Source organism: Haloferax sp. ATCC BAA-644 (genome assembly GCF_000336975.1).
Lineage (GTDB): Archaea > Halobacteriota > Halobacteria > Halobacteriales > Haloferacaceae > Haloferax > Haloferax volcanii.
The window spans coordinates 1-230,686 of sequence record NZ_AOLF01000002.1 but is presented as its reverse complement, the minus strand read 5'-3'; the positions used below and the strand labels follow the sequence as shown (position 1 = coordinate 230,686).

193 protein-coding genes and 7 pseudogenes (1 of these 200 cut by a window edge) are annotated in these 230,686 nt (G+C 64.7%); 103 read left to right on the top strand and 97 right to left on the bottom strand.

Going from position 1 to position 230,686, the window contains the following annotated elements; all coding sequences use genetic code 11:
• Together C458_RS02495 and ade are read right to left on the bottom strand one after the other, a co-directional pair.
• On the bottom strand, window positions 1–299 hold the start of the coding sequence (locus C458_RS02495) for a BMP family ABC transporter substrate-binding protein (RefSeq protein ID WP_008572919.1). It extends 868 nt beyond the left edge of the window; the window shows 299 of its 1,167 coding nt (coding positions 1–299); it begins with the start codon at window positions 297–299; the stop codon falls past the left edge of the window.
• A gap of 165 nt (window positions 300–464) precedes the next feature.
• Window positions 465–2,144: an adenine deaminase gene (gene ade, locus C458_RS02490; RefSeq protein WP_008578932.1), complete on the bottom strand. Its 1,680-nt coding sequence runs from the start codon at window positions 2,142–2,144 to the stop codon at window positions 465–467.
• Window positions 2,145–2,340: 196 nt separating this feature from the next.
• Between ade and C458_RS02485 the strand changes: the two genes are divergently transcribed.
• Genes C458_RS02485 through C458_RS02475 form a run of 3 tightly spaced genes read left to right on the top strand, consistent with a single transcriptional unit; the run spans window position 2,341 to window position 6,112 of the window.
• On the top strand, window positions 2,341–3,984 hold the full coding sequence (locus C458_RS02485) for an ABC transporter ATP-binding protein (protein ID WP_049897137.1): 1,644 nt from the start codon (window positions 2,341–2,343) through the stop codon (window positions 3,982–3,984).
• Window positions 3,984–5,126 carry a glucose ABC transporter permease TsgB13 gene (gene tsgB13 / locus C458_RS02480; RefSeq protein ID WP_008572912.1) on the top strand — a complete coding sequence of 381 codons (1,143 nt, stop codon included), beginning with the start codon at window positions 3,984–3,986 and terminating at the stop codon, window positions 5,124–5,126. Before C458_RS02485 ends, tsgB13 begins: the two co-directional genes overlap by 1 nt.
• On the top strand, window positions 5,120–6,112 hold the full coding sequence (locus C458_RS02475) for an ABC transporter permease (RefSeq protein ID WP_008572911.1): 993 nt from the start codon (window positions 5,120–5,122) through the stop codon (window positions 6,110–6,112). Before tsgB13 ends, C458_RS02475 begins: the two co-directional genes overlap by 7 nt.
• A 342-nt stretch (window positions 6,113–6,454) precedes the next feature.
• Here C458_RS02475 and C458_RS02470 read toward each other — a convergent pair whose 3' ends face one another.
• Entirely contained in the window at window positions 6,455–6,670 is a 216-nt protein-coding gene (locus tag C458_RS02470; protein WP_049897136.1) for a hypothetical protein, read from the bottom strand.
• 357 nt (window positions 6,671–7,027) lie between these two features.
• Between C458_RS02470 and C458_RS02460 the strand changes: the two genes are divergently transcribed.
• Genes C458_RS02460 through C458_RS02430 form a run of 7 tightly spaced genes read left to right on the top strand, consistent with a single transcriptional unit; the run spans window position 7,028 to window position 12,439 of the window.
• Window positions 7,028–7,420 carry an urease subunit beta gene (locus tag C458_RS02460; RefSeq protein ID WP_008572909.1) on the top strand — a complete coding sequence of 131 codons (393 nt, stop codon included), beginning with the start codon at window positions 7,028–7,030 and terminating at the stop codon, window positions 7,418–7,420.
• Entirely contained in the window at window positions 7,417–9,123 is a 1,707-nt protein-coding gene (gene ureC / locus C458_RS02455) for an urease subunit alpha (RefSeq protein WP_008572907.1), read from the top strand. The genes C458_RS02460 and ureC overlap by 4 nt, the downstream gene beginning before the upstream one ends.
• Window positions 9,120–9,494: an urease subunit gamma gene (locus C458_RS02450; RefSeq protein WP_008572905.1), complete on the top strand. Its 375-nt coding sequence runs from the start codon at window positions 9,120–9,122 to the stop codon at window positions 9,492–9,494. The genes ureC and C458_RS02450 overlap by 4 nt, the downstream gene beginning before the upstream one ends.
• Window positions 9,491–10,114: an urease accessory protein UreG gene (ureG, locus tag C458_RS02445; protein WP_008572903.1), complete on the top strand. Its 624-nt coding sequence runs from the start codon at window positions 9,491–9,493 to the stop codon at window positions 10,112–10,114. Before C458_RS02450 ends, ureG begins: the two co-directional genes overlap by 4 nt.
• Window positions 10,114–11,019, top strand: coding sequence for an urease accessory protein UreD (locus C458_RS02440; RefSeq protein WP_008572901.1), 906 nt, complete (start codon window positions 10,114–10,116; stop codon window positions 11,017–11,019). Before ureG ends, C458_RS02440 begins: the two co-directional genes overlap by 1 nt.
• On the top strand, window positions 11,019–11,747 hold the full coding sequence (locus tag C458_RS02435; RefSeq protein WP_008572900.1) for an urease accessory protein UreE: 729 nt from the start codon (window positions 11,019–11,021) through the stop codon (window positions 11,745–11,747). Before C458_RS02440 ends, C458_RS02435 begins: the two co-directional genes overlap by 1 nt.
• Window positions 11,744–12,439, top strand: coding sequence for an urease accessory protein UreF (locus tag C458_RS02430; RefSeq protein WP_008572899.1), 696 nt, complete (start codon window positions 11,744–11,746; stop codon window positions 12,437–12,439). The genes C458_RS02435 and C458_RS02430 overlap by 4 nt, the downstream gene beginning before the upstream one ends.
• Before the next feature lie 38 nt (window positions 12,440–12,477).
• Here the strand turns inward: C458_RS02430 and C458_RS17700 are convergent.
• The 6 genes and pseudogenes from C458_RS17700 to C458_RS02400 form a co-directional block, all read right to left on the bottom strand.
• Window positions 12,478–12,988 (bottom strand): annotated as a pseudogene (locus C458_RS17700) (amidohydrolase family protein); the annotation flags it as partial.
• A gap of 23 nt (window positions 12,989–13,011) precedes the next feature.
• Window positions 13,012–13,596 (bottom strand): NTP transferase domain-containing protein, encoded by a 585-nt coding sequence (locus C458_RS02420; RefSeq protein ID WP_008578735.1) that lies wholly within the window; start codon window positions 13,594–13,596, stop codon window positions 13,012–13,014.
• Window positions 13,593–14,735, bottom strand: a complete 1,143-nt coding sequence (locus C458_RS02415) for an XdhC family protein (protein ID WP_008572896.1) — start codon at window positions 14,733–14,735, stop codon at window positions 13,593–13,595. The genes C458_RS02420 and C458_RS02415 overlap by 4 nt, the downstream gene beginning before the upstream one ends.
• A gap of 116 nt (window positions 14,736–14,851) precedes the next feature.
• Window positions 14,852–15,721, bottom strand: a complete 870-nt coding sequence (locus C458_RS02410) for a xanthine dehydrogenase family protein subunit M (RefSeq protein ID WP_008572895.1) — start codon at window positions 15,719–15,721, stop codon at window positions 14,852–14,854.
• Window positions 15,718–18,081: a xanthine dehydrogenase family protein molybdopterin-binding subunit gene (locus C458_RS02405; RefSeq protein WP_008572893.1), complete on the bottom strand. Its 2,364-nt coding sequence runs from the start codon at window positions 18,079–18,081 to the stop codon at window positions 15,718–15,720. The genes C458_RS02410 and C458_RS02405 overlap by 4 nt, the downstream gene beginning before the upstream one ends.
• Window position 18,082: 1 nt before the next feature.
• Window positions 18,083–18,559 (bottom strand): (2Fe-2S)-binding protein, encoded by a 477-nt coding sequence (locus tag C458_RS02400; RefSeq protein WP_008572892.1) that lies wholly within the window; start codon window positions 18,557–18,559, stop codon window positions 18,083–18,085.
• Between the two features lie 924 nt (window positions 18,560–19,483).
• Here C458_RS02400 and C458_RS02395 point away from each other — a divergent pair.
• The 9 genes from C458_RS02395 to C458_RS02355 all read left to right on the top strand — a co-directional run bounded on the left by C458_RS02395 (window position 19,484) and on the right by C458_RS02355 (window position 27,816).
• Window positions 19,484–20,803: a Zn-dependent hydrolase gene (locus C458_RS02395; protein ID WP_008572890.1), complete on the top strand. Its 1,320-nt coding sequence runs from the start codon at window positions 19,484–19,486 to the stop codon at window positions 20,801–20,803.
• Between the two features lie 26 nt (window positions 20,804–20,829).
• Window positions 20,830–21,246, top strand: a complete 417-nt coding sequence (locus tag C458_RS02390) for a DUF3830 family protein (protein WP_008572888.1) — start codon at window positions 20,830–20,832, stop codon at window positions 21,244–21,246.
• Window positions 21,247–21,605: 359 nt separating this feature from the next.
• Window positions 21,606–23,033 carry a uracil-xanthine permease family protein gene (locus C458_RS02385; RefSeq protein WP_008572885.1) on the top strand — a complete coding sequence of 476 codons (1,428 nt, stop codon included), beginning with the start codon at window positions 21,606–21,608 and terminating at the stop codon, window positions 23,031–23,033.
• 86 nt (window positions 23,034–23,119) lie between these two features.
• Window positions 23,120–24,499 (top strand): dihydroorotase family protein, encoded by a 1,380-nt coding sequence (locus tag C458_RS02380; protein WP_008572884.1) that lies wholly within the window; start codon window positions 23,120–23,122, stop codon window positions 24,497–24,499.
• Window positions 24,500–24,580: 81 nt separating this feature from the next.
• Window positions 24,581–25,087 carry a 2-oxo-4-hydroxy-4-carboxy-5-ureidoimidazoline decarboxylase gene (gene uraD / locus C458_RS02375; RefSeq protein WP_008572883.1) on the top strand — a complete coding sequence of 169 codons (507 nt, stop codon included), beginning with the start codon at window positions 24,581–24,583 and terminating at the stop codon, window positions 25,085–25,087.
• A gap of 97 nt (window positions 25,088–25,184) precedes the next feature.
• On the top strand, window positions 25,185–26,171 hold the full coding sequence (gene pucL / locus C458_RS02370; RefSeq protein WP_008572882.1) for a factor-independent urate hydroxylase: 987 nt from the start codon (window positions 25,185–25,187) through the stop codon (window positions 26,169–26,171).
• Window position 26,172: 1 nt separating this feature from the next.
• Window positions 26,173–26,523, top strand: coding sequence for a hydroxyisourate hydrolase (uraH, locus tag C458_RS02365; protein ID WP_008572881.1), 351 nt, complete (start codon window positions 26,173–26,175; stop codon window positions 26,521–26,523).
• 593 nt (window positions 26,524–27,116) lie between these two features.
• Complete coding sequence (locus C458_RS02360) at window positions 27,117–27,302, top strand: hypothetical protein (RefSeq protein ID WP_008572880.1); 186 nt, start codon at window positions 27,117–27,119, stop codon at window positions 27,300–27,302.
• Window positions 27,303–27,414: 112 nt separating this feature from the next.
• Window positions 27,415–27,816: a hypothetical protein gene (locus C458_RS02355; protein WP_008572879.1), complete on the top strand. Its 402-nt coding sequence runs from the start codon at window positions 27,415–27,417 to the stop codon at window positions 27,814–27,816.
• Between the two features lie 49 nt (window positions 27,817–27,865).
• Here the strand turns inward: C458_RS02355 and C458_RS02350 are convergent, their stop codons facing one another.
• From C458_RS02350 to C458_RS02325, 6 genes are all read right to left on the bottom strand, one after another.
• Complete coding sequence (locus C458_RS02350; RefSeq protein ID WP_008572878.1) at window positions 27,866–28,999, bottom strand: ABC transporter ATP-binding protein; 1,134 nt, start codon at window positions 28,997–28,999, stop codon at window positions 27,866–27,868.
• Window positions 29,000–29,009: 10 nt separating this feature from the next.
• Window positions 29,010–29,876 carry a carbohydrate ABC transporter permease gene (locus C458_RS02345; protein ID WP_008572877.1) on the bottom strand — a complete coding sequence of 289 codons (867 nt, stop codon included), beginning with the start codon at window positions 29,874–29,876 and terminating at the stop codon, window positions 29,010–29,012.
• Window positions 29,877–29,880: 4 nt separating this feature from the next.
• The gene (locus C458_RS02340) at window positions 29,881–30,774 is read right to left on the bottom strand and encodes a carbohydrate ABC transporter permease (protein ID WP_008572876.1); all 894 of its coding nucleotides are present in this window, start codon (window positions 30,772–30,774) and stop codon (window positions 29,881–29,883) included.
• 22 nt (window positions 30,775–30,796) lie between these two features.
• Window positions 30,797–32,278, bottom strand: a complete 1,482-nt coding sequence (locus tag C458_RS02335; protein WP_081603297.1) for an ABC transporter substrate-binding protein — start codon at window positions 32,276–32,278, stop codon at window positions 30,797–30,799.
• A 218-nt stretch (window positions 32,279–32,496) separates the two neighbouring features.
• Window positions 32,497–33,555: a biotin synthase BioB gene (gene bioB / locus C458_RS02330; RefSeq protein WP_008572874.1), complete on the bottom strand. Its 1,059-nt coding sequence runs from the start codon at window positions 33,553–33,555 to the stop codon at window positions 32,497–32,499.
• Window positions 33,556–33,695: 140 nt separating this feature from the next.
• Window positions 33,696–33,893: a hypothetical protein gene (locus C458_RS02325; RefSeq protein ID WP_008572873.1), complete on the bottom strand. Its 198-nt coding sequence runs from the start codon at window positions 33,891–33,893 to the stop codon at window positions 33,696–33,698.
• Between the two features lie 150 nt (window positions 33,894–34,043).
• Here C458_RS02325 and C458_RS02320 point away from each other — a divergent pair, with 150 nt between their 5' ends.
• Both C458_RS02320 and C458_RS02315 read left to right on the top strand, forming a co-directional pair.
• Window positions 34,044–34,559 carry a TRAM domain-containing protein gene (locus tag C458_RS02320; RefSeq protein ID WP_008572872.1) on the top strand — a complete coding sequence of 172 codons (516 nt, stop codon included), beginning with the start codon at window positions 34,044–34,046 and terminating at the stop codon, window positions 34,557–34,559.
• Window positions 34,560–34,652: 93 nt separating this feature from the next.
• The gene (locus tag C458_RS02315; protein ID WP_008572871.1) at window positions 34,653–35,096 is read left to right on the top strand and encodes a hypothetical protein; all 444 of its coding nucleotides are present in this window, start codon (window positions 34,653–34,655) and stop codon (window positions 35,094–35,096) included.
• Window positions 35,097–35,236: 140 nt separating this feature from the next.
• Here the strand turns inward: C458_RS02315 and C458_RS02310 are convergent, their stop codons facing one another.
• The 4 genes from C458_RS02310 to C458_RS02295 all read right to left on the bottom strand — a co-directional run bounded on the left by C458_RS02310 (window position 35,237) and on the right by C458_RS02295 (window position 39,320).
• Entirely contained in the window at window positions 35,237–36,271 is a 1,035-nt protein-coding gene (locus tag C458_RS02310) for a transcription initiation factor IIB family protein (protein WP_008572870.1), read from the bottom strand.
• Window positions 36,272–36,441: 170 nt separating this feature from the next.
• Window positions 36,442–36,744 carry a stress response translation initiation inhibitor YciH gene (gene yciH, locus C458_RS02305; protein ID WP_004041255.1) on the bottom strand — a complete coding sequence of 101 codons (303 nt, stop codon included), beginning with the start codon at window positions 36,742–36,744 and terminating at the stop codon, window positions 36,442–36,444.
• 99 nt (window positions 36,745–36,843) lie between these two features.
• Window positions 36,844–37,617, bottom strand: coding sequence for a helix-turn-helix domain-containing protein (locus C458_RS02300; RefSeq protein WP_008572869.1), 774 nt, complete (start codon window positions 37,615–37,617; stop codon window positions 36,844–36,846).
• 113 nt (window positions 37,618–37,730) lie between these two features.
• Entirely contained in the window at window positions 37,731–39,320 is a 1,590-nt protein-coding gene (locus C458_RS02295; RefSeq protein WP_008572868.1) for a MarR family transcriptional regulator, read from the bottom strand.
• A 420-nt stretch (window positions 39,321–39,740) separates the two neighbouring features.
• Here C458_RS02295 and C458_RS02290 point away from each other — a divergent pair, with 420 nt between their 5' ends.
• From C458_RS02290 to C458_RS18320, 3 genes are all read left to right on the top strand, one after another.
• Entirely contained in the window at window positions 39,741–40,169 is a 429-nt protein-coding gene (locus C458_RS02290) for a hypothetical protein (RefSeq protein WP_008572867.1), read from the top strand.
• 314 nt (window positions 40,170–40,483) lie between these two features.
• Complete coding sequence (locus tag C458_RS02285; RefSeq protein ID WP_008572866.1) at window positions 40,484–41,101, top strand: class I SAM-dependent methyltransferase; 618 nt, start codon at window positions 40,484–40,486, stop codon at window positions 41,099–41,101.
• A 67-nt stretch (window positions 41,102–41,168) separates the two neighbouring features.
• Window positions 41,169–41,330, top strand: a complete 162-nt coding sequence (locus C458_RS18320) for a hypothetical protein (protein WP_008572865.1) — start codon at window positions 41,169–41,171, stop codon at window positions 41,328–41,330.
• A 99-nt stretch (window positions 41,331–41,429) separates the two neighbouring features.
• On the opposite strand, the gene C458_RS02280 is transcribed toward C458_RS18320, so the two are convergent.
• A complete protein-coding gene (locus tag C458_RS02280; RefSeq protein WP_008572864.1) occupies window positions 41,430–42,218 on the bottom strand; it encodes a winged helix-turn-helix domain-containing protein in 789 nt (262 codons plus the stop codon).
• Window positions 42,219–42,417: 199 nt separating this feature from the next.
• Between C458_RS02280 and C458_RS02275 the strand changes: the two genes are divergently transcribed.
• On the top strand, window positions 42,418–43,389 hold the full coding sequence (locus tag C458_RS02275; protein WP_008572863.1) for a DMT family transporter: 972 nt from the start codon (window positions 42,418–42,420) through the stop codon (window positions 43,387–43,389).
• A 257-nt stretch (window positions 43,390–43,646) separates the two neighbouring features.
• Here C458_RS02275 and C458_RS02270 read toward each other — a convergent pair whose 3' ends face one another.
• From C458_RS02270 to C458_RS02260, 3 genes are read right to left on the bottom strand one after another with little or no spacing between them, the layout of a single operon-like run.
• Window positions 43,647–44,045, bottom strand: coding sequence for a hypothetical protein (locus tag C458_RS02270; RefSeq protein ID WP_008572862.1), 399 nt, complete (start codon window positions 44,043–44,045; stop codon window positions 43,647–43,649).
• Entirely contained in the window at window positions 44,042–44,407 is a 366-nt protein-coding gene (locus C458_RS02265) for a phosphatidate cytidylyltransferase (protein WP_192815222.1), read from the bottom strand. The genes C458_RS02270 and C458_RS02265 overlap by 4 nt, the downstream gene beginning before the upstream one ends.
• A 58-nt stretch (window positions 44,408–44,465) precedes the next feature.
• Complete coding sequence (locus C458_RS02260) at window positions 44,466–46,172, bottom strand: histidine kinase N-terminal 7TM domain-containing protein (RefSeq protein WP_049897134.1); 1,707 nt, start codon at window positions 46,170–46,172, stop codon at window positions 44,466–44,468.
• A gap of 241 nt (window positions 46,173–46,413) precedes the next feature.
• On the opposite strand from C458_RS02260, the gene C458_RS02255 reads away from it, so the two are divergent.
• The 6 genes from C458_RS02255 to C458_RS02230 all read left to right on the top strand — a co-directional run bounded on the left by C458_RS02255 (window position 46,414) and on the right by C458_RS02230 (window position 55,154).
• Window positions 46,414–47,682 carry an RNA-guided endonuclease TnpB family protein gene (locus C458_RS02255; RefSeq protein WP_008572859.1) on the top strand — a complete coding sequence of 423 codons (1,269 nt, stop codon included), beginning with the start codon at window positions 46,414–46,416 and terminating at the stop codon, window positions 47,680–47,682.
• Between the two features lie 163 nt (window positions 47,683–47,845).
• The gene (locus C458_RS02250) at window positions 47,846–49,834 is read left to right on the top strand and encodes a helix-turn-helix domain-containing protein (RefSeq protein ID WP_008572858.1); all 1,989 of its coding nucleotides are present in this window, start codon (window positions 47,846–47,848) and stop codon (window positions 49,832–49,834) included.
• Between the two features lie 199 nt (window positions 49,835–50,033).
• Window positions 50,034–50,666, top strand: a complete 633-nt coding sequence (locus C458_RS02245) for a TasA family protein (RefSeq protein ID WP_004061909.1) — start codon at window positions 50,034–50,036, stop codon at window positions 50,664–50,666.
• A gap of 153 nt (window positions 50,667–50,819) precedes the next feature.
• Entirely contained in the window at window positions 50,820–52,523 is a 1,704-nt protein-coding gene (locus tag C458_RS02240; protein ID WP_008572857.1) for a TasA family protein, read from the top strand.
• A complete protein-coding gene (locus C458_RS02235; RefSeq protein ID WP_008572856.1) occupies window positions 52,520–53,281 on the top strand; it encodes a signal peptidase I in 762 nt (253 codons plus the stop codon). Before C458_RS02240 ends, C458_RS02235 begins: the two co-directional genes overlap by 4 nt.
• Window positions 53,282–53,288: 7 nt before the next feature.
• Window positions 53,289–55,154: a hypothetical protein gene (locus C458_RS02230; RefSeq protein WP_008572855.1), complete on the top strand. Its 1,866-nt coding sequence runs from the start codon at window positions 53,289–53,291 to the stop codon at window positions 55,152–55,154.
• Between the two features lie 34 nt (window positions 55,155–55,188).
• Here C458_RS02230 and C458_RS02225 read toward each other — a convergent pair whose 3' ends face one another.
• Together C458_RS02225 and C458_RS02220 are read right to left on the bottom strand one after the other, a co-directional pair.
• Entirely contained in the window at window positions 55,189–55,545 is a 357-nt protein-coding gene (locus C458_RS02225) for a hypothetical protein (protein WP_004061917.1), read from the bottom strand.
• Window positions 55,546–55,610: 65 nt separating this feature from the next.
• Entirely contained in the window at window positions 55,611–56,633 is a 1,023-nt protein-coding gene (locus C458_RS02220; protein ID WP_008572852.1) for an LLM class flavin-dependent oxidoreductase, read from the bottom strand.
• 345 nt (window positions 56,634–56,978) lie between these two features.
• On the opposite strand from C458_RS02220, the gene C458_RS02215 reads away from it, so the two are divergent.
• Together C458_RS02215 and gdhB are read left to right on the top strand one after the other, a co-directional pair.
• Window positions 56,979–58,157 (top strand): M24 family metallopeptidase, encoded by a 1,179-nt coding sequence (locus C458_RS02215; RefSeq protein WP_008572850.1) that lies wholly within the window; start codon window positions 56,979–56,981, stop codon window positions 58,155–58,157.
• Window positions 58,158–58,186: 29 nt separating this feature from the next.
• Window positions 58,187–59,491 (top strand): glutamate dehydrogenase GdhB, encoded by a 1,305-nt coding sequence (gene gdhB / locus C458_RS02210; protein ID WP_008572848.1) that lies wholly within the window; start codon window positions 58,187–58,189, stop codon window positions 59,489–59,491.
• An 86-nt stretch (window positions 59,492–59,577) separates the two neighbouring features.
• Here the strand turns inward: gdhB and C458_RS02205 are convergent, their stop codons facing one another.
• Window positions 59,578–62,736, bottom strand: a complete 3,159-nt coding sequence (locus tag C458_RS02205; protein ID WP_008572845.1) for an FAD-binding and (Fe-S)-binding domain-containing protein — start codon at window positions 62,734–62,736, stop codon at window positions 59,578–59,580.
• 6 nt (window positions 62,737–62,742) lie between these two features.
• Window positions 62,743–63,711 (bottom strand): D-2-hydroxyacid dehydrogenase, encoded by a 969-nt coding sequence (locus tag C458_RS02200; protein ID WP_008572843.1) that lies wholly within the window; start codon window positions 63,709–63,711, stop codon window positions 62,743–62,745.
• A 126-nt stretch (window positions 63,712–63,837) separates the two neighbouring features.
• Between C458_RS02200 and C458_RS02195 the strand changes: the two genes are divergently transcribed.
• Window positions 63,838–65,148: an amidohydrolase gene (locus C458_RS02195; protein WP_008572842.1), complete on the top strand. Its 1,311-nt coding sequence runs from the start codon at window positions 63,838–63,840 to the stop codon at window positions 65,146–65,148.
• On the top strand, window positions 65,145–66,452 hold the full coding sequence (ilvA, locus tag C458_RS02190) for a threonine ammonia-lyase (RefSeq protein ID WP_008572841.1): 1,308 nt from the start codon (window positions 65,145–65,147) through the stop codon (window positions 66,450–66,452). The genes C458_RS02195 and ilvA overlap by 4 nt, the downstream gene beginning before the upstream one ends.
• Before the next feature lie 75 nt (window positions 66,453–66,527).
• On the opposite strand, the gene C458_RS02185 is transcribed toward ilvA, so the two are convergent.
• Both C458_RS02185 and C458_RS02180 read right to left on the bottom strand, forming a co-directional pair.
• Window positions 66,528–67,892 carry an aminotransferase class III-fold pyridoxal phosphate-dependent enzyme gene (locus tag C458_RS02185; protein ID WP_008572840.1) on the bottom strand — a complete coding sequence of 455 codons (1,365 nt, stop codon included), beginning with the start codon at window positions 67,890–67,892 and terminating at the stop codon, window positions 66,528–66,530.
• 209 nt (window positions 67,893–68,101) lie between these two features.
• The gene (locus tag C458_RS02180; protein ID WP_008572839.1) at window positions 68,102–69,736 is read right to left on the bottom strand and encodes a BCCT family transporter; all 1,635 of its coding nucleotides are present in this window, start codon (window positions 69,734–69,736) and stop codon (window positions 68,102–68,104) included.
• Between the two features lie 459 nt (window positions 69,737–70,195).
• Between C458_RS02180 and C458_RS02175 the strand changes: the two genes are divergently transcribed.
• Window positions 70,196–70,849 carry a hypothetical protein gene (locus C458_RS02175; RefSeq protein ID WP_004041279.1) on the top strand — a complete coding sequence of 218 codons (654 nt, stop codon included), beginning with the start codon at window positions 70,196–70,198 and terminating at the stop codon, window positions 70,847–70,849.
• A gap of 75 nt (window positions 70,850–70,924) precedes the next feature.
• Here C458_RS02175 and C458_RS02170 read toward each other — a convergent pair whose 3' ends face one another.
• Window positions 70,925–71,311, bottom strand: a complete 387-nt coding sequence (locus tag C458_RS02170; RefSeq protein ID WP_008097267.1) for a Rid family detoxifying hydrolase — start codon at window positions 71,309–71,311, stop codon at window positions 70,925–70,927.
• 15 nt (window positions 71,312–71,326) lie between these two features.
• On the bottom strand, window positions 71,327–72,706 hold the full coding sequence (locus tag C458_RS02165; RefSeq protein WP_008572837.1) for an aspartate aminotransferase family protein: 1,380 nt from the start codon (window positions 72,704–72,706) through the stop codon (window positions 71,327–71,329).
• 158 nt (window positions 72,707–72,864) lie between these two features.
• Between C458_RS02165 and C458_RS02160 the strand changes: the two genes are divergently transcribed.
• The gene (locus C458_RS02160; protein ID WP_008572836.1) at window positions 72,865–74,532 is read left to right on the top strand and encodes an aldehyde ferredoxin oxidoreductase family protein; all 1,668 of its coding nucleotides are present in this window, start codon (window positions 72,865–72,867) and stop codon (window positions 74,530–74,532) included.
• A gap of 51 nt (window positions 74,533–74,583) precedes the next feature.
• On the opposite strand, the gene C458_RS02155 is transcribed toward C458_RS02160, so the two are convergent.
• The 3 genes from C458_RS02155 to C458_RS02140 form a co-directional block, all read right to left on the bottom strand.
• Window positions 74,584–75,381: an IclR family transcriptional regulator gene (locus C458_RS02155; RefSeq protein WP_008572835.1), complete on the bottom strand. Its 798-nt coding sequence runs from the start codon at window positions 75,379–75,381 to the stop codon at window positions 74,584–74,586.
• A 688-nt stretch (window positions 75,382–76,069) separates the two neighbouring features.
• A complete protein-coding gene (locus C458_RS02150; RefSeq protein WP_008572834.1) occupies window positions 76,070–76,873 on the bottom strand; it encodes an inositol monophosphatase in 804 nt (267 codons plus the stop codon).
• Between the two features lie 1,452 nt (window positions 76,874–78,325).
• Window positions 78,326–79,090 (bottom strand): SDR family oxidoreductase, encoded by a 765-nt coding sequence (locus C458_RS02140; protein ID WP_008572832.1) that lies wholly within the window; start codon window positions 79,088–79,090, stop codon window positions 78,326–78,328.
• 1,120 nt (window positions 79,091–80,210) lie between these two features.
• Here C458_RS02140 and C458_RS02135 point away from each other — a divergent pair.
• Window positions 80,211–80,822, top strand: coding sequence for a molybdenum cofactor guanylyltransferase (locus tag C458_RS02135; RefSeq protein ID WP_049897130.1), 612 nt, complete (start codon window positions 80,211–80,213; stop codon window positions 80,820–80,822).
• Here C458_RS02135 and yqeC read toward each other — a convergent pair.
• Entirely contained in the window at window positions 80,819–81,550 is a 732-nt protein-coding gene (yqeC, locus tag C458_RS02130) for a selenium cofactor biosynthesis protein YqeC (RefSeq protein WP_008578724.1), read from the bottom strand. The genes C458_RS02135 and yqeC overlap by 4 nt on opposite strands.
• A 51-nt stretch (window positions 81,551–81,601) precedes the next feature.
• On the bottom strand, window positions 81,602–83,362 hold the full coding sequence (locus C458_RS02125) for an aldehyde ferredoxin oxidoreductase family protein (protein ID WP_008578918.1): 1,761 nt from the start codon (window positions 83,360–83,362) through the stop codon (window positions 81,602–81,604).
• A gap of 279 nt (window positions 83,363–83,641) precedes the next feature.
• Between C458_RS02125 and C458_RS02120 the strand changes: the two genes are divergently transcribed.
• On the top strand, window positions 83,642–84,763 hold the full coding sequence (locus C458_RS02120; RefSeq protein WP_008572826.1) for a GTP-binding protein: 1,122 nt from the start codon (window positions 83,642–83,644) through the stop codon (window positions 84,761–84,763).
• Here C458_RS02120 and C458_RS18315 read toward each other — a convergent pair whose 3' ends face one another.
• The gene (locus C458_RS18315; protein ID WP_008572824.1) at window positions 84,764–84,925 is read right to left on the bottom strand and encodes a hypothetical protein; all 162 of its coding nucleotides are present in this window, start codon (window positions 84,923–84,925) and stop codon (window positions 84,764–84,766) included.
• A gap of 74 nt (window positions 84,926–84,999) precedes the next feature.
• A complete protein-coding gene (locus C458_RS02115; protein ID WP_008572822.1) occupies window positions 85,000–86,157 on the bottom strand; it encodes a glutathione-independent formaldehyde dehydrogenase in 1,158 nt (385 codons plus the stop codon).
• 395 nt (window positions 86,158–86,552) lie between these two features.
• Here C458_RS02115 and C458_RS02110 point away from each other — a divergent pair, with 395 nt between their 5' ends.
• The gene (locus C458_RS02110; protein ID WP_008572820.1) at window positions 86,553–86,933 is read left to right on the top strand and encodes a Rid family detoxifying hydrolase; all 381 of its coding nucleotides are present in this window, start codon (window positions 86,553–86,555) and stop codon (window positions 86,931–86,933) included.
• Window positions 86,934–87,050: 117 nt separating this feature from the next.
• On the opposite strand, the gene C458_RS02105 is transcribed toward C458_RS02110, so the two are convergent.
• Window positions 87,051–87,326 carry a hypothetical protein gene (locus tag C458_RS02105; RefSeq protein ID WP_004041298.1) on the bottom strand — a complete coding sequence of 92 codons (276 nt, stop codon included), beginning with the start codon at window positions 87,324–87,326 and terminating at the stop codon, window positions 87,051–87,053.
• Window positions 87,327–87,597: 271 nt separating this feature from the next.
• On the opposite strand from C458_RS02105, the gene C458_RS02100 reads away from it, so the two are divergent.
• The 5 genes from C458_RS02100 (at window position 87,598) to C458_RS02080 (ending at window position 97,578) form a co-directional block, all read left to right on the top strand.
• The gene (locus C458_RS02100; RefSeq protein WP_008572817.1) at window positions 87,598–89,037 is read left to right on the top strand and encodes an NADH-ubiquinone oxidoreductase-F iron-sulfur binding region domain-containing protein; all 1,440 of its coding nucleotides are present in this window, start codon (window positions 87,598–87,600) and stop codon (window positions 89,035–89,037) included.
• Window positions 89,034–92,369: a formate dehydrogenase subunit alpha gene (fdhF, locus tag C458_RS02095; protein WP_049897128.1), complete on the top strand. Its 3,336-nt coding sequence runs from the start codon at window positions 89,034–89,036 to the stop codon at window positions 92,367–92,369. Before C458_RS02100 ends, fdhF begins: the two co-directional genes overlap by 4 nt.
• 607 nt (window positions 92,370–92,976) lie before the next feature.
• Window positions 92,977–93,183, top strand: coding sequence for a hypothetical protein (locus C458_RS02090; RefSeq protein ID WP_008572813.1), 207 nt, complete (start codon window positions 92,977–92,979; stop codon window positions 93,181–93,183).
• 1,446 nt (window positions 93,184–94,629) lie between these two features.
• Window positions 94,630–96,165, top strand: coding sequence for an alpha-N-arabinofuranosidase (locus C458_RS02085; RefSeq protein ID WP_008572811.1), 1,536 nt, complete (start codon window positions 94,630–94,632; stop codon window positions 96,163–96,165).
• Between the two features lie 78 nt (window positions 96,166–96,243).
• On the top strand, window positions 96,244–97,578 hold the full coding sequence (locus C458_RS02080; protein WP_008572810.1) for a sialidase family protein: 1,335 nt from the start codon (window positions 96,244–96,246) through the stop codon (window positions 97,576–97,578).
• A 2-nt stretch (window positions 97,579–97,580) separates the two neighbouring features.
• On the opposite strand, the gene C458_RS02075 is transcribed toward C458_RS02080, so the two are convergent.
• The 4 genes from C458_RS02075 to C458_RS02060 all read right to left on the bottom strand — a co-directional run bounded on the left by C458_RS02075 (window position 97,581) and on the right by C458_RS02060 (window position 101,483).
• A complete protein-coding gene (locus tag C458_RS02075) occupies window positions 97,581–98,300 on the bottom strand; it encodes a hypothetical protein (RefSeq protein WP_008572808.1) in 720 nt (239 codons plus the stop codon).
• A complete protein-coding gene (locus tag C458_RS02070; RefSeq protein WP_008572806.1) occupies window positions 98,297–99,172 on the bottom strand; it encodes a carbohydrate ABC transporter permease in 876 nt (291 codons plus the stop codon). The genes C458_RS02075 and C458_RS02070 overlap by 4 nt, the downstream gene beginning before the upstream one ends.
• A complete protein-coding gene (locus C458_RS02065) occupies window positions 99,165–100,040 on the bottom strand; it encodes a carbohydrate ABC transporter permease (RefSeq protein WP_006600104.1) in 876 nt (291 codons plus the stop codon). The genes C458_RS02070 and C458_RS02065 overlap by 8 nt, the downstream gene beginning before the upstream one ends.
• Before the next feature lie 63 nt (window positions 100,041–100,103).
• The gene (locus tag C458_RS02060) at window positions 100,104–101,483 is read right to left on the bottom strand and encodes an ABC transporter substrate-binding protein (protein WP_008572804.1); all 1,380 of its coding nucleotides are present in this window, start codon (window positions 101,481–101,483) and stop codon (window positions 100,104–100,106) included.
• 210 nt (window positions 101,484–101,693) lie between these two features.
• On the opposite strand from C458_RS02060, the gene C458_RS02055 reads away from it, so the two are divergent.
• From C458_RS02055 to C458_RS02040, 4 genes are all read left to right on the top strand, one after another.
• Window positions 101,694–102,833: an ABC transporter ATP-binding protein gene (locus C458_RS02055; protein WP_008578916.1), complete on the top strand. Its 1,140-nt coding sequence runs from the start codon at window positions 101,694–101,696 to the stop codon at window positions 102,831–102,833.
• Between the two features lie 1,487 nt (window positions 102,834–104,320).
• Entirely contained in the window at window positions 104,321–105,274 is a 954-nt protein-coding gene (locus C458_RS02050) for an AEC family transporter (RefSeq protein ID WP_006600105.1), read from the top strand.
• 816 nt (window positions 105,275–106,090) lie between these two features.
• The gene (locus C458_RS02045) at window positions 106,091–106,501 is read left to right on the top strand and encodes a cupin domain-containing protein (RefSeq protein WP_008572799.1); all 411 of its coding nucleotides are present in this window, start codon (window positions 106,091–106,093) and stop codon (window positions 106,499–106,501) included.
• 119 nt (window positions 106,502–106,620) lie between these two features.
• A complete protein-coding gene (locus tag C458_RS02040) occupies window positions 106,621–107,454 on the top strand; it encodes a phosphoenolpyruvate hydrolase family protein (protein WP_004041312.1) in 834 nt (277 codons plus the stop codon).
• Window positions 107,455–107,517: 63 nt separating this feature from the next.
• Here the strand turns inward: C458_RS02040 and C458_RS02035 are convergent, their stop codons facing one another.
• The 7 genes from C458_RS02035 to C458_RS02005 form a co-directional block, all read right to left on the bottom strand.
• On the bottom strand, window positions 107,518–108,777 hold the full coding sequence (locus C458_RS02035; protein ID WP_008572797.1) for a PQQ-binding-like beta-propeller repeat protein: 1,260 nt from the start codon (window positions 108,775–108,777) through the stop codon (window positions 107,518–107,520).
• Between the two features lie 281 nt (window positions 108,778–109,058).
• Window positions 109,059–109,802: an ABC transporter ATP-binding protein gene (locus tag C458_RS02030; RefSeq protein ID WP_006600107.1), complete on the bottom strand. Its 744-nt coding sequence runs from the start codon at window positions 109,800–109,802 to the stop codon at window positions 109,059–109,061.
• Entirely contained in the window at window positions 109,799–110,557 is a 759-nt protein-coding gene (locus C458_RS02025; protein ID WP_006600108.1) for an ABC transporter ATP-binding protein, read from the bottom strand. The genes C458_RS02030 and C458_RS02025 overlap by 4 nt, the downstream gene beginning before the upstream one ends.
• Window positions 110,557–111,711: a branched-chain amino acid ABC transporter permease gene (locus tag C458_RS02020; protein WP_008572792.1), complete on the bottom strand. Its 1,155-nt coding sequence runs from the start codon at window positions 111,709–111,711 to the stop codon at window positions 110,557–110,559. The genes C458_RS02025 and C458_RS02020 overlap by 1 nt, the downstream gene beginning before the upstream one ends.
• Complete coding sequence (locus C458_RS02015) at window positions 111,708–112,649, bottom strand: branched-chain amino acid ABC transporter permease (RefSeq protein ID WP_008572790.1); 942 nt, start codon at window positions 112,647–112,649, stop codon at window positions 111,708–111,710. The genes C458_RS02020 and C458_RS02015 overlap by 4 nt, the downstream gene beginning before the upstream one ends.
• 283 nt (window positions 112,650–112,932) lie before the next feature.
• Complete coding sequence (locus C458_RS02010) at window positions 112,933–114,360, bottom strand: substrate-binding protein (RefSeq protein ID WP_008572789.1); 1,428 nt, start codon at window positions 114,358–114,360, stop codon at window positions 112,933–112,935.
• 207 nt (window positions 114,361–114,567) lie between these two features.
• Entirely contained in the window at window positions 114,568–115,779 is a 1,212-nt protein-coding gene (locus C458_RS02005; RefSeq protein ID WP_008572788.1) for a Tm-1-like ATP-binding domain-containing protein, read from the bottom strand.
• Between the two features lie 459 nt (window positions 115,780–116,238).
• On the opposite strand from C458_RS02005, the gene C458_RS02000 reads away from it, so the two are divergent.
• Complete coding sequence (locus tag C458_RS02000) at window positions 116,239–121,458, top strand: PVC-type heme-binding CxxCH protein (protein ID WP_008572786.1); 5,220 nt, start codon at window positions 116,239–116,241, stop codon at window positions 121,456–121,458.
• 117 nt (window positions 121,459–121,575) lie between these two features.
• On the opposite strand, the gene C458_RS01995 is transcribed toward C458_RS02000, so the two are convergent.
• The 3 genes from C458_RS01995 to C458_RS01985 form a co-directional block, all read right to left on the bottom strand.
• Entirely contained in the window at window positions 121,576–122,976 is a 1,401-nt protein-coding gene (locus C458_RS01995; RefSeq protein WP_008572784.1) for an alkaline phosphatase family protein, read from the bottom strand.
• A complete protein-coding gene (locus tag C458_RS01990; RefSeq protein ID WP_081603296.1) occupies window positions 122,973–124,169 on the bottom strand; it encodes an inositol-3-phosphate synthase in 1,197 nt (398 codons plus the stop codon). The genes C458_RS01995 and C458_RS01990 overlap by 4 nt, the downstream gene beginning before the upstream one ends.
• A 79-nt stretch (window positions 124,170–124,248) precedes the next feature.
• Entirely contained in the window at window positions 124,249–124,458 is a 210-nt protein-coding gene (locus tag C458_RS01985) for a hypothetical protein (protein ID WP_008572781.1), read from the bottom strand.
• Between the two features lie 181 nt (window positions 124,459–124,639).
• On the opposite strand from C458_RS01985, the gene C458_RS01980 reads away from it, so the two are divergent.
• The 6 genes from C458_RS01980 to C458_RS01955 all read left to right on the top strand — a co-directional run bounded on the left by C458_RS01980 (window position 124,640) and on the right by C458_RS01955 (window position 132,526).
• Window positions 124,640–125,419, top strand: a complete 780-nt coding sequence (locus C458_RS01980; RefSeq protein ID WP_008572779.1) for a TatD family hydrolase — start codon at window positions 124,640–124,642, stop codon at window positions 125,417–125,419.
• A gap of 3 nt (window positions 125,420–125,422) precedes the next feature.
• Window positions 125,423–126,298, top strand: coding sequence for a sugar phosphate isomerase/epimerase (locus C458_RS01975; RefSeq protein ID WP_008572777.1), 876 nt, complete (start codon window positions 125,423–125,425; stop codon window positions 126,296–126,298).
• A gap of 45 nt (window positions 126,299–126,343) precedes the next feature.
• Entirely contained in the window at window positions 126,344–127,306 is a 963-nt protein-coding gene (locus C458_RS01970) for a UbiA family prenyltransferase (protein WP_008572776.1), read from the top strand.
• A 95-nt stretch (window positions 127,307–127,401) separates the two neighbouring features.
• Window positions 127,402–128,253, top strand: a complete 852-nt coding sequence (locus C458_RS01965; protein ID WP_008572774.1) for a sugar phosphate isomerase/epimerase — start codon at window positions 127,402–127,404, stop codon at window positions 128,251–128,253.
• 451 nt (window positions 128,254–128,704) lie between these two features.
• Window positions 128,705–130,651 (top strand): PGF-CTERM sorting domain-containing protein, encoded by a 1,947-nt coding sequence (locus tag C458_RS01960; RefSeq protein ID WP_239638808.1) that lies wholly within the window; start codon window positions 128,705–128,707, stop codon window positions 130,649–130,651.
• A gap of 219 nt (window positions 130,652–130,870) precedes the next feature.
• Window positions 130,871–132,526, top strand: coding sequence for a multicopper oxidase family protein (locus tag C458_RS01955; protein ID WP_008578718.1), 1,656 nt, complete (start codon window positions 130,871–130,873; stop codon window positions 132,524–132,526).
• Between the two features lie 16 nt (window positions 132,527–132,542).
• On the opposite strand, the gene C458_RS01950 is transcribed toward C458_RS01955, so the two are convergent.
• Both C458_RS01950 and C458_RS01945 read right to left on the bottom strand, forming a co-directional pair.
• Window positions 132,543–133,148 (bottom strand): YqaA family protein, encoded by a 606-nt coding sequence (locus C458_RS01950; protein ID WP_008572765.1) that lies wholly within the window; start codon window positions 133,146–133,148, stop codon window positions 132,543–132,545.
• 207 nt (window positions 133,149–133,355) lie between these two features.
• Window positions 133,356–136,382, bottom strand: a complete 3,027-nt coding sequence (locus C458_RS01945; RefSeq protein ID WP_152418115.1) for an FAD-binding and (Fe-S)-binding domain-containing protein — start codon at window positions 136,380–136,382, stop codon at window positions 133,356–133,358.
• Window positions 136,383–136,535: 153 nt separating this feature from the next.
• On the opposite strand from C458_RS01945, the gene C458_RS01940 reads away from it, so the two are divergent.
• Both C458_RS01940 and C458_RS01935 read left to right on the top strand, forming a co-directional pair.
• Window positions 136,536–137,417 (top strand): GAF domain-containing protein, encoded by an 882-nt coding sequence (locus C458_RS01940; RefSeq protein WP_008572762.1) that lies wholly within the window; start codon window positions 136,536–136,538, stop codon window positions 137,415–137,417.
• A 182-nt stretch (window positions 137,418–137,599) separates the two neighbouring features.
• A complete protein-coding gene (locus C458_RS01935; RefSeq protein WP_008572761.1) occupies window positions 137,600–138,364 on the top strand; it encodes an IclR family transcriptional regulator in 765 nt (254 codons plus the stop codon).
• Window positions 138,365–138,444: 80 nt separating this feature from the next.
• Here the strand turns inward: C458_RS01935 and aceB are convergent, their stop codons facing one another.
• Together aceB and C458_RS01925 are read right to left on the bottom strand one after the other, a co-directional pair.
• Window positions 138,445–139,755, bottom strand: a complete 1,311-nt coding sequence (gene aceB, locus C458_RS01930) for a malate synthase AceB (protein ID WP_008572759.1) — start codon at window positions 139,753–139,755, stop codon at window positions 138,445–138,447.
• 846 nt (window positions 139,756–140,601) lie between these two features.
• Complete coding sequence (locus tag C458_RS01925) at window positions 140,602–141,024, bottom strand: nucleoside deaminase (RefSeq protein ID WP_008572756.1); 423 nt, start codon at window positions 141,022–141,024, stop codon at window positions 140,602–140,604.
• Between the two features lie 1,130 nt (window positions 141,025–142,154).
• Here C458_RS01925 and C458_RS01920 point away from each other — a divergent pair.
• Together C458_RS01920 and C458_RS01915 are read left to right on the top strand one after the other, a co-directional pair.
• The gene (locus C458_RS01920) at window positions 142,155–143,450 is read left to right on the top strand and encodes an ABC transporter substrate-binding protein (RefSeq protein WP_008572754.1); all 1,296 of its coding nucleotides are present in this window, start codon (window positions 142,155–142,157) and stop codon (window positions 143,448–143,450) included.
• Between the two features lie 6 nt (window positions 143,451–143,456).
• Window positions 143,457–144,569 (top strand): iron ABC transporter permease, encoded by a 1,113-nt coding sequence (locus C458_RS01915; protein WP_008572752.1) that lies wholly within the window; start codon window positions 143,457–143,459, stop codon window positions 144,567–144,569.
• 45 nt (window positions 144,570–144,614) lie between these two features.
• Here C458_RS01915 and C458_RS01910 read toward each other — a convergent pair whose 3' ends face one another.
• Entirely contained in the window at window positions 144,615–146,177 is a 1,563-nt protein-coding gene (locus C458_RS01910) for a PAS domain S-box protein (protein ID WP_008572750.1), read from the bottom strand.
• Window positions 146,178–146,514: 337 nt separating this feature from the next.
• Here C458_RS01910 and C458_RS01905 point away from each other — a divergent pair, with 337 nt between their 5' ends.
• From C458_RS01905 to C458_RS01895, 3 genes are all read left to right on the top strand, one after another.
• Window positions 146,515–147,702 (top strand): outer membrane lipoprotein carrier protein LolA, encoded by a 1,188-nt coding sequence (locus C458_RS01905; protein WP_008572749.1) that lies wholly within the window; start codon window positions 146,515–146,517, stop codon window positions 147,700–147,702.
• 352 nt (window positions 147,703–148,054) lie between these two features.
• Window positions 148,055–148,426: a helix-turn-helix domain-containing protein gene (locus tag C458_RS01900; RefSeq protein WP_008572748.1), complete on the top strand. Its 372-nt coding sequence runs from the start codon at window positions 148,055–148,057 to the stop codon at window positions 148,424–148,426.
• Between the two features lies 1 nt (window position 148,427).
• Complete coding sequence (locus C458_RS01895) at window positions 148,428–148,739, top strand: hypothetical protein (RefSeq protein ID WP_008572747.1); 312 nt, start codon at window positions 148,428–148,430, stop codon at window positions 148,737–148,739.
• 110 nt (window positions 148,740–148,849) lie between these two features.
• On the opposite strand, the gene C458_RS01890 is transcribed toward C458_RS01895, so the two are convergent.
• A complete protein-coding gene (locus C458_RS01890; protein ID WP_008572746.1) occupies window positions 148,850–150,277 on the bottom strand; it encodes a DUF6498-containing protein in 1,428 nt (475 codons plus the stop codon).
• A gap of 73 nt (window positions 150,278–150,350) precedes the next feature.
• The gene (locus C458_RS01885; protein WP_008572744.1) at window positions 150,351–150,698 is read right to left on the bottom strand and encodes a hypothetical protein; all 348 of its coding nucleotides are present in this window, start codon (window positions 150,696–150,698) and stop codon (window positions 150,351–150,353) included.
• A 119-nt stretch (window positions 150,699–150,817) separates the two neighbouring features.
• Between C458_RS01885 and C458_RS01880 the strand changes: the two genes are divergently transcribed.
• Window positions 150,818–152,122, top strand: a complete 1,305-nt coding sequence (locus C458_RS01880; protein ID WP_239638804.1) for a DUF6498-containing protein — start codon at window positions 150,818–150,820, stop codon at window positions 152,120–152,122.
• Here the strand turns inward: C458_RS01880 and C458_RS01875 are convergent.
• The 6 genes from C458_RS01875 to C458_RS01850 form a co-directional block, all read right to left on the bottom strand.
• Window positions 152,044–152,784 carry an ABC transporter ATP-binding protein gene (locus C458_RS01875; RefSeq protein WP_008572740.1) on the bottom strand — a complete coding sequence of 247 codons (741 nt, stop codon included), beginning with the start codon at window positions 152,782–152,784 and terminating at the stop codon, window positions 152,044–152,046. The two genes, C458_RS01880 and C458_RS01875, sit on opposite strands and share 79 nt — an antisense overlap.
• On the bottom strand, window positions 152,784–153,665 hold the full coding sequence (locus tag C458_RS01870; RefSeq protein WP_008572738.1) for an ABC transporter permease: 882 nt from the start codon (window positions 153,663–153,665) through the stop codon (window positions 152,784–152,786). The genes C458_RS01875 and C458_RS01870 overlap by 1 nt, the downstream gene beginning before the upstream one ends.
• Window positions 153,662–154,600: an ABC transporter permease gene (locus C458_RS01865; protein ID WP_008572735.1), complete on the bottom strand. Its 939-nt coding sequence runs from the start codon at window positions 154,598–154,600 to the stop codon at window positions 153,662–153,664. The genes C458_RS01870 and C458_RS01865 overlap by 4 nt, the downstream gene beginning before the upstream one ends.
• Window positions 154,601–154,602: 2 nt before the next feature.
• Window positions 154,603–155,706: an extracellular solute-binding protein gene (locus C458_RS01860; protein WP_008572733.1), complete on the bottom strand. Its 1,104-nt coding sequence runs from the start codon at window positions 155,704–155,706 to the stop codon at window positions 154,603–154,605.
• 168 nt (window positions 155,707–155,874) lie between these two features.
• A complete protein-coding gene (locus C458_RS01855; RefSeq protein WP_008572731.1) occupies window positions 155,875–156,849 on the bottom strand; it encodes a deoxyhypusine synthase in 975 nt (324 codons plus the stop codon).
• A 96-nt stretch (window positions 156,850–156,945) separates the two neighbouring features.
• On the bottom strand, window positions 156,946–157,389 hold the full coding sequence (locus C458_RS01850; RefSeq protein WP_008572728.1) for a DoxX family membrane protein: 444 nt from the start codon (window positions 157,387–157,389) through the stop codon (window positions 156,946–156,948).
• A gap of 679 nt (window positions 157,390–158,068) precedes the next feature.
• Here C458_RS01850 and C458_RS01845 point away from each other — a divergent pair.
• The 8 genes from C458_RS01845 (at window position 158,069) to C458_RS01810 (ending at window position 168,126) form a co-directional block, all read left to right on the top strand.
• Complete coding sequence (locus C458_RS01845; protein ID WP_006600132.1) at window positions 158,069–158,806, top strand: 2-phosphosulfolactate phosphatase; 738 nt, start codon at window positions 158,069–158,071, stop codon at window positions 158,804–158,806.
• Window positions 158,799–159,596 (top strand): sugar phosphate isomerase/epimerase, encoded by a 798-nt coding sequence (locus C458_RS01840; RefSeq protein WP_008572724.1) that lies wholly within the window; start codon window positions 158,799–158,801, stop codon window positions 159,594–159,596. The genes C458_RS01845 and C458_RS01840 overlap by 8 nt, the downstream gene beginning before the upstream one ends.
• A 281-nt stretch (window positions 159,597–159,877) precedes the next feature.
• Window positions 159,878–160,741, top strand: a complete 864-nt coding sequence (locus tag C458_RS01835; protein ID WP_223174106.1) for a hypothetical protein — start codon at window positions 159,878–159,880, stop codon at window positions 160,739–160,741.
• 19 nt (window positions 160,742–160,760) lie between these two features.
• A complete protein-coding gene (locus C458_RS01830) occupies window positions 160,761–162,602 on the top strand; it encodes an ABC transporter ATP-binding protein (protein WP_008572721.1) in 1,842 nt (613 codons plus the stop codon).
• Window positions 162,599–163,558: an energy-coupling factor transporter transmembrane component T gene (locus tag C458_RS01825; RefSeq protein ID WP_008572720.1), complete on the top strand. Its 960-nt coding sequence runs from the start codon at window positions 162,599–162,601 to the stop codon at window positions 163,556–163,558. The genes C458_RS01830 and C458_RS01825 overlap by 4 nt, the downstream gene beginning before the upstream one ends.
• A gap of 226 nt (window positions 163,559–163,784) precedes the next feature.
• Entirely contained in the window at window positions 163,785–165,023 is a 1,239-nt protein-coding gene (locus C458_RS01820; RefSeq protein WP_008572718.1) for a sensor histidine kinase KdpD, read from the top strand.
• Window positions 165,024–165,143: 120 nt separating this feature from the next.
• A complete protein-coding gene (rdfA, locus tag C458_RS01815) occupies window positions 165,144–165,785 on the top strand; it encodes a rod-determining factor RdfA (RefSeq protein ID WP_008572716.1) in 642 nt (213 codons plus the stop codon).
• A gap of 361 nt (window positions 165,786–166,146) precedes the next feature.
• The gene (locus tag C458_RS01810; protein ID WP_008572715.1) at window positions 166,147–168,126 is read left to right on the top strand and encodes an archaea-specific SMC-related protein; all 1,980 of its coding nucleotides are present in this window, start codon (window positions 166,147–166,149) and stop codon (window positions 168,124–168,126) included.
• Window positions 168,127–168,231: 105 nt separating this feature from the next.
• On the opposite strand, the gene C458_RS01805 is transcribed toward C458_RS01810, so the two are convergent.
• On the bottom strand, window positions 168,232–168,525 hold the full coding sequence (locus C458_RS01805) for a Zn-dependent oxidoreductase/NADPH2:quinone reductase (RefSeq protein ID WP_008572713.1): 294 nt from the start codon (window positions 168,523–168,525) through the stop codon (window positions 168,232–168,234).
• 578 nt (window positions 168,526–169,103) lie between these two features.
• Here C458_RS01805 and C458_RS01800 point away from each other — a divergent pair.
• Entirely contained in the window at window positions 169,104–170,321 is a 1,218-nt protein-coding gene (locus C458_RS01800) for an inorganic phosphate transporter (RefSeq protein WP_008572711.1), read from the top strand.
• Here the strand turns inward: C458_RS01800 and C458_RS01795 are convergent, their stop codons facing one another.
• From C458_RS01795 to C458_RS01740, 12 genes are all read right to left on the bottom strand, one after another.
• Window positions 170,322–170,645 (bottom strand): hypothetical protein, encoded by a 324-nt coding sequence (locus tag C458_RS01795; RefSeq protein ID WP_008572709.1) that lies wholly within the window; start codon window positions 170,643–170,645, stop codon window positions 170,322–170,324. It abuts the gene before it with no gap.
• Between the two features lie 274 nt (window positions 170,646–170,919).
• Window positions 170,920–172,218, bottom strand: coding sequence for a P-loop NTPase (locus C458_RS01790; protein ID WP_008572707.1), 1,299 nt, complete (start codon window positions 172,216–172,218; stop codon window positions 170,920–170,922).
• A 2-nt stretch (window positions 172,219–172,220) separates the two neighbouring features.
• Window positions 172,221–173,051: a HEAT repeat domain-containing protein gene (locus C458_RS01785; RefSeq protein WP_008572706.1), complete on the bottom strand. Its 831-nt coding sequence runs from the start codon at window positions 173,049–173,051 to the stop codon at window positions 172,221–172,223.
• A complete protein-coding gene (locus tag C458_RS01780) occupies window positions 173,048–173,947 on the bottom strand; it encodes a hypothetical protein (protein ID WP_008572704.1) in 900 nt (299 codons plus the stop codon). The genes C458_RS01785 and C458_RS01780 overlap by 4 nt, the downstream gene beginning before the upstream one ends.
• Complete coding sequence (locus C458_RS01775) at window positions 173,944–174,714, bottom strand: molecular chaperone TorD family protein (RefSeq protein ID WP_008572702.1); 771 nt, start codon at window positions 174,712–174,714, stop codon at window positions 173,944–173,946. The genes C458_RS01780 and C458_RS01775 overlap by 4 nt, the downstream gene beginning before the upstream one ends.
• 10 nt (window positions 174,715–174,724) lie before the next feature.
• The gene (locus C458_RS01770; RefSeq protein ID WP_008572700.1) at window positions 174,725–175,540 is read right to left on the bottom strand and encodes an ethylbenzene dehydrogenase-related protein; all 816 of its coding nucleotides are present in this window, start codon (window positions 175,538–175,540) and stop codon (window positions 174,725–174,727) included.
• A 58-nt stretch (window positions 175,541–175,598) separates the two neighbouring features.
• The gene (locus C458_RS01765; protein ID WP_008572698.1) at window positions 175,599–176,669 is read right to left on the bottom strand and encodes a 4Fe-4S dicluster domain-containing protein; all 1,071 of its coding nucleotides are present in this window, start codon (window positions 176,667–176,669) and stop codon (window positions 175,599–175,601) included.
• The gene (locus C458_RS01760; protein WP_008572697.1) at window positions 176,666–179,617 is read right to left on the bottom strand and encodes a molybdopterin-dependent oxidoreductase; all 2,952 of its coding nucleotides are present in this window, start codon (window positions 179,615–179,617) and stop codon (window positions 176,666–176,668) included. The genes C458_RS01765 and C458_RS01760 overlap by 4 nt, the downstream gene beginning before the upstream one ends.
• Window positions 179,614–179,826, bottom strand: coding sequence for a hypothetical protein (locus C458_RS01755; RefSeq protein WP_008572696.1), 213 nt, complete (start codon window positions 179,824–179,826; stop codon window positions 179,614–179,616). Before C458_RS01755 ends, C458_RS01760 begins: the two co-directional genes overlap by 4 nt.
• Window positions 179,819–181,267: a cytochrome bc complex cytochrome b subunit gene (locus C458_RS01750; RefSeq protein WP_008572695.1), complete on the bottom strand. Its 1,449-nt coding sequence runs from the start codon at window positions 181,265–181,267 to the stop codon at window positions 179,819–179,821. Before C458_RS01750 ends, C458_RS01755 begins: the two co-directional genes overlap by 8 nt.
• A complete protein-coding gene (locus C458_RS01745; protein ID WP_008572694.1) occupies window positions 181,267–181,920 on the bottom strand; it encodes a ubiquinol-cytochrome c reductase iron-sulfur subunit in 654 nt (217 codons plus the stop codon). The genes C458_RS01750 and C458_RS01745 overlap by 1 nt, the downstream gene beginning before the upstream one ends.
• Window positions 181,920–182,495 carry a hypothetical protein gene (locus C458_RS01740; protein ID WP_008572693.1) on the bottom strand — a complete coding sequence of 192 codons (576 nt, stop codon included), beginning with the start codon at window positions 182,493–182,495 and terminating at the stop codon, window positions 181,920–181,922. Before C458_RS01740 ends, C458_RS01745 begins: the two co-directional genes overlap by 1 nt.
• A 264-nt stretch (window positions 182,496–182,759) precedes the next feature.
• On the opposite strand from C458_RS01740, the gene narO reads away from it, so the two are divergent.
• The 5 genes and pseudogenes from narO (at window position 182,760) to C458_RS01730 (ending at window position 186,318) form a co-directional block, all read left to right on the top strand.
• Entirely contained in the window at window positions 182,760–183,395 is a 636-nt protein-coding gene (narO, locus tag C458_RS01735; RefSeq protein WP_008572692.1) for a transcriptional regulator NarO, read from the top strand.
• Window positions 183,396–183,471: 76 nt separating this feature from the next.
• Window positions 183,472–183,630 (top strand): hypothetical protein, encoded by a 159-nt coding sequence (locus C458_RS18310; protein WP_008572691.1) that lies wholly within the window; start codon window positions 183,472–183,474, stop codon window positions 183,628–183,630.
• A 354-nt stretch (window positions 183,631–183,984) separates the two neighbouring features.
• Window positions 183,985–184,059, top strand: a pseudogene (locus tag C458_RS18015) (IS6 family transposase); the annotation flags it as partial.
• Between the two features lie 67 nt (window positions 184,060–184,126).
• Complete coding sequence (locus C458_RS17690; RefSeq protein WP_152418116.1) at window positions 184,127–184,864, top strand: IS6 family transposase; 738 nt, start codon at window positions 184,127–184,129, stop codon at window positions 184,862–184,864.
• A gap of 263 nt (window positions 184,865–185,127) precedes the next feature.
• Entirely contained in the window at window positions 185,128–186,318 is a 1,191-nt protein-coding gene (locus C458_RS01730; protein ID WP_008572687.1) for an orc1/cdc6 family replication initiation protein, read from the top strand.
• Here C458_RS01730 and C458_RS18865 read toward each other — a convergent pair.
• Together C458_RS18865 and C458_RS18645 are read right to left on the bottom strand one after the other, a co-directional pair.
• Window positions 186,284–186,556: a hypothetical protein gene (locus C458_RS18865; RefSeq protein ID WP_152418114.1), complete on the bottom strand. Its 273-nt coding sequence runs from the start codon at window positions 186,554–186,556 to the stop codon at window positions 186,284–186,286. The genes C458_RS01730 and C458_RS18865 overlap by 35 nt on opposite strands.
• A gap of 18 nt (window positions 186,557–186,574) precedes the next feature.
• A pseudogene (locus C458_RS18645) lies at window positions 186,575–187,022 on the bottom strand (hypothetical protein).
• A 592-nt stretch (window positions 187,023–187,614) separates the two neighbouring features.
• Between C458_RS18645 and C458_RS01720 the strand changes: the two are divergent.
• Complete coding sequence (locus C458_RS01720) at window positions 187,615–188,883, top strand: Dyp-type peroxidase domain-containing protein (protein WP_008572685.1); 1,269 nt, start codon at window positions 187,615–187,617, stop codon at window positions 188,881–188,883.
• Window positions 188,876–189,988 carry a hypothetical protein gene (locus C458_RS01715; RefSeq protein WP_008572684.1) on the top strand — a complete coding sequence of 371 codons (1,113 nt, stop codon included), beginning with the start codon at window positions 188,876–188,878 and terminating at the stop codon, window positions 189,986–189,988. The genes C458_RS01720 and C458_RS01715 overlap by 8 nt, the downstream gene beginning before the upstream one ends.
• 99 nt (window positions 189,989–190,087) lie before the next feature.
• On the opposite strand, the gene C458_RS01710 is transcribed toward C458_RS01715, so the two are convergent.
• From C458_RS01710 to C458_RS18640, 7 genes are all read right to left on the bottom strand, one after another.
• On the bottom strand, window positions 190,088–190,399 hold the full coding sequence (locus tag C458_RS01710; protein WP_008572683.1) for a hypothetical protein: 312 nt from the start codon (window positions 190,397–190,399) through the stop codon (window positions 190,088–190,090).
• Window positions 190,389–190,991, bottom strand: a complete 603-nt coding sequence (locus tag C458_RS01705; protein ID WP_008572681.1) for a hypothetical protein — start codon at window positions 190,989–190,991, stop codon at window positions 190,389–190,391. The genes C458_RS01710 and C458_RS01705 overlap by 11 nt, the downstream gene beginning before the upstream one ends.
• Window positions 190,988–191,731, bottom strand: a complete 744-nt coding sequence (locus tag C458_RS01700) for a hypothetical protein (RefSeq protein ID WP_008572680.1) — start codon at window positions 191,729–191,731, stop codon at window positions 190,988–190,990. The genes C458_RS01705 and C458_RS01700 overlap by 4 nt, the downstream gene beginning before the upstream one ends.
• Window positions 191,732–191,744: 13 nt before the next feature.
• On the bottom strand, window positions 191,745–194,381 hold the full coding sequence (locus C458_RS01695) for an ATP-binding cassette domain-containing protein (protein WP_008572679.1): 2,637 nt from the start codon (window positions 194,379–194,381) through the stop codon (window positions 191,745–191,747).
• Window positions 194,378–195,376, bottom strand: coding sequence for an ABC transporter permease (locus tag C458_RS01690; RefSeq protein ID WP_008572678.1), 999 nt, complete (start codon window positions 195,374–195,376; stop codon window positions 194,378–194,380). Before C458_RS01690 ends, C458_RS01695 begins: the two co-directional genes overlap by 4 nt.
• 4 nt (window positions 195,377–195,380) lie before the next feature.
• Window positions 195,381–197,027: an ABC transporter substrate-binding protein gene (locus tag C458_RS01685; RefSeq protein ID WP_239640276.1), complete on the bottom strand. Its 1,647-nt coding sequence runs from the start codon at window positions 197,025–197,027 to the stop codon at window positions 195,381–195,383.
• A 481-nt stretch (window positions 197,028–197,508) separates the two neighbouring features.
• On the bottom strand, window positions 197,509–197,955 hold the full coding sequence (locus tag C458_RS18640; RefSeq protein WP_239638803.1) for a hypothetical protein: 447 nt from the start codon (window positions 197,953–197,955) through the stop codon (window positions 197,509–197,511).
• A gap of 513 nt (window positions 197,956–198,468) precedes the next feature.
• On the opposite strand from C458_RS18640, the gene C458_RS01675 reads away from it, so the two are divergent.
• From C458_RS01675 to C458_RS01665, 3 genes are all read left to right on the top strand, one after another.
• A complete protein-coding gene (locus C458_RS01675; RefSeq protein ID WP_008572675.1) occupies window positions 198,469–199,278 on the top strand; it encodes a hypothetical protein in 810 nt (269 codons plus the stop codon).
• Between the two features lie 92 nt (window positions 199,279–199,370).
• A complete protein-coding gene (locus C458_RS01670; RefSeq protein WP_049897121.1) occupies window positions 199,371–199,823 on the top strand; it encodes a helix-turn-helix domain-containing protein in 453 nt (150 codons plus the stop codon).
• A 272-nt stretch (window positions 199,824–200,095) separates the two neighbouring features.
• The gene (locus C458_RS01665; RefSeq protein WP_239638802.1) at window positions 200,096–200,743 is read left to right on the top strand and encodes a hypothetical protein; all 648 of its coding nucleotides are present in this window, start codon (window positions 200,096–200,098) and stop codon (window positions 200,741–200,743) included.
• A 19-nt stretch (window positions 200,744–200,762) separates the two neighbouring features.
• On the opposite strand, the gene C458_RS01660 is transcribed toward C458_RS01665, so the two are convergent.
• Window positions 200,763–201,665, bottom strand: a complete 903-nt coding sequence (locus C458_RS01660; RefSeq protein ID WP_008572670.1) for a helix-turn-helix domain-containing protein — start codon at window positions 201,663–201,665, stop codon at window positions 200,763–200,765.
• Window positions 201,666–201,791: 126 nt separating this feature from the next.
• Between C458_RS01660 and C458_RS01655 the strand changes: the two genes are divergently transcribed.
• From C458_RS01655 to C458_RS18905, 3 genes and pseudogenes are all read left to right on the top strand, one after another.
• Complete coding sequence (locus tag C458_RS01655; protein ID WP_008572668.1) at window positions 201,792–203,261, top strand: M23 family metallopeptidase; 1,470 nt, start codon at window positions 201,792–201,794, stop codon at window positions 203,259–203,261.
• Between the two features lie 76 nt (window positions 203,262–203,337).
• Complete coding sequence (locus C458_RS01650; protein WP_204365583.1) at window positions 203,338–204,750, top strand: DUF6498-containing protein; 1,413 nt, start codon at window positions 203,338–203,340, stop codon at window positions 204,748–204,750.
• A pseudogene (locus C458_RS18905) lies at window positions 204,738–204,842 on the top strand (IS5/IS1182 family transposase); the annotation flags it as partial. The gene C458_RS01650 and the pseudogene C458_RS18905, both read left to right, overlap by 13 nt.
• 577 nt (window positions 204,843–205,419) lie before the next feature.
• On the opposite strand, the pseudogene C458_RS18860 reads toward C458_RS18905, so the two are convergent.
• The 5 genes and pseudogenes from C458_RS18860 to C458_RS18635 form a co-directional block, all read right to left on the bottom strand.
• A pseudogene (locus tag C458_RS18860) lies at window positions 205,420–205,605 on the bottom strand (hypothetical protein); the annotation flags it as partial.
• 149 nt (window positions 205,606–205,754) lie between these two features.
• Window positions 205,755–206,045, bottom strand: a complete 291-nt coding sequence (locus tag C458_RS18305) for a hypothetical protein (protein WP_192815221.1) — start codon at window positions 206,043–206,045, stop codon at window positions 205,755–205,757.
• Window positions 206,046–206,354: 309 nt separating this feature from the next.
• Complete coding sequence (locus C458_RS01640; RefSeq protein ID WP_008572661.1) at window positions 206,355–206,540, bottom strand: hypothetical protein; 186 nt, start codon at window positions 206,538–206,540, stop codon at window positions 206,355–206,357.
• An 18-nt stretch (window positions 206,541–206,558) separates the two neighbouring features.
• Window positions 206,559–206,957 carry a type II toxin-antitoxin system death-on-curing family toxin gene (locus C458_RS01635; RefSeq protein WP_049897118.1) on the bottom strand — a complete coding sequence of 133 codons (399 nt, stop codon included), beginning with the start codon at window positions 206,955–206,957 and terminating at the stop codon, window positions 206,559–206,561.
• Window positions 206,958–207,027: 70 nt separating this feature from the next.
• Window positions 207,028–207,387 (bottom strand): annotated as a pseudogene (locus C458_RS18635) (sugar-specific transcriptional regulator TrmB); the annotation flags it as partial.
• Window positions 207,388–207,433: 46 nt separating this feature from the next.
• Here C458_RS18635 and C458_RS01630 point away from each other — a divergent pair.
• From C458_RS01630 to C458_RS01615, 4 genes and pseudogenes are all read left to right on the top strand, one after another.
• Window positions 207,434–207,687 (top strand): annotated as a pseudogene (locus C458_RS01630) (IS5/IS1182 family transposase); the annotation flags it as partial.
• Between the two features lie 249 nt (window positions 207,688–207,936).
• On the top strand, window positions 207,937–208,509 hold the full coding sequence (locus tag C458_RS01625; protein WP_008572657.1) for a helix-turn-helix domain-containing protein: 573 nt from the start codon (window positions 207,937–207,939) through the stop codon (window positions 208,507–208,509).
• A 54-nt stretch (window positions 208,510–208,563) separates the two neighbouring features.
• The gene (locus C458_RS01620) at window positions 208,564–209,562 is read left to right on the top strand and encodes an aldo/keto reductase (RefSeq protein WP_008572655.1); all 999 of its coding nucleotides are present in this window, start codon (window positions 208,564–208,566) and stop codon (window positions 209,560–209,562) included.
• 158 nt (window positions 209,563–209,720) lie between these two features.
• Complete coding sequence (locus tag C458_RS01615; protein ID WP_049897114.1) at window positions 209,721–210,698, top strand: IS1595-like element ISHals2 family transposase; 978 nt, start codon at window positions 209,721–209,723, stop codon at window positions 210,696–210,698.
• Between the two features lie 785 nt (window positions 210,699–211,483).
• On the opposite strand, the gene melA is transcribed toward C458_RS01615, so the two are convergent.
• Entirely contained in the window at window positions 211,484–212,836 is a 1,353-nt protein-coding gene (melA, locus tag C458_RS01610; RefSeq protein WP_008578696.1) for an alpha-galactosidase, read from the bottom strand.
• A gap of 341 nt (window positions 212,837–213,177) precedes the next feature.
• Here melA and C458_RS01605 point away from each other — a divergent pair, with 341 nt between their 5' ends.
• The 8 genes from C458_RS01605 (at window position 213,178) to C458_RS01570 (ending at window position 222,337) form a co-directional block, all read left to right on the top strand.
• On the top strand, window positions 213,178–213,963 hold the full coding sequence (locus C458_RS01605; protein ID WP_008572648.1) for an IclR family transcriptional regulator: 786 nt from the start codon (window positions 213,178–213,180) through the stop codon (window positions 213,961–213,963).
• A 97-nt stretch (window positions 213,964–214,060) separates the two neighbouring features.
• Window positions 214,061–215,398 (top strand): sulfatase-like hydrolase/transferase, encoded by a 1,338-nt coding sequence (locus tag C458_RS01600; protein WP_192815220.1) that lies wholly within the window; start codon window positions 214,061–214,063, stop codon window positions 215,396–215,398.
• Window positions 215,399–215,751: 353 nt separating this feature from the next.
• Entirely contained in the window at window positions 215,752–216,933 is a 1,182-nt protein-coding gene (locus C458_RS01595; protein ID WP_008572645.1) for an ABC transporter ATP-binding protein, read from the top strand.
• Between the two features lie 161 nt (window positions 216,934–217,094).
• Window positions 217,095–218,492: an extracellular solute-binding protein gene (locus C458_RS01590; protein ID WP_239638801.1), complete on the top strand. Its 1,398-nt coding sequence runs from the start codon at window positions 217,095–217,097 to the stop codon at window positions 218,490–218,492.
• Between the two features lie 6 nt (window positions 218,493–218,498).
• Window positions 218,499–219,419, top strand: coding sequence for a carbohydrate ABC transporter permease (locus C458_RS01585; RefSeq protein WP_008572640.1), 921 nt, complete (start codon window positions 218,499–218,501; stop codon window positions 219,417–219,419).
• A 90-nt stretch (window positions 219,420–219,509) separates the two neighbouring features.
• Complete coding sequence (locus C458_RS01580) at window positions 219,510–220,337, top strand: carbohydrate ABC transporter permease (protein WP_008572637.1); 828 nt, start codon at window positions 219,510–219,512, stop codon at window positions 220,335–220,337.
• A gap of 60 nt (window positions 220,338–220,397) precedes the next feature.
• Window positions 220,398–221,552, top strand: coding sequence for a galactonate dehydratase (dgoD, locus tag C458_RS01575; RefSeq protein WP_008572636.1), 1,155 nt, complete (start codon window positions 220,398–220,400; stop codon window positions 221,550–221,552).
• Window positions 221,546–222,337, top strand: coding sequence for an SDR family NAD(P)-dependent oxidoreductase (locus tag C458_RS01570; protein ID WP_008572634.1), 792 nt, complete (start codon window positions 221,546–221,548; stop codon window positions 222,335–222,337). Before dgoD ends, C458_RS01570 begins: the two co-directional genes overlap by 7 nt.
• 22 nt (window positions 222,338–222,359) lie before the next feature.
• On the opposite strand, the gene kdgK1 is transcribed toward C458_RS01570, so the two are convergent.
• Together kdgK1 and C458_RS01560 are read right to left on the bottom strand one after the other, a co-directional pair.
• Complete coding sequence (kdgK1, locus tag C458_RS01565) at window positions 222,360–223,316, bottom strand: bifunctional 2-dehydro-3-deoxygluconokinase/2-dehydro-3-deoxygalactonokinase (RefSeq protein ID WP_008572632.1); 957 nt, start codon at window positions 223,314–223,316, stop codon at window positions 222,360–222,362.
• Window positions 223,313–223,951, bottom strand: coding sequence for a bifunctional 4-hydroxy-2-oxoglutarate aldolase/2-dehydro-3-deoxy-phosphogluconate aldolase (locus C458_RS01560; RefSeq protein ID WP_008572630.1), 639 nt, complete (start codon window positions 223,949–223,951; stop codon window positions 223,313–223,315). The genes kdgK1 and C458_RS01560 overlap by 4 nt, the downstream gene beginning before the upstream one ends.
• Before the next feature lie 460 nt (window positions 223,952–224,411).
• Between C458_RS01560 and C458_RS01555 the strand changes: the two genes are divergently transcribed.
• From C458_RS01555 to C458_RS17670, 5 genes are all read left to right on the top strand, one after another.
• Window positions 224,412–225,161, top strand: coding sequence for a hydroxypyruvate isomerase family protein (locus C458_RS01555; RefSeq protein WP_008572628.1), 750 nt, complete (start codon window positions 224,412–224,414; stop codon window positions 225,159–225,161).
• A gap of 163 nt (window positions 225,162–225,324) precedes the next feature.
• The gene (locus tag C458_RS01550) at window positions 225,325–227,328 is read left to right on the top strand and encodes a beta-galactosidase (protein ID WP_081603293.1); all 2,004 of its coding nucleotides are present in this window, start codon (window positions 225,325–225,327) and stop codon (window positions 227,326–227,328) included.
• Between the two features lie 549 nt (window positions 227,329–227,877).
• On the top strand, window positions 227,878–228,921 hold the full coding sequence (locus C458_RS01545) for a zinc-dependent alcohol dehydrogenase family protein (RefSeq protein ID WP_049897110.1): 1,044 nt from the start codon (window positions 227,878–227,880) through the stop codon (window positions 228,919–228,921).
• A gap of 122 nt (window positions 228,922–229,043) precedes the next feature.
• Window positions 229,044–229,964 carry a DUF2255 family protein gene (locus tag C458_RS01540; RefSeq protein ID WP_008572618.1) on the top strand — a complete coding sequence of 307 codons (921 nt, stop codon included), beginning with the start codon at window positions 229,044–229,046 and terminating at the stop codon, window positions 229,962–229,964.
• Window positions 229,965–230,114: 150 nt separating this feature from the next.
• Window positions 230,115–230,686 (top strand): IS6 family transposase (locus tag C458_RS17670; protein WP_008572615.1); only part of this gene is annotated, 572 nt, incomplete at its 3' end.

Genomic DNA, 230,686 nt, shown 5'->3' with positions numbered 1-230,686 from the left:
TACTGCTCGTCGACGGCCTGCCGGGCTTGGTCGTGCGCCCACGACCACCCGAGGTCACCGATCTCGGAGATGTACACCCACGCGGCGTTGACCGTCTCTCCCTCGCTTGCCCCCCCGCCGTCGGTGGTCTCAACGTCGCCGGTCGTCGTTCCACTGGTCGTTCCCTCGCTGGCCGTCGTTTCGCTCACTTCCGTGTCGCCGGTGTCTCCACCGGTACAACCCGCGAGCGTGGTGACGCCGGCGGCACCGAGCGCACTCAGTACGTCTCTCCGCTGAATCGAAGATTCCTCGTCTAACATCGCGTAACCGCTTACTTGTCATTGTAATTTATACTTAAATATTTTCATAATAGTCTAGATAACTATGTCGTCTGGGGACGTTTTTGAACTGTTCGAAACCGGATGTCGTCAAACCCGTATTTGAGGTGGACGAATGACGAATCTGTCCCTTCGGTCGCCCAGAGTTCAGTCCACGACCGTCGGCACGTACTCGAACGACTCCACGTCGACGAGTCCGTTGTTGGTGAGTCGGTACGTCGGAATCACTTCGAGGGCGAGAAACGACAGCGCCATCAGGCCACCGTCGCAGTCGAGCCCGAGGTCGTCGGCGGTCGCCTCGACTGATTCGAACGTCTCCTTTACGGTCCCCAGCGACTCGTCCGACATCAACCCCCCCATCGGAAGCGCCAGCGACGACAGGGCGTCGTCCTCCGGGTCGTACGCCGCGACGCCGCCGCCGACATCCCGGAGGTGGTTCGCCACGGTCGCCATCGAGCCGTGGTCGACGCCGGCGACGATGCAGTTGTGCGCGTCGTGTGCCACCGTCGACCCCACAGCGCCCCGCTCCAGTCCGAGCCCGCGGACGAATCCGCGGCCGACGCCGCCCGCTTCCCCGTGCCGTTCGATGACGGCGAGTGGAAGCACGTCGTCGTCCGCGTTCGCGGTGAGGACCCGTTCCTCGTTGACCGACGCGACGGGAACGTCTGCTTCCGTCCGTCCCGTTTGGAGTCCGCCGACCGCGTCGATGACTCTGACTCGCACGGGGCCGTCCCCCCCGTGTCGCACCGCGAGGTCCGCCGCCGACACCGATTCGAACCTCACGGTGTCGGTCGCTATGGCCGACGCCGGCGGCGCGCCACCACCCTTCGTCGGGTCGACCGCGCCGTCGACGACGACGTGGTCCACCTCCCACGTTCGCAGGTCCGAGAGCAAGACGAGGTCAGCCGGTGCCCCCGGCTGAACCCGCCCGAAGGGGAGCCCGTAGCTCTCGGCGGTGTTGACGGTCGCCATCTGCACCGCCTCCACCGGCTCGACACCCAACCGGATAGCCTTTCGAACCGCGAAGTCGACGCCGCCCCGCTCGACGAGGTCGACGACGTCTCTGTCGTCGGTACACAGCGAGAGCCGCCGACTGTCCACCTCGTCGACGAGACCGACCACGTCCGCGAGGTTCTTGCTCGCGGAACCCTCCCTGAGGTAGACGCGGAGTCCCGCCTCGACCTTCTCTCGGGCCTCCGCGAGCGTGATGCTCTCGTGGTCGTTGTCGAGGTATCGGGCGACCGTCTGGAGGTTGCTTCCGCGTACCCGGGGCGCGTGTCCGTCGACCGTCAGCCCGCGGGCCCTCGCGGCCCGAATCTTCTCGCGGACGGACTCCTCGCCGGCGACGACGCCGGGAATGTTCATCACTTCGCCCAGCGCGACGACCTCGTCTTCCCCGAGCAGGGCGTCGACGGCCTCGGCATCGAGCGTCGCGCCCGCGTCCTGTAACGTCGTCGCCGGGACCGACGACGGAACGGTAAAGCGGACTTTCAGCGGCGTCCGTGTCGCGTCGGCCATCATCGCCTCGACGCCGGCGACGCCGCTCACGTTCGCAATCTCGTGCGGGTCGTGAATCACGCTCGTGACGCCCCTCGGAACCACCGCGTCGGCGTACTGCGGGAGCGTCACCATCGACGACTCGACGTGCATGTGCGCGTCGATGAGACCGGGCGCGACGTACTCCGCGTCGAGTTCGCGGGCCGCCGGTCGCTCTTCGAGCGCGACGATTCGCCCGTCGTCCACGGCGACGAACGACTCCGAGACGGTCCCCGTGTTGACGTTGACGAGGTTCCCGCTGACGAGGAGGTCAACCGGTTCGTCGCTCATCGTTGCGCTCCGTTCGATTCGGCTATCCGAGTGGCGGTCGGTGTCCACATCGATAGGCGCTCTTGTCGGAGGCGGGATTTATGAATTTCCCCACGTCATCCGAACGCCTCCGAACAGATGGGCACGTCAGCACAAATATTCCTGTCATGAGAACAGTTATCTTGGTGGATTCAATACACTCCTGTGAATATACCACATGACAAGGGAACCATTTCTCCGGATGGAGAACATCGTGAAAGCGTTTCCGGGCGTCGTGGCCAACGACCACATTGACCTCTCCGTCGAGCGCGGTGAAATCCACGGACTCCTCGGCGAGAACGGGGCAGGAAAGAGCACGCTCATGAAGATTCTGTACGGTCTCTACTCGCAGGACAGCGGCGAAATCTCCCTCTCTGGGACGCGGCTTCGGCTGGACTCCCCGCAGGACGCCATCGACGCGGGAATCGGGATGGTCCACCAGCACTTCATGTTGATTCCCCGTCTCACCGTCGCGGAGAACGTCGTCCTCGGCGAGCGCGAGCCGGCGACGCCGTTTCGCCCGGACGCGGGCGGATGGCTCCCGGACGCCGTCCGCTCCAATTCGCTCGTCCAGTCGCTCGCCGGGCGGTTTTCGCTCGGCCTCGACGTTCCGGAGCGGCGCATCCAAGAGCTGGCCGACCGGTACGGCTTCGACATCGACGTGAGCGCGAGAGTCTGGGAGCTGGACGTCGGCCAGCAACAGCGCGTCGAGATTCTCAAGGCGCTGTACCGCGATGTCGACCTGCTCATCCTCGACGAGCCGACGGCCGTGTTGACGCCGACCGAGGCCGACCGCCTTTTTGACTCGCTCGAACGCCTCACCGACGAGGGCGTGTCGATTATCTTCATCACGCACAAGCTCAAGGAGGTCGAAGCGATCGTCGACCGCGTGACCGTCCTCCGCGACGGCGAGAACGTCGGCACCGTCTCCACGTCAGGCGTCTCCCGGGCCGACCTCGCGGAGATGATGGTCGGCCGCGAAGTGCTGTTCCAAGTCGATAGGGAGCGCGTCGAACCCGGCGAGCCGGTCCTCCGGGCGCGGAACGTCTCCGCCACGGACGACCGCGGCATCGAGGCGCTGTCGGATGTCGACCTCACGGTTCGCCGCGGTGAGGTCGTCGGCATCGCCGGCGTCAGCGGCAACGGGCAGACGGAACTCGCGGAAGTCATCGCCGGACTCCGCAATGTCTCCGCGGGCGAACTGACTGTCGACGGGACGGACCTCACGAACGCCTCGCCCCGGACGTTTATCGACAACGGCGTCTCGTTCGTCCCCGAAGATAGAAACCGCTACGGCTCCGCGGGGGACCTTTCTGTGATGCACAACGCGGCGATGAAGGATTTCCGCGAGGACCGCTTCGGGAGCGGGGTGACGCTGGACTACGGTGAACTCCGGGCGCACGCCGAGGCGCTCGTCGAGGCGTTCGACGTTCGCGGCGTCCACGACGTGACCGACGCGACGGCCGGCGACCTCTCGGGCGGTAACTTACAGAAGCTCATCCTCGCCCGAGAAATCTCTCGAGACCCCGATCTCCTCGTCGCGAACCAGCCCACCCGCGGCGTCGACGTCGGCGCGATAGAGTCCATCCGCGAGGCGATTCTCGACCAGCGGACCGAGGGGACCGGCGTGGTGCTGCTCTCGGAGGACCTCGACGAGATTATCGACCTGAGCGACCGCATCCTCGTCGTCTACGAGGGCGAGGTCGTCTACGAGACGACGCCCGAGGACGCCGACCGCGAGCGAATCGGGCTCGAAATGACCGGCGGCGGGGACGCCACCGCGACCCCGGGCGCTCAACTCCGAGGACTCGGTGAGAGCTAATGAACGTCGAACTGCAACTCAATCCCCGTCGAACCGTCCCCGCGTGGCTAGCCTACGGGACGCCGGTACTTACGGTCCTCGCGGCCTTAGCCGTCGGCGGCGTCGCGCTCGTCGCGCTGAACGTTGACCCGGTGGACGCCTACGGCGTGATGTTCGTCGAGACGCTCACCAGCCAGTTCGGCCTCACGGAGGTCCTCGTCAGGGCGGTCCCCCTGATTCTGGCGGGCCTCGCGGTGTATCTCCCGCTGAAGGCGGGGCTGTTCAACATCGGTGCCGAGGGGCAACTCCTCCTCGGCGCGCTCGCCGGTACGTGGGTCGCCGTAAACGTCTCGCTTCCCGCCGTGGTGTTGCTCCCGCTGATGTTTCTCGCCGCCTGCGTCGCCGGCGCGTTCTGGGCGGGCATCCCCGCGTGGCTCCGCGCGAAGTGGGATGTCAACGAGATTATCACCTCGCTTCTGTTGACGTTCGTCGCACAGGAACTCCAGAGCTACCTGCTCCGCGGGCCCATGCAGGGCGGCACCGGGAACTTTCCGCAGTCGGCTCGCTTTTCGGACGCCGCGACGCTCCCGCCGCTCGCCGGACTCGTGCCCGGCGGCGGGTCGATACCGCTCTTCGCGGACGTTCACGCCGGCGTCGTCGTCGTCGCCGCCGCGGTCGTCGCCACGTACGTCGTCATGACCAAGACGCGCCTCGGCTTCGAGGTTACGTTCGTCGGCTCGAACGACGAGGCCGCCCGGCAGGCGGGGATGAGCCGGTACACGGTGTTCCTGTTCGTCTTCCTCCTCGGCGGCGCGTTCGCGGCGCTCGGCGGCATCGCTGAAATTGCCGGCTCGCAGGGGCGGTTCCGCGCCGCCTTCGCCCCCGGCTACGGGTTCACCGCGATTCCCATCGCCCTCCTGGGCCGCAACAGCGCGGTCAAGGTCATGCTCGCCGGGCTGTTTTTCGCCGTCCTGTTCGTCGGCGGGTCGAGCGTCGAGGTCGCCTTCGGCGTCCCCGCGGCGTTGGTCGAAATCATTCAGGCGCTCGTCATCCTCTTTCTCATCACCTCGGAGTTCTTCAAGCGCTACCGAGTCGGCATCGCGTTCGACCGCCCGGCGAGCGGCGTACCGGCCGACGACCAAGGCGGTGATGCCCAGTGGTGAGCTTCGTCGCAGGGCTCCTGAACGCGACGGTGCAGGCCGCGACGGTGCTGTTGTTGGCCGGGCTCGGAGAGCTCATCAGCGAGCGCGCGGGCGTCCTCAACCTCGGCGTGGAGGGGATGATGCTCGTCGGCGCGCTCGGCGGGTTCGTCGTCACCGCGATCACGGGGAACTACTGGCTCGGCTTCGGTGCCGGCATCGTCTTCGGGATGCTGCTCGCGTCCGTCCACGCGTTCCTCTGTATCTCCCTGAAGTCGAATCAGGTGATAAGCGGCGTCATGCTCACGCTGTTGGGGACCGGCCTGACGACGTTCTTCGGGTCGGGCTGGGTCCAAGAGTCCATCACCGGGTTCCCGCAGATGACGCTCCCGCTCGTCGGGCGCTACCTCGTCCACCTCCCGGTCGTCGGCGAGGCGTTCTTCCGTAGCACCGCGACCGACTACCTCGCGCTCCTCGCGGTGCCGGTCGTCTGGTTTTTCCTGTATCGGTCGAACCTCGGTCTCGAAATCATCGCCGTCGGCGAAGACCCCGAGATGGCGGACACCATGGGCGTTCCGGTGTTCAGGCTCCGCTATCTCGCGGTTATCGTCGGCGGCGGCTTCGCCGGGGCCGCCGGCGCGCACCTCTCGCTGGCGTTCTCCCAACTGTGGGTCCCCGGCATGACCGTGGGCCGCGGCTGGATTGCGGTCGCGCTCGTCATCTTCGCCCAGTGGCGTCCCAGCAGGATGCTGGTCGGCGCGTACCTCTTCGGCCTCCTCGACGCGCTCCAACTCCGTTCGCAGTCGCTCTCCCTTGCACTCGACCCGAGCACCCCGTTGGCCGGCGTCATCAACCCGGTCGTGAACACGCTCAGCAATCCGCAGATCATGTCCACGTACCCCTACCTGACGACGATTGCCGTCCTCACGTACGCGGTCATCCGGACCAAGAGCGTCCGCCTCGCGGTCCCCTCCGCGCTGTTGCAGTCGTACAACCGCGAGATGGACTGACCCGAACGCCCGCGGTGATCCGTGCCGCGTCGCGCCCGCGACACGGTGTGGGTCGCGGCCCGCGACGACGGTTCTCGTGTGCCCCTGTTTATCGCGTTTTCCCGTGCAGTCGATTAGTCTCCCCGGGCCGCGGCTGCGATCCGTGACAGTAGTATCGTCGTAATGTTCTTTACATCTCCTATCACACACCGCACAGGTATAATGAATATAATTGCCTATCGCATACCGATCCCGAACGCGCCGCGCTCGCGTCGCTCAGGCGCGTCTCGACGCTTCCGCGATCGCGCTCTCGCGGTGGGTACTGGGTGGACGGAGCGAACTCGTTCGACCCGCCCGGCGGAGCTACAAGCGTCCCATCTCGTCGAGGACGACGCCGACGCCGTGGTCCGGGAGCACCGTCGAGGAGAACACGAGCATCGACACCGGCGGCGATAGCGTGAACAGGGCACCGACGACCCCGGTCTTGAGGTACGCAACCGCGTCGTGGTCGTTGTCGTCCATCCGGAGTGCGCGGCGGAACCCGGCGACGGCTAGGACGAGGCCCAACCCGCCCAACATCGCGTCGACAGCCGCGAGTCGCCGTATTCGCTGGTCAGCGACGAGATTCCGGCGACGTGGTCGGGTTCGACCGCGTGGCTCACGCCGAGGACTCCGGCGGTCGCGAGAACGACCGTGCTCATCGGTTCGCTCCATCGCCGCTCGAGTCCACGCCGTCGCTGTTCGAGACCGTCCCGTGTCGAGTGCGTTCTACCATCAGTCACGTAGTCGAAGAACACACGCTAAACTGCTTGGTAATTGCGCAATATTGTCTTATATGACTGCTATTAATATATTTGTCTTGGAATTCAATCTCACGATGGTTGATTGTGTACCCGAACAACTTCGAACGTCGCGTCGTCGAGGTGACCCGTGGAGATGACGGGTGACTTCGTTCCGGGGGAAGTGATTCCCGGCGACGGGACCGTGACGCTGAACGAAGGCCGCGAGACGGCCGAAGTACCCGTCGGCAACGCGGGCGACCGCCCGGTTCAGGTCGGCTCGCACTTCCACTTCTTCGAGGCCAACGCGGCGCTGTCGTTCGACCGCGAACGGGCCTTCGGGATGCGATTGAACATCCCCGCCGGGACGGCCGTCCGGTTCGAACCCGGCGACGAGCAGACCGTCGAACTCGTCGCGCTCGGCGGGAAGCGACGTGCGCACGGGATGAACGGACTGGTGAACGGGAGCGTCGACGGCGATCCCGGCGCGGCGCTGGAGCGCGCCCGCGAGGCGGGCTTCGGAGACACGGGCCTCGGGGGGGACGAATGACGCGAGAGATAGACCGCGGGGCCTACGCCGATCTCTACGGCCCCACCGTGGGCGACAAGGTCCGCCTCGGCGACACCGACCTGTTCGCCGCGGTCGAAGCGGACTACCGAACCCACGGCGACGAGGCGGTCTTCGGGGGCGGAAAGACGCTCCGCGACGGCCTCGGAATGGCCCCCGGTGTCACCCAAGCGGAGGGCGCGCTGGATTGGGTCATCACGAACGCGACCGTCATCGACCCGGTGGTCGGCATCGTCACGGGCGACATCGGCATCCGAGACGGCGACATCGTCGGCGTCGGCAAGGCCGGCAACCCTGACACGATGGACGGCGTGGACATGGTCGTCGGCCCTTCGACGGACGTGTACCCCGCCGAGGGGAAGATTGCGACGGCGGGCGCGCTCGACATCCACGTCCACTGGAACTCCGCCCAACTCCACGAACACGCGCTGGCGTCGGGGATTACGACGATGCTCGGCGGCGGCTACGGCGGCGGTGCGACGACCTGCACGACGGGCCCGGAGAACATCAAGCGATTCCTCCAGGCGGCCGAGGCGTGGCCGGTCAACGTCGGCTTCTACGGCAAGGGCAACGCCTCGGACCCCGCGCCGCTCCGCGAACAGGTTCGAGCGGGCGCGTGCGCGCTCAAACTCCACGAGGACTGGGGGTCGATGCCGGACGCCATCGACACCTGTCTCAATGTGGCCGAGGCAGAGGACGTGCAGGTGTGCATGCACACGGACACGCTGAACGAGGCCGGGTTCGTCGAGAACACGTTCGGGGCCGTCGACGGTCGGACGATGCACCTCTTCCACATCGAGGGCGCTGGCGGCGGCCACGCCCCCGACATCATGCGGATGGTGGGCGAACCGAACATGCTCCCCTCCTCGACGAACCCCTCGATGCCGTACACCGACAACACGTTCGACGAGCACCTCGACATGGTGATGGTGTGTCACCACCTCAACTCCGACGTTCCCGAGGACGTGGCGTTCGCCGAGTCCCGTGTCCGCCCGGAGACCATCGCCGCCGAAGACGTGCTCCACGACGAGGGTGCCATCTCCATGATGACGACCGATTCGCAGGCGATGGGGCGCATGGCAGAACTCGTCCCGCGGACGTGGCAGACCGCATCGAAGATGAAAACTCAGCGCGGCCCGCTCCCCGAAGACGAGGGGTCTGGCGCGGACAACTTCCGCATCAAACGCTACATCGCCAAGTACACCGTCAACCCCGCAATCGCGGCCGGCATCGACGACTACGTCGGCACGCTCGAACCCGGCAAACTCGCCGACATCGTCCTGTGGGACCCCGCGTTCTTCGGCGTCAAACCCGCGATGACGTTCAAAGGCGGGTTCCCCGTCCACTCCGAGATGGGCGAGGCGAACGGGTCGCTCATGACCTGCGAACCGATTGTCCAGCGCAACCGCGCCGGCGGGGTCGGCAAGGCGAAACACGGGCTGTCGCTTTCGTTCGTCTCGCCCGCGGCCGCCGAGGCAGGCGTCGGAGACGCGTACGGCCTCGATACGCGGGTCGTTCCCGTCTCTGGGGCGCGCACCCCCGGCAAGGACGACATGGTCCACAACGATTACTGCCCCGACGACATCGAAATCGACCCCGAGACGTTCGAGGTCACCATCGGCGGCGAACACGTCACCTGCGAACCGGCCTCCGAACTCCCGCTCACCCAACGCTACATGCTATGAAACTCACGCCAAAAGAACAGGAACGGCTCACGATATTCACCGCCGCAGAGGTCGCGCGACGTCGCAAGGAACGCGGCGTCCTGTTGAACCACCCCGAAACGGTCGCGTACATCAGCGACTGGTGTATCGAGCGCGCCCGCGAGGGGCGGTCGGTCGCCGAGATACGCGCCGAGGCCTCTCGGCTACTCGGCCGTGACGACGTGATGGACGGCGTCCCCGCCATGGTCGATATGATACAGGTCGAACCGATGTTCCCCGACGGGACGAAACTTGTCACCGTCCACGACCCGATTCGGTCGGACAGCGTCGGCGGCGTCACGAGCGGCGACGAGGACAGCGACGAGCGTACGGACGGCGGGGCGAGCGCATGAGCCTGACCCACCGCGACGTGGCGACCGTCGGCGTCGGCGGCCCGGTCGGGTCCGGCAAGACGTCGCTTCTGACCGAAATCGTCCCGCGACTGTGCGACGCCGGACTCGACGTGGGCGTCATCGCCAACGACATCCTCACCCAAGCGGACGCGGACCGGCTTCGAGAGCGCTTTGCCGGCGTCGTCCCCGAGGACCTCGTCGCCGGCGTCGAGACGGGTGCGTGCCCCCACACGGGGATTCGCGAGGACCCGTCGATGAATCTCCAGCAGATAGACGCGTTTCTCGCCGACCACCCGGAGTTGGACCTCGTCCTGATAGAGAGCGGCGGCGACAACCTCGCGGCCACGTTCAATCCCGAACTCGCGGACTACTCGCTGTACGTCATCAGCGTCGCGGAGGGCGACGACATCCCCCGGAAACGGGGTCCCGGCGTCGTCGACTGCGACCTGCTCGTCGTCAACAAGACCGACCTCGCGCCGCATGTCGGCGCTGACCTCGACGTGATGGAACGGGACGCCCGCGCCGTGCGCGACGGCCCGTTCGTCTTCACCGACTGCAAGGCGGGAACCGGCATCGACGAGGTCCTCGACCGCGTCCGCGAAGGGGTGTTGTTCGCCTGATGGCCGCCGACGCCCCGCACCCGGCGTTCGAGGGCTACGCGGCCGAGACGGTCCCCCAAGCGGCCGTCGGCTCGCCGGGCAAAGACGGCGTGCTCGCGCTGACCTTCGATTCCGAGGCCGGGGGGACGAAACTCGTGTACGACTACGCGACGGTTCCGTTCCACGTCTCCGGAACGCTCGCACACGACCCGCACCCCGACGCCGAGACGGTCTTCGTCCAGTCACCAACCGGCGGCGTCGCGCAGGGCGACCGCCACGACATCGATATCGAGGCGCGACCGGGGACCGTTGCGCACGTGTCGACGCAGAGTTCGACCAAGGTCCAGTCGATGACGCGCAACTACGCCGCCGCGGACGTGTCGCTGTCGGTCGCCGGGGGCGCTCACCTCGACTACGTCCCGGAGCCGACCATCCTCCACGAGGGGTCCCGCTACCTCCAGCAGTTCCGCGTCACGCTCGACGCGGGCGCGACGGCCGTCGTCGGCGATATCGTCGTTCCCGGGCGATTGGCCCGCGGCGAGCGCTTCGCCTTCGAGCGCTACCTCTCGCAGATTCGCGTCCACGGATCGGACGGCCTCCTCTTCGCCGACGCGACCCATCTAACCCCCGGGGAGGAAGACCCGACCACCCCCGGCGTGCTGGGCGAGTTCACCGTGTACGGGACGCTGTTCGTCATCGCTCCCGATCGCGACGCCGCGGCGCTGAGCGACGAGTTACACGCGGTCGTCGCCGACGAGACGCTCGAGGCGCGGAGCGGGGCGACGGAACTCCCGAACGGAGCGGGGGTGACCGTCCGCTCCCTCGGCGAGCGCGCCGAGACCGTCAAAGCCGCCCTGCAAGCCGCGTGGGACCGGGCACGACGAGAACTCGTCGGCGCGCCCGCACCCGAGGGGAGGAAGTACTGATGCTCCTCGCCGAAACCTACCTCGGCCACCGTGACGACCCGTCGCTCGCCGACAGACTGGCCGCGTCGGCCGAGAACGAAGCCGACGCCGACGGGCCATCCGTCTACCGCGTCGTCCTCTCGGACACGGAGCGGCGGCGTTCTCGGGTTCGGACGCGGACGACCGACGGGACCGACCTCGGCATCGTCGTCGGCCGCGACCTCTCGGACGGCGACGTGCTCGAAACCGACGCTGGGACCCCCGTCATGGTCGAACTCGCGGGCACAGCTGCGCTGGTGCTGACGCTCGGCGACGACGTCGCCCGAACCGCGGCGCTGGCGCTCGGCCACGCGCTCGGCAACCGCCACCTCAACCTCGCCGTGCGGGGCGACGAAATCCTCGTCGCGGTCACGGACTCACGCGACCGACTCGAGGAGATTATCGACGACCACCTCACGGACGCGTCCCTGCGGTACGAGACGGTATCGCCGACGACGTTCGACGACGGGGGGGCTGCGCCGCACGACCACGCTCATTCGCACGGGAGCGACGAGCACACGCCTTCACATTCGCACGACGGCGACGGGCACTCCCACTCGCACGAAAGCCGCCCCCGCCCATTCGGCCGCCCGCACTCGGACACCGACACCGACACCGACGCTGACGCCAACGCCGACCGCGACGCCGACGGTGCCAAGGGTACCCCCGCGAACGGGACGACCGACAACGAGGAGCGTGAGGGCCGATGAGCGACGACGCCGCCCTCGAATCCCTTCGGCTGGCCGACTCGTTCCTCCCGGTCGGGACGTACTCGCTTTCGTACGCGCTCGAACAGTTCGTGGCCGACGACCGCGTTACCGACGCCGACGACCTCCACGACCTGCTGTCGGTGTACCTCCGCCGCCAACTCGGGCCGAGCGAACTTGTCGCGCTTCGCGCCGCGCACGAGGCCGCCCGCGCGGACGACCTCGAGCGCGTCTGTACCGCCGACCGACGGCTCACCGCGGTAACGCTGTCCGCCGAGTTCAGAGACAGTTCGGAGCAGTCGGGCGACCGGCTGCTGTCGCTCCAGTCGGACCTCTCTACCGCCGACGATTCCGACTTCCTCGACCGATACGCCGACCGTGTGGCCGACGGCGCGCCGGGGAACTACGCCGTCGTCCTCGGCGTCGTGACCGGCTTGGCGGGCATCGAACTGCGGCAGGCATGTCTCATCTGCGTCCACGGCTTCGTCACCGGCCTCCTCGGTGCCGCCCAGCGGCTACTCTCGTTCGGACACACGAGCGCCCAGCGCGTCCTCACCGACCTCAAGCCGGCGCTGACCGCGGCAGTCGACGACAGCGCCGACCGGACGCTGGACGAGATGGTGCCGTTCGCGCCGCTGATAGACGTTCTCGCCGCCGAACACGAGCGCGCTGACCGGCGGCTGTTCGCGAGCTGAGCGTCTCCGGCGTATCTCCGGCGGTCCTGTTTTTCCGGTCAGGCGTCCACGAAGTCGAACTCGACGGCGTTCGCTCGCCGCCGAATCTCCGACGCATCGACGTGCGGGAGCCGTCGTCGTAGCGCACGTCGCCGTCGACCATGGTGAACACCACGTCGTCGCCGTGGGCGGCGAAGACGAGATGAGACAGCACGTCGTGTATCGGCGTCGCGCGGTGCGGTCGGCGTCGATACCGACGATGTCGGCCTTCCACCCCTCGCGGAGTTCGCCGACGCGGTCGAAGCCGGCGGCTTTCGCGCCGTTGCGAGTCGCCATCTCGAAGACCGTCGCGGCGGGCGTGCTCGTCGGGTCGAGCGCATCGACTTTCTGGAGGAGACTGGCCTGTCGCATCTCGGTGAACGCGTCAAGCGTGTTGCTGCACGGCGGGCCGTCGTTGCCGAGCGCGACGTTGATGCCGCGGTCGAGGTAGTCCGCAATCGGTGCGATGCCCGACGCGAGTGTCATGTTCGACGACGGACAGTGCGTGACGTGCGTTCCGGTCTCCGCGAGGTCGGGCGCTCCGACGACCGCCGTCAGCGGTGTGCTTCGAGGTCGGCTACCGTGTCGATGTCCGCGTGGATACCGGGGTCGTCCACGGCGAGCCGGTGGACTCGAACGTCTTCGAACAGGGCGCGCGCACCCGCGTCTCCGGCGAGCCTCCCGAACCGGCCGAGCGCCGCCGCGTCGAACACGACGGGGTTTCCGCGCCGCCCGTCGTACATCGGGACGACGACGTGACGGTCGCCGTCGTCCATCGCCGCGACGAGGGCGTCGTAAGTCGAACTCTCGACGGCCGGCATATCGCCGAGCGCGAACACGCCGACCGACCCGCCGCGCGACAGTACCTCGTCCGCCCCGAGCCGAACCGACGTGCTCTGCCCCGCGTCGTATCGCTCGTTGCGGACGGTCGTCAGTCGCTCTCCGAGCGGTTCTAACGCCCGTTTGACTCGTTCGGCGTCGTGTCCGAGGACGACCACGGTTTCATCGACCGGCGACTCGACCAGCCGCCGGGCCGCGCGGCGGACAACCGGTTCGCCGTCGAGCGGCTGGCAGAGCTTGTTCCCCCGTTCGAACCGGGTTCCCGCCCCCGCGGCGAGCAGGATGCCCACCCGGGTCATCCGAGCTCGGGCCGCCCGTGAATCGGGCCCGCGCGGTCGGTCAGCCGTGCCCCGCCGCGGCCGTTGTGAACCGCGAGCAGTTCGCTGACGATGCTCAGCCCGACGGTCGACGGCTCGTCGCCGCCGATGTCGAGCCCGCACGGGGCCGCGATTCGCTCGCGGTCGGTCGCGTCAAGCTTCCGGACCATCGCCTCGCGGAGCTGGTCGAACCGCCGCCGCGGGCCCATCACGCCGACGTACGGAACCTCGGTTCCGAGTATCGACTCCAGCGCGAGTCGGTCGTCGACGAAGTTGTGCGACATGAGCACGACGTAGGTGTGGTCGGGCGCGTCGACGAGGGCCGCGAGTTCGGCGGGGTGTACCGCGGTCACTTCGCTGGCCGCCGGGAACCGACTCTCGTCGGCGTGCGCCCCTCTCGCGGCCGCGACGCGGACGCGGAAGCCGGCCTGCGCGCCGAGCGACGCGACGGGGTTGACGTCTCCGTGGCCGCCGAAGACGAGCAGCTCCGGCGTCGGCGCGAGGTCGTTTGCGAACACCCGCACGTCGCCGTCGCTCGTCCGCACGTCGAGCGTCGCCGCCGCGCCGGACGCCGCCCCGTCGAGCCGCGATTCGGCCTCGGCGACGACCGCCTCGGGGAGGTCGGGACGGCCCTTCGAGAGCCGTTCGCCCCGTCCCCGCGTTATCACCGTCCGGTCGCCGACGCCGGTTGCCGGGTCGTCGGTCTCGACGGCGGTGAGCACCGTCGCCGCGCGTTTCTCGCGGAGTTCGCTCAACGCGGGGTCGAAGCTCGCGTCGACCGGCTCGACGAGCACGTCGATGACGCCGTTGCAGCCGAGTCCGAGCCCCCACGCGTCGGCGTCGCCTCCCCGGAGGTCGAACGTCTCCAGTCGCGGCGTCCCGCTCGCGCTCACCCGCCGCGCGGTCTCTGTCACCGACTCGGTTATACAGCCGGCGGTGACCGCGCCGAGTCGCTCGCCGTCGGGCACGACGACCATCCGCGCCCCCGGTCGGCGGTAGCCCGACTCCTCGACGTTCACGACGGTCGCGACGACCGCGTCCGACCCCGAGCCTCGCTGCTCGCGCATCGACTGCCGAACGCTGTCTGTGGTCGCGCTCCACGGGTCGTCTGTCGTTCGCATCGTTCAGTCGCCCTCCCGTACTCCCGTCAGCACCATTGATTTATCGGTCGGTTCGGTGGCCCCGCCGCACGGGGCGGTCGGACGAACACGCCCACACGCCCCGCTCGGCCGGCGGTTCACGGCTCCGAAGCGGCCCGCTCGATTGCCTGTCGGCAGTACGTCCGGACGAGCCGTCGCCGGTACTCCTCGGTCGCCGCGTCGTTCGCCAGTAGCGACGCCGTCTCGACATCGTCGAGTGCGGCGGTCGCGGCCTCGGTCGCAACGTCGCCGTCGACGACCCTGCCGACGGCCTCGTCGACGAGCGCGCGTTCGACGTTCGGGAGCCGAATCGGATACGGCTTGGCCCCGTTCACCGCGACCCGCGCCGAGCGCACGACCCCGTCTTCCGTCTCGAACGCGGCCGCGGCACCGACGACGGCGTACCCCGAGTACTCCGAGGTTCGGACGTAGCCGCTCCGTTCGACGCTCGGCACCTCGATTCCGGTGACGAGTTCGTCCGCGTCGAGCGCGGTCGTTCCGGGACCGCGGAACCAGTCGTCCGCCGCTATCGCCCGCCGGCCGGCCGGCCCGCGAGTGACGACTCTCCCGCCGAGTGCGAGAAACGCCGCCGGCGCGTCGTATTTCGGGTCGGCAAACACGAGGTTGCCCGCAATCGTCCCGCGGTTTCTCGCCTGAAAGTCGCCGACCGAATCGGTCGCGTCGGCCAGCGCCCGCGCGCGCTCCGCGACGGTCGCGTCGGTTGCAATCTCGTCGTGGGTCACGAGCGCGCCGATAGCGACGCCGTCGCCCCGCTCCGTGATTCCGCGCAGTTCGTTGAGGCCGCTCACGTCTATCAGCCGGTCGGGGGTCTCGATGCCGTCTTTCAGCAGGGGTACGAGACTGTACCCGCCGGCGATGACGCGCGTCTCGGCGGCGTCTGCGAGTCGCTCGACCGCCTCCGACACGGTCTCGGGTTCGACGTACTCGACCGACTCGAACGCCGTCATCGGTCCCGGTCCTCCCGCAGCGCGGTCCACACCGTCTCGGGCGTAATCGGGAGTTCGGTCGCCCGGACGCCGACGGCGTCGTGTATCGCGTTCGCAATCGCGGCGGGCGGCCCGAGTATCGAGACCTCGCCGACGCTTTTCGCGCCGAACGGCCCCGTCGGCTCGTAGGTTTCGACCAACTCCGTGTCGATGTCGGGGAGTTCCGGCGCGTGCATCACCTCGTAGTCGCGGAGCCCGCGGAACTCCGGCGCGCCCCGGTCGTCCAGCGGGAGGTCCTCGGAGACCGTCTGTCCGAGTCCCATGACCGCGCCGCCGATGACTTGGCCGCGAGCGCCCGCGGGGTTAATCGCCTGTCCGCAGTCGACGGCGTTCACGAGTCGGCGCACTTCGAACTCGCCGGTCTCGGTGTCCACTTCGACCGCCGCGAGCTGCGCCGCGAACGGCTTGGGCGAGAGCGCAGTGTAGTGCTTCCCGGTCCCGGTGAGTCGCCGCTTCGGCCCGTGAACCCCCTGGAACGCCTCCGACGCGAACCGCTTGAGGGCTATCGACTCTCCGCCGGGGAACCGGACCTCGCCGTCGGCCAGTTCCACGTCGTCCGGGGCGACTCCGCGCCACTCGGCCGCGAGGTCGCGCACCTTCGCCGCGAGGTCGCGCGCGGCCTTCTCGGTCGCGTTCCCGCTGATGTAGGTCGTACTGCTCGCGTACGCCCCGTTGTCCCACGGTGTCGCGTCGGTGTCGTCGGCCTTCACGTGGACCGACTCGATGCCGAGTCCGAACACGCTCGCCGCAATCTGGCCCATCACCGTCTCAGAGCCCTGTCCGGTGTCTCCGACGCCGACCCGGACGGTGAGCGTCCCGTCATCTTCCAGCGTGATGTTACACCGGGAGAACTCGCTGCTCGGGACGCCGGATTTCGCCATTGCCAACGCGACGCCGTACCCGCGTTGGTAGCGGTCGTCGGCCGGTTCCTCGGGGCCGTCAGCCCAGCCGAGCGTCTCGCAGGCGCGTTCGAGACACTCCTTGACGCCGACGGATTCGAGGGTTCGCTTGCTCTCGCTGTACTCCGGTTCGAAGCTCTCGTCGCCCTCCTCGACCGCGTTTCGCCGCCGCAACTCGACCGGGTCCATCCCGATGGCCGCGGCGACCTCGTCGAGGTGGCTCTCGATGCCGAACGTCCCCTGTACCGCCCCGTACCCGCGCATCGCGCCGCCGGGCGTGACGTTGGTGTAGACCGCCCGCCCGGTGAAAAGCCGGTTCTCGAAGGGGTAGACCGACAGCGGTTCGTGGGCTGCGTTCATCAGCACCGCGGAGGCGTGACAGCCGTACGCGCCCGTGTTCGAGGTCACGTCGACGTGTATCGCCGTGAGCGTCCCGTCCTCCCGGACGCCGGTCTTGACGCGGACGGTCTGGGCGTGGCGCGTCTGCGCCGCGTGGAGGTCCTCCTTCCGGTCGTTTTTGAGCCGGACCTTCTCGCCGGTTTCGAGCGCGAGCGCCGCGCCGATGAACTGGTTCGGGAGCGTGTCCTGTCTGACGCCGAAGCCGCCGCCGACGCGGGGCTTGACGACTCGAACGTCGGTGCGGTTCAGGCCGAACACGCGGGCGATTTTGTCGCGGCAGATATGCGAGACCTGCGTCGTCGTCCGCAGGACGAGTCGCTTTCGGTCGTCCACCCACGCGATGGTCGTGTTCGTCTCCATCGGGAGGTGGTGGACGGCCTGCGTCTCGTATTCCTCTTCGACGACCTCGTCGGCCGCCTCGAACCCGTGTTCGACGCTTCCCTCCTCGTGGCGGGTTTCGCAGACGACGTTCCGCTCGGGGGCCGCGTTCTCCTGTGGGTTCTCGTACGGCTCCGGGTGGAGCGTCGGCGCGTCCGGCTCCATCGCCTCGTGGGCGTCGAGGACGTGGTCGTACAGTTCGTAGTCGACTTCGATGGCCTCGACGGCGGCATCTGCGGCCTCGGCGGTTCGCGCGGCGATGGCGGCCACCGGCTCGCCGACGAACCGGACCGTCTCGTTCAGGACGCGCTCGTCGAACGGCGCCGGGGCCGGGTAGGGGAAACCGGTTCGCGTGAAGCGGTCCTCGGGAACGTCCTCGTGGGTGAGCACCGCCTTCACGCCGGCTATCGCTTCCGCGGCCTCGGTGTCGATGGACCGAACGCGAGCGTGCGCGTGCGGGCTTCGAAGCACCTTCGCGGCGAGGGCGCCGTCGGTCGGCACGTCGTCGGTGTAGCGTGCCTTGCCGGTGACGAGCCCCCAGCCGTCGACTTTCTCGACGCTCTCCCCGACGGGGGCGTCGTCTCCGCGCGCCTCGCTGGTCGACTTCGCCGCCGTCTCGGGGTCGCCGGTGTCGGACCGAGGCATCTTACTCGGTGCCCTCGGACGACGCGTCCGACCCGGAGAGGCGGTCGGCCGCCGCTTGCACCGCCTCTATCTGCTGGACGTAACCCGTACAGCGACAGATGTTGCCGCTCAGCGCGTCTGCGACCTCGCTCTCGGTCGGCTCGTCGTTCCGCTGGAGGAGGTCGTACGAGGCGAGCAGTACGCCGGGGATGCAGTAGCCGCATTGGGCGGCCCCGTGTTCGAGGAACTCCGACTGGAGGGGATGGAGGTCGCCGTCGTCGTCGGCCAGACCCTCGACGGTCATCACGTCCGCCCCGTCGCAGCTCGCCGCCGGAACGAGACACGACCGGGTGACTCCCTCGCCGTCGAGGATGACGTTGCATGCCCCGCAAACGCCCTCGTCACAGCCGTTTTTGACGCCGTAGTACCCCGCTCCGCGGAGCGTCTCCATGAGCGTCTCGCCGGACGAGACGGCGAACTGTTCGTCTTCACCGTTCACGCTCGCTCGGATTACGGTAGTTGACGTACTATCTTGAATCATTCTTGAATATATCGGCTTCCATACGCAATTAAATATTCTGGTAGGGGGCATAATTGTGCCAGCATTCGCTCGATTGTCCGGTTCACGAGCGCGGTCTTCGGGAGCGGTCTCGATGTCGCCGGTGTGGTCGTTTCGTTCGTCGTCCCCCCAGCCTCACCCCGTCTCGCACCGACCCCGCCTGAGTCCCGATTTGACGATACCGTTTGAAATAGTCGAACGAGTTCCGCGGGAGGTTCGAGCGCGCTGGGGCGACCGCTCGCGGCCCGCGCGAGACACGATACTGTTTGTCAGCACGAAGGGTCGTGCGTCTGCAATAGAAAATTACAACCGTAAATTTGTAATCTATCGCGAGGAGTTCATCCAAGGACGGGAGCACACGCCGTGGTGCCGTTGTACCCCGTCGCGCGTTCGAGCATCTTGGACGTGCCGAGATAACCACCGTCGCTCGGCGGCGGCTAACGGAGCGGTATCACCCCACTTTCGTCGAGTGCGCTCGATGTCTCGCTCGGACGGGATGAGTAATCGGGTTCGGGCTGGTCGTGCGGGCCGTTGTCGGGCGCACTTGTCTCGTCGGCGTTTGAAATAGTCGAACATTCTGATCCGGGGCTCCGATTGGACCTGTGTATATATTCACTAAATTCGAAAAACATCGAGTATTCTGACCACCAAATCGCCATCTCGCGAAACGTTTATCAACAAGTGGTGTTACTCTCGGGGTAAGTACGCAATGATACCTTTCAGACCGAAGCCGACAGCCGCCGACCGCCGGCTCCGGACGACGGGGACGGGCGGCGGTTCGGTCGCGGACGTTCCTGCCTCGCCGCGACACGGTGCCACCCGGCGGCGGAATCGACGGCGCAGCGGTCGCCGTGACGGGGGACCGTGACGGCCCCGACTCGCGGCAGTGCGGGTCGCGTTTCGTTCGACATCGACGGCGACTCTCTCCGCGAAGACATCGAGCGAACGGCGGTATTCGGCTCGGTAGACACCGAACACGGGCGCGGTCGAACCGCACTCCCCGCCGACGCGGCGAACGGGCGGGCCCGCGATTACCTCGTGAGCCGCCTCAAAGCGGTCGGTCTCGACGTCCGTATCGACGCCGTCGGCAACATCGCCGGGCGGTGGACCCCGAACGGCGTCGATCCGGACGCGGCCCCGGTCGCCGCCGGGAGCCACCTCGATTCGGTTCCGAACGGCGGCATCTTCGACGGACCGCTCGGGGTCTACGCCGCGGTGGAGGCCGTCCGAAGCATCCGCGAGAGCGACCTGACGCCCGCTCGCCCGCTCGAAGTCGTCTGCTTCACCGGCGAAGAGGGGACCCGCTTCGCCGACGGCGTCCTCGGGTCGACGGTCGCCGCCGGGAAACGCGGCGTCGACGAGACGCTCGCGCTGACGGACGGTGACGAGACGCTCGAAGACGCCCTCGACCGCGTCGGCTACCGCGGTTCGGGCCGCCTCGACGCGAGCGCGTGGGACGCGTGGGTCGAACTCCACATCGAACAGAACACGCGCCTCGGAGACGCCGGCGTCCCTCTCGGTATCGTCACCGACATCACCGGGACCGCGCGGTGCCACGTCGGTATCGAGGGGCAGGCCGACCACTCGGGGACGACCGAGATGACGGCGCGCCACGACGCGCTCGCGGCCGCGAGCGAACTCGTCTTGGAGGTCGAGCGGCGCGCCGCGGACATCGCGACGACCGGCAGCGGCACCGCCGTCGGCACCGTCGGCCAACTCGACGTGGAGCCGAACGTCGTCAACGTCGTCCCCGGCGCGGCCTCGCTCCGCCTCGACCTCCGGTCGGTCGAGCGCGAGGAGATACGCCTCCAGTTGGACGCGGTCGAACGGGCGCTCGACGCGGTCGAGACCCACCGCGGCGTGACGACTTCGTTCGACTGCACGTACGACGTTCCGCCGACGCCGCTGTCGGAGCGCTGTCGGCGGGTCGCGACCGAGGCGGCCCGCGCGTACGACATCGAGACGCTGTCGCTCCACTCGGGCGCGGGCCACGACACGATGCGGGTCGCTGACGTGACCGACGCCGCGCTCGTGTTCGTCGCCTCCGAGAACGGCCACTCGCACTCACCGAGAGAGCGGGCCGGCTGGGCCGACTGCACCGCCGCGACCGAAGTGCTCGCGGGGACGCTCGCCAGACTGGCGACGGCGGGCGACACCGAGACGGGCGACACCGAACGAAACTAACCACCATCACACGAACCACTACACCCATGTTACAGCTAGAAATCGGAGACCGGACGTTCACCGCAGAACTGCACGGAGACCGCGCGCCCGCCTCCGTCGAGGCGGTTCGAGAGTTCCTCCCGCTGGAGTCGGAACTCATGCACGTCCGCTGGAGCGGCATCGCGACGTGGATAAACATCGACGAAATCGACCTCCCCGAGATTCCGCGGGAGAACCACACCGTCTACCCGTCGCGGGGCGACCTGCTTCTCTACCCCGGCTACCGGAACGAACAGGAGATTCTCGTCCCCTGCGGCCCGACGTGCTTCAAGAGCCCCGCCGGTGAAATCGCCGGGAACCACTTCGCGACCATCGACGCGACGGCGGAGGAGCTGAAGGCGATCGAGGAACTGACGCTCCGGGAGGGCGTCCAAGACGTCGTCATCCGGGAGGTATCGGAGTGACCGACATCGCGGTCCTCCACGACGTGCTTTCGGCCGCCGCGCGGAGCGACTACCTCGTACTCGCGTGCCCCTCACCGAGACGACGCGCGGCCTCGTCGACGAGCGGCCGTTCAACGCGCTTCCGACCGTCGGTATCGCTCCGTCCGTAGGCGGGGACGCCGCGGGCGGTCGCACCGGTAGCGCGTGCCCTCGATGAGCGGCGCGATTGAATACGTTCTCTCGACGATTTCCACGACTGTCTCGCTCGACGAGCGAGCGCTATCTGTACGTGTGTTCTCACTCGAAGGAAAACATCATTCATAGACATATTAGGTGAATAAGGGGTAGTTTCAAAAGTCAGTCTCGTGTCGTGTGAGCTGATGACTAGCACCCCCGCCACCGATGCGGAGACCGACTCGGTTGTACTGTACGATATCGAAGACAGACCGCCGCTGAGCGAGGCGGTCCCGCTGGGAATCCAACACGTCCTCGCGATGTTCCTCGGCAACGTCGCGCCGCCGCTCATCCTCGCGGGCGCGGTCGGTTCGGTGTCGGGCCAGACGACGTTTCTCGTGCAGATGGCGCTCATCGTCGCCGGCGCGGCGACGCTCGTGCAGGCCTTCCCGGTCGGTCCCGTCGGCGCTCGATTACCAATCGTCATGGGCACGAGTTTCGCGTTCCTCGGCCCGCTCATCGGCATCGGCCAACAGTTCGGCATCGCGGCGGTGTTCGGCGCGTCGCTCCTCGCCGCGCCCGTCGAGTTGGTGATGGGCGTCACGCTCGACCGCTTCCAGAAGTACTTCCCCCCGCTCGTCACGGGCATCGTCGTGATGCTCATCGGGCTGACGCTCATCCCGACGGGGATGAACTACGCCGCGGGCGCGTCCGCCGGCCCCTCGGCCGCCGGCTACGGCTCGTTTGCGAACCTCGGCCTCGCGGGGCTCGTCTTGGTCGTCACGGTCGTTCTCAACCAGTTCTTCGCCGGCTTCCTCCGCGTCATCAGCGTCTTCGTCGGCATCGTCGTCGGCTACGTCGCCGCCATCGCGCTCGGGATGGTCGACTTCACCGCCGTCGCGACCGCGGGGTGGATAACCGTGCCGACGCCGCTCAGGTTCGGCCTCGAATTCCCGCCCAGCGCCGTGCTCACGGTCGCGTTCCTCTACGTCATCACCGGCCTCGAAACCATCGGCGACATCTCCGGCACGGTGTCGGCGACCGGCCGGAACCCGACCCGCAAGGAGTTCCGCGGCGGCCTCGTCGCCGACGCCGTGATGAGCGCGTTCGCCGCGCTGTTCAACGCGCTTCCCAACACGTCGTTCTCCCAGAACGTCGGTCTCGTGAGCTTCACCGGCGTCGCGAGCCGATACGTCGTCGGCATCGGCGGGGTCGTCCTCGTCGTGCTCGGCTTCGTCCCGAAGGTCGGCGCGGTCGTCTCCGTGATGCCCGACGCCGTCCTCGGCGGGGGTGCGCTCATCCTCTTCGCGATGATTTTCTCCTCGGGAGCGCGAATCATCACGCAGAACGTCACGCTCGACCACCGGAACTCGACGATTCTCGCGCTGTCGATGGCGTTCGGCCTCGGCGTGGCGTTCCGCCCGGAGGTGCTCCAGAACTTCCCCGCCGAGGTGCAGACGCTGTTCGGCTCCGCGCTCGTCACCGGCGGCTTCACCGCGCTCGCGCTCAACGTCGTGCTCCCCGGCGGCGGCGTCGGTCTCGGCCCGACCGAGCACACCGACGGCCTCGACCCGGAAGACCTGACCGAACTGTCGAGTTCTGAGTCGTCGCCCTCCGCTCCGGTCGACGACTGAGTTCGCCCCGTCTGCTGCTTTCTCCCCCCAGTTCGCCCCGCGGTCTACCGGTACGTATAATTCGCTCCACCGAGGAGTGTGTCGTGATGACTGTTGACACGATACTCGGCGGCGGGACCGTCGTCACCGCGTCGCGGACGTTCGACGCCGCGGTCGCGGTCGACGAGGGTCGAATCGTCGGCGTCGGCGACGAGGACGCGCTTCCCGCGGGAACGAACCGAATCGACGCGACCGGACTGCTCGTCATGCCCGGCGTCGTCGACCCGCACGTCCACGTCGACGACCACGTCTCCATCGACACCTACCGGACCGCGACCGGCGCGGCGGCGCTCGGCGGGGTCACCACGTTCATCGACTTCGCGTGGCAGGCCTACGAGGGCGCGGACAGTCCGTGGGACGAGCCGGCGACCCTCTCGGAGGGCCTCGAACGCAAACGCGCCCAACAGGAACGGGCGCTCGTCGACTTCGGATTACACGGCGGGATTCTCCGGGAGGACGACGCGGTCTTCGAGGAGATTCCGGCGCTCATCGACGACGGCGTGACCTCGTTCAAGATGTACACCGCCTACGAGTTCGGCGTCTCGAACGGCTTTCTCAAGCGGATGTTCGACCGCCTCGCCGAACACGACGCGGTCGGCGTGGTCCACAGCGAAGACGACTCGGTCTGCCGGGCGCTCACCGCGGCACTCCGGGCCGCTGGCGAGGACGCCCCCGAGACGTACCCGCAGTCTCGCCCCGACTACGCCGAGGCGATGGCCGCGTCCGACGCGGTCACGCTCGCGACCGAGGCCGGGGCGAAATACTACGGCATCCACACGACGTGCCGGGCGGCCGCCGACGCGCTCGCCCGCCACCGCGAGGACGGGTCGCAGGTCAGAGCGGAGACCTGCACGCACTACACGACGCTCGACGACTCCGTCTACGCGGAACTGGGGAACCTGCCGAAAATCGCGCCGCCCATCCGCAAGGAAGACGACGTGGAGGCGATGTTCGAATACCTCCGCCGCGGCGTGCTGAGCGTCGTCTCGACGGACCACGTCGCCTCGAAGCGCGCCGACAAGGCCGACCGGCCGTGGTGGGAGGGACCGTTCGGCGCGAACGGCGTGCAGGTCAGCCTCCCGGTGTTCCACGACGAGGCGGTCAACGAGCGCGGGCTCTCGTACCCGTTTCTCGTCCGCGTGATGTGTTCGAACCCGGCCGAGACGTTCGGCCTCCCGAACAAGGGCACGCTCGAACCCGGAACCGACGCCGATATCGTCCTGTTCGACCCCGACGAGACGTACACGATTTCCGCCGACGCGAACGCCTCGAAGGCGGACTACTCGATTTACGAGGGTCGGGAGGTCACGGGCCGGGTGACGAAGACGCTCGTCCGCGGCGAGGTCGTCGCGGCCGACGGTGAGGTCGTCGGCGACCCCGGCCACGGCCGGTTCGTGGAGCGCGAGCGCCCCGATTGGAGCGCGTGAGTCGGGCGCCCCCGCCGGGACCCATCGAGCGCCGGGTTCACGCGTAGGTTGAAGTGTCGAGGTCACGCACGCCAAACAACGATGCACGAACTCACGCTCCAGCAGGTAAACCGCCTCGACGACGACTCGTTCGTGGACGCGCTCGGGGAGATATACGAACACTCGCCGTGGGTCGCCGAGCGGGCGCGGTCGTCGCGACCGTTTTCGTCCGTGGACGAACTTCGGTCGGCCATGAAGCGCGCCGTCGAGGACGCCTCACGCGAGAAGCAACTTCAGTTGCTCCGGGCGCACCCCGACCTCGGAGAGCGGACCGAGATGACCGACGCCTCGGAGGCGGAACAGGCGTCGGCCGGGCTGGACTCGCTCTCGCGGAGCCAGTACGAGACGTTCCAGCGGTTGAACGAGACGTACCGCGAGCGGTTCGGCTTCCCGTTCGTCATGGCGGTGAAAGACGAGACTCCCGACGCGATTGCCGCGGCGATGGAACGGCGAATCGACCACTCGGAGTCGGCGGAGTTTCGGACCGCGCTGGACGAGGTCCACACGATTGCGGAACTCCGGTTGGCGGAGCGGTTCTCGTCAGAATAGGAATCGACTGTCTGTCTGAATCAAAGCCGAAACGCGTCGCGTATGTCACGCGAACGCAAAGATTTTTGTTTAACGATGCACCTTTCATAGACGAATTATGACAGCGCAACAGTCACCGGTGGACGGTGACGCCCCGGACAGCGGCGAACAGCGAACCATGAACTACGGAAAGGAGAACGTCGCCGTCTACCGGACGTACGCGACCCCGCTGGAGGGCGTTCGCACGATTCCGGAGTCGTCGTTCGACGGGCGGGACAACGTGCTGTTCGGCCTCGACGTTCGCGTGCAGGTCGAAGGCGAGGAGTTCCTGCCGTCGTTCAGCGAGGGCGACAACGCGAAGGTCGTGGCGACGGACTCGATGAAGAACTTCATCCTCCACCACGCCGGCGAGTACGACGGTGCGACGCTCGAAGGCTTCCTGGAGTTCGTCGGGTCGGAGTTCTTGGACACCTACTCGCAGATGAACGCCGTCGAGGTATCGGCCGACGAGATTCGCTTCGACGAACTCCCCGTCCCCGACGACGACGGCGACGGGTTCGAGGCGAGCGACCTCGTCTTCCGCGTCTCCGACAACGAATCCGGCTTCGGCTCCGTCTCGCTTTCGCGCGAGGACGATGAGCCGGTCATCACCGACCAGACGAGCGGCGTCACCGGCCTCGAACTGGTCAAGGTCAAGGGGAGTTCGTTCACCGGCTACGTCCAAGACGAGTACACGACGCTCCCGGAGCGCGAGGACCGAACGCTCTACATCTCGCTCGATATCTTCTGGACCTACGACGGCCCCGAAGACGCGCTCGGCGAGGACCCCGAACAGTACGTGCCGTCCGAGCAGGTCCGCGACATCGCTCACGTCGTCTTCGACGAGGTCGACTCGAATTCGATTCAGGACCTCATCTACCAACTCGGCCTGCGCGTCCTCGAGCGCTATCCGCAGCTCGCGTCCGTTCAGTTCGAGGCGAACAACCGCACCTGGCTCAGCGTCCGCGACGACCTCGACGGCGACGCCAGCGTCCTGCGGGAGCCGCCCGCGCCGACCGGCTTCCAGCAGTTCTCGATGGACCGCGGCGACCTCGACGAGCAGTAAGATGAGCGCGGGAGTAACCACGCACGTCCTCGACACCAGCAGCGAGGGACCGGCGGCCGGCGTCGATGTCACGCTTCAAAAACTGGATTCGTCCGGCGAGGCGGAGACGGTCGGCCGCGGCACGACCAATGATGACGGGCGGGTCGATGAACCGCTTTTGTCGGGCGACGCGATGGAGACCGGAACCTACCAACTCCTGTTCGAAGTCGGCCCGTACTACCGCGACGGCCCCACGGAATCGTCGTTCTTGGAGACGGTTCCGGTCCGCTTCGTCATCGACGATGCCAGCGAGCACTACCACGTTCCTCTGTTGCTGTCGCCGGGGAGCTACACGACGTACCGGGGAAGCTGAGACGCCGATTGGGACCATGGCCCGCCGCCCCGACAGGAACGCCAGAACGAACTAACAGTAATTCGGGAATATCGAAAAAATACTATATTTAGTACCTATTTTGAGGACGGACGATGGACCCACTCGTCTCGGAGCCCGCCGTCGGATACTCGCCGGTTTCGAGACCTCGCTACCAGAGTACAACCGACGCACAATCACTGTACCCGACGAAATCGACCGCACTGGCGCTACCGACTCGAACATCACGCGAGGCCGTCGTTCGTGCTGACGACGCGAGAGTCGCTCCGAACCGGCACGTATCGAAAGATCGGCCCTCGAGGGCCTGAGAACTGCGTCTAGTCCTTTTTTCGTCTGTTGGTTCCTTCGGACGGGCCGTATCGACCGACCCGTTCACTCCTATCCTACCGTAGAGAAAGACGATTGCCTGCTCGTACACCTCTCAGTACTCTATTATATACTAGATTTATAGATAAACCGTTCTTTCGACTGTTGATTCACCGTCTACCCGAAGCCGGCCGCCGTCTCTCTCGGGTGTCGATTCCGCGGTTCGGGGCCACTACCTTTTCGTCCGAGGAGTCGCTACTGCCGACGCCATGGGCGTGATGAGCAAGCTTCGACGGCTGCTCGGACTCGTAGAGGGCCACGAAGACGAAGTCGCCAAACAGGTCGGCAAGCGGACGAAGGTGAGCGAGGAGCGAGCCAAGAAAAGCATCGAAAAGGCGACTGACGCGGTCCAAAACGGCTCTGACTCCGGTTCGGGAGGTCGGAGTAGCTACTGACCGCTGGTGGTAGTGGTGGTGCAGGGACCGCGACGGGCGGTCGACCGGGGGGAAGTCGGCCGCTCGCAGTTCTCGGCGGACCACTCATAACGGTCCGCCTCGCACACGGACTATGTCCGAATCTCACGCGCCGTCGCTCGACGGGCGCGTCTTCAAATCGGTCGCCAACGCCGAGGGCGGCGACGTCGGCGGCGACACCTACTTCTGGTTCGACCAGTCCGACGACCTGCTTCACGCGACGTACCGCGGCGGAACCGTCAGGCTGGGCCACCTCGTCGGCCTCCACCGCGGCGACACGCTCGACTTCCGATACTCCCACGTCACCGACGACGGGACGACCGCGACCGGGCACTCGACGGACCGCATCGAGCGACTGGAAGACGGCCGCCTCCGCCTCCACGAGGACTGGTCGTGGGACTCGAAGCCGGGGTCCGGCACGAGCGTCCTCGAAGAACTCACCGACGAGGAGCGGGCGGGATTCGACCTGTCGCCCGAGGCGTTCGACGGGCGGTAGCGACGCGCCCCGCGCTCGCTTCGCCGCTCGCCGCTCGCCGCTCGCCTCGTCAGTCGGCTACGACGCTCTCGGTCGCCCGCTCGGGAACCGACGAGTGGTAGACGGCGTCGCCGTCCGCGTCGAACAGGTGCAGGCGGTTCGTATCGACGGCGAGTTCGACGGTGTCTCCGGCCGCGATTCGGCTTCGCGGCTCGACTTTGACCCGAATCTCCTCGTCGCCGAGGCGACAGTGCAGAAGCAGGAGTTCGCCGAGCGGTTCGGTGACCGTCACCTCGGCGGTGAACGACTCCGACGCCCCGGCGGTGTTCGAGACGAGAGACACGTCTTCGGGTCTGACGCCGAGCGTGAGACCGTCGTCGTCCACGTCGTCCAGTCCGGAACCGGCGGGGAGCGTGAGCGAGAGTCCCGGCGCTTCGGCGACGTGTTCGCCCCTCTGCCGCCGGACCGCCACGGGAACGAAGTTCATCGCGGGCTCGCCGACGAAACCGGCGACGAACCGGTTCGTCGGGTAGTCGTACAGTTCCTGCGGCGGCGCGACCTGCTGGAGTTTCCCGTCTTCGAGCACGGCGACTCTGTCGCCGAGCGTCATCGCCTCCGTCTGGTCGTGGGTGACGTAGACGGTCGTCGTATCGAGGTCGCGGTGGAGTTTGAGCAGCTCGGCGCGCATCTGCACCCGGAGCTTCGCGTCGAGGTTCGAAAGCGGCTCGTCCATCAGGAACACGTCCGGCTCGCGGACGAGCGCCCGGCCGATGGCGACCCGCTGTCGCTCCCCGCCGGAGAGCTCCTTCGGTTTCCGGTCGCGGAGGTGCGCGATACCGAGCGTCTCGGTGGCGTCTTCGACGCGCCGTTCGATTTCGTCGGCGGAGAAGTCGCTGGCCGATTTCATGCCGAACTTCATGTTCTCGGCCGCCGTCATGTGGGGGTACAGCGCGTAGTTCTGAAACACCATCGCGATGCTCCGGTCCTTCGGCGGCACCTCGTTGACGACGCGGTCGCCGATGGCGATGGAGCCGTCCGTCACCGATTCGAGGCCGGCGAGCATCCGGAGCGTCGTGGATTTCCCGCACCCCGAGGGGCCGACGACGACGAGGAACTCCCCGTCGTCGATGTCGAGGTCGATGCCCTTCACGGCGCGCACGTCGTCGTACGTCTTCCGTAGGTTCTGAATCGTGATGTCTGACATGGTGAGTTCGCTATTTCTGTTGGATGGTGAGCGTTCGCAGGAGCGGTCGGTGCAGCACGACGAGCACCGCGAGCGGCGGGAGCAACGCGAGGACCGCGCCGGCCATGATGAGCCCCCACTGCGTCAGCCCCGCCTGCGCGGAGCCCTGGAGGTACCGAATCCCCACTTGGACGACCTGACTGCTCTTGTCGGTCACGACGACCAGCGGCCAGAGGAACTGGTTCCACGTGTAGATGAACGTGATAACGCACACCCCGGCGATCATCCCTCTCGACATCGGGACGAGCACCCTGAACAGGAAGGTGAGCGGGCCGACGCCGTCGAGGCGCGCGACCTCGACGAGCGAGGCCGGGATTCCCATGAACTGCTGGCGAAAGAGGAACACGGCCGTCGCGCTCGCGATGTACGGCCCGGTCAACGCCAACAGGGAGTTCGTCCACCCGAGGTCGGCCATCAACTGGAACAGCGGGACGATTCGAACCGGCACCGGCAACAACAGCGTCAGCAGGATGAACATGAACACCGCCCGCTCGTACGGGAAGCGGTAGTAGACGAGCGCGAGCGCCGCGAAAAGCGAGAGCGTGACTTTCCCGACGACGACGACGACGCTCATCACCAACGAGTTCAGCATGTACGTGCTGAAGTCGTAGTTCACGAGCGCGTCCGAGTAGTTCGACAGCCCCTTCGACCCGAGGCCGAGGTTCGTCACCTGATACACCTCCGATGTCGACTGCGTGCTCATGATAATCGCGAGCAACAGCGGCGACGCCATCAGGAGAATCGAGAAGACGATGCCGCCGTGCAGCAGCGCGTCGTCCGGCAGTCGGTGCGCGAGTCTTCCCGCGTCGAACGTCGTTGTGTCTGTTTCTGTGGCCATCTCGTTATCCTCCGTACCGCCCGTAGCCCGACGCGAACCGAAGCTGGACGTACATCAGCACCGAGACGACGACGAACAGAATCACGGACTGCGCGGACGCCAGCCCGAGGCTGTTGAACTGGAAGGCGTCGCGGTAGAGCTTGAATATCAGGAAGTTCGTGGCGTCGCTCGGCCCGCCGCTCGTCATCAGGTCGACGAGCGGGAACGTCGAGAAGAACGCGTATATCGTGTTCATGACGACGAGGAACGTCATCGTCGGCGCAATCATCGGCACGTACACCTTGTACAGCATCCTGACCCGACCGACGCCGTCGAGGCGGGCGTTTTCGGTCAGTATCTCTGGGATGTTGTTCAGCGCGGCGACGATGAAGATGATGTTGTAGCCGAGCTGTTTCCAGACGGCGACGACCGCGAGGATGGCGAACGCCTGCGGGCCGTCGTTGAACCAGTCCAAGGTGAGCGGCGTCAGGAGTTCGAGGTAGTGGGTGAAGATGCCGAGGTTCGGGTGGAGAATGAAGTTCAGGAGAATCGCGGCGACCGCCGGCGGGAGCGCGTACGGCCAAATCGCGGCGACGAGATAGACGGACGACCGAACGTCGACGGAGAATATCAGGTAGCCGATCAGCAGCGAGACGCCGAGCGTCCCGAAGACGACGACCGCCGCGAACGCGACCGTGATGAAGAAGCTGTACTGGTAGGTGCCCGAGGTGAGCAGGGTGACGAAGTTCCCGAGCCCGGTCCACGTCTGTCGCTGTCCGAGAAACAGCGTCTCGTAGAGGCTGAGGCGGAACGTTTCGAGCGCGGGGTAGTACAGGAACGCGACGAGTACCGCCGCTGTCGGGAGCAACAACAGCGCCGCCTGCAGCGTCGAATCGTACGGTTTTGTGGCAGTAGACATGTGACTGACGTGTCGGGGGAGCCTACTGGCTCCCGTCGTAGTTGCCGTTGTACCCGGCGAGCGCCTCGCTGACCTGCGTGTCCATCCGCGACAGTCCCTCCTCGACGCCGAGTTGGTCGTTGATGATGCTGACCGATATCTCCTCGTTAATCGACCGAGTCTTGGGGAACACGCCCATCACCGCGCCGCGAGTCGCGGGCGTGTCTTCGGTGTCTTGTAGCTGGTCGAACGCCGTGCTGAAGTTGGGGTTGTTCTCGAACCAGCCGTCGTCCGTGAGCCGGTCGATGGAGCTCTGTCGGACCGGGAAGTAGCCGCTGTTGCGGTGCCAGCGCGCCTGCTGTTCGGTCTGGGTGACGTAGCCGATGAACTCTCCCGCGGCCCGCTTTTTCTCGTCGGAGAGGGCGTCGGGCACCCACAGCGACCCCCCGCCGATGACGACGCCGGTGTTCGCGCCGTCGGGCGTCGGCAGGTAGCCGGAGCCGAGTTCGAAACCGTTCTCCTTCGCGCCGGACTGCATCGAGACGATGTTGGACGTGGAGTCCCACAGCATCGGCACCTTCCCGGTGAGGAACGCCTGCCGCGCTTCGCCCCACGCCTCGATGCCGGGGTTGAGATAGAGGCCGTCTTGGGCCATCCCCTTCCACCAGGAGTAGACGCTGCGCCCCGCCTCGGAGTTGAAGAACGTCTGGTCGGGTCGTCCGTTGCGGCCGTTCTCTTGGTTCACGAGCACTTGGTCCTGTTTGGCGAACTGCTGTTCGACCTGCATCCAGGTGTGGTTCGGCCAGCTGATTCCGCTCTCCATGTCGGTCTGGTCGACGATGGTCTGTGCGGCCTGCCGGACCTCCGCGAGGCTCCGCGGTGGGCTTTCGGGGTCGAGTCCGGCCGCCTCGAACGCGGTCTTGTTGTAGAGCATGATGGTGTTCGAGGAGTTGAACGGCATCGAGTTCAGCGTCCCATCCATGCGGTAGTAGTTCAAGACTGACGGCAGGAAGTCGTCGAAGTCGATTTCGTCTTCCGGCAGAATCTCCTCGACCGGCGTGAACGAGCCGCTGTCGAGCGCGAGTCGCGTCCCGACCTCGAATATCTGGACGATACCCGGCGGGTCGCCGGCCCGCGACGCCTGCAACGACTGGTTGAGGTTCTGCCGGTAGCCGCCGTTGTTGACCGCCTCGATGGTGATTCCGTCGTTCTGCCGTGAGAACTCGGCGGCCATGTCTCCCAGCGTCTGGCCGAGTTCGCCGCCGAAGATGTGCCAAAACGAGACGGTCACGTCCTGCGCGCCGGATGTCCCGGCCGTCGTTCCCGACTGTTCGGTGCTCCCGCTTCCGCCCTCGGTCCCGGTCGGTGAGTCGCCCCCACCGCCGGAACAGCCCGCGAGTCCCGCGACGCCGACGGCCCCCGCCGTTGCGAGGAATCCGCGCCGACTGGTTGTGCGTCCGATAGCTCGGTTCGTCGTTTCGGCTCGCTCGCCGCCAGGGCCATTTTCAGGCATGTACCGGGACATATCCGAACATATAGTTTAAATTTTACTATTATAAGCAAGATAATTAGACATATGTTGTTCTATGGTGTGCCCAATACTGCTCTGATTGATGTATAAAATACGGACGTCGTCGCGTCAAACCGAGCGCTCCACCGGCAGGACATCTCGCTCCTGTCTCGGCACAGCCTCCTCGGGTGAGCGGCGCGTCCTCCGGTGATGGTCCGATTCGGCCACACCGCTCAGTCGTCTCTGGACTCCCGGCGCTTGACCGCGTCCACGTCGAAGTCGTTGACCGCGCGGTTCGGTTCGAGCCCCGCCCGCTCGACGACCTCGATATCGGCCGCGGGCGACTGGCCGTCGGTCGTCAGGTAATCGCCGGTGAGGACGCCGTCCGCGCCGGCCTCGAACGGCAGGTGTTGCTCGTCGGGCGCGAGATTCACTTCCCGCCCGCCGGTCAAACGGACGCGCGCGTCGGGGTGGAGCAGTCGGTAGACTGCGACGGTCTTGACGAGTTCCGTCGTCGTGATGTCGGCGTGGTCGGCGTCGCCGAGCGGCGTGCCGGGGACGGGGTTGAGCACGTTCACCGGGAGCGACTCGACGCCGACTTTCTGGAGTTCGAGAGCGGCGTCGACCCGGTCCGCCGGCGTCTCGCCCATTCCGAGGATGACGCCGGCACAGAGGTCCATCCCGGCGTCTTTCGCCCGCCGGAGCGTCACGAGTCGGTCCTCGAAGTCGTGGGTTCCGACTACCTCGTCGAAGTATCGCGGTGAGGTTTCGATGTTGTGGTTGTAGTGGTTCACACCCTCCGCAGAGAGGATTCGCGCCTCCTCCTCGGTGAGCAGGCCGAGCGAGGCGTCGATTTCGACGCTCGTCTCGTCGCGAACGAGGCGAATCGCCGCCAGCACCTCCGCCCACTCGTCGGGGCGGCGCTCCTTCGAGACGCCCTTCTCGGCGACGACGATGCCGAACCGCTGTGCGCCGTCGCGTTCGGCGCGCCGCGCGGCGTCTAACACCGCCTCCGGCCCGAGAAAGCCGTGCGTCTCGATGCCGGTGTCGAAGTGCGCCGACTGCGCGCAGAAACCGCAGTCCTCGGCGCAATCGCCGGCCTTGGCGTTAACGATGGAACAGGCGTCGACGGTCCCGTCCGAGCGAACGGAACGGACGTAGTCGGCCCCCGCCGCGAGCGCCTCGACCGGCTGCGCGATGAGCGCTATCCCGTCGGTCCGGTCGAGTTCGTCGCCGTCGAGCACCCGCCGCACCGCGTCGTCGACAGTCGGGTTCCCAGTCTCGTAAACCATACACCGATACTTTGTTGACGAACTCAAAAATCCGTTGTCTCGTCGACATTCGTCTTCCCGGCGAGAAGTGCTCGGCCGTGTGTGGGACGGCCGACCCCTCGGGCGGCCGCCCGGCCACGTTCGCGCCCGCGGATGCGTACTCACCGAGCGGCGTCGCTCGGCTCCACGGCCGTCTGCTCGCCGTCGGATTCCTGTATCGACTCGTACTTGCCGCGGTAGTACAGCCACCCGAAGACGAGCAGCGTCAGGGGAAAGAACACGAGGGCGACGAGCGCCGCCGGCGGAAACAGGACGAACAGCGCGAACGTCTGCCACGAAACGAGTGTGTCGCGTGCCATGCCCGATAGTTCACATTGGTTTGACATGTGTCTTCGGGAACGATTCCGGTCGGGTCGAATCGGATTTCCGGGGGATTCTATCGTGTCTCGGCGACCGAAACGGTAGTCACTTTCACCACCTTTTATTTTGTTTGAGTCGAAGTAGCGGTAGTGACTGATATCTCAGATTCTCTTCGGCTCCTTTTCGAGACGTCGGTCGAGCGAGACGGCGACCGTTACGTGGTGTCGATTCCGACCGAACTCGTCGAAAACGGGTCGATTTCGACGGAGGAACTGTACCGCGTCGCGCTGCTTTCGAGTCCGCACGCCGCGTCGGCGACCGAGGCCGCTGTCGAATCGACGGCGGCGACGACGGCGGCGACGGCGACGACGACCGCTGACGACCGTGACATCGATTCGGACCCCGCTCGGGAATCCGCCGCCGACACCGCGTCTGGACCCCGCGGAGCGCACTCCCAGCCGCGACAACCGCCCGTCGCGGAGGGCGACGTTCGGTCCGTCATCATCGACACGCTCGGTGACCAAGGCGACGGCATCGCGAAGGTCGAACGCGGCTTCGTCATCATCGTCCCCGGCACGGAACCCGGCGACCGCGTCGAGGTCGAAGTCACCGACGTGAAACAGACCGTCGCGTTCGCGGAACCGGTGGACGGCGCGAGCGTCTGACCCGCGGGTCCGAACGCCGGCTCTGCCCTCGTGGTTGGTATATTCCAAACGAGACCACATTAGGTTCGGAACCGTAGCCGCCGATACCATTCTATGTCCGAACGAACGTTCCGTCACGCCTCCGCGCTATCCGACGATGCGCGAGCCGAGTCCCATCGAACGGACCGCCCGGCGTCCGAATCGAGCGATGACGCCGGTATGGACGCCGCCGCCGACGTGCAGTCGCAGTCGGCGCGCACGAATCGATGGTGTCCGACCATTCGGCAGGGAATCGCGCTGTGGGGGCTCATCGCGGTCGGCTGGGCGGTCATCCCCGCAGACCATCCGATGCAGATCGCCGTCGCCGTCAGCGGCGCGTACGCCTCGCTTCTCCTCCCGACGGCGCTCTACTTCGACTACCGGGAACGACGCGCCGAATCGAGCGCCGAGGGGGGAGTCCGCGAAACCGCGGGCGCACTCGCTAACCGCGTCCGCGACGCGCTGCCGGGTCGCGGCAGTTCGGCTCGCGCGTCGTCGTCGTGTTCGTGCAACCGCTGACGGCGTGAGAACGGCGCGCGTCGCCCGCGGTCGAACCCGCACAGTCTGAATGGGTCGAACGGGTCGAACAGTCCGAACGAGTCGTCTGAAAACGACGCGAATCGAAGAAAGAAGCGTCTTCTCGCGCTCGAAACGTCCGCTTAGGCGGTCGACCCGACGGCCCTTTCGCCCGATTTCTGGGTCGCCTCGAGGAGTTCGCGGTAGCGGTTTCTGATGGTCACTTCGCTGATGTCGGTCACGTCGCTCACCTCGGACTGCGTCAGTTCCTCGTCGGCGAGGAGCGCGCCGGCGTAGATGGCCGCCGCCGCGAGTCCGACGGGGCTCTTGCCGCTGTGGATGCCCTGCCGCTTCGCGTTGTCGAGGAGCGACCGGGCGCGGCGCTCCACGTCGTCGCTCACGTCGAGTTCGGAGACGAACCGCGGGAGGTACTGCGCCGGGTCGGCCGGCTTCATGTCGAGTCCCAGTTCGCGGGAGACGTAGCGGTACGTCCGGGTGAGTTCCATCTTGTCGACGCGGGAGACGCGCCGCACCTCGTCGAGGGAGCGCGGGACGCCGGCCTGCCGAGCGGCGGCGTAGATTGCGGCGGTGGCGACGCCCTCGATGGAACGACCCGGCAGCAGGTCGTCGTCGAGCGCGCGGCGGTAGATGACCGAGGCGGTCTCGCGGACGGTGTCCGGAAGCCCGAGCGCCGAGCCCATCCGCTCGACCTCGCCGAGCGCCTGCTTGAGGTTCCGCTCTTTGGAGTCGCGGGTGCGGAACCGCTCGTTCCACGTCCGGAGGCGCTGCATCTTCTGGCGCTGGCCCGTCGACAGGGAGTTGCCGTAGGCGTCTTTGTTCTGCCAGCCGATGTTAGTCGACAGCCCCTTGTCGTGCATCATCGTCGTCGTCGGCGACCCGACGCGGGATTTCTGGTCGCGCTCCGCGGCGTCGAACGCGCGCCATTCGGGGCCGCGGTCGATTTCATCCTCGCGGAGAATTTCGCCCGTCTCGGGGTCGACCCACTCGCCGTGCTGCTCGTCGTAGACGAGGTCGGTCCGCTCCGCGACCGCCGCCTCGGCCGATTCGGTCTCGGTCTCGCCCTCGTCGCGCTCGTCGCCGGACTGTCGGGCCTCGTGTCCCGCCGCCGGTGCCGACTCGTCTCGCATCGAACGCCAGTCGACGTGTTTCGTGTCCATTGAGTACCTCTGTATTCCGGACCCAGAGTAATGGGCTCTCGTTTGGAATATACCAAATACGTTCGTTCCCGGGATACGCGACCGGGAGACACCGGCCGCTCGCACGTCGGTTGCCGCGTCAGTTATCCGCCCCTTTCGGCCGCGAGAGCTATCGAATCACGACAGCACGCTCAGCGCTCGACGCCGAAGCCCTCGTCGCGGAGCGCGGCTTCGAGGCGCTCGCCGTGTTCGCCCTGCAGTTCGATGCGCCCGTCGGTCACGGTCCCGCCGACCGCGAGCCGTCGCTTCAACGTCGACGCGAGGGCGTCCAGTTCGTCGGCCGGGAGGTCGAGACCGTCGACCACCGTCACGGGCTTGCCGTACCGTCGGGTGTCGACGCGAATCGACGCGCGCTGGTCCGCCCGCGCGAGGTCGTCGCCGATTCCGAGGTCGTCCGGCAGGCCGGTGATGTCGCTGAAAGTGTCCTTTCCCACGCATCGACGTACGCGTCCGCGGCGTATCAGGGTGTGGTTGGCATGTTCCAACCGTTCTGCGGCCGCCCCTCGTCGAGCGTCCGGCCCGGGAGTCGCCGGTCAGGCGCTCGCTTCGAGCTGTTCGGGGTCGACGCGGTCCTCGACTTCGGTGCCGAGCGTGCCGGTGACGAACTGCCGGGCCAGCCACGCCTCGGCGCGGGTCAGGCGGTACTGGAGCGTCGAGTTCGGAATGTCGAGTTCCTCCGAGATTTCTTGGACGGTGTGCTGGCGCGGCGTCTCGTAGTAGCCGAACTCGACGGCGGCTTCGAGCGCGGCCTGCTGTTCCGGCGGGAGGCCGTCGGCGGAAACGCCCTCTTCGAGCCAGCACTCGGGTTCGCTGATGCGCTGGACGCTCAGCGAGAGGCCGTCGCTGAGGCTGTCTTTGACCTCCTCGTAAATCTCGCTCACCGTATCGTCGTCGGAGATGAGCAGTCGCCACTGGTTTTGGGACCCTCGGCGCTCGGCCTGCATCAGGAGACCGTCGCCGATGTGCTTCGCGGCGACGTGGGGAATCGACTGAATCCCGTCGCCCTCCTCGCGGCAGGAGTAGACGATGCGCCCGTTGGGCGTCTCCGACAGCACCTCGTACTCCCACTCGACGACCGGCGCGCCGCACATCCCGAGGACGCCGTTGCACCGGGTGGCCTGCTCGATGACCTCGTCGAACGCTTCGAGCGCCTCCGTCGGCCCGGTGAGGCGGTCGAGCCGCCACATCGACTCGCTCGTGGCGTGTATCGCCATGGTCTTGGAGTGTAAGTCCGGGTTCTCGATGAAGAGGTCCATCACCTCGTCGGCACCCCGCTCGTACTCGACGGTGAAGACGAATTCTCGCATGAGTCTTCCCTAGTTCCCCGAGGCCTATATTCTTGGTTGGTATGTTCCAACTCCGTCCGCGGTTCGGGATTCCAACTCGCGGGCCGGGTCGTCCCGGCCGCCGCGTCGCCCGCTCAGGACTCGTCGAACGGCGACCGGGCGTGTTCGGGGACGTTCTCCGGGCGGGCGATGAGGTTCTCTCGGCCGAGATTTATCTTCGCGACGGTGCCCTCGTCGGCCATCCGCGAGAGAACGCGGCTCACCTTCGATTTCGACCACTCCGTGCCCTCGACGACTTTCGACTGCCGGAGTTGGCCGCCGTTGTCGTCGAGGAGCCTGAGGACGCGTGTCTCGTCGTCGAGGAGTTCCTCGGCGCCGGGGGAACCGTCGGCGGGGGAACTGTTGGCGGCCGACTGCGCACGCGCCGCACCGTCGCTTCCGCCAGTCTGGAACCCGTCCGCCGACGCTCCGTCTCCTCGGCCGTCGACGTGGTCCGCCGCGCGGGCGCGAACGTCGGACAGCCTCGCTCGCGCGTCGCTGTCGCGGACTCGCACGCCGACGACGAGCAGGGCGACCGCGATGGCCGCGACCGCGAGGACGAGCAGCCAGCCCTCGCCGCCGAGTTCCAGCGACCCGACGACCGCCCCCGGCGCGGCGTTCGGGTCAGTCCCCGCTTCGACCTCAGCACCGTCGCCGCGGCCGTCGCCGTCGGTGTCGCCGCGGTTCGGGTCGGTCCCGATGACGGTGACTTCGCGCCCGTCGTCGAGGCCGTCGCCGTCGGTGTCCGCCTCGGTCGGATTCGTCTCGTATCGGTTGACTTCGGGGCCGTCTTCGAGGCCGTCGCCGTCGGTGTCGGCGGCGGTGGGGCTCGTCTCGTGGACGTTGACCTCGGGTCCGTCGTCGAGACCGTCGCCGTCGGTGTCCGTGCTCGTCGGGTCGGTCTCGTAGCGGTTGACCTCGGGTCCGTCGTCGAGGCCGTCGCCGTCGGTGTCGGCGGTCGTCGGGTCCGTGCCGTGGGTCGTCACCTCCGCGCCGTCGTCGAGTCCGTCACCGTCGGTGTCGGTCTCGGTCGGGTTGCTCCCCTGCTCGTTGATTTCGACGCCGTCGCTGAGGTCGTCGCCGTCGGTGTCCGTGCTCGTCGGGTCGGTCTCGTAGCGGTTGACCTCCTCGCCGTCGGGTACGCCGTCGGTGTCGGTGTCAGCGACGAGCACGTCCGTGCCGCGGTCGAGTTCGTCCCGGTTGCCGAGGTTGTCGCCGTCGGCGTCGCCGGCCGGCGCGAGCACCGTGACGCCGTGACTCGCCTGCGCGACCGGCTCGCCGCCGTCGCCGGGTCTGACGACCGCTGTTACGGTGCGCTCGCCGGTCGCGTTCGCCGGCCACGCTGCGAACTCGAAGCCGACGCGCCGTTCGCCGGTCGCGTTCGCCCCCTCGCTTCTGAGCGGTTCGCACCCCAACAGCATCGTCGAGCCGTCGTCGCGGTCGGTCTGCAAGCAGACCTCGGTGTCGTTGCCGTCTCCCGCGACGGTCACCGAAACCGTCGAGGGTTGCCACGAGGCGACGTACGGCCGGCCGTTCTCGGTCGCGACGACGCCCGGGCCGCCGTGGTCGACCGCACGCACCTCGACGCCATCCGCGGCGACGACGACCGGTGAGACGGCGACCGCGACGACGAGTAACGCCGCGACGAGCGTCCATCCGACCCCCGAGACGCGTTTGACTGGCATGTGTTTGTTCTTTATCTGTCGACTCTGCTAGTGCATAATGTTTTGTTTATCTGTTTATTGAACATTTTTACAACTATTCTGACAGTCAATTTGGCACGAATATTCTCAAATATTGTATTTTCTGCTGCCCCGGGGCGTCGGTATCGACAGTCGCCACCAGGGTTCACAGACGGGTCTATCGCTTCTCGATGTCGTTCGTCGCCGTCCGCGACCGCTCGGCCGCCGCCTCTCGACGGGTCGCTCCGGAGAGACGAGACAACCGCCGTACCGTGTCGCCCTCGTCGGCCCTCGGTTGGCCGGCGAACGTTCCGTTAATCCGACTGAAACGGTCGGAACAGTCACTCGAAACGGTTGTTCGGGGGGGAACGGTCGGGACGACTCTCCCCCATTATCATCCGCCGAGCGAGACTGCTGACTGCGATGCGCGAAACGCTCACTCGACGGCAGTTCGGTGTCGGCGTCGCGGTAACGACCGTCGCACTCGCCGGCTGTACGGACACGGGCGGTGGTGGTGGTCCCGTGAACGGTACGAACGGCACGGACGGCGAACCCGCGGTCGGCGGTACCGAGACGACAGCCGAGACCGGTGGTGTCGGGACGACGACCGAGGACGAGACGACGATAGCGACGACAGAAGACGAGACGGCGACGATAGAGACAACCGAGGAAGAAACGACGGAAGGCGAATCGACAACCGACGACGGAACGACCGACGACGAGATGACGGAAGACGGGACGATGACGGAAGACGGGACGATGACGGAAGACGGGACGATGACGGAAGACGGGACGACGACCGAGAACGAGACGACGACCGAGAACGAGACGACGACCGACGACTCGGCGTAACGACCGCGGTCGACGACCCGCTGGCGCACGCGCCGCGAGCGAGGCACGGTACGCTCGACTGGTACACCCGACTGCTCGTGCCCGCGGCGGCGCTCACCCCTCCAGCCCTCCACGACACACTCGCTCCCAGTCCCTTCGCGGGACCCGAATCCCCCCTGACGCACCCCTCCCAACCGCGCCCTCCTGTGCGCTCCCTTGCGCCCTCCAGCGCACTCGACCCGGGCGACCGCTCTGCGTTCTCGGACCCTCCTCGCGCGTCGCACCGACGGCGCACACTCCGCGGAACATTTACCCGCCCGCTCGCTACTCGGGGTATGGACGCAGACGACAACCACCGCGGATGGGCCGAGCGCTCCGGCGACTTCTCGCCGGAGTACTACGCCCAGATCGGCCCGAACGAGGTCAGCGAGACGCTCGCGACCGTGTTCGAGCACTACGCGGCGGAGGACGCGTCGATTCTCGAACTCGGATGTAGCTCCGGTCGCCACCTCGCGCACCTCCACGACCGCGGCTACGAGGACATCACCGGCATCGACATCAACGACGACTCCTTCGAGGTGATGGCCGAGTACTTCCCCGAACTCGTCGATACCGGCACGTTCCTCACCGGCGCAATCGAGGACCTGCTCCCCGACTTCCCCGACGACAAGTTCGACGTTATCTACTCCGTCGAGACGCTCCAGCACGTCCACCCCGACGACACCTGGGTGTTCGAGGAAATCGCCCGCGTCTCCTCGGACCTCGTCATCACCGCCGAAAACGAGGGCAACGGCCCGACCCGCGGGCGCGCCGGCTCCGAGGTGAGCTACGTCAACGACGACTTCCCGCTGTATCACCGCAACTGGAAAGACGAGTTCTCGGACCTCGGCCCCGCCCAACTGCTCTGCGAGCCGGGCAAGCGCGACACGGTTCGCGTCTTCCGGGTTCTCTGACGCTCCGCGCTCGTCTGCCACACTCACAACTTGTTTCAATGAAGCCGGCGAACAGGGCGTGCTGACCATGTACACGATGTCCAGCGACGACTTCAGCGTTCATCAACAGGACTGCGACGAGGCCGGGTCCGGGATTCCCATTACCAGCCTCCCGGACGAGGTCACCTCTCTGGACGACCTGCCGTGTTCCTGCTGGGACGGGGTCGACTCGTTCGACGAACTCGACTGACGGGTGGGACGAGGGCGTCTGCTGGCATCTCGCAGACCGCCGATATGTCTCGTGAGTCGGTTGACGGGGCGACGACGCGGTCGGTCGTGATACCCGCTTTCAGAGCCGGTCGAGGTCGAGCGGCTCCGCCGCCTCCCAGTAGCGTTCGAACAGGTCGTCGGCCCACGCGAGCACCTCAGGTTCCGTCACGTCGATGGACGCTTGCAGGATGCCGTTGTCGTCGCGGAGGAACAGGTGGACGGTCGTATCGGCGATGGTCGCCGCCATCGGAATCGGCTCGTCGGTGATGCGGACGGCGGCCGCGTCGGCGTTGAGAAGGTCGCGGAGCTGTTCGCGCAGCTGGGAGTCGTGGGCGAGCGCGTCGATGGCGGCCGACGAGAACACGCCCTCGAAGCGCTGGTCGCCGGCGGCGGTCCGCTCCCTGACGATGTCGAGGTTCTGCTCGTTGAAGGCGTACGAGAAGATTCGCACGTCCTCGGCCTCGCTCAGGAGGGAGACGGCGCGCTTGACCGGCGCGTTCGGCCGGACCTGACTCGGCGTGGTAATCGTCGCCTCGGTGAGGTGTTCGAGGTCGAACGTGATGGCGTCGGTCGGGAGCCACTCGACGACCGGCCGGAGCTTGGCGTCGGTGTCGAGGATGTCGACGAGGTCGTCGAAGCCCCGCGAGACGAGTTCGCCCGTCACCGTCGCTCGGTACGCGCCGTCCTCGCGGACGAGCCACGACCGGTCTTCGAAGTCGCTGAGAATCCGCCCCATCGTCGGCTGCGACGCCCCGGTTCGCTCGACCAGTTCGCGTCTGGAGTGCGGCCGCTCGGCGAGGTATCTGAGCGCGTCGACGCGGTTCTGCGAGAGCGCGAGGAACTCGATTTCGTCTAATGCCGACTCCATGCGGCGACGTTGTGCGCGCTCCATTAAACGCTTTTCGCGTCTCGAAATCATTTCACACCATGAATCATTCTCGACCGCCGCGGACCTTTCTTGCCGTGAATTGATTTCTGAATCAAACTATACGTGGGGGAGTCGTACGTGTATCCAAGATGCGTTCACTTCACTCTGCGTTCGGTCTCTCGCTCGGAGGTGTGGGACGGTGACGGCGACGCGCCGGCGGCTCGTCCTGTTCGTGTTGACGGCGTTCTTCTTCGGCGGGACGTTCGTCGCCGCGAAGGCGGGTCTCGACTACCTGCCGCCGCTTTTGTTCGTCGCGCTCCGGTTCGACATCGCGGCGGTGCTGCTCGTCGGCTACGTCGTCGCCACCCGCCCCCGCGCCGAACTGCTCCCGCGGTCGGTCCGCGACGTGGTCGGCATCCTCGCCACCGGCGTGTTCGTTATCGGCCTCGCTAACGCCCTCCTGTTCGTGGGGCAGGAACACGTCTCCAGCGGCGTCGGGTCGATTATCTTCAGCCTCAATCCGATTCTGACGCCCGTGTTCGCCATGGCGCTTCTCGCGGATGAGCGCCTCTCCACCCGGGGCGCGCTCGGGATGCTCATCGGCCTGCTCGGCGTCGGCCTCGTCGTCGGCGTCGACCCCGCGAACCTGCTCGGCGGCGAGGCACTCTGGAAGGGCGTCGTCTTCCTCGGCGCGGTCAGCGGCGCGCTCGGGACCGTCCTCATCCGCTGGGCCGACACGTCGCTTTCGAGCACCGTCCGCACGGCGTGGGCGCTCCCCGTCAGCGCGGCGCTCACCCACGGCATGAGCGTCGCTTCCGGCGAGTCGCTCGCCGCGGCTACGTGGTCTCCGACGGCGCTCGTCGCGCTCGCCTACGTCGGCGTCTTCGCCGGCGCGGTGGCCTACCTCACCTACTTCGGCTTCCTCGACGACGTGGGGCCGATTCGCGGCAACCTCGTCTTCTACGCCGTGCCCATCGTCGCGACGCTCGGAGGGACGGTGCTCCTCGGTGAGTCGATTTCGACGCTCACCGTCGTCGGCTTCGCGACTATCTTCACCGGCTTCGCCGTCCTCGCGACGGAGTCGCTCCGCGGCACGGTCGTCCGCGTCTACGACGAACTCGGGTCCCGCGTGGCCGGTCTCGCCGGGGGCGCTGCTCCGGGACGCGACTGAGTCGCAGGCCGGTCGCTCGCTGAACCGGCGGTAAGAGGGTAGAAATGTAGGGGCGGACCATCGGGCGGCAGTCCGAGGGGGCAGGGTCGGAGTACCGTTGGCACGGGATGGGCCGCCTGTCTGTGCAGATATGTCACCTGTCCGCCGACCAGACAGCGTCGAGCGGACATGCGAAACTCACCCGCTCCCGAAGTAGTCTTTTTGGCCGACGCCTCGAAAACCAGCGGACGGCGACGTGGTCGGTTCGGCTCCCCGCGCTATCTATCCGAGAGCGCGACCGCCCCGAGCGCGGCAATCAGACAGCAGTTCCCGACGCCGACGAGGAACAACACGTTCCAACCGGACGTGTCGACGACGATGACCGCCGCGAACGCCGCGATGCCGAGAGCGAACAAAACGACGCCGAGATAGCGGTCGTACCGCGGGTCGTAGTCGATTTCGGCCAGACGCAGGAGGGGTCCCGGCTCCGGCGACTCGTCGCTCCGAGCGTCGCGGACTTTCCCGCGAAGGTGCAGAAGCACCATGCCGGTCGCGCTGGTCCAGACGACCCCGCCCGCGAGGTCGACCTGTGGGCCGTCGAAGGCGACGACGAGTCCCACGACGAGCGACGCGACGGCAACCGCCCCAGAAACGGTGATCTCGCTCAGGCTCCTCATTCGAAATCCAACCGGAGATAGCTCGTTCCGTGCCGGTAGTTGTACGCCTCGACGACGACGCCGAGCGCCGAGAGGACGGCGAGAACTCCCCACAGGAGATTCGACAGCGCGCCGCTGGCGTACCCTGCGGCGAACAGGAGCGTCGTGTACACCGCGGAGGCGAGCGGGAAGCCGGGATGCTCGCGGACGGCGTCGACCGCGGTCGAGGCTATGTAGACGAGGGTGAGCAGTCCCATGGCCGCGAGCGCCGGACTGACCGGCTCGTCGGTGAGTGAGAATAGACCGGCGAGAATGACGGTGACGACCGCGAACACGGCCACTCGCCACCGACTGACGCCGGTAGGTAGGACGGTGGAGGGCATCGCGTATAATGTGGCTGTGCTGACCGTTTGAGTGTTTGGGCGCTCGGCCGCCCCGCTCTCAGGCCTTCCGCAGGCGGACGACGAAGACCGCGCCGCGGGGCTCGTTGTCCTCGACCCACACGTCGCCGCCGTAGCCGCTCACGATGGTGTCGACGAGGTAGAGACCGAGGCCGGTGCCGGGGCTTTCGAGCCCCTTTTCGCCGCGGCCGAACACCACCTCTTTTCGGTCGTCGAGGACGCCCGGTCCGTTGTCGGCGATGCGGACGAGCGCGTCGTCGTCGCGGACCTCGACCGACACGTCGATTTCGGTCCGGTCGGCGTCGTTGTGCCGCACCGCGTTCGTGAGGAGGTTGCGGAAGACGGTTCCCAGCATGTCGTCGGCGACGACGGTCACGGTCGGCGGCTCGTCGGGGAGCGAGACCGCCGCGTCGGCGGTTCCGTCGCGGACCGCGCTCGCTTCCGCCCAGAGCGGTCCGGCGAGCGTCGTCGGGCGGTTCGTCTCCTCGTCGTCGAGCATCGTCGCCATGAGGTTCCGGACGTTCACCGTGAGTTCGGTGGCGTGCTCGCCGTTCCTGATTATCGTGTCGAGGCGCTCGCGCAGCGCCTCGTCGTCGACCGACTCCTCGACCAGTTGCGCGTTGCCGAGGATGACGGCCATGTCGTTTCGGATGTCGTGTCGGACGATCTGGTTGAGGAGCGTGAGCTTCTCGTTTTGGGAGAGAATCGTCTGTTTCTGGCGGTGTAACTCGGTCACGTCGCGGAGGACGATGACCCACCCGACGGTCTGGTCGCCCCGCTCGAGCCGCTGGGAGCGGGCGCTGAGATACACCGCCTCGCCGCCCTCTCGGGTGGTCTCGATGCTGTCGTTGCTCTCGGCCGTCAGGTCGAGGTCCGGCGAGACCGCGGTGATCGGGTCGCCGACGGCCGCGCCGAAGCGCTCTAAGAGCGCCGCACCGCGGGTGTTGACGTGGACGATTCGCTTGTCGGCGTCGAGGACGAACACGCCGTCGGGCGACTCCTCCATCGCGGTCGTATAGGCGATGGGTGGCAGGTCGAGAAACCGGTAGCGAAAGAGCGCGATGCCGATGGCCGCGGAGGTGACTGCGGCCGAGGTCGGAACGAGGTTCACGCCGTCGCTGTTGAACGGCGGGATTCCGAGCGAACTGCACGCGACGAAGACGAACGGGGCGGCGAGACCGACGCTCACCAACACCGCCTGCGGGATGTACGTGCGACCCAGTCGGGCCGCTTCGTAGAGGATGAGCACGATAGCCAGCACGGAGAGCACCGCGTTGTAGAGCAACTGCAACACGACGTGACCGAGACCGACGTCGACCCGCAGGACGACGAGGCCGTTCGTCTCGACGAGGTGCGTCGCCTCGATGGCGAGGCCGTTCGGATTCGCAAACAGGACCGCCAGAAAGACGGCCGGCACGGTCATGACCGCCGCGACCAGTCCGGGCGTGATTCGGCTGACTCGGTCGGTGTGGAGGAGCGTAAAGAGGAACGCGAGCGCGCCGAGCGGCGCGACGCCGAAGTAGAGAAACCGGTAGAAAAGCAGCTTCAGCGCCGGGTCGGTCTGCAGGAGTTTGAGCGCCGCAAACCCGGTCCAGAGGGCGAGTCCGACGTTCACGGCGAAGAAGGTAACGAGCTCGGACGACTGCCCGTGGGCCTGCATGTGCCGGAGGCTGTACGCCCCGAGTAGGACCGCGGTACTCATCGCAAAGAGGGTCGGAAGGACCAAAACGGTGTACTGCCAGTCCATCTCTCACCGGGCCCGACCGCTGCTCGCGTCCATCGGTGCGTGTTCTGTGCCCGCTCTGGTATTTAGAGGTGTCTGTTTGCGAGCGATTATGGAAGTTTCAAGGCTAAAACCTCGCCCTTCAGGGCGGGGATACAGCCGACAACTCCTCCACTAACCACGTTCGATTGCAGACCGGATATTCTACGTCTCGGTCGTTACTTTTAATAAATTATTTCTCATAAGTGCTTATGAACACAGTCCGATGCTGGAAACAACCCGCACCTATCGAGCAAAAATCGTCAACCACTCTCAGGTGAGTGACGATCTCGATGACTGCGGACACTCAGCATCCAAACTGTGGAACGTCGCCCGCTACCACATCCAGCAAGAATGGGATGACACTGGCGAGATTCCGTCCGAAGCCGACCTCAAGCGCGAATTAAAAGACCACGAACGATACAGTGACCTGCATTCTCAGTCAAGTCAGCGCGTTCTCGAAGAACTCGCTGAATCGTTCACCGGCTGGTTCAAAAAGCGCAAGAACGGCGACACAGACGCGAATCTCCCCGGCTACCGAAAGCGAGGCGACAATCATCCACGCTCCACCGTGACGTGGAAACAGATGGGTATCAAGCACGATTCCAAGCACAACCAACTCCGTCTGAGCAAAGGCTTCAATCTCAAGAACCACCGCTCGGACTTCATCCTCGCAGAGTACGAGACGCGCCCGGACGTGACCGTGGAGAACATCCAGCAGGTTCGAGCCGTGTGGAACGGCGACCGATGGGAACTCCACCTCGTCTGCAAAGTCGAGATTCCTGTCGAGGACGCACCCGGCGACAACACGGCTGGAATCGACCTCGGCATCAAGAACTACCTCGCTATCGCCTACGACGACGGTGACGCTGAGTTGTATCCGGGGAACGTTCTCAAACAGGACAAGCACTACTTCACCCGTGACGAGTACGACACGGAGGGCGAGAACGGCCCGTCGCGCCGTGCGCTCCGTGCCCGGCAGAAACTCTCGCGTCGGAAAGACCACTTCCTGCACGCCCTCGCCAAGCACATCGTTGAGCAGTGTATCGACCACGAGGTTGGTCGCATCGCCATCGGTGACTTGAGCAAGATTCGTGAAGACGAGAACGGTGATGCTCGAAACTGGGGGAAGCGTGGAAACAAGAAACTCCACGGATGGGAATTCGACCGCTTCACTACGTTGCTCGGATACAAGGCCGAAGAACACGGCATCCTCGTTGACCGTGTTTCAGAGCGAGACACGAGTAAGACGTGTTCGTGTTGTGGTCGAAAGCGTGATGCGAACCGTGTGGAGCGTGGGTTGTACGTCTGTGGGTCGTGCGGTGTGACGATGAACGCAGATGTGAATGGCGCGGTGAATATTCGCAGAAAGATAACTCAGAGTCCTCCGACGGAGGATATGAGTAACGGTCGTTTGGCACGGCCAGTAGCCTACCTGTTCAATCAAACCTCGGGGCGTTTCGCACCGAGCGAACAGGTGAGTTGCGAACCCTAATATCCCAACGCTCGGGAATCCTCGCCCTTTAGGGCGGGGAGGATGTCAATCCCGTCGCTGTCGGCGCAAACCAAACGAACAGTCCATGTTTCTCAGGCCGCCGCCCGGACCCGTCACCCGAACAGCTTATCCCGGTCGGTGTGCCACGGACGGCCGAACCGCCGTGACCGAGACGACAGACGAGACGAGTGCGGACCCCGTCACGGTCCTCCTCGTCGACGATAACCGCGACTGGCTGACGCTCGTCGTGCAGCGACTCCGCGAGGAGGCCCCCGACTTCGACGTGCGGGAGGCCAACAGTCCAGCGGGCGCACTCGACGGGCTCACCGACGACGTGGAGTGCGTCGTCAGCGACTACTACATGCCCGGTCGGACGGGCATCGAGCTGCTTTCCGAGGTCCGCGAGCACCGACCCGACATTCCGTTTCTCCTCTTCACGGGTGCCGGGAACGAGGGCCTCGCCAGCAGCGCGCTGTCGGCCGGCGCGAACGATTACATCGTCAAGACGAGCGTCGGTGACAGCGCCGCGGCGCTCGCCACGCGCGTCCGAACGGCCGTCGACAAGCACCGGACCGAGCGCGCGCTTGCCGAGAGCGAGGCGCGCTACCGGACGCTCGTCGAGAACGTCCGCGACGCCATCTTCGTCGCCCGCGACGGCGGCGTCGTCCTCGTCAACGAGGCGGCGACGACGCTCACCGGCTACGACCGCGCGGCGCTCACCGACGGCGACATCGTCGAGACGGTCGTCCACCCCGACGACCGGGCCCGCGTCCGCGACGCGCTCGACCTGTCGGTTCCGCAGTCGCTCGATATTCGCATCCGCGACCGCGCCGGCGAGACGCGCCACTGCATCCTCGACGTCGACTACGTCGTCGACGACGGGCTGCCGGGGTCCATCGGCGTCCTCCGGGATATCACGGCGCAGGTCCACCACCAGCGCCGACTCGAACGCGAACGCGACACGAAGGAGGCGATTCGGGAGATTCTCGTCCGGCAGTCCTCGCGCGTGGAGGTCGCGGAGTCGTTCTGTCGGTACATCGGGAGCGACCCCGACGCCGTCGTCGCGTGGGTGGGCGAGCGGACCGCGGGCGGCGGGCTCGACCCGCTGGCGGTCGTCGGCGACGAGTCGTATCTGCGCACAGCAGGCGTTCTCGACGCCGACGCGGCGGCCCGGCGCGACTCGACCGAACCGAGCCTGACCGCCTTCCGCGAGGGCGCGACGGTCGTCCGCGGCGTCGAGGGCGTCGACGGACGCGAGTCCGACGCGCCGGCGACCGCCCCCGACGCCGGGTGGACGGCGGCCGCCGGCGCGGACGGTATCGAAACCGCGGTCGCCGTCCCGCTTCGGTACGGCGGCGTCGACTACGGCGTTCTCGGCGTCTACCACCGCGGTGCCGACGACGACCGGGAGCGACGGCGACTCGAAGAGTTGGCGGAGACGCTCGGCTACGCCCTCAGCACCGCCGAGAGCCGCGAGGCGCTCGTGGCCGACGAGGTCGTCCGCGTCAGCCTCCGCGTCCGCGACGCCGACGCGGGGATTCTGGCGGTCGTGGACGCGCTCGGTCGCGACGCGGAACTCGTCGTCCACACGGTGTTGCCACGCGGCGACAGCGAGCGCTACTTCGTGACGGTTCGCGGCGCGTCCGAGGCCGCGGTGACGGACGTGCTTTCGAGCCTCGACGGGGTGACGCCCGGCGCCGTGACCGCCGACGGCGGGGTCGTCCGGGCGCAGTTCGACACGGCCGCGCCCTCGCTGGGGACGGCCGTCGCCGACGCGGGCGGCGTCCTCCACCGCGTCGTCGTGGCCGCCGGCGAGGCGACCGTCGTCGTCGACCTCCCCCGGCGGCGACCGGCCGGCCCGTTCGTCGAGGCGCTCGCGGCCGTCTTCGACAGCGTCACCATGACCGCGCGGCACCACCGGACCGTCGAGTCCGATATCGGCGCGAGCGTGCTGGCCGGCCTCACCGACCGACAGCGCGAGTCGCTCGAAGTCGCGTACCGGACGGGCTACTTCGAGCGCCCGAAACGCCGGAGCGCCGCCGAAGTCGCCGAGGCCATCGGCGTCTCGCGGTCGACGTTCACCCAACACCTCCGGGCGGCCCAGCGGAAGGTCTTCGCAGAACTGTTCGACGGCGAGCGCGGCGGTCGGTGAACCGACCGCTCCGATACGCGTTCGTCGGTTCCTCCGCGCTCCCGTGTCGGGAGCTATCACGTCGCTCGGTTTTTGCCGGATACCGCATAATGGTGGTATCGGCTTATTGCCGCGTAATCGAGTAGAGATGTCTGAAGGTCACCCCACCCAGAATATCACGGACGGGAGTGGGTGTGCGGTGGGCCGCACGGAGAACTCAATGGCAGACAAAGTATTCAAACTCACGCGACGCCGCGCCCTCGGGGGGCTCCTCACGATCGGTGCGGGAAGCGCCGCCGCCGGCGTGGGCACGTTCGCCCTCTTTAACGACACCGAATCGAGCACCGAGAACACGCTTCAGGCGGGGACGCTGAGCCTCGCCGACGGAGCCAGTTCCGCGAGCTTCAGCGCCACGGGTCTCGCGCCCGGCGACGAGACCGACACCTTCGAAGTCGACCTCGAAAACGACGGGTCGCTCGACGGCAGTCTCGACATCGACCTCACGCTGACCGAAAACGACAGCGACGCCACGGCCGGCGACGACGGCGACGCGGACGCCTCGGTGGCGGACCTCGCGGGCGTCCTCGACGTGACGACGTTCGAAGTCGGGAGCCTCGACGTGCTCGACGACCGCTTCGGCGGCTCGGCCACCCTCGCCGACGTGGTCGCGGCGAACAGCGACGCGGCCGACGGCGACGACGACTCGAACGTCCAGGACATCGACCTCGAATCCGGCGAGACGAAGACGTTCTCCTTCGCGCTGGCGATGCAGGAAAGCGCCGGCAACGAGTTCCAGGCCGACGGGCTCGACATCCAGTTCGACTTCGAACTGAACCAGCGGGACAGCCAGTAACGACCCGGTAGAACCGCCGGTAACGATCCGGCAGCACAGCCAGCAATCACCCTCGTTCGCGGGCGACGGGGACGACGCGACTCGGTCGCAGCCACTCCGACCGAGTCTCCTCTTTCGTCCCGGTCGTTCGGACGCACTCATCGACGCCACTCAATGCCGAACCAGACGCCAACGCTGACGCTCACTCGACGCCGCTTCCTCGGCGGGCTCTTCACGATTAGCGCCGGAAGCGCCGCCGCGGGCGTCGGCACCTACTCGGCGTTTTCCGACACCGAGCGCGCCGACGCGTCGTTCGGCGTCGGCACGCTCGACCTGACGGTCGACGGCGACGACGAGCAGCTCACGTTCCTCGAAGAGGTCGATATCGCGCCCGGCGACAGCGGCACCGCGTCGGTGACGCTCCGCAACCGCGGGTCGCTCACCGGCTTCCTCGATATCGACGTGCTCGGCGTCACCGACGACGAAAACGGCCAGTCGGAGCCCCCGGCGCAGAACGACCCCCGCGTCGGCGACGGCGAACTCGCGCAGGTGCTCGAAGTCCGCGCGTGGCTCGAAGCCCCCAACGGGTCGAAGACGTTCCTCTGCGGGAGTTCGGACTACGCGACCCTCGACTCGATTTTCGTCGCGGACGAGACGTTCGACCTCGATTACGAACTCGCCTCCGGCGAGTCGGTGGAGCTCTCCATCGCGTGGCGACTCCCGTCGAGCGCCGGCAACGAAGTCGCCTCGGACATCGCGGGCGTCGACCTCCGGTTCGCGCTCGACCAGCGAGCCGACTCGGACGGCGGCGCGACCTGTGAGGCCGACGACGGAGACGACGATTCGACGTCCGGCTCCGGCGACGCCCGCGACGCGATGGGCGGCTGGGACTGGGCGACGCTCGCCCGCTACGGCGAGCCCTACGATGGGTTCGTGTTTGGCAACTCGGAGCCGGAGAACTACGAAGTCGCGGTGCTGAAGCGTTCCGGTCCCTTCGAGACCCGCCTCCACAAGCAGAACAACGACTGGCAGCGCGCGTGGGTCTCGGGCCGAACCGAATCGTTCCGCGTCGACTTCGACGGCAGCAAGGTGACGATGACCGTCGGCGACACGGAGTACCCGGACAAATACGGCCAGAAGGGGCAGGGCGTCGGCGCGGACGACGTGGTCGCCCTCGGCGTCACGGTCTCCGCCTCCGCCGCGTGGTCGTCGGTCGCGGTCTCGGACCTCGAACTCACCGCCGACGGGCGGACGAGCAGCCTCGCAGACGTTTCGGTCGACGCGACCGGCACGAACCACGTCCGCATTCGCCGCGAGATGGACGGGTCGTTCTCGCTCACCGGCAAACTCCGGTTCTCGTGGCACCACTACTCGCACGCCGACCCCGACGGCCTCGTGATGCGCGTCGATGTCAAGACCGACGGCGGCCACCATCACCACACCAGCGCCGAAGACGACATCGAAGCGGCCGAAGTCGACACGGACGAACGCGACCCGGTCGAAAAAGCCGCTGAAGGCGACGAAGACGACGAGAGCGACGAAATCACCGAAGCAGGCGGAGACGACGAGCCCCACTCGGAGGAAAAGGACGCAGCCGAAGCTGACGAGAGCGGCACGGTCAACGAAACAAGCGGAGACGACGAGAGTCGCACGAGCGAAGACGCAGGCGACGAACCCGACCAGAGCGGGACGGTCAACGATACAGCCGGAGAACCCGACCAGAGCGGCACAGCTAAAGCGGCCGAGGGAACCGACGAGAAGCGTCGCCCGGGCGAGGATGCAGATGGTGAGACCGACGAGCCTAGCACGCAGACCGAAGTTGACGACAGCGACGACGACAGTGAGCAGGCGATGACGACGGAGACGACCGACCAATGAACTGGTCTCGCCTCGCCGCGGCGGCCCGCGTCCTCGGCGGCGCCGTCCTCCTCGTCGCCGTCGCGCTCGTCGTCGTGCTCGCCGCGCCGCAGGCCTTCGGGGCCGACGCCAGTTACACCGTCCTCTCCGGGAGCATGTCACCGACGTTCGACGCCGGCGACGTGGTGGTCGTCCGCGACGTGCCGCCCGCGGACATCTCGGAGGGCGACATCCTCACCTACCGAGCGGCCGGAAGCGCCATCACCGACGAGCGGACCGACCGCGTGACCCACCGGGTCGTCGCGGTGGACCGAAGCGGCGACAGCCCGGTGTTCCGGACGAAAGGCGACGCCAACGAGGATATCGACTCGGACCCCGTCGCCGCCGACCGCGTCGTCGGCCGCGTCTGGTTCCACGTCCCGTACCTCGGCCTCGCCGCGCAGTTCGCCCAGTCGAGGCTCGGCTTGGTCCTGTTCGTCATCCTCCCCGGCGCGCTCCTCGTCGTGACCGAACTCTACTCGCTGTACGCCGACGCGGCGACCGAGACTGGAACTGGCTACGTCAGCGCCTCCGACGGCGGCGTCACGCTCTCCCCCGAGCGAACGGGCGTCCGTCTCTCGGAGCCCGTTGCGGTCGTCGACCCGTCGCCCTCGGCGTCCGCCTCCGCCTCCGCCTCCGCCTCCTCCGACTCGCCCGGCGACATGGTGTGGGTGACCGACCCAGCCGACCGCGCTTCTGACGCGGCGGCGACCGACGAGCCCTCCGAGGACGGGCGGTGAATCTCCCGTGACCGGCTCGGACGACGGGGACGCGTTCGACTCCGACTGGACGCCGGAGCGGTCGCCCGAACTCCAGCTCGCCGACGCGACGCGGTGTCGCCGCCTCGTCGACGCGTCGGCGGCCGACCGCGACGACGACGCCGAGCGCTTCGAGGAGGTCGACTTCGACCGTCTCTCGCGGGGCGACCGCGTCCTCTGTCTCCCCGGCGAGCGCCTCCCCGTCCACGGCGTCGTCCGGGCGGTCCGGCGTTGGGACCCGTCGTCGGCGTCGTTCGTCGGCGTCGACGGTGACGCCACGCTCGTCGAACGCGAGCGCGAGCGGTCCTCTTCCGACGAGGGTGACGGGCCGCGAACCGAGACGCGTCCGGTCGACGTCGGCGACGAAGTCGAACCCGGCGACCGGCCGACCGAGACGGCGCTGGTGGTCGAGTACCGCCCGCCGCGTGCGGGCCTGTTCCCGCTTCCGCTGTCGCTCGCCTCGCTCTTGCCGGCGAAACTTTTCGGCACGCTCTCGCCGCAGTTCTCGCAGGTCGTCGGCCGGGTGTTTATCGTCTTCGTCGTCATCGGCATCGTGCTGGTCGGAACCGGCTTTGCCGCTCCCGGAAGCATCGAACGCTTCCTCGACGACCGCGGTATCAACGACGTGCTCTCGGACCTCCGTGGCGACGACCCCGAGCCGTCGCCGCCGACCGTCACCGTGACCCCCCCGCCGCCGCCGACGCCGGACGCCCCACCGGAGGAAACGAACCAGTTCGAAGACCCGGACACTCCGACACCCGCGTCGACGCCGAGCGCGACCACAACGCCGAACCCGACCCCGTCGTCGCCCACGCCAACGCCCGCGCCGACGAGCAGTCCACCCCCGACCACCACGGCACGCGCTGGAACTGGCGGTGGCGTTGGAGGCGGCGGTGGCGGTGGAGGTGGTGGCTCCGGAGACAGTCAAACGACGACGACGGCCGAATCGTCGGTGTCGCCCGACCCGACGCTCACGGTCGAGGCCGCGGACCCGGCGACGGTCCGCAGCGTCGACGGGACGGTCGGGACGCTCAGCGGCCCCGTGACCGGGACGCTCTCGTGGACCGGCACGGTCGACAGCGTCGTGCTCGTGGTGAACGCGTGGGTCCCCGACGACGGCTGGCAGGAAGAGCGGCGCGTCACGCTCCGGGAGTCGAGTCCCGTGGACATCGCCACCGCACTCGGCTCCGACGTGACGTACGCCGGGGGGAACCGAACCGCCGGCTTCGCCGCCACCGACGACGGCGAGACGACCGTCACGACGGGCTACGTCTCCGTGAGCGCGGTGTTGTTCCGCGACTCGACCGAGGTCGCCCGCACCGGGGAGACGGCGTCGTTCGACGTGACCGTCGAGAACACCGCCGGGAGCGCCCCGGCGGGCGTCGACCTCGAACTCGGCTCCGGCGGGGCGGGTCTCTCGCTTCTCGACACCCGGTCGGTCGCCCCCGGCTCCGCGGGCAACTCGACGGGGACGCTCACCAACCGCGGACGCGACTCCGGCGTGTTGACGCTGGATTCGATGCCGTTCGAGTCCGCCGAAAACGGTCGCTCCGGCCCCGAGTTAGCGGTCGATTCGACCGGCGGGGCCGACGAGGGCGAACTCCACGAGGCGCTCGCCGTCAGACTCCGCGTCGAGCGGGCCAACGGGACGAGTTCCTACGTGCTCGGCAACGAGACGACGTATCTCGACTTCGTCGACGTGTGGAACGAACCCGTCTCGCTCGGCCGACTCGACGGCGGGGAGTCGCTGTCGCTCGTCGTCGAGTGGCAGATTCGGGAGGCGGCAGGCAACGAGATACAGACCGACAGCGTCGACGTGGAGTTCGTCTTCACGCTCGAACAGGCGACCGGCTGAGCCGTTCGCGCCTCGTTTTTCCGTCGCTCGTCGCTCAGCCGACGAAGAGCCGGAGGTTGAACGCCGTGGCGAACGCCCCGATGACGGCGAGCGTGACCGGCGGTAGGTAGTACAGCACCTTGTCGCCCACGCGAGCGCCGTAGACGCAGATGCCGAGACAGAGGAGGAACACCGCGAGCTTCGGGAGGACCAGCCCCCACCGTCCGAGAGCGTCCGTGCTCGCCACGAGGAGGGCGTTCGCCTCGTCGAACCGGCGCTCGTAGTAGAGAATCGTCAGCGTCGTGACGATGTCGCCGACGCCGTAGGTCGCCAGCGCGATGAGCCAGAGCAGCGAGAACTCTCTGGCCTCGAACGGCGTGTCCTCGAGCCGGAGATGACGGAGGCGTGACACACCTCTCATTTCGGGGACTGGGATATGAATCGTCCGGGAGACGGACTGTCTCGGAGACCGACGCGTCAGACGAGGCCGACGCCCTCTGCGAGCAGTTCGTGCGAGCGGAGGCCGTCTTCGTGATTGCCGACGACGTGTTGAATCATCATCTCGTCGGCCCCGACGCGCTCCGCGAGTTGGTCCAACAGCCCCGAAATCGTGTCGGGACTGCCGGAAATCGCGCGCGGCCACTCCTTCGCTCCGAGGGTCGCCGGCGTGGGCTCGGGGACGCCGCCGAGTTCGTCTATCGCCTCCTCGACGGTCGGTCTCGTGCCGACCTCGCCGCGGCGCATCCGCTTGTACGACGCCTCGGCCACCGCGCGGAGTCGCGCGGCCTCCTCGTCGGTCTCGGCGCAGACGGCGTTCACCGCGACCATGCCGTGTGGTTCGTCGATGCCGCCGGCGAGCGACGACGACTGGAAGCTCTCGCGGTACTCCTCGAAGGAGTGGACGGCGAACTGCGGCCTGATGAAGCCCGCGAAGCAGTAGGGGAGTCCGAGTTCGCCCGCGATGGTCGCGCTCGACGGACTCGACCCGAGCACCCACGGACCCGGCAGGTCGCCGTCGCCCCGCGGGATTTCGAGGTCGGCGTAAGGGTGTTCGTCGGGGTAGTCGTCGTAGAGGTGGTTGACGACGGCCTCGATTTTCTCCGCGTGGTCGCCGTCGGGGTCCTCGACGTGCCGATCCGTCCCGAGCGCTTGGTCCGCCGCCGGCGACCCGTTCGCCCGCCCGAGTCCCGCGTCGATGCGGCCGGGCGCGAGTCCGTCGAGCGCGCCGAACTGTTCTGCGACCTTGAACGGGCTGTAATGGTTGAGCAACACCGCGCCGGAACCGAGCCGAATCGAGTCCGTCTCGGCGGCGAGGTGGCCGAGCAACACCTCGGGCGTCGTCCCCGCGAGGGTGTTCGCCATGCCGTGGTGCTCGGCGACCCAGAAGCGCGAGTAACCCAGTCGCTCGGCTTGCTTGGCGGTTTCGACGGTGTTCGCGTACGCGTCGGTCGCCGTCCCACCCTTTGGAACCGGCGAGAGGTCGACGATAGAGAGGTCCATACCCCCGCCTCCGAGACTGCGAGGAATAACGATTGGGCTCCCAGCAGATGCGTACTGTTCTCGGTGCGCCGGTGGCAGTCAGAATTGTATTTATAGAACACAATCCCTTGGTAAAATAATCTGATTCATCCACATTAGTCACATAATTCAGATAATTCATATTCTTGAGGGACTCATTATTGGTGTGTGGAGGTACGGCCGGTGTCTGTGGCCATCTACATCGGTATTGATTTGTGAATAGTATACACTACCATCTGTCACCGTGGTGTTGGCGTACACAGTATCCGTGACCGAGGCCACAAAAAATTTTTACGGGCCCTATCCGATGGTTCGATAGAGGTTCCCATGCCAAAAGCCGTATTCGACAGCGCCGAGTACGACAGACGCATCGCCCGGACCAAAGAGCGGATGGCCGAGCGGGGGCTGGACGCGCTTTTCGTGAGCGACCCCGCGAACATGAACTATCTCACCGGCTACGACGGCTGGTCGTTTTACGTCCATCAGGGCGTCGTGGTCACGCGGGACCGCGACGAACCCGTGTGGGTCGGCCGCGACATGGACGCCAACGGTGCGCGCGCGACGACCACGCTGAGCGAGGAGAGCATCCGGCCGTACAGCGACGACCACGTCCAGTCGCCGCACGACCTCCACCCGATGGACTTCGTCGCGGCCGTGCTGGAGGACCTCGGCGTCGACGACGCTCGCGTCGGCCTCGAAATGGACGCCTACTACTTCACCGCGAAGTCGTACACGCGCCTGCAAAAGAACCTCCCCGAGGCGAGCTTCGAGGACACGACGCTCCTCGTCAATCGGGTTCGCATCAAGAAGTCCGACGCCGAACTCGACTACATGCGCGAGGCCGCCCGCATCTCCGAGAACGCGATGCAGGCCGGTCTCGACGTCATCGAGGCGGGCGTCCCGGAGTACGAGGCCGCCGAGGCCATCTACTCGGCGCTCATCGAGGGCACCGACGACTACGGCGGCGACTACCCGTCTATCGTCCCGCTGATGCCCTCGGGCGACCACACCGGCACGCCGCACCTCACGTGGACCGACCGCGAGTTCGAGGACGGCGACCCGGTCATCATCGAACTCTCCGGCTGTCGGCACCGCTACCACTCGCCGCTCGCGCGGACGACGTTCGTCGGCGACCCGCCCGAAGAGCTGTCCCGGCGGGCCGACATCGTCGTCGAAGGGATGGAGGCCGCGCTCGATGCGGTCGAACCCGGCGTCACCTGCGAGGCCGTCGAGAAGGCGTGGCGCGACACCATCGCCGCGTACGGCATCGAGAAGAAAGACCGCATCGGCTACTCGATGGGGCTGGGCTACCCCCCGGACTGGGGCGAACACACGGCGAGCCTCCGCCCCGGCGACGAGACCGTCCTCGAAGAGAACATGACGTTCCACACCATCCCCGGTCTCTGGTTCGACGACTTCGGCGTCGAACTCAGCGAGACGTTCGTCGTCACGTCCGACGGGGCGGAACCGCTGGCCGACTTCCCTCGTCGGCTATTCACAACTTAATTATGACTCCGGGTTACAGCCCTAATACGATGAACGAAGATGGCAAAAATCGAAACGGCGAGGCGGTCACCGACGGCGGCTCGGGGTCCGAACCCGAGACGGCGCTGGCGACCGCGCGACGGCAACTCGAACGCGCGGCGAGTCACGCCGACGTGGACGACGGCGTCGTCGCGCGCCTGAAGCACCCGACGCGAGTCCAGCAGGTGTCGGTCCCGCTCCGCCGCGATGACGGCTCACTCGACGTGTTCACCGGCTTCCGCGCCCAGCACGACGACGTGCGCGGGCCGTACAAGGGCGGGCTTCGCTACCACCCGGAAGTGACCGCCGACGAGTGTATCGGCCTCTCGATGTGGATGACGTGGAAGTGCGCCGTGATGGACCTGCCGTTCGGCGGCGGCAAGGGCGGCGTCGCGGTCGACCCGAAGACGCTCTCCGACGAGGAGCGCGAGCGGCTCACCCGCCGCTTCGCCGAGGAGATTCGCAACGTCGTCGGGCCGAAGAAGGACGTTCCCGCGCCCGACATGGGAACCGGCCCGCAGGAGATGGCGTGGTTCATGGACGCCTACTCGATGCAGCAGGGCGAGACGACGCCCGGCGTCGTGACGGGTAAGCCCCCGGTTATCGGCGGCTCGTACGGCCGCGAGGAGGCTCCCGGTCGCTCCGTCGCCATCGTCACCCGCGAGGCCGTTGACTTCTACGACTGGAACATCGAAGACACGACCGTCGCGGTCCAAGGGTTCGGGTCCGTCGGCGCGAACGCCGCCCGTCTCCTCGACGAGTGGGGCGCGAAGGTGGTCGCCGTCTCCGACGTGGACGGAGCCATCTACGACCCCGACGGCCTCGACACGCAGGACGTCGAGGGCCACGACGAGCGCCCCGGCATGGTGTCGGGCTACGACGCCCCCGAGTCGCTTTCGAACGAGGAACTGCTCGAACTCGACGTGGACGTGCTCATCCCGGCGGCCATCGGGAACGTCATCACGACCGAGAACGTCGATGCCATCTCGGCGGAAATGGTCGTCGAGGGCGCGAACGGGCCGACGACGTTCGCGGCCGACGCCGTGCTCGAAGAGCGCGGGATTCCCGTCGTCCCCGACATCCTCGCCAACGCTGGCGGCGTGACGGTCTCGTACTTCGAGTGGCTCCAGGACATCAACCGCCGCCAGTGGTCGCTCGAACGCGTCCACGAGGAACTCGAAGCCGAGATGCTCAAGGCGTGGAACGCGGTCCGCGAACACGTCGAAGAACGCGACCTGACGTGGCGCGACGCGGCGTACGTGGTCGCGCTTTCCCGTATCGGCGGCGCGAAGGAGACGCGGGGCCTCTGGCCCTGAGCGACTGCGCGTCGAGCGACACGTAATCGACGCCGGCCCCGAGGAGAGAGCCGCGATGCGACCCGATTTCTTTTTCGGCGCGCGTCTCAGTCAGCGACCGCGTCGGCGACTTTCTCTATCGGGTGCGGCGGGTCGTCGGCCGCGCCGTCCGTGTCCTCCAGTTGGGTCCGACACGACGCGCCGGGGGCGACGACGGTGTCGCCGCGGCTCCCGCTAATCTGGTCCGCGAGGATGCCGCCGATGGCCGTCGACAGCGAGTGGTGTTCGGCCTCGTAGCCGAAGCTCCCGGCCATGCCGCAACAGCCGGAATCGAGCGGGTCCACGTCGTAGCCGGCGCGCCGGAGGACACCGACGGCGTGGTGGTCCTTCCGCGTCGCCTTCTGGTGGCAGTGACCGTGGTACGTCAGCGTCTCGTCGTCCGCGCCCGCCGACGCGTCGCGGTCGAGATCCTCCACGAGACGCTTCGCGTCGAGGTACTCCATGATGCCGTAGGTCTCGGCGGCGACGCGCTCGGCCGCCTCGCTCGAAAGCAGGTCGAGGTAGTCCGACTGGAGCATGACCGCGTCCGAGGGTTCGACGAGGACGACGCTCCAGCCGGCTTCGACGCGGGGCGCGAGCGCGTCGACGTTCGTCTCGGCGCGCGCCCGCGACCGGTCGAGGAAGCCCTTCGAGTGGGCCGGCCGGCCGGTCGCGGTCACGTCGTCGGGAATCGAGACGTGGACGCCGGCGGCTTCGAGGACGCGAACCGCGGCCTTTCCCGCGTCGGGGTGGTTGTAGTTGGTGTAGCTGTCGGGAAAGAGAAGTACCCTGTCGGTCGCCTCGGCCGCGGGGACGCGAGCGCCGCCCCGCGCCTCGAACCAGTCTTCCAGCGATTCGCGGTGGAACGCCGGAAGCGACCGCTCGCGGGCGATGCCGACGGCCTTCTCCATGACCGTCCGCGCGCCCGGCACCTTCGCCGCCCAGTTCGAAAGCGGAGCGAGCCGCGAGCCCAGCGCGTTCAGGCGGTCCACCTCGGCAAACAGGTGGTCTCGGAGGCTCGCGCCCTCGCGCTGGTGGTGGGCGTGTTCGACCTCGGCTTTGAGCTTCGCCATGTCGACTTCGCTCGGACAGTCGCGGGCACAGCCCTTACAGCCGACACAGAGGTCCAGCACCTCGCGCATGAACTCGGTGTCGGTCGCGTCGGCGTCGAGGTCGCCGCTCATGGCCTGTCGGAGCATATTGGCGCGGCCGCGCGTCGAGAGTCCCTCTTCCTCCGTGGCGCGGTAGGTCGGACACATCACGCCGCCGGTGGTCGATTGGTCGCCCCGACAGCCGCCGCAGCCGTGGCAGAGCTCCGCCATCCCCTGAAAGCCGTTTTCGGTGTCCCAGTCGAGTGCCGGGTCGAAGCCGGCGTCGAACTCGTAGTCGGGGTCGAACCGGAGGTTCTCGGTCATCGACACGTCGCCGCAGACCTGCCCCGGGTTCAGGAGCCAGTCGGGGTCGAACGCAGTCTTGAGGTCGCGGAAGGCGTTCCAGAGGCGGTCGCCGTACAGTTTGCGGTTCCATTGGGTCCGCGCGCGGCCGTCGCCGTGTTCGCCCGACACCGACCCGCCGGCCTCGACGACGAAGTCGGTCACCTCGTCGGCGATGGTCTCGAACGAATCGAGGCCGTCGAGCGTCTTCGTGTTGACGAGCGGGCGGACGTGCAGGACGCCCGGCCCCGCGTGGGCGTAGAAACTCGTGTTGGCGTCGTGGTCGTCGATGACCTCGCGGAACCGCTCGACGTACCCCGGCAGTTCGTCGGCCGGGACGGCGCAGTCCTCGATGAAGGAGATGTGCTTCTCGTCGGTCGTCCGCGAGAGCAGGATGGGCGCGGCGGCCTTGCGCATCTCCCAGAGGCCCGCGCGGGCCGCCTCGTCGTGGGCTTCCAGCGCGTCGAACGCGCGGGCGTCGTCGTCGACGCCGGCCCCCTCCGAGGGCGTCGCCTCCGGCGTCACCGAAGGTGCGCGGGCCGTCAGCAGGTCAGCGACCTTCCGCCGGCCTTCGGCGTCGGAGTCGGCGTAGAACTCGACCAGCAGGGCCGCGCGGGTGCCGTCGGGGAGCGACGCGGCCACGTCGCGGAACTCGGCGGTGTCGAGCGCGAGGTCGATGAGCACGTCGTCGATGAGTTCGACCGCCGCGGGGTCGTGGTCGAGGATGGGGGCCACGTCGGCGGCGGCGTCGAACACGTCCTCGTAGGTGAGGAGCGCGACCGCCTTCGTCTCCGGGAGCGGTTCGAGCGAGACGGTCGCCTCGGTCACGACGGCGAGGGTGCCCTCGCTCCCGGCGAGCAGGCGCGCGAGGTTTACGGACCCCGACTCGCAGTCCGGGTCGGTGCCGGACCCGTCGGAAAGCGGGCGCTCCCCGCGGGCCTCCTCGACCAGCGCGTCGAGGTTGTAGCCCGAGACGTTGCGCTTGAGGTCCGGGTAGCGGGCGTCTATCTCCTCGCCCTCCTCGTCGAGCACGCGGACGACCTCGGCGTAGATTCGGGGGAGAAGCGGACTCGCCGGGCCGTCGGCACCCCACGCGTCGCTGTCGGGGTCGGCTTTCTCCCGGAGGTCGTCCACGCGCACCTCGCCAAACTGGTGGACGCTCCCGTCGGCGAGGACGACTTGGCACTCTTCGACGTAGTAGTCGGTCTTGCCGTACTTCAGCGAGTGCGCGCCGGTGGAGTTGTTGCCGATAGCGCCTCCGAGGACGCTCCGGTCGCCCGCGGCGGGGTCCGGGCCGAACGTGAGACCATGGTCGGCCGCGGAGTTATTGAGCTCCGCGAGCGTGACCCCGGCCTGCGCGGTCGCCGTCGCCGCCTCGGGGTCCACCGACCGGACCCCGTCCATGTGCCGCGAGAGGTCGAGGACGACCGCCTCGTTGACGGCCTGTCCGGCGAGGCTCGTGCCGCCGCCGCGCGGGAGGACGGGTATCTCGCGGTCGGCGCAGTACTCCACGACGGCCGCCACGTCGGCGGTCGAGGTCGGCATGACGACGCCGACGGGGAGCACTTCGTACGCCGACGCGTCGGTCGCGTACAGCTGTCGGGTGTACTCGTCGAACCGAACGTCGCCGTCGACGAGGCGGTCGAGGTCGGAGACGAGCGCCTCGCGGTCGGTGTCGCCGCCGACGTAGTCGTAGTCGGCGCGCGGGTCGTCGCTTGGGTCAACACGCTGGTCGACCTGCGAGTCGGCCCGCCGGTCGTCGCGAGGGTCGTCGGGACGTTCCTGCGTCGCCATCGGGAGTCAGTTCGGCTCGGCGGCCGGCACTTGGTTCTCCAGCTCCGCGCCCTCGTCGAGCCGTCCGAGGTTCCCGGCGACGATGTCGGCGAGGCGGTCCCAGTGTTTCGGCGTGTGACCGCCCGTGTGGGGCGTGATGAGGCAGTTCTCCAGCCCCCACAGCGGGTGGTCCGAGGGGAGCGGTTCGGGGTCGGTCACGTCGAGGGCGGCCCCGCGAATCTTGTTCGACCGGAGCGCCGATACGAGCGCGTCGGTGTCGACGATGCCGCCGCGGGCGGCGTTGACGAGCACCGCGTCGGTCGGCATCGTGGCGAACTCCGCCTCGCCGATGAGCCCGCGAGTCAGGTCGTTCAGCGGGCACGCGACCACGACGTAGTCGCTTCGGGAGAGCGCGTCGTGAATCGCGTCGGAGTCGAAGCCGGCGACTTCGTCGGTCGGCCCGCCCTTCGACGGGGTGTAGCGGATACCGATGGTCTCGACTTCGAAGCCCTGCAAGCGCTGGGCGACGGCCTGCCCGATGGAGCCGAGGCCGATAATCGTCACCGTGCTGTCGGTGAACTCGCCGGACTGGAAGTGCCGCCACTCGGCGCGCTCCTTGCGTCGCCAGCCCTCGTGGAGGCGGCGGGCGAACACGAGCATGTTGCCGATGGCCTGCTCGGCGATTCCGGGCGCGTGGATGCCGCCGGCGTTGGTGACGGCGACGCCGTGGTCCGCGAGCGCGTCCATCGGGACGTGGTCGGTCCCGGCGAAGGTGCAGGCGAACAGTTCGAGGCGGTCGGCGCGGTCCAGCAGGTCCTCGTCTATCGTGATGCCCGTGACCACGCGGGCGTCGACGACGAGTTCGCGTTCCTGTTTGGGCGTCCGGGCGAGCGTCACGGTCCGGTCCGGGAGGCGCTCGCGGAGCGCGTCGGCGTACGATTCCATCGAAAGGCCCTCGGTCCCCTCGCGGAGGACGACGATGTCTGTCTCGGTCATGATATCGGTCGCGCGCGTCGCGGGTGCGGTTGCTACATTTGGGTGTCGCTCTCTTAGTCTTTTTGTGTAGTCGGTGTCCACGGATACCGTTTATGCTTAAGTGGGTGGCGAGTGGTACGTGTACGCATGGCCGACGCCGTTCGAGCGCGACTAGCGGAGCTTCGCAGAGACCTCCATCGCCACCCCGAACCGGGCTGGTGCGAGTTCCGGACGACCGCGCGGCTCGTCGAGGAACTGCGCGATATCGGCGTGGACGAACTCGCCGTCGGCGCGGACGCCTACGACCCCGCAGACCGGATGGCCGTCCCGAGCGACGACCGACTCGACGAGTGGTACGAGCGGGCGCTCGACAGCGGGGTCGACCCGGACCTGCTCGAACCGCTCCGCGGCGGGACGACCGGCTGCGTCGCCGTCCTCGACCGCGGCGAGGGGCCGACGGTCGGCCTCCGCGTCGATATCGACGGGCTGTTCATCGAGGAGTCGGACGACGCGGGCCACGCCCCCGCCGCCGAGGGCTTCCGCTCGGAGACGGGCGAGACGATGCACGCCTGCGGCCACGACACCCACATGACGTGGGGGCTGGCGACGCTCGAAGCCGTCAAGAAGAGCGATTTTTCGGGTCGGCTCGTCGTGTTCTTCCAGCCCGCGGAGGAGATTTCGGGCGGCGGCGCGCCGATGGCGAAAAGCGACTACGCCGCCGGCATCGACTACCTCTTCGCGGTCCACGTCGGCCTCGACCATCCGACTGGCGAAGTCGTCGCCGGCATCGAGAAACCGCTCGCCATGTGCCACATCGACGCGGAAATCGAGGGGACGACCGCCCACGCCGGGAAAGAGCCGGAGGTCGGTTCGAACGCCATCCACGCGCTCGGAACGGCCATCGAGAGCGTCTACGGGATTCCGCGGCACTCAGACGGGATGACCCGCGTCAACGTCGGCCGGGTCGAAGGCGGCACCGCGAGCAACGTCATCGCCGACGAGGTCGAGGCCGTCGCCGAGGCGCGCGGCGAGACCACCGAACTCATGGAGTACGCGAAGGCCGAACTCCGCCGGCGGTTCGAGAAGGCGGCCGAACTGCACGGCTGTGAGGCGACGGTCGACGTGGTCAGCGAAAGCCCGCGGGCCGACAGCGACCCCGAACTCGTGGAGACGGTCGCGGACGCCGCCGAGACCGTCGAGGGCGTCGACCGCGTCGTCCCGACCGCCGACTTCGGCGCGAGCGAGGACGCGACGTTCCTCATGGAGCGCGTCCAGCGCGACGGCGGCCTCGCGTGTTACTCCGTCGTCGGCACCGACCATCCGACGAGCCACCACACCGCGACGTTCGACGTGGACGAACGAAGCCTCGAAACCGGCGTCGACGTGCTCACGCGGTCGATTCTGTCGGTCGCGGGGGTCGAGTCGGCACCGACAGTCGGGTCGGGAGCGAACCGATGAGCGACGGGCGCGTCACCGGGGAGTCGGCACCGCCGGCGTCCGAAATCGTCACCGCCGACGACGTGGCGGACGCCCACGAGCGCCTCGACGGCGTGGTCCACCGGACGCCGCTCGATAGCTCGCGGACGATAGCCGACCGCTGCGGGGCCGAGCGGGTCGACCTCAAACTGGAGAACGTCCAGCGGACGGGGTCGTTCAAGATTCGCGGCGCGTACAACGCGATGGCGCAACTCCCCGAGTCGGTGCGCGAGCGGGGCGTCGTCGCCTCCAGCGCCGGCAACCACGCGCAGGGCGTCGCGCTCGCGGGCGACCTGCTCGGTATCGACACGACCATCGTCGTCCCCGAAATCACGCCGGCGGTGAAAATCGACGCGACCCGCGGCTACGGCGCGGGCGTCGTCGTCGAGGGCGACCTGTACGAGGAGTCGTACGAACACGCCCTGCGACTCGCAGAGGACGAGGGACTGGAGTTCGTCCACCCCTTCGACGACGCGGCCGTCATCGCCGGGCAGGGGACCGTCGGCCGGGAAATCGCGGCCGACGCGCCCGACGTGGACACGGTTCTCGTCTCCATCGGCGGCGGCGGCCTCATCTCGGGTATCGCCACCGCGATGCAGGCGCGGGACCCCGAGGTGCGAGTTATCGGCGTCCAACCAGAGGGCGCGGCCCACGCCAAGCCCTCGCTGGAGGCCGACGAGATTCGCATGCTCTCCGAAGTCGATACCGTCGCCGAGGGCATCGCTGACGCGCGGCTGTTAGAACGAACCTTCGCGGTCGTCCGCGACCGCGTCGACGACGTGGTCTCGGTCGATGACACGGACCTCGCGGTCGCCACGACGGTCCTCGCGGAGCGGGCGAAGACGGTCGCCGAACCGGCCGGCGCGGCCCCTGTCGCCGCGCTCCTCTCCGGCGCGGTCGACGTCGAGGACGAGCGCGTCGCGGCCGTCGTCTCCGGCGGCAACGTCGGCCTCTCCGAACACGCCGAACTGACTCGCGTCGGGATGCAAGCGCTCGGGCGCGCCGTCGAAGCCCGCCTCGAACTCGACGACTGGCCGGCGGCACTGGGCGGCCTTTCCGAGGCCGTCGCTGCCTCGGGAGCCGAACTCGACCGCGTCGAGCGCGCCGCCCGAACCGCGTCCGACGCGCCGAATCGGGTTCCGGTCGAGGTCCGCCTCGACGGGAGCGACCCGGACCACCTCGCGGACGCGCTCGACTCGCTGTCGGCGCTCGACGGCGTCGAGGTCGTTTCGCACTCGCTGGGCGAGCGCAGCGGCGACTCTACTGAGCCGTTCGAGTCATCCTGACGCGTCCGGGAAAACCGGGGCGGCCCGTCTCGGGGCCGCATCTGTTTCGTGCTGTTCGTCTTCCGTCGCCGCCGCTCACGCGACCGCTTCGGTCGCCACGGCGTCCATCGCCTCGCAGAAGATGCCCACGCCCATCTCGATTTCGCGCTCGGTGGAGTCGAGCGGGGGCAGGAGGCGAATCGTCTTCTTCCCGCAGCCGAGGGTGAGCAGGCCGCGGTCGAGCGCCGCCTCGACGACGGCGTCGCGGCGCTTCTTGGTGTCGAACTCGACGGCGAGCATCAGACCCTTGCCGCGGATATCGACCACGTGGTCGGGCGCGTCGTCGGCGAGGAGTTCCTTCGCCTGCCGGCCGCGCTCGGTCGCGTTGTCGAGCAGGTCGTACTCCTCGATGGCGTCGAGCGTGAGCGCGCCCTGCATCGACGCGAGCAGGTCGCCGCCGCCGAACGTCGACCCGAGGCGGTTCTTCTCGGTCGGGAACACGTCGGACCGCGAGACGGTCGCGCCGACGCGGAGTCCCTTCGCGCTGGCGATGACGTCGGGTTCGATGGGGTAGTGGTCGGCGGCCCACATCTCGCCGGTGCGGCCGACGCCCGACTGAATCTCGTCCACGACGAGCGGGATGTCGTAGGTGTCGCAGACGTCGCCCACCTCGGCCATGAACGCCTCGCTCGGGAAGCGGTAGCCGCCGACGCCCTGAATCGGTTCGAGAATCGCGAACGCGACCTCGTCGGGGTTGACGTGGCCGCCCTCCGGCGACAGGGAGTTCCGCAACTGCGACCCGCCACCCGCGAAGAAGCCGCAGTCGCAGGCGTCGTCGTCCCCCGAACAGCCCGAGTCCGCGCAGAACGGCACCGTCTCGATGCCCGCGACCTGCGGGTAGTGGCGGGTGTAGACCTCCTTCGACTTCGTGAGCGAGAGCGTCCCGAGCGTCCGCCCGTGGAAGCTCCCCTCGAAGGCGTAGCCGTACTTCGCGGGGGCCTCGTGGTCGTGCGTTATCTTCATCGCGTTCTCGACGGCCTCGGCCCCGGAGTTCGACAGGAACACCGTGTCCATCCCGTAGTGAGAGGACACGTCGGTCAGCTTGTCCATCAGGTGGCTCGACCCGGGGAACTCGGCGGTCTCGGGGTCCGGTCCCGCGCCGAAGTACATGTCTTGGCCGGCGATTTTCATCGGCTCGACGAGGTCGAACTCCCGGAGCTTCGACAGCACCTTCTCGTTGTTGTAGCCGAGCGGGGCGGCCCCGATGTGGCAGGTGAAGTCCAAGAGGACGTTGCCGTCCACGTCGGTGACGAACGGGCCGTCGGCCTCGGCGGTCACGTCCCAGACGAACTCGTGGGAGTACTCGCTGGGCGCGGCGTGCTCGTGGTGGAACTCGACCCACTTCTCGGCGTTGGGTCCGGGCAGCGCTGCTGCGTCCGGCTCTGCGGTATCCCGATTCATACACAGGATTTGTTGATGCCGTACATTAAAACTTGGTATCACAAAAACTACCACGATTCGCGATGGGGGTCGTCGCTCGGCCGCACGTCCGAGACCACGGCGCGCTCGGTCAACGCTGGTCCTCGTAGAATGGAGAGCGACGGTGACAGGGGACGGAACGGCGACGGGGACAGAGACGGGGACGGAACTGCGGTCGGCTGGACTCGGCGTCAGTCGTCGTCGTGGCTGGAGACGTTCACGGCCGGCGCTTGCCCGCCGGTCGACTCCGATTTCCCCCAGAGGCTCGTCTCGTCTTGGAGGAGGAGGCTCCCGTAGTCGTCTTGGAAGGTGTGGATGAGCCCGAGCGTCGCAACCACGCAGATAATCGCGAACGGCGCGCCCGTGATAATCGCCGCGGACTGCAGGGCGTTCACGCCGCCGACGACCATCAGGATGGACGCGACCGCGCCCTGAAGCACGGCCCAGAAGATGCGGTTGAGTGCCGACGGCTCTTCCTTTCCGCCGGTCGTCATCATCGACACCGCGAGGGTCGACGAGTCGGCGGAGGTAACGAAGAACGTCGTCACGAGCACGAGGAACGCGAACAGGAGAAGCGGCCCGGCGATGGGGAGGTTGCCGAAGAGGACGTACCCCGAGACCGCCTCGCCGTACTCCGAGACCGGACCGAGGACGTTCGCCGCGCCCGTGTGTTGCATGATGACGCCCGCGCCGCCGACGATGGCGAACCACGGGACCGTCGCGAGCGAGGTCGCGCCGATGCCGGCGAACGCGACTTCGCGGACGCTCCGACCGCGCGAGATGCGGGCGATGAACAGCCCCGCGAAGGGCGACCACGCGAGCGGCCAGAGCCAGTAGAAGACGGTCCACGCGTTGACCCACTTACTGGCGCCGGTCGCGGTGGCCTGCGTGAACAGGCTCATCTGGAAGAAGTCGCCGACGAAGCCGCCGGTCGCCTGCGTGCCGAGTTCGAGGATGCGGAAGGTCGGCCCGAATATCAGCGTCGCGAGCATCAATAGGCCGAACACGACCATGTTGAAGTTCGAGAGCCGGCGAATCCCCTTGTCGACGCCCAACACCAACGAGATGGTGAAGATGACCACCATGCCCGTGATGACGAGGATGGTCCCCACGTCACCGAGCTGGATACCCCACTGGAAGTTCAGGCCGGTGATGAACTGGCTCCCGATGAAGCCCAGCGAGGTGGCGACGCCGCCGAGAGTCGCGAACACGGCGAGGATATCGACGACTTTCCCGATTGCGCCGTCGACGTTGTCCGCGCCGAGAATCGGCGTCAGCACCGCCGACACGCGGAGCGGCGCGTCGTAGTTGTAGACGAAGTAGCCGATGGCGAGGCCCATCACGGTGAAACACGACCACTGGGTCAGACTCCAGTGGAAGATGGAGTACTGGACCGCCAGCGGCATCGCCGCCGCGGACTGGGCTTCGGCCCCGTACAGCGGCGGGACCGTCGAGTAATGGAACAGCGCCTCCGCGGGCCCCCAGAAGACGATACCCGCCGCGAGGCCGGCGGAGTACATCATCGCGAAGTACGAGAGGAAGCCGTACTCGGGGTCCTCGTCACCGAGTTTCAGGTTCCCCCACGGTCCGAAGATGACGAAGCCCAAGAACAGGACGAACCCGAGCATCGCGATCAGGAAGAACCAGTTGAACGTCGCGAGAATCCACCGGCGAATCCCGAGGACGAACTCGTAGGAGCCCTCGGGGTTGAGGCTGAACGCGCCGACGAAAAGCAGCGTTATCGCCGCGCCGAACGCGAATATCACCGGCTCGATTTCGTCGAGGAACTCGCTGACCGCGCCGTTGGAGGAACTCACCGCCGACACCCCCCGTGAGTGACCGCGCCTCTCGACTCCGTCCGCACGGAGCCGTCACCTCCCGACTGACTGGTCGAGGCCCGCGCCCCGAACTGTGCGCCACGATGACCGTTGCACCCGTGTGCTGTAATGTGGTCTGTCATGCTATCGCTCCGACGGACACCATGCTACCTGGTGTCTCACGTCACGACAAGTGCAAACATTACCATAAAATTTGTGGTTATCGGTGATACCGAGAACGGAATCCGTTTACAAACGGTCGAAAAACCGGTGGTCGGTTCGATTTCGGTGGGTCGTCGCGCCGTGGCCGGGCGCGTCGCTCCGAACGGTGCCTCCTCGTTCGCGCGCTCCCGGCGTTCTCACACGAATTGTAGACAGAATCCGAGGAATCCCGGATTTCCGGCCCGTATCGGCCGAATTTCCGGTTCGTTCGTAACGCTTAATCGAATTCGTACACGCGTTCTGTATATGGCAAACGACGCCGACGGAACGGACGGCACCGACGACCTCGCCTACGCCGCCGACCGCGGCCGCGGCATCCTCACCCCGAGCGACCGCGAGTTCCTGCTCGGCCGGAAGACCGACTACACCGACCACTCGAAAAAGCAGAAGCGAAACCGGATTCGACGCCGCCTCCGCAACGCCATCCTCGATTTCACCATCCTGTTCGAGTCGCTCGAAGACCGCGACCGCGAGACGGTGTTCAACCCCGACGCCGCCGACCGCGAGGCGTACACGCGGGGCATCACCGACATGCTCGCCTTCCTCCACCTCGGGACGATGGGCTACTACACCCCGTTCAAGGACATGCTCGCCGAGGGCGTCAACAAGGCCGAACAGGAACTGGCCGGCTCCGACTACCGGATGGTCACGGTGGATTTCAACGTCGAACCGGTCGGCCAAATCGACGTCGACGCCGTCATCGACAAGCTCGAACGCGGCGCGTTCGACCAGCTCACAGACGAGGAGTTACAGGCGTTCGTCAGGCTCCTCGCGGAGTCCGACGACTTCTCTGCGACCGACCTGCGCGCCGACATGAAAGCGCAGATGTCCGAGTTCGTCGAGCGAATCGACGCCGCGAACGAGCGGCGCGACCGCCGAGTCGACGACCTGAACGACTGACCGGCGGGTCGCCGGTCCCCGGAACCTCGGCGGTCGCGCGGGTGCGTCCCCGCGCCCCGTCCCCGCATCCGCGACCTATCCGAGATACGCTATCGCGTCCATCTCGACTCGCACGTCGCCGGGGAGTCGCGCGACCTCGACGCAGACGCGGGCCGGCGGCACCTCGTCGAACCGCGCGCCGTACGCCTCGTTCACCCGTTCGTAGTCGTCGAGGTCGGTGACGTACACCGTCAGTTTCACCGCGTCGTCGAGGCCGTCGCCGCCGGCCTCGGAGACGACGGCCGCGATGTTGTCGAGCACGCGGTCGGTCTGTGCTTCGATGTCGCCGTCGACCTCCTCGCCCGTCTCGGGGTCGACCGGGCCGTAGCCCGAGACGTAGAGCGTGTCGCCGGCGACGACGCCCTGCGAGTAGGGGTTGTCCGTGCGCGGGGCGTCGTCCGTGATGACTCGTTCCGGTGGCATCGGTGGTGAGGGTGGTTAGACTCGTTGCGTTTCGGCCGTGACCGACTCGATGCCGTCGGTGATGACGTCGAGCGCCGTCTCCGCGAGGTCGCGGGTGAGCACGAGCGGCGGGAGCAGCCGCAGGATGTTGCCGTGCCGGCCGGCCTTCCACACCAGCACGCCGCGCTCGAAGCAGTACTGCTGGAGCGCGTCGGCCGCGTCGCCGTCGGGGTTGCCCTCGGCGTCGACGAACTCCGCGCCGATGAACAGGCCCTTCCCGCGAACGTCCACGATTCGGGGGTTGTCCTCCGCGACCTCCGAGAGCCGGCCGCGGATGTACTGGCCGAGGTCGCGGGCGTGCGCGAGGAGGTCGTGTTCCTGGATGTACTCGATGGCGCGGGTGCCGGCGCGCATCCCGACGACGTGGCCGCGGTAGGTTCCCGCGTGGTCGCCCGACCCCCACGTGTCGAGGTCCTCGTGGTAGATGGTCGCCGACAGCGGGAAGCCGGTCCCGCCGAGCGCCTTCGCCGAGGTCATCACGTCCGGCGTGACGCCGTACCACTCGCTGGCCCACCACTTACCCGAGCGACCGAGACCGCTCTGAATCTCGTCGAACACGAGCGGCACGCCGTTGTCGTCGGCGATGTCGCGGAGACCCTTCAGGAATCCTTTCGGCGGGGTGACGACGCCGCCCTCTCCCTGAATCGGCTCGACGAAGATGCCCGCCGGGTTGGCGAGGCCGCCGTAGGGGTCCTCGAAGATGGCCTTGACCTCTTCGAGACAGTGGTCGACCGCCTCCTGCGGGCCTTTGCCCATCTCGACCGTGTTCGGGTAGGGCGCGTGGACCACGTCGGGCAGCAGCGGCGCGTAGTCGCCTTTGAACTTCTTGTTACCGGTGAGGCTCATCGCGCCGCTCGTCGCGCCGTGGTACGCGCCGCGGAAGGCGACGAGACCGGTTCCCTCGGTGTTGTACTTGGCGAGTTTGATGGACGCCTCGATGGCGTCGCTCCCCGTCGGGCCGCCGAAGACGACGCGGTTGTTCCCGCGCAGCCCCTCGGGCGCGATTTCGTCCAGCTTCTCGATGAGGTCGAGTCGGGCCTCCGTCGGGAAGTCGACGGTGTGGACGAACTTATCGGTCTGCTCGTGGACGGCGTCGAGGACGTACGGGTTCGAGTGACCGACGTTCAGCACGCCGATACCGGCGAACATGTCGATGAAGGTGTTGCCGTCGGCGTCGCGCACCGTCGCGCCCTTCCCGCTTTCGAACGCGATGGGGATGTCTTCGGGGTACGAGACGGCGCTGCTGTCGATTCGCTGTTGCTTTTCGAGGAGTCGCGTCGACTTCGGCCCCGGAACGTCGCCCACGTTCGGCGCGTCGTCGAAGTGCAACTCGTGAATCGGCGGACCTGCGACCATGACTCAACCCATGCGGAACAGTCATAAATAATTTGTCCACGATTCCTATTGATAACGTACACAGTATCCGGTTTCGAAGTCGACCTCCCGCGGTGATTTGGTTAGCGACACGACAGTAACCACAATGGATTTGTGCGAGGCAACTCCTTCTTTTTCCAATGTTACACGCAAAAGGTCCGCTTCTCACGGTCGACCTGGGCGACGAGACGAGTCGGACGGAAGACATCGACGGGGTTCTCGAATCCTACGTCGGCGGGCGCGGGGTCGCCACTCGACTCGCCCACGAGCGCGTTCCCTTCGACGTGGACCCGTTCAGCCCGGACAACCGGGTGTACTTCAGCACCGGCCCGATGCAGGCGTCGAACATGAGCTTCACCGGCCGGACGAACTGCACCGGCGTCTCGCCGCTGACGGGCGGCCTCTGCTCGTCGAACGCCGGCGGGTTCGTCTCGCGGAACTTCGCGGACGCGGGCTACTCGGCGGTCGAACTCGCGGGCGCGAGCGACGAACTGGTCGTCCTCCACGTCACCGACGAGGGCGTCGAGTTCGAGGCCGTCCCGGACCTCGCCGGTGCGACGGTCCCCGAGACGGTCGCGTACCTCGACGACGAACACGGCATCGAAGCCGACCGGACGATGGTCGTCGGCCCCGCCGGCGAGAACCTCGTGCGCTTCGCCTCCATCATGACGAGCGAGGAGCGCGCGTTCGGTCGCGGCGGCCTCGGCGCGGTCCTCGGGTCGAAGAACGTGAAGGCGCTCACCTTCGGCGGCGACGCCGAGCCGGACATCGAGATTCCGTCGTCGCAGATGGAGATTCACCGCGAGGCCGCCACCGACGACCACATCATGAAGCGACAGGGGACCGTCGCCGTGCTGGACCTCGCCAACGAGATGGACGGCCTCCCGTCGTACTACTTCTCCGAGCGCCACTTCGAGGGCGCGGAGGGCATCAACGGCGACGCCATCGAGAAAAAGAAGTACAAGAAAGGCACCTGTTCGGCCTGCGCGTTCGCGTGCAAACTCCCCACGAGAGACGAGGACGCGGGCGTCGAGACCGAGGGCCCCGAGTTCGAGGTTACCATGGCGTTCGGGTCGAACTCCGGCGTCGACGACATCGTCGAGGTGATGAAGTCGAACGAGCTGTGCGACCGCTACGGCCTCGACGCCATCTCGGCCGGCAACACCGTCGCGGCCTACCTCGCCAGCGAAGACGAGTTCGGCAACACCGACCTCATCCACGACCTCGTGGAGAAAATCGCGCTCCGGGAGGGCGTCGGCGACGACCTCGCCGAGGGCATCGCCCGCGTGCACAACGACCTCGGCGTGGAGAACTGGACGGTCAAGGGGATGGACTTCGCCGCCCACGAGGGCCGTGTCCTCCACGGACAGGGCCTGTCGTACGCCGTCGCCAACCGCGGCGCGGACCATATGTACGCGGTGTTCTACTCGCAGGAGTACCCGCTCGTCGGCAAGGACGACGCCTACCCGCCGGAGGGGTTCGAGGGCAAGCCCAAGCGCCTCATCGAGAAGGAAAACCAGATGGCGCTCAACGACAGCGGCATCGTCTGCAAGTTCTCGCGGGACTTCATGACCCCCGAGCGCTACGAGATGCTGTTCGGCGCGGAGTTCGAGGACCTGCTGGCCGTCGGCGACCGCATCGTCACGCTCGAACGCCACTTCAACAACCAGCGCGGCTTCGACCGCGGCGACGACACGCTCCCGTACGCCGACGAGTTAGACGGGTTCGAGGCGGCGCTCGAAGCGTACTACGAGCGTCGCGGGTGGACCGACGACGGCGTCGTTCCGTCCGGAAACGTCCCGGCGTAACGCGTCCGACGAACGTTCCCCCCTTTTCATTTCTCACGTCCCGCCCTCTTCTCACTCTTCGTTCGGCTCGTTCGCTTGGGTCTGATACAGTTCCGCGACGCCCTGTTCGAACCGCTCGGCGGCGCGTTCGAGCAGTTCGACCTGCGTCGCCCGCGTCTCCTCGTCGATGACGTAGGCGGGACCGCTCAGATTCAGCGACCCGTACACCTCGCCTCGCGGCGACTTCACGGACTTGCCGATGGCCCAAAACCCCTCGACCGCCTCGCCGCTGTTTTCGGCGTAGCCCCGCTCGCGGACGGTCGCTAACTCCGCGAACAGTTCGTCTTCGGTCGTGATGGAGTCGTCCGTCGCCGCCGGCAGCCCCCAGCGGTCGATGATCTCCCGCACTCGCGTCTCCGGGTATTCGGCGATAATCGCCTTGCCCGAACACGTCGTGTGGACGTGAAACGGGCTGCCGTCGATGAGAAAGCGCGGCGTGTTGGCGAATTCGAGGTCGCCGTACAGCGAGACGATGCGACCGTGTTCTTCGACCGCGAAGTCCGCGTCCATCGACGACTCGCTGTCGAGCCACGAGACGGTCTCTTGGGCGACGCGGTAGTAGTCCTTGCGCGTCCTGACGTAGTCGCCGAGGTGGCAGAACTTCGCCCCGAGGTGGTACTCGTTGTCGACGTTCACGACGTAGCCGTACTCCGCGAGCGTCTTGAGGTGAGCGTGGACGGTGCTCTTCGCGAGGTCGGTCGCCTCGACCAGTTCGCCCATCGTGGCTCCCTCCAGTTCGAGGATGTGGTCGACGAGCGCCAAGGAGGCGGCTGTCGTCTTGAGCACGCCGGACGGGTCGTGTCTATTCATGGAGGGGAATCTACGGTCTGGGCTTAAAGATGTACCTCCGTCACGACTACTGTCGCGCTCACGACGGCTGCGACACCGGCGCTGCGCGCTCGCGTCCCCGTGACACTCCCCGACTGGTCGTCGCTCCGAGCGTTCCGCGGAGTCGAACGTTTATGTGCTCGCGCTTTGGTTGCCAATAGTTAACATGGTTCTCTATGATTATTACGACCTGTGAGAGTTGGAATCATCGGGGCCTCTGCGGGGTGTCTGGCTCGTTCATATATACGTATTCGGAAGTTAGGAACACCGAGTCTTCCGAGACGCGTGAGAGTCGGTTTCACGGGCGACTGAGCGGCTGAGACGACCGCTCTCGGCTCGTTTTTCGGACGCGTGAACGTTTAACTAGGTCGGTCGGCGGGTGAACACCCCGGCTCGTTTGCCGTCTCATCCGTCGGCGCGCTGCGGCCGCGCTGTCCGCCCGAGGTCGGTCCCCTGTGCGGCTTCCCGTGCTCAGAACCATGTCTGAGTTGATATCTCTTCCCGGTCGCTTGACGGTCCCCCGTCGTCGTCGGTCTCTCGTCCGCACCTCCATTACAGGCGTAACCGTGTAATTCAGTCGTCGGGGGTCAGGGTCGAGGTCGCGGTCACGCCCACGCCGCCACGGACTCGGTTTGGGTCGGCGCGATGCCGCGTGATGCCGTTTGCGCCGTTATCGGGTCTCCTCGAACGCCGCCTGCGCCGCTTCGAGCACCTCGTCGTGTGCGTGCCCGTTCGACGCGACGAGACCGGGCTGTCCCGGTCCCCAGGCGTTCCCGTGGATGTCGGTCACCGTTCCGCCCGCCCGCTCGACGAGGTAGACCCCCGCGACCGTGTCCCACGCGTTCGGGTGTTCGTCGAGTCCGATGACCGCGTCTATCGACCCGTCGGCGAGTCGCGACAGCGTCAGCTGCGTCGTCCCGAGCTTTCGCATCTCGCCGAACGTCCCGAAGATATCGCCCGAGAGCCGTTCGATTCCCGGCCGGTCGCCCACCTGATACCGGAGCGTCGAGGAGACGAGAAAGGCGCTGGTGTTCGATTCGTCGCTGACCGTCATGGGTTGGCCGTTCCGCTCGACGCGCGCCGCCGTCGCGACGTAGGTGTCCCCCGTCTCGGGCGAGACGTTCACCGCCGCAATCGGCGTCTGGTCCTCGACGACGGCGACGCTCGTCACCCACTCGCGGGCCCCCCGCGTGTAGTTCTGCGTCCCGTCTATCGGGTCGATAATCCACGCGTAGCCCGACTCGGGGACGGTCTTCAGTTCATCGTCCTCCTCGCCGACGACCGCGTCGTCGGGGAACCGCTCTCGAATCGCCGCGATGACGCGCCGTTGTGTCTCGCGGTCGACCTCGGTCACGAGGTCTATCGCGTCGCTTTTCTGTTCGATGTCCAGTTCGGTTCTGAAACGCGCCGACGCGTGGTCGGCACCCACTTCCGCGGCGTCGATTGCGACTGCTTCGCGCGGGTCTGCATCCATGCCCGAACATCTCCCCACGGCGAAAAAAAGCCTCGGACAGCGGACAGCGCTTCTGTCTCTCTGTCGGCGCGACCGTCGAACCACCCGTGTCCGTTTCGGCTCCCGAGTCGGTCGCCGCCGCGCCGACGCGTCATAGTATATTGTTCGAATAGCGATTCACTAACGCGTCCCGATGTCGGCAGTTGAGCGCGGGTCTCGCGTGCAGGTAATCATTGACCTCACTGCCGGCAGCCGTCGTCAGCGAGGTCGGAGCCCCTTGGCTCACAGGCCGTCTCACACTGGCCAGTTAGCGCATTGTGGCGGCTGATTACCCACCTGTCCGAGCGTTGAGGCGGGCGGCGTTCCGACTCTCACCGACCAGTTCGATGAAGGCGTCTCGGGCGACTGACGCGGGTCGGTCCGGCACGTCTCGCCGGTCACCGCCGTATCCGTTCTCGGACGCGATTCTTGTGGATTAGACACACGTCTGCTGTGTCGTCGATCGCGTCGCCGCAGGTACTCGTCGGCCGAACGCGCTTTTCTCACGGCCGCTCTCGTCGCGTTCAGCGGCGACCGTCCCGGTGAGGTCGATGGCGTCGCGGCGCTCGCGCAACTGACGGTACAGCGGTCGCCACTCGGGTCCCTCGGGGTTCGGAATCGGGGCGAGTTCGCCGGCGTCGGTCCGCAAGTCGAACCCGTACAGTTCGCCACCCTGCCACACGAGTTTGCGCGTGGGCAGTCTAACCCGATTTGTAACGCGGATTCGTCGACGCGACCGGGCGTCTGCCGGGTCGACGCGACCTCCGTCACGGCGGGCAGTTCAGGAACCGAGCGCCCCTTGATGGCGGGGCGAAGCGACTGCCCCCTGAACGACGGCGGGGCGTCGACGCCGGGGAACGACTCCTCGTCCGCGGTCGGGTAGTCGTCGGTTGAGCGCCCAGCGCGGCGGTGACGACACCGACCAACAAATGTCCCACACCTGCGTTCGTGACCGGTTAGTAATACTCTCCTTACTCTCGATTCACGCCGACTCAACGCCCGATAGACGACTCACGGGCGGTGTCCTACGCCGATTCGAGATGATTCGCTCTCGCCCGCGAAACAGCTTCTCCGAGTCGTTCCGACAAATAAATTACAGACGTGATCGTGTAATATCTCTTGGTTGAAGTCGCAGAATCCATGTCGGTTGTCATTGCCAGTAATGCTATCATTACCCTTCGACGCGTGACCGGCCGGTATCAGTTTTAGTAACAGATTTTTCGTCGGACGGCTCTTACGACGCTCACGCACGCGGCGGCTCAGTATCCCGAGCGTGCCGCTCGAACGCGTGTTCGGACCGAACGACGACTCTACACGCGCCCGATGACATGGTTCGGATCGTCGCGTCTCGTCGCGCCGTCACGGCGGTATCGGAACGTCACCGCAGTATCGAGACGCGAAACGAGAGGTGAGGTGTTGGTCGTTCGACGCGGCTCAGGGCTGGACCTGGTCGAGGGGGCGGATGAGGACCTCGTTGATGTCGACGCGCCGCGGTTGGGTGACGACGAACGTAATCGTTCGCGCGATGTCTTCAGGCGCGAGCGCGTCCATCGACCCGACGTAGTCCTTGACGTTCTGCTGGACCTCGTCGTCGGGGATGTGGTCGAGCAGTTCGGTGTCGACCGCGCCCGGTTCGATCGATGAGACGTGGATTCCCGCCTCGGCGACGTCGAGTCGCAGCGAGTCGCTGAACATCTTGACGCCCGCCTTCGCGGCGTTGTAGTGCGAACTGTTCGCCTGCAGGAACCGGCCGACGACCGACGAGAGGTTGACGATGTGGCCGCTTTCCTGTTCCATCATCGTCGGGACGACCGCGTGGGTGAGTGTGATGAGTCCGGTGAGATTCACGTCGATAGTCGTCTGGAGCGTCTCGCGATCCGCCTCGGCGATGTGCGCCAGCGGCATGAGACCGGCGTTGTTGACGAGGATGTCGATGCGGCCATACTCGTCGAGCGTCGCCTCGACGAGGGCGTCGATGTCGTCGTCGACCGTGATGTCCGTGGGGACGACGAGAGCGTCGCCGCCGTCGTCTTCGATGGCCGCGGCGAGTTCTTCGAGTTCGCCTTCGCGGCGGGCGGCGACGACGACGCTGGCCCCGCGAGAGGCGAGGGATTTGGCCGTCGCGCTGCCGATACCCGACGACGCGCCGGTGACGATTGCGACCTGTCCGTCCAGTTCCGAACCGAATTCTTCTGACATCAATTGTTAGTAGTCTCTTTACTGACTTCCCGGTTATGCTATCTGCAATGGGTGTTTAAGTGCTGCTGTCTCCGAGCGGTGCTCGCCAGCGGAGCGAAGTACTGAACCGATACGTCGCTGCACAGCGACCGCCGGGTGAGCTCGGTGCGCTAATCGAATCCTCGATTCGACGGTCTGGCGGTCGTTACTCCGTTTTCTACATCAGTCACACCCGATTGAGCCACGATCCGGAAACAACGCGCAAACGACAGTTCCGTCGAACCGTTCGGACCGATTCTCCCAATTTAATATAGCGACATACGATTTATTTAGTCTGTGCGCGATTCCAGCAGCCATTTACTAATGCTCATTGTCCATAGCAGACAACGACACTCGTATTATCCTTAAATACATTTCACTACCGCTGACTGTCTCGAAAATCGCGTATTCAGTTTCGGATCGGCCGGCAGAGGGCCGCTTTGGGTGCTCCGACCCCAGGGTATGGGTCGCATGAACAGCCCGGGATGAGAGATGGACCGAGGTCGATGGACTGTTCCCGGTACATCGCCAGAGTACTGCAACTTACTGTCGAAACGTGACGTAGCCAGATTAGTTCTAACTGGACTGCTTCGGCTCTCATGACCCGATTCTGTGGTGACTCGGTGCTGACGGGGGTGTTGTCTCGTACTGCAAACCGACAGTCACCAATTTCATAAACTTCATGGCGCAATACCTATTGTTTCGTCTGCGGATGACGAACCGGCGTGATAGGACGAGCGGTGACTGAGTAGTGAAGAACGTCGTACGAGAGGTCAACAACTCCTCTACTGCGGCAGCGAGCATCGAGTGCACGATCCCGATTCAACAGTTATCACCGCCGGTCAGTCCCAATTCCCGTTATCTTTAAATATATTGGGAATCCGAATAACACAGCTAGCTGTGTAATGTGTACGGTTTCACCAACTCTCACGTCCCGAAATCGAAGGCTCTGACCTCTCAAAAGCACCGACCGTCCCGAAATTCGAGCGACGGTAGACCGAAGATACCGCGCGGTGCGATAGCCGAGCCGACGCGAAACCGATGACGGACTATACGACTCGTAGCACAACTGCTTTGCGCGACGAACGTGAACACTGCCGGTATGCGAACTGGTGTCATCATTGCCGGCGGATACTCGACGCGATTCGGTGAGGAGGACAAAGCAGTCGCATCCCTCCTTGGAACACCTCTCATCCGCCGCGCCGCCGACCGGATGGCCGGCGTCGTCGACAGCCTCGTCGTCAACTGCCGACCGGAGCAGACGGCTGCGCTCCGAGCCGCGCTCGACGGCTACGACCACCCGATAACGATTGCGGAAGATTCGGAGCGCGACGAGGGCCCGATGGCGGGAATTATGACGGGTCTGCGGGCCGTAGAGTCGGAGTACGCGTTCGTCGCCGCCTGCGACATGCCCTTTCTCGAACCCGCGCTCATCGACAGATTGTTCGAGCGGGCGGCCGGCCACGATGCCGCCGTGCCGCGGGTCGGTGACGGCTGGTTCCAGCCGACGCACGCGGTGTACCGGGCCTCGTCGATGGCTGACGCTTGCGAAGCCGCGCTGGCCGAGGGAAGCCACAAAATCGTCGACCCGCTGTTCACGCTCGACTACGTCGTCCTCGAAGAGAGCGAAGTGCGCGAGTATGCGAGTCTCGACACCTTCGAGAACATCAACACCCCCGACGAGCTCGCTCACGCGGCGGAACAGTTGCGTTAGCGCTCCACGACCGCCACGACGGGTTCGGACGCCGTCATCTGCGTCAGTGCGACGTGTGGAACGTTCGACCGAGCGAGGATGTCCGATGCAATCTCCCGTGCGACGGCTTCGAGGGCCGCATCGTCGACCTTGTTCAGCACGGGCACGACTGTCGCATCGTCGGGAACGTCCGCGCGGCCGCCGCGCCCGCTGATAAGCACGGTTGCGATATCCGACGGGCGAATCGTATCACCGACTTCGAGGTCGGTGAGGGCGGTGACCCGTTCCGGTCGGTGGACGCAGTCTTCGGTGAGCGGTTCACCGACGGCGTGGACGCTCGCGATCGGGAGGACGGTGTCGGCGGTCGCCGGGAGTTGTGGTTCGCGGTCGCCCGGGGCCTTGAACTCGCGCATCCGCGCGCCATCGGCCTTCACCAGCACCGCGTCGGCGACGCCCGACTCTCCGATGGCGTCGACCACGTCGGTGTCGTAGCCGCGGTAGCGGTCGTCGCGGTCACGATTGGGGACGACGCCCACCGGCCAGTCAGTCGCCCGTTCGAGCGCGGCGACCGGCCTGTCGGTGACGACCACGTCGGCGACGTGCTGGTCGAAGATGGGGATGCGAACCGTCGCCGTCACGACGGCGCGGTCGAGCCGGCGCGCCAGCGCGTACAGCGTGGACTTTTTCCCGCCCGCGCCGACGACGCAGATCACGCCGCGTCGAGCGGAGAGCGCATCAGCGAGCGTCATGTTCGTGCCACGAGTCGCGCGCGGTTCGCCGTCCAGCCGTTCGTACGGTGTTCAGTCATCGAAGGTGTCGAAGTCATCGGTGAGTGCAGTCAGGTCGAGGCGGTCGATGGTCTGCGTCGTCGGTACGCCGTCGTCGGTCCAGCCGCGGCGGCGGTAGTACGCGTCGAGCATCGAATCGAAGTCGTCGCGGTCGACGGTCGCACCGGCCCGGGGCCCCGATTCGAGCGGCTCTTGGAGCGCGGCCGGGAGGGAATCGTCCTCGCGCGAGATGCCTTCGCGGACGTTGAACAGCCGCGTCACGTTCCAAATCCGCTCGCCGGTCGTGGCGAGTCCGCCGGCGGGGTCGAGGCCGACCGATTCGAGCCACTCCCGGCCGAGGTCGTCGAGCGCGTCGCCGAAAAAGTCATCGGCGATGAGGCTCCAGAGCATCGACCGCCGGTCCTGTTCGCGGGTGACCTCCGCCGCGGTCCGGTCGGCTCCCCAGTCGCCGTCGAACACCTCGCGTTCGATGGGTCGCGCCCGCCGATGGCACGCACCCCGGTCGCTGGTCGCGTACGCGAGCGCCATGCTCTGCGCGCCGCGCGGGTCGTAGGCCGGGAGCGCCATCGACTTCACCGTGGGGACGAGGTCGCGCCCGCCGAACCGCGTCGCCGCCGCCTCGACCCCGTCCGCGAGCGCGTCACCGAGCTCCGACTCGCGCTCCGCAATCTCCTGTAAGAGGGCCCGCGCGCCATCGGGCTCACCGAACGAGAGCGAGCGGTCGAGCACGCCGGCGGCGTTGGCCTTGACCGTCCACGCGACCGCGCTTCCGGCGCTAATGAGATCCATCCCGAGGCGGTCGCAGGTCTGTCCCAACACTGCGACGGCGTCGAAGTCGTCGATGTCGAGTCCGGCTCCGAGCGTCATCGCGGTGGCACCGCGCGGGACGTGGTCGCCGTCCTCCGTGGCCACACGATACCCACCCGGAGTCTCCGTGTCGGCGCGTTCGCGGCCGACGGCCCGGTCTTCGACTGTCGCGATGCCCAACTCCTCCGCCGCTTCGAACTGTCCGTCGCTCCAGCCTCGCGTCGAGAGTGCGCCGATTTCGTTCGCGAAATCGATCGTCTCGACGGTCCCGCTGGCCCGTAGCCACCGCCCGGTGTCGGTCTCTCGGTACTTCGCCGCGTAGGCGTCTCGCAGGTCGTCCAACCCGTCGGCGTCAGGCGGGGCTCCCCGCGCGACGACGGCCTTCAGTCGCTTCGAGCCCATCACCGCTCCCGCTCCCCCGCGGCCCGCGTGGTGGTCGCCGGCGTCGGAGGCGATGGTGGCGTAAGCGACCTGTCGTTCTCCCGCGGGGCCGATACACGCGACAGCCGCGTTCGGGAACGCCTGCGCCGTGTCGACCGTCGCGGCCCCCCACGTCTCGGCGGGTTCGATTGTCGCGTCCCCGTCTTCGACGACGAGGCGAACGGGTTCGGACGCGACACCCGTCACGAGCAGGCCCATGTGCGACCCGAGCGCGCCGGCCAAGGAGTCGGGGAACTCGCCGCCCGCGTACGAATCGAGAAAACACCCCGTCAGCGGGGATTTCGTGATGGCGGCGTATCTCGAATCGCCCGGGAGATAGCCCGAAAGCGGGCCGAGCATGAACAGCATCGCGTTCTCCTCACCGAGCGGGTCGACGCCGGCGTCGAGTTCGTCGTAGAGATAGCGGGCACCCAACCCTTTGCCGCCGACGTATCGCCGTCGCCACTCGTCCGGAATCGGCGCGCTCTCGACCGAGCCGGCGGACAAGTCGACCCGGAGGAGTCGGTCAGCGATTGGAGGAGCCATCTGGTCGTTCGTCAGCACCGGCGACCAAAAAGATGTACCGTTCTCGCGGACCACCGAGCGAGTGCGGCGGCGCGAACGCCTCCGCCAAAGCCGTACTCTTCGGTTCGCTCGGCGGTTCGCGGTGCCCGACGCGAACAGACGGGAATCCATACATGACAACTAAGATACATTTTATGTTTTCCCGGCGGGAGTCCGGAGCACGGCGGGTTCTGTCTCCCGTGTGGGCCGACCGACCCAGTCTTCATTACGACCACCCGCGAGGCGTCACACAGCATCGACATGTCTACAACGGAAATACCGATTACGGTCGTCAGCGGTCCGCTCGGCGCGGGGAAAACGACGCTGGTCAACCGACTCCTGAACGACCCCGGTGGCGGGGAGATAGCCGTCGTCGTCAACGACATGGGCGAACTGAACGTCGACGCGGAGTTAGTCGCGTCCGAATCGGACGACGGGGTTATCGACCTCTCGAACGGGTGTATCTGCTGTCGGCTTCAGGACGACCTCGTGACCGAAGTGACGCGGCTGGCGGAGAACCGCTCGTTCGACTACCTCCTCATCGAGGCCTCGGGAATCAGCGAACCGCTCCCGATTGCGCGGGCGCTGACGGACGACTCGAGCGAGGGCGGTCTGCCGGACCACCTCCGGTTGGACACCACGGTCTCGGTCATCGACGCTTACGGGTTTTGGAAGGCGTTCGACCCGGCGGAATCGCTTCCGGACGCCGCCCCCGACCCGGAGCGCCCGTTGACGGAGGTGCTCGTCGAGCAAGTCGAGTTCTGTGACGTGCTGTTGCTGAACAAGTGCGATATGGTCCCCGACGATGCCTTGGACGCCGTCGAAGCGGAGATTCGAGAACTCCAGCCTCGCGCGAACATCCACCGGACGACGTACAGCGAAGTCGACCCGACGCGGGTTCTCGACACGGGGCGCTTCGATTTCGAGGCGGCGAAGCGCCATCAGGGTTGGAAGCAGGCCCTCGCGAGCGACGGGGTCGAGACGGACCACGGCCACGACCACGACCATACCCACGACGGGGGCGTCTCGGCAGCGACGGCCCACGGCGTCGAGTCCTTCGTCTACCGTCGAGACCGTCCGTTCCATCCGCACCGACTCGACGCGTGGCTCGACGACTGGCGGGGGAACGTCGTCCGCGCGAAGGGGTTCGCGTGGGTCGCGAGTCGTCCCGAGACGGTTCTTGGCGTGAGTCAGGCGGGGCCGTCGGTGCAGGCCGGCCCCATCGGTCGGTGGGGAGGCGATGCCCCCCAGACGCGACTCGTGTTCATCGGCCGCGACCTCGACGAAGACGCAGTAACCCGAGAACTCGACGAGTGTTTGGCGACGACGGACGAACGAGGGGAGACGTACCCCGACGACCCGTTTCCCCGCGAGTCTGCCTGATTAAGCCGTGCCGAAGTCGACCTCGTCTCGGAGTTCGTCCCACGATTCGTGGAAGCCGTAGGTCGACTCCGACTCACCGCCGATGACCGTCTGATACACCTCGTCGTACTCCAACAACTGCGTCCAGCCGTCGTGGTACCGGTAACTGCAGTACTGACACATAGAACGGGATACCGGGCAAACCGGCAAAGGAGTATCGGTGGGAACCGAGTTGGGAGGCTCCGCTACTCCCGGTCCTAGGGTTCCAGCAGGACCTTGGTGACGCCCTCTTCGCGGTTGTCGAACTGCTCGTACATCTCGGGCGCGTCTTCGAGACCGACGCGGTGGGAGACGACCCAACTCGGGTCGGCGCGGCCCTCGATTATCATGTCGCGGAGCTTACGGTTGTACTCCTTGACGTTACACTGGCCGGTGCCGAGGGCTTGCCCCTTCTCGAACAGGAGGCCGAAGTCGATGCCGAGGCGACCCTGCGCGGCCATCTCGTCGGGCGCGCCGGGGTCGTCGGGCACGTAGAGACCGGGGATACCGAGTTCGCCGGTCGGCCGGACCGTCCGAATGAGGTTGTTGATGACGACGGCCGGGTTTTCCCGGGCGGGGTCGTACGCGGAGTCGGCTTCCTTGTCCGGGTCGATAGCCTGGTAGCCGACCGCGTCGACGCCTTTGTCGACGCCGCCGCCGTGAATCTCTTTGATCTGTTCGACGGGGTCGCCCTCCTCGAAGTTGATGGGCGTGGCGTCACAGTGTTCCTCGGCGAGCGCGAGGCGACTCGGAACGCGGTCGACGACGTAAATCTCGGCCGCGCCCTTGAGTTTGGCGCTGTAAGCGGCCATCAGGCCGACCGGACCCGCCCCGTAGATAGCGACGGAATCACCGGATTCGAGGTTGGCGAGTTCCGTGCCGTGCCAGCCCGTCGGGAAGATGTCCGCGAGCAGCGCGAACGAGTCCTCGTGTTCCCGCCCGTCCGGCAGTTTGAGCGCGTTGAAGTCGGCGTACGGAATGCGGAGCTTCTCGGCTTGTCCTCCCTGATAGGGGCCCATGGCGACGTAGCCGTACGCTCCCCCGGCGAAGCCCGGATTCACGTTCGTACAGAAGCCGGTGTAGCCGTTCTCACAGTTCTCACAGAAGCCACAGGCGACGTTGAACGGCGCGACGACGCGGTCGCCCACTTCGAGACTGCTGACGGCATCGCCGACCTCTTTGACGATACCCATATTCTCGTGGCCGAACACGATTCCCGGCTCCGCGGCCGTCCGCCCCTCGTACATGTGCAGGTCGGACCCGCAGATGCAGGTCGTCGTGATGTCGATGACGACGTCGTTCGGGTGCTGAATCCGGGGCTCTTCGACCGCTTCGACTGCGACCTCTCGTTCGCCTTTGTAGACGACTGCGTCCATAGACATTGTGTGGACTCCACTCGACATCTGCGAACAGTCACTATTTATAGTTCGGGTGGGCTCTATTTCGACACAATCTGACACGTTACGGTCGGGTAGAGTGGTGTAGCGCATTCTCAAACGACCAGATAGATTACTATCTGTGTTCTCTCACGTCGTACTCTCTAGGGAACACGCCCGAACGACCCGGTTCCGCATCGCAGTCGGCGGTCCCGGCCACGCTCGGCGCTCCCTGCCGGACCGTCCGGTGACGTACCACTCCCCGGCCGCCGAGCGGTCGTCGTCAACTCACGCGTGCGCCGAGACATTCCACAAACGCTCCGATTTCTTACACGACGTGTGGCGGCTTCCGTCCCCGAACTGGATTTAATAGGAACCGTCCGGAAGGTCCGGCTATGAAGCGCACGATTAGCACTTCGGACGCTCCGGCGGCTGTTGGCGCGTACAGTCAAGCGACGACGAACGGCGAACTACTTCTCACCGCGGGACAGCTCCCGCTGACGCCCGACGGTGAGCTACTCGACGACGCCTCAGTCGGTGACCAGACGACGCAGTGTCTCGAAAACGTGGCGGCGATTCTCGCCGCCGAGGATGCGTCCTTGGACGACGTGCTCAAAACGACAGTCTTCCTCGACGACATCGACGACTTCGAGGAGTTCAACGAGGTGTACGGCGAGTTCTTCGACGAAGACCCGCCGGCTCGGAGCGCGGTCGAAGTCGGCAACGTGCCGAAAGGAGCCGCGATAGAAATCGAAGCGGTCGCGGTGACCGAGTAGGCGACACGCCGCTGACCTCTGACGGGCGCTCGACGGACCCCGACGCGCCCGGTATTTTTCGAGCCGACACGTCTCGACGAGCGCGCGTTTCCGAGCAGCGGGTGTCGCGGCCGATAGCTACTCCAATCGCATATTCTCGGCTCGCTCGGCCGCGAGGTCGGTAATCTCCTCGATGTCGCTCTCGGAGCGGTCCGCGAGGACGCGAACCAACATTCCGAGTTGGACGGCCGCCGTCTCGCGTAACTCCGACGCCTCCTCGGTGTCGTTGGCGAAGTAGTACTCCTGTCGACCGTCGTCGTGGACGAGTCCGGTGTACACGGACTGGATGTCGTCTTCGCGAGTCGCGTCGGCCGCCTTCGCTCGCACGTCGTCGAACCGTGGGTTCGTCATCATCACGGTAGACGACGCGTCGCCGCCTTAGCTCTTTGCTCCGCTCGCTGTCCCGTCTGGAGCGGTCACCCGTCTCCCCGCCCACTCGCGCTCGCACCGACTTCGTGTTCGGCTTCCCGAACGCCTCGAAATCGCACTCCGAGGCGAGTGGGTTGGGGTGATTTTTTAACCCCGCCGTGTCTCTTCATCTGTGAGAATGAGTCGCACAGGAAACGCGGTCCGGTCGCCGGTACTCCGGGTCTCGGGAGCCGGCCGGACGGAGCGCGGAGCGCGTGTGTTGAGCGCCGCACGTAGCACCGCCGACTCCGTCACGGTCCTCCGAACGGGACCCACCGGAATCAGCGAGTACGACCCGTTGGTTCTCGCGACCGACGCGGGGCGGACCGCGTTCTTCCCGACCCCGGAGACATCGAGAGTCCGAGACCTCGTCACCGCTATGGAAGACGGGGAGTTACCGACGGACGGTGCTGCGGCAGTCGTCGACCACGACGCCGAGCGGACGACGCTGCCAGTTCCGACCGACGGGCCGCTCGCGGTGGGAACGCGGCGCGTCCTCGGCCCCTGCGGGTGGCTCGACCCGCTGGACCCGACAGCGTATCAGTTTCACTCGCTCGATAGGGACGCGAGCGCCGTCGCGGACGCCGGGCTGGTCGGTCGAGGTAGATGCGACGCCGCCGCCGACGAACCGGCCGCAGACGCCTGGCGACGCGCGCGAGAAACCGACGGCGACCCGGTCGTCGTCGTGAACGCGAACGACGCGGACGACCGCCAGCGCGCGGACCGAACGCTCCTCGCCGGGTCACCGATGTCGGTGCTCGACGGCGTGGCGGCCGTCGCCGAGTATCTCGGCACGACCGACGCGGTCATCCACGTCGCCGAGACCGACACCGAACTCCGAGCGCGTCTTCGGGAGGCTATCGACGCCGCCGCGGACGAACTCCCGGTCGTGCCGGTCGTCGCCACCGGTCCCGACGAGTACCGCGCCGGCGAACCGACGGCGGCGCTGGAAGCGATAGAGGGGGCGGACAGAATCGAGCCCCGTCTCCAGCCGCCGACGCCGGCCGAGTACGGGCTCTACGGTCGCCCGACGGTCATCCACACGCCGCGGACCTTCGCCCGGGTACGGCTCGCGCTCGCGGACCCAGAGGGCACCGATAGAGACGCCGCATCGACGACGCGACTCCTGACCGTCACCGGCGACGTAGCCGCGCCCGCGACGATAGAGGTCGGCTCGGACGCCCTCCTCTCGACGGCTCGGAACGCCGTCGAACTGGAGGGGTCGTTCAAGATGGCCTGCGTCGGCGGGGTGTTCGGCGGTCTCACCCGGACGTTGGACATCACCCCGACCGCGGCCGAACTGACCGCGGCCGGCCTCGGAACGGAAGGCGTCGTCGAACTGTTGAACGACGAGCGGTGTGCGGTCGCGACTGCCGGAGAGCGGGCGCGCTTCGCCTCGGAAGCCAACAGCGGGCGGTGCGTACCGGGACGGGAGGGAACCGTCCAACTCACCGAACTGCTGCGAGCGGTCTACCGAGGCTCGTTCGACCGGGAGAAGATTCGCGAACTCGGTCGGGTCATGTCCCGGTCGAGCAACTGCCTGCTTGGCGCTCATGCACCGCGTCCGGTGCTGACCGCGATGGACGAGTTCGAATCGAGTTTCGAAGCACACGCCGACGGCCGCTGTCCGAGCGGCACCTGTTCTGACAAACTATGAGCACTGACGACCCACTTCCGGGCGTTCCAGAGTTGGACGACCCGCAGCACGAGACGCCGGTCACGGCGGAGTTCGAGACCGGGACCGCGAACGACCCGCCCGTCGGAACCGACGGCGAGGCCCCGACGACACTCAGCGTCAACGGCACACGGGTCACCGTCCCGCCGGGGTCGACCGTCATCGACGCCATGCAAGCCGTCGACGACGAGGTCGTGAGCGTGGACCCCGGTGCCGACAGCCTCGACGAGGACGCCGACGTTCCGGCGCTCTGCTACTACGACCGCGAGGGCGATGCGAGCGACGAAATCGGCCCTCGGAGCGAGTGTCGAACCTGCATGGTCGAGACCGACGAACACGGGGTCATCCCCTCCTGTTCGTTCCCGGCTACCGACGGGCTGACGGTCGAGACCGACACGTCCGCCGCCGAGGAATCCCGGAGCGTCAACCTCGACCTCGTCCTCTCCAACCACAACCTGCGCTGTACGACCTGTAACGGGAACGGGCGGTGTGAACTCCAAGAGACGGCCATCAACGAGGGGGTCGACCACCCGCGCTACGGCGTCTTCGACGACCGAAGCGAGTACGAACCGCTCGACGACAGCTCCTCGTTCATCCAAATCGACCGCAACAAGTGCATCCTCTGTAACCGGTGCGTCGAGGGCTGTAACGACGTGCAGGTCGAAGGCGTCCTCCGCATCGAGGGCTCGGGACCGGACACCCGCATCGGCTTCCAGTCCGACGCCGAGACGATGGCCGACTCCGACTGCGTCTCCTGCGGACACTGCGCCACGGTCTGTCCGACCGGCGCGCTGACCGAGAAGGATATCGGCGGCGCGGGGACGCTCCCGCTTCCGGGGTTCACGCAGCGGAACTCCGTCGGGCGAGTCATCGAACACGAGGCGGTCGAAACCCTCGACGACACGACGGCACCGAACCGCTCGCCGGACCCCGGCAGTTCTGGGACCGCTGGGGGCGAAGCCGAGGCGCGACAGGCGGGACGGGAGAAACGGAGCGGCGTCGCCCGATACATGGCCCAGAGCAAGCGCCGAGCGTCCGACCTCCTCGAAACATACGGCCGGAAGGCCATGCTCGCGGGCGAACACACCGCCGAGAACCTCGCGGCGCGGACGCTGCCGGAGGGCCGACTGTTCGATGTCGCGTCGCTCGTCAGCGACTACCGGCTGGGCAACCTCGACAAAGCGGAGACGACCTGCGGGTTCTGCGCGGTCGGCTGCCGGTTCGAGATGTGGGGCAAAGACGGCAACGCCATCGGCGTCCAGCCCGTCGACGACCCGGACAACGCCCCGGCGAACAACTTCTCGACGTGCGTGAAAGGGAAGTTCGGCCACGAGTTCGCCAACAGCGAAAACCGGCTCACGAAGCCACTGATTCGAAACGAGAACGGCGAGTTCGAGACGGCGTCGTGGGACGAAGCCCTCGACTACGTCGCCGGGCGACTCCGAGAGATTCAGGACGAACACGGCGTCGACGCGGTCAGTTGCCTCGCGTCGTCGAAGGGGAGCAACGAGGAGGCATATCTCGTCCAGAAGTTCGCGCGGCAGGTGCTCGGCACGAAGAACATCGACAACTGCGCCCGGCTCTGTCACTCGTCGACGGTGGCGGCGCTCCAACAGACGCTCGGCTACGGGGCGATGACGAACCGCATCAACGAGGACATCGGCGAGGCCGACGCCTACCTCATCAGCGGGTCGAACACGACCGAGTCGCATCCGGTGTTGGCGACTCGCATCAAGCAGAACGTCCGCGACGGGGCCGACCTCGTGGTGTTCGACCCCCGGAAAATCGGCATCGCCGAGCACGCCGACCAGTACACGAGAACGACGCCCGGCTACGACGTGGCGTGGCTCAACGGCCTCATCCGCTACCTCATCGAGCACGACCTGCATGACGAGGCGTTTATCGAACGGAATACGAAAGGGTTCGCGGAGGTCAAACAGAAGGTCCAGGCGTTCACCCCCGAGAAAGTCGAGGAACTGGCCGGCGTCTCGCCCGACGAACTCGAATCGGCCGCCGAGACGCTCGCCGCCGCCGAGAACGTCGTCTTCGGCTGGGCGATGGGCATGACCCAGTCCAGCCACGGCACGGAGAACCTCCTCGCGATGGCCGACCTCGCGCTCACGCTCGGGCAGGTCGGGAAGCCGGGCGCCGGACTGTCGCCCTTCCGGGGCCAGAACAACGTGCAGGGCGGCGGCGGCGACATGGGGACCCTGCCCGGGAGCCTCCCCGGATACCAGGACCCGGCCGACGACGAGGTCGGCGAGAAGTTCGCCGAGGTGTGGGGCGAACGTCCGCCGGCAGAGCCCGGGCTCAAAGTGCCGGAGATGCTCAGCGAGGCCCACGAAGGCAATCTCCGCGGGATGTACATCGTCGGGGAGAACCCCGCGCTCTCGGAGCCGGACATCCAGCACGCCGGCGAGGCGCTCGATAGCCTGGACTTCCTCGTCGTACAGGACATCTTCATGACGGAGACCGCAGAGCACGCGGACGTGGTGTTGCCGGCGGCGACCTCCCCGGAGAAACACGGCACGTTCACCAACACCGAGCGTCGGGTCCAGCGGGTTCGAGCGTCCGCGGAGCCGCCGGGAAAGGCGCGTCAGGACTGGGAAATCACGCAGGAGCTGGCGGCCAGACTGGGCTACGACTGGGGCTACGACCACCCGCGGGAAGTCATGGACGAGATTAGCGAGTTGACGCCCATCTACGGCGGCGTCAGCTACGAGCGACTCGACTCGGGCGACGAGCACGGACTCCAGTGGCCGTGCTGGGACGACGACCACCCCGGTACGCCGTATCTCTACGACTACGAGGGGGGGAACTTCAACTTCGACGACGGACTGGCCCGCTTCGTGCCGGCGGACGGCGGCCACCCCGGCGAACTCCCCGACGAGGAGTACCCCCTCACGCTCACGTCCGGGCGGGTTCTCTACCACTGGCACACCGGACAGATTACCCGACGCGTCGAGGGCCTCATGAGCCACGTCGGCGAGAGCTTCATCGAAATCAACCCGACGACCGCCGCGGAACTCGACGTTTCGGACGGCGGGTACGTCAGGGTCGAGTCCCGCCGTGGCGACATCGTCGTCAAGGCGACCGTGACCGACCGCGTCGGCGACGGGACGCTGTTCATCCCGATGCACTTCGCGGCCGGTGCGGTCAACAAACTCACGCAGGAAGTTTTCGACCCGCAGGCCGGTATTCCGGAGTTCAAAGTGTCGAGCGTGCGCGTCGAATCGCTCGGCCCGGACGCCGACCCGGACGTGCTGCGGACCCCGGACGCCGGCGCTGGGAGCGCCGCACGCGGCGACGACTGACCCGCGAGGGCGCTACGTTTCGCTGTACTCCTCTCCGGAGTGAACTGAGTGCCCCGCGTGCCTGTGACGGAACTCCTGTCTGTACGCCGTTTCGGCCCGCGGGCGAGGCTCGAAAACGCCTATACATCGTATGTTGCTATATCTATTCCTCGCTTCACTCACAGTTTCGGAGGATAGTTCTGGAACCGGCGTCTCACGTCAGAACTGAACAGCGAGGCTGTTACATACAAGCGAGATAGCGGACGTATCGGTCATTCGGGGCGTGTAGGTGACCATCCGTTTGTATCTCTATTAGGGGAACTCTGGTGTTCGTTCTTGCTCTGGTCTCCCTCCCTCATACTCAAGAGAAGGTACCGACTGGCTACACAGCGGGTTCACGAGTAAATCGAGCGGATATGGACTCTCGAACCGTTTGTAGCGGGTTTTAGTTTGCACTGAGCGATTCTTCCCCCTTCTCATTAGGGGAATCGGTTTGATGCGTTGCTTACTTGCAGCGCTATCTGGAGTGTATTAGCTGCGTAGTGTCGGGTGCATACTACCCGTGTCCATTCTCTGGCAACTACGTCCTAACCGATGCGAATTTGGGGATTCATCGACGAGTTCGGATATGGAGTTACGAAAGTTGGTCTCCGATTACCTTCCAAACGCCGTAGTTGCTGCGACCATATTCACAATCTACAACACCTACACTGGCGATATTGCCGACCCAGTCACGATTGGTGTCGAGTTCATCTTCTACATTATTGCAATCTTCATCGGATTTATGGTTATCACTCCGATTTTGAACAAGGCATTCGCTAGCGTTAGAAGATGAATGCCCGTACATCTTCTCTATTAAGCGGCTGATTTTCCGTACCGACGCTGCAAATAAGTCACGCAGCAAAATTATCCTCCGAGATTGTGTTCACACATCGTTGTGACTCCTCTTCCGACACTGCGGTCCGCGGCCGCGATTCAGCTAAGCGGTGTGGTTGGTCGGTTATCGGTTCGGCTGTCTGTTCAATCTGCTCCCCGCGGAAGGACGTATCCACACGAGTCGCAGACGAAGGCGATGTCGTAAAACGAATCGTAGATGGCGAGACTGTGACTGCACTTTGGGCAACGCATGCGTTTCGTGTAACCATTCGATAGTCACTTAACCCTTACCACGACGATTGTCGTATCGCTCGAAGAGCAGTTGCGTTCAGTCCCGATATTAATATTTGCAGAGACGAAAAAATTAATGTCGAATTCAGTCGTCAAGCCATATGGTCGATAGCGCAACCGACCAAGAGACTACCGTATCAGTCATGTCACAGACGTGGTGATATGCGCAGAGTCGGTCTGTCCCGACCGAAGCTCATGAACACCTGACGGCACTCCCACGTCGAGCTCAGCACACCACCCGCTGCCATCATTTTTTGGAACGTCGTGCCGGTTCCAGCACGGACGCTATACCGAGAGAACCCCTGTGCGCGCGTGCAACCGACCGGTCGCAGACCAGTTGGTCACCTGACTCACCTGAGTTCACGATGACGGCTCTGTCACGTTTGCCCCATCCGGTCTGCTGTTCTCGATACCAGAAACACGGGGCCCTCTCCCCCGATATGTGAATTGAAACGTACGCGTGTCGCGTCCTTGAGTCGGCCAAAACGCTCTCCACGGACAAAAGCCCGACCCCAACCGCCTGACAGCGCTCCAGAAACCATCTGCGTTACAGTCTGGAGACGGCTGCGTGACCGAGCTACGGTTTTCGCGAGCGCGGATGCGCTATCGACATCGACGAGTCCCTGTGGATTCCCGGTGCGTCCAACCTCTGAACGTCTCCGCGAGGTCCCGTGAACGGCTCGTATCTCGCGTCGGCTCGTCGCTCGGTGAGGATAGATTTCGCGAGGAATCCGCTGGACGACTCCGAGAACGACGACTGTCGTCGAACTACTCATCCGCGACGATGGGTCCCGGTTATTTGCCGCTATTCACTATGCTGGAACAACACGTTGGGTTCCTCGAAACCGGCCGAGAAGACCGGTTTCGGAGCGTATCCACTTTGGGCGCCATGGAGATTACATATTTATCTTTGTAATTGTAATTCGTGGAACGACATTAGATAGTTCTGAAATAGGGAACCTTCGTGAGGTTGCACCGAACGTGTCTCTCACCGACTTGCGCTACCAACGCTCGACGCGGGTTCATCGCTTATCCGGACGGTTCCACAGCGCATCTCGTGCAAGCAGGGAACAAGGCACAATAGTTATCTAACCGGGTACTGATGGGAAAACGTATGCAGAGTGAAGTACGCGTTAGCAGTCACGAGCCGATAGACCGTATCTCGGAGAACATCTACGGCCACTTCGCCGAACACCTCGGACGCTGTATCTACGGAGGTCTCTGGGTCGGTGACGACGACAGAGTCGAGACCGAAGACGGAATCCGAATGGACACCGTCTCGCTGCTCCGCGGACTGAACATGCCGGTGCTTCGCTGGCCGGGTGGCTGTTTCGCCGACGACTATCACTGGGAAGACGGCGTCGGCCCGCGCGACGAGCGTCCCCGACGGCGGAATCTGTGGTGGACCCAGGGGCGCGAAAACATCCCCGAGGAGTCCAACGAGTTCGGGACGGACGAGTTCCTCCGCCTCTGCCAACTCCTCGATACCGACCCGTACATCGCGGTCAACGTCGGGTCGTCGACGCCCCAGGAGGCGCTCGACTGGATCGAATACTGCAACTACGGCGGCGACACGGAACTCGCTAACAGACGGCGAGAGAACGGCCAAGAAGAGCCGTACGGGGTGAAGTACTGGGGCATCGGGAACGAAAACTGGGGCTGTGGCGGCCGGTTCGCACCCGACGAGTACGCCGACGAGTACCGCCGGTTCGCGAACTACTTCAACGGCTTCGACAAGCTGATGAACGAGGAGTCGACGGAGTTCATCGCGTGCGGACACCTCACGGACGACTGGAACAAGGTCTTCTTCGACAGCCTCAACGGCGGCATGGAGTACGGTCCGGGCTCGTTCCTCGGCATGGGGTCGCCGTTCAACCTGATGGACCACTTCTCGGTCCACCGCTACTATCAGGCGGGCGGTGACACCGACTTCACCGACGAGCAGTACTACAAGATCTTCGCGCGCGCACAGAAGGTCGGCGGGGACATCGACCGGGCGGCCGAGACCATCTCGAAGCACGTCCCGGAGGACGAAATCGGCATCATCGTCGACGAGTGGGGCGTGTGGCATCCGGAGGCGCGGAGCGACAACGGACTGGAGCAGGAGAACACGGTTCGGGACGCGCTGACGACCGCCGGCGTCCTCGACCTCATCCACGAGCGGGCCGATGTCGTCTCGATGGCGAACATCGCACAGCTCGTCAACGTCTTGCAGTGTCTCGTCCAGACCGACGAAGAGGACGCGTGGCGGACGCCGACCTATCGCGTCTTCGACCTGTACGAGAACCACGTCGGCCGGACGGCGCTCGAAACGAGCGTCGACACGGAACAGCGCACTATCGAAGGCGAAGAAAACGACGTACCGATGGTCTCGGCGTCGGCCTCTGAGGGCGACGGTGAACTGTTCGTCACGGCCTCGAACCGCCGCCACGACGAACCGGAGACGCTCACCGTCGACGTCGGGTCGTCGGCGTACTCGGTGTCCTCGGCCACCGTCCTGTTCGAGGGGAACGACATCCGAGAGTACTCGACGAAGGAGAACGCCGAGTCGTTCGAAGCCGATGTCTTGGACGTCACCGACGAGGGCGACGGCACGGTCACGTTCGACGCGCCGCCGGCGTCCGTCGTCGGTCTGACGCTGACCGAGTAACCGCGCCGCCACCGTTCTATTTTGAGCTGACAGCGGGGGTACAGTTATTGTAGTCCCGTGTTAACATGCGGCTGCGTCATGAGCGAACGCAATTCGAGCCGCCAGCACAGCCGCCGGAAGTACCTCGCCGCGGTCGGCGCTGCCGGGGTCGCAGCAGTCGGGTCAACCGGCGTTATCGCGGGCCGCGGACGCGACGACGAACAAACAGACGTCGAAGGGACGCTGTACTCGCCCCCGTCGGGCGCGCCCGCTCCCGGGTCGCTGTATCCCCGCGTCACGCGACTGAAACACGGGTCGGGGAAGGGCGGCGAGAAGCAGTTGCTCGCGACGTTCGAGTACTATCCGTCGATGAGCGGCGGGTCGGAGCCGTACTTCCCCGTCTACCGAAGCACCGACGGGGGAGAGACCTGGTCGAAGTTCTCCGAGATTCACGACACGAGCGGGAAGGACTGGGGGCTTCGATATCAGCCGACCCTGTTCGAACTCCCGCACGCCGTCGGTCCGTGGCCGGCCGGGACGGTCCTCGCCGCCGGGAACTCCATTCCGATCCTCGACGACCCCGAAGACGTTCCCGAAGGTGAGGTCGGCGAACTCGGTGAGACGAGTATCGACCTGTACGCCAGCACCGACCGCGGGGAGTCCTGGGAGTTCGTGAGCACCGTCGTCACGGGCGGCAAAGCCGTCCCGTACGACGGAAACAGCCCCGTCTGGGAGCCGGAACTGGGGCTGGACGACGACGGAACCCTCGTCTGTTACTTCGCCGACGAGCGGATGGGGAGCGACGACGACTACAATCAGTTGGTCGCGTACAAGGCCTCGGAGGACGGCGGCCAGTCGTGGGGCGACGAGCAGTTCGTCGCGGCCGTCCCGGACGAGACGACGCGCCCGGGGATGCCCACCGTCACCCCGCTCCCCAACGGCACGTACATGATGAGCTACGAGGTCATCGGGCCGGACTACCTGTACGGCGAGGTCCACGTCAAGACCTCGCCCGACGGGCGCGACTGGGGCGACCCGACGGACGTGGGGACCCTCGTCTCGACGGCCGACGGTCGGCGGTTCATCAACGGCCCGTACGTGACGTGGACGCGGGCCGGCGGCAAAGACGGAACGATACTCGTGTCCGGAAAACAGCTCGTCGACGGGAACCGCGACCTCGCGGAGGGGAACGGCGAGGTCGTGCTCGCGAACTCGAACCTCGACGGGAGCGGCGACTGGGAGGCGGTCGACGCCCCGCTGTCGTTCGAGACGGAGGGCGACCTCGGCGGTCGGGCGTTCGTCGGGTGGACGACACCGCTGCTGCCCTCGCGCCACGGCGACGAGCTACTGCAGCTCACGTCGGTCGCGGACGGCCCGAATCTCTGTGAAATCAGTTACGGCGTCCAGTCGCTGCCCCTCGACGACGGGACGTAGCGTCACCGTCGAAACGTCGCGGAGAACTCGTTTTTCGGACTCTCACCGGAGACTGGACGGTCGGTCGGCGCGGTCGCGTCGGCTGTGTCGGCCGCGTCGGCCGCATCCCCTTCTCGGTCGCGCGTTTGGGCGGCCAGTTCCGTGTGGAACGCGGCCGCGAGCGCGGGAAACACGAGCGGGAGTGCGACCGTCAACACCGAACACACGACGAGTAGCGTCGCGGTCACGACGCCGACCAGCACCGTCGCCACCGGCCGCTCGACGGACCACCGGTAGCCGTCGGTGACGGCGTCGAACGCGTCGTCGCCCTGCGCGAGCGCGACGAAGCCCAGCGCGAAGACGACCCACGCGTGATACGCGAGATAGAACCCGACCATCCCGAGGACGCCCGCGAACGCCGACCCGGAGGCGGAGAACCGGCCGAGATAGAAGACGGCGAGCGCCGGGAACGCGACCAGGAGTCCGCTGAACAGGAGCGCGTCGAGCCAGTGGTCCGAAAGCGTCTCTCTGACGGCGTCGCGGTCGATGTGGCCATGTTCGCGGACGGAAGCGACGGCGCCGTAGACGCCCAACGTCGCCGGCCCGATTGTGACCAGCGGGACCGATGCGAGCACCCACGCGACGCTGATAGCGACCATCTGAACGGGGTGATGGAACACCGTTCGGACCGCGGCGACGAGCGCGCGGTGGACGCCGACGGCCCCGTCCGCTGACTCGCTCATCCCGTCGCGCCCTGCATCTGCACTGCTCGCACGATCTGTCCCTGGAAGATGAGGTAGATGATGAACAGCGGCAAGGACCCCAGAATCGCGACCGCCATGTGGAGTCCGGGCGTGTCGATGTTCCCCTGATAGAGGTTCACCAGTCCGATGGGAAGCGTGTACGCCGTCTCGTTCGACAGCACCAGGAGGGGCCAGAGGAACGCGTTCCAGTTGTAGACGAACATGAACAGCGCCAGCGCCGAGAGAATCGGCTTCGCGAGCGGGAGGATGATTCGGGTGTACACTTGGAAGGTGGTGAACCCGTCGAGCCTCGCCGCCTCCTCGTACTCGGCCGGGATGTCCTTGAAGAACTGGTAGAGGAGGAACACGCCGAGCGGGCTGGCCACGGCCGGCAGTATCACACCCCAGTAGGAGTTGATGAGGCCGAGGTCCGAGACGATCTGGTACAGCGGGACGATGTTCATGTAGTACGGGACCATGAAGCTCGCGAGGATAACACCCATGACCAGCCCTTGACCGGGCCAGTCGAGCCGCGTGAGCGAAAAGGCGATCATCGAGTCGATGACGACGATGAGCAGCGTCGCTCCGGCGGCGATGATGAACGTGTTGATGGTCCACTCGACGACGAGCGTGTTGTTCAGGAGGTACTGGTAGTGTTCGAGCGTTATCGGCTCGCCCGCGAGCGGCGGTATCCAGTAGGGTCGCGGGTCGCGCAACAGCTCGGTCGGCTGGAAGGACCGAGAGAGCGTGTACAGGTACGGGACCGCCATGAGAACGGCGAGGCCGTAGAGGAACGCGTGGAGCAACACGTTCCGAACCGTGTCGCCGTCGAGCCGTGCTCGTATCGAGTCCTGCGATGTCGTTTCAGTCATTTGAATCACCGATTACTTTGAAGTTCACGATTGCGATGACGATGAGGATGGCGACCAGCACGTACCCCATCGCCGCGCCGTAGCCGAACTGCTGCTGGGAGAAGGCGCTCCGGTAGAGATAGTAGACGAGCGTGTCCGAGGTGTCCTTCGGGCCGCCCTGCGTCATCACGTACGGCTGCGCGAACACCTGGAACTGGAGGATGAACTGCACCATCACCACGAACACGACCGAGTTTCGCATCTGGGGCAGCGTGATATCCTTGAAGGCTCGCCAGCCGGTCGCGCCGTCGAGCCGAGCGGCCTCGTACAGCCGTTCGGGGATGCTCTGTCGGGCCGCCAGGAAAATGACGAAGTTGAACCCGACCAGCCACCAGACGGTCATGAACGCGAGCGCCGCCATGACGAGGTCCGGCGACGTGAGCCACCCCGGCGGGTTGTCGATGAAGAAGCCGAGGTAGTAGTTTATCAGGCCGTAGCTCTGGGAGTACACCTGTCCCCACACCAGCGTCACGACCGCGACGGTGAGGACGTACGGACTGAAGTAGATGGCCCGGAGGGTTCGTTTCCCGGCCACGTCCCGGTTTACGCCGAGTGCCATTACCAAGCCGAGGATGACCAGCGCCGGAACCGAGATCGCGACGAAGAGGAGCGTTCCCTCCATCGCGTTATAAAACACGGGGTCCTGAAACAGTTCCACGTAGTTCTGGAGGCCGACCCACTCCGTCTCGGTGAGGTCGAACTTGTTCGGGTACGTGTGGAGGCTCATGTAGAGCCCCTTCAGGGCCGGCCAGATGAGGAACACCGTGAACACGGCGAGGTACGGAAGCGACCAGACGATGCCCTCGATGGTCTCCTTCCGCAGACCCATAACGGTCTTGCTGTTCGCCGCGGTCTCACCTCCCGTGATGCGTTCTGTTATCCCCATCTTCGATTACTCCGAGATGCCGTTCGAGACCGTCTGGATTCCGGAATCGATAGCAGCCTGTGGCTCGGAGTTCTGCGCCCAGATGTCGACGAGCCACGTGTACCAGTTCTGCGCGTTCGGGTCGCCGTTCGGGACCTTCGGGTGGTAGAAGTAGTCGCCGTCTTCGGCCATCTCGACGTACTTGTTGAGCGTCTTATCGTAGTACGGGCTGTTCTGGAAGGTGTCGGACTCGTAGATGCTGTTCGCGGCGGGCAGGTGACCGGCTTCGGCACCCCACGAGGGGTTCTGCGTGGTCATCCAGTGGGCGACTTCGGTGGCAATCTCCGACTTGGCGTCGCTCCGGCCCTCCTTCTTCGGGAGGACGATGGAGTGGCCGTCAGCCCAGACCTTATCCTGCTGTTTGTTCGGGCCGACGGTCGGTTCGAAGAAGCCCCAGTTGAGGTCGTCGACGCCGGACAGAGCGGCGACGTACCACGTCCCGTTCATCGCCATCGCGCACGTTCCGTTCTGGAAGGCGTTGTTCCCCCATGTGTCCTCGCTCGTGGCGGGGGCCCATCCCATGTCGCCGGTCATATCGGAGAAGAGTTGGGCGATGTTCATCCCGGCCTCGCTGTCGAACGTCGGGTTCCACTCGTCGTCGTAGAGGCTCCCGCCCTGCTGTTTGACCCAGGAACTCCACGTCCGGAACGACCCGAATCCGTCGTTGTACGGCGACTGCGTAAACGCGTGAGCGTCGGTGTTCTCGACGACCGCGTCACCCGCCTGCCGGAACTCCTCCCAGTTCGTCGGCGGGCTCTCGGGGTCCAAGCCGGCCTGTTCGAACAGGTCCTTGTTGTAGTACACGCCGATGGGATGCATGTCCATCGGCAGCGCGTTCACGTTGTCGTTGACGGTGACGAGGTCCCAGTGGCTTTCGGTGTAATCGCCTTTAATCGACGCCGTGTCGGCGTAGGACCCGATTGCGTCGATACCGCCGTCCCACGCTCGCAGGTACGCGGCGTGCATGACCGCCATGTCGGGCGCTTCGCCGCCGGAGAGGGCGGTGAACAGCTTGTTGTAGTACTCGTTCCACGGGGTGCGTTGGCGGTTGATGGTCACCTCCGCGTCCGTGTCGAGCGGCTGTTCCTCGTTGAACTTGTTGACGATGCTCTCCATAATCGGCCCTTCGCCGCCGCTGAACAGTTCCCAGAACGTGAGCTCGTAGGACTCGCTCCGCGTGTTGCCGGAACTGCCGCCGTCACTGCTGTCGCCGTCACCGCCGCCACTTCCGCTGTCTCCACCGTTGTCGCCGTTGCCGGCGCAGCCCGCGAGTGCGACGGTTCCCGCGACTCCGGCAGATTTGATAAACTTCCGACGGGTCCTGCTAGTGATAGCTTCTCGAACCATGTGTCATGTGTATATGTAGGGGTATGGATTAAACTATTTTCCGTGACTAATTCTGCCGGTAGATGAAATCCGACGTACTACTCGCTCGCCCGTCTGTCGTGGCGGCGCGGAGAGTGAGCGCCGTTCAGACTGCGCTCGCGTCCCCGAATGACGCGACTTCGAGCGGAGGTAACCACAACTATTATTAGTTCTCTTGGCAACCCACGAACAATGAGTACTGTTAGCATCGAAAACGTGCGAAAAGTCTACGGTGGCGACTCGGATATTGTCGCCGTCGACGACATCAGCTTCGAGATAGCGGACGGTGAGTTTCTGACTATCGTCGGTCCCTCGGGGTCGGGCAAGTCGACGTTGCTCCGTATGATTGCGGGTCTGGAAGATATCACAGAAGGGACGATACGTATCGGGGACCGGGTCGTCAACGGCGTCCAGCCGCAGGACCGGGACGTCGCGATGGTGTTTCAGAACTACGCGTTGTACCCGCACATGACCGCGCGCAAGAACATGAGTTACGGGTTGCAGTTGACGACCGACCTCCCCGAAGACGAGATAAACCAGCGGGTGATGGACGCGGCGGAGATGATGGGTGTTACGGACCAACTCGACAAGCATCCTGGAAACCTCTCCGGAGGACAGCAACAGCGTATCGCCACGGGCCGCGCCATCGTGCGCGAGCCGTCCGTCTTCCTGTTCGACGAACCGCTGTCGAACCTCGACGCCAAGCTCAGACTGCACATGCGGACGGAACTCCAGCAGCTCCAGGACACGCTCGGGACGACGACGGTGTACGTCACTCACGACCAAGAGGAGGCGATGACGATGTCCGACCGCATCGCCGTTGTCGACGGCGGCGAACTCCAGCAGATAGGGACGCCGGAGGAGATATACAACGAACCTCGGAACCTGTTCGTGGGCGACTTCGTCGGGAACCCGCCGATGAACCAGTTCGAGGTACGACTGTCGGGCACGTCGCTGGTCGCCGACGGCTTCAGTTACGACCTCTCCGAGCGAGTTCTCGAACATATCAAGCAGTACGCCGATGGCGTAGACGAGTTCGTGCTCGGCATTCGGCCCGAGAACATCACCCTCACAGACAGCGACCAGCCCAACGCGGTTCGAGCGTTCCTCGACGTCCGCGAGCCGGTGGGGTCGGACAACTATCTCCACTTCGACATCGAGGGCGAGGAGTGCTGGGTCCGCGTGCCTGGCGATGTCAAACCCGACACGAACCAAGAGCTGTCGCTCGCCTTCGACGAGGAGCGGTTGCATCTCTTTCGGCAGTCTGACGGCATCAACATTCTCGCACAAGAGGAACCACCGTTAGAGGCGACGGCTGGGCAGAACACCTGATAGCGCCCCTGTGAAACGCAACGAAACCGGTTTTCCGGAGAGCTACGGCTGATACGTGGAGCTAGTTTTATCCGAGGGAGACGCGAGCGACGCGTCGGTTCGATTCGTCGGTGACGGCCGTAGTCGGCACTACGGTTCGTCTCCGGCGAGGTGCGGTGACGCTATCGACGCCTCCCGAATCGCCGCCGATACAACCCGTGGATGACTGAACCTCCCATGCCCGCCCCGTAGTCTCGGGACGAACAACTACATTCTGAAATACAGAATAGACTCCGCCCGAGTTGACCCGGCGGGACCACCTGCAACGAACTAGTAGAAGCCGTCGGTTACTCCGGTGAACGATGGTTACACTGTACGTGCATAGACACGAAACCAAAAATAGTGTAAGAACGACTATACGAACTCCCTTTTTCCGGTGGGTGGCACGAGACCGGTGGTCGTATTACGGCCGACTGTCTCCGTCGGTTCGACTCCTGACCATCGAGCGGTACGCCGATGAGCACAGTCTCTATGGTGTTCTTAATCTCAGAAAGCAGTTTCCATACTCACGCTGTGTTTCTCCTCTCGGTCATCAATAAGTCCGGTCAGTACAACCTCATTACATCTATATCGTTGTAATTCGATTTATGTTTGCCCTCTCGGTTGGTACTGAAGAGGCCATAGAAGGCTGAAATCCCTATCTCTCGAAGCTGTTCTCTAATTTGGAATCTGCTTCCGTATCCATACCGGTCCGCCAACGCCCGACAAGCGTCCCACCGAACGTACCCCGAAGGGATGGTCCGGTTGCGAGTCGACGTGGAGTGAGAGAGTGGCTACGCAGGCCGCGGGGTCGACGCCGATGACAAACCTCGGACACGAACCGGGAGAGCGTGTCGTCGGACTGTCGTAGTTCGCGTAGTGGCCTCACGGCTCGCAACTCCGCTCTCGACGACGTTTGCCGCGTACGCCTCCACTCGACCGGAGGTGAAGCCGATAGTCGTCCTGCCATGGTTATGGTCGCATTCCCCGCTCAGCGAATCGCGGTGTCGTTCCCGAACGGATTTCGGTTCTTTATATTGCGACTCTACTGAAATAGCACTGGTCTATGAAGAAATTCGAACATTCTGAATACTGTGAATTCTTCGGATAATTTAAAATACTGGTTGTATTGTGGAGGCTATGGACCTTCGATACTCCTTTCAGTACGCTCTCACGGATAATCGTTGAGAATATCTGGATCGTGGGCTGTCGTTTCTCTCTGTCTTTTGATTTCCCGATAGTATCGTTGCATAACACATGCATGGCTACGAGGTTTTCGAAGGGAAAAGACCGGGTCACATCGCTATGGCGGTTACTCTCGTGGGCAACGGGTTTTGACCCGCACGTAACCGTCTCCGATACTATTTATACCAGAAGCGATATTGAACTGATATGGGCCCACAGCGACAGCGTAGAGTCTCAGTTGAACCCGTTCGACCGCCGAAGCGACGTTCCCCGGGAGACCGACCATGTCGTTGACGGGGGCGTTCACGAACGCGATTCTCCCGATACTCGGCGTCGCCGTCGTCGGCTATCTCTTGGCGCGAACGACGGACATCGATGTCGAACCGATAAACACGCTCGGGCTGTACGTGCTCATCCCGGCGTTGGCGTTCCACAGCATCGCCACGACGACCCTCGGCGGCGGGGAGGTCCTCAAACTCGGCCTCGGCGTCGTCGGCTACTCCCTTCTCATGATCGTCATCGCGTGGGGCGTCGGCCGACTCGCGGGCGAGTCGGGCCCGCTCCTCGGCGCGCTCATGCTGGCGGCGGCGTTCCCGAACTCGGGCTTCGTCGGCATCCCGCTTTCCGGATTCGCCTTCGGTGAGGTCGGACGGACGACCGCCGTTATCTACCTCACCATCCAGAACGTCGTGGTCTACACGCTCGGCGTATACATCGCGTCCAACGGCTCCGACGCGGGCGCACTCGACGCCGTCACCGAGATATTCCGTCTCCCGCTGCTGTACGCCATCGTCGCCGGCGTCGTCGCCCGCGCGCTCGGGGTCGTCCCGCCGGCCGACGCGGCGCTCATGGAGACCGTCGGCCTCGTCGGCGACGCGTCGATTCCGGTGATGTTGCTCATCCTCGGCATCCAACTGGCCGAGACCGACGTGTCCGCGATATCGCGGTCGGTCGCCCCGTCGGCGCTGAAGCTCGTCGTCGCGCCGCTCGTCGGATTCGGCCTCGCGCTCGCGTTGGGCTTCGGCGACCCGACAGTCGCAAAGGTGTTCGTCCTCGAATGCGCCACGCCCGCCGCGGTCATCCCGCTGGCGCTCACCATCGAGTACGCCGACGAGACGACAGTCGACGGCATCACCGCGCCCGAGTACCTCAGTACCACCATCTTCACCACCACCGTCGCCAGCGTCGGCGTCCTGACCGTCCTCGTGGCGGTCTTACAGGCGGGCGCGCTGTTCTGAGTCCCCCGCGGCGACGGCGGTATTCGTGGCCGTCATCCGCGACTCTCGGCGATTCACATCTCGAAAACGTTTCTCGGCGCTCCACCCGCGCTCCGCGTGAGCCCTCGAATAACGGACTCTGCGCCTCCGCGGGACGGACGCCAAACTCCGACTGGTGACTCCGCAACTGTGCTTTCCTCGTCTCGTAAATGTCGGGCACGGGACGTTTCCGTTACAGGAGTACGAGTGTAATTTCTCGTGACGGCCGTACGATTGTAATGTCGAGCGAGGAGACGAGTCGAACGCCGGTTCGGTTGGGTGCCACCACGCGTTTGCGCACCCTATTTTCGATATGAAAATTCACGTTCGGGGAGCCGTCCCGCTCGTCACCACACGACTCGCCGCCGACACGAGAGCGACGGTCGTCGTCGCCGGTCGACCTCCGCATCGCCCGCCCGAGGAGGCGAGTAGTTCGGGTTCGGCGAGACGGCGAATCCCGCCGACATCGGCGCGGGTCCGCTCGTTTTCGGAGGTGGGCATCGTTCAGTCGTCGATGGGGCCGTTCGCAGTTCGTCCCCGCGATAGTACATACAAATTAATAATTCACAACATGGAAACGGAACGGGTCCTCGACGCGGGCGCGACCAATCGAATAGCGATGAATCGACGCGAGGGGGTATCTGTCTCCGATTCAGCGGCGCAGTTCTCGGTTTCTCGCTCGGCGTCGCGATTCTCCTCTCGAAAATGAGCCGGCCGCCTCGGGCACTCGACGAGCCCGCTGCCCGCGTTCGGCCCACCAAAATATTTAATAATTGATACTGTTTGACTCAACACGTCATGGTATCCGAAAAGCGGTTCGTCCAGCCGGACGACGTGGAGACGATTCGATTGGACTGGGGTACGCTGAAGTGGATGAACACCCCCGAGGTCACTGGGTCCGAAGGGTTCAGCGCCGGCGTCGTGTTGCTCGAACCCGGGAAGGGCCACGAGCGACACACCCACCCCGACAGCGAGGAGATACTGTACATCCTCGGCGGCGAGGGTGAACAGACCATCGAAGACGAGACGCGCACGGTCGGCGCGGGCGACATGGTTCACATCCCGAGCGGCGTCGAACACAGCACTATCAACACCTCGTGGGAGCCGCTTCGGTTCCTCGCGGTCTACTGCCCGCCCGGCCCGGAAGCCGAAATCCGCGCGGACGACGACGCGACGGTCTTCCCGCCCGGCGAGTTCCCGGACAACTGATTCGCGCGGTCGAGCGCCCTCGTATCGACGACGGCGCGGCCGCGTCGCTCGCCGGACACTCGGCTGCCGGTCGATTCTTCCGAAATATTAAAGTCGCACGCGATGGCCTGTCAACCCGGATGAAGTATACTCGTGCCGAATCACTCGACCGTATTGAAGCCACGATTGAAGCCGGTGACCCGGTCATCGGTGCCGGCGCCGGTACCGGCATCTCCGCCAAGTTCGCGGAGCGCGGCGGCGTCGACCTCCTCATCATCTACAACTCGGGACGCTACCGGATGAACGGTCGCGGCTCCCTCGCCGGCCTCCTGCCGTACGGCGACGCCAACGAAATCGTGGTCGAGATGGGTCACGAGGTCATTCCGGTCGTCGAGGACACGCCGGTGCTCGCCGGCGTCAACGGCACCGACCCCTTCCGCGACATGAGCGTGTTCATCGAAGACCTGCGTCGCCGCGGGTTCTCGGGCGTCCAGAACTTCCCGACGGTCGGACTCATCGACGAGGACAGCAGCTACCGGAAGAACCTCGAAGAGACCGGGATGGGCTACGACAAGGAAGTCGAGATGATTCGCGAGGCGAGCGAGCAGGGGATGCTGACGTGCCCGTACGTCTTCACCGAAGAGCAGGCCGCGGCGATGACCGAGGCCGGCGCGGACGTCATCGTCTCGCACATGGGGCTGACGACTTCGGGCGACATCGGCGCGGAGACGGCGCTCGACCTCGACGACGCGGCCGAGCGCGTGCAGGCGCACCACGACGCCGCCAAGGCGGTCCGCGACGACGTACACGTCATCTGCCACGGCGGCCCCATCGCGTGGCCCGACGACGCGGCGTACGTCCTCAACAACACCGAGGGCGTCGTCGGCTTCTTCGGCGCGTCGAGTATCGAGCGCCTCGCCACCGAGGAGGCCATCGAGAATCAGGCGCGCGAGTTCAAGGAAATCGAATTCTAGAGGGGTCTCCAAGCCACAGCTACCGACTACGGGCCGTCGTGAGGGCTGTCCCGCGCCGTCAAGCTACTCGACTGCGTACACCTTCGCGTCGGTCCCGCCGAAGTACAGTCGCCCGTCGACGAGCGCCGGACTCGACCCGACGCCGCGCCCGTCGATTTCCATGAACCACTCTTCTTGCCCGTCCGTCGTGATGGCGTGGACGCCGACGCCGTCGCCGTCCGACTGCCGGTGCGTTCCGACGTAGAGCAGGTCTTCAGTCAGGACGGGACTGCTCCCGACTTCCAGCGCCGGCGTCTCGAAGCTCCAGTTCTCAGCGCCGCTCCCGCGGTCGAATCGGAACACCTTCGCGTGGTTGGTCGTCGGGTCGTCGAGCGTGTTGTACGGCGTGTGACCGACGTAGACGGCCTCCTCACCGACGGCGACTGACCCCGAGATGTACCGGCCCGCCGTGTCAGCGAGCCACTCCTGTTCGCCCGTCGCCGCGTCGGCGGCGTGGACGTTCCCGTTCCAGTCGGTGAAGTAGACGGAGCCGTAGGCGACCGCCGGACTCGACCATATCATATCGCGGGTCTCGTAGGTCCACTCGACCTCGCCGGTCGACCGCGACAGCGCGTACAGCGCCTCGTCGGAGGTACCGACGTACACGCGGTTGTTCGTAACGGCCGGAGTGCTGACGACCTCGTCACCGACTTCGTACCGCCACTCCGTCTCCCCCGTCTCGGCGTCGAGGGCGCACACCCAGCCGGTCTCCGAGACGTTGGCCTCCTCGGCGTACCACGCGCACGCGAGGTTGTGACAGCCGACCCCGGTGTAGACCGTGCCGTCCCAAACCGTCGGGCTCCCGCGAATCAGCCCGTCGAATCCCCGCGACCAGCGCTCCTCGCCGGTCTCGGCGTCGAGCGCGTACAGATGTTTGTCGTACGACCCAATGTAGACGACGCCGTCGGCGTAGGCCGGCGTCCCCTCGATTCGGTGTCCGGCCTCGAACGACCAGCGTTTCTCGCCGGTCTCGGCGTCGAGCGCGTACAGCGCGCTGTCCGCGCTCCCGATGTAGACGGTGCCGTCGGCGACGATTGGGCTCCCCCAGAACGCGTCGCCAGCCTCGAACGTCCACTCTACCGAGGGCTCCGAATCGAGGGGTGACACGTCGCCGATGTAGCCGGTGTTGTAGCGTCCTCCCCGGAACGTCGGCCACGAGGTGACGGGCTCGGACACGGGGTGGCGCTCGGACGCGGACGCCACCGGGCGTTGACATCCCGCGGTGAACGCGAACGCGGACGAGGAGAACGCGGCGAGAAACCGTCGTCGATTGGTCCGTTTCATGTCCCGTGTGTTCGAGTGTCACGAAATAATATTGTCGACTGGCTGACGGCGACCGGTGGGTGAGACGCCGACCGCAGACTGCGAGACTGAGCGACGAGGTGGCGCCCGAAACGTGAGTCGAGGGGAGAGTCGGGACGAGAACGGACCGGAACGAACCAGCATGGACCGACCGGAACGAACCGGAACAAACTGGAGCGAAACGGAAGCGAGGTGGAAGAACGGAGCGAGGTGGAAGAACTGAGCGCGGTCGGTCCGCAGCGAGGGCCGCGAGGCCGCCGCGGTCAGACGACGAGGTACTCGTCGAGGTCTTCGGATTCGAGTTCGTCCACGGTGCCTCCGTAGACGATGTCGCCCTGGTCGAGCACGTAGCCGCGGTCCGCGATGCGGAGCGCCTCGCGGACGTTCTGCTCGATGAGAAGCACCGTCAGTCCCTGGTCGGCAATCTCCGTGATGGAGTCGCCCACCGCCTTGACGATTTGCGGGGCCAGTCCCTCGGTCGGCTCGTCCAGCAACAGCAGTTTCAGGTTCGGCAGCCTGAGCGTCCGCGCGATGGAGAGCATCTGCTGTTCGCCGCCCGAGAGCGTCCCCGCCTGTTGGGTGCGCCGCTCGTCGAGCCGCGGGAACAGGTCGTACAACTCGTCTATCGACATCGTGCTCTCGCCGCCGCCGAGGCCGCCCCGACGGATGGTATTCCACCAGCCGCGCGTAATTTTCGACATTTCGAGGTTCTCCTCGACCGTCAGTTCGGTGAACAGCCGCCGCCCCTCGGGGACGACGCCGATGCCGCCCATGGCGATGTTGTCGGCCGGCCAGTCCGTGATGTCGTCGCCGTCGAACCGAATCGACCCCGAACGGATGGCGGGCGGTTCGGTCCCGGCGATGCTGCGGACCGTCGTCGTCTTCCCCGCGCCGTTGCGGCCGAGGAGCGTGACGACCTCGCCCTCGTCGATATCGAGCGAGACGCCGCGGAGAATGTGGCTCGGCCCGTAGTAGGCGTGCACGCCGTCCAGTTCGAGCAGGCTCATTGCTCTCCACCTCCGAGGTAGGCCTCGCGGACGGCCGGATTCTCCCGAATCTCCTCGGGAGTCCCCTGCGCGATGAGCCGTCCTTGGTGGAGCGTGAAGATGCGGTCGGACACGTCGAAGACGATGTCCATGTCGTGTTCGACGAGGAAGATGGTCATCCCCCAGTCGGCCAGCAGGTCGTGGATGAGGTTCACCGTCATCTGCGTCTCCGTCGGGGACATGCCGGCGGTCGGCTCGTCCATGAACAGCAGGTCGGGGTCGGTCGCCAGCCCGATGGCGACCTCCAAGCGCCGCTTGTCGCCGTACGGGAGCGAGCCGGCTTCCATCCGGGCCTTCGAGTCGAGGCCGATGGTGTCGAGGATGTCGTTCGTCCGCGATTGGACCTCGTCGAACGAGTCCCGTCGGCGGAAGAAGTTGACCCGAAAGGAGCCGTGTTCGGCCGCGAACGACGCGACCTGCACGTTCTCGCGCACCGTGAGTTCGGGGAGAATCGACGCGGTCTGGAACGACCGGCCGACCCCGAGCTGTGCGATTTCGAACGGTTTCATCCCGACGAGCTCGGTGCCGGCGTAGGACACTTGGCCCTCGGTCGGGTGCAGGCGTCCGGTAATCGTGTTGATGAGCGTGGATTTGCCCGCCCCGTTGGGGCCGATGAGCGAGACGAGTTCGCCTTCTTCGACGTCGATGTCGACGTCGTCGAGCGCCGTGAGCCCGCCGAACTCCTTGGTGAGTCCGCGGGTTTCGAGCAGCGCCATCAGTCCTCACCTCCCGGGGCGTCGCCGGTCGAGTCGCCGCCCGTGACTCGGGCCGTGACCGCGGCGACCAGCTCTCGGGGGTCGCGGAGCGCGCCGGTGAGCGCGGTAATCATCCCCCAGATGCCGTCGCGGTAGACCCACACGACCGTGGTAAAGGAAAGCGACAGCAGGAGCAGCCAGTAGTTGCCGAGCGTCGGGAAGCCGTTGACGATGCCCTTGAAGTAGAAGAACACGAACGTCCCGATGACCGGGCCGGCGAGCGTCCCGAGGCCGCCGAGGACGGTCATGACGACCACGTCGCCGCTGACGGACCAGTAGAGGCGCTCGACGCCCGCGAACTGGGTGTTGACGGCCATCAGCCCGCCGGCGAGGCCGACGATGGCCGCAGAGAGGAGAAACGCCGCGAACTTGTAGCGCCAGACGTCGAGACCGACGAACGCCGTCCGCGTCTCGTTCTCGCGAATCGCCTTGAAGATGAGCCCGTAGGGCGACTTGCGGATGCGCGTGATGGAGGCGACGACGGCGACGAAGAAGACGCCGACGAAGAGATAGAGGTTGTTCACGACGAGTTCCCCGAGGAGGCCGCCGTACTGGTGTTCCAGTTCGAAGACCCCGAGAACGGCCGACCGCGGCACTTCGAGGCCGTTTATCCCCTTCGTGATTTCCACGAGCGGCTCGCGGGCGAGGAAGTAGAGGAACTGCCCGATGGCGAGCGCCACGATGGAGAAGTACACCGTGTGGAGGCGCAGGAGAATCAGCGCCGCGACCGCCCCGAGGGCGACCGCGGCCAGCGTCCCGACGACGATGACCGCCAGCGGGTCATTGTACACGTGAATCGCGAACAGCGCCGCGGCGTAGCTCGCGGTCCCGAAGAACATGGCGTGGCCGAACGAGAGGAGGCCGGTCTGTCCCAAAAGGAGGTTGAATCCGAGCGCGAATATCGACCAGATGAGGATGGTAATCGCCAGCCCGTGATAGCCCTGGAAGACGTCCGAGACGACCGGCGCGCGGCCGAATGCGTACGAGAACAGGAGGACGAAAAGTACCGACGACAGGAGGACGAACGACTCGGTGTGTTTGATTCGGTCCCAGGTATCCCAGCTAATCAACGACGATGCTTCGGCTACGGTCTTGTGGGTGTTGTCCGTGCTCATTGTCCGATCTCCGCCGAGGGGAAGATGCCGCTCGGCCTAATCGTCAGCACCACGATGGCGAGCAGGTAGATGCTGGCCTGCGTCATGCTCGGTTCGAGTTCCGTCGCCACCGCGAAGGTGAGCCCGGCGAGGAGCGCGCCGACGACGGTCCCGCGCAAACTGCCGACGCCGCCCATGATGACGATGACCAGCGACGGGATGATTATCTCCATGCCGATTTCGGAGGTCACGTTGAAAAGCGACCCGCCGAGAACGCCCGCGAGTCCGGCGTACGCAGCTCCGACGGCGAATATCAGGAGGAACGGCCGCCCGATACGGATGCCGAGCATCTGCGTCATCTCGGAGTCTTCGGTCCCCGCCCGGACGGCGAGGCCGTAATCGGTGTACTTGAAGAACGCGAAGATACCGGCGACGAGCAACAGCGTGAGCGCGACGACGAGGACGCGTATCGTCGAAGCCGCGCTCATTCCCGGCGGCGTTCCGATGACGGGAAGGGATATCGCGCCCGTGAGCCACTCCGGACGCGGGTAGATGGTCCCCGTTCGGCCGAAGAGGATGGCGACCAGCTCTTGGGCGGCGATGAGGATGCCGAACGTGACGAGCAGTTGGTCGAGGAGTTCTCGTTCGTAGAACGGTTTCGCAATCCAGCGCTCCATCGCGACGCCGACGACGAAGATGACCACCGGCGTCAACACGAGCGCGGGGACGAACCCCCAGTCGAGGCCGACCTGCCCGAAGTCGCTCAACAGCCCGCCGTACTGTTCGCTCGACGCGATGAGAAGCCCGATGTACGCGCCGCTCAGGTAGAGGACGCCGTGGGCCATGTTCACGTACTTAAGCGACCCGAACACGATGGACAGGCCGACCGCGACGAGCAGATACAGCGACGCGACGCTCAGCGCGATGAAGAGGAATCCGACGACCCCGTCGATGTTCATCGCTTCCACCTCGGTACAGCCGTGAGTAAGCAGTTCATGGTGTGCACGATTATTCATGAATTCTTCAGTATGTTAATCTTGCGTTTCGCTGACTTTTGACACGGCAGCGGCCCGCTCTCCGGGTGCGGCGGGGGTCGTCTCCGGGCGTCAACGCGAGGCCCGTATAACCGAGAAAAAGCGGCGTCCGAACAGTCGAACGCGGTTGGGATGACCGCAAAGGGAGTCTCGACTGCCCGAAACGGGAGTTGGTACGTTGTATTCGTATCGAGGCGCGGTCAGGCTGTCACTCGTCTCCGTACTCGTTGTCGTCCATGGCGCAGTTGGACGCCGGGAACTCGCTGCACTCGTAGACGAGCGGGTCGGTCGTCTCGACGATTTCGGTCCGGATGCCGAGCTCCTCGGCGCGGTCGTCGCCGACGCCCTGCACCATGTACCACGGGCGTTCGACCTGGTGGTCGCACGTCCTGAACGCGGAGTCGCCCCACGCGAGGCTCCACTCGAAGTCTTCGAGCGTTCGGACCACGGTCGGCGGGTGGAACGTGCCGGCCTCCTCGACGGCGGCGGCGTACACCATCATCGACTCGTAGGTGTGCAGCGAACTCTGATTCGGCGTCTCGTCGTACTCCGCCTGGTAGGACTCGACGAACGCTTGGCTCGCCTCGTTGTCGGCGTTCGGGTTCCACGGCTCCATGCCGAGGACGCCTTCGGCGTCCGCGCCGAGCGGGTCGAGGGTGAACGCGCTGACGTGCGGGATGATGACGTCGATGTCGTCGGTCAGGCCGGCGTCTCGCAGTTGCGCGAGGCCGCTGGCGGCGAAGTTACCGAAGCTGGAGAAGTACAGCGTGTCGGCTCCCGAGTCTTCGAGCGCCTGAATCTGCGAGCTGTGGTCGGTCTCGCCCTCCGCGATGGCGGCACCGCCGACGTCCTCCCACGGCCCCTGTTCGGTGAGGTACTTCCGGGCGGCGTCGCGGTTCGACTGCCCGTAGGAGTAGTCCATGTAGATGTGGAACAGCGAGCGGTCCTCGCCGAGGACCGAGGGCGCGGCCTCGCCCATCGCCATCCCGATAATCTCCGCGTGGAACGTCGGGTGGAAGTAGTACCGCGAGCAGTTCTCGCCGGAGATGCCGGCGGACGTGGAGTTGCCGCCCATGAACGGGACCTTCTCCCGCTGGGCGACGTTCTGCATCGCCATCGTCACCGTACTGGACATCCCGCCCGTCCAGAACTGGATGTTGTCCCGCTGAATCATCCGCTCGATGTTGTCCTGTGCCGTGTCGGCGCTGCCGGCGGTGTCGGCCTTCGTCGGCTCGACCTGATAGCCCATGATGCCGTCGCCGCTCAGTCGGTCCCAGTAGTCGACGAGGCCGCCCCCCTCGTTGAGGTGCTTGACCGCGAGGTCGAAGCCCTTCTCCTGGTCTTGGCCGTCGGGGCCCAACGCGCCGGAGGTCGGCCCGTTGAAGCCGATGCTCACGGAGTTCCCCTCGGGCGGGAAGTTCCCGATTGCCTCGTAGTCTTCGCCGCCGGAGGAGTCGTCACCCCCGCCGCCCCCGGCGTTGTTCTCGCCGTCAGAATCTCCGCCGCCGTCACCGCCGCCGCCGTTACCGCCGCCCCCGCCGGAACAGCCCGCGAGACCGGCGGTGAGTCCGGCCGTCCCGATTGCTTTCAGATAGCGTCGCCTGGATTCGTCAGTTAGCGCTGGTTGATCAGTCATGTTTCTTCGGAACGCTGGTAGTGACATGGTGGCATGGTATAGTTAAACTTTGTGATTATACAGGTAGAAAACAGGTCGAACGACCGACTGCGAGCGGGAAATTCCGCCGGTCGGTGTTTCGAGCGTCGCTGCTCGCGGGGCGACACGCGGCCGTCTCGGTGGAGCTATTGGGTCGTCGAAAGCGGCCTCACGTCGATGTCGGTCGTCTCACGCCGCCGCCCGCATCCGGCGGTCGATAGCTTCCGCGAGGGTGAGCGCGAACTCGTCGTCGTTGATGTTCGCCGGCGATTCGATGACTTCGACGTCGTCGTCGAGGTGTTCGCGGAGCGCGTCGAACAGCGCGTCGTCGGCCTCGGGGTCGTAGAACGCCTCGCCCTCCGCGTCGAGCATCGAGACGCCGCCGAGCGGGAGCGCGAGCGTGGTCGGCCCGGTCGCGGCGTTGAGTTTCTCCGCGATGATGCGGCCGAGTTCGGCGTTCTCCTCGGGCGTCGTCCGCATCAGTGTCACCTGCGGGTTGTGGACGTGGAACTGCCGACCGTCGAACTCGTCTGAGATGGAGTCTTTCGGCCCGAAGTTGACCATGTCGAGCGCGCCGGTCGAGACGACCTGCGGGATGCCGCGCTCGGCCGCGGCGTCGAGTCGGTCGGGCCCCGCCGCGAGGACGCCGCCGACCAGTTCGTCGGCCCACTCGGTCGTCGTAACGTCGAGCACGCCGTCGATGACGCCCTCCTCGATGAGCGACTCCATCGCCCGGCCGCCGGTCCCGGTCGCGTGGAAGACGATGGTCTCGTAGCCGCGCGCCTCGAGCCAGTCGCGCGCCGTCTGGACGCACGGCGTGGTGACGCCGAACATCGTGATGCCGATGGTGGGCTTCTCCTCGGTCTCCACGTCCGGTTCGTTCGACACCATGCCGACCATCGCGAGCGCCGCGTTGGAGATGACGGTCCGCGAGAGCTGATTGAGGCCCTCGATGTCCGCGACGGAGTACATCATGGCGATGTCGTGGTAGCCGATGTACGGCTCCGTGTCGCCCGACGCCATCGTCGATAGCATCAGTTTGGGGACGCCCATCGGCAGCGCGCGCATCGCGGCCGTCGCGACCGACGTGTTCCCCCCGCCGCCCAGCCCGAGGACGCCGTCGAGTCGGCCCTCGCTGTGGAGTCGGGACACGACGACGGCGGCACCGTCGCCCATGGTTTCGATGGCCTTGCCGCGGTCGCCGGCCTCCCGAAGCGTTTCGAGGGTGCTCCCGCCCGCCTCGGCGACGGCCGCGGCGTCGGTGTCCGGTTCGATTTCCGGCTCGCCCAGCACGCCGACGTCGACGAGATGGACTTCGACCCCCTGTTCTTCGAGTACGTCGCGGGCGAACCCGATTTCCTCGCCTTTGGTGTCGAGCGTGCCGACGATGACGACGCTCATCGGCCACCCGCTTCGGGCCGCTCGCGCCGCTCGCGCCGGGTCGGTCCGCCTCCGTGGTTCGAACCCTCGACGCTCCTTGGCGTCGCCGCCGGTACGACAGACTGTGTGTGTGCGCGGTTCATACGTGCAACCGAAGCAACACCACAGACAATAATTAACATTGGGGTTAGGCCAACGTTCACCGGCGACTGAGGCGGTGAACCGGGCGGTCACTCCTTGCCGCCGGACAGTACATTCAAGTAATGTTAGTTCATGAAATTCGGTAGCCCACCACAATGAGCCTGCGGACGTAACGGCGATACACCCGTCACACCTCGTCGAGCGGTTCGGGCGAGCGCGCGGGGGGAGAGCCGTCTGTCCGCTCGGCCCGTTGGCGGGGGACGCGGCCGGGGTGCGCTCCCCGAGAGCAGCGCAACCCTGAATCGAGCGGTAACCGACGACAGCGACCGACGCAACACTATGACACACGACGACACGACACGGGAATCGAACCCGGACGACGACGGCGACCGACTGAACATCAACAGACGCGACTTCATGAAGGTAAGCGGCGCGGGGGCGGCGAACTTCCTCGGGGCCAGCGGCGTCGCGCAGGCGCAACAGCTCACCGCCGACGACACGATTCGCCTCGTGGCGACGGAGGGCGACGTTCTCGCGGCGTACACGAACGAGGAGTCCGTCATCGAGGGGTCGGGTCTCGCGGACGCGATATCCGACTGGCGCGAGGGCGACCTGACGACCAACTCCCTGTTGACGGGCATCAACAGCTGGCGAAACGGGACGGAAATCGAGACCGCGGCGGACTCGTTTTCGTGGGTCGCGACCGCGCCCGACGAGATGGCGGACTCGGCCAATCCGACGCTCGTCATGCACGAGGGCGAGGAGTACGAAATCGAGCTCTCGAACGCCATGGACGAGGACATCACGTTCATGCTCGCGGACCCGACCGGCGAGGTGATGGAGTCGTTCTCCACGATGGAGGGCTCCGGCGACTCGGAGACGGTCAGCTTCACCGCCGAGTCGTCGATGGCGATGTACTACGCCGAGGAACACCCCGAGCAGATGCGGGGAAGCGTCGAGATAACGCCCCCGCCGGCCGAGGACACCATCAGCGTCCTCATGATGGGCGGTCCGCAGGGCGGCAGCCACAACGCGCCCGCACGGCAGGTCCAGCTCACCGAGTACATGCTGGACCGCGGTATCGAGGTCCAGTACACCGACCGACTCGCAGACCTCGAACCCGACGTGCTCCACCGCTACGACGCGTGGGTTATGATAGACAACCGCGGCGCGAACTACGGTCAATCGCTGACCGCGGAACAGGAGCAGTCCATCGTCGAGTTCGTCGAGAACGGCGGCGGCTTCATCCCGATACACAGCGCCTCGGCGTGTTTCACCGGCTCGGACGCCTACATGAACCTCGTCGGCGGCCAGTTCGCCGCCCACAACTTCGGCGAGATGACGACGAGTTTCGCGCAGCCGAGCCATCCGATTCTGTCGACCCTCGACCCCATCACGGTCGAAGACGAGACGTATCGCCACACGAACCTCAACGACGACATCGACGTACTCGCCTACGCGCAGTTCCCCGAGGGCGACAGCATCCCCGAGTACGACGAGGGACGCGACCGAGGCGAGCCGTGGTCGTGGACCCGCACGCAGGGCGACGGCCGCGTCTTCTACACCGCGTGGGGTCACGGCAGAGCGCCGTGGGCGACCGACGGCTTCAAGGCGCTCATCGAGAACGCGATTCGCTGGGTCACGAAGAACGAAGACACCATCGCCGACGACACCACGGTCCTCAACGACTTGGAGTTCATCGACGCCGACATCCCGTACTATCCGCCGCCCGAGGGGAGTCTCCTGACGCCGGAGGTCCCCGAGGAGGTCGGAAGCGGGACGAGCTGGGACAGGATGCAGCGGGCGCTGAATCCCAGCGAGACGGTCCGACGGACGATTACGCCGGAGGGGTTCGACCTCGAGCCGTTCGTCACCGAGGCCGACCTGCCGGACGACGCGCGGGGGAACATCCTCGACGCGAAGTTCGACGCGCGGGGTCGCGTCTGGCTGTCTGTCACCCGCGACTACCCCAACGAACTGGGACAGAACCGCGACAAAATCGTCGTCTGCGAGGACACCGACGGCGACGGCGAGGCCGACGAGTTCACCATCTTTGCGGACGGTCTCTCGGTGCCGGCCAGCATGGTTGTCGTCGACGACGGCGTCATCGTTGCGGACCTCGACGACCCCGGCGAGAGCGGGAAGATGGTCCACCTCGCTGACACGGACGGCGACGGAGCGGCCGACGAGCGGACGGTCCTGTTCTCCGGGTTCGGCAACGGCGACACCCACGCCGGCCCCAACGAACTGGCCCACGGCATCGACAACTGGATTTGGGGACAGGTCGGTTACTCCGGCTTCAGCGGCACCGTCGCCGGCGAGGAGCGAAACTTCAGCTCCTCGGTCTTCCGATTCAAGCTGGAAGACGGCTCAGTCACGGACTTCGAAATCGTCGGCACGCTCCCGGGGAACCAGGCCGGCCTCGGCTTCACCGAGGAGGGCCTCGCCTTCGGTTCGGCGGCGACCTCCGGGCGACCGAGCAACTACTTCGCCATCCCGCATCAGTACTACGACCTCATCGAGGGGACCGGGCCGAACGACTTCGGCGCGGCGTCCGACACGAACCGATTCCTTCCGGTCACGGACCGCGTCCGGCAGGTCGACCTCCACGGTGGCTACACTGCGGCGACCGGCCACACCATCTACACGGCGCGCGAGTATCCCCAGAAGTACTGGAACAACACCGGCTTCGTCGGCGGCGGAACGGGTAACCTGCTCGGGACGTTCTTCCTCTCGCAGGACGGCGCGGGCTACACCAACCATTACGCCCACAACATCGCGGCCGCGACAGATGCGTGGTTCGCGCCGTCGTACTCCTCCGTCGGCCCGGACGGCATGCTCTGGTTCATCGACTGGTACAACTACATCTACCAGCACAACCCGACACCCGACGGCTTCGAGAACGGCCCCGGGAACGCGTACATGTCCGAGGTGCGCGACCACGCGACCGCCCGACTCTTCCGCGTCGTCTACGGCGACGACGACGGCTACGAACCGACCGACCTCTCGGACGCGAGCGTCTCGGAACTCGTCGACGCGCTGTCGAACACGAACATGTTCTGGCGGCGGACGGCCCAGCGGCTGTTGGTCGGACGGAACGAGACCGGCGCGCTCTCGGCGCTCGTCGACCTCGTCACGACGGAGACGCTCGACGAAACCGGCCTCGACCCGGCGGCGATTCACGCGCTGTGGACGATGCACGGCCTCGGCGCGCTCGACGCCGACACCGGAAACGCGACCGCGATTCAGGCCGCGCTCGGCGCGCTGACCCACTCCTCGGCGGGCGTCAGGCTCACCGCGCTCCGCGTCCTCCCGTCGACGGCGGAGACGCGGGGGGCGATTCTCGACAACGGCCTCCTCGACGACGAAGACGGGCGAGTCGCCATGTGGGCGCTCGTCGCGCTCGCGCAGACGCCGGCCGACGACGCGTCCGGCGAGGCGGTCTACGAGATGATTAGCGACGAGTCGAACTACCGGGACACGGTTCTCGTCGACGCGGCGTCGCTCGCCGGCGCGACCCACGCCGACGGCTTCATTCCGGCGTACGAGGCAAACGAGGACACGAGCGACGGCGGCGACGGCGGCGACGACCTGCCGAACCTCCTCGAAAACCCCTCGTTCGAGACGCCCGCCGGCGGCGACACCGGCGACACCGGCGACGCCGATGCGATGCCCGTCGGCTGGTCGAACACGGGCTACTCCGGGTCGCCCGAGTTCTCGTACGCCGAGACGGGCTACGAGGGCGACCGGAGCGTCCAGGTGTCGTCCTCCGAGGGCGCGGACGCCTCGTGGAACACGACCGTCGCGGTCGACCCGAACACCGAGTACACCCTCTCCGCGTACGTCAGGACCGACGGCCTCGAACTCGTCGACGGGACCGCAATCGGTGAGGGACCGCTCGGCGCGACCATCAACGTCGAGCAGATAGCGAACACGGACTCGGGCACGCAGTGGGACACCATCCCGTCCGGACTGACCGGCACCAACGACTGGACGGAACTGAGCACCACCATCGACAGCGGCGACCTCGAAGAGCTCCAGATTAACTGCCTGTTCGGCGGCTACGGCGAGGCGACGGGGACGGCGTGGTTCGACAGCGTCTCGTTGACCGACCCGGACGGCACCGACGTGCTCTCGAACGGTTCCTTCGAAGAGAGCACCGGCAGCAGCGAGCCGGCGATGCCCGCCGACTGGTCGACGAACACGTTCACCGGAACCGCCGAGTACACCTACGCGGACGCGGGTCAAGACGGCAGTCAGAGCGTCCAAGTCACGTCTTCGGAGGGCGCGGACGCGGTCTGGCTCGCCGACGGCATCTCGGTCCAGCCCGAGACGGAATACACCCTCAGCGGCTGGATAAAGACCGAGAACGTGCAGGCGAGCGACTCGGCCCGCGGCGCGCTGTTCAACGTCCACAGCACGGACTTCGAGACGGAGCCGCTGACCGGGACGAACGACTGGACGGAGGTGAGTACCACCTTCACTACGGGCGCGGACACCACGACGGTCCAGATTAACTGCCTGTTCGGCGGCTACGGCACGGCCACCGGGACGGCGTGGTTCGACAACGTCTCGCTGACCGACCCCGACGGGAACAACCTCCTGCCGAACGCGTCGTTCGAGGAGGGAACCGGGACCGACTCCCCGTCGGACCCCGAGACCCCGGCGAACTGGGAGGGGACTACCTACGGCGGCACGGCCGAGTTCACCTACACCTCGGACGTGTCGCGGACGGGCGAGTACAGCGTCCGCGTCGACTCCACGGAGGGTGCGGATGCGTCGTGGACCCAGTACCGCGACGACCTCGAACCGAACTCCGAGTACCGATTCCGCGCATGGGTCAGGACCTCGGACGACTTCAGCAACTCCGAGGACGGAACCGGGGAAATCGGAAGCTCCTACGGCGTCACTATCAACGTCCACTCACTCGGACAGGGCTCTGTCACCGACTACTACACGGAGCCCGTCGAGGGCTGGCAACTGCTCGAAACGACGTTCTCGACCGGGGCGTCGCCCGGCGAGTTCCAGCTTAACCTGCTGTTCGGCGGCTGGGGCGACGCCACCGGTACCGTCTGGTTCGACGACACCGAACTGACGCGCATCGGCGGCTCCGGCAACGGGCTGGAGCTCGTCTACGACCGCGTCACTGCGCACGTCGAGGCGACGAGCGGCGGCGGCGACGATGGCGGCAACGACGACGACGGGAGCGATGTCATCCCGTCGGGCTCGACCATCGAACTCGAAGCCGAGAGCAACGAGGGCTGGACCGGCGTCGCGCCGTCCGGCATCGCGGACGCGACGAACCCGACGCTCACCCTCGAAGCCGGCGGCGAGTACACGTTCACGTGGACGAACCGCAACGGCGCGCCTCACAACATCGAAATCGTCAACGGCGACGACTCCGTCGTCAACGACATCTCCACGTCGTACCTCTCGACGCAGGGCGAGTCACAGAGCGTCACGTTCACCGTCACCGACGCGATGGCGGAGTACGTCTGTCGCGCCCACCAGCTACGGATGCGCGGCACCATCGAAATCGCGAGTTCGGGCGGGAACTGAGCGGCCGAGACGCGTTCCGACCGCGGTCCGCGGCGTCTTTTCTTTCGTGTCGAACTCGAACCGACCGACGCGGAAAATCAGTGCGCCAAGCGCGCCGCGGCGATGGCGGTGGCGAAGCTACGCTCGCGGCCCGGCGAACAGCGACGGCCGCTCGAACGTGAGCGACACGTCGCCCGCGATGCCGAGGAGGTCCGCGACCGTCGGCGCGAACCGCCGCGCATCGACGATTCGGTCGGACGGGCCGTCGGGTGCCGCCGGCCCGCCGAAGCCGTAGAAGCCGCGCGTGTCTGGGTCGATGCGGCCGTGCGACCCCGACACCGCCGTCGGGTCGAGCGTCACGAGTCCCTCGTCGCCGAGGAACAGTTCGCACGGGTCGAAGCCGGGCTTGGCGTGGATGTCCATCTCCGTCGCGTACGACGGCGCGTCGGCGTCGTCGGTCCACCAGTAGTACTGGAACCACGCGTCCGCGTCCGCGACGACGACGAGGTCGCCGGCGTTCGGGTGGTCCGCGTCGCCCCGGGCCTCCCCTTCGAGCACCGCGTCGACGCCGGGGAGCGATTCGAGCACCTCTCGGGCGGCCGCCGGGCGGTCGGTGTAGACGTGCGCGATTTGGTGGTCGACCATGGCGAACGCCGACGACCCGGCGATATCGACCGCCTCGCCGCCTTCGCCGTCGTCGCGCACGGCGAGCAGGCCCGCCTCGCGGAGCGCCCGGTTCGGAAACACCGGGGTATCGACCGCGTTGAAGCCGTACTCGTTGACGACGCCGACCGCCGTCTCGGCCCAGCGGGGGGCCGATTCGAGCCAGTCGAGGAACTCGCCGACGAGGTCGTCGACGACGCCCACGGCCTCCCGAAGCTCCGGGGAGTCGGGGCCGTGTCGCTGGGTGTCGTAGTCGAGGTGCGGCACGTACACCCACAGCAGGTCCGGGTCGAACCGCACGATTGACTCCCGCGCGGCCGCGAGAATCCACTCGCTGCTCCGCTCGTCTGCGACCGGTCCCCAGTAGTTGTGTAGCGGGAAGTGGCCGTACTCCTCGCGGAGGTCGTCGTAGAAGCCGTCGGGGGCCGTCCAGCAGTCCATCTCGATGAGATTGTTGTCCTCGTCCTCGATAGGCGACGGCGTGACGGCCACGTCGGCGCTCGTCCCGATGAGGTGCTGGAAGAACAGCGCGCCCGTCGTGAGCCCCGCCTCGTCGCTCGCGGCCTCCCACAGCCGGGTTCGGCCTCCTCGGTCGCGCTCCCAGAACTCGGCGGCCTGTCGCTCGCGGTCGAACTCGCCGCTGGACACGTCGCCGTGGGCCGCGGGCGACTGTCCGGTCGAGAGCGTCGTCTGCGCGGGCACCGTGACGCTCGGAAACGAGGGTTCGAGCGGGCCGGACGGCTTGCCGGCCAGCAAGCCGGCGACGTTCGGTGCCAGCCCTTGGTCGAGATGCTCCTGTTGGAGGCCGACGATATCGAGGACGACGACGCGTCCGGCACCGGGCGCGGTCGCGTCCGCGGACCCGCGGGCCGTCACGCTCCCTCCGCGTGGCGCTCCGCGTAGTCGTAGAGGAGGCGGAACTGCTCGGAGAGTTCGTGGCGGTCGACGCCCTCGGGGGACTTGAAGAAGGACGCGAGGTGGGGCATCGTCCCGCCCTCGCCGCGCTCGTCGGCGAAGGCGGCCAGCCGAACCAAGTCGAGAACGAGCGGGGCGGCGAGCGCCGAGTCGGCCCCCTCCCAGGTGAACTGCATCTTCATCTCCGTCCCGAGGAAGCCCTCGAAGTGGACGTGGTCCCACGCGGTCTTCCAGTCGCCGAGCGACGGCGTGTAGTCGATGCGGACCGCGTTGTGGGTCTCGTAGCCGAGGATGTCGTCCAGCAGGCTCCCCTTGCTCTCTATCTTCCCCGCCTTGTTCGCGTCGTCTTCGAGGACGAGCCCGTCGCTGTTGCCGAGGATGTTGTGGCCCTCCCACGAGAGGACGTGCAGGTTCCGCCCCGCGAACATCGGTCCGAGCGCGGACTTCATCAGCGTCTCGCCGGTCTTCCCGTCGCGGCCCATATGGGGCACCTCGTTTCGCTCCGCGAGTTCGCGGAGGCCGCCGAGCGAGGAGCCGGTGCTGGGGGTGAAGTTTACGTACGGGTGGCCGTCGAGGAGCGCCGCGTACGCGTACAGGGCGCTCGCGGGGAGGTTCGGGTCGTCGCGCTCGACCGCCGTCTCGAACGCCGCCAGCGTCTCGTAGTCGCCGGGCGTCGGAATCGGCGGCTCGGTCGACGCGGCGTTCACGACGACCAACCGGTCGACGCCCTGCGAGTCCGCGAAGGCGGCGTAGTCGGTCCGTATCTCCTCGACGATGTCGGCGACCGACACGTCCTCTCCCGTCGTCTCCGAGGACATCCCTTCGACCGCCTCGCCGCACCGCCGGGCGGTCCCGAGTTCGACGCGCTCGTCGATTTCGCGGAGGTCCTCGCGGACCGCGTCGAGGGTGTCGGGCGCGACGACGCCGCCGTGGCCCGCCATCTCTTCGGCGGTCTCCTCGATTCGCTGGGACCGGATGTCGTGGCCCCCGAACACGAGGTCGTCGACGGCGGGCAGGTCCAGCGCGGCCACCGGCTCGCGGGCCGTCACCATCCCGGTCGTGTCCGCGACTCCGCGAGCGATTGCGCGCGCGCCGGTCATCGAGACGCTCGCGACGTTACCTCTGGCTCCGATAATCCACACTCCGACTGTCATCGACTCACGATTGCGGTGGGCGATACATAACCTTGTCCGTCAATCATGTTGTTTCCGCGCCGATGCCGGGGGCGACCGCTCACCAGTCGAGGGAGGTGTCGGCGTCCCGTCTGTCGAGTTGGTTGCCGTGCTTGCTGAAATCGAGAGACCGGTCGAGGACCGTCTCCTCGGGGTGTCGCCACGTCTCGTCGCAGTCGGTGCAGCGCCACTCCTCGTAGGGGCGGCCGTCCTCGGGGGTGACGCGGGTCGATTCTATCGGCTCGCCGCAGAACGGACAGTGTTCCGGCATCGACTACGGCGTCGGTGCGGACGAGTAAATAGCTGTCTCCGCCGTCGCTCGCGGCCGCGTCGGCCGGGCGTTGCGCGGCCGTGGCGCCCCCACCCCCCGGCCGTCACCGAATCCACCGAAACAATGATTAACTACCATCAGAGAGGTAGGTCACATGTCGATACCAATTATCGACCCGCACATGCACATGGTGTCTCGCTCGACGAGCGACTACGAGCGCGCCCGGCTCGCGGGCGTGGAATGCTGCGTCGAACCGGCGTTCTGGAGCGGGACGGACAAGCAACACGCGGCGTCGTTCTTCGACTACTTCGAGCAGATAATCGAGTTCGAGACCGACCGGGCGGAGCGGGCGGCGGGCATCGACCACTACGTCACCGTCGGCCTCGAACCGAAGGAGGCGAACTACCCCGAGATGGCCGAGGCCGTGATGGACGGCCTCCCCGAGTACCTCGACCGCGAGCACGTCGTCGGACTCGGTGAAATCGGGCTCGACCAGGGGACCGAGGCCGAGGAGTACGCGTTCAGACGCCAACTTAGGATGGCGGAGGAGCGCGAACTGCCGGTCATCATCCACACCCCGCACACCCAGAAGCCCGAGGGGACCGAGCGACTCGTCGAGATGATTCGAGACGAGGACGTGACCGAGGAGCGAATCGTCATCGACCACAACACCGAGAACACGGTCGATATCTCGCTGCAAACCGACTGCTGGCTCGGCTTCACTCTCTACCCCGGAAAGATAGACGCCGAGACGACCATCGACATCCTCGAGGAGTACGGCACCGACAAAATGCTGCTCAACAGCGCCGCCGACTGGGACCCCTCGGACCCGCTCGCGGTCCCGAAGGCCCGAGACAAGATGCTCGACCGGGGCTGGGACCGAGACGAGGTCCGGAAGGTCGTCTACGACAACCCCCGGGAGTTCTTCGGCCAGTCACCGAACTTCCACTACGAGGTGTGACCGATGGAGTTCGGCTTCTCGATGAACGCGTTCCGCCAGCGAACTCTCACTGAGGGGGTCGAGGCAATCGCCGCCGCCGGCTACGACGGCGTCGAAATCCTGCTCGACGACCCGCATCTGCTCCCGGGAACGGCCGACGGCGACGACCTCGAACGCGCTCGGACGCTCCTCGACGACTGCGGCATCGAAGTCAGCAACTGCAACGCGTTCATGCTCAGCGCCATCGAGCCCTCCGCGGCGAGTCGGGCGGCGACGTTCAACCGCGACACCGAGGCGTTTCACCACCCTTCGTTCGTCGAACTCGCGGCCGAGGACCGACAGGCGCGGGTCGAGCACACGAAACACGCGCTCGCCACCGCGGCCGCGCTCGGCGCGGACAGCATCTCGGTCCCGCCGGGCGGCCCCGTCCCGGAGCGCATGACGCGGGCGGACGCGTTCGACGCCTTCGTCCGAGGGCTCCGCGAGGTCGCTGACACCGCGGAGAAACTCGGCGTCGACGTGCTGGTCGAACCCGAACCGCACCTGCTCATCGAGACCTCCGAGGACTTCCTCGACCTCGTCGACCGGGTCGACTCGCCCCGAATCGGCTGTAACTTCGACGCGGGACACTTCTACTCGGTCGGCGAGGACCCGGTCGAACTGGTGGAGACGCTCGAACCCCACACGCCGCACTACCACCTCGAAGACATCCCCGCGGACCGCACCCACGAACACACCCAACTCGGTGAGGGGGCGATGGACATCGACGGCTTCCTCGACGCGGTCGAGGCGACCGGCTACGACGGTCACGTCACGGTCGAACTGTACCCCTATCAGGAGACCGCGGCGGAGACGGCCCGAACCGCGATGGAGTACCTCGAAGCGCATGACTGGGCCTGACCGCCCGAGTCGGACACGAATCACCGTCCGGGCGACTGACCGACGATGAACCGAACGAACGCTTCACCCGCGACCGGCGGTCTTCGACGCTCGCTTTCGAGCCTCGCCAGACTCGTCCGCGTCCCGAACCTGTTCACCGCGCCGCCCGACGTCATCCTCGGGGCGGTGCTGGTCAGCGGCGGCCGCCCAGCGGTTCCGCGCTCGTCGCTCGCGGGCGTCGCGCTCGCTTCGGTACTGCTGTACGCGGCGGGCACGACGCTCAACGACTACGCCGACGCCGACGAGGACGCCCGGCTCCGCCCGGAGCGCCCGATTCCGTCGGGAGACGTGTCGCGCACGCGAGCGCGGAACCTCGGCGTCGCGCTGCTCGGTGCCGGCGTCGTCGTCGCCGCGGCCGCCGGGGGGCCGACCGCCGGCGTCGTCGCCGTCGTCCTCGGACTCCTCGTCGCGCTCTACGACGGCGCGCTCAAGGGCACGCCGCTGGGCTTCGCCGCCATGGGTGGCTGTCGGGGGGCGAACGTCGCTCTCGGCATGGCGGTCGTCGCTGGGTCGCCCTCCGCTCCGACGCCCCTGACGCTCCCGGCGTGGGTGTTCTTCGTGCCGGTCGTCGTCGCGCTCTACATCGCCGGCGTCACGTACATGGCCGAGCGCGAGACCGGCGCGGGCGACTCGCGGGCGGTGCTGGTCGGAATGGCCGGTGTCGGACTTGCCGTCGGGTCGGTGGTCGCGGCCGGCGCGGCGGTCGGCGTCGGCCCGAGCGATACCGCGACGGTCGTCGTGGCCGGTGGCTCGCTCTGCTGGTTCGCGGCGTGGACCGGCCGCGACCTCCTGACCGCCTACGCCGACCCTCGACCGAGCACTATCGGCCCCGCCGTCGGTACGTGCGTCCTCGGTCTCGTCGTCCTCAACGGGGCGTTTTCCGGACTGCTGACCCCCGTGTGGGGCGTCGTCGCGGCGGCGTTCGTCGTCCCGGCGGTCGGCCTCTCGTCGGCGTTCGACGTGTCGTGAACCGGCGGGCCCCCTCGGCGGCTCGGTTCACGTTTTTCGGCCCGAATGAGTGACAGTACCAAAACAATTATTCATGTGTGACTGTACCACGACGTATGGTACAGTTAGCCTTCTCCACGAACGCGTACACGCGTTTCGACCTGCCGGAGGCAATCAGACGAATCGCAGACCACGGCTACGACGGGGTCGAAATACTGGCGGACGTGCCGCACGCGTTCCTCGCGGACTTCGACGAGCGCGACCGCGAGCGCGTCTTGACCGCGCTGGACGAGACCGGTCTCTCCGTGTCGAACGTCAACGCGAACACGACCCGCGGCTACTACGACGACGCGCCGCCCTCGGCGTTCTTCGACCCGACGCTCATCTCGGGCGACGAGGAGGACCGCCGGTGGCGCATCGACTACACGAAGGCCGCGCTCGACTTCGCGGCGCTGGTCGGCGCGCCCGCGGCGTGCGTCGCGAGCGGGTCGGCGCTCCCCGGAACGACGCCGGACGAGGCCTACGACCACCTGCTCGACTCGCTCGACGAACTCACGGCGTACGCCGAGGACGCCGGGGTCGACCTCGGCATCGAGTTCGAACCGGAACTACTCGTCGAGGACACCGAGGAGGTGCTCACCCTCATCGACGACGTGGGGAGCGACGCGCTCGGCGTCAACTTCGACGTCGGCCACGCGGCCGTCTGCGGCGAGGACCCGGCCGAGAGCATCCGCCAGTGCGCCGGCCGCATCACGGGCGTCCACCTCGAAGACATCGCGGGCGGCCGCGGCGGGAAACACTACCACCTCGTCCCCGGCGAAGGTGACATCGACTTCGAACCCGTCTTCGGCGCGCTCGACGACATCGGGTACGACGGCTTCGCCACGTTCGAACTGTACACCTACCCCGACGACCCCGACGACGCGGCCCGGCGCGCGCGAGACGAACTGGCCGACTACGTCCGCTGAAACGCCGAAAACGGGCGCGGATTCGCGGCGCGACTCACCGAATATCGCCCCGAATGGGGCTCGGACTCTGACGAGCGGCGTCCCGCGAGTGGCGTCGCGGCCCGCCGAGCGCGGGACTGAGTCAGATAATCGTTAACTATTTGCATGGCGATTTCGATTCACACGCTGATTGCATGCGTTCCAGCGAGAGCCAGCTATCGGCGTTCAGAGGTAGCGCGCGCCCGAGACGCCCGTCTCCAGACCGACGAGTCGAACAGACACCGCCGGCGGCCGCGACCCGTCACACGACCGCGACCCGCCGGGGCGAATTGAAGCTCCCGACGGCCGCTTCGCACGTCGCTCGCGGAACGAGTGACCCGTCGGGACCGAACCCCGCTCGTTCACCATGAGACCGGACAGTTCACGCTCGAGGCTGTCGTCGGAGGTGTGCCGTGCGCTCCCCGTCGTCGTGATGGCGGCCCTTCTGGTGGTCGGGTCGCTCGGGCTGGGGGCGGCTATCGCGCCGGCCGCCGCGGACGCCCACGGCGGGACGCTCACTCGGACGGTCGACGAGTCGTCGCTCGCGCCCGGCGAGTCGACGACGGTCACGGTGACGATAAACGCCTCCGAGCGGGGGAACTTCACGGTAGTCGAAGAGCTGAGTCCGGGCTTCGCGTCGGTCGAAATCGTCGACGCCGACGGCGCGGATTTCTCCGGCGTGCGCGACGGCAACGACGAGCTGTTCGCGACCTACGGCGCCCGCGAGAACGTCACCCTCGTCTACGAGGTGACCGCGGCCGATAACGCGACCGCGACGACCTACGACCTCACCGGCTACGGCGACTTCGGGCTCGACGATATCCGCGCCTCGACGACCGGCGACGAGGAGATTAGCGTCTCGTCCGACGCCGGCGCGAGCGTGGTCCGGTCGGTCGACGAGGCGACGCTCGCACCGGGCGAATCGGCGACCGTCTGGGTCGACGTCGAACGGGACGCGGCGGCGAACTTCACGCTCGTCGAGGAGCTCACCCCGGCGTTCGGTTCGGTCGAAATCGTCGACGCCGACGGCGCGGACTTCTCCGGCGTCCGCGACGCTAACGACGAACTGTTCGCCACCTACGGCGACCGGAAGGCCGTCACGCTCGTCTACGAGGTGACCGCGGCCGATAACGCGACGACTAGCACGGTCTACGAGTTCGACGGCTTCACAGACGTCAACGGCACTGAATCGCTGACCGGCGGCACCGACGAAATCAGCGTGCAGCCGTCGGACGGCGACGATGCCGGTGCGGTTCGGTCGGTCGACGAGGCGACGCTCGCGCCGGGCGAGACGACGACCGTCCGCGTCGAAGTCAACCGCGACCGGGCGGCGAACTTCACGCTGGTCGAGGCGTTCACCCCCGCGTTCGACTCGGTGGCAATCGTCGACGCCGACGGCGCGGACTTCTCCGGCGTCCGCGACGCCAACGACGAACTGTTCGCCACTTACGGCGACCGCGAGACGGTCTCGCTCGTCTACGAGGTGACAGCGGCCGACGACGCGGACGCCGGAACGGCCTATCAGTTCGACGGCTTCGCCGACGTCAACGGCTCCGAGGCGACGACCGGCGGAACGGACGAGCTCGACGTCCAAAGCGAGTCCGACGACGACGACAACTGGGACCTCACCCGGTCGGTCGACGACGAGACGCTCGACCCCGGCGAATCGGCCGTCGTCTCGGTCGAAATCACCGGCGACGAGGCGACGAACTTCACCGTCGTCGAGGCGTTCAACCCCGGCTTCGCGTCGGTCGAAATCGTCGACGACGACGGCGCGGATTTCTCCGGCGTCCGCGACGCCAACGACGAACTGTTCGCCACTTACGGCGACCGCGAGAACGTCACGCTCCGGTATCGCGTGACCGCCGGCGAGGACGTGGACGAAGACGCCTCGTACCAGCTCAACGGGTTCACCCAGTTCGACGCCGACGGCAAGGAGATGAGCGTCGACGGCGTCGAGACGCTCGCGGTCGGTTCCGACGACGCCGGCGGCGGCGGTGGTGGCGGCGGCGGTGACGATGACGATGACGATAGGGATGACGACGATAACGACGGGAGTGATGATGACGATACGGACGACGAGAACTCCGATACGCCCGAGTCCACGGACTCCCCGGACGACGGCGACGATGACGACACTGGTGACGACAGCGACGACTCGGGCGACGGCGATGACGACTCGAACGACGGCGACGACTCGGGCGACGGCGATGACGACGCAGGCGACGGCGACTCGGGAGGGACGCCGGAGACGACGACCGACGATAACACGCCCGCGACGACCACGACCGACACGCCCGTCCCCGGGTTCGGCGTCTCGGTCGCGCTCGCCGCGCTGGTAATCGGCTCGGTCCTCCTCGCGCGCCGGCGAGCGACCTAGCGACGCGAGACGGCCCGCCCGTCTCGCCCTCGAATCGCCGCGGTCAGCCACGCTCTCGACGCCCGTTCTCGGGCCTGATTCGGACATTCAGAAGATTTAATATAATAACTCCCAAGTCGTAGTTCAGGGTCCATCATGACAGACTGGTCTAGGCGGCGGTTCTTACAGACAGGCGCAGCCCTCGGCATCGCCGGAACGCTCCCGCAGACGACGACGGAGGTGTCGGCGGCGTCACCGACGTTGGAGAAGTTCGTCCAACCGCTTCCGATTCCGTCGGTTCGAGAGCCCGACGGACAGCGAGACGGCGCGGACGCGTACGAGATAGCGGTCACCGAGTTCACCCAACAGCTTCACCCGGACCTGCCGGAGACGACGGTCTGGGGGTTCGACGGGTCGTATCCCGGCCCGACTATCGAGGCGGACGCCGGGAGCCCGGTCCACGTTCGCTTCGACAACAGCGGCCTCCCGAGCGAACACCTCTTTCCCGTCGACGACCGACTCGGCGGCACGACCGCGGAGAACCACCCCGGTTACGACGGTCCCGTGCCGGAGGTTCGGACCGTCACGCACTTCCACGGCCTCGAACTCGACCCGGCGAACGACGGGCAGTCCGATATGTGGACCTCGCCGGGCGGGGTCGAGGGACCGCGGTTCGACTCGGCGTGGCAGGAGCTCCCGATGGAACAGGGGCGAACGACGTCGACGTACCACGACCACACGCTGGGCATCACGCGACTCAACGCCTACGCCGGGCTCCTCGGTCTCTACTCGATTACGACCGACGCGGAGCGCGAACTCGGCCTGCCGTCGGGCGACTACGACATCCCGCTGTTGCTGCAAGACAAGGAGTTCAACGACGACGGCTCGCTGCACTACCCCGAGGAGTTCGTCTCGGCGTTCCTCGGCGATACCGCCGTCGTCAACGGGGCCGTGTGGCCGTACGTCGAGGTCGAACCGCGGCGGTACCGGTTCCGCATCCTGAACGGCGCGAATCACCGCTCGTTCGACCTGCAACTGGAGAGCGAAAGCGGGTCGGGCGTCCCGACGATGTACCAGTTCGCCCCCGGCCACGGCTTCCTCGAATCGGTCGTCCCCATCGGCCCGAACGGCGACCTCGACTCCCTGCTACTCACGCCGTTCGAGCGCGGCGAACTCGTCGTCGACTTCTCCGACCACGCGGGCGAGACGCTCACGCTCGCCAACGGGGCCGACATGGGCCCCGAACTGACCGACCTCGTCGAGTTCCGCGTCTCGGACCCGTCGGCGCCGCCGGAGGACGCGAGCGCCGACCCGACGAGTCTGTCGCTTCCGACGCCGGCGTCGGACGACGAGAGCGACGCGCGGGTGACCCGCGAGATGACGCTCGGGACCGAGGTTCGAAACGGCCTCATCACGCACACGCTGAACGGCCACGTCTTCGGCGACGAGGACGCGCCGGTCTACCCGCAACTCGGGTCGACCGAGATATGGGAACTGCAGAACGAGTCGGGCGGGCGACACCCGATTCACCTGCATCTGGTCACTTTCAGAGTCGTCGGCCGCGGCCCCGACGGGACGCAACCGCCGGACCCCAACGAACTGGGGCCGAAAGACACCGTCCGCGTCGACCCCGGCGAACGCGTGCGGATTCTCATGACGTTCGAGGGCTACACCGGACAGTTCCCGTGGCACTGCCACATGCTCGAACACGAGGACAACAAGATGATGATTCCGTTCGTCGTCGAGAACCCCATCGCGGACTACGCGAACGAGGAGAACGTCGTCGACGCGACGGGGCTGACCGACGCGGTCGGTGACTGGCGCAACGAAACCCTCGAAACCGAGGTGCTGCTCGAAGTCATCGACCAGTGGCGAAGCGGCGACGAAGTCGCCTGACCGCGGTTCCGCCGACTTACTGCACCGGTTCGGCCGAGCGGTCCGAGAACCACCGATTGCGGACGACGTACGCGACGAGGACGACCGCGGTGGCGACGCCGATAATCGAGTACACGTCGACCTCGGTGAGCGACCGGGCGGCTTCACCGAGGTAGACCGCCAGTATCGCTTCGAGAGTGTACCGCCCGCCGCGGCCGAGCACCGACGCCGCGAGATACGTTCGGAGGTCGAGGTCGAACACGCCCGACCCGATGGAGAGCAGTTCGTACCCCTCCGGAATCGGCGCGAACGCGCCGAACGCGACCGTCACGAACCCGGAGCGTTCGAAGTATCGCTCGACCTTGTGAATCCGCTCGCCGGCGAACCGCGAGTCCAGCGCGCGCCGGCCGCCTTTCTTGCCCGTGAGGAAGCCGACCAGCCCCGCCGACACCGACCCGACGGTCGCAACGACTGCGTACGGAAGCGCGAACTCGGGGTTCGTCGCCGACAGCGGGACCAGCACCAAGTCCGGCGGGACAGGGAGCAAGAAGAATTCGAGGAACGCCACGAGCAGCAGCCCCGGCGCGCCGAGCGAGGCGAAAAACGCGGTCGATAGTTCGACGGTTTTCAGTACGTCTAGCATCGTCGTCTCTACGCAGCCGCTGCTGTCAGTAATAAGTATCGCCGGCCGTGAACGTCGGCCCCGTGGGTGGAAACCGGCGGCACGAAACGTCGCCGCGGGTGCAAGGCGGCGGGTTCGGTGCTGGTTCGTGAATCGCGTCAGGCTGGCTGGTCTGCGGGAGAGCGCGTCAGGCTGTCGGCCGTCGGCTGTCGGCTGTCGGTGACGTGGTCAGTCGAGGGCTTCGGCCAGCTTCTCGATGGGGTGCGGGGGGCGTGACTCGCCGGGTCTGTCACCGAGTTGGGAGCGACACGACGCGCCGGGGGCGGTGACGACGTCGCCGGGGCTGTCGTCGACCTGTCCGAACAGGATTTTACCGATGCCCTTTGAGAGTTCGTAGTGCTCTTCCTCGTAGCCGAACGACCCGGCCATCCCGCAGCAACTGGAGTCGAGCGGGTCGACGGCGTAGCCGGAGCGTCGCAGGACGCCCACGGCGTGGTGGTCCTTGTTCGTCGCCTTCTGGTTGCAGTGGCCGTGGTACGTCAGCGTCTCGGCGGGGGCGTCGAAGTCGAGGTGGTCGTCGGCGCGGACGGCGTCGAGGTACTCCATGACGCCGTAGGCCGACCCCGAGACGAGTTCGACACCCGTCCCGTCGAGGAGGTCGAGATACTCGTCTTGGAACATCACCGCGTCGGAGGGCTCGACGAAGACGACCGACCAGCCGTCGTCGACGTAGGGGCGGAGTCGGCCGACGTTGTGTCGCGCTCGGTCGCGGGCCGTGTCGAGCATCCCCATCGAGAACGCGGCGCGACCGCTCGGTTCGAGGTCGCTCGGAATCCGGACGTGGACGTTCGCGGCTTCGAGCACCTCGACGGCGGCCTTGCCGGGTTCGGGGTAGTTGTAGTTGGTGTAGGTGTCGGGGAACAGAAGCACCTTCCCGCGGGCCTCGGCGGGCGACACGGACGACCCGCCGCGGGCCTCGAACCACTCCTCCAGCGACTCGCTGCTGAAGCTCGGCAGGTCGCGCTCGCTGGCGATGCCGAGGACCTTCTCCAGCAGGAGGCGGCTCCCCGGTAGCTCCGCGGCGACGTTGGACAGCGGGGCGAGCTTGCTCCCGAGTTTCGACAGCGTGTCCACGTTGGCGAACACCCGCGAGCGGAGGCTGGTGCCCTCCTTTTGGTGGTACTGGTGTTTCACCTCGGATTTCAGCTTTGCCATGTCGACGCCGGTCGGACAGTCGCTCTGACAGCCCTTACAGCCGACACAGAGGTCCAGCACCTCGGTCTGGAAGCGCTCGGAGTACAGTTCGTCCTCGGGGAGTTCGCCCGAGATGGCGGCCCGGAGCATGTTCGCGCGCCCGCGAGTGGTCTGGACTTCCTCCTTCGAGGCGCGGTAGGTCGGGCACATGGTGTTCGAGTCGGTCTGCCGGCAGGTGCCACAGCCGTTACAGAGTTCGACGAGGTGCGAGAAGCCGCCCTCGTCGTCGAAGTCGAGGTCAGTCTGCGGCTCGACGGACTGGTAGTCTGGACCGTAGCGGAGGTTCTCGCGCATGTCCGCGCCGACGCCCCGGTCGCTGTCCGGGCCGGGGTCCGAGGGTCCGTCGCGGTAGACGACGTTGCCGGGGTTGAACAGCCAGTCGGGGTCGAACGCCGTCTTCAGCTCCTTGAACGCGCCCCAGAGTTCGGGGCCGTACATCTTCGGATTGAACTCGGTCCGGGCCATCCCGTCGCCGTGCTCGCCCGAAAAGGCCCCGTGGTGTTCGACGACGAGGTCGGTCACGTCGTCGGTGATGGAGTGCATCTTCTCGATGCCCTCGTTCTCCTTGAGGTTCAGAATCGGGCGGATGTGGAGCGTCCCTGACCCGGCGTGGGCGAAGTACGCGGCCGACGTGTCGTGGCTCTCAAGGACGTCCTCGAACTTCTGGACGTACTCCGCGAGTTCTTCGGGCGGGACGGTCGCGTCCTCGATGAACGGGTACGGTTTGGGGTCGCCCTCGAGGCTCATCAACAGCGGAATCGCCGCCTTGCGGAGCTTCCACAGTCGGCCTTGGCTCTCTTCGGAGTAGGCTTCGAGCACGTCGAACGCAGCGCCCGAGTCGACGAAGTGGGCGTTCGTGTCCGCGACCGCGGCCTCGAAGTCGTCGACGAGTTCGTCGTCCCACTCCAGCATCAGCGCCGCCTTCGCGCCCTCGGGGATGGGTTCTGCGTACTCGGCGTAGCCCTCCGACTCGCGGGCGAGGCGGAACACCTCGTCGTCCATGAGTTCGACGGCGCTGACGGGGAATTCGAGCGCCTCCGGGACGGCCTCCATCGCGTCCACGAGGTCGTCGAAGCAGTACAGCGCGAGCGCCGTCTCGTCCGGCTTGGTGACGAGCGAGACGGTCGCCTCGACGATGACGCCGAGGGTGCCCTCCGCGCCGACGAACAGCTTCGAGAGGTTGATGACCTCCTCGCCGTCGTCGTTCTCGTAGATGACTTTCTGGAGGTTATACCCCGACACCGAGCGCTTGAGGCTCGGATACTTGTTCTCTATTTCCGACTCGTGGTTCTCGACGAGTTTCCGAACCGTCCGGTAGATGTTCGCCTCCAGGTCGTCTTGGGCGAGAATCGAGTCGTACTCGTCGCTGTCGAGGACGACCTCCCGGGTGTGTATCTGCGACCCGTCGGCCAGAATCACTTCCAACTCCTCGGTGTAGGCGTCGGTGATGCCGTAGCGGACCGAGTGCGCGCCCGTGGAGTTGTTGCCGATGCCGCCGCCGACGGTCGAGCGATTCGAGGAGGCGGGGTCGGGCGCGAACTTGAGGCCGTGGTCCGCGAGCGCGGCGTCGAGGTGGTCCTGAACGCACCCCGGCTGGACGGTCGCACGCCTCGCCTGCGGGTCGATATCGACGATATCGTCCATGTACTTCGTGAAATCGATGACGACGCAGCCCCGTCCGACGGTCTGGCCGCCCAGCGAGGAACCCGTTCCGCGTGGCAGAACGGGGACGCCGTGACTCGTCGCGGTTTCGACGGCGGCGCGAACGTCGTCGGCGTCTCTCGGCAGGACGACCCCCGCGGGTCGCGCCTGATAGATGCTGCCGTCGGTCGCGTACAGCACCTGCGCGTACTCGTCGAACTTCACGTCGCCGTCGACGCGGTCCCGTAACTCCGTCGCCAGTGCGGTGTACGCCGTCACGTCCGGACGGTCCACGTCGAGCGTCGTCGCCGATGTCTCTCCTCCCCGTGGGGAGTCGAGCACGTCTTCAACTGCCATCATCAATGATACACATACGCACGGATTAAATCCTCTGGTGTTGCGACACGTTCTCACCCTCGAACCGCCCGTCGCGGCCGACGTGGGGATTTATAGTCGCGTCCTCGGTACGTACCCCCATTCATGGTCAGGTCACCGAACTGGAATCAAACTGACGTGGCGCGCGCCATCCCGACGGCGTCCAAGGCGGAGGTCGACCAACTGCTCGCGAGCCTCCAGCGACTGACCGGTATCGGCGTGTGGTCCTACGACGTGTCGCGCGACGAACTGTGGTGGAGCGACGAGGCAAAGCGAATACACGGGTTCGACGCGGCGGCGACGCCGACCGTCTCGGACGTCGTCGAGCAGTACGCCGACGGCGACCAAGACGGCGTGTTGGTTCGCCTCGGCGACGCTATCGAACACGGAGAGCCCTTTGCTATCGACGTGCAGTACGCGAGCGAGCGAACGACCGAGCGGTCGATACGGCTTTCGTGCGACCCGCTGGTAGAGGACGGTCAGACGGTCACGCTCTACGGCATCGTGCGGGACGTGACGGACACGAAGCGTCAGGAACAGCGCATCGAGATTCTTCGCCGGACGAGCCAGGAGTTACGGAACGCGAGTTCGAAGGCGGAGGTGGCGGAGATACTGGCCGACGCGGCGAAGAACGTCCTCGGCCTCGTCAACACGACCGTCCGGTTGGTCGACGAGAACCGGAACATGCTCCAGACAATCGAGGCGACGGAGGAGTGTCTGGAACGCGCCGGCGACCGGCCGAACTACTCGGTCAGCGAGGACACGCCGGCCGCGCGAACGTACCGGACGGGCGAGCCGGTCATCCACGCGAACCACGAGCACACCGAAGACGACCACAGTCGGGGCGCGCTCCAATCGGGGCTGTACGTCCCCATCGGGAGCCACGGCGTGCTCAGCGCCGGCGACGTGGTCGTCGACGCGTTCGAGGAACACGACCTCGAAGCCGCGGGCCTCCTCGGCCAACTCGGCGCGGAGGCAATCACGCGAATCGGCTGGGTGAAACGGTCGCGGGCGATTTGACGGCCGACCGAACAGCCACGACGCACGCGAACCGAACAGCGTTCGACGCATCCCACCGTTCTATTTCGTTTGTTCCCGCGGGAATATGAGAGAAACATGCCCGGATTGACCGGGCTGGCGGGGCAGTTCAGCTGATTTACATTATGGCAACAGTTATGAACCATCATGATAATAATTGGTGTATGATTGAGAACGTGACCGGGCGACGGCTCAAGACGACCCAGGCCTCGCTGGAGATTCTCAGCCTCATTCTGGAACACGGCGGTCTCACACTCGCTGAACTGGACACGATGGTCGACAGTTCGAAAAGCTCCATTTGTAGTCACCTCAACACGCTCTTGGAGAGTCGGTATCTGGTCAAGCGCGACGGCGTCTACCGCGTCAGTTTCAGGGTGGCGCTGTTGGGCGAGCGCGCCCGGCATCGGTATCCGAGTGACGAGGTCGTCGAGCGGGTCGTCGACGAACTGGCCGACGCGACCGGCCAAGAGGCGAACTTCACTATCTTCGAACACGGTCGGCTGCTCATGTGTTACGGCTCGTCGACCGACGAGGGACGGGACGCGAACGGTATCCGCTACCGGTCGGAGTACCACCTGCACAACACGGCCGCGGGGAAAGCCATCCTCTCGGAACTGGACCGCGACGAGGTGGCGTCGATAGTCGACCACTGGGGCCTGCCGCGGGAGTCGGAGGGCACGATTACGAACGCCGACCGGCTGTTCGACGCGTTGGACGAAATCGCGACTCAGGAGTACGCCGTCGTCGACGAGGAGTTCGCGCCGAATCTCATCGCCGTCGGCGCGCCGGTCCACGACGCCGACGGGCGAATCGTCGGCGGCCTCAGCGTCGGCGGACCGAAGTATCAGGTGGACATGACGCGCCTCGAACGCGAATTCGCCGACGAACTGCTGAACGCCGTCGAGTCGCTGGAAGCGGCGCTTTCGTAGGCAAACACCGCCGTCTCAGATACCAAGCGCGAAAATGGAAGGTGCGTGTTGGCTGGCGTTGTCAGGCTGACTGCTGGTCGTTAGTCGTCCGTCCCGACGGCCATCGCGCGCTCGACGATGCCCTCGCCGTACATCTCCTCGAGGGCGTCGTGTTGGTCCGGGCGGTGCTCGTACACGTCTTGGAACAGGGCGACGGGCGTCATCGCGGCCTGATAGGTCGCCTCGTCCCACATCCGGTCTTTGGCGATGTCGACCTCGACGTCGTCGATGACCAGCGTCGTCGCCTGCGTCATCGCAATCGCGCCCTTGCCGGCCTCCTTGGCCGCCTCGAACTCCTCCATGGAGTCGACGATGTCGTCCATGCTCGGGACGTAGGTGGTGAGGTCGAGGAGCTCCTCGTGGAGTTCCTCGCCGTCGAGTTCCTGTTCTTCGCCGTCGACGCGGAGCACGTAGCTGTCGTCGTCGACCCGTTCGAGCGAGAGTTCGTCGCCGTGGTACACCTGACGGCCGTCCTCGTCGTCGAGTTCGATTTCGTCGTCGTCGAGTTCGAGGAGCCAACTGCCGGTCTTCGGCGGTAGCGGCGCCTCGTTGGCGGTGACGACCTGTCCGGGCGTGAGCGCCCAGATACCCGTCATCCCCATGGCGCGGTTCTCGACCATGCGCTCGCGGTAGCCCTCCACGTCGCGGATGTCGTCGTAGGGGCCGTCGACGGCGATACAGTTGGCGGCGCTCGCGCCGCGGGAGGTGTTGTGCCGCAGTTCGGCCCACGCCGGAAGCTCGCCGGTCGGCGTCATCGCGCGCATGTCCTTCGTGTAGTCGACCTGCCCGTCGACGAGGAGGAACAGTCGTTCGAGGTTGTTAGAGGGCTTGCCCTTCTCCGCGCGGAGGTCGCTCATCGCGAGTTCGGCCTCGCCGCTCTCGATGATGACCGACATCGAGAGGCTCCCCTCATCGAGGCCGTGTTCGTTCTCGATGATGGTGATGAATTCGTCTGCCTTCTTCCAGTCGTCGAGGTCCCCGACCTCGGGGATGACGAACCCGTCGATGTGCTCGACCGCACCGTTTTCGGGGTCGGTGATTTCGAGCATCTGCTTGAAGCCCTCGTAGCGGGTCGAGGGGTCGTCGCGGTGCCAGACGACGCGGGGGTGAATCTCGCCGGGGAAGTCGGCTCCGTGTTCGGAGACGACCTCGACGAGGTTCTGGACGCCCTCGTCGCGCATCGACGGTGCCGTGGCATCCTCGTTGTCCGGAATCCATGTGTCGGGGGCCTGCATCCCCCGAAGTTGGGCCGCGCTCTGCAACATCTTCGCCGAGTTCTCGCCGCTGACCGCCGTCGGCGAGGTGAAGAACGTCCGTACGAACTCTCGTTCGTAGTTTCTGTCGCTACTCATATCGACGGTCGAAACGTCTCTTCCGAAACATATTAAATATTTAGACTCGCCCAACTTGGAGTCGCACGGGCGGTTCGACGTGATCTCGTTCCGGAACTCACCCGACGAGTGCGACCGACGATACACCCTCACCGCTCGGTCACCGCACCCCCTTTCCAACACCAACTTACATTATGTAAATGTGTATGATGACATGTGTTCACATTATACAGATATGTGGGGTTGAGTGAAAATTGATTACAGGCATATGCTTGTAATGCTTTGCGGTGGTTCGCCGTGAGGTAGACCATCGTTTGGATTATGTAAATACTCGTTGTCGCTCAGTCCGAGCGCGACGTCTCGATACCGGCCGACGACGGACCGGTCCGCAGCTTGACGTGGCTTCACCGAGTTGTCCGTTCGTATCAACTTTCAATATTACTAAGAGAACAATCAGGTAGTCGGATGCGGGAGGCTCGGCTTGCGAACGACGGCCGTTGTCGAACGCACCTCATCGACCGCCGAACTGAGTAGTACACCCATTACAGAGCATAAACAGCCGTTTGGCGCACGAATGAGAGATTCGGAGACGAGATGGAGCGTTCCGAACACGTCGTTCGATTCAAACGCGCCCTCGTCGGTCGTGAATATACAGCTAGAGAAGATACATCGCCGGTATCGACATTCAGATTCAGCGAATGGGCCCGAACGTTCGTCGATACGGTACCGACTCGTGAATGTAGTTGTGATAGATATTAGATACGGGTATTCGAATGAATCATTGAATCTCTGACTGTTCGAAACGCCGAAGCTCCGGGCGTTCGCGCTCCGGTCGAATCGGCGTTCGTCGCGGTGGTTGGTTGGCTCCTACCAGTCGTACTCGCGGTGAACTCGGCGGGCTTCCTCGTTCAGCACCGGGCCGACTACCTCGGTGACGCCGTCGAGAATCGCCGCCGACCGGACGCCGGGACCCGAACCCGTGAACTCTCCGATTTCGTCGCCGCCGACGCCGAACACGACGCGCGCAAAGCCGGCGGTCGCCATCCCGCCGGCGCACATGGGACAGGGCTCCGTGCTGGTGTACATCACCGTCTCAGCCCGCTCGTCGGCGTCGTACTCTCGGCACGCCCGATAGGCGAGGTGTAACTCGGGGTGCCGACGAACGTCGGACTCCGTTACGATTCGGTTCGAGTCGCGCATGATGACCTCGTCGCCGCGGACGAGTACGGACCCGAACGGTTCGTCGCCGCGAGCGGCGGCCTCCCGTGCGAGTTCGAAACTCTCGCGCATGTGTCTCTCTGTCTCTTATACACATCTCTNGAGATGTGTATAAGAGACAGATTCTAGTTTTGTGGATTCTTTCGATATGCTGAGTTAGTAGGGTTTTCCGGAAAATCGAACGTCACGGGATTCCTCGACGATGTGCAGTTCCGGGGGCATGCGAGCAACTCTGATAATTTAACTAATTCACAGTATCTGCATGTGGAACAGTATCTCGACTGTGGGCCAGAGAGGCAACCGGCGATAGCGAAATAATCTGAATAACGAGAAGTATGAAGATAAGCCGAAGTAGTCAGATTATGCATCTCTTCTCATCTGGGTGGATACCGCGACTGCGACGAACAAGCCACAGAATTGCAGTTAATTGAACTTCTCACCGAATCTAGATAATTTAGATTATCTATAATATCCTTGTTACGCACGTTTAGACAGCTGACTCCGTCCCGCCCGAATCCGCGGCCACGGTGATACACTCCGAGACTGTGAGTAGTGTAGATGATGTAAAGTATGTAGATTAGGTGGAGTATGTAAATAATGTAACGTTGGCGGATAATGGACTGCTGTCGAATTATGTATCGACTCGATAGGGGCACCGTATCGACAGTACCGACACTACCGAAGTACTCCAGACAATCCACATAATTCACAAATCGAGGTAGTTCGAGAAATCTAAATTATTCGGATTACTTAGATAGGGTAGATGTGGTCGGTCGAATACGCTCAGTGGGGAGGGTTGAGACTGGCACCGTGTCGCGCTGGACTGGACGGCGGCGCGGTGACGACAAACGCGAGAAAGGAGTCAGCCCAACTTCGACAGCAGTTTGCGACCGGTCCACCGGCCGACTCCCGGGAGGGGACGAGCCATTCGACGCGGCAGCACGACGTAACACGACGAACGAACGCCCGTCACCGCGGACGCGAACGTCGAAACCCGACGCGAGAGTTGCTAGTAACTCCATCTGATAATTTGGGTATTCGCTAGCTGGATAACCCGGATTGGAGATGGCTGATATCACAGTTATAATCATTACATCTTCGGTCGAAATATGCGTGTGACCCGACATCGTCGTGCGATATTCAGATATTAGGTCTGCCTAAAATTCGAAACGGTTATCTGTCTTTAGGCAGGCCTAAATAATATGGTTCGAAGACGACAGATACTCGCAGGAAGTGCAGGACTCTTCGCATCGGCTCTCGCTGGCTGTACCGCGGGCGGGAGCGCGGATTCCGAGTCGACGGCCGCCGCGGAATCCGAAACCGAGGCCGCCACCGAGTCGACGACGACCGAACAGACGACCGAGAACGCCGGACAGTACACCGTCGAGATAGAACCGAACGACCCGTACACGTTCGAAGCAGTGCCGGAGACGTACGGCGTCGCCTCCGGGCCCTTCCTCGATATGGGGATGGCGCTCGGTATCCACCCGAGTGCGACCACCGGCCTCGAACGCGCCCCGCTCAAGTTCTACGACCTCCTCGGGCTCGAATTCGACGAGAGTCGACTCACCAAGCTCGCGAGCGGCGCGGAATCCGGCTTCGACAAGGAGAACTTCTACGCCGCCGACGCCGACGTGTGGCTCATCGCCCGCGCCACGCTCGGCCGCTACGTCAGTTGGGACGCGTCGGACTACGAGGAAGTCGAATCCCAGACCGGACCCTTCCTCGGCACGACTCTCCGGTTCGCCCCGACGGCCGCCGTCAGCAACGAGCCGAATCCGTACACGCTCTACGAGGCGTTCGAGAAGGTCGCNGGACCCTTCCTCGGCACGACTCTCCGGTTCGCCCCGACGGCCGCCGTCAGCAACGAGCCGAATCCGTACACGCTCTACGAGGCGTTCGAGAAGGTCGCAACGGTGTTCCAGCGCCAACAGCAGTTCCAGGCGTGGCAGTCGTTCCACGACGACCTCATGAGCACTATCGAAGCCGGTCTCCCGCCGGAGGACGAACGCCCCACCGTCGCCGCTATCTGGCGCGGCGTCAGCCCCGACTCCGGCCAGTTCCGCGTCGCGCCCCTCCACCGCCTCGGCAACAACACCAAGTCGTACTTCCGGGTCGGCATGAAAGACGCCTTCGAGGGACGCTACCCCGAGGGACCCATCGGCTACGAGGAACTCATCAACGTCGACCCCGACTACATCGGCGCGGTGGGCGCGCTCACCTCCTCGACCCACGAGGAGTTCGTCGACACCGTCGTCGAGCCGTTCGAGAACAACGAGAGCGGACAGCGGCTCACGGCCGTTCAGGAGGGCAACCTCATCCGGAGCGCCGGGCAGTACATGGGCCCAATCGTCGATATGTTCTCGACGGAAGCCGTCGCCAAGATGGTGTATCCCGACCAGTTCGGTGAGTGGCCGGGTGCGGTCGGAGACGTGCCCGAAGACGAACAGCTGTTCGACCGCGAGCGCCTCGTCGACATCGTCAACGGGAACTTCTGACGCCCGATGAGCAAGGTCACAGACGCGGTCGGTGCGGTTCGCGCGGAGTGGCGCGACCGGTACGCCGACTCGATGCTCGCCCTCGTCATCGTCGGCAGCCTCGCGGTCCTCCTCGGGGCGACGCTCTTACAGGTGAGCTTCGGCGCGTACCCCCTCACCCTCTCCGAAGCGTGGGGTGCTGTCTTCGACCCGGCGGTCGTGTTCGACGCCGACGTGTGGCGGGCGTTCCTGCTCGGCGGCGATGTCCCCGAATGGTTCACCCAGCGCCAGTTCGTCGTCTGGAACATTCGCCTGCCGCGGGTTCTCGTCGGCGTCCTCGTCGGTGCCAACCTCGCGGTCTCGGGCGCAATCTTCCAGGTCGTCACCCGAAACGAACTGGCGAGTCCGTACGTCCTCGGCATCAGCGACGGCGCGGGGCTCGTCGTGCTCGTCACCCTGACGTTCCTGTCGGGACTGCTCCCGCTCATGCCGGTGCTCGCCGCCGTCGGAGGCGCAATCGCGTTCCTCCTCGTCTACCTCATCGCGTGGAAAAACGGCACCTCGCCGGTCAGACTCGTCCTTGCGGGCGTCGTCGTCGGGACGGTCTTCGGCTCCGTCCAGCGCGCGATGTTCTTTTTCATCAACGACCTCGGCGTCGTGATGTCCGCGCAGGCGTGGCTGTCCGGGTCGCTGCTCGGAACCGACTGGGCGCAGGTGCGTATCGCGCTCCCGTTCACCATCGTCGCGCTCGGACTCGCGCTCGCGGTCACCAAGGAACTCGACGTGCTCCTCCTCGGCGAGGAGACCGCGCAGTCCCTCGGGATGCCCGTCGAGAAGGTCCGCTTCGCCGTCGCCGGTATCGCCATCCTCTCGACGGCGGCGGCGATAGCCGTCGCGGGACTGGTCGGCTTCGTCGGCCTCATCGTCCCGCACATGGTTCGGAATCTCGTCGGCAGCGACTCGAAGCGGCTCCTTATCGGCTGCGCGTTCCTCGGGCCGGCGCTCCTCGTCGGTGCCGACGTGGGCGCGCGACTCGCGCTGAGTCCGATTCAGCTCCCGGTCGGCATCATCACCGGCCTCGTCGGGGGGCCGTACTTCCTCTACCTCATGCGGAAAAAAGAGGACATCGGGTCGGTCTGAGGCCGTCGGCCCGCGTTCTCGGGCGGCGAGGCCGATACAGCCGCGTCAGTGCTCCGGCGTGGGGAGCCTGACTTCGACCGTCGACCCACCGCCGGCGCGGTCGACGATAGAGACCTCGCCGTCGAACTGCGTGACGAACCAGGAGACGGTCCACAGTCCCATCCCGCTTCCGTGCGACAGCGGCGTTTCCTCCCCGCGTTCCAAGATTTCACGTTCCGTCTGCGGGATTCCCGGTCCGTTGTCTTCGACCGTGATTTCGACTCGCTCGCCCGAGATGCGGCGCGACGCGACGGTGACCACGGGGTCATCCTCGTCGTTGTGGACGATGGCGTTCTGCACGAGTTCGTCGAGCGCGAGGGAGAGCGAGTGCGCGCTCGCGAGCACGGTCTGCTCGCCCGGCCGGAGTCGAATCGTCGCATCGGGATATCGCCGCTCGTACGTCCGTTTGATATCCGACAACATGTCGTCGACGCGAACCGGCTGCTTGTCGGTGCGTTCCTGCACGACGTTCTCGAACCGGCGGGCCTTCTGGCCGGTCGACATGAGGTCGTCGGCGTTCTCGATGATTCGGTCCGCCTTCGAGACCATCGCCTCGACCGAGAACTGACTCGCCGCGGTGACTATCTCGTCGAGCGCTCGAAGTTCGGCATCGATACCGCTGGTCGTCTCACTGAGGTTCGTCACCGTCTCGGCCAGCCGGTCGTAGTCGCCCTTCTCCGTCGGGAGGTCGACCGCCTCGAGGTCCCGGCGCAACTCTCGTGCGTACCCGCTGACGATGTTGAGATTGTTCCGAAGGTTGTGCCGAAGCACCCGATTCAGCACCATGAGTCGCTCTTCGCGCTCTTTTCGGTTCGAGATGTCGCGCACCGCGCCGCGGACGCTCATGCCGTCATCCGCTGCCTCGCCCCGGATTTGAACCCACCGCGTTCGCCCCGAAGCCGTGATCACCCGCATCTCGATGTCGAACGACTCGCCGTCGGCCCGCGCGCTCGCGATGGCCTCATTGATAATCGTCCGGTCGTCCTCGTGAAAGAACTCTCCGAGCTCTTCGAGGGTCAGTTCCGTGTCGGGCGGGAGGTCCACCAGTCGTTTCGTCCCGTCGGTCAACTGGAGGTCGTTGGTCCCGTAATCGACCTCCCAGCCGCCGATATCAGCCAGTTGTTCGGTGCGTTCGAGCCGGTCTCGATTCCGTTCCAGCTCTTGTCGGTACTCGTAGGTCTCGGTGATGTCCCGAACGATTTTCGTGAACCCGCGGAGCTCCCCGCGGTCGTTGGTCAACGCGCGAACCGTGACGTGCGCGAGAATCCGCGACCCGTCTTTCCGGACGCGCCACCCCTTCTCCTCGTAGCTCCCCTCCGCCTCGGCGACTGCGAGCACCGTCTCGGGCGACGTACCGTCGCCGCTGTCGGGGTAAAACACCGACAGATGGCGGCCGAGAATCTCGTCGCGCTCGTAGCCTTTGATTCGTCTCGCGCCCTCGTTCCACGTTGCGACGTATCCGTCCGCATCGAGGAGAAATATCGCGTATTCAGTCACCTCCTGAAAGAACTCTCGTAGGATGAGATCGGATTCGATGTGTTCGAACAGCTCTCTCCGCTCGCTTGACATTATTGGTTGAGTACCATCCGCACGCGCATAAACTCCCCGGAGGTTCGAGGCGTGTACGGGCGGAAGCGTCGTCTTGGCGACGAACGCTAGATAGCCCGAAGTCGCGAGCGTCGCGAGTCCGGCCACGAGCGCCACCACCAGCGCCGAAACCAGTCGCAACACGAGGAACTCCCGGGCTCGGTCGCCGGCACGGTCGGTATCGGTGGCGGCGTACCCGACCCGTCTCGCGCCTTGCGCGTGTAGCTATCGGTCCGGTGGGCGCTCGGCCCGGCGTCCAGAAGTATTTAGCCGTCGGCACTCCGACACGCAGTCGAACTTCCGCCAGAGTGCTTCCAGTATGACCCGCCCTCCACTCCGACTCAACCGACGCACGCTCGCCGCGTTCGTGCTCGTCGCCGTCGCGCTCTCCGCGGTCCTCTGGACGACGGGGGGCGCGATAGGCGACGCGAGCCCCGCAGTCGACGCGAACGTGACCGAGCGCTACCGCGGCATCGACGCGCTCACCGGAACACAGACCGTCGAGGTCCGAGCCGACGACACGGTTACGTCTCGAACCGTCGCCGACGTGACGCTCGTCCCGGAGACGGAACGGAAGCGCGTGAACTTCCGGAACGCCGCGAATCGACGGTACGACCGGCAGGTCTCGAACGGATCGACGCTCTGGCTTCACGAGACAGACAGGGATGCGGTGACCGTCATCGAACTGACGGGGCCGCCGACCGAGTCGCGGACGGCCGAACGGCTCCAACTGCTCGTCGCGGCCGCGGGGCTGACCGACGACGCCGGTCGTCCGCAGTCCATCGGCGTGTCACCGCTTCCCGTCGTACCGCGGCACGCCGGTGTCGCCCCCGGAGCCGACGCGAACCGTAGCTACGCAGTCGAGTTCGTCGAGACCGATACCGTCGGCGGGCGCGAGGCGTACGTCCTCGACATCGTCCCCGAGACGAACCGGAGCGAGGCGGGCTACCGCCAGCGGTTGTGGCTCGACACCGAGCGGTTCTACCCGCTTCGCAAGCAGACGGCGTGGACGGCCGACGGGACTCGGCGGTCGGTGACGACGACGTACACGAACGTGACGTTCGACGCGGCGGTGTCGGCCGACACGTTCCGCCCGGACATCGACGCCGGCACGACCGTGGAGCGTCAGGAGACGCCGAACACGTCGTGGTTCCGGAGCAGGGCCGACTTGGTGGCGCGGAGTTCGATTTCGGTTCCCGAGCCGACGGTTCCGTCCGCGTACGAACTGGTCTACGCCACGCGAACCACCGGTCGCATCAACGGGGTCGGACTCCGCTACGCCGCCAGCGGCGGCCGCGAACTCACGGTCGCGAAGTTCGACTACACCCTCGACATCGACGCCGACGAGCGCGACACGACGGTCGGCGGCCGGCCGGCGACTATCGACTACGGACCGACCACTTCGGTGTCGTGGAACTGCGACGGCTACGGCTACACCGTCCGCGGGACCGGTGTCGAGACGGAGCGTCTCGTCGAAATCGGGGTCTCTGTGGGCTGTCGCGCCTGAACATGGGCGAGTTTCTGGGTCAGAAACTGGCCCCCGTTTTATATGGGCTAACGGCGCGTCGGTCGAACTGCGATGGGCCCCGCCGAACTGACGCCGGACTGCCCTCCCGAGCAGTACCGGACTGTGCCCTCTGACAGCACCCCGGCACCCATCGCGGTCATCGCTGACGCAGCAGCCCCTCCACAGCATCGCCGTACTACCCCGCAGTATCGACGCACCAACCCGTACCATCGTGCTCTCTCGACAGCCCCGCCGTGCTCCAGCCCCGATTCGGACTCCAACTCGGTCGCCGCGACCAACAGGGGTGGAAACCCGTGGGCCTATTAATCCGACGAGCAGTCATTCGACCACCGTGAGTGAGGATCCGGCGCTGGGCGATATTCTCGACCTCCTCAGCGACGAGTACGCCCGAGACATCCTCGCAGCGACGAGTACCAAACCAATGTCCGCACAAGAGCTTGCCGACGAGTGTGAGATGTCCAAACCGACGGTCTACCGCCGGGTGGAACGATTACAAGCGTACGGACTCCTCGACGAGCAGACCGAGATTCGAACCAGTAACAACCATTACAGCGTCTACACCGCCACGCTCTCCGAGTTCTCCGTGGCGCTAGACGACGGGTCGTTCGAGTCGTCCCTGACGCGCACCGACGACGAGTCGTTCCCCGGCGAGGGGGAACCCGACACCGCCGACCGCTTCAAACGGATGTGGGAGGACCTCTGAGATGGCGACGCTGTCGGCCGTCCTCGACTGGCTTATCGTCTCGCTCGCCCTCGGGTCGACGCTCGTCGGGAGCTACGTCGGCTACCAGGCCTATCGCGGCTACCGACGCCACGACAGCCGGACGATGCGGGCGCTGTCCGCGGGCCTGTTCTTCCTCACGGCCGTCGCGTTCGGCGTCGCCTTCGTCGGCTCGGTGCTCCTGCGTCAGGGCTACATCGGCCTCCAGTACCAACAGCCGCTCACGCTCGTCACGCGGCTGTTCCAGTTCTGTGGCGTGGTGCTCATCGCCTACTCGTTACATTCGCGAGGGTAGTCCGTCCGCGGGCCGTCGCGGGCGACCGTCGTCGTGACGCTACTCGTTCACTCACGCGCTTTCTGCTGCTCATCTTTTCGCTCGTCACAAACCGCCCTGGTCGTCTCGCCTCACGAGTGCGCGAGCGTCCAGAACCCCCTGGGAACGGCGGCGAAAACCGGGAACAGGAACAACGCGAGGAGCCAACTCGTGGACGGACCGAGCGGGGTGGTCACCACGGTGACGACGCCGACCGCGGTGAGAACGACCGAAGCGACGGCGGCCCCGACGAAGCGCCGGTCGAGCGGCGCGAGGGTCACCGATTCGACCGGCAGATCGAACGCCTCGACGACTCTCTCGGCGTCCGCGACCGGCCCGAACGAGCGTTCCGTCTCGTCGTCGCCCCAGCCGACCGTCGCCGCGATGGTTCGCGTTCCGAGATAGCGGTCGGTGGGACGGGTCGCCACGACCTCGGCGTCGCGGAGGTCACCGACCGCCGTCGCCCACTGCGGTCCGCCGGTCAAGCGGTCGTGAGCGACGAGTCGGCCGCCGAACCGGCGGTAGGTCAGCCACCCGCTCGCGAGCGTGTCCTCGACCACGTCGCCGGCGAGCATGAACGCGAGGAGGGCGAGTCCGAAAAGGCCGAATCCGACCCAGACCGCGAGCGAGGCTTCCTCGGCGACGAAGGCGGTCCCGCCAATCCAGACCATCGCGGCCATGGTGACGTAGAACGGGCCCGTCGTCGTGACTGCGCGCCAGACCGCGGCCGTGACGACCGCACGGCGGTCCACGTTGATTTCGACCGCGGGTCGGCCGTCGGGAACGTCGAGCGAGTCGCGGGTCGCCTCGCTGTCGGGGCCGGCGAGCCAGCCAGTCAGCCGACCGCCGCCGCCCCGGTCCGCGCGGAAGCCGGACCACTCGAAGAGGAGTTTCGCGAGCACGAACGCCGCGAGGGCGACCGCCGCGCCGCCGAGGACGACGACGAACAGGAAGCACGCGAGGAACATCGCTTGCCGGGCGGGGATTTCGACGAGGGCGTACGGCGAGCGCTCCGCGTATCGGTCGCCGCGGAGGAACGCGGCCGCCGTCTCACCGACCTGCCCGACGACGAGTGCGGCGACGCTGACGACCGCCTCCGGGCGGGCGAGCACGTCGAACACCGAGACGACCTCCGAGAGCGGCGCGAGGAGGAAGACGCCGACCCACGCGCCGCCGCCGACGACGGCCGTCGCGAAGGGGACGTTGCGGGGATACACCGGCGGGAGTCGGCCGTGAATAGTGACGCTCCCGCGCTTATCCACGAGGTCGCTTTCGGACCGGCTGAGCACGCCGCCCTCGCGGGACGAGCTCGGCGGTCGGCCGGCGAACAGCGCTTTCACACCCGAAAGCGGGAACAACAACAGCAGTTCGAGCGCGTAGACCGCGAGGAGGGTTTCGGGGTCCCAGCCGAACCACAGCACGCCGACGAGGGGGAGAAGGTTCGCGGAGAGCACCGGGAGAAACCCGATGCCGGCGGGGAGAGACGAAAGCGAGGCGTCACCGTACCGTGGAGGGGCCATCGGATGCGTCGTTTTACGCATCCGGTCATATAGCTGATGAAACTCACTGTCGAACCGCCTCAGCGGCGCGCGACTACTCGGGGAGCGATTCGTAGTCCGCGACCGTGAGCGCCTGGCCGAAGAGCATCAGCCCGATTCCGACGAGGCCGGCGGGGACCGAGACGGCGAGCAGCAGCGAGAAACTCAACGCGCCGATGCCGCCCCCGAGCGCCCCCCGATTCCGGTCGCTCCAGCGTTGGTCTCCGAACCGAACGAGTCGCTTCCACCCGTCGCGGTGGCGGAGGACGAGCGCGGTCGTCGCCGCGTACAGCGGAGCGATTGCCACGGGGAGCAACCCCGGCGTCTCGGCGGCCGAGACGGCCACTCCGGCGACACCGACGCCGACGACGAGCGAGGCGATGTATCGAATGGAGGGACGCATGCGTTCTAGCTGATTAGTTGACAGTATACTACTTGGCTTCGGTCGCGGAGGCGCGGCTCAGTCACCCGACGCGAGTCAGACCACCAAACTGTTCCGAGCGAAATATCTCCCTATCAACAATGCTCACTCCCAGCGAGAGGCGGCGAGCGAAAGTGGCGGTGTTGCTGGCGGTCAACGCCGTGCCGCTCGTCGGCGTGCTCGCGCTCGACTGGTCGCTCGTGGCGCTGTTGGCGGTCTACTGGGTCGAACTCGGCGCGTGTCTCGTCGGTGCCGCGGTGAAGGCGCTGTTCGCGGAGGGCAAGCCGACCTACGAGGCGAACGGCTTCTCGTGGCTCGTGTTCGGTGCCCTGGCCGAAAAGCGCGGGCGCATCAGCCTTCCCGCCCTGCCGCTGTCGATTCAGGTCGCGAACCTCCCGGCCATCCTGATGGCGCTCGCCGTCGGCAGCGTGGGTTGGGCTCTCTTCGGTGCAATCGGGGTCGGCGGCGTCGGGGAGACCACGGGCGCGACGATGACCGACGCCGAATCGCTCTCTGTCGGCTTGGGCGTGCTCGCCGTCATCTTCGGCCGCGCAATCGACGTGGGCCGGTACCTGCTCGGCGGAACCCACGCGTCGGTGCCGCCGCAGCAGCCGCTTCGGTCGGCGCTCACGTCGATGGCGGGAACCGGCTCGGCGCTCCTCGTCGGCGGGGGGTTCGTCATCGCGGGTGCCCCGCCGCCGTTCGTCCTTGCGTTCGTCCTCGCGGTGAAACTGCTCGCCGACGTCGTCGACGTCTACCGCGACCGACTGGAGGCGTTCGACGAGCGCACGTCGGTCGAACTCGGATTCGCTCCCGACACCCCCGAGTGGGAGCGAATCGAGAGTTCGCGGGACGGGTCCGAAATCGTCCGTCCGAGGCCGTCAGCGGTCGTCGTTGGCGGGGTCGTCCGCGGGCTACGGTCTCCGCTCTCGGTCCCGCTGGTGGCCTCGCTGACGCTGGTCGGCCTGCTCAGCACCGCGACGACCCCCGGCGTCGCGGTCGAACTGCTCGGGGGAGCGGTGGTCGTCGCCGGAGCGTTCACCGCGCTGGGCGTCTTCGACTGGTCGTTCCGGTATCTGGCGATGGAGTACCGCGTCGACGACGCGGACGACGCGGACGCCGACCCCGGGCGAGTCGTCGGCTACGACCGCCTGTTCGGGCCGCAGTGGCGACTCGCCTCCGAGTCGCGCGCCGAACTGGAGCGCGTCCGAAGCGCCACCGACCGCCTGTTCGGAACCGAGACGCTCCGCCTCGACCGCGATGACCGCGTGTACCGACTGCCGCATCTCTCCTCGGACGCCGTCGCACTCGCGTCGCTACGGTCGAATCACCAGCTGACGAACGGGAGGTCGGGCGCGTCGAGCGCGACGAACTCCGAGACGAACTCGGTCGCCGGCGATTCGTAGATCTCTCGGGGCGTTCCGACCTGTTCGACGCGACCCTCGTTCAGCACCGCGACGCGGTCGCACATCACCATCGCCTCCGCTTGGTCGTGGGTGACGTAGAGGCCGGTGACGTCCAACTCGGCGAGGAGCGCGCCGATTTCGGTCCGCAGGCGCGCCTTCAGTTGGGCGTCGAGTCCCGTCATCGGCTCGTCCAACAGGAGGACGTTCGGCTCGATGGCGAGCGCGCGCGCCAGCCCGACGCGCTGTTGTTGGCCGCCGGAGAGCGTCGTCGGGTCGCGGTCGCCCATCTCGTCGATGTCGAGCATGTCGAGCAGTTCTGCGGCTCGGTTCCGTCGCTCGCGCTTCCCGACGCCCCGCATCTTCAGCCCGAACGCGACGTTCTCGGTGACCGTCATGTTGTCGAACAGGGCGTACTCCTGGAACACCAACCCGACGTTGCGGTTCTCCGGGGGAGCGTTCGTCACGTCCTCGCCGTCGAACTTGACCGTCCCGTCGGTCGGCGTCTCGAAGCCGGCGACGGTTCGCAGGGTCGTCGTCTTCCCGCACCCCGAGGGGCCGAGGACGCCCAGAATCTCGCCGTCCGAGACGGTGAGCGAAACGCCGTCCAGCGCCGTCGTGTCGTCGTAGTCCTTCCGGACCGCGTCTAGTGTCACGTCTGCCATTAGCGACCTCTGATGTCGAAGCCGCGGCGACCGACCCGCTGCAAGAGGAGGGTGACCGCGACGATGATGAAAAAGAACATCGACACGGCGGCCGCCGCCTTGGTGAACGAGCTGTTCGAGATGTGTCGCTGCAAGAACAGCGCCAGCGGCTGGGTGCCGTTCGCCCAGACGATGTACGAGAAGTTGAACTCCGCGGCCGCGAGCGCCCAACAGATGATGGCTCCCGAGACGATGCCCGAGCGGGCGTTCGGCACGATGACCGTCAGGAACGTCCGCGGCCACGACGCGCCCAGCGAGCGAGCCGATTCCTCCAGTTGCCGCAGCGGCATCGACTCGAACTCGCTTTGCACCGCCATCACCATGAACGGCGCTTTCAACAGGGAGTAGCCGACGATGAGCCCGAAGCTCGTCGCCGAGAGGTCCGGATACGCCCGGAGGAACGCGACGCCCAAGATAACGCCCGGCACGAGTGGGAGCACCGAGACGGCGTTGACCCACTCTTTGCCCGGGAACTCGTAGCGGGAGACCGCGTACGCGATGGGAACGCCGACGACGAGGTTGATGAGGACGCCGCCGAGCGCCAGTCCGATGCTGAACGCCAACTCCGCCGGGACCAACACCGTCAGCGTCTCGCCGCCGAGCGGGAGGCTGAACAGGGGGCTCCATCCCATGCTGCGCTGTGAGCCAATCGTGTCCGCGAGCCCCAGCACCGCCCGCCAGTTCTCGAAGGTGACGAACCCGGAGGGGAGGACGCCGGTCCAACTCGCGGCGAACGAGGCGACGACGGTGAGGACGATGGGCGCGATGAGGAACGCGACCGTCGCGAACAGGGTCAGCGCCACGACAGACCGCCCGAACCGGCGCGAGAGGGCCGGCGTCATATGCCGACCTCCGCGCTGGTGTACCGAAGCCCGAGGACGGTGAACAGGAACGTGAACGCGAAGTAGACGGTCGCCATCGCGCCGGCGACCTGCACGTCGTAGCCGACGCCGAGTTCCCGCGAGAGCTGGAGCGTCCAGACGACGAGCGTCTGGATGACGACGAGCGTCCCGAAAATCGCCAGCCCCGTCCGGAACGTGAGAATCAGCGCGCCGGTGATACCCGGTCGAATCTGCGGGAGGGTGACGTGCCGGAACGTCTCGAACGGCGTCGCGCCGAGCACCTGGGCGGCCTCCTCGGCGGCCGAGTCGACCTCGGCGTACGTCCCGCGGAGGATGAGCGTCGCGCGCGGCACCATCGAGTACACGAAGGCGACGAACAGCCCCGGAACGCTCACCGCAAACGCGAGGTCGGTGGGTCGAGACCCCGTCAGGGCGGCCGCGACCGCGGTGACGACGCCGTTGTTCCCGAACAGCACCAGAATCATGAACGCGGCGACGATGCCGGGGAGGCTGATGGGAAACGAGACGAGCGTGACGAGCAGGTCCTCGCCGGGCAGGTCGTACTTTTCGAGGGCGTGCGCGATGGGGACGGCGAGCCCGACCGAGACGAGCGTCGTTCCCGTGGTCAGCCACAGAGAGTCGAACGCCACCCGGCGGTAGTAGGGATCCCCGAACAGCGTCGCGTAGGCGTCGAGCGAGAACCCGACCGACCGGTACTGGGCGGTCGAGACGCTGATGCGAACGACTTCGGAGAGGGGATACAGCCCCGCGACGAGCACCAACGCGGCAAACGGCGCGCACAGCGCGACGATGCGGCGGTACTCGCGCTCCCGTTCGGTGACGGGGTTCGCGACGGTCTCGACCGCGCCGACCACCCGCGACGTGAGCGCCCGAACTGTCGAGAGCGAGCTGTTCTCGGCGTGTCGGTCGGACATCCTCAGATGTTCGCGCCGCGCGTTATCTCTCGGATGATGTCCTCCTGCCGGTCGACCAACTGACCGTAGTCGACTTGGAACTCCGTCCGGTCGTACTCGGCCGGGTCGATGAACTCCTCGGGAAGCTCCAGCTCCGAGGAGCGAATCGGCCTGACGTAGGCGTCGAGGAACTGCTGTTGGCCCTCCAGCGAGAGGACGTAGTCCATGAATAGCTTCCCCGCCGCCGGATTCGGCGCGGCCTCCAAGAGCGCGTAGCCGTACGGCATGTTGAGCGCGCCTTTGTTCCCGTTTTCGCCGCCCAAGAGCGCGACGCCGACGTTCTCTTCTGCGACCTCGTCGTTGTTGTACTTGAGGTCGAGCCCGGAGTAGTCGTACCGGATGAACGTGGCGTACTCGCCGCGGGAGAACTGCGCGAGGAAGTTGTCGGTGAACTCAGCGCCGCCCTCCTGAATCCGCTCGTAGTAGTCGATGACGGGCTGGAGGTCGTCCATGCTACCGCCGCGGGCGTTGTTAATCGACAGCGCCGCCGCGAGTCCGACCGCCGCCTGCGGGGTCTGGAGCGCGAGGTCCTGCGTGAGTTCGGGCTGGAGCAGGTCCTCCCACGTGGTCGGCTCGTCGAGGCCGCGCTCCTCGTAGATGTCCTTCCGGTAGGTCACGGCCGTCGTCACTCGACGGGTCGCCGTGACGTGGCCGTCGTCGGTCTTGAGCGAGTCAGGTACCTTGTCCCACCCCTGCGGCTTGTACGCCTGCGTGAAGCCCTCGTTCCGGGCGACGATGCCGTAGGTGTAGCCGCCGTTGTACCCGGAGTGGGTCATGTTGTTCGAGTGCGAGCGCATGTGCTGGAGCGCCTCGCCCGACGAGCGGTCGTCGTCGTGGACGGCCACGCCGTAGGAATCTTCGAACGACTGCATCAGCGACGGCCAGTTCATCCACCCGGACTGGACGCAGTAGAAGTACAGCATATCGGGGAACGCGGCGGCCTCGATGTTCGTCTGGAAGTCCTGATAGCCGACCTCGTACGTCTCCGCGTCGTCGCCACCGGAACCCGTTGCGTCGGCGTCACTCTCGGAACTGCTCGTCGTCAGACAGCCGGCGAGACCCGCCACCGCCGCGGCAGAACCCCCGATGAAACTCCGCCTTGTTGATACCATCACTCGGGCAACACGACCGGCCGCTAAAGGGAATTGCTATGAGCCTAACGTAGCCGTTTTCGACGGTTGGAACGCCCACATAGCGCTACAAAGGGGACAATAGGATGCGGAGGTGGAGACGCGCTAGTTCTTGAACGCGCCGGCGACGAGAAGCGGGAAGACGAGCGTCGCCTCGGCTTCGATTTGCGTGTAGTTCGTGTCGTGGTCCTTGATTTTCCCCCACGACACGGCTTCGTTCGGGGGCGCGCCCGACAGCGAGCCGTCGCCCTCCATCCCCGTCGAAATGTAGACGACGTAGTCCGCGCCGCCGCGGAAGAGGTTCGTCATGATGGCGTGGTGCTTGGGGACGCCGCCGCCGACGGCGATGAGACCGGTTTCATCCGCGAGGAGGCCGTCCTGGATGAGCGAGTCGTAGTCGTCGAGAATCTCGATGCCGACCTCCTTGTCGTAGCCCTGCCGGTAGTAGTAGAGGAAGTTACCCACCTCGGCGTCGGTGAGCGCCGGACAGTAGACCGGCACGTCGTTGTCGGCCGCCTGCTTCAACACCGAACGTTCGTCGTCGAGCGTCTCGCCCAGTTCGCGGGCGAACGCCGTCGGCGTCCGCACTTTCTCCTCCGCGAAGAAGTCCTCGAAGAAGTCGTAGAGGTACTGTTCGAGCCAGACGTACCGGTCGGAGGGGACGTAGATGTTGCCGAGGCGGTTGATGCCGCGCTCGCGGAGTTCGCCCTCGTCGGCGTCCCACGAGCCCATCTTGAACGGCTTGGCGGTCTTGATGACGTCCTCGGTCAGCGACCCAGAGGTCGTGATGAGCACGTCGACGAACCCCTCGCGGACGAGGTAGGCGACGGCCTCGCGCAGGCCCGACGAGATGATGTTCGAGGTGAACGTCAGATAGACGGTCGCATCCGCGTCCTGCATCTCCTCCGCGATGTCGATGGCTTCGGCGAGCTGCGTCGCCTGAAAGCCGGTCGTCGCGTACGCGTCGAGGAACTCGTCGAAGTCGAACGCGCCGTCGAAGTCGTAGCCCCGAACGTCGGCCGAGTCGATGGCCTCGTCGCTTCCGGGGACGACGTGGTCGTGAGTGTCGTCTTCGGTCATCGGGTACGGCTCACACCGGCGCGCTTGAATCAGTTCCGTTCGGTTCCGAAAACAGCCGGACTGCGTGGGGGTGGACACCAATCCGCTCGGCGACGGTCACCGGTTCGACGACGAGTCGACGCCGCCATCGCACTCCGGGCAAGTGTACCACCACGCCCACGCGACGAGTACGCCCTGAAGCGGCAGGCGAAGCCACAGCGCGGCGTCCGAGGGTTCCCGAAACGCCGCCGGAACGCCGTCGAGCACGATGTCGCTCGTCGCCATGTAGACGTTCGCGGGGAAGACCGCAATCAGCAGTGCGATGAGCCCCCACGCGGCGACGCGTTGGGTGCGGCGGACGCCGACGCCGACGCCGAGGGCGATTTCGACGACGCCCGAGACGTAGACGAGCGCGAGCGCCGCCGGGAAGCCGGGCGGAACGACCTGCGCGTACGCGTTCGGCACGACGAAGTGCATCACGCCGGCGAGGACGTAGAGGCAACCCATCGCGTACCGGAGCGGCGTCTTGAATCGGCGGAGTCGTTCGGCGGCGAGAGTCATCCCGAATCGACGTTGGACCGGCGGTGGAAGACGCTGTCGGCGGCAACGACGCGGCGGCCACGGACGCTTTCGAAGCTCACTAATCAAACAGTAAGACAGTAATTATACTGATATATTCGTCTCTCCGTCTCGTGGCCGAAGCGACCGAAGTCGGGGCAAACCGCCGGCGGACTGGGAGCCGACCACGGGACTCCCGCGTCGATAGCCCCAACCACGACGACGGCGTCGTTTGCCACGAACGGGTGAAATTCAGGCGATTGCGGGTGTTACGGTGATATCTTCGTGGCGGTGTGAACGCGGTCGCACGCGCCGCGGTGGAGCGGGTGCGTTTCGGGGCATCAAACAATTCGGGAACGCGTCCAAATCACGACCGAAGTGGGACGTTCCCGACTGCTCGGCTAGCTCGAAGGAAGCAACGCCGAGTGTGGTGCTGTACGCCCCCGAATCGACAGGGAGTGAGACAGACGGTTCGTCGGAGGAACGTCGTCGTTCCAAGCCGCGGTCGGGACCCCGACCGGCGAGAAAGAATTATCAGAACTTCTAGTAGAAAATAGTTCGTTTTCAGAGTATTCTCCGCGACCCCGGTGTCGTCGAACGAGGTGTTCGAGCTACTGATAGTACGGGTCGATATATATCGCTACTAGCAATTGACTTGTAGGTGTTGTCGAGAGCCTGGGTTATGTCCGCAGATGGACGACAGACAGAGCCGTTCGTAGAGACGTTGATAGAGGGTTGCGAGAACATCCCGGCGGAGCCGACGCCGGGCGACTACGTGGTGGTGGACGTGACCCACTTCTCGGCGACCGTCGCGGAACTGCTCGCGCTCGGCGCGGAGTACGTCCACGTGACCGACGAGCGCGGCGACGAACCGGCGTACCAGGAGGACCACCCCGACTGTCTCATCGGCGGCGGCAAGACCGACGACTACGAGCCGAACCCCGGCTACGACTTCTTCAACTCGCCGAGCTACGTCCAGCAGTTGGACCTCGACGGGCGGCCGACCGCGATGACCTCCACGAACGGCGGGCGCGCGGTCTCGACGCTCCGCGAGCGCGGCGGGTCCGATGTCGAGGTGTTCGTCGGCGGCTACACGAACGCCGCGGCGGTCGCGGACCTGCTCGAAGCCCGCGGGCGGCCGGTCACCATCGTCGCCAGCGGGTCGAGCGGCCAGCCGACGCCCGACGACACCCTCGGCGCGGCGCTCATCGACGAGTGCCTCCACGGCGATGGCCTCACCGACCGCGACCGCGAGCGGTACGCGCGCCTCCTCGTGACCGCGAAGGGGCCGCGATACGAACAGAAACACGAGATTCGGCGGCGCGACCTCCACGAGTTCGAGACGGCTATCGACTCTCGGTCGGTCGTGCCCGTCCTCCGCGGCGACCGCCTCGTCCCCGCGAGCCGGGTCGATGTCTGAGGCGACGCCCGTCCAGCGACCGCGCTTCGGCGCGTCGATGGATATCCGCTACGCCGACGAGGTCGCGTCGTTCGCCGGGTTCCTCCGGCGGTTCGACCTGAACCACGTCGAACTCCGCGCGGGGTATCTGGACGTGCAACCGGGCGAGCGAGACGCCGAGCGCCTGCGGGCGGTCGCCGAGGAGCTCGACGTGAGCTACACGGTCCACGGCCCGCACCTCGATGTCGCACCCGGAAACGTCAACGAGCGCCTTCGGAACGCCGCGGTCGCGGCGACCAAAGAGGCAATCGAGCTCGCCGCGGCAATCGACGCCGGCGGCGTCATCGTCCACGGGGGGTCGGTTCGGACGCGCTACCCCGACCACGTCCGCGAGCACACCCGCGAGCAGGCGGTCCGAACACTCCGCGAGTGCGCCGAGTTCGCCGCCGAAGTGGGCGTCCCGGTCTGCCTCGAAAACCAGCGCGACAAACCGGGCACGCGTCGTCACACGGCGACTCCGGACCGACTCGCCGCGTTCCTCGACGACGTCGGCGTCGGCGACGAGTTCCTGAAGCTGACGCTCGACGTGGGGCACGCGAAGGCGACCGGCGTCGATTACGAGCGGTTCGTCGAGCGGTTCGGTGACCGCATTCAAGTCGCGCACCTCCACGACAACGACGGGACGGAAGACGCGCACGAACCGCTCCCGTCGTTCCGGTCGGTCGCCGCGGACATCGGTGCTCCGTACAACGTCTTGGAGATGAAGTCCCGCGCCGATGTCGAGCGCTGCGTGAGCGCGACCGACGCCTGACGGTTGGGGTCGGGCTCGGGGTCGGTGTCGGCGTCGGCGGCGGCGGCGTCGCCACCGCTCGATTCCCGGTTCCGCGCCGTTCTTTTTTCGATGCGAGCAGTTCGTGCAGTCGCATCCGAATCGGTCCGCGAGCGCCGCGGCCGGCCGGCGTCCGGAGCGCGATATACTGCTGTGATTGCTATGTACTGCCACCGATTACTCCACAGAGTATAGTCGGATATACAGTCGTACGCTGTGCTCATACCAACGATTAACCAATTCGCTTAACGACCACCACCCGGATGGTGACAACGTCCAACAACTCGAGTAGTGCGTTCAGTTTCGACCACAGGGACATGATGGCGTTCATCCTCGTCATGTCGCTGCACGGTTTGCAGAGCATGATTACGGAACTCCTGCCGGAGTTCTCGATAGGCGGGTTAGGCGTCTCTATCGGACCGTTCTGGTTCGTCGCGATGTCGGTCGTTCTCCTCTTCCGGTCGTTTTGGGCCTGTCTCGCGATTCCGGTCGGCGGCATCGTCTTCGGTGAAATTCTCATCGGTGACTTCAGCGCGCTCGGCGCGGTCGAGGGCCTCATCGTCATCACGCTGTCGTGGTTCTTCGCGATGTCGCTCATCACGGACCCGAAGAACGTCAAGCAAATCGCGGCGGTGGGCTTCCTCGCGAAGGCGATGGAAGAGACCGCGGCGTGGTTCATCGACGTCGGGAAGTTCTACGTCGGCGTCGAAGAGCTCGAAGCGATTTCGTGGCTCCCCGAGACCGTGTGGGCAACCGAGGGAATCGGGGCGCTGCTTCAGATTATCATCGCCGGCGTCGTCTTCGGGGCGATTCCGACGCTGTTCCTCTACCCGCGACTCCGCGGGAAAATCGAACCGCTGCTCGGCATGAGCCCCGTCGAGGGCCGCGACGGCCCGATGTTCACGCGCACGTCGCTGAAGCGACTCATCGCGTGGGTGGCGCTGATACCCGTCGCGTTCGCGTTCGAGACGCTGAGCGAGACCAGCGGCGGGCTCGTCACGTTCACGCCGGAGTTCGTCGAAACGTACGGCCAAGCGTTCCTGTTCGTGCCGATTGCCATCGCGGCGGTCATCTCGTTCGGGCTCGTCGCCTACCGCCAGCGCAAGGTCGACGGCTTGCAGGACTGAACCCCCATCTTTTGTTTTCATGAGCAGCAACAACATCGTCGTCGAGGACCTGACGTTTCGGTACCCCGGCGGCGACGAGGCGGTACTGCGCGACGCGAGCGTGACGATAGAGCCGGGCGAGTTCACGGCCGTCGTCGGTGGCAACGGAAGCGGAAAGACAACCCTGTGTAAGACGTTCAACGGCCTCATCCCGCACTTCTTCGAGGGGACGTTCGACGGGCGCGTCAGCGTCGCCGGCACCGACACCCGCGAGTCGGACGTGGCCGAACTCTCGAAGACGGTCGGTTACGTCTTTCAGGACTTCGAGAACCAACTCGTTCAGGAGACGGTCCGCGACGACGTGGAGTTCGCGCCCCTCAACCACGGGCTCGACGACTACGCCGAACGGGCGACCCGCGCGCTCGAAACCCTCGGCCTCGACCACCTCGAAGACCGGTTCATCTGGGAGCTGAGCGGCGGCCAGCAACACCTCGTCGCGCTCGCGGGGGTGCTGGCGATGGACCCCGAGTTCATCTTCGTCGACGAGCCCGCCGCGCAGCTCGACCCCCGAAACGCCCGCGAGACGTACGAACAGCTCCGACGACTCAACGAGGAGCGCGACAAGACGATAATCGTCATCGAACACCACTCCGAGTTCATCGCCGACTACTGCGACGAGATGGTGCTCGTCTCCGACGGCGGGGTCGCCTGGAAGGAACCGGTCGAAGTCGGGCTCAACAGGCTCGACGACCTACTCGCCCACGACATCCACCCGCCGCAGGTCACGCAAATCGCCGACGGCCTGCCGTCCGAGGTCGGGACCCTGTCCGACGGACGGTATCCCGTGACCGTCGACGAGGCGGCGACGGCGTTTCAGCCCGCCGCTGCGCGCGGGTCGCGGGCCGCGGTCGACGGCGGCGCGGTCTCGACTACCGGTGCGGACACCGACGGCGCACCGACCGACCACGAGCGGGACGAGAGCGCGCTGGTGACGATGCGCGGTGTCGGCCACGGCTACCCCACGCTTCGAGAGGGGTACAACCACGTCCTCGATGGACTGGACCTCGAACTGCACGCGGGCGACCGGGTTGCGCTCGTCGGAGCCAACGGCTCCGGGAAGTCGACGCTGTTGCGGTTGCTGACGGGGTTAGAGTCCCCCGACCGGGGAACGGTGACGGTTCTCGGGCGCGACACGAGCGAGACGCTTCCCGAGCAGTTGGCCGACGACACCGTCTACATCCACCAGAACCCCGAGGAGATGTTCGTCGAGGACACCGTCCGCAAGGACATCGCCTACTACCTCGAAAACCGCGACGCCCCGAACGTGGACGACCGCGTCGACGAGATTCTCGCGTATCTGGACCTCGAACACCTCGCGGACCGCGACGGCCGCCTGATGAGCCTCGGCCAACAGCGCCGCGCGTCGCTCGGTATCGGGCTCGCGACCGACCCGACGGTCGTCCTCTTGGACGAACCCACGGGCAGTCTCGACCTCCAGAGCCGCCGCGAAGTGACCGGCATGCTCCGGAAGGCCGAGAGCCGCGTCGAGACCGTCGTCGTCGCCTCGCACGACCTGCAACTGGTCGCGGCGTGGGCCAACCGCGTCCTCGTCATGGGCGAGGGCGAGGTGCTCGCGGACGCGCCGCCGGCGGCGGTGTTCTCCGACCCGGACCTCCTCGCCGAGACCGACCTGCGCCAGCCGCAGGTGGTCGAACTGAGCCGGCGACTCGGGCTGGAATCTCCCGCCCTCAGCACCGACGCGATGTGCGAAACGCTGGCGCGGTCGCTCGGCGGCGACGTGGTCGCAGATGGCGGTGGCGGCGGCATCGACGAGGCCGGCGATAGCGACGACGAAGCCGAGTCCGATGGGGGGACGCGATGAAGTACGTCGACGCGCTCACCGACATCTCGGTCGCCGACATCAAGGTCGATTTGATGCGGACGGCCTACGACAACGAGGACGCGCTGTTGAACAGCTTCGACCCGCGCGTGGTGCTCGTGTGGACCGTGCTGTTCATGATTATCCCGTGGCTGTTCTACGACACGCTCCCGCTGGCCATCCTGCTCGCGGCGGCCTTCGCGCTCGCCGCGCTCTCGCAGGTCAGCAAATACCTCCTCGCGTTGCTCCTGTTCGGTCAAGTCACCAACGTCGGCTTCTTCGTGGTGTTGGTCCCGCTCATCGGCGGGGCGATGCGAGCGGTGGGCCACTTGGGTGACAACGCCGGTCGGGTCGTCGAAGGCGTCACGACGGGTGATGTGAGCGTGTTCGCCGAGACCGGGACTATCGTCGTAGCCGCGGTCGGCCGGGGTATCCACACCGCCACGACCAGTCAGGAAGTCGGAATCGACGCCGTCGGGGCGCTCGTCCCGTTCTTCCTCAAGCTCACGATAATCTCGGTCATCAGCCTCGCCGTCTTCTCGGCGATGAGCCCGCAGAAACTCAGCAAGGGGATGTTGCGTCTGGGCGTCCCCCGTCAGCTCACGTTCGCCATCGCCTACGGCTACCGGATGATGCCGCTTCTCGTCGAGGAGTACCACGCGCTCATCAACTCCTTCCGCCTCCGGAGCAAGGTTCCCGAGAAACAGGGACTGTTCAGGTGGCGCTACTTCTCCTACCTGCTGACGCTCTCGGTCAAGGCGTTTTATCCGCTGATTTTCAACGTAGCGAAGCGCTCGCGGGTCACCGTCGAGGCGATGGAGACGAAGGGGTTCTCGCGCTCGCTGGGCGACGAGCGGAGCCAAGCCCTCCGGACCGAGGGCATGATGGTGCGGACCCGAGACGTCACGTTCGTCTTCGGGTCGCTGCTGTTCGTCGCCGCGGTCTGGGTGTTCACCTGAGCTGACGGCACGCGTCGCCCCGCGAACTATTTTCGACTCCGTACGACTACCGAACACGGGGGACAGCTACCGAACGGAAAGTGAGGCAGACAACCCACATAGCAACCACTTCATCGGACATCGCCGTCAACGAGCGTATGCACGCGAGACAGACGCCGCCGGTCGGACGCGGGAGACGCTCGAGGAGTGGTGAACCGAGATGAAACCCGAAACACGGACGCAAGGAGTGGACGACGAATCAGCGGGGGCAAGCGAGGAACCCGCCGGAGCCACGCATCGATACCTCCCGTGGGCAGTCGCCGCCGGGTCGGCCGTCCCGGTCGTCGCGCAACTCGCGGCGCTCCCGCCGGACCCGACGACGGCGGCGCTCGACCTCGTCGGCGAGGGCGTCGTCGTCGCCGTGCTCTTCGCGTGTCTGTTCGTGGTGCAACGAATCCGCGACCCATCGGTCTTCTATCCGCTGGCGGGCGGCGTCGCGGCCTCGTACCTGTTCGCGCTGACCGACTTCCTCGACGAGTTCGTCGAACAGCCCGTCTGGTTCAGCTACCTGTTCGAAGACGGCGCGCAGGCGGTCGGCGCGGTGCTCCTCGTGTTCGGCCTCTATCGGTGGACCGTCGCGCGCCAGCGACGGGAGACCGAACTCCGCCAACAGCGCGAACAGCTCGCCGTCCTTAACCGCGTCCTCCAACACGACATCCGCAACGACGCGCTGGTCATCCGCGGGTGGGCGTCGGTCGTGCGGAAGGAGGCGGGGTCGGCGGCCGACGAGCGACTGGAGAACATCGTCGCCGCGAGCAACGGCATCATCGACCTCACCGAGAGCACGGCGCAGTTCACCGACGTGCTCACCTCGGACCGCGCCGCCGACCTCGAACCGAAGCCGCTGGCCGAGACCGTCGAGACGGAGCTTCGAAAGGTCCGTGCCGCGCACGACGCCGGCGTGGTCGTCGCCGGCGACCTCCCCGAGGTGAACGTCCTCGCCCACAGCATGCTCTCCGCGGTCTTTCGGAACCTTCTCGTCACGGCCGTCGAGCGGGCGGACGCCGAGCGCCCGCAGGTCCGCCTGCGCGCCGAGCGCGGCGCGGAGACCGTGACCGTCCGCATCTCCGACGACGGAGCGTCGTTCCCCGAGGACGCCCTCCTCGACGCGGGCGAGACCGTCGCGGAGACGCCCGACTCCCGAACCGGTCTCTCGCTCGTCGCCGCGCTCGTCGAGCAGTTCGGTGGGAGCATCGCGGTCGAAAACGACCCCGACGGCGGCACGACCGTCGCAGTCACCCTCAGAACCGCCGAGGACGCGACGGAGTCTCCCACCGACCGGGTCGCTGAGAACGCCGGCGACGCCGAATCGACGCCCGCGGGGTCGCCTGCGACGAGCGTCGGCGGGGACGCCCGAGACGACTTCGCCGCCGTACATTCGGACCGCGAATCGTCGGCCGGTCGCGGCGACGCCGCCAACTACTGAGGCTCCGTCTCGGCTTCTCGTTTCCACCCGCTGTCCTCTGTCTCCACCTTCGCACTCTCGCCCGGAACCACGTCTCCCCCCGCGTCAAGCATATGTGCACGCCCCGAATAGCAGTCGGTAGTGAGCGATTCACACGACTCCCCGGGCGGGAAACGCGGCCCCGAGAGCAAGGTCAGCCGACTGCTCCGCGAGCGCGGCTTCGACGGCTTCGGCGCGGAGCTCGAACGCCGCTGGACCGCCGAAGCGGACGCGCGGTCGAGCCTCCGTGACCTCGCAGACGCGTTCAACCGGCGACTCCTCCGCGCGGCGCTCGCCGAGCGGAACGAGCGCGCCCTCGACGGCGAAATCGAGACCCTGTACCGCGTGCTCACCGACGATGACGTGTCGAGCGGGGCGCGAACGAAAGCAGTCCACCGACTCGAACGCACCGGCGTCGACGTCGAGCGACTGGAGTCCGACTTCGTCTCGCATCGGGCGATGCGCACCTATCTCACCTCGTACCGCGGGGTGACGCCGCCCTCAGAGACCGACCGCGATGGCGGCGACCTCCGCGAGCGTCGCACCGAAACCATCCGACGCCTGCTCGGTCGCGTCGAGCGCGTCACCGAGAAGTCGCTGTCCGACCTTGCGGCCGCCGACGAACTCGACATCGACCCCGAGACCGCCGAACTGTACGTCGATGTTCGCGTCCACTGCCCGGACTGTAACTCCCAATACACGGTCGAAGATCTCATCGACCGCTGCGGTTGCGACTGCGACTAACGCCGCTTCGCGCATCGTCCTCCCCGATATCGAGCATCCCGAAGCGACTGGGTTCCGAGTTCGAAAGCCGTTCCGAAGCCCGCCGCGGTTCGAAACACGTTCCACCGATACCTGTGGAACGAGTTGTATGCCACCGCCGTCAGACGGAGATACGAGGCAGAAAGACGAATGGTACGAAGGCCGTCGCGGACGAACCAACGATTGAATCGACGATTGACTTCCCGAGACGGCTCAAACCGCGGTCTCAAGACGCCGATACGCGGATTCGAACTCGGGGCGAGAAACACGTTCCAAAGATATCTATGGAACGAGTTTCGGACTTGTCACCAACTGTTTTCACGGACCCCGGTGTGGTCACTGTATGGCCACGACGAACGCACCGGCCCGCCTGACCGTCGCCGGAATCGGCGGCGTCGACGAGACCACCGTCGCGTTCGAACGCGGCGTCACCGTCCTCACGGCAGGGGATGCCGCCGACCGAACGTCGCTCCTTCGGGGTCTCGTGACCGCGCTGGGAAGCGACGAGCACTCGCCCGACTGCGACGCCGATACCGACGACAACCGGGTCGAACTCGCCGTCGAGGGCGAGCGGTACGTGCGGACGTTCGCGGGAGAAGGCGACCGGGTCGTCGCGTCCGGCGACCCGTATCTCGACGACCCGGCGGCCGCCGACCTGTTCGCCTTCCTCCTCGGCTCGAACGAGGCCCGACAGGCGGTCACGGCCGACCGCGACCTGCGGAAACTCGTCATGCATTCGGTCGACATCGACGACGTCAACGAGGAAATCGCTGACCTCCGCGCCGAACGCGCCGAGTTGGACGACCGAATCGAGGCGCTCGCGGCGCTCGAATCCGACCGGCCGGGGCTCCGCGACCGCCGCGACGAACTCGACGCGGCTATCGAGCGACTCGAAGCCGAGTTAGCGGACCGGCAGGCGACCCTCGACGGAATCGAATCGGCGGCGGTCGACGGCGACACCGACGCCGAGGCGAACCCCGAACCCGACGCTAACGGGTCCGATGCAGAGGCGCGACAGGACCGGCGACGGGAGTTGAACGCGGCGCTCGACGACATCGAGTTCGAACTCGAAGCGGAGCGGGAGTCGCTGGACGCGCTCGACGCAGAAATCGACGACATCGAATCGGAACTGGACTCGCGTCCCGCCGACCCGGCCGCCGAACTCGACGACTTGACCGACGAACTCGCGGAGTCACGGGCGCGAAAACGACGACTGGATGCCGACATCACGGACGTGCAGCGGACGCTCCAGTTCAACGAGCAGTTCCTCACGTCGGAGGCATCGCCCGTCGACGCTGCGAGCGAGGTCGAACGCGAGAGCGGGAACGACGAAAGCGACGGCGAGTCGGACGACGACAGCGTCGTCTGTTGGACGTGCGGAACGTCGGTTCCCGAAGCGAGCATCGAATCGACGCTCGACCAACTCCGAGCGCTCCGCGACGACCGCCGCGAGGAGCGCGCAGAACTCGCAGACCGCATCGAACGACTCCAAGAACGCCGGTCCGAACTCGAAGCCCTGCGAGAGCGACGACGGGACCTCGAAACCCGACGCGAGGAGTTACGCCGTGAGCGCGCCGAGCGTCGGTCCCGCGTCGAAGACCTTCAAGCCCGACGCGACGATGTCGAATCGGACATCGTCGACCTGCAACGCGACGCCGAGGACGCCGAGGCGGGCGAGGGCGACCGCGCCGCGCTCCTCGACGCCCACCGCGAGGTCAACCGCGTCGAATTCGAGTTAGAACGGCGGCGCGAGGAACGCGACGCCGTCGTCGACGAACTCGAAGCCCTCGACGCCGAACTCGACCGACGGACGGACTTCGAAACACGGACGGATGAAATCGACGACCGAATCGACGACCTCCGAGACCGCATCGAACGGCTCGAACGCGCGACGGTCTCGGCGTTCAACGACCGCATGGCGGACGTTCTCGACGCCCTCGAACACGACCGACTCGCCCGTGTCTGGGTCGAACACCGGAACGACGGAGACGGCGGCGACGACGCGCTCTCGACCGGACGGTTCGTCCTCCACATCGAGCGCCGGACTGACGACGGGAAGACCTACGAAGACGTTATCGACCACCTCTCGGAGTCGGAGCGCGAACTCGTCGGCCTCGTGTTCGCCGTCGCCGGCTACCTCGTCCACGAGGTGTCCGACGACGTTCCATTCCTCGTTTTCGACTCGCTAGAAGTTGTCGACGCCGAGCGCGTCCGTCGACTCCTCGACTACGTCCGCCCGCACACCGACTATCTCGTCGTTGACGTGTCCGGCGAGAGCGCGCGAGCGCTCTCCGAGCCGTACCGACGACTTCGGGCTCTGTGACTCTGAACTGCCGGTCGAAAACGAGCCCGACCTGACAGACGTAGACCTGTAATCGAAACCGCTGAAAACGAAGTACTCGGGGGGCTGCCCGTAGCCACGCAGGGGTTACACGGGCAGGTCTGTTATGCACGGCCGGTCTTCATCGAAACGACGACGCAGCTCGGCCGCGCGGTCGAAGGTGGCCTGCGTGTCCTCGAACGACGACTCGAAGGTCACGATACTGTCCACGTCGAACCGGCCCGTTTCGATTCCCTCGATGGCCTCGGGGTACGTGTTACTGAACCTGAACGACCCCTTCTGGTCGTACTCTTGGCCGATGGTCTCGACGATGTCGGTGGGGAACTCGGGTTCGAGGGGGATACCGACGAAGACGACGGTGCAGCGCGCTGAGTCCGTCAACGACTGACACCGAGAGAAACGCCGCGGCGGGGTTACTACGGGGGCCTATTTCCCATCAGTCATGTAGATTATTAGCACGTCTAATATAGCCCGAGTGGAGTGGGAATATCTCAGTATCTCATAACCCGATACGGTAGTACCTCGAAAGCACAAAATACAAGTTTAAATCCGGTATTAGATATGTCCATGATACATTATTCAGATTATTTGAATTTTTCAGATTATATTTATCCGTTTCCATCGCCAGTAATGATGCTGTTAGTAATCAATATTACCGGTCGCTAAAACCGTGTCGCCGTCGTTTCGAGCAGGCGCAACAGTACGGCGACCGTGAGTAGCTAGCCCGCTGTCGTCCGAAACACATCCCGACGAGGTTCTCACGTCGCGGACGGCCGGGGTCAGTTCCGCTATGAACTGTATTAGTTATCCAGATAATTCGCTCATTACCAGTCGATATACCCGAATTCGGAGGGTTCATCCGTCACCTACCACGGTTTTCTCATACATGGGCATACGTCGTTGTAGCCAGTGGCAGTCTCCCCCTTACCGCCAGCGACCGAGGAGGGAGCGTTGACAGCATGGCGTCGGTCATCGCCGTTCTCGCAATTGCACTCTTGGCGGCTCTGTTTATGTCGTTCACCGTCGGTGCAAACAGTAACTCGGCACCCGTCGCGCCCGCCGTCGGCGCGAACGCTCTTTCGGTTCTCCGAGCGGCCCTCCTCGTCGGCATCGTGGCCGGACTCGGAGCGATTCTCCAGGGTGGCAGTATCTCGGAAACCATCGGCAAGGACCTCGTCACCGGCGTGTCGATTACGCCGCTCGCGGCGGCGGCGGCCCTGCTGACCGCCGCGACGCTCATCACAATCGGCAACACCTACGGCTATCCAATCCCGTCGGCGTTCACCGTCACGGGGGCGATGATCGGAGCCGGTCTCGCCCTCGGCGGCGGCTTCGCCGTCGACGAGTACGTCGTCATCCTCGGGTTCTGGTTCGCGATTCCGCTCGTCGAGGGCGTCCTCGCGTACGGACTCGCGCGCGGCCTTCGAAGCGACGCCATCCCCGAAACCGTCGGGATTCCCGTCCTCGGTGGCGCGGTCGGCTACGCGTTGGCCAACATCCAGCTCACGGTCATTCCAACCGCAGCCGGTACACAGGGTTCAGTCGCCCGATACCTCGCCACCACGTACCAGTTCCTTCCGACGGTCGTCGGCGGCTCGTACACCCTCGGGATGGTCGTCGTGAGCGTGGTCGGCGGGCTCGTTGCGCTCGTCGGGACACGGGCGTTGCTCCACCGCGACGAGACTGCGGGCATCAATCAGTTCCTCGTCGCGCTGGGGCTCATCGTCGTGTTCACGAGCGGCGGCACGCAAGTCGGCCTGGCGACCGGTCCGCTGGAAGCCGTGTTCGAGACTGACCTCCAGCTCTCGTCGATTTACCTGCTCGCGCTGGGTGGCGGCGGCATCCTCCTCGGGGCGTGGATTCGAGGACCGCGACTCGTTCAAGCCGTCTCGAACGAATACGCGTCGCTCGGGCCGAGGCGGTCGATAGCCGCCCTGATTCCCGCCTTTCTGATCGCACAGCTCGCGATTGTACTTGGGATTCCAATCTCGTTCAACAAAGTGATGATTGCGAGTATCGTCGGAAGCGGACTCGCCGCCAGTTCGTCGGGCGGAAGCGGCGTCTCACCGCGGAAAGTCGGCATCACGATCGGGTCGTGGGTCGGGTCGATGCTGGGAGCGGGCGTCATCAGCTACGGCCTGTACCTCCTGTTGAACGCGGCCCCGTTCGTGGGATAGTCAGGAGACGAGTCGGTCGATAATCTCTTCCTCCGCGGCCTGCGTTTTCATCCCCTCCCACGTCTCGAAATCGGTCGTGGCGGCGATATACTCGTTGAGGCGGTCACGCGAGATGTCTTGGGCGTCGTCGATGCCGTCGAATGCCCACGGACTCTGCTCACAGAACCCGTCGAACGAGTCGAACTCGGTGTGGTCGCGCATGAACGACCGCGAGAAGAAGGCGTCCGACTGGACTCGGGCGCCCGCTTGCAGTTCACCGATTCGAGTGAGCGCGTTCCCGACTCTCTCTTCGAGGTCCTCCAGCCCGGTAATCTGAAGTTCCATAGCGGGGGTGGCGTCTCGACGCGGGTAAAAGCCACGACCACCCACTGGCGTCAGTTCGAGGAGACACACAGTCCCGGCGTCCGGTTCGCATCTCGTCGGACCGGAGGGCCTGAGGACTCGTCGGAGCCGGATAGATTCCGAGACATCGAAATGGCTACGTTCTGGGGCTACCGGTCAGGGGTTTGTCATCCACCTCTCCGCGTCGGGCGCGGCACAGAAACCGGCGACGAACACGAGACCGGTCACCGGCGGCTGTCGTTCCATCGGCTCTCGCTTACGGTTTCGTCGCAGTCAACAGCCAGTCGTTCGGCGTTCGTCGTTCGACGCTGAACCCGTCGATTTCCGCGGGGTCGCGGTCGGTCAGCCCGCCGAGGAACCGCCGGACGGGCGTCGGGTCGCGGTCGCTGACGAGTGCGAACGTTTCGCCGCTCGCGAGCGCGGTGAACCGTTCTGCGACCCGCTCCTTCCGCCGTTCCGGCGGGTCCCCGCGGATGTCGAGTGCGTCGTCGGGAGCGTCGGTATCCCACGCGGTCGCCGCCGCCTCGGAGACCGACTCCGCGAGTGTTTCGAACGCCGGTGCGGCGTCGCCGGGCGCGGGCGCCTCCTGAAACTGCGGGGAGAACGGAAGCTCGGCGAGCACCGTCGCGTCGAGCCGTTCGCTGGCGGTCTCACCGGGAAAGAGCTCGTGGGTGTCACCACAGGAGGGGCAGGCGAACTCGCGCATATTGACGACCGCCCCGAGAACCGGAACCTCGTTGTCGCGGAAGAGTTCGATGCTCCGCGCCGTGTCGTCAAGACTCGACTCGAAGGGCGTCGTCACGACGACGACGCCGTCGACGGCAATCTCTTGTAGTGTGGTCAGGACCACGTCGCCGGTCCCCGGCGGCAGGTCCAACACGAGGGTGTCGTCGGCGCTCCAGGCGGTATCCGCGAACAGTTCGGTCAGCGCGTCGTGCGCCATCGCGCCCCGCCACGCCAGCGGCGCGCCCGACTCCATCAATCCGACGCTCATCACGTCGAGCGAGGCGTCGGGCCCCGCCACCGAGACGGGAAGCGGGTGGCCCTCGTCGTCCGAGTGTACGGGGCCTTCGACGTCGAGCAACGACGGGACGTTCGGGCCGTGGATGTCCGCGTCGAACAGCCCGGCTGAATGCTCGCCGGCGAGTGCGCACGCCAGACCGGTCGAAACGGTCGATTTCCCGACGCCCCCCTTGGCACTGGCGACGGCGATGACGGTATCGAACGCGTCCACGCCCGTCGCACCGCCGCCGGACGACGGCGAGACGGGTTCGACGTGCGCGCTCTCGACCGCGGGCACGTCGCGGACCGCCTGCGCCATCGCGCGCACGACCTGCGTCGCGTTCGCGTCGTCGAACTCCGTCACGGCCGCGCGGACGGTCACGCTCGCCCCGTCGACGGCTATCGATTCGACTAGCCCGGCCTCGAAAACGTCGAGGTCGGCATCGGGGTCTCGGACGGCTCGGAGCGCCGATTCGACGCGGTCTCGAAGCTCGGACTCGGTGTCTGACTCGTTGTTCGTCGGTTCGTTGTTCGTCGGTTCGTGTTCGCTCATGGTCAGAGGTTCGGTGTTCGATTGAGGTCGTCTTCGCCGGGCAGGGTGCGGTCGGTCTCGTCGAGGACGCCCGCGAACTGGCGTCGGAAGCTCCCGGAATCGACCGCTTGGGACCGGACCGCCGTTTCTCGCACGACGCTCTGTTCGTCGTCCGCGAGTCGGGACAGCGCCTCGGCCGCCCGGTCGGTTTCGACCCCGCCGAGCAAGTGCGCCGCCCACTCTCGCACCCGCTCGCTCGGGTCGTCGGCGGCGGCAACGAGCGCATCGCACGCGTCCTCCCCGCGGAGTTTGAAAAGCGAGACGAGCGCGTTTCGCCGGGCGGCGTGGTGTGCGTCGTCGAGTGCGGCTTCGATGACCGCTTCGTGTGCTCCCCGGTCTAGACGGTCGAGCGCGACGACGGCCTCGGCCCGGACCCACGGGTCGGGGTCGTCGGTCAGCGCCCGCGCGGTCTCGGCCGCGAGGTCGCCGCCGTGTTTCGCCAGCGCCTCCACGGCGAACTGCCGCACTTCGGCGTCTTCGTCTGTCGTCGCTGCGCGGGACAGCGCCTCCACAACGACCCTGTCGCCCTCCCGTTCGGCGAGCGCGAGTGCGGCCCGCCGACGCTCGACCGCGTCGTCGCCGGCGAGCGACGCAAGCAGGTCGGAGACCGGGTGGTCCTCGACGGGTTCCGTGTCGCTTGCACCGAGGTCTGAGAGCGTCGCCTCGCCGATGGTCACGTCGCGGTCGACCTCGATGTCTTCGAGGCCCGCAGGGTCGACACCGAACCCGGGGCTCTGTTCGGGGTGTAGCTGTGGGTCCGGCGGTCCGTCGGTCGCCTCTTCTTCGTCTCTCACGCTCGCTCACCCCCGTCGTACGCGACCAACGCAGCCGCGACGACGACCCCGGCCGCTCGGAGCACTGTCGCGGGGACGCCGGCCACGCAGAACAACGCGGCTCCGAGCGCGACGGCGGGCCGACCGTCGCGGAGCGCGGAGACGACGCCGGCGGTTCCGCCGGCCGCGGCGAAGGCGACGAGACTCGTCGGAACGCCGACGACACCGCCGCCGACGAGCAGTACCGCCCCTGCGACGTACGGGGCGCTTGCGACGATTCCGAAGGTGGCGATTCCCGCGGTTATGCCGGCTAGCGCACTGGTTCTATCCCAGCCGACAGCGAGCGGGACGACGCCGACCGCGGTGAGCGCGACCCCGGAGCCGAGCGGTCGAAGCGTCGCCGGCATCACGCCGGCGGCCGCCGCGAGCGAGGTCGCCACGCCGACCGCGGCGAGGCCGACCGGCGCGGCTCGTCGGACTCCGTTCCACTCTCGTTTCCGTCCGAGCGCGACGAACCTGTCCGCCGCGACGACCGCGAAGCCGACCGAAACGCCGATTGCAGCCGGCTGCCACGCCGCGGCCGCCGTCCCGAGTGCGAGGATTCCGAACCCGCCGGCGAAGGCGAGCCCAACGCGTTCGGCTCCGGCGTCGGCGGTCGACGCGAGAAGCAGCGCCGCGAACGCGGGACCGACCACGGCCAGCGCCGACCAGTCGGCCGCGAGCGTCGTGACGCCCGCCGGGAGGCCGCCGGGAGCGTTGTGGCCGACGCGGTACGCCGTCACCGCGGCGAGCGGGACGACTGCGAGGACGCCCGCGAGTGTTCGAAGCACCCCGTCGGACACTCGGGACCGAAGCGCGGCGACTCCGGACGGCCGTGGGTTCGAGCCGACGGCGTCCTCGACGCCCCGGCCGCTCACGGTCCGTCACCTCCCTCGAACCGCGCGGCGAGCGCGCGTTGGTCGGCGGCGACGAAGCGGTCGAGGAAGCTCGCGACTTCGCCGTACAGACCCGCTCCGGACGTGTCGGCCGCCCGGTCGGCCAAGCCCCCGGCGACGACGTGGAGGTGGCGGTCGTGGAAATCGAGCCGTGCCCGCGCCGCGTCGTCGGCGCGCCCGTCACCCGGGTCGGCCGCGGCCTCCAGCCGCGCGAGGTAGCCCGCGAACTGGAGTTCGTACGGGAGATAGTCGTGGTTGTCACGGGTCTCCGGGTCGATTTCGAGCCCGAAGTAGTCGTAGGCGCGAGCGAGGTCGAGGTTCACGTCGTTCCACGCCGCATCCGGCCGGTACGACGACTCGTACAGCGAGATACGCGGTCCCTCGCTGTCGAGCGAGCCGTCCGTCCGGTCCGCGTACTCGGCGTAGCCCACCGTGAACAGGTCGTTGAACCGGGCGCAGGCCGTCTCGTAGTCGTCGTCGACGGTCAGTTCCGGCGGGGCGACCGACAGCCCGGTCGCATCGAGGAGCCCCCGGACGGTCTCGTCGACTTCCCCGGCGGCGAGTCGCTCGTGGAGCCGCTCGTCGGGCTCGTCGAGCAGCGTCGCCAGCGCGGTATAGATTGCCGCCCGCGCCGCCGCGGGTCGGTCGACCGCGCTCGAATCGATGCGGTCGGCGTCGTTGTTCGTGTCGCTGTTCGTATCGTTGTTCGTGCCGTCGGTTCGCGTCTCCGCGTGGGTGTTCGTGTCCATCGTCGTGTCCTCAGTTCTTCCGCACCGCTTCGATAGTCACGAGCGCGACGCCGACGATGGCGAGGCCGGCGACGGTCCACAGTATCGACTCGTACGGCGGCCCCTGCGGTCCGGGGCCGAACGGGAAGTGGTACCACTCGCTAACCGACTTCCGGCCGGAGCGCTCCATCTCGGAGCCGTTCCACACCGCGAACGCCACGTCCACGTCGTTGTCGACGGCGAACGAGGTCCGGTTGGCGGCGTCGGAATCGAGCGGGCGCGACATGACGACCGTCCACCGGCCGTCGTCGTGGCTCGCCGTCGTCTCCACGGCCGTCCGTTCGAACTCGGTCGTGGACCCCGGGCCGCCGGCGAGCAGTTCCTCGCTCTCGCCGTCGGCGCTCCAGTACCAGACGTTCACGAGGTTCCGCGTGCTCCCCATCGAAATCGGGGGGCGGGCCGAGGTGTTGACCGGCACCTGCACCGCGGCCGCGTCGAGGAACGACCTCGGACTGGTGGCGTTGCGGTCGGCGGTTCCGTCGGCCCACGAGAGTCGGAGATACAACCGCTCGTCGGTCCGGGCCGACTGGACGCGAACCGATTCGACGGAGGTGTCGCTCGCGTTCGGAACGCCGCTGGGCGCGCTCGTCAGCGGGACGGTCACCGACGGAACGGTGTCCCACGCCTCGCTCGTGGGCTGTTGGGGTCGGTCGTCGGCAGCGACCGATCCGACGGGAATCTCGTTCGCGGGGCGTGCGGACACCGCCGCGGGGCCGGCCACCGCGGCGAGTAGGAGCAGCACCACGACGGCGACTGCGGCGGCTGCGGCCGTTCGACGCTCACGCATCAGTCGAACACCTCCGGAACGAGTCCCGGCGAGCCCGACTTCGCTCGCGTTGCTCGCATCAGTCGAACACCTCCAACCGGTACTTCCGGGCCGGGTTGGTGTCGGTCAGCATATCCAGCAGTTCGCTTTCCCCGCCGCGGTCGACCTTGTCGCGTTCCTTCTCGATGGTGTCGAGCGCGTCGTGGACGCGGTCACCGAACAGCTCTTCGAGGTAGTTACGGGGGATGCGGTCCACGTCCACCGTCTCGCCGTCCTCGGAGTGCTGCGGCGGCGCGAACGGCGGGATGTAGTAGACGTTCGGTTGCGTCTGGTACTCCGGATGCAGCGGGAGTGCGACCTCGTACTCCTCGACGAGCTTGTGAATCGGCCCCTGTTCGTCGTCGAGGAACCCGACGAGTCGCAACTGCGGCGGACAGTCTTCCGCGCAGGCGGGGGCGAACGTCTCGCCGTCGGGGCCCTCGCCCTCGATGCGGGGGTAACAGAAGATGCACTTCTCGGAGGTCTTCTGCGTCGCGTTGTAGTACACCTTCTTGTACGGACAGCCCTCGACGCAGTAGCGGTAGCCGCGGCAGCGCTCCTGGTCGATGAGGACGATACCGTCCTCCTCGCGCTTGTAGATGGCCTTCCGCGGGCACGCCTCCACGCAGGAGGGGTGCGTGCAGTGGTTGCAGATGCGCGGGAGGTAGAAGTAGTACGAGTTCGGATGCTCGCCCGCGCCTTGGTCTTCGTCCCAGTTCGGCCCCCACTCGGGGTCGCTGTCGGGACGCAGCGGCCGGTCGCCGCCGTTGTACATGACCTCCTCGTGGTTGAACGACCACGCGTCGCCGTAGTCCGATTGGTCGGGGATGTCGCCGGGCTGTCGCTCTGTGTGTTCGGCGTCTTTCCAGCCGCCGCCGGAGTCCTCCCAGTCGCGCGGGTAGCCCTTCCCGGGCTTCGTCTCGACGTTGTTCCAGTACATGTAGTCGCGGCCGCCGCCCTCCGTCCAGAGCGACTTGCACGCGACCGTACAGGTCTGACAGCCGATGCACTTGTTCAGGTCCATCACCATGGCGACCTGATGGTCGACGCCGTCGGCGAGGTCGACCCCGTCGCCGTCGGCCTGTGCCGCCGGCCCGTCGTCGGCGCTCATTCGGCGTCACCCCCGCCTTTCCGCACGTCGACGCGGACGTCGCTGTTGACCCCCGTCGGCCCCCAGTAGTTGGGGAAGAAGTAGAGGTGTTCGCCGGAGTCCTCCGGGTACTGGACCAACTGCGTCGGTTTCATGTACATCGGGACCAGCGAGTTGAAGTTGGTGTCGCCGTCGAACTGGAACCGCTCCCAGGCGAAGTACATCCGCGCCGTGCCGCGCTGGCTGCTCGGGTAGAGCTTCGCCTGCAGTTCGACCGACGCGAGGTCGTTGAACACCTCGACGGTGTCGCCGTCTTCGATGCCGCGCTCGGCGGCGTCCTCGGGATGGAGATAGACGACTGGCTCCCCGCGCTGGAGGCGGAGCAGTTTCTCGTTGTCACGCCAGGTGGAGTGGATCGACCACCGTCCGTGCGGCGTGTTGTACTCCATCGGGTAGTCGCCGCCGGTCTGCGTCGGCCCCTCCTTGTGCGTCGGCAACTGCTCACCGAGTTCGAGGAACCAGTCGTGGTCGATGTAGTACTGCTGTCTGCCGGTGACGGTCGGCCACGGATTCTTGTCTTGGACGAAGTCCTTCCACGGCGCGTACGCCTCGCCCTCCTCGATGTCGGAGGTCCAGTGGTCGCCGGCGGCCAAGAGCCGCTGGGGCTGTTCGACCGTGTCGGCGAACGTTATCTGGTCGTCGCTCTCGGACGGGTTCGACTCCTCGGAGTGTTCGAGGATGTACTCGCAGGCCGCGCGGTCCCCGGCGAGGGCGTCGGCCTCGCCGGTCTCCCAGTCGCGGACGTAGTCGTCGTAGACGGACTGGAGGTCGATGTCGCGGTCGAACTTCCGGTCCGAAATCGCCCCGACGCCGCGCTCCGTGGCGACTTCCTGAATCTTCGCGGCGAGTTCGCGGAATATCTGCCAGTCGGTCTTCGACTCCCCGAGCGGTTCGACCGCGGGCGTGAACGGATGCACGTAGCTGTGCATGTCCGTCATCGAGAGGTCGTGTTTCTCGTAGTGGCTCGCGGTCGGCAACACGATGTCCGAGTACAGCGCCGTCGAGTCCATCCGGAAGTTGATGTCGACGACGAGGTCGAGTTTCGGCCACAGCTCCTCCTCGACGGCGACGTTCCCCTTCGCCTGGTTGAAGTAGTTGCCGCGCCAGACGAACATGGTCGTCGGGTCGGGACGAGAGCCGTCGGCGCGCTCCTCGGGGTAGACCGGCATCCACCCCTCGTCGATGGACTCCCGTATCTTCGCGGCCGTGTCGGCGTCGGTGTTGTCGAGGATGCCCGCGTGGTAGTAGGTCCACAGCGTCGTCGGCACCCCGCGGACGTTGCCCGTCGGGAACGACAGCGACTTCCAGCCGTGGAACGTCCATATCTTCTCCTGGCCGACGTAGTGGTCGAGCCCGGTCCCCTGCTCGCCGAGGTTTCCCGTCAGCGTGACGAGCAACTGGAGCGCGCGGTTCCCGAGGTCGTTGTGGTACCAGTCGTTGACGCCCTTGCCCTGGATTATCTTCGCCTTGTCGGCCTCGGCGAACTCGCGGGCGACGCGCTGGTACGTCTCTTCTCCGACGCCGGTCTCGTCGTGGACCGTCTCCGGACCCCAGTTGTCGAGTTCGTCCCGCAGTTCGGCCCATACAGTCCGGACGCGGACGCGCCCGTCTTCGGTTCGAACCGCGGTTTCGCCGTCCAGTTGCGGGTCGAAGTCGAGTTCGATGCTCTTGGAGTAGTCCTTCTGCCCGTCGCGTTCACCGAGCGACCCCGGTGCCTCGCGGAGGCGTCCGTCGGAGTCGAGCATGAGCAACATCCACTCCGGTCGGTCGGCGTCGGTCGAGACCGAGGGAACCTCGCTCGCGCGGAGGAACTTCCCGGTGTCCTGCCGGACCAAAAGCGGCATGTCGGTCTGCTCTTTGAGGTGGGCCTCGTCGTACAGTTCCTCGTCGACGATGGTCCGGGCCATGCCGAGCGCGAGCGCGGTATCGGTGCCCGAATCGGGACTGAGCCACTCGTCGGTGTGGATGGCCGTCTGCGAGTAGTCGGTGAAGACGCCGACGCGCTTCGTCCCGTTGTAGCCCGATTCGAGGAAGTACTTCGCGTCGGGGATGCGGGTGACGTTGATGTTCGACCCCCACGCGATGATGTAGTCGGCGTTGTACCAGTCGGCGCTCTCGGCGTTGTCGGTCTGGGTGCCCCACGTGATGGGCTGGCCCGGCGGCAGGTCGGAGTACCAGTCGTAAAACGAGTGGCTGACGCCGCCGAGGAGGTTGATGAGCCGCGACCCGCTGGCGAACGAGACGGGGCTCATCGCCGGGATGGGTGTGAACCCGCTGATGGCGTCGTAGCGACCGGCCTGCACCTCGTCGACGACGTGCTCGGCGATTTCGGTGAGCGCCTCGTCCCACGAGATGCGCCGCCACTTCCCCTCGCCGCGCTCCCCGACGCGCTTCAGCGGGTGTTTGATTCGCTCGTCCGCGTTGACGTAATCGGTGTAACACGCGCCCTTCTGACAGCCGCGGGGGTTCGGGTCGGGCAGGCTCTCGTCGAACCGCGGGTAGTCGCCGGCCTGCTCCTCGCGCCACACCTGCCCGTTTTTGACGTAGACGTTCCACGAGCAGCTGCCGGTGCAGTTGACGCTGTGGGTCGACCGAGAGACCGAGTCCCAGTCCCATTGCTCGCGGTAGAGGTCCTCCCAGTCCCGGTAGGGGTAGTTCCCGATGGGGTCGTCGACGGGGTTCAACCCGCCCATCTGGAACAGCGGGTCGTCGTCGGCCGCGGACCGGCCGATACCGAGAAGCGAGGCGATGCCGACGCCTTCGAGGAACCGGCGGCGGGAGACGCTCGTCCCCCCGGTCGCCGGCTCTCCCGGCGGGTCACCGACCGCCGGCGGGCCGTCCGTCTGTTCGGCTTGCGATTCGTCCGTTCCCGACTCGTCGTCGGGGGTCGAGGTATTCGTTCGGTTCATGAATCTATCTGTAAAAAGACGGTCGTTAGTGCCAGCCCGGCGCCCAGAACGCCGAGCGAAATCCCCACGAGCGTGTCGCCGCCCGCGTCGAGGCCGACGGCGACGAGCGCCACGCCGAGGAGCTTACTCGCGCGGTCGAGGTGCCGGTACGTCCGAGGCGAGAGTTCGATGCGCCGACGCGGAGCCCCGCCGGCGTTCGCGTCAGTCATCGCCGGCCTCCCCCGGAACGCGTCCGGTTCGCCCCTCGTCCGCGTCGTCACCCAGCACCCGGTAGACGAGAGCCGCGGAGCCGACGGGGACGACGAACAACGCGACGGTCAAAATCGGATTGACGACGCCGGTTCCGACGCCGAGCGCCCGGCCGAGGAGGTTGTTCATGCCCGCGATGGAGGCGATCATGATGAACTGAATCGCGGCGACGCCGACGGCGGTCTGCCACGGCCGGTCGAGGGGGTCGGCCGTGAAGTGGACCGACTCGTCGTGGTAGTCGACGAACGGCCACACCGCCACCGCGCCGAACACGAGCGTCGGCAGCAGGACGCCGCCGACGAACTCCGTCGAGACGTGGACGCCGGTGAACGGAACGGTGAACCCCATCCACGACGGGAGCAGTTTCAGCAGGCCGTAGACCCACATCAGGAACCAATCGGGCATGATGAGTTCCGGCGTCCCCGCGGGGTTGTTCGGCCCGTACTCGGCGATGTTGTGGACCGGGAGGAACCCGGCCAGCATCGCCAGCGTGGCCAGCGTGAGGAAGAACACGACCGCGCTCACGGCCGCCTGATTGGGGAACGCCGGGAGGCCGACGACGACGCTGTCGTCGTCTCTCGGGACGGTCTGTTCGGTGCCGCCGTCGTTCGACGGGGACCCCTCGACCGGGGGTTGCTCTCGGGTTTCGAGTCCTCGCACGTCGTCATCGCGGGGGGCCTCCGTGTGCTTCTGGCGGACGAGAATCGCCATATGCACTGCCAACAGCCCCCCGATCGCCACGGGAATGACGAGGACGTGGAGGAAGTAGAGCCGCGGTATCGTCGCGCTCGACGGGAACTCCCCGCCGAAGAACGCCTTCCCGACCACGCCTCCGACGAGCGGAATCGACGTGGCGAGGTTGTAGCCGATGCCGGTGGCCGTCGCGGCGAACTCGTCGAAGGGAAGCGCGTACCCCGTGTAGGCCGCGCCCATAGAGAGACCCGCCAAGCCGGTCCCGACGACCCAGTTCGGCTCGCGCGGGTTGCGGTACGCCCCGGTGAAAAACACCCTGAGCATGTGCAGCCCGATGGACGCGACGAACAGGTGAGCCGCCCAGTGGTGCATCCGCCGGATGAACATCCCGAAGGGGATGTCGTAGGTAATGTGTAGGACGCTCGCGAACGCCTCGGGCACCTCTTGGCCTTGGAACTTCGCGACGCTCCCCTCGTATTCGACGCCGCTCGTCGACGGTTCGAAGAACATCCCGAGGAATATCCCGGTGAGGACGAGAAGCAGGAAGCAGAACAGCGCCACCTCGCCGAGGAGAAAGGAGTCCTCGGCGGGGAACGCCTTCCCGAGGAACGCGCGGCCGCTGTCGAGGGCGAACCGCTCGTCTAACCAGTCGTACGCCTCGTTCCCGGCGTCGCCGGCACGGTCAGCGAGGCGGTCGAGCTGAGACATCACTCGCCTCCCGGGCCGACCGGCCCGTTGAAGTCGCCCGTCGCGATGAGGTTCCCCTCGCTCGACAACGTGATTGGCAGTTGCGGGAGCGCCCTCGACGGCGGCCCGCCGACCACCTTCGCGCCGGCGGTCGGGTCGAACTTACCGAAGTGACACGGACAGACGAGCGTCGCTCCGTCCTCGTTCGAGACCATGCAGCCGGCGTGGGTACAGACCTTCGAGTAGGCGGCGTAGCCCGACACCGTGTACTCCAGGTTCGTTGCGCCACCGTAGGCGTCCTCCGCGTGCCTCACGAGCAGCGTCGGTGCCTTTTCGATGCCCGGACGGGGCTCCGGGAACACGGTCATCTTCTCACCTTCGCGCAGGGCGTTCTCGCCGATGCGCTCGCCGTCGCCGTCGACGAGGTAGATACCGTCCGAGTACACGGGGCCGGTGTACGAACGCTCGAAGACGCGAGTCAGCCCCGCCAACGGCGCCGCGAGGCTCGCGACGGCGGTCAATCCCCCGACGCTGGCGAGCAGTTTCGCGTAGTCGCGGCGGGCGAGCGAGGCGCGGTCGTCGGAGAAGATACTCGGCTGGTGGTTGCTGTCGTCCCCGCAGTCGGCGCAGTACTCGTCGCAGTCGTCCGATGCGTGCTGATTGTCGAGTCTCATTAGTGTCCCCTCCGCTCTGCGACCTCGACGTGGGGGAGGAACCACGCGTAGTACGATACGGTGAGCAACGCGAGCGCGGTGAACATCCCCGCGGCGTAGACGCCGAAGTACTGGGTCCGCGCGAGCGTCAGGTACTCGCCGGTGAACAGCGCCGCGAAGACGATGGCGAGGATGGTCAGCCCGCCCATCGCCACGATTCCCTCGATAGCGTCGGAGGCGTCGTCGTACTCGACGACCCAGCGGTCCGCCGTCCAGAACCACGGAAGCCCGACTCGACCACCGTCCGCGACGGTCGATTCGTCTCCCGGGCCGCCCCTGACCGCCGTGTCCATGAATCGGTGGACCGCGGCGAGGACGTCGACGAGCGCGAAGAGCGCGACCCACACGATGACGCCCACCTGACTCGGCGCGAGCTTCTCCGGCGTGTCGACGATCTCTTGTAGCGGCCGCATCTCGGTGACGCTCTGGTCGATTTCTATCTGTTCGCTCGGCGGCTCGCCGTGCAGCGCCACGTACCACGTCGGCAGGAGCACCGCGACGACGAGCAGCAACACGACGACCGTCCCGCGTCTCACGGTGACTCACCCCGCGTACCGACGCGCCGCCTCACGCTCCAACCGGGCGTCGCTCCGGTCACCCGTTTGGCCCCGAGCAAGCTCGTATATATCATGCTTCGATTCGTCCGAAAATCTGCACCGAGGCCGGTAACACCCGAACCATAGGGTGCGGGGACTTTATACCGCCCTCGTCGAGGAACCGGAGGGAATCCGAAGCGAAACCGCGTGACTGCGAACGGATTCGCCGAAGAATATTTCAGAACCACCACCGTACGTCGGCCTATGTGTGAGGGCGTGCACGGTGAAATCTATGTGGCCGACCCGTCCATCTGTCGGGTGTCGGAGGCGTCGAAGGAGACCGCAGTCGAATCCGTCTCGCGGTCGGTCGGCGCGACCGGCGATACCGCCGCAGTCGAGTTCACCGCCCCCTCGTCGGCCGCGATTGACGACGCGGACGAGATATTTCACCACGAACAAAAGACGATTTATCGCGTCACCCACTCTCCCACCGAGGAGTCGCGGTGTGCCTGCGAACTCGTCGAATGTCACGGCTGTCCAGTCCGCCACCTCGAAGCGGACTGCGGCGCGGTCGTGCTGTCGTTCGTCGCCGCGGACCTCGAATCGTTCCGCGATATCGTCGTCAACCTCAAATCGGCGTTCGACGGCGTCTCACTCCGGCGACTCACACAGTCAGAGCCGGACTCCGCCACCGGCTCGCTCGTGTTCGTCGACCGCGACGAACTGACGGCGAGACAGCGGGAAGTCCTCGGGACGGCCCACGAGATGGGGTACTTCGAGCACCCCCGTGAGGCGAACGCGACGGAGGTCGCCGCGGCGCTCGATATCAACCGCTCGACGTTCACCGAACACCTCTCGGCCGCCCAGTCGAAGCTTCTCGATACGATTCTCGACGTGTAGTTGATGACTCGCGTATGTATTCCCGCCCTATGATGGGGTGTGATAGATACTGACAGGAGTCCGTGCTTCGGTCGTGATGGCCGTGCCAGGTCAGTTCGTCTTCGACTGCCCGGAGTGCAGCGTCGAAGTGTGTGTCGACGCGGGCATCCGCGAGCGGATTCTGGACGACGGGTGCGTGTTGTGCGCCTCGCCGGTCGAGACGGACGCGTTCGACCCGCACCCGCGCAAGTCGTGACCCGGTCTGCCGTCCCTCGCTTCGCGAACGACGACGGGGATTTCTATGGGTGTTCGGTCGATATTCACCGCCTCGGTTCCTCGGTCTGCGAGCAGTCTTCCTCTGTGTGTACTGGATTTGTCGGTGTTCTTTAGCTCAGTCGGCAGCGAATACACCGAGGAATAGTGTCGGGTTCACTGGTCGGTCACACGAACTCCATCGATGTGGCGAGCTTCTGAATATTGCTGGAGTAGGTTGTTTGTCCGGACACCCTCGCTTAGGTGGAAAAGTGCCAGTACAGTGAGAGTGTGTTGAGTACGGCACTGTCTAGTTAAGCCAGTTTGAGGAACGAGCGGGTCGTTGAGTGTGTTTGGGATGAAGCTCGCAGACCTGCTCAGCGAGTGCTTTGCGACGGATTTAGAAGAAACTTGGGAGCGTGAGCGGACAGCGACGTTGACGAGACGCGAAGCGTCTCATTCGCATCTCGCAGGACCGCAGGTCCTGCGGACTCATCGAAATCCAACGATTTCGAAACACCAGAAACCGGAGGTTTCTGGGGACGCCCGTTAGGGCGTTCGCTGTCCAGCTCCACGCGACCGGATGTTCGCTCAGAGAAACAAAACAGATTCTCCAATATCTCGGCGTTGGACGGTCTCATCAAGCTGTTTGGCAGTGGGTACATCGACTGGCTGACAGCGGTCACAACCCGCCTGAGGCAACGCCGAAGCGGGTTGCGGTCGACGAGACCGCTGTCAAAATCAATGGCGAGTGGTCTTGGTTGTACGCTGCAATAGACATCGAGACAAAGCTGATTCTTGACGTCGAATTGTTTGGACGACATGGTACCGACCCGGCTGCTGCGTTTCTCCATCGACTTTCCGAGAAACACGATCTCTCAGACACTGTGTTTCTCGTTGATGGCTACGGCTATCAGACTGCCCTCTCTCGATTAGGATTGAGCGGTCGGCTGGACTATGTCGAGCGAAACCTCATCGAAAAATGGTTTCACACCCTCAAAGTGCGAGTCGACCGCTTCCATAATTCGTGGGTGGGCAGTCACGGAAGCGTCCGCGAGTGGTTCATACAATTTGTGCAATACTACAATTTTCAGAGACCGCATNGCTTCCATAATTCGTGGGTGGGCAGTCACGGAAGCGTCCGCGAGTGGTTCATACAATTTGTGCAATACTACAATTTTCAGAGACCGCATCAAGCGCTTGATGGGCGAACACCGGTTGAGGAGGTCACTAACTAGACAGTGCCCAGGATATCGTCCTTTTAATTATTTCATCTGTCAGAACTAATATAATCGTGGGAGTGGGAGAGTGAGAGTACGTTTCGTCTGTCTACCACACTACGCTGGAAGATACAAGACGACGATAGAGAGAGTACATTTCGTTTGTCTTCCTCTAGTGAGTGAAGAGTAGTACGCCGATTTTAGCCAAATTCGACATTCCATGAAAGACAGACGAGACAAACGAAGTGAGGTTTTATTATAAAACACCCACACAATATGTTATGTCGGGGCCATTTAGTGACCTCGAGGACACTATTTTCGCCGATAAGAGTGTCCTCACCGAAGATTATCAACCAGAAGAGATTCTCGAACGAGACGAAGAGATCGAAGAGTACCGATACGCCTTGCAGGATGTCCTGTTCGGGAGAGCTCCGGAAAACATCATGCTCTACGGGAAAGCCGGACTCGGAAAGACGGCTGTTACGACGTACATGATGAACGCTCTCAAAGAGGAAGCAGAGGAGCGAAGACAAGTAGACGACCTCTACATTCACGAGTTAAACTGCAACGGCAAGACGTTGTTCGTAGTCGTTAGGCAGCTTGTGAATAGCTTGCTCCCAGAAAATGCGAGTGAGTTTCCAAAGCGTGGTCTCGGGACTAGCGACGCGTTCGAAGAACTCTACCGACAACTTGACCGGGTAGGTGGGACACATTTCTTGGTATTCGACGAGATTGACCACCTTGACGACGTCAACACGCTCCTCTATGAGCTTCCACGGGCCTCATCTAACGGCCATATCACGAACTCTCAGGTTGGAGTTATCGGGATTAGCAACAACTACACGTTTAGACAGTCACTTTCGTCGAAGGTCAAAGACACGCTGATGGAAAACGAGATCTCGTTCAGCCCATACAATGCGGACGAGCTCCAAACAATCCTCCGTGATCGCGCTAACCGAGCGTTCGTTGACGGCGCGTGTGATCGGTCTGCTATCGCAATGGCGTCTGCAATCTCTGCAAAGGATATGGGGAACGCACGGCAGGCGATTGACCTCCTCCGGGTCGGTGCGAAAGTCGCAGAAAAGAATGAAGACGGGAAAGTAGAAGACAACCACATCGAGAGTGCGAAAGAACTCGTTCAACGCGGGCGGTTGAGTAACCGGATCCGCGACCAGACTGACCATGCACAGTACATTCTTGAAGCAATCGCACATCTCGAGCAGCAGAAAAAGACTCCCGCACGCTCGAAGGAGATTAAGGCATACTACGAGAAAGTCACGACAGAGTGGGGTTCGGAACCACTCACGACGCTAAAGAGTATTCAGGACCACCTCTCTGATCTTCAGATGCTTGGCTTCTTGCAGCGGTCTGAACAAAACGATGGTGAGAGAGGTGGCCGCCGCTATGAGTACGAACTCGATCTCGACCCACAGATAATCATCGACGCCCGCAAAGAGGTTGAATCCGAGTAAGACATCGCATGCGGTGAGACAGACGAAATGTACTCTCACTCCCCATCGCACGCGCAACGGCGTCACTTGCAAACACCGACGCATCGTAGCCGACAGACCCACCGAACACAGTCCACTCGTCGGTCACCGAACCGCCAGACAACGGCGTGTACTCGACACGATAGCTGTCCGCTGCGTCGTCGACGACGATTCGAACAGCGAGACCACGATCAGGAAGCGTCTCTCTCAGGAGTTCCATCGGGCACAGCCTCCAAAGTCAGTAATGGACATCAGCGGGAACGATCCACAGGTGGTCGTTCGACCCGACGAGTTGCTCGAGTCGCTCTCGATGCCGAACCCCGTCGGCGAACTCATCGTAGAGGTACACCGCCGGTCCGCGGTACCCCCGAGATTGTGGCACGCATACCTGACGAGATCCTCATCGCGCATGATCGCCGCGGTGTCAAGGTCGGCAACGCCCCCTCGAAACGCTCGAGATTCTGTCTCTTATACACATCTCNAGGCAACGGTAACTGCAATCGGCAGGTCGTCCCACCGGGCGCTGCCGGCGACCGTTGTTGAATCGTCATCGAATGTTACGTAGTAGTCGAACACCGCCTCAGCGTGGGGGGCAGCGCCCACCAGTTAGTCGAACACGTCGGCTGCTCGCGAGAGGGCTTCGTCTGTTGTCGATGCAGTCACGAGTGGTAGATTACCTGGTGCATTCGTCGTCACCTCACCGGCTCAAGAGTCGAAACCGGCTCCGACCCCCTACGCCGGCGCCCATCGCCGGCGCACACAAACACAACACACTACGAGACACCGGGGTTCACACATACTGTTGTTCTTGGGAGGTTTGGGGGTCACTTCACACCGGAATTTCGTTAAAACAAGACCTGCTACACTAGACCGACCAACATCTGGCGTCTCGGTCAGATCCGTACTGCGGTGTTCGAGATATGGAACGGAGTTATACTAGTTCACAGTCCACACTACAGACAGACTGTCTTCTCGTGAATTGAGCCGGTGCGGTATCTGTTCGCCACACAATCAACACCGCTAAGGTAAGCTATGGTTGAGGCCAGCAAATCACTCTCGTTACCCCACAGTTTCAGCAGTTTTATACACTTTTAGGCCGACCAAAAATCTATGTCAGAGCGGGACACTTGCTACCGACCACACCGGAATGAACACGTCCGAAACGAGGACAGGGATGAAGAGAACAGCCGTCACGACTGTCCAGCGGATAGAGTACCGCCATTTGTTGACGATTCAGAGAGCGACGAACTCGACCGGCGGGCGTTCCTGAAAGCCGCCGTGGCCGCGGGCGGCGCGGCGGCGTTCAGCGCGTGTCTCAGTCGGGAAGGCGGCAACGTTCCGCGCGGTCCCGACGACCTGTCGTCGCATCCGGTGCGGCAACACGCGTGGAACCGTGTTCTCCCACGCGATGACTATGGGAACGTTGTCGCCCCGAGACACCATCTCCTCCTCTATTTTGGCCTCCAGTCGGACGGACGACCGACCGAAACTGACAGGGAAGCCGTCGAAACAGCGCTTCGCGGGGTCGAGCGTGCCTACGAGCGAAGCGGTGACGGACTCTTACTGACCGTCGGTTACTCGCCGGCGTACTTCGACCGGTTCGACGACCCGCTTCCCGCCACGGTCGACGTTCCGCGACCGGAGGCGCTATCCCCCTTCGAAGACCCTATATTCGACGAACCGGACGCCGTGCTCCATCTGGCTAGCAATCATGCGAACGTGGTTCTCGGAGCCGAGACGGCGCTGACCGACGGGCGTTCGACGCTCAACGGCGTCGACCAGCCGATGGCGACCCTGACCGACGCGTTTGAGGTAGTCGACCGGCGAACCGGGTTCGTCGGTACGGGACTGCCAGCGCAAAACGCCGACGTCGACGGCGTGCCGTCCGACAGCGTCCCCGAGGACGCGCCGCTGTTCATGGGATTCAAATCGGGGTTCGAAAAGAACCAAGCGAGCGAGGACCGCGTGACTATCCAGTCTGGTCCGTTCGCCGGCGGAACGACGCAACACATCTCACGGCTTAAACTCAATCTCGACCAGTGGTACACGCAGGACGACCGCTGGCAGCGCGAAGCGAAGATGTTCTGCCCGTACCACGCCCAAAACGACCGTATAGAGGGCGTCGGCGATAACCTCGGAACCGACAGCGGCGTCGGTGACTGCGGCGACGCGATGGAAACCGCCCGCAAAACGGGCGTCGTCGGACACACACAGAAAGTCGCCCGGGCGCGAGAGGACGACAGCCCCCTCCTCCTCAGACGTGACTTCGACTCGGCCGACGGTGGTCACGCGGGGCTTCACTTCCTCTCAGTACAGCGGGGAATCACCGACTTCGTGACGACGCGAGAGGCAATGAACGGGACGGACCTCGCCGAGAAGTCGTCCGTCGGCCAGCGCAATAACAACGGCATTCTGCAGTACGTTCGCACCGTACGGCGGGGGAACTTCCTCGTACCCCCGCGCCGTCTGCGGGCGCTGCCGCCGGCGGCTCCCGCGGACGGGTCGACGGGCGAGGACGACTCGGCGAGGGAGGTGCCTCGTGCGTAGACGCATCCTCCTCCGGACGGTCGGGGGACTCTCTGTCGGCGGTCTCGCGGGCTGTCTCGGCGGTGTCAGTTCCGGGGAGTCCGGCGCTGGGGGGACCGAGTCGAACGACGACTCCACCGCATCGTCCGTCGAGCCCCCGTTGGTCGAAGACCGACCGGACGCGGTCTATCTGCCGACGCACTTCGAAGGCATGAAGATGGTCGGCACGCAATCTGCCGGCGACTACACCTGCGCACTCGCGTACACGTACCCACACCGCTTCTGGTTAGTCAAGCCCGATGGGCTGACGACCGTCGCCGTCGAGCCCGAGGACACCGTGCACGTAATGCCCATCGTCTGGCACACAGAGACGGGTATCGTTCCGCCGGACCGCAACCCGCAACTGACGTTCACACGGGACGTCGAGACCGTCTCGGAGCTCTCGCCGTGGCCCATGCTCTCACAGCCGATGGGCTTTCACTTCGGTGACAACGTCGCGCTCAACAGTGAGGGCGTCTTCGACATCGACGTACGTGTCGGGTCGCCGTCGATTCGTCGAACCGGAGCGCTCGCCGACAGCGGGGGTGATGTCTCGTTTTCCTTCGAATTCGAGTTCACGGAATCGGCGCTCGACGAGATTATGGTGTCGGACATCCCCGCCGACGGGGAGGGAACAGCAGGTGCCGTCGAACCGATGGCCATGGAAATGCTCCCGAGCACGCAGGTCCCGACGGAACGCGACCTCCCGGGAACGGTCCGGGGAACGGCGACGAGCGGTGACGCCGTCTTCGTCGTGACGACGCTCGCGGACGCGACGCCGTTCGGCGGCACGACGGACGAGACGTACGTCGCCGTCTCTCCGCGGACGCCGCACAATCAGTATATACTACCTCAGATGGCGCTGTCGGGAACACTGCGACGCGACGGCGAGACGGTCTTCGACGGCTACCTCCAGTCGACGCTCGACCCGGACCTCTCCTATCACTACGGAGCCGTCATTCCCGAAATCAGCGCGGGCGACGAGTTCACCATCACGGTCGATTCGCCGCCGCAGGCGGCCCGCCACGAGGGGTACGAGACGGCGTTCCTCGACATGGACCCGATGACGATGACGCTCACCGAGTAAACGCGAACGCCGGGTGGCGGACGGGCGACCGCTGGACGGCGGGCGGGCGTCGTCAGACGCGTCCGCTCGCCGGGATGGGTCGAAAAAACAGAAGCATCGTCAGAACCACGCGGGGTCGGCCGCGCCGGCGACCGACAGGAGGACGGCGGCGACGGCGATGCCGACCCAGCCAAGCCGCTTCGAGGCCCGTCCGGAGGCGACCGCACCGACCGCGGCGCCGCCGACGGCGAGACCCAGCCCGCCCACAGCGGGAGTGAACCACGGTGGAACTTCGTCGGGTTCGAGCGGTTCGCTCGGCGTCGAATCGCCGTGGTCGAGGTGGGCGCTTCCGACGCCCGCCCCGACGCCGAGCAGACAGCCGACGAGCGCGACGGCGACGAGCGCGGCCGTTACGTCGGGCCTAAAACTCATCGCGGAACCACGGGAAGAACCCGGAGAGGAAGCGGTCGGTGGCGGGCATGAAGTACGACCCGTAGTGGTACGTCGGGTCGAGCGTCGTCACGACGAGGTCGCCGGACCGCGACTCCCGGTCGAGGTAGAGGACCGCGTCGCCGTCGACGTCGGTCACGAGCACGTCCGCGTCCGCGGGCGCATCGAACGCCCCGTGGAAGTGCCACGTACAGTCGCGGGGCGGGACCGCCTCGAAGAACGGGTGGTCGTCGCGCGGGAACCGAAGGCCGCTGTCACCGTCGGAATCGAGCCACCACCAGAAGTTCGTCGGGCGATGGGTCCACGACAGTTCGGGGAGCCACGGGTCGGGCTGGCCGCCGAACACCGCCGCGTCACCGCCGCTGTCGAGGAAGTCGAAGATGGCGTCGCGCCCCTCGTGGAGCGCGCCGAGGTGGAGTCGCGACGGGACGAGCAGTCGGTCGAACGCCAAGAGGTCAGCCATCGACAGGTCGCGCACGTGAACCACTTCGTCGACGTACCGAGCGTACTCCGAGTCCAAGAGCGTCCGGCGCTGTGGAGCGGTCCCGCTGTAAAGCGCGGCGAGGCGCGTCATCGGCAGTCCTCCTCGTTTCGGAGCAGTTCCGGACTGCCGCCAACGGAGACATCCGACTCCGTGCGGACCCAGGAGACGAGTTGCCGCGGCACCCGGGCGGCGCTCGTGTCCCGGCGACCGAACCCGATGAGGTCGTTTCCGCTGTGGGCGAAAATCGTCCCGTCGGTCGTCTCGTCGTCGACGTAGACGGCCGGCTCACCACCGGGGAGTTCGAGAATCGCCGTCGCGTGTGCCGGCGGCGGGTTGTGGCCGCGGGCGAAGAAACCGGCGACGCCCCGCTGGTAGGTCAGGTCGTCCATCGAGACGCCGTCGAACACCGGGTGTGGGGTGACCTCGCTCACGACGTAGTCCGTGTGGTCTTCGATGTCTCGGGGAACGAACGGCTCCGCGCCGGGAAGCCACCGAGTTGCGAGGTGGCCGCTGAAGACGACGACGCCGCCCACGTCGAGGAACTCCCGAATCACGTCGCGGTGACGGTAGAGGTAGTCCTGGTCGGCGTGGCTGGAAATCACCACGCCCGCAAATCTGGATAGCCCGGTCTCAAGCAGGTCGTACTGGTCGATTCGGACGAGGTGCTCGCGGACGAACGGGGTCTGACAGAACGGGCGCGTAAAGCAGTCGTCGGGGTCGAGAAACCCGACGGGTAACCCCCCGTCCGCGGTCGGCGGTGCCGTCTCGGTCGCCTCGGTCTGGCCGCCGTTCGTCGCTGGTCGCGGTCGCGTTGAGTCGTGTGTCGTCATCGGTAGTCGGTTGTCATCGTTCTGCGTGCGGTTCGTCGCCCTCGGTGGGCGCGTTCTCAGCGCTGGCGTCGGCCGCGTTCGCCTCCGCCGCTGTCGGTGACCTGCCGGCGTGGAGCGCCCTCGTCGCGTCGACGAGCGTTCGCGTCTCCTCGTGGGACGGCGTCGAAAGAAGCGTCGTCGGGGGACCGCTTTCGACGATGCGACCGTCAGCGAGGACGGCGAGCCTGTCCGCGAACTCGCTGGCGGCGGCGATGTCGTGTGTCACGTGAAGCAGCGTGATGTCTCGAGCCGCGACGAGGTCGTACAGGAGTTCTAAGAGGTCGCGGCGGAGCGGCGCGTCCAGCATCGAGGTTGGCTCGTCCGCGACGAGGACCGCTGGTTCGAGAACGACAGCTCGAGCGATAGCGACGCGCTGTCGCTCGCCCCCGGAGAGCGCGGTGGGTCGCCGCCCCGCGTAGTCTTCGGCCGGCGCGAGGCCCACGTCGGAAAGCGCGTCGAGCACGCGGGCGTCGCGGTCCCCCGGCTCGCCGATGTCGTGGATGTCGAGCGGCTCACGAACGACGCGCCCGACCGTTCGGTTCGGCGACAGCGAGGCGTAGGGGTCCTGAAACAGATAGTGGACCGTCCGCCCGAGCGACGTGTGGTCGGTCGCGGCCCACGACGGGACCGACCGACCCTCGACGGCGACGGTCCCCTCGTCGGGGGTGACTAGTCCGGCGGTCATACGACCGAGCGTGCTCTTTCCCGCACCGCTCTCACCGACCAGTGCGACCGATTCGCCGCGGCTGACGCGGAGGTGTACCCCCCGAAGCACCGCCTCGCCGTCGTACGACTTCGCAACCCCGTCGTATTCGAGGTGGGCGTCGCCCGCGCCTTCGAGACCCGAGTCCGTGGGTGCAGTGGAGTCCGCGGGGGAACCCCGCGATGCGCCGATATCGGATGGGAGCGTCGGTCGCGCGCCGAGCAGTTCGTTCGTGTACGGGTGGTCGGGCGACTCGTGGAGTCTGTCGGTCGCGCCGACCTCTACGACGTGGCCGTCGCGAACGACGGCGATTCGGTCGGCGACGCGAGCGACCGACGAGAGGTCGTGGGTGACCATGACGAGCGAGAAGCCGAGTCGGGCCTGAAGCGATTCGAGCAGGTCGAGCAGTCGAATCGTCGTCACCGTGTCGAGGCCGGTCGTCGGTTCGTCGGCGACGAGCACGTCCGGGTCGTTCGCGAGGGCGGCGGCGATGACGCCCCGCTGACGCATCCCGCCGCTCAGTTCGTGGGGGTACCGCCCGTAACTCTCGGCGTCCAACCCCACGGCCGTCAGCACGTCTTCGGCGCGTTCGCGGGCGTCGTCGCGGGAGCAGTCGCGGTGGGCGACCACCGCCTCGACGACCTGTTCGCGGAGCGTCCGCCTCGGGTCGAGCGCGTTCATCGCCTCCTGCGGGACGAACGCGACGGCGTTCCCGCGGAAGTCGGCCATCGTCGGGGACCGGCCGGCCCCCGCGTCGTCGATGCGGTCGGTCCGGAGCGTCACGGCCCCCGAGGCGACCCGTCCGGGCGGGTCGAGAAGCGCGAGGAGCGCGAGCGCGAGACTGCTCTTTCCGCTCCCCGACTCGCCGACGACGCCGAGGGTCTCCCCGCGGTCGACCGAGAGGTTCACGTCGTCGACCGCGGTCGGGGCGGTATCGTCGTCGCCGTAGACGACGGTGAGGTCGGTCACGTCGAGGACCGGAGCTGAATCGGGTTCCGGCGGCATCACGGTGAGTTCCGGGCCGTCGTCGACGGCGGTCGCGGCGCGCCGGTCGCCCGCGGTGCGTCGCTCGATGCCGAGCGCGAGAAAGGTAAACGAGAGCACGCTCCCGCCGATGGCGACGCCCGGCGGGAGCACCCACCACGACCACGCGTCGGTGAGGAAGGCGCTCCGCTGTTGGGCGTAGAACAGTATCGTCCCCCACGAGGGGGCGGTCGGGTCGCCGAGGCCGAGGAAGCTCAGGGACGCTTCGAGGAGTATGGCCGAACTCGCGGCCTTCGCGAACTGGGCGACCGCGATGGGCAACAGCGCGGGTACGACGTAGTGTCGGGCGACGTAGGTCGGCGAGGCGCCCATCGACCGCGACGCCTGCACGAAGGTCCGCGCTCGAATCGAGAGCACCTGCGAGCGAAGCTCTCGGGCGGGACGCGCCCACATCACCGCGACGAGGACGCCCACGGTCGTCGCCAGACTCGGGCCGAGCACCGCGGCGGCGACGATGACGAGCGGCAAAAACGGGAGGGTCAACACTACGTCGACGACGCGCATCAACACCGTCTCGGTCCGCCCGCCGACGACGCCCGCCGTGACGCCGACCAAAAGCCCGGCGAGCACCGCGAGCGACCCGGCGAGCAGGCCGACCGAAAGCGACACGCGCGCGCCGACGAGGAGCAGCGAGAGAAGGTCGTGGCCGGCGTCGTCCGTCCCCAACGGGTGGGCCGAACTCGGCGCTTCGAAGGGGTCGCCGACGGCGACATCCGCGGGGTACGGGGCGAGTATCGGTGCGAACACGGCGATAACACCGATAGACAGCACGCCGACCGCGCCGACGACGACGAGCCAGTCACGCCGCGAGAGGGTGCTCGCCGCGGCGACGAGGCCGCCGAGTCGGGAGGTGGCCGCGCTCACTCGCCGGCCCCCCCATCAGCTGCGCCCGTTCGCGGGTCGACGAGCGGGTACGTGAGGTCGGCGAGGACGTTGGCGGCGATGACCGTCACGGTGAGAACGAGAAACGCGCCCTGCAAGAGCGGGTAATCGCGGGCGAGCGCCGCGTCGTAGACGAGCATCCCGAGCCCCGGATACGAGAACACGGTCTCGACGACGACCGCGCCGCCGACGAGCGTTCCCAACTGGAGGGTAAAGCGCGTGTAGATGGGCAGCAGGGCGTTCGGGAGCGCGTGTCTGAACAGAATCGCTCGCTCGGAGAGTCCCTTCGCCCGCTCGAACCGGACGAAGTCGGCGTCCGTCGTCGTGAGGACGGAGCCGCGGGCGACGAGGTAGATGCCGCCGGTCCGGGCGAGCGTGAGCGTGGCCAACGGGAGCGCGAGATGCATCGCGCGGTCGACGAGCGTGTCGACGACCCCCGTCGTCCCCGCGACCGAGGCGATGCCGTAGGAGGGGAACCACCCGAGTCGGAACGCGAACACCGAGACGAACAGCATCCCGACCCAGAACGCGGGCGTCGAGTTGGCGGCGACGAGGGCGGTCAGGAGCGCCGCGTCCGTCTCTGACCCCTCGTTCCACGCGCTCCACGCGCCGAGGAGCGTCCCCGCCAGCGTCGACACGACGAGCGTGAGACCGACGAGCACGAGCGTCGAGGGGAGGTGTTCGAGGATGACGGCGACGACCGGCCGCCCGAACATCACCGACGAGCCGAGGTCGCCGCGCACGATTCCGAGCAGGTAGTCCACGTACTGGATATGAAGCGGTTGGTCGAGGCCGTACGTCGCCAGCAGTTCCCGTCGCTGGGCGGCCGACAGGTCGGCGACCGCCTGCCCGACGACGTACCGAAGCGGGTCGCCCGGCGCGAGGTGCGGGAGCGCGAAATTGACCGTCAGCGCCGCGAGAAGCGTCGCACCGTACTCGACGACGCCGCGTCCGACCGTCCGGAAGTGCGCGGTCATGGGCTCAGTCGAACGACCGGGTCACGGCCGTGCCGCGTTCGTCTTCGGGGAGGAGCGACCACTTGTGATGGATGCCGAAGCCGGGCGACTCGGCCCACGCGCCGTGCGCCTCGGGGTCGTAGCCCCAGCGCGGCTCGGGGTACCACAACACGAGCGACGTGGGCTGGCTGTTGAACAGGCGCTGCATTTCGAAGAGCCCCTCCTTTCGGGCCTCGACGGTCGTCGTCTGTCGCCACTCGTCGTAGAGGGCGTCCCACTCGGGGTAGTCGATGTCGTTCCGCCAGAGGTAGCCCGAGCGGTGGGACATGACGAACTGGTCGGGGTCGGCGACGCCGTGCGGCGAGATGTCGCTGACGTACATATCGAAGTCGCGGGAGCCGAACAGGCTCCCAATCGAACCGGGGTCGAGCGTCCTGACCTCGACGTCGATGCCCACTTCGAGGAGGTCGGCGGCGACCATCTCGGCGGCGCGAATCCACGTGGGCTGGTTCGACGCGACTTTCAGCGAGAACGAAAGCGGGTCGCCGGCCGCCGTCTCGCGGACGCCGTCGCCGTCGTCGTCGGTGAAGCCGAGTTCGTCGAGCGTCGCCCGAGCACTCTCCGGGTTGTACGGCGTCGACAGGTCGGGTGCCGTCCACGGCGATTCGGGGTGCGGATAGCCCTCGACGCCGGGGCGCGCCATCCCGAGCGTGACGGTCTCCGTAATCGCTTCCCGGTCGATGGCGCCCGAGACCGCGCCGCGGAACGCGTGTTGGTCGAACGGTTCGCGCTCGTAGTTGATTCGGATTTCGACGAGCGAGAGCCAATCGGTTCGAACGACATCGACCGACTCCGAAGACTCGAACCGGTCGATGGCCTCGGGCGGAATCTCGACGTTCGCCGTGTCGACTTCGCCGGTCTCCAACGCCGTGAAGATAGTCGAGTGGTCCTTGATAATCGGGACCAAAAGCTCGTCGACGAGCGGTGCCCCGCCGAAGTAGTCGTCGTTGGCGACGAATCGGAGCCGCTCGCCCGCCTCGTAGTCGACCAGTTCGTACGGACCGGTCCCGACTGGGTACTCGGCGTACGTGTAGGGGTCGTCGACGCTCTCCCAGATGTGCGCCGGGAGGATGGGGAGGTCCGCGAACGTGATGTCAGCCAGCGTCGGCGCGGGGTACGCACACTCGAACCGGACCGTCTCGTCGTCGACCGCTTCGATGGTCTCGATTTCGGGGGCGTCGCTCACGTGGTGCGTGTAGCGGTTCGGCTCGGCGTCGCGGAAGTAGCGATAGGTGAACACCACGTCGTCGGCGGTGAACGGTTCGCCGTCGTGCCACGTGGCGTCCGAGCGAACGGTCGCGGTCCACGTCGTCCCGTCGACTCGCGTCGTCTCCGTCGCCAGCCCCGGCATCGGGTCTTCGACGTACGGCGACGGCGCGAGCAGGCGGTCGTACACGAGGTCCTTCAGCCAGTCGAACGAGCTGCCGCTACTCACGTAGATGTTCAGCGGCGAGCTCGGGTCGGCGTCGGTCGCAATGCGGAGCGTCGTCGACTCGCCGTCCCCGCCGAGGTCCTCGACAGCACCGGTACAGCCGGCGAGTCCCGTGAGCCCCGCGAGCGCGGTGGCTCCAGTCTTCAGGGTCGTACGCCGCGTTAACTTCCTGTTTTTCATCATTTGTTTAGGCCAGCCTAAAACATATAGAGTTTGTGATTTAGGTGAGCCAAAAGTGTCTGAATTCGGGGATTAAACAGCCCATTGAACCGGATAATAGCAATTTGCTGTCTAGTTCGGAGCGTGTGGTGACAGCAATGTTTGTCCGTTCGCCGGCGATGACAACAATAATACAACATATTTTGGGGGAGACGGGTCGGCTGACGTGCTAAATGCCACGTCGCTCACACAACGTGGTGCGCTCACACGGCAGGGGTCAGGTGAACACTAAGTATGATTTCTGTGTCGCTCGCCAGCTTGATTGTGCTGGTACTCACGGCGTCAACACAACTGGTCTCGAGGTCGTGCTGCGCTATTTTGAGACGCACGGCGAGGTCGATGACGGCCGGTTCCCGGAGTGGGACGGGTTCCAGCAGCTGGCGGCTGACTACGGGGTGCGACTATCTCGAAATCCGATATCACCCTTATTTTCTCTCGTCTCTCATCCGGTTGGGAGCGCGAGGAGAAACGCGAAAAACGCTACTGGGATGACGAAGACCGCAGCGTACCAGAGTGCCGCGGTGACGAGTAACAACCACGTGCCGAGTCCGTAGTTGGTTGGGTCCCAATCAATTCCAATCCGCGGTAAGCCGATAACCGAAGTCAGTGGCAGCACACCCATGTATGCAATCGTGAGTACGAACGCCATAGCCAGCAGTGCATTCGAGAGCGCGGCACCCTCTGTACTCGTTGTCGTGAAAACAATTCCAGTACCGATCTCGAATGGGGCCGACAGCGCAATAGCGACGAGGAGATAGCTTGCGACCGTGGAGCGTACTGGTGGGAGTCCGTGGAATAATGAACGAATCCGGCTGCTGAGTAGGTTCGGGCTCCACAGTACCGCAGCGACGAGTCCGGGCCCGAACACGAGAGCGAGCGTGCCGAACATCGGTACCTACTGGACCAACACCTGTATGACTCAAAAGCATACAGGAGACTTAAAACGGATTTTGAACAGCGGCTCTGCTTAGCTGAGCGCTTATTCTTGGAAAAGAGCAACCAATACACGCATCCCCGTGCTCACATCGGCATTCTTCACCCGCCTCTTCGATGAATACGAGTCGCTCAACTGGCGCGAATTGGTGCGTGACTCCCGCTGCCCCGAGTGTCGTCAACACTGTCCGTCGAGTATATCGATCACTCGTTTGTCGCGTCTACTGATCATCGATAGGGTTCGGAACGGTTCTCTCTCACGGAACTGGTCGAACAATAGATGATACTGACGTAGTATCACGAGTCGGCAGTTGTCGCTGGGCGGGATGCTTCAAGACCCCGATAGCTCAAATCGAAACTGTGCTCTGCGTCGTATCCACGAAACAGGCGGGAGAAGGGGCCAGATGGTTAAATACGATTTTGATACTACGTTCGACCTAAGATATCACAGCGGTAACCCGTAGATACGATGGTCACTGCCTCCGCATTCAAAGATGGAGTAAGCGCCCTCCGCGCGAATCCGGTCCTGCTCATCGCTGGCCTGCTCGTCGGGGCAGGCAGCCAGCTGCAATACGTCGACCACCTCATCGAGTCGCCGTATCTCTCGGTGAGCGTGTCGCTCGCCTGGCTGATCGTCTTCCCGTTCGTTATCGGCGGGTTCATCGGCACTGCCCGAGCTGCGATCGACGGCACAGACCCATCCCTCACTCATTTTTTCACTGTAGCCCGGACTCATTACCTTCGGCTGCTCCTTGCAACGGTGGTGTTCGTGCTACTCGTGTTTGGAACCGCGATCGGATTTGGACTCATCGGGTTCATCCTCGGTATCGGTTCGATGGCGCTCACCGCGATTCACGAGATGGCTGCGTTCGCAGCAGGCGTCATCTCGCTGCTCGTCTGGCTCGTGTCGATCCTTGGTGTCATTATGTTCGTGCAGTTTTACGACACGGCAATCGTCATCGAAAACGCGAGTGTCACTGCTGCGTTCCGGAGAAGTGCTGGGCTCGTTCGCTCGAACCTGAAAAGCGTCACTGGATTCTCCGTGACGTGGCTCGTCCTGCTGAACGTCTTCTTTATCCCCGAATACCTGGTCCAGTTGACGATGGCAGACGCTGGCCCAGCTGACGCATTACCGATCGAGTTCGGGATTCCGATTGCTGTCCTGCTCCCGATCGGAATCGCTCTTTCCGCGGTCGGCTTCGCGTACTTCTACACGGTGTACACGGCCTACTATCTGCGATTAATCGCTGCCTCAACTGAGACTCCGGACTCAGTATGACCATCCACCAACAATTACGTACGATAGTTTCGAACAGCCACCGAACAGATCAAACCCCCGCAATCGCCGCCCGCAGAAACTAACCAAACCCTATGTCACGGATCCTCCCGACACGAACTGACGCGACTGTTGAACGAAGCAATACGCCGGCCGTCCTGAGTCTCGACGACGACGGGACCCGAGACGTGATCGAAGCACTGTCTTCCGAGACCGCCTACGAGATTTTTCGACTGCTCAACGAAACGCCGGCGACACCGTCACGGATCGCTACTCAGCTCGACCAGAGCGTGCAGAACGTCCATTACCACTTGGAGCATCTCGAATCGGCCGGCGTAATCAAAGTTGCGGACACCTGCTATTCGGAGAAAGGCCGGGAGATGAGCGTCTACGTCGTTTCTGAAGACCCGACACTGCTCTTTCTCGGCACCGAGGACGATCGGCCGAGTCTCAAACGCGCGTTCAAATCCTTCGCCTCACTGCTTGGTCCACCGTCGATCCTGCTTGCCGCCGGCGAATGCATCTCCCGGTTCGTTACTGCCGAATGAGTAAACATACCGACACACCGGTCCGAGCTTCCACTGCCGGCGACCCAACCGCGGATGACGCGGCACCGACGATCAAGGCCCGAGACGATGTCGATGGCTGTGGGTGTCTTGATTGCCGCAATATCGAAATCCCTGCAACCCGTCGAAGCGTTCTCGATTCGTTAGTCTGGTCCGTTCACCTGTTTCGATCCTATCCGTCAATCGTCGTTTTCGCGGGTGTGATCATTTTTGCTAGACGGCTTCTCGAAACGGACGGTATCAACGCGCTTCCGATGCCCGCAATCGCCGTGGTTGAGACTCTGACGGCGTTTGCGTTCATCATCTTGATCCGTGCCTACGTAGGAACGATCGTCGCCGGTGAACTGACCGGCGAGCCCGTCACGAGACGTGAGGGGTTACATCGAAGCCTCGCTCGGACACCATCACTAGTCGGAGTCGTCATTCTCACCGTATTCTTGGTGATGACGGTTCCGTTCTTCTTAGCACTACCACTCTTCCTTATCGTCGGTGTGCTCCCGGTCATACCGGGAGATACGATCAGTTACCCCGTCGCCGCGGCGGTGGGTGGAATCTCCTTTGTCGTGCCGTTTCTGTTTCTCCTGTACAAGTTCTGGTTCGCACTCGAGGCGTGTGTCATCGGCCAGTACGGCCCGCTTAGATCATTCCGCATGAGTTGGCGCATCACGACGAACTGCCGAGGCAGATTCGTGCTTATCGGGGTGATGGTGATCGGAAGTGCAGTCAGCCTCTTTCTCCCGACATATCTCCCCGAGATTGGAGCGAGTCTAGCCTCATTAAACCCCGTTTTGAGCGTCATCTCATCGAGTGTCAGTGAGCTACTCTCGATCGTGTGGGCGAGCGCCTACGCGCACATCTACGTCCAAGGTATCGTGTCGTCATCTACGCTACGACCGACCTAACGAACGGCCATCAAGCCAGTTATTCAACGGCAGCAGAACAGATGTTGAGGTCGTCGCTAACAGTAATCTCAGCGACGGCGTCGTCATACGTGATGCTGATCGTGGCATAGAACGGGTCGTCGGAGCTGATCCAACCGGTTACGTCAGGGAGCACTTGCTCCGTCGCTCGCATGCTACTCGACTTACTGAGCGGAACACCAAGCTCGGTCAACGCCTTCGTCACCTGTGGTTCGAACTGGAGTGCACTGACTATATCGACAGTAATGAACCACGAGCACGTCTCACAGGTAAACTCCGCAGTCGGTGTCGAGTCCTCATCGAGTCGCTCCCGCGGCACAGTGACGCTGGTGATGCCAGCACACGACGGGCATTGGCCCGTGCGAGCCAGTCCGACGTGGTGCATCATCCGGTCGTAGAGGGCTTTGTAAACCCCCTCTCCCTCGCGGACAGCGAGCCCGTTTTTCGGAAACCGGTACGTCGCTCCCCAGAACAGGTCACACGCGGGGCATTCGACGGTGAGAAATTCCTGCTCGTACTTTCCTCGAAGCCCGGACTCACAGTTCGGACAGGACTCCTCAATATCGAAGTCGGTCGGTATCGACTCTGTTGGTCGGTTCGCAATGACTGCCTCGTAGAGCGCGATCGCGCTCGCCGTCGGAACGTATCCCTCCGCCACCTCTTCGATGTAGACGTCGCGGAGCTTTTCGAGGTGGTAGTTGAACTTCCCGCTGTCTTCCATCTCTGTTGCTGCCATCAGTTCGGCGTACGAGAGCGTGCGCTGCTCCCGTACGTCCGAACGTGAATCCGGATCGACTGGCGAGTACCGCTCGAAAAACGCGCGCAGAATATCGAGTCTGATTTCGTGTCCGAGCAACGCGAACGCCTCCTCCGACGCCGCTCCCCCGCGTTCACTGTTCGTCATACAGACCCGTTGAACGGTGGGGTCATTGAGTGCTCCCCTCCGCGATGCGTGTGAGTTGTTCTTGTGAAGTTGAGCTCACAGAATGCTTACGCACCTGAATACCCATCTCTCACACAGTGCCTACGTATGTCGAATCAAGCTACGTCACCGTCTCTGGGTTCGCGTCTCCGCGAGCGAATCCAGTCTATCAGCCCGTTCTCCCTGACGCTGCTCGGGTTAATCGGGGTCCTTGGAAACCTAGTCCCCCAGCTTGAGATACTCAAGTTGTTCCACCTGTTCTGGTTTTTCGCACTCTGGCCGTTCGTGTCGATGCTACTCAGCGGCACCAAGCAATCGCTCGGATTCGGCGCTGACGACGAGGGACCCCGAGATTGGCTCGAAATGGACACCGGCTGGCGAGGCCAGATCGCCGTTCTGCTCGGTATCCCAGTATCGTTTTTCAATCCACTCGTGTTTCGCCAGGACGCGATGCAACTGCTGGGAAGCCTCGTCGCTATCGGGAGACACCGTGGTTCGCTTCCCAATCCAGAAACGTACGACCAGGCCGCGAGCTATCGACTGCCCGTAGAGGGGACGTGGACAGTCGTGAACGGAAGTCCGATCAAAGAGTACTCCCACTCGTGGTTTCCGGCGACCCAGCGCTACGCCTATGACCTCGTGATCACGGACGAGGAGGGGCGCAGCCGTCCCGCAGGCACAGACACGAGAATCGAGAACTACTACTGCTACGACCAGCCTGTCCTCGCACCTGCCGACGGCGTCGTCATCGACGTACACGACGATGGCCCGGAACTCGGACGAGCCGGTGGATTCTCGCATCCACTCAAACGGAGTATGACCGGGAACGCCGTCACGATCCGGCACGCGGAAGACGAGTATAGCAATCTCGTTCACCTTGTCCCGAACAGCATCAAGGTTGAACCCGGGGATCGCGTGAGGCGGGGCGAGCAAATCGGTCGGTGTGGGCATTCGGGAAACTCCGCAGAGCCACACCTCCACTTCCAGCTTCAGGATCACCCGACGTTCGAGATCTCGGCGGGATTACCGATCCGGTTTGACGACGTTGACCTAGACACGCCGGGGGTAAATATCGTCGAAGAGACGGGCTGGACGGAACCGGATGGTTCTGGCCGCTACATTCATGTCGGCCAGCGGGTATCACACACGACTGACGGTGAGCCCCATCAGTCCGAGGACACAGCTAGTCCGTTCGAGACGGCTTCCTCGGAGCTTGGTCGCGTCCGGACGCTTGGACGGGTCGCTACGGGTGTCTCCATCGGCGGCTTCGTCACCGTACTCGCGGGGGTTGTCGTGTCGTCGTTACAGACGATTGCACTCGCGCTCGCAGGACTGGCCGGTCTCGGACTCGTGTATCAGGTCGGGCAAGGCCTCGCGGGTGGTGATCGAGTCCGTCTCGGGTCCCTCGGAACAGCTTGTGGCGTCGGCGTGGCGGCGGCGTTGGTCGGTGCCTTTACCGCCCAGAATACACTTCCGCCACTCGATTCATCTGGGGCCGGAACGGGGATGTTCGCGGCTGGGTTCCTGTTGTACATCGCGGTGTGGGAATACGGGCGGCGAGGAGGTGGAGGCAATTGATTCGTCTCCACGCGGACGACTGCTTCATCACAGAGGCTCTAAAACAGAGGATAAACTGGTGAAGTGGGATATATCGATGAGTAATAGATCCGTGGAGCCACCATCAAACGATTCGTCTGCCGTGTTTCTGGCGGCAGTGGCGGCGAACATCGTCCCGCTGGTCGGCGTGTTCCACCTCGGGTGGAGCGCACAGACGTTCGCGGTCGTCTACGCGATGGAACTGGTCGTCGCCGTCCCGTTCGCCGGATTGAAGGCGTTGTTCGCGCGCCGCCCGCCGAACTACGACGAGCTGGAGCGCCCACAGGAGGGGAACCCGCTCAAGCCCGACGAGTGGGGCGGGGTCTCCGTCGGACCGAGCGACCTCAACCGCCGGCGTGGGAACGTCGCGGTCGTCGACTCGCTCCCACCGGTCTACCCCCGGAACGTCCCGTTCGTCTTGCGAGCGTTCGGGGCTGCCGTGGCGCTCGTCGGGATGTTCCTCTTCGTACTGAGCCGGTTCATCGACGTGCCGGCGACGCTCGCCGATCCGATTGTGGCGACGAGCGCCGTCTCCCTGATCGTCTCTCACGTCGGTGTCATCAACCGCGAGTACTTCCGGAAGCGGCGCCACGAGACGAGCACCCCCCGGGACGTGATCGGAAGCGCGAAGAACGAGGCCGGGGTGGCCGTGGTGGTGCTCTGGTTCGCGGCCGCCGGTGGTCCGATCGGCGCGCTGGCCGCGTTCGTCACGGTGAAGCTACTCGCGGAGTGGCGGGACTACCGCGGCGGGCAGTCGTCCGACCCCGACGAGGAGGCGGGGACGCTCCCGCCCGTGGCGGCTCCGGACGTGTCGCCGACGGCTGAGCTCCATCCGAACCGGCGGGCCGTCCGCGGTGCCGCGCTCTGGCAGGGCGCGACATCCGCCGTCGGCGGCGGCCCGGCGTACCTCCTCGCGTGGGTTGGGCTCACCGGCGGATCGACAGGGACGGTCACCGCCACGGTGGTCTGTTTCGGCCTCCTGCCGGCCGGCCTCGGCGGGCTAAAGGCCGTCGAGTATGCCGTCACTCACGGTACGCTGGCGTACCAACGCCGCGACGATGCGGTAGTCGCGTACGACGACTTCACCGGGGCGGTCCAATGGGCTATTCCCGTCGATGACCTCCGGGACGCCGAGCTGTGCCAGGGAGAGCTCGTCGACCGCGCCTGCGACACCCGGACGTTCTCGCTCACCACATTTGCGGGGGAGTATGACCACAGCATAGCGCACCTCCGGGAGTACGATCAGGCCGTCGAGGCGTTCGAACTCCCCGTCAAGACGGCGGCATTCGGCCCACTCGACCGACGCGTGGCCGGGATAGCGGCCACAGTTGGAGCCTGTGGCATCGCCGTCGTCGCTGGCGTCGGCTACTACGCTCCCTCCATCGCTGCGGTCGCCGCCGGGTTCGGCGGCCCGTTGGGCGTCGTCGCTCTCAGGTCGGCGTGGCGGTGGGCGCTCCCGGCGACGCCGTGAGAGCGCTCGGCTGGTCTCGACAGTTCCATAAGGTCGTTTTGATGTTCGCCCTCATCAACAGTGAATCGCTACGTGAATCGCTGGAACCGTAACTCAGCATCGCACGAGCATCGGGCGACCTTGCTCCGAGAGGAGGTCGGTCTTTCATCTCGTCGGGGTGGAGGTCCGCAGGACGCTCCTCACCGTACCGGTCGTCTGCTGCCTTGTGATGACGGTGGTGCCGGTCGGCCGACTGGAGCCGTTCCTTGTTACCCGTGATCGACGTACAAACGGAGAAACCCAAGAGGAGTGATAAAGAAAAATATGTAGACGCTTGTCGAAGTGATCTCAACCACGCTAAAGTGGTCTAGAATAGCTAGGAGAACGACAGCGGCGAGAATAATGTCTACTACTCGTCCAGGACGTGTTTTAGAGAGGATTGTAACCATCTATTCAGGTGCAGTTCAAGAAGGCTAAAAGTTACTTTGTTCGAATATAGCGCTGCCGAATTTTACAGATATCGACGTAGTTGGGTCGCACTTGGGACGGTTTACTGGGAACTCCCCCGTTCGATTTTGGCCTTTGGATAGCTGACCCAACGGAAGCAGGCAGTATCGTTTATACTAACCAAGGGATTCAAGAACATTTTGGTAACGATAGGAAGGCCGCTGTGGAATGAGCTCAAACGAGTCAGGGCTCGTCGAGCAACGAGCGAGCTCGCTGCACGTAACTGTTCGCACCCCAGCTACGGGCGTCGCTGGTGTCATCGAGGAGCAGCCGTGCCTCGGCAGTTGAGAGCTGTTCAGTTCGAACGAACACCGAGAGCAGCGTCGGCGTCGTGACGAGTCGGGTATCAGCGAGCGAGGCGTGGATCAAACGCTCGTCGGGACCGGGATTCGACTGGATCGCGCAGTCGACGCAGATCGGGTGTGTGACTCGTTCGTCTTTTCCCCGGGTATGTGCCTCCCCCGCGTCTGTACCGGGAACCGCATCGCAGAAGGCACAGCCAGCAAGTGTCTGTTGGATCACTTTCCTCCCTCGTCGGTGTCGCGAGCGGCGGTCCAGCCTCGATGGAAGATCGCGAGCTGGAGTATCGAGTCGAATGCCTCGTCGCTTGGCTCGTGGACGAGAACGCGTTCGTTGGGGATGGGAGTGACGACATCGTCGTCGACGAGGTCATTGACCAGAGAATGGGCTCTCCTCTCGTCAATATCCGCTACTGCGACGCGGGCGGCATCTTGATCCTGTGCGACGAGTTCCGCTTCAAACCGTTCGTGGTCGGCTGATGCATCGTCGAGTGCGTCTGTACTGGGCATGGGAATCACGTCGGCGCGTATTGACGCGCCTCGGCCTCTCAGGCGCGGACAAACTACTCGCTGCTATGTGTTTAACCAACGCTGCAAGGGAGCTATGGTTCTGTGTTGGTTAATTCGCGGCGGAGTGACGAACTCGTTTCGCGATACAGGTTCACCTTTGGGACAGCCCTTACTCACTCCACAGGGCCGCTATCCGGTCTTCAATTTCGTCGAGGACGAGCCGAAGTACGTCTCGATAGTCGGTCGGCCACGAAGCGTCGTCGCCGGGAGTGGGAGCAGTCGGCGGGGAGTCGGAAGGATTCTGTTGGCTTACTCGTCTTCGAGTGCGGCGTAGATCTCCGCGTGGCGGCGTCCGTCAAGTTTCCCCATCTCAAGGGCGATCACATGACGTTCCTCGTCGCTGTCGGCCGCCTGATACCGCTCGTATAATCGGCGAACTTCTTCATCGACCGTCGCCGAGGAATCGGTGCTGGACGCCATCTCTGTGTCGAACATACTCTGTGTGTCCCTTTATCAGTTACGACGAGCGCACGCTCGGAAGTAGATCACTGCGGTCTCAGTGTCGACGGCGGATTCATCGGTCGCAAAGCGGTGCAGTAAGGCGCGAATTTCGTCGCCGTAGTCGAACGTGTGTCCGTTCAGCATGTAGAAGACGACTACCGTTCGGAGCGCCGTTCGCTTGTTCCCGTCAACGAAGGGATGGTCTGCAACGAGAAGCCGCATCAAATGTACCGCTTTTTCATGCAGTGTCTGTGGAACCTCCCCAAAGTATCCTTCAGAGACGTACTGCACTGCAGATTCGATTGCGTCCTCCGATCTGACTCCGGGTTCCGTGGCATCGCCTTCCTCGACGATCTGCTCGTGGAGATCGAGGATGAGCTCGACCGAAGGATACGCGACATCGGCAGTCACAATTGCGACTCTCTCGCGCTCGCCAATAGTCGTTTCTTCCTTGCAGCGTCGCTCGCCGTCCTTATCTCTCTTAGTGGTCGGTTCTAGCGCGTTGCTGACGGGCACGTTCGTAGCGTGTTCGCTCGTTCCGAGCAGTCGCCCAGTCGCCGAGGTCTCCGTAGACGTCATCGACCGTCCGGTCGTCGCTCGATTCTGCGGCGTCGACGGCCGCTGGCGTCGGGGCACCGTACGTGTCCTCGTACGCCTCGATCCGCGAGCTCAGTTCCCGAACGCGCTGCTGGAGGTCTTCGACGGAGTGGTCGGCCGCGAGCTGGTTGATTCGCCGCCACTCGAAGTAGGCGTCGTTGCGCTCGTACGTGGCCGGATGGCCATCGTGGCGCGTGACGATACCGAGTTCGCTGAACCAACCCAGATATTTCCGAGCGGCTCTGTTGAAGTCCTCAGAGATTTACATGTTCGTCTTGTAATTCCACGAGATGAAGGCCCACCCGAAGTCGCAGGTTCTCCGGTTTACTGGGAAGGCGATCCAACTGGCCCGCCGCGCAGTCTCCCGATACTCCTCGAAGTTTTCTAAACACCGCTATACACTCTCGCAGCACGTTGTTCTGCTCTGTCTCAAAGTTCGGAAGAACACGACCTATCGTGGTCTGCTTGACGAACTGGTCGAGATGTCACGCATCCGTCGAACCTTTGGCTATCCGAACTTCCTACTCCATCAACGCTTTGTGAGGTACTGATGTTCGAGCTAAGGAGCCCTCTCTTGACTACCCGAGAAGTGTGGACGTTATACGTCGACTATCATGTATGGCTCTCAGTAAATGAGGCGACCCGACTTATCGTCCGCAAGAGATGCTGAAGGTTTTCTATTCAGATAGCCTACTCCAATTGGATGACGATCACCGCTGAACTTGTCCTTCGCTCACCTTCGCTTCCTCTCGTTAACATCGCGGACTATAGTCGATCTGCGGAGATCGAAAGCATGCAGGGCCTCAGTCTCCAACCGGGTCTACAGCTATTCATCATCCAGACACGTGCCGAGGAAGGCATCTCCGAAGATGACCTCTTGGCGCTTGATGAAGTCATAGAGGCGACGCTGCTTGGACAATCGAGTAGCAAAGCGATATTTAAGCTTTCCGTCGAACTCGACGAGACGCTCGCGACCGCGTTTGACAGGAACACCAATGGCGCGGTGATGGACTCGATACGCGTCACTGGTGAGGGATGGCACAAAGAAGAACTGTTCAAGGATTACGCTGAATTCACCGCGTTTCGGACGACGTGCGAGGAGAACGATATCGACGTGGAAATCCTCTCTCTGACCCAGACATCGGCGCACTCAGACGATAACCCACCCTATGGATTGACTAAGCGACAGCACGAAGCGCTAACACTCGCCTTCTCTGGGGGGTATTACGAACGACCGCGTCAGGTTACCGCCGAACAACTCGCTGAGGACTTGGATATTTCTCAGCCGGCGATGTCGAATCTTCTTCGTCGCGGTGAGCGTCAACTCCTTTCCGAGACAATCGACGCACAGAGGCATATAAATTAGTTTTCTAAATAACATCGGAATCAAGCCGGTAGCCCTCTTTCGTTTGGATGTCTCATGGAATACACGACGCTTGGTTCGACCGGAATGGAAGTCAGTCGCATCTGCCTCGGGGGCATGAGTTTCGGGACCCAGAACGATGTACACGACTGGATTCTGAATGAAGAGAAGTCGAGCGAGATCATCGAGCGCGCCATCGATCTCGGGATTAACTTCTTCGATACCGCGAACGCCTACTCGATGGGCGAATCTGAGCGGATCCTCGGAAACGTCCTCGACGACTACGACCGCGACGAACAGGTCGTCGCCACAAAGGTTTTCCTACCGACGAATACGTTCTCGGATGAAGATGACCCCCATCCGAACGCGTCCGGTCTCTCGCGAAAGACGATCGAGCAGGAACTACAGCACTCTCTCGACCGTCTCGGCATGGAGTCGGTAGACCTCTACCAAATTCACCGGTGGGATCCTCAAACCCCAATTGAGCAGACGTTACGTGCACTCGACGACGCCGTCCGTCGCGGGCAGGTACGCTATATCGGCGCATCCTCGATGTGGGCACATCAGTTCGCCGAGGCGCTCCACGTGAGTGATTCGCTCGGTGTGGAACAGTTCACAACGATGCAGAACCACTACAACCTACTCTACCGCGAGGAGGAGCGCGAGATGCTCCCGATGTGCGAGCAGAAGAACGTCGGTGTCACCCCATGGTCCCCGCTGGCCCGCGGTCGACTCACGCGACCACACGAAGAGATGAAATCGACGACGCGCGGGGAGTCCGACGTGTACGCCGACCAGCACGGGTACCTCGAGTACGGTGGCCGTGAGATCAACGAGCGCGTTGAGGAACTCGCTTCGGAGAAGGGAGTGAAGATGGCACAAATCTCGCTAGCCTGGGTACTCCACCAAGACGTCGTCGATGCCCCAATCGTCGGCACAACGAGCGTCGAGCACCTAGAAGATGCTGTCGAGGCGCTCGATGTCGATCTCTCCGATTCCGATCTCGAGTATCTCGAGGAACCCTATGAACCGATGCCAGTCGTCGGGCATGAATAACTGGCCAGTGCTTCTGTACGTTTGGATTTAGCGAAGAAAGATCATCTTGTTGTGATTATTTCGCCTCGAACAGGCCCCTAATAGACTACCCGTTATTTATCGACGCTCTTACGCAAAGCTACGGAAAAGTCAGTGCATTCCGCCGACGTATGGCGAGTATGTCTACAATCCAGCCAACCTTCGGCGGAATGCTTGGAAACCTAATCGACGACGGTATCTTAGAGCTTCGGACCGAGCCGCTCGACGCCCTCGTCGAGCGGCGACTCAAGCAACTCTGGGAGCACACACCGTGCCCTCGCTGCGGAAATCGGATGATCAGAACGTGGGAGCACCCTGACCGTGTCTGGTGTCGCAGCTGCCAGTTCAAACCCGCCTACACCTACGGCACACCCTTCAGCGAGAAGGACCTCCCCGCAGGCGAGGTCCTTCTCGCGTTCATTCTCTACGCAGATACCTTGCTCGGCATCAATCAAATCGCGATTGTGCTTGACCGCGCGTACAACACGATTCACACAGCAATTCGTGACCTGGAAGCCGCGCTCGAGCGCGGCTTCCCAATTGTCTGGAACCGTCTTAAACGGCCGCACAGCGGTCCATTACAAATCGATGAGAGCGGCAAAGTCTGCTCAGGATACAAGGGCCAAGACCCGCCGCGAACCCGTCCGGGCCGCGGCGGGTCGTTTCGAAGAGGACGCACTCGATGGCAGGGGCGTCACGGTGATCAACTAACGCTCGTCGCGGCCTGCCGCGACGAACTCACTGTCATTCGCGCGAAGAAAGGAATTCGCTACGAGGGTGATCTTGGCCCAGTAATTGAGGAGGCTGAAGACCTCTCCCAGCCACTGGGAGTGGTCTGGACTGATGGACTCCAAGCGTATCGCTGGATGGAGTACGACCACCGGACAGTCATCCACGAGGAACGGTACGTTTCGCCGGACGGCGTCCACATCAATCAGGTTGAGTGTCTGTGGTCACTCCTGCACCCGTGGCTGCGGAAGTTCCACGGCCTGTCCAAGCAGGGCTTGGAACAGGCCGCTCACACCTTCGGCTGCGTTCGGTCCTTGAACAGGATCGGCGCGTCACTGTTCGCACTCATCGATTGCTTCACCCTCCACCGTTTCCGTAGCTTTGCGTAAGAGCGACTCATGACCAAACAGTAGCATGTGGTAACCAAAGGCATCGACGAGATTACGTTGAGAGCGCATACCGGCGCTGTAAGTTTTCGATCTCTACCTGACGCAAGACTTTTTTCGTCGTATAGGTCCCCATTGTCGGCGATTCGAGTCCTGGTGTCGTCGTCTCTGACTGCGTATAAGATCCAATGTGAGTTGAGCTTCCGTTGAGTGAAATGTGCAGAGTATTTCAAAATATATACAATTATATTGACGTTCCGATAACAAACTATTGGAGTCCCACCCAATTCAGTAATTGAGCTTTATGTGAATATAGTCTGCTATTCAGGAATTCTTGTTGCTGTATGATTGTTAATAGTCAATATTATTTCTAACTATGGCTATTTTATCAGTTAAGTTTCCTAGATTGTTCTATTAGATAACATATATGATGTATCCTGATCCCGACATTCTTGTATAAATTATACACTTCTATTTGTGTAGATATTTAACTATCCTCTCATGACTCATGGGAGAGTAGAACATCTTCGAGCGCGTAGCCTCCTTCACAAAATGGATCACCACATCCGTTGTTCCATCGACCTCGGCAGGTCAACCTGCAGCGGTTGACCTGTCGAAGCCAGTCAATCAGACCGACGAACGACGGACTGTGGTTCACATTGTCGACTGAAGTCCACTTCAACGGACTGTGGCCTAAACCAGAACCGATGTGTGGAGATAACACGCTCCACCAAGCGGAATACTGTACGGGTTGCGGTGTACCGTCTCTGACTCACGCTGTGTTTCGATTAGTCATCTGCGGGGACTACTTTCTCCGGGTTTTGTTTACTCGGCCACTCCAGGGTCGGGATGTAATCTGCGTTTGCCTCGATGAGTTCTTCGGTCATCTCGTGTAGTTCGTCTAGTGAACAAGCGGCGCTTGACAGAGGATCGAGCTTTACTGCTTGGTGGACTTTCTCGCGGTTACCCTCTAAGGCACCTTCCACCGCCAGTTCGTAGATTGCAGAGTGCTGGCGGTCTAGAGCGGCAAGTTGTGTCGGCAACTCTCCAATCGAGGCTGGGTGAAGGCCGGTACCGTCGACAAAGACCGGAACTTCCACACAGGCGTCTGCAGGAAGGTTTTCGATGGCGTTCGATTCGTTGGACACGTTGAGGTTGAACCGGCGCTGAGTTCCCGTTTCCAACGAATGGATGAGCCGGGACGCGTATTCCTCGGAACGTTCGACACTAACCTCGTTGAGATCGACGTCCAGTTCGGGATCGTCGCGCTCTTCGGACCGCGCAAGCCATCCCTCTAGGTATGTCGCGGTTGGCATCCGTTCGGCGAAGTTCGTCCCGGACATCTCCTCGATAAGTGCATCGTCTGTTCGGATGTACGGGAGGTACTCACTCATGTGATGGCTTGATTCCGTGGGGAACGCGCCGAAGTGCTTCATCATCTCGAAACGGACCGTGTCCTTGCGGTACGTCTCTTCGTCGTCGTAGGCCTCTTTGAGTGCCGGATAAAGACTCTCTCCGTCGTGTTCGCAGGTGAGGAACCAAGCCATGTGGTTGATGCCGGCAACCCAGTACTCGAGTTCGTCCTGTGGCGTTTCCGTGTACTCTGCGATCGCCTCAGCGGTGTGTGGGACGGAATGACAGAGACCAACGACCTCGATGTCAGTCGCGTCAAAGACAGCCTTACAGAGGATGGCCATTGGGTTCGTATAGTTGAGTAGAAGGGCATCGGGACACAGCTCTTCCATGTCGTCCGCGAGGCCGAGGATTGTCGGAATCGTCCGAAGGCCACGGAAGATTCCACCCGGTCCAGTCGTGTCACCGATTGCTTGCTTCACTCCGTATTTCTCCGGGATCCGGATCTCGTTTTCGAAGGGCTCAGTCCCACCAACGTTGATCATGTTGAGGACGTAGTCCGCGTCTTCAAGGGCTTCGCGTCTGTCAAGTGTCGCTGAGACAGTCGTCTCGAGTCCTTCGTTTTCCACCATCGCCTCAGCGACACGCTGCGTCTGTGTGAGCCGATGTTTGTCGATGTCCATCAACGCGATATGGCTGTCAGACAACTCGTCGAACGAGAGGATGTCGCCGATGAGTTTCTTTGCAAATACCATACTCCCAGCTCCGATTAGGGCAATCTTTGGCATTGCTACTACGTGTCTCTTGGTTTGTTATAAGTATTTCGCCGTACCACCCTCAATTCTACTCCGACTTATCTAGGCTTAGGGACGCGTGTGGTGAAATGTAGCACACGTACTGTCTGAGTGTGTCCCAATGGGCCTTAGCGTGCGGCCCCTGCCTCGACACAACGGGTTGTGGGAGTCTCATTTTCATGATCCGTGAAATTATTATCTACTATAAATCGTGTAGGATTGGTTCCTCTTCGGGCTTTGTGGATTGAAGGCCGTGAAATGCCGATAACACTTTTCGTGACGCTATTTCACGTATCATGAAAACATCTATGTGTGACGATACCGTGAGTCGAACTATGACAACCAACCGCTTTGACGTGGCCCAAGACGACGGATATCTAGCGACGACGACGGTTACGAGTTTCCGCATCATTGAGGCTCTAAAACGCCGCGACGGTGCCACAGTCCAACAACTCGTCGAAGAGTTAGGGCTCGCCTCGGGGACCGTTTACAAACATCTCAACACGCTTCAATCGATCCAGTATGTCGACAAAGATGGATCTGAGTACCGTCTCGGTCTGGGGTTTCTTGAACTAGGTATTGCTGCCCGCACCCAGCGAAATCTCTATAACCAGACCTACGATTCACTCGAAAGTTTAGCCGAGACGACTGGAGGTGTGACGACGCTCATGGTTCCAGAACACGGGTTTGGTGTCTACCTCACACAGATTGTCCCCTCGGGTGCGACGGCTCCGCCACACCAAGAGGGTGAGCGAGCACACCTCCACGCTACCGCTGGGGGAAAAGTAATTCTCGCCTATCAACCGACAGAGACTGTTGAGTCGTGGTTGGAAAATCGGTCACTACCGGCGCTGACACCGTTCACTATCTCGGATCCGGAGGAACTCCAGTCAGAGCTACAGTCTGTGCGGGATAGACGGGCTGCCCATTCGCGTCGCGAGCAGTTCGAAGAGTGGCATGCGGTCGCCGCTCCGGTTACGGACGATGACGACGAAGCTATTTGTGCGGTGGGTATCAAAAAGCCGGTCGACCCTAATGCGGACACAACAGACATGTCCGAGTTCAAGAACTTGCTCGGGAGTACGGTGAGTTCTATCGAGAGTAAACTACGGTTCAGATAGTCTAACAAGATTACACCCCTATGCTCGTAATTTCTGGTTCGAACACGGTTCTGACCGCGCCCACACATATATAATACCAACTAGCGAAAGCAGAAGTATGACTGATGATTCGATTGACCGACCGAACGTCCTCATGATCGTGACCGATCAACACCGGTGGGACACAGTTGGTGCGCACGGTTCACCGATGGATCTCACACCGAACATCGATCAACTCGCTGCCGAGGGTCTTCGATTCGACAACGCAGTTACTCCACAGCCGGTCTGTGGTTCGTCGCAATCGGTTATTCATACTGGTCGATATGCAACTGAGACGGGCGTTTGGCGTCACTCACTTCCACTTGCTGACGGGGAACGAACGCTCGCACACTACTTCGCTGAGAACGGGTACGAGACGGGTTTCGTCGGGTCATGGCATCTGGCGGGGACATTTGACGAACCGGTGCCAGCGTCCCACCGTGGTGGCTACGAGGACTTCTGGATCGGTGCTGATGTTCCCGAGTTCATGACTCAGCCTACGGAAGGGATGCTGTTCGACGAGAACGGCGAGCCTGTGACGTTCGATAAGTACCGTGCGGACGCCTTCGCTGACTTCGCTATTGACGCAATCGAGACGCTTTCGGAACCATTCTTCTTGATGGTCGGCTTCTTGGAGCCACACGACCAGAACGATCAACAGACGTTCGTCGCCCCCGAGAGATACGCAGAACGCTATAGAAACAACCCGTATGTTCCGCCGGATCTCCGTGACCGGCCAGGAAACTGGTTCAACGAACTGCCGGACTATTACGGCGCAGTCGAACGTATAGACGAGTGTATTGGCCGACTTACTGATACGCTTGCACGCACAGGTGCTCGTGACGAGACGATAGTTGCATTCACATCTGATCATGGGTGTCATTTCCGTAGTCGCCCCGGTGAGTATAAGCGCACCTGCCATGATGCATCAGTCCATGTCCCGGCTGTCCTTCATGGACCGGGAATCGATGCTGGACGCGTCGTCGAGCAGACCGTCAGCCTTGTTGACTGGGCACCGACGATTCTCGACGCCGCTGGCAATGACGTTCCCGAGTCGATGCACGGCCACAGCTTACTCGACGACGACCACCCCAGAATGGGTGAGGCGTTCATCCAGCTCAGTGGCTCGGAAATCGGCCGAGCAATCCGAACGGATCGCTGGAAACTGGGAGTTTCCGCACCGACGTTGACCGGATGGCGCGGGGGCAAAGCAGAGAAGTCGAGCGACCACTACGTTGAGAGATACCTATACAACCTCGCGCGTGACCCCGCTGAACAGGTCAACCTCGTCGGTCGGCCCGAGTACAGAGCTGTCTTCGAACGGCTCAGAGACCGATTGCTTGAGTATATCCGTGATGTCGAAGGTGAAGACCCGACTATCGATCCGGTCTCCAACCCCGGGTATCAGGACTACTGACCCCACTTCTGTTGAATTGTCTTTCGTCTCGACCCCTCCAACAGAGCTGTCTTCGAAACGATCTCTGTCTTGATTTCATGATGTATGAAAATTCTAATGTCGTCAATATCGACCGGAGATGGACACAGGTGGCACATCCCCACGAGTGGACTGTTGGCAACCAAAATGATTTCATATACCATAGAATCTCTTGGAGACGAGTTCTGCTGTTGAGTCGACTCGCTACAGCTTTAGCGGCCGTCCTCTGAAGTTGCCCGACTGCTCCGAGTTTGCTCTCAGTCTTGCCGAGAGGCCTCAACGAACGAATCTCTGCGAGAGCAAGATTTAACACGAATAACAATCTTGGTCGTGACATGGGTAAGCTAGACGTTCAGCACCTCAAGAAGGTGTTCCACGACAATAGTGGAGACATCGTTGCTGTCGACGACTTTGATGTGGAGATCGAAGATGGCGAGTTCATCGTTCTCGTTGGGCCTTCTGGCTGTGGGAAGTCCACGACACTTCGATGTATCGCAGGGCTCGAAACACCAACATCCGGTGAGTTGGTACTTGACGGCGAGACAGTTACTGATAAAAAGCCTAAGGCGAGGAACATGGCGATGGTGTTCCAGAACTACGCGTTGTACCCGCACATGACCGCAGAGGAGAACATGTCGTTCGGTCTAAAGATGACGACTGACCTCTCGAAAGACGAGATTCGAGAGCGGGTACACGAGGCAGCTGAGATGATGGGTATCGGTGACCTACTCGGTAAGACACCGGGTGAACTCTCCGGTGGACAGCAACAACGCGTCGCGCTCGGTCGTGCTATCGTCCGCGAACCAGAAGTGTTCCTGATGGACGAACCGCTCTCGAACCTCGACGCGAAACTCCGAACGACGATGCGGACAGAACTCCAGAAGATTCAGCAAGAGTTCGACGTGACGACCATCTACGTCACACACGACCAGACCGAAGCGATGACCATGTCTGACCGCATCGCCGTGCTCAACGACGGTGAACTCCAGCAGATTGGGACTCCGTTGGAATGCTACCACCAGCCAGAGAACCAGTTCGTCGCCGGCTTCATCGGTTCACCCTCGATGAACTTCTTCGATGTCGAACTCGACACGAGCGGCGAGACACCGACGCTCGTTCACGACGCTTTTAGCTACGAGTTGGACGACGACGTATACACAGATATCGGACGTTCGGAGGGTCAGTTCACCCTTGGTATCCGCCCTGAAGATATCGAAGCGGTACCAGCCGACACACACAACGCGTTATCACCGGCGGTGGAGGTAACCGAACCGCTGGGTGACGTCACCTACGTCTACCTCCAAATCGACGGCGAGCAGTATACTGCGACGCTGGAAGGCGACATCGTTATCGAACCAGGTAGGCAGCTCACCGTTCAATTCCCACAGGACCGGATTCACCTCTTCGACGGGAAGACGGGCGAGACACTCCGGAACCGTGAACCGCCAGAGTCCAGTGACATCGACGCGCTCGTTGGCCTCAACAACGTTGGTAGCGTTGAGGTCGGTGCCGAGTGACGGTGCAGGATATCCACCTGTAGTCAACTTGGCTAGCGAAGCGTCGTAGTCCAGACCAAACCTCTTCTTCACCGATAGGGTAGTTAACGCCGCTGCCGATAATGTGGCCATTAGTAAATTATAAATAATGGTGGTCTAATGTGTGGTGTAGGGTTTACCCCATGACAGAGAGTAACTCATCCAGTTTGAGCAGACGTTCACTCGTGAAAAACCTCAGTATCGGCGCAGGCGTCGCACTCGCGGGATGTACGGGTGGCGGTAACAGCGGAGGCGACAGACAACTCGGCGGGGGGGATGGGGACACCGCAACCGATCAAAGTAACAGTAGTGGAGCAGGGGCTACAAAAGAGGTGCTCTTTTGGGAGTACACGTTCCCCAACGACGACTCTCCACCAATCTGGAAGGACGCGTTCAAAGAGAATTACAACGCCCGAGGTGACGCACCGCTGACTATCGGGCGGTTCTCATACGAAGACCTCCGACAGAAGTTCCTCACGGGTGCTCGGACCGGTGATCCCGATGTCATTGAGGGGGTCCTCGCTCACCTGACGGAGTATATCAAGGCCGGACACCTCGAACCGCTTGACGACCGTGTCGAAGAACTGGATTACTTCGACGGCTTCGTCGACTCTGCGCTCGACGCGATGCGGTATCAAGGGAAGCTCTACGGCCTTCCGTACATGGGCAACGGCCGGGCACTCATCTACCGGATGGACATTCTCGAAGAACTGGGTCAGGAGCCACCAGAGACCGCTCAGGAGTTTCAGGAGATTGGCCGACTCATCAACAAGGAAGTCGACGGCGTTCAGGCCTACCACAACTGTACGAAGGATGGCAGCGTCCGGGCGTTCCAAGAGTGGATGTCACACGTCTACCAACACACGGACCAGCTCTACGTTCTCGAGGGTGACGCGTGGGCGTTGAATATCGACGCCGATACGCTCGGTCAGATATTCGACAACTGGTACTACCAAGTGTGGGCGGCCGACGAACCGCTCGGTAACCCAGACCAACTCGGGACGGGATGGCAGGTCAATGACCCCGGCTACCTCAACGGCCAGTTCGCCTTCATCGAGTGCGGGACGTGGCTCCGTAGCTGGACGACTGGGACCAACATCAACGATACCGAGGCGACGACCACGCTCCTCAACGAGAACACCGGTGTCGGTCACCTCCCTTACGGTGACAGCGGCTCGAGGGGGACCTTCCTCGAAGTCAAACCGATAATGATGAATTCACACAGCGAACAGAAGGATGCCGCGTGGGATGTTATCGCCACGTTCGCCAGTCCTGACACGATGAACGCGATGGGTGAGGACGCTCCAGGAAACGCGATGACACCCGTTCACGACGAGGTTGAATCGACCATCGACAACGAGAACTGGGAACCGTTCGTCGACGTGTTCGAGACCGGCCGCGCACTCGCGAAGGTCGGATGGGGCCCCGTCCGCGAGCCGTTCTACCGTCTCATGCAGGAGGTCTCCTACGGTAAGACCGACCCATACAAGGCCGGAACGCAACTCCACGAAGAGCTAACGGCACTCGAAAGCGAACTGTAGAACGCCATGGCCGCACAAGACATCTCGTCGAGCCCACTTTCGCCGTACGTAGAGGAGTTCAAGCAGTTCGCCTCGGACACGTGGTTGGGCTACGCTATGGTGCTCCCGGCCGTGATTATGCTCGGCGTCATCATCGTCTATCCGACGCTTCGGGGAATCCAACTGGCGTTCTTCGAAGTGTCACTTTTGAACCCCGAGCAGATGACGTTCGTCGGCCTCGGAAACTTCGGGCAAATGCTGTCCGACGCGACGTTCAGGTCGGCACTCTGGCACACGGTCCTGTTGACGGCTGTCGCTGTCTCGCTACAGTACCTACTTGGGTTGGGATTAGCGCTGGCGCTCAAAGAGAAGGTGCCCGGAGCTGGCTTCTTCCGTAGCGCCTCGATGATCACCTGGGTGCTTCCCGGCATCGTGATGGTCATCATCTTCCGCTTTCTCGTCCAACCCGACTTCGGCCCGGCCAACATCGTCCTCGCGAAGTTGGGTATGGAGACGACGTACTGGTTCGGCCGGCCAGGTGTCGCGTTCCCGCTCATCGTCGTGATGCACGTGTGGCGTAACGTTCCGTTCTATGCCATCGCGCTCATGGCGGCGATGAAGTCCATCCCTGAGACCCAATACGAGGCTGCCCGGCTCGATGGCGCGGGACCGTTGCAAGCCTTCCGGTACATCACCCTCCCGCAGATATCGTACGTGTCGATGATTATGATCGTGCTGCACGTCATCTTCACGTTCAACAACTTCGACATCGTCTATCTCTCGACCGGCGGCGGGCCGCTCGGGAACACCGAGGTGATGGCGACGTACATCTACAAGCAGGCGTTCGAACAGTACGCCCTCGGGTACGGGGCGAGCATGGCACTCGTGATGCTCATCATCATGATGGCCTTCACCGTCGTGTACGTGAGGCTGGAGGCTCGCGATTAACCGAACAGACCAATGGCAACTGACTCACCCACACACTCGTCTTCGAACCGTTCGCTGACCCAACGCTTCGACGCGTGGCTAGCTGACGATATGTCGCCGCGCCGTCTCGCTGGCGTGTACGCCGTCCTCGGCCTCTACTTTATTTTCCTTCTGTTGCCGGTGGCGTACATGCTGCTCGTGACGTTCACGTCCCAAGAGTTCCTCTACTCGACACAACTTATCCCGTCGCTCGGTGACTTCACCATCCAGAACTACCTCATCGTACTGCAGACGGGTGCATTCCAGGGCTACTTCGTTAACTCAGTCGTCATCGCGGTTTCGACGACCGCCCTGACGCTCGTTGTCGGGACGTTGGCGGCGTACTCACTGAGCAGATTCGAGTTCCCCGGTCGGCAGTCGATTCTGCTGTCGTTCCTCGCGACACAGATGCTGCCGCTGGTGCTCATCCTCATCCCGTTTTTCCTACTGATGTTCTCGCTGAACCTCATCGACTCATATCTCGGCATTGTCATTGCACACTCTGTCGGTGGGATTCCGCTGGGTACTTGGCTGTTGAAGGGCTACTTCGACGACATCCCGACCTCGCTCGACGAGGCAGCGAAGATGGACGGCTGTTCACGTCTGGATATCCTGTGGCGTATTATCGTCCCGCTGTCGCTCCCCGGCATCGCCGTTGCGGGGTTCTACACGTTTATCCTCTCGTGGAACGACTACCTGCTCGTCTCCATCCTGTCGCAGACGGCCGCAACGCGTACGCTTCCGTTTGGCCTCCAGTTGTTCCAGTCGCAGAACACGGTCGCGTGGGAACTGCTGCTGACGGCCGCGACGATTACCATCGTTCCTGTGGTCGTCCTGTTCGCGTTCGTCCAGAGTTACATCGTCGAGGGGCTTGCCAGCGGTGGGATGAAAGGGATGTAATCCGTTTTCGCCACGCATTCGACGAGCCAGACAATACATACCGACATTCCGAGACACACTATGACACGAATCACTAACTACGAGTTGTTCGAGGTACCGCCGCGGTGGCTGTTCCTCCGTATCGAAACGAGCGACGGCATCGTCGGCTGGGGTGAACCGGTCGTCGAAGGCCGGTCACACTCCGTTCGGGCCGCCGTCGAGGAACTCATGGAGACGTATCTGCTCGGCGAGGACCCGAGCCGAATCGGAGACCACTGGCAGACGATGTACCGTGGTGGCTTCTATCGCGGTGGTCCAGTTTTAATGTCCGCAATTGCCGGCATCGACCAAGCGTTGTGGGACATCAAGGGCAAGCAGTTCGACGCACCGGTGTACGAACTCCTCGGAGGTCCGGTTCGGGACCGTGTCCGCGTCTATCAGTGGGTGGGTGGCGATCGGCCCGCCGCCGTCGGCGACGCTGCCGCGGAGAAAGTTGATGCTGGGTTCACGGCGCTCAAGATGAATGCGACGCCAGAAATTCGCCGAGTGGACAACCCGAGTGCTGTCGCCGACGCCGTCGATCGACTCCGGACTGTTCGGGAGGCGGTCGGTCCTGAGATCGACATCGGCGTCGACTTCCACGGGCGAGTCACGAAGCCGATGGCCAAGCGACTGGCGAAGGCGCTCGAACCACACGAGCCGTTCTTCATCGAGGAACCGGTTCTCCCCGAGCACAACGACGCGCTCCCAGAGATTGCGGCGCAGACGTCGACACCCATCGCAACAGGCGAACGGATGTATTCACGGTGGGACTACAAACACGTCTTCGAGGATCAGTCAGTCGACGTTATCCAGCCAGATCTGTCACACGCGGGCGGCATCACCGAAGTGAAGAAAATCGCAGCGATGGCTGAGGCGTACGACGTGGCGATGGCACCACACTGCCCACTCGGTCCGCTTGCGCTCGCCTCCTGTCTCCAAGTTGACGCCATCGCGCCAAACGCGCTCATCCAAGAACAGAGCCTCGATATCCACTACAACGAGAGCAACGATGTACTGGACTACCTCGAAGACCCCTCGGTCTTCGACTACGATGACGGCTACGTTGATCTCCCTGACGGGCCGGGCCTCGGCGTTGACATCGACATCGACTACGTTCGCGAGCGCGCCGAAATCGACGTCGATTGGCACAATCCTGTCTGGCGACACGACGATGGGAGTGTCGCTGAATGGTAGACACACACCGACACGAGGGTCGAGTCGCCATCGTAACGGGGTCGACGAAAGGTATCGGTGCAGGTGTCGCTAAGCGCCTCGCCCGAGAGGGTGCGACCGTCGTCGTCAACGGGCGCTCGGCTGACAACGGCCAAGAGACAGTCAATGCTATCCGTGAACTCGGTGGCGAATCGATGTTCGTCGAGGCCGACATGCGCGATCCTGCGGCAATCGAAGCACTAATCGAAGAGACTGTAGACCGTTACGGACGCCTCGATGTGCTCGTCAACAACGCCGGCGTCCAAACGGAGACGACGGCGGCTGAAGCGACGATGGAAGACTGGAAATTCGTCCTCGAGACTGATTTCCGTTCGTTCTGGTTGTGCGCCAAACACGCCGCCGAACACATGCCTGTAGGTGGGTCAATCGTCAACATGTCCTCGAACCACGCCTTCTTGACGATGCCTGGGTTGTTTCCCTACAATGCTGTCAAGGCGGGCATCAACGGGATGACGCGTGCACTTGCGCTCGAACTCGGTCCTCTCGGGATCACCGTCAACACCGTCAATCCGGGATGGGTCGAGGTCGAACGCACGCAAGCGGAGTTGAGCGCAGACGACCGCGAGCGTGTTGAGGCAATCCACCCAGTCGGTCGAATCGGCGTCCCCGAGGACGTTGCCGCGACAGTAGCCTTTCTGACCAGCGATGAGGCGTCGTTTGTGACTGGGACAAGTCTCCTCGTTGACGGCGGTCGGACTGCGGTCATGCAGGATCACACCTACCTCGAATACAAAGAGCGTTACTAGCGGTCACTGCGCCCCAACCGACCTACCGCGCGATACCGCCTCCCCTGTTTTCTACAACCCGTTCGACTTCTGCCGGCGTCACGACTGCGAGGTCGCCTTCGATGGTTCGTTTGAGTGCGGCAGTCGCCGCGGCGTAGCAGAGCGCGTCGCCGACGGTGTCGCCGGCGATGTGTCGTGAGAGGTATGCGCCGACGAACGCATCACCGGTGCCAATCGCGTCCACCGTCTCCGTCTCGAACGCCGGTTGGTCGTACACCGTTCCGTCGTTGAGGGCAAGCGCACCCTCGTCACCACGAGTGACGATTACTGTCTCGAAACCGAAGTCGTCTACTAGCCCTCCGGCGAGTGCTCGAGCGTCGCCTTCGCGGTCGAGGACGTGGCGGATGTCGCGCTCGGCCGCGACGAGAATATCGACATCAGAAAAGAATGACTCACACGTTGCCTTCGCTTCAGCCGGCGACCAGAGCTTTCCCCGGTAGTTGAGGTCGAACGCGGTCGTCGTTCCCGCCGACTGTGCGTCAGCGAGTAGTTCGGCCGTCGTCGCTTCGAGCGTCTCCGAGAGTGCGGGAGTGATACCGCTCGTGTAGAACACGTCGGCGTTACGAATCGCATCCCGATCGAGGTCGTCCGACTCGGCGGTGGTGATGGCTGCGTCGGCCCGGTCGTAGATGACCGTTGTCGGTCGGGGTGCTGCTCCCTGCTCGATATAGTATGTTCCTTGGCGTGACGACGTACTCCACGCAACTCGGGGGTCAACACCGTGGGTTTGGATTTCGTTCGTCACGCGGCGGCCGAGCGCCGAGTCCGGGAGCTTTGAGAGCCAGCAGGCGTCGGTGCCGAGTCGTGCCGCCGCAATGGCAACGTTGCTCTCTGCCCCCGCCGTTCGGAAGTCGAGTTCCGTCGCCGTTTCCAACCGTTCGCCCGCAGGTGGACTCAGCCGAAGCATCGTCTCGCCGAAGGTGACGAGGTCGGGTGTCATCGGTACTCCTCGGCGATTGCAACGAACTCGCTGGCTGCGTCGGTCAGCGTACTAAAGTCGCCCGCGGCGATGGCCTCACCGTCGACGATGGAACTGCCGACGCCGAGCGCAACCGCGCCGGCTTCGAAGAACGCTGCCGCGTTGTCGGTCGAGACGCCACCCGTCGGTATCTGCGGGACTTGCGGGAGTGGCCCGTTTATCGCACTTATTTGCTTGGGGCCGACAGCTGACGCAGGGAATAGTTTACAGAAGTCTGCGCCGGCCTCTGTCGCGGTGAGCGCCTCGGTTGGCGTCATCACGCCCGTCGCAATAGGCGTGTCGTACCGGTTGCAGGTCTCGATGACGTCCGTGTTCACCGTTGGGGTGACGACGAACTCGGCACCGGCGAGTTGGACGGCCCGTGCAGTCTCCGGGTCGAGAACCGTCCCGGCACCGATAGCGACATCATCGACGCTGTTGGAGATCTCCCGAATCATGTCGACCGCGCCCGGCGTGTTGGCTGTAATCTCGATCGCGTTGACGCCACCGTCCGCGATTGCGCGGACGACGTCGGGAGCGACAGATGAGTCGATGCCACGTACGATGGCGATGAGTCCAGGATTGACGATTCGCTGGTAAACCGAGGCTTCACTCATGGATACATCTAAGACTCCGGGTGGACCGACATAACTTCTTGTGATGGTGGCACCACTTGGACTCAAGAACGAGTCCAGTCGTACAAATGGTTGATGCTGACCAAGCGTTCAGCCCCTCTGAGAGGCGCAGTTGATTCCTCATCGGAACTGTAACGCTTGGCCGGCGGCGCTTCCGTGAGGAAGCAACATAACGTACTTTTCAGTCACTAGGGAACTAACCCCTTCGACAATACTTGCGACTGTTATACTATGTGCCGGGTTTTTCGAGATCCGGTTCGTACTTCAGTAATCCACGAGGTGTGCCCATTCACGGGAGCGGAATCACTATCACCTAGTTGCTCGACAATGTCTATGATGGCGTATACAGTTACAGCGCTCAGCAGAGATACTGAATCAAACGACCTGTTCCACGTGAGTATAGAGACTACTGTCTTCAGTCCTGAGACAATGGGTGAGATAGATGGTTAACGTGTCTGTCTGCGTCGAGATGGTCTACAATGGGCCGTTTCCTGACCGGATCCGACGGGCCGCTGAAGTGGGCGCTGATGCGGTTGAGTTCTGGGGCTGGCGTGAGAAAGATCTTGACACGGTTACGACTGCGGTTGAAGACGCAGACATTCCACTCGCCGCCTGTACTGCTGGGGGAGTGCTTACTGATCCGGCAGTCGCTGAAGATGCAATTGATACTATCAAGGAATCGATCACCACCGCTAATCGATTAGGCTGTTCGACGCTCATTGTCACGACTGGCCCGGATCAAAGGGGTCTCGACCGGAATACGCAGCGCCAGAACATCATCAACGTCCTCTCGGAAGTTGGGCCAACCGCCGAGTCTGTCGACGTTACACTCGTCGTCGAGCCACTGAATACGGCTGTCGATCATCCCGGCTACTTTCTTACGACAAGCTACGAAGGGTTCGAGATCATCGATGCCGTCAGGTCTCCGAACGTGAAGTTGCTGTACGACCTATATCACCAGCAGATCTCTGAAGGCAACATTATCGCGACGCTCACTAACCACATAAATTCTATCGGGCACTTCCATCTCGCTGACGTACCAGGGCGCCATCAACCGGGGACTGGCGAGCTCAACGTCGAGAACATATTCAACGCGATTGACGATACGGGGTACGACGGATACGTTGGTTGTGAGTTCGTTCCGACGGGCGACCCCGATCAGTCGGTGCGGGACGTGATAGATCTCGCTTGAGCCCTAGCAGTGTGTAGAACAGGTGTATGACGCATGACTGGAAGAGGTTGTATGTTTCCAACACCGGAGGTCATTCAATAGTTATTACCCTTGTCGAACTGGTGACTAAGGTTACCTGGCTGACCGGGGTTTTATCGTGGTGCCACATCTCATATCACAGAAGATGTCAATTGGTGTTTGCTACTTTCCAGAACATTGGCCACGCGAACAGTGGAAATCTGACGCACGGCAGATGGCTGAGGCCGGCATTGAGTACGTTCGTCTGGCTGAGTTCTCGTGGGGGGTCATCGAACCGACACCCGGGAACCTCGACTTCTCGTGGCTTGACGAGGCGGTCGACCTACTGGCAGACCACGGCTTGAAAGTCGTCCTCTGTACACCAACGGCAACGCCACCGAAGTGGCTCGTCGATGATTACCCCGAAATTCTGCAGGCCGACGCCGACGGGACTCCTCGGAACTTCGGCTCGCGGCGACACTACTGTTTCAACTCCTCCCGGTACCGAGCGGAGACGCGGCGTATCGTCTCATCGATGGCGGCCCACTACGCGGACCACCCGGCTGTTGTCGGCTGGCAGACCGACAACGAGTTTGGTTGTCATGAGACGGTCCGGTGTTACTGTGAGGATTGCTCCTCCGCCTTTTCTGAATGGCTCGCGGCGAAGTACGACGACGTTGACGACCTCAACGAACAGTGGGGAACGACGTTTTGGAGTCAACAGTACACTTCTTTCGAAGCCGTCGACCCACCGCGACCGACGCCGGCAGACCACCACCCCTCGCGTCTACTGGACTACTACCGCTTTGCGACCGATAGCGTCGTCGACTACAACCGTCTCCACGCCGATATTATCCGCGAGCATGGCGACTGGTTTGTGACGCACAACTTCATGGGGGATTTCGAGACGCTCGACATGCACAAGGTCAGTACTGATTTGGACTTGGTTTCGTGGGACTCGTATCCGACAGGGTTCGTGCAGGACCGCCGCGCGGGCGATCCATCAATGGACGAACTCCGCGCGGGTGACCCCGACCAAGTCGGCCTGAATCACGACCTCTGTCGGGCGACAAATGATGCTCCCTTTTGGGTGATGGAGCAACAACCTGGCGACGTTAACTGGCCGTCTCACTGCCCACAACCAGGCAACGGTGCGATGCGACTCTGGGCACACCACGCCGTTAGCCACGGAGCTGACGCAGTCCTGTACTTCCGCTGGCGGCGATGTCTAGAGGGACAAGAACAGTACCACGCTGGGCTCCTGAAACAAGACGGGTCGCTGGACCGCGGTTACAGCGATGCGAGAACTGCAGCTGAGGAACTCAGCGCAGTTGATGCTGGCCACATTGACGCCTCTGTTGCGCTCTTCCATGACTATGACAATTGGTGGGCTATCGGTGCACAGCCCCACGCCCCTGAGTTCGATTATTGGGAACACCTCCGATGTTACTATCGTGCACTCAGAGCCCGCGGTGTTCAGGTTGATGTCGTCCATCCGGACACCCCGCTGGAGGACTACGACGCCGTCGTCGCACCTGGGCTTCACCTCGTCGATACCAAACTTGCTGACCGTCTTACTCAATTCGTCGAGCAAGGTGGTCAGTTACTCGTCGGAGCACGATCTGGTGTGAAGACACCGGCCAATCAGTTGCACGAGGAACTTGCACCGGGTCCACTTGCGGACCTCACCGGGTTCGTTGTTGACCAACACGAGAGCTTCCCGGAAGATATCACACTAACCGTGGACGTTGATGGCGATGAGTACGCTGCCACGATCTGGGCGGAGTGGCTTGACCCCGACCCACAGACGACAGTCGTCGCGATGCACACCTCCGGTCCGGGAGCTGGACGTCCGGCAGTTACCCGGACGAACCGTGGCGACGGCTCAGTAACGTACTGTGGTGTCTGGCCGGAATCAGAACTGCTTGACGAACTCGTGACTGACTTGCTATCCCGTGGTCGAATCGAATTCACCTCCCGGCTTCCGGATGGAGTTAGACTCAATGAACGTGATGGTCTGACGTGGATCACGAACTTCACTAGTAGTACGTTCGAAATAGATGTGCCAACGAAAGATATTGTGATCGGAGGACGGACGCTGGGTGCGTATGATGTGGTGGTTGTGTCTACGGTACCACACCAAATCAGCATCTCGAGGGAAGCCTTGTAGGCTGAAAAGTCAAGGCTATACTATTGGAGTGAATGGAGGGAGTGCACCACTTCTATTAACGAACATAGTGTGATTTCACGCAATGACAGTTACTGTCGAATTCTCCATCCAGTCACCCTTCATCCCACCCGTTGAGCTTGTAAAATTGCTCCCGTCTGTCAAGTGAACTGCCTCGGGGTCAACCCCCGAGGCACTCGCCTTGTTTTCTCTGTAGAGGCGGCTTCAGTCGGACGTACAAACGGCAAGGACCATCTGGGATTAAGCCACTCTCACCTTAGAGTTCGAATATAGCGTTCATCTCGGCGGCAGTTAATTCGAAGTTGAAGAGGTTAATATTCTCTTCTTGGTGCTGCTGGTTCACAGCTTTCGGTATGGCAAACACGCTTTCCTGCTGTATCAGCTAGCGGAGCACAGCTTGTGCCGGTGATCTCTCGTACTGTTCTCCAATTCGGACTAGAGTCTGCACCGACAAGTTCACACAACGACTTAAAGATCCTGTTCAGATAGGGTTTGATTTAGATAGCTTCAGGCACTAACGACGTACGAACGATGAAAGCAGCAGTTTATCACGGACCGGGCGATATTCGAATCGAAGAAAAAGACAGCCCCCAGATTGAACAACCGACCGATGCTGTCATCAGAATAACACATACTGCCGTCTGCGGATCGGACCTCTGGTTCTACCGCGGCGCCGAGGAGCACGATGAGGGCTCTCTCGTCGGCCACGAACCGATGGGTATCGTCGAGGAGGTCGGTGAGGAAGTCCGCCACGTCCAGCCGGGCGATCGGGTTTTCGCTCCGTTTTCAATCAGCTGCGGAGAGTGTGAGTTCTGTCGCAAGGGGCTCCACTCTGCCTGTGTAAACGCGGAGTTCTTAGGCCCACACGGCACGACAGGCGCACAGGCCGAGAAACTGCGTGTCCCGTTCGCCAACGGTACACTCGTTCGCGTCCCCGATCGGTATGCCGACGACGAAGACGTTCTCGAATCGCTTCTCCCGCTCACGGACGTGATGGCAACGGGACACCATGCCGCCGTTAGTGCGAATGTGGAAGCGGGTGACACAGCCATCGTCGTCGGTGACGGTGCAGTCGGCCTCTGTGGCGTTCTTGCGGCGAGACGACTCGGCGCCGAGCGTATCATCGCAATGGGTCATCACGAAGACCGTCTCCAACTCGCTCGAGAGTTCGGTGCGACCGAAACCGTCGCCGCTCGTGGACAAGATGCGATCGAGGAAGCGCAGGAGCTCACTTACGGTGGCGCGAACCACGTCCTCGAATGCGTCGGTGCCGCATCATCGCTTGAGACCGCTGCGCAAGTGGTCCGTCCTGGTGGGAACATCGGTTACGTCGGTGTCCCACACCTTGACAACGCCGACTTCGTTGAGCAGTTGTTCTTCAAGAACGCTTCGTTTACTGGGGGGCCGGCGAACGTTCGGAACTACGCTGAGGAACTCATGGAGGATGTTCTCCAGGGGACGCTTGATCCGTCACCCATCTTCACAAAGACGGTCGGACTCGACAATGTTTCAGAGGGCTACGAGGCGATGGACGAGCGCGAGGCAGTCAAGGTTATGGTCAAGATCGACGAATAGAGCGCCACACACCCGCTAACTCACAGAGTATGTACGACTGGGTGTGAGATAGTTATTCCAACGCCACTACGACTGAGACCGAATCCGAGTATGCTTCCATCAATTTCGAGGAGCTGTCAACGATGAATCGATGGCCAGAAGACGAACTAAGCGAGATTACCGAGTCCGATGATTTGCATATTGCACCGTTCCGTGAGGACGGTGAAACCTACGGCACACCAACACGGATCTGGAGCGTCGCTGTAGAGGGCGAACTCTACGTGCGCGCCTACAATGGTCAGGATTCGAGTTGGTACCAGGCTGCCGTTCGGGAAACCGCCGGGCAGATCGAGACGGCCGGGATGACGAAGGAAGTCTCGTTCGAGTCTGTAGAGGACGAGGTGTTGAAAGACCACATTGACGAAGCGTACCGCGCGAAGTACGAAGGCAGCCCGTACCTTGACTCGATGATCAGCGAACGTGCCCGGTCCGCGACGGTCCGGGTCCGACCGAGAGGTATCTTCGATCGGTTGAGAGCCGGTGAGCCGGTCCCACTGGACGACCCGGAGTATGCGAAGGTCTCCGAGGAAGTCAATCGAACGATACGCTTGACGAAGAAGCTGAATGCAGCGACAGACGTCGACGAGATACGGCACTACGTCGGGGAGATAATCGGCGAAGAAGTCGACGAGAGCACCACGATTTTTCCGCCGTTTCACATCAACGTTGGAAAACATACCAGCTTAGGACGCAATGTGTTCATCAATCACGCCTGCTCGTTCCTTGACCTGGGGGGTATCACCATCGAGGATGAAGTCATGATTAGTGCGAGGGTGAATATCACGTCCGAAAGTCATCCTGTGGACCCGGATCATCGAAAGACGATGGTGCCAGGGGAGGTAGTTGTCGAACGCAATGCGTGGATCGGTGCCGGTGCGACGATATTGCCCGACGTAAGGATCGGTGAAAATTCGGTCGTAGCCGCCGGTGCCGTAGTGACGAACGACGTGCCTGCCAACACCGTCGTCGCGGGGGTGCCGGCAGAAGCAGTCAGAGAACTGTAATGTATGTCCTGATGGCACCGTCTAGTTAAGGAACGAACAGGTCGAAGAGTGAGTGATCTATGCTACTCTCAGACCTGCTCAAGGAGAGTTTGGACACCGCTACNGGCACCGTCTAGTTAAGGAACGAACAGGTCGAAGAGTGAGTGATCTATGCTACTCTCAGACCTGCTCAAGGAGAGTTTGGACACCGCTACGCTTGAATGTTGGCAGCGTGAGCGGACGGCGACGCCCGTAAGGGCGTTCGCCGTCCGACTCCATGCTGCCGGTCTTTCACTCAGAGAGACAGAAGCAATTCTTCGGCTACTCGGCGTAGAGCGCTCGTTTCAAGCAGTTTTTCAGTGGGTACATCGGCTGGCTGACAGCGTCTCAGACCCGCCGAAGGCGACCCCGAGGCGGGTCGCGGTCGACGAGACCGCTGTCAAAATCAACGGCAAGTGGTCTTGGTTGTACGCTGCAATAGACCTTGACACAAAAGTGATTCTTGACGCCGCGCTGTTCAAGCGTCATGGAACTGATCCGGCGGCTGCGTTTCTCCACGGAGTCTGTGAGAAACACGACTGTTCAGAGACGGTGTTTCTGGCCGATGCCTTCGGGTACCGGACTGCATTCTCTCGATTAGGATTGAACGGTCGGATTGACTACACAGACCGAAACCTGATTGAAAAGTGGTTTCACACATTCAAAATGAGAGTTGACCGTTTCCACAATTCATGGGTGGGCAG

What these genes read in the sequence shown, in the direction of transcription:
- C458_RS02115 (WP_008572822.1), bottom strand. Translation starts at nt 86,157, where the DNA reads ATGGACGCAGTCGTCTACAAAGGCGAACGAGAGGTCGCAGTCGAAGCG.
- C458_RS02080 (WP_008572810.1), top strand. Translation starts at nt 96,244, where the DNA reads ATGAGCGAACGCAATTCGAGCCGCCAGCACAGCCGCCGGAAGTACCTC.
- C458_RS02280 (WP_008572864.1), bottom strand. Translation starts at nt 42,218, where the DNA reads ATGGAGTCGGCATTAGACGAAATCGAGTTCCTCGCGCTCTCGCAGAAC.
- C458_RS02025 (WP_006600108.1), bottom strand. Translation starts at nt 110,557, where the DNA reads ATGGCGCTGCTCGAAACCCGCGGACTCACCAAGGAGTTCGGCGGGCTC.
- ureC (WP_008572907.1), top strand. Translation starts at nt 7,417, where the DNA reads ATGACGCGAGAGATAGACCGCGGGGCCTACGCCGATCTCTACGGCCCC.
- C458_RS02335 (WP_081603297.1), bottom strand. Translation starts at nt 32,278, where the DNA reads ATGTCCCGGTACATGCCTGAAAATGGCCCTGGCGGCGAGCGAGCCGAA.
- C458_RS02065 (WP_006600104.1), bottom strand. Translation starts at nt 100,040, where the DNA reads ATGGGTCTGCGGAAGGAGACCATCGAGGGCATCGTCTGGTCGCTTCCG.
- C458_RS02345 (WP_008572877.1), bottom strand. Translation starts at nt 29,876, where the DNA reads ATGGCCACAGAAACAGACACAACGACGTTCGACGCGGGAAGACTCGCG.
- C458_RS02175 (WP_004041279.1), top strand. Translation starts at nt 70,196, where the DNA reads ATGGCAAACGACGCCGACGGAACGGACGGCACCGACGACCTCGCCTAC.
- fdhF (WP_049897128.1), top strand. Translation starts at nt 89,034, where the DNA reads ATGAGCACTGACGACCCACTTCCGGGCGTTCCAGAGTTGGACGACCCG.
- C458_RS01570 (WP_008572634.1), top strand. Translation starts at nt 221,546, where the DNA reads ATGGTAGACACACACCGACACGAGGGTCGAGTCGCCATCGTAACGGGG.
- C458_RS01660 (WP_008572670.1), bottom strand. Translation starts at nt 201,665, where the DNA reads ATGACGAACAGTGAACGCGGGGGAGCGGCGTCGGAGGAGGCGTTCGCG.
- C458_RS18310 (WP_008572691.1), top strand. Translation starts at nt 183,472, where the DNA reads ATGGCCGTGCCAGGTCAGTTCGTCTTCGACTGCCCGGAGTGCAGCGTC.
- C458_RS02270 (WP_008572862.1), bottom strand. Translation starts at nt 44,045, where the DNA reads ATGAGGAGCCTGAGCGAGATCACCGTTTCTGGGGCGGTTGCCGTCGCG.
- C458_RS18865 (WP_152418114.1), bottom strand. Translation starts at nt 186,556, where the DNA reads ATGGAACTCCTGAGAGAGACGCTTCCTGATCGTGGTCTCGCTGTTCGA.
- C458_RS02405 (WP_008572893.1), bottom strand. Translation starts at nt 18,081, where the DNA reads ATGCCTCGGTCCGACACCGGCGACCCCGAGACGGCGGCGAAGTCGACC.
- C458_RS02155 (WP_008572835.1), bottom strand. Translation starts at nt 75,381, where the DNA reads ATGAATAGACACGACCCGTCCGGCGTGCTCAAGACGACAGCCGCCTCC.
- C458_RS01605 (WP_008572648.1), top strand. Translation starts at nt 213,178, where the DNA reads ATGACAACCAACCGCTTTGACGTGGCCCAAGACGACGGATATCTAGCG.
- C458_RS02085 (WP_008572811.1), top strand. Translation starts at nt 94,630, where the DNA reads ATGCAGAGTGAAGTACGCGTTAGCAGTCACGAGCCGATAGACCGTATC.
- C458_RS01555 (WP_008572628.1), top strand. Translation starts at nt 224,412, where the DNA reads ATGGTTAACGTGTCTGTCTGCGTCGAGATGGTCTACAATGGGCCGTTT.
- C458_RS02380 (WP_008572884.1), top strand. Translation starts at nt 23,120, where the DNA reads ATGACTGTTGACACGATACTCGGCGGCGGGACCGTCGTCACCGCGTCG.
- C458_RS01560 (WP_008572630.1), bottom strand. Translation starts at nt 223,951, where the DNA reads ATGAGTGAAGCCTCGGTTTACCAGCGAATCGTCAATCCTGGACTCATC.
- C458_RS01890 (WP_008572746.1), bottom strand. Translation starts at nt 150,277, where the DNA reads ATGGCCCCTCCACGGTACGGTGACGCCTCGCTTTCGTCTCTCCCCGCC.
- C458_RS02120 (WP_008572826.1), top strand. Translation starts at nt 83,642, where the DNA reads ATGTCTACAACGGAAATACCGATTACGGTCGTCAGCGGTCCGCTCGGC.
- C458_RS01810 (WP_008572715.1), top strand. Translation starts at nt 166,147, where the DNA reads ATGGCCACGACGAACGCACCGGCCCGCCTGACCGTCGCCGGAATCGGC.
- C458_RS02140 (WP_008572832.1), bottom strand. Translation starts at nt 79,090, where the DNA reads ATGTCAGAAGAATTCGGTTCGGAACTGGACGGACAGGTCGCAATCGTC.
- C458_RS02245 (WP_004061909.1), top strand. Translation starts at nt 50,034, where the DNA reads ATGGCAGACAAAGTATTCAAACTCACGCGACGCCGCGCCCTCGGGGGG.
- C458_RS02285 (WP_008572866.1), top strand. Translation starts at nt 40,484, where the DNA reads ATGGACGCAGACGACAACCACCGCGGATGGGCCGAGCGCTCCGGCGAC.
- C458_RS02220 (WP_008572852.1), bottom strand. Translation starts at nt 56,633, where the DNA reads ATGGACCTCTCTATCGTCGACCTCTCGCCGGTTCCAAAGGGTGGGACG.
- C458_RS02000 (WP_008572786.1), top strand. Translation starts at nt 116,239, where the DNA reads ATGACACACGACGACACGACACGGGAATCGAACCCGGACGACGACGGC.
- C458_RS02235 (WP_008572856.1), top strand. Translation starts at nt 52,520, where the DNA reads ATGAACTGGTCTCGCCTCGCCGCGGCGGCCCGCGTCCTCGGCGGCGCC.
- C458_RS02070 (WP_008572806.1), bottom strand. Translation starts at nt 99,172, where the DNA reads ATGACTGAAACGACATCGCAGGACTCGATACGAGCACGGCTCGACGGC.
- C458_RS02010 (WP_008572789.1), bottom strand. Translation starts at nt 114,360, where the DNA reads ATGACTGATCAACCAGCGCTAACTGACGAATCCAGGCGACGCTATCTG.
- dgoD (WP_008572636.1), top strand. Translation starts at nt 220,398, where the DNA reads ATGACACGAATCACTAACTACGAGTTGTTCGAGGTACCGCCGCGGTGG.
- C458_RS02255 (WP_008572859.1), top strand. Translation starts at nt 46,414, where the DNA reads ATGCTGGAAACAACCCGCACCTATCGAGCAAAAATCGTCAACCACTCT.
- C458_RS01865 (WP_008572735.1), bottom strand. Translation starts at nt 154,600, where the DNA reads ATGTCCGACCGACACGCCGAGAACAGCTCGCTCTCGACAGTTCGGGCG.
- C458_RS01550 (WP_081603293.1), top strand. Translation starts at nt 225,325, where the DNA reads ATGTCAATTGGTGTTTGCTACTTTCCAGAACATTGGCCACGCGAACAG.
- C458_RS02415 (WP_008572896.1), bottom strand. Translation starts at nt 14,735, where the DNA reads ATGCGAACGACAGACGACCCGTGGAGCGCGACCACAGACAGCGTTCGG.
- C458_RS01965 (WP_008572774.1), top strand. Translation starts at nt 127,402, where the DNA reads ATGGTACAGTTAGCCTTCTCCACGAACGCGTACACGCGTTTCGACCTG.
- C458_RS01885 (WP_008572744.1), bottom strand. Translation starts at nt 150,698, where the DNA reads ATGCGTCCCTCCATTCGATACATCGCCTCGCTCGTCGTCGGCGTCGGT.
- C458_RS01620 (WP_008572655.1), top strand. Translation starts at nt 208,564, where the DNA reads ATGGAATACACGACGCTTGGTTCGACCGGAATGGAAGTCAGTCGCATC.
- C458_RS02215 (WP_008572850.1), top strand. Translation starts at nt 56,979, where the DNA reads ATGCCAAAAGCCGTATTCGACAGCGCCGAGTACGACAGACGCATCGCC.
- gdhB (WP_008572848.1), top strand. Translation starts at nt 58,187, where the DNA reads ATGAACGAAGATGGCAAAAATCGAAACGGCGAGGCGGTCACCGACGGC.
- C458_RS01755 (WP_008572696.1), bottom strand. Translation starts at nt 179,826, where the DNA reads ATGACTGACGCGAACGCCGGCGGGGCTCCGCGTCGGCGCATCGAACTC.
- C458_RS01830 (WP_008572721.1), top strand. Translation starts at nt 160,761, where the DNA reads ATGAGCAGCAACAACATCGTCGTCGAGGACCTGACGTTTCGGTACCCC.
- C458_RS01945 (WP_152418115.1), bottom strand. Translation starts at nt 136,382, where the DNA reads ATGATGGCAGTTGAAGACGTGCTCGACTCCCCACGGGGAGGAGAGACA.
- C458_RS01895 (WP_008572747.1), top strand. Translation starts at nt 148,428, where the DNA reads ATGGCGACGCTGTCGGCCGTCCTCGACTGGCTTATCGTCTCGCTCGCC.
- C458_RS02355 (WP_008572879.1), top strand. Translation starts at nt 27,415, where the DNA reads ATGTCCGAATCTCACGCGCCGTCGCTCGACGGGCGCGTCTTCAAATCG.
- bioB (WP_008572874.1), bottom strand. Translation starts at nt 33,555, where the DNA reads ATGGTTTACGAGACTGGGAACCCGACTGTCGACGACGCGGTGCGGCGG.
- C458_RS02460 (WP_008572909.1), top strand. Translation starts at nt 7,028, where the DNA reads ATGACGGGTGACTTCGTTCCGGGGGAAGTGATTCCCGGCGACGGGACC.
- C458_RS01655 (WP_008572668.1), top strand. Translation starts at nt 201,792, where the DNA reads ATGTCGAATCAAGCTACGTCACCGTCTCTGGGTTCGCGTCTCCGCGAG.
- C458_RS01970 (WP_008572776.1), top strand. Translation starts at nt 126,344, where the DNA reads ATGAACCGAACGAACGCTTCACCCGCGACCGGCGGTCTTCGACGCTCG.
- C458_RS01595 (WP_008572645.1), top strand. Translation starts at nt 215,752, where the DNA reads ATGGGTAAGCTAGACGTTCAGCACCTCAAGAAGGTGTTCCACGACAAT.
- aceB (WP_008572759.1), bottom strand. Translation starts at nt 139,755, where the DNA reads ATGAGTAGCGACAGAAACTACGAACGAGAGTTCGTACGGACGTTCTTC.
- C458_RS02045 (WP_008572799.1), top strand. Translation starts at nt 106,091, where the DNA reads ATGGTATCCGAAAAGCGGTTCGTCCAGCCGGACGACGTGGAGACGATT.
- C458_RS02075 (WP_008572808.1), bottom strand. Translation starts at nt 98,300, where the DNA reads ATGAGCGAGTCAGCGGACGGGGCCGTCGGCGTCCACCGCGCGCTCGTC.
- C458_RS02165 (WP_008572837.1), bottom strand. Translation starts at nt 72,706, where the DNA reads ATGGTCGCAGGTCCGCCGATTCACGAGTTGCACTTCGACGACGCGCCG.
- C458_RS01600 (WP_192815220.1), top strand. Translation starts at nt 214,061, where the DNA reads ATGACTGATGATTCGATTGACCGACCGAACGTCCTCATGATCGTGACC.
- yqeC (WP_008578724.1), bottom strand. Translation starts at nt 81,550, where the DNA reads ATGACGCTCGCTGATGCGCTCTCCGCTCGACGCGGCGTGATCTGCGTC.
- C458_RS01925 (WP_008572756.1), bottom strand. Translation starts at nt 141,024, where the DNA reads ATGCGCGAGAGTTTCGAACTCGCACGGGAGGCCGCCGCTCGCGGCGAC.
- C458_RS01585 (WP_008572640.1), top strand. Translation starts at nt 218,499, where the DNA reads ATGGCCGCACAAGACATCTCGTCGAGCCCACTTTCGCCGTACGTAGAG.
- C458_RS01765 (WP_008572698.1), bottom strand. Translation starts at nt 176,669, where the DNA reads ATGAGCGCCGACGACGGGCCGGCGGCACAGGCCGACGGCGACGGGGTC.
- C458_RS02040 (WP_004041312.1), top strand. Translation starts at nt 106,621, where the DNA reads ATGAAGTATACTCGTGCCGAATCACTCGACCGTATTGAAGCCACGATT.
- C458_RS01850 (WP_008572728.1), bottom strand. Translation starts at nt 157,389, where the DNA reads ATGACTCTCGCCGCCGAACGACTCCGCCGATTCAAGACGCCGCTCCGG.
- C458_RS01540 (WP_008572618.1), top strand. Translation starts at nt 229,044, where the DNA reads ATGAATCGATGGCCAGAAGACGAACTAAGCGAGATTACCGAGTCCGAT.
- C458_RS01640 (WP_008572661.1), bottom strand. Translation starts at nt 206,540, where the DNA reads ATGTTCGACACAGAGATGGCGTCCAGCACCGATTCCTCGGCGACGGTC.
- C458_RS01625 (WP_008572657.1), top strand. Translation starts at nt 207,937, where the DNA reads ATGCAGGGCCTCAGTCTCCAACCGGGTCTACAGCTATTCATCATCCAG.
- C458_RS02170 (WP_008097267.1), bottom strand. Translation starts at nt 71,311, where the DNA reads ATGCCACCGGAACGAGTCATCACGGACGACGCCCCGCGCACGGACAAC.
- C458_RS02290 (WP_008572867.1), top strand. Translation starts at nt 39,741, where the DNA reads ATGCGCGAAACGCTCACTCGACGGCAGTTCGGTGTCGGCGTCGCGGTA.
- C458_RS01650 (WP_204365583.1), top strand. Translation starts at nt 203,338, where the DNA reads ATGAGTAATAGATCCGTGGAGCCACCATCAAACGATTCGTCTGCCGTG.
- C458_RS01700 (WP_008572680.1), bottom strand. Translation starts at nt 191,731, where the DNA reads ATGACGACACACGACTCAACGCGACCGCGACCAGCGACGAACGGCGGC.
- C458_RS01880 (WP_239638804.1), top strand. Translation starts at nt 150,818, where the DNA reads ATGCTCACTCCCAGCGAGAGGCGGCGAGCGAAAGTGGCGGTGTTGCTG.
- C458_RS02260 (WP_049897134.1), bottom strand. Translation starts at nt 46,172, where the DNA reads ATGGACTGGCAGTACACCGTTTTGGTCCTTCCGACCCTCTTTGCGATG.
- C458_RS02360 (WP_008572880.1), top strand. Translation starts at nt 27,117, where the DNA reads ATGGGCGTGATGAGCAAGCTTCGACGGCTGCTCGGACTCGTAGAGGGC.
- C458_RS02200 (WP_008572843.1), bottom strand. Translation starts at nt 63,711, where the DNA reads ATGACCGAGACAGACATCGTCGTCCTCCGCGAGGGGACCGAGGGCCTT.
- C458_RS02060 (WP_008572804.1), bottom strand. Translation starts at nt 101,483, where the DNA reads ATGGTTCGAGAAGCTATCACTAGCAGGACCCGTCGGAAGTTTATCAAA.
- C458_RS02300 (WP_008572869.1), bottom strand. Translation starts at nt 37,617, where the DNA reads ATGCGAGAATTCGTCTTCACCGTCGAGTACGAGCGGGGTGCCGACGAG.
- C458_RS02020 (WP_008572792.1), bottom strand. Translation starts at nt 111,711, where the DNA reads ATGAGCACGGACAACACCCACAAGACCGTAGCCGAAGCATCGTCGTTG.
- C458_RS01845 (WP_006600132.1), top strand. Translation starts at nt 158,069, where the DNA reads ATGTCCGCAGATGGACGACAGACAGAGCCGTTCGTAGAGACGTTGATA.
- C458_RS18320 (WP_008572865.1), top strand. Translation starts at nt 41,169, where the DNA reads ATGTACACGATGTCCAGCGACGACTTCAGCGTTCATCAACAGGACTGC.
- C458_RS02105 (WP_004041298.1), bottom strand. Translation starts at nt 87,326, where the DNA reads ATGATGACGAACCCACGGTTCGACGACGTGCGAGCGAAGGCGGCCGAC.
- C458_RS01910 (WP_008572750.1), bottom strand. Translation starts at nt 146,177, where the DNA reads ATGTCAAGCGAGCGGAGAGAGCTGTTCGAACACATCGAATCCGATCTC.
- C458_RS01835 (WP_223174106.1), top strand. Translation starts at nt 159,878, where the DNA reads ATGGTGACAACGTCCAACAACTCGAGTAGTGCGTTCAGTTTCGACCAC.
- C458_RS02015 (WP_008572790.1), bottom strand. Translation starts at nt 112,649, where the DNA reads ATGAACATCGACGGGGTCGTCGGATTCCTCTTCATCGCGCTGAGCGTC.
- C458_RS01975 (WP_008572777.1), top strand. Translation starts at nt 125,423, where the DNA reads ATGGAGTTCGGCTTCTCGATGAACGCGTTCCGCCAGCGAACTCTCACT.
- C458_RS02295 (WP_008572868.1), bottom strand. Translation starts at nt 39,320, where the DNA reads ATGCCAGTCAAACGCGTCTCGGGGGTCGGATGGACGCTCGTCGCGGCG.
- C458_RS01730 (WP_008572687.1), top strand. Translation starts at nt 185,128, where the DNA reads ATGTCGGGGCCATTTAGTGACCTCGAGGACACTATTTTCGCCGATAAG.
- C458_RS18305 (WP_192815221.1), bottom strand. Translation starts at nt 206,045, where the DNA reads ATGCCCAGTACAGACGCACTCGACGATGCATCAGCCGACCACGAACGG.
- C458_RS01840 (WP_008572724.1), top strand. Translation starts at nt 158,799, where the DNA reads ATGTCTGAGGCGACGCCCGTCCAGCGACCGCGCTTCGGCGCGTCGATG.
- C458_RS01870 (WP_008572738.1), bottom strand. Translation starts at nt 153,665, where the DNA reads ATGACGCCGGCCCTCTCGCGCCGGTTCGGGCGGTCTGTCGTGGCGCTG.
- C458_RS01800 (WP_008572711.1), top strand. Translation starts at nt 169,104, where the DNA reads ATGGCGTCGGTCATCGCCGTTCTCGCAATTGCACTCTTGGCGGCTCTG.
- C458_RS01985 (WP_008572781.1), bottom strand. Translation starts at nt 124,458, where the DNA reads ATGCCGGAACACTGTCCGTTCTGCGGCGAGCCGATAGAATCGACCCGC.
- C458_RS02150 (WP_008572834.1), bottom strand. Translation starts at nt 76,873, where the DNA reads ATGGATGCAGACCCGCGCGAAGCAGTCGCAATCGACGCCGCGGAAGTG.
- C458_RS01935 (WP_008572761.1), top strand. Translation starts at nt 137,600, where the DNA reads ATGATTGAGAACGTGACCGGGCGACGGCTCAAGACGACCCAGGCCTCG.
- C458_RS02090 (WP_008572813.1), top strand. Translation starts at nt 92,977, where the DNA reads ATGGAGTTACGAAAGTTGGTCTCCGATTACCTTCCAAACGCCGTAGTT.
- C458_RS01705 (WP_008572681.1), bottom strand. Translation starts at nt 190,991, where the DNA reads ATGACGCGCCTCGCCGCGCTTTACAGCGGGACCGCTCCACAGCGCCGG.
- C458_RS01580 (WP_008572637.1), top strand. Translation starts at nt 219,510, where the DNA reads ATGTCGCCGCGCCGTCTCGCTGGCGTGTACGCCGTCCTCGGCCTCTAC.
- C458_RS01915 (WP_008572752.1), top strand. Translation starts at nt 143,457, where the DNA reads ATGAGCAAGGTCACAGACGCGGTCGGTGCGGTTCGCGCGGAGTGGCGC.
- C458_RS02385 (WP_008572885.1), top strand. Translation starts at nt 21,606, where the DNA reads ATGACTAGCACCCCCGCCACCGATGCGGAGACCGACTCGGTTGTACTG.
- C458_RS02050 (WP_006600105.1), top strand. Translation starts at nt 104,321, where the DNA reads ATGTCGTTGACGGGGGCGTTCACGAACGCGATTCTCCCGATACTCGGC.
- C458_RS01750 (WP_008572695.1), bottom strand. Translation starts at nt 181,267, where the DNA reads ATGTCTCAGCTCGACCGCCTCGCTGACCGTGCCGGCGACGCCGGGAAC.
- C458_RS02420 (WP_008578735.1), bottom strand. Translation starts at nt 13,596, where the DNA reads ATGACCCGGGTGGGCATCCTGCTCGCCGCGGGGGCGGGAACCCGGTTC.
- kdgK1 (WP_008572632.1), bottom strand. Translation starts at nt 223,316, where the DNA reads ATGACACCCGACCTCGTCACCTTCGGCGAGACGATGCTTCGGCTGAGT.
- C458_RS01685 (WP_239640276.1), bottom strand. Translation starts at nt 197,027, where the DNA reads ATGAAAAACAGGAAGTTAACGCGGCGTACGACCCTGAAGACTGGAGCC.
- C458_RS02205 (WP_008572845.1), bottom strand. Translation starts at nt 62,736, where the DNA reads ATGGCGACGCAGGAACGTCCCGACGACCCTCGCGACGACCGGCGGGCC.
- C458_RS01875 (WP_008572740.1), bottom strand. Translation starts at nt 152,784, where the DNA reads ATGGCAGACGTGACACTAGACGCGGTCCGGAAGGACTACGACGACACG.
- C458_RS01670 (WP_049897121.1), top strand. Translation starts at nt 199,371, where the DNA reads ATGTCACGGATCCTCCCGACACGAACTGACGCGACTGTTGAACGAAGC.
- C458_RS02030 (WP_006600107.1), bottom strand. Translation starts at nt 109,802, where the DNA reads ATGAGCCTGCTCGAACTGGACGGCGTGCACGCCTACTACGGGCCGAGC.
- C458_RS02390 (WP_008572888.1), top strand. Translation starts at nt 20,830, where the DNA reads ATGTTACAGCTAGAAATCGGAGACCGGACGTTCACCGCAGAACTGCAC.
- C458_RS01760 (WP_008572697.1), bottom strand. Translation starts at nt 179,617, where the DNA reads ATGAACCGAACGAATACCTCGACCCCCGACGACGAGTCGGGAACGGAC.
- C458_RS18315 (WP_008572824.1), bottom strand. Translation starts at nt 84,925, where the DNA reads ATGTGTCAGTACTGCAGTTACCGGTACCACGACGGCTGGACGCAGTTG.
- C458_RS02470 (WP_049897136.1), bottom strand. Translation starts at nt 6,670, where the DNA reads ATGTTGGGCGGGTTGGGCCTCGTCCTAGCCGTCGCCGGGTTCCGCCGC.
- C458_RS02005 (WP_008572788.1), bottom strand. Translation starts at nt 115,779, where the DNA reads ATGAGCGTCGTCATCGTCGGCACGCTCGACACCAAAGGCGAGGAAATC.
- C458_RS02240 (WP_008572857.1), top strand. Translation starts at nt 50,820, where the DNA reads ATGCCGAACCAGACGCCAACGCTGACGCTCACTCGACGCCGCTTCCTC.
- ade (WP_008578932.1), bottom strand. Translation starts at nt 2,144, where the DNA reads ATGAGCGACGAACCGGTTGACCTCCTCGTCAGCGGGAACCTCGTCAAC.
- C458_RS01980 (WP_008572779.1), top strand. Translation starts at nt 124,640, where the DNA reads ATGCACATGGTGTCTCGCTCGACGAGCGACTACGAGCGCGCCCGGCTC.
- uraH (WP_008572881.1), top strand. Translation starts at nt 26,173, where the DNA reads ATGAGCGCGGGAGTAACCACGCACGTCCTCGACACCAGCAGCGAGGGA.
- C458_RS01905 (WP_008572749.1), top strand. Translation starts at nt 146,515, where the DNA reads ATGACCCGCCCTCCACTCCGACTCAACCGACGCACGCTCGCCGCGTTC.
- uraD (WP_008572883.1), top strand. Translation starts at nt 24,581, where the DNA reads ATGCACGAACTCACGCTCCAGCAGGTAAACCGCCTCGACGACGACTCG.
- C458_RS18640 (WP_239638803.1), bottom strand. Translation starts at nt 197,955, where the DNA reads ATGTTCGGCACGCTCGCTCTCGTGTTCGGGCCCGGACTCGTCGCTGCG.
- C458_RS02035 (WP_008572797.1), bottom strand. Translation starts at nt 108,777, where the DNA reads ATGAAACGGACCAATCGACGACGGTTTCTCGCCGCGTTCTCCTCGTCC.
- C458_RS02160 (WP_008572836.1), top strand. Translation starts at nt 72,865, where the DNA reads ATGTTACACGCAAAAGGTCCGCTTCTCACGGTCGACCTGGGCGACGAG.
- C458_RS01590 (WP_239638801.1), top strand. Translation starts at nt 217,095, where the DNA reads ATGACAGAGAGTAACTCATCCAGTTTGAGCAGACGTTCACTCGTGAAA.
- C458_RS02410 (WP_008572895.1), bottom strand. Translation starts at nt 15,721, where the DNA reads ATGACGGCGTTCGAGTCGGTCGAGTACGTCGAACCCGAGACCGTGTCG.
- tsgB13 (WP_008572912.1), top strand. Translation starts at nt 3,984, where the DNA reads ATGAACGTCGAACTGCAACTCAATCCCCGTCGAACCGTCCCCGCGTGG.
- C458_RS01690 (WP_008572678.1), bottom strand. Translation starts at nt 195,376, where the DNA reads ATGACCGCGCACTTCCGGACGGTCGGACGCGGCGTCGTCGAGTACGGT.
- C458_RS02135 (WP_049897130.1), top strand. Translation starts at nt 80,211, where the DNA reads ATGCGAACTGGTGTCATCATTGCCGGCGGATACTCGACGCGATTCGGT.
- C458_RS02430 (WP_008572899.1), top strand. Translation starts at nt 11,744, where the DNA reads ATGAGCGACGACGCCGCCCTCGAATCCCTTCGGCTGGCCGACTCGTTC.
- ureG (WP_008572903.1), top strand. Translation starts at nt 9,491, where the DNA reads ATGAGCCTGACCCACCGCGACGTGGCGACCGTCGGCGTCGGCGGCCCG.
- C458_RS02110 (WP_008572820.1), top strand. Translation starts at nt 86,553, where the DNA reads ATGAAGCGCACGATTAGCACTTCGGACGCTCCGGCGGCTGTTGGCGCG.
- pucL (WP_008572882.1), top strand. Translation starts at nt 25,185, where the DNA reads ATGACAGCGCAACAGTCACCGGTGGACGGTGACGCCCCGGACAGCGGC.
- C458_RS01665 (WP_239638802.1), top strand. Translation starts at nt 200,096, where the DNA reads ATGCCCGCAATCGCCGTGGTTGAGACTCTGACGGCGTTTGCGTTCATC.
- C458_RS02125 (WP_008578918.1), bottom strand. Translation starts at nt 83,362, where the DNA reads ATGGCTCCTCCAATCGCTGACCGACTCCTCCGGGTCGACTTGTCCGCC.
- C458_RS02310 (WP_008572870.1), bottom strand. Translation starts at nt 36,271, where the DNA reads ATGGACACGAAACACGTCGACTGGCGTTCGATGCGAGACGAGTCGGCA.
- C458_RS01545 (WP_049897110.1), top strand. Translation starts at nt 227,878, where the DNA reads ATGAAAGCAGCAGTTTATCACGGACCGGGCGATATTCGAATCGAAGAA.
- C458_RS01950 (WP_008572765.1), bottom strand. Translation starts at nt 133,148, where the DNA reads ATGCTAGACGTACTGAAAACCGTCGAACTATCGACCGCGTTTTTCGCC.
- C458_RS01710 (WP_008572683.1), bottom strand. Translation starts at nt 190,399, where the DNA reads ATGAGTTTTAGGCCCGACGTAACGGCCGCGCTCGTCGCCGTCGCGCTC.
- C458_RS01790 (WP_008572707.1), bottom strand. Translation starts at nt 172,218, where the DNA reads ATGAGCGAACACGAACCGACGAACAACGAACCGACGAACAACGAGTCA.
- C458_RS02185 (WP_008572840.1), bottom strand. Translation starts at nt 67,892, where the DNA reads ATGAATCGGGATACCGCAGAGCCGGACGCAGCAGCGCTGCCCGGACCC.
- C458_RS01855 (WP_008572731.1), bottom strand. Translation starts at nt 156,849, where the DNA reads ATGACCGAAGACGACACTCACGACCACGTCGTCCCCGGAAGCGACGAG.
- narO (WP_008572692.1), top strand. Translation starts at nt 182,760, where the DNA reads ATGTGTGAGGGCGTGCACGGTGAAATCTATGTGGCCGACCCGTCCATC.
- C458_RS02265 (WP_192815222.1), bottom strand. Translation starts at nt 44,407, where the DNA reads ATGCCCTCCACCGTCCTACCTACCGGCGTCAGTCGGTGGCGAGTGGCC.
- C458_RS02350 (WP_008572878.1), bottom strand. Translation starts at nt 28,999, where the DNA reads ATGTCAGACATCACGATTCAGAACCTACGGAAGACGTACGACGACGTG.
- melA (WP_008578696.1), bottom strand. Translation starts at nt 212,836, where the DNA reads ATGCCAAAGATTGCCCTAATCGGAGCTGGGAGTATGGTATTTGCAAAG.
- C458_RS02315 (WP_008572871.1), top strand. Translation starts at nt 34,653, where the DNA reads ATGTCCGAACGAACGTTCCGTCACGCCTCCGCGCTATCCGACGATGCG.
- C458_RS02485 (WP_049897137.1), top strand. Translation starts at nt 2,341, where the DNA reads ATGACAAGGGAACCATTTCTCCGGATGGAGAACATCGTGAAAGCGTTT.
- C458_RS02450 (WP_008572905.1), top strand. Translation starts at nt 9,120, where the DNA reads ATGAAACTCACGCCAAAAGAACAGGAACGGCTCACGATATTCACCGCC.
- ilvA (WP_008572841.1), top strand. Translation starts at nt 65,145, where the DNA reads ATGAGCGACGGGCGCGTCACCGGGGAGTCGGCACCGCCGGCGTCCGAA.
- C458_RS01825 (WP_008572720.1), top strand. Translation starts at nt 162,599, where the DNA reads ATGAAGTACGTCGACGCGCTCACCGACATCTCGGTCGCCGACATCAAG.
- C458_RS02440 (WP_008572901.1), top strand. Translation starts at nt 10,114, where the DNA reads ATGGCCGCCGACGCCCCGCACCCGGCGTTCGAGGGCTACGCGGCCGAG.
- C458_RS01745 (WP_008572694.1), bottom strand. Translation starts at nt 181,920, where the DNA reads ATGAGACTCGACAATCAGCACGCATCGGACGACTGCGACGAGTACTGC.
- C458_RS02340 (WP_008572876.1), bottom strand. Translation starts at nt 30,774, where the DNA reads ATGTCTACTGCCACAAAACCGTACGATTCGACGCTGCAGGCGGCGCTG.
- C458_RS01795 (WP_008572709.1), bottom strand. Translation starts at nt 170,645, where the DNA reads ATGGAACTTCAGATTACCGGGCTGGAGGACCTCGAAGAGAGAGTCGGG.
- C458_RS01770 (WP_008572700.1), bottom strand. Translation starts at nt 175,540, where the DNA reads ATGCGTGAGCGTCGAACGGCCGCAGCCGCCGCAGTCGCCGTCGTGGTG.
- C458_RS01615 (WP_049897114.1), top strand. Translation starts at nt 209,721, where the DNA reads ATGTCTACAATCCAGCCAACCTTCGGCGGAATGCTTGGAAACCTAATC.
- C458_RS01990 (WP_081603296.1), bottom strand. Translation starts at nt 124,169, where the DNA reads ATGACAGTCGGAGTGTGGATTATCGGAGCCAGAGGTAACGTCGCGAGC.
- C458_RS01775 (WP_008572702.1), bottom strand. Translation starts at nt 174,714, where the DNA reads ATGGACACGAACACCCACGCGGAGACGCGAACCGACGGCACGAACAAC.
- C458_RS02195 (WP_008572842.1), top strand. Translation starts at nt 63,838, where the DNA reads ATGGCCGACGCCGTTCGAGCGCGACTAGCGGAGCTTCGCAGAGACCTC.
- C458_RS01960 (WP_239638808.1), top strand. Translation starts at nt 128,705, where the DNA reads ATGGCGGCCCTTCTGGTGGTCGGGTCGCTCGGGCTGGGGGCGGCTATC.
- C458_RS01675 (WP_008572675.1), top strand. Translation starts at nt 198,469, where the DNA reads ATGGTCACTGCCTCCGCATTCAAAGATGGAGTAAGCGCCCTCCGCGCG.
- C458_RS02325 (WP_008572873.1), bottom strand. Translation starts at nt 33,893, where the DNA reads ATGGCACGCGACACACTCGTTTCGTGGCAGACGTTCGCGCTGTTCGTC.
- C458_RS02435 (WP_008572900.1), top strand. Translation starts at nt 11,019, where the DNA reads ATGCTCCTCGCCGAAACCTACCTCGGCCACCGTGACGACCCGTCGCTC.
- C458_RS02055 (WP_008578916.1), top strand. Translation starts at nt 101,694, where the DNA reads ATGAGTACTGTTAGCATCGAAAACGTGCGAAAAGTCTACGGTGGCGAC.